The sequence below is a fragment of the Arthrobacter sp. NPDC057009 genome, from assembly GCF_042673905.1.
GTDB lineage: Bacteria > Actinomycetota > Actinomycetes > Actinomycetales > Micrococcaceae > Arthrobacter.
Genome location: NZ_JBHUSB010000007.1, coordinates 1 through 220,133, shown reverse-complemented (window position 1 = coordinate 220,133; position 220,133 = coordinate 1). Strand labels below are relative to the sequence as shown.

Genomic DNA, 220,133 nt, shown 5'->3' with positions numbered 1-220,133 from the left:
CCAAGAACAACGCCATCAAAAAACTCAACAGCCTAGGCTTCAACGTCACCATCACCCCGGCCACCGCAGCCTGACGAACCTTACTTTCGTATTAGCCTTGTAGGCATGGGACACGACCACAACCACGCCCACAGCCTTACGGCCACGGGGAGGCATCGCAGCCGGCTGATGGCGGTCCTGGCCATCACCCTCTCCGTGATGGTGATACAGGTGGTCGGGTCCCTGTTGTCAGGTTCCCTCGCCCTGCTGGCCGACGCGGGCCACATGCTTTCTGACGCTGCCGGTGTCTTCATCGCCCTGATGGCCGCTTGGATCGCGGCGCTGCCGGCCAGCCATCTGCGGACCTACGGCTACCAGCGGGCGGAAGTGCTGGCCGCGCTTGCCAACGCCCTGATCCTGGTGGTCGTGTCGGCAGTCATCTTTACCGAGGCGATCCGGCGCATTGGCTCTGCACCCGAGGTGCACACCGACATCATGCTGTACGCCGCCGTCCTGGGCGCGGCCGCGAACCTCGTTTCCCTGCTGATCCTGCGCAAGGCCCAGCAGGAAAGCCTCAACGTCCGCGGCGCCTACCTGGAAGTGCTCGGCGACCTGCTCGGCTCGTTCGCCGTGATTGCCGCTGCCCTTGTAATCAAGTTCACCGGCTATCTGGCAGCGGACACCATCGCGTCCGTGATCATTGCCGCGATGATCCTGCCCCGGGCCTGGCATCTGCTCCGCGAGGTGGTCGATGTCCTGCTGGAGGCCACCCCGAAGGGCGTGGAAGTCAGCATGATCCGCGAACACATCCTTTCGGTGGCTGGCGTGGTGGCCGTCCACGACATCCACATCTGGACCATCACGTCAGGCGTGCCGGTGTTTTCCGCCCATGTGGTGGTGGAGGACGAGATGCTGAACGCCAAGGGCACGGACCAGGTCCTGGACAAGCTCACCAGCTGCCTGGGCTCGCATTTCGACACCGAACACTGCACGTTCCAACTGGAACCGGCCAGCCACTCAGAGCACGAAGCGCGCCAGCACGCCTGACGTTTCGCTGGCGGTTTGCGCTTCCGCGGTATTGCAACACGCCCAAGCGCCTCCCGGCGAATGACACTGCTGTTGTTTATGTTATTGATGTGACCAGTGTTGCCAAAGTGGCAATAGGGCACCTAACCTCAGAGGGCTGGGCATCTCCTGCGGCGCATTTCCGTGCTGCCTCCCGTTCCGTTCGCCCCGCCCTGACTTGCGAGGTTACGAATGGGTTTGACCGGCTCTGGCCGTACGACGGCGGTCCTGTGCACCGCCGTCGTCCTCTTTGGAACCCTTGCGGCACCCGCACGCGCTGACCGGGCACTTGCAGTAACGCCCTCGTTGGTCCTTGCGGCAGCAGCCCTGACGGTTCCGGCAGCACCGGAGATCCCCTCCCCCGCGGACATCGCTGCCGCCAAGTCCAGTGAAAGTGCAACGGCGGCAAAGGTTTCCGACATTGAGGGCATCCTCGCAGACGCCGCGGCGGCGCAGGAGGTCACGTTCGCGCGTACCCTCGAAGCCAACAACGCCTACAGCAACGCCCTCGTAGAGCTGCAGACGAGGTCCGAGGCCGCCGCGGTGGCCACGGCAAGGGCCGCTGCCGCGGACAAGGAACAGTCCAGGAGCCGGAAGGCCGTGGGGCAGCTGGCCGGGGACCTGTACCGGAACGGCGGCCTCAATCCGGAGCTGGCGGACTGGTCACCGGAACGGGCGACGTGCTCGCCAAGGCTGCAACGCTGCAGGCCCTGACCGCCGGCCGAAGCAGGGCCTTCGCAGAAGCCGAAACCACCGCCGCCGCTGCAGAATCACTCACCGCCGCTGCCGCCGATGCGCAGCGCGTGGCAGACGACGCCGCAAAAAATGCCGAGACCCTCAAGGCCCAGGCGAACCAGGCCAATGCAGCCCAGGCGAAGGCGGTGGCGGATGCCAAGGCACAGCGGACTGTCCTCGTGGGGCAGCTCGCCACGCTGCGCAACACGACGGCGGCACTGGAGTCCGCCCGCGTGGACGGCCTGGAGCGCGAGCGCCAGCAGGCCCGCCTTGCCGCCGTGACTGCTGCCGCCGAACGTGCTGCCGCAGCCCAGGCCGTGGCAGACCAGGCAGCTGCAGGAAGCGCTGAGGCGTCCGGCGGCGGGACTGCGCCGTCGGTGGACCGGGCCGCTTCAGCGCCTGCAGCGACGCCGGCCCGGCGGGATCCTGCCCCTGCCGCTCCGGCCCCAGCCGATCCTGCCCCGGTGCGCCCGGCTCCCGCGCCTGCGGCTCCGGCCCCGGCTCCCGTACGGCCAGCCCCGGCTCCCGCGCCGGCACAGCCGGCACCTGCCCCGGCCCCTGTACCGGTTCAGCCGGCTCCTGCCCCGGTTCAGCCCGCCCCGTCTCCTAGCGGCTCCAACCAGGCAGCCATTTCCGTGGCCATGGCCAAGGTGGGCTCGCCGTACTTCTACCAGTACGGCGGCACCGGCGCCTACGGTTTCGACTGTTCGGGCCTGGTCCAGAACGCGTTCGCAGCCATCGGCAAGCAACTTCCGCGCACCGCTGCGGAGCAGTTCGCCCAGGCACCCGTCCACGTTCCCCTGTCCCAGGCCCAGCCCGGGGATCTCCTGGTCTGGGGATCCGCCCCCGGTTTCTACCATGTGGCGATTTACCTCGGCGGCGGCAAGGTGGTCCAGGCGCTGAACCCGTCCGCGGGCATCACCGTTACGGACCTGAGCATGATGGCCGGCATGCAGCTGCACCCGGTCGCGGCACGGTACTGATCCAGCCGGGCTGATCCCGGCCCGCTGATCCCAGCCGGGCTGATCCCGGCACAAAACGGAAAACCCTAAGACAGCACGTCCTTGCTCACGAACCTGCCGTACGCGAGTGCCCCGAAGGCCGCGATGTAGCCGGCCTGCAGGAGCGCGTTGTCACCAAACGAGTCCCAGCCGATGGGCTGGCGGAGCAGGTCTGCGAAGCCAAACCAGTAGTGCGTGAACAGCCATGGGTGCAGCCACTCCAGCTGCGGCAGCTGGTCGAGCACCTGGGAAACAACAGAGAGAACGATGGTCGCGGCCATGGCGCCCACGGGCACGTCGGTCAGTGTGGACAGGAACAGCCCGATGGCCGACAGCCCCAGCAGGGACACGGCCTGGTAGGCGGCGATCAGCAGCATCCTGACCAGCGCCTCCTCCGGTTCCACGAGGTCGCCCGAGAGCAGCGCCACCGGCCCCACTGGGAAGAGCGCCCAGCCGATACCCGCGCCGGCGAGCGCCACGGCCAGCGGGGCGGAAAGGCAAAACACCGCCGTCCCGGCATATTTGACCAGCAGCAGCCGCACCCTTCCGGCCGGAGCCACCAGCAGGTACCGCAGCGTGCCCAGTCCTGCTTCCCCCGCAATGGTGTCGCCCGCGACCACGCCGATGGTCAGGGGCAGGAACAGCGGAACAGATACCAGCATCGCGGTGACGGCCACGAACAGCCCGTTTTGGCTGATCCGGTCCAGGAAGGCCGGCCCCCTCCCCGGGGGAACAGCTGAAGAAACACGGACGACGACGGCAATCACCACCGGGATTGCAGCCAGTGCCAGGAGCATCGCCTGCGTCCTGCGGCGGCGGAACAGCTGCTTCAGCTCCGAGGCGAGCAGCGAGCCGCTGGATGCCCGGCGCCGGGTCCCCGGCGCCGGCACGTTCCGTACCGGCAGTTGCTCGACTGCCGGTTCCTGCTCCGCCGGACGGTCACTGTGCGACATCGAAGCCCTCCCCCGTCAAAGCCACGAAGCGGTCCTCCAGGCTGCCGCGCTCCACCATGAACCCGCGGACACGCACGCCGTCCGCCACAAGGGCAGCGACGATGGCTTCCGGTGCCACGCCTCCATTTGCGGGTGGTTCGCCGGCCGGCCCCGGGAATTCCCCGCCTACAGGCAAGCTGGAGGTGATGACGGCGTCCGCGCCGTCCGGATGCCCCACAATGGGGGACAAACCAAAGCGCGTCAGAACGCCCGAGGCTGTACCGGCGTCGGGCGTCACCAGGCGGAGCTGCGCGGTACCGGCCTGCCGCAGTTCGGGCAGTGGTCCCTGGGCCACCAGCCGGCCAGCGCTCATGATGGCCGCATGCGTGCAGATCTGCTCCACTTCGGCGAGCAGATGGCTGGACACGAACACGGTGGCGCCGTCAGCTGCGAGGGACCGCACCAGGTTCCGGACCTCCCGCGTGCCCTGCGGGTCCAGCCCGTTGGTGGGTTCGTCCAGGACCAGCAATTCGCGCCGTGCCAGCAGCGCGTTGGCGATTCCCAGCCGCTGCTTCATGCCGAGCGAGTAGGCCCGCACCTTCTTGCGGGCGGCGTGGGAAAGTCCGACGCGCTCCAGCGCTTCAGCCACCCGTGCCCGGCGCGTGGCCGGTGCCGCATGGCGGTCTGCTGCATCCAAACGGTGCAGATTTGCCGCACCCGACAGGAACGGATAGAAGGCCGGGCCCTCCACCAGAGCCCCGACCCTCGGCAGGACCTCATCCAGCTGACGGGGCATGTCCAAGCCGAGGACCTGGACTTCCCCGGCAGTCGGGGCGGCGAGGCCGAGCATCATGCGGATGGTGGTGGTTTTGCCGGAACCGTTGGGGCCCAGGAATCCGAACACGGAACCGCGGGGTACAGCGAGGTCGATGCTGTTCACCGCCAGTTGGTGGCCGAAGCGCTTGCTCAGCCCCCGCGTTTCTATGGCAGGCGTCTCTGCGGCTGGCCTGCCGGCCGTCCCGAAAACGGGCGCGCCGGTTTGCGGTTCAGCTGCAGCTGCGTCAGTTGCGGAACCCGGACCGCGACGAGCGGCTGTCACTTCGCGGCTGCGGCGGCCTGGAGCCGCTCCAGGGGTACGGAACCGACGAAGGTCCGGCCGTCGTCGGTCAGCAGGACGTTGACCAATGAGGTGGAGACCGCCCGGCCGCCCTCGACGGTAACGGTGGCCTGGCGCAGCAGCGGATCGTTGAGCAGCTTGTCCACTGACTGCCTGCCGGAGTCACGGGACGGGGAGGACACAGACGGGGCTGGAATTCCGACGATCCGTTCCCAGCCGGTGCCGGTGACGGTGGGGGTGTGCTCGCGCAGCTCCTTGTCAGCCGGGTCCTTGTGTCCCCGGTTCCTGTTGGCCGGATCCTTGTCAGCCGGATCCTTGTGGCCCATGTCCTTCTTGTGGGACGGCACTGCAAGTTCCTTCACCGAGGCACCCGGCGGAGGGGAGAAGTTGAAGAGGCCTGCGTCGGGAGCCCCAAGCGTCAGGCTGGAGAACGCGGTCCGGAAGGCAGGCTCCTGTTGCCCGCGCGCCCGCACCTCCACGCTCAGCGGCATGCCGTTCTCACCGTCCACGGCAAGGGCCACGGAGCCCACCAGGGTAACATCCGAGCGCGGCGTGAGGACCAGGTTGTATGCTGCCCGGCCTGCCACCTCGGTGTCCTCGGCCACCGCCACCTCAGTGCTGCTGTCCAGCTTTTCAAGCATTTTCGCGGCCAGTTCCTCCGGCGTTGCCACGCCCGCCGGCATGTCATGCTTGCGTGATTCCTTCGACGCCGCTGCCGGAAGCGTGACGTGCGTGGCCGTGTTGTCCTTGGAGTTGTACAGCCACAGCTCGGTGCCCTGGCGGACGGCGTCGCGCTCAGCCATCCGGTCCATCACCTGGATGCGCACCTTGGTTGGTCCATCGACGTAGACCCTGGCGCTGTGCGGCCCGGTCAGCAACTCAGCGAGGGAACCCGTGCGGGCGCCTGAAGTGGGTCCTACCTGCGGAACATCGGGCAAGCCGAGTTCGGAGGACTGCTCCAGCGTGCCGGAGAAGGACGTGGTCTTGTGTTGTTCGATCATCGCCAGGACCTGGGCCGGCGTCTTCTCCGGCAGCGGGTCGCGGGCACTCGCAGGCAAGGACCCCGCCAGGACTCCGGCAGCAATAACGGCAGGTACGGCCACGGCAGGCGCCCACCGCAGCCAGATGGCAGTCATGTCAACTCCGCTCCGACGTCGCAGCTCATACCCTCAGGTTACGCCTCGGCACCTCCTGTGGCAGCCCCGCGGCGGAGTGTCCGTTTCCCCCTGCAGCCGCCGGTGGGTCAGACTGGGTATGACGCCGTCTTCCAGCTTCCAGGAGCCCGTAGCCAATGCGCATTCCCGGTGCCACATCCAGTCCCGCCGATGAACTGACAGGCATCGTGGGCTTCGCCGCCCAGTCGATCGAATCGCTCGGGGAATGGGGCGTGGGCCTTTTTACGCTCCTCGAGACGGTGTTTCCGCCGATTCCCAGCGAAGTGATCCTTCCGCTGGCCGGGTTCCTGACCCGGCAGGGATCCCTGAACCTGGCCCTGGTCTTTGTGACCAGCACGCTGGGGGCTTATCTGGGCGCCCTGGCGCTGTACTTTCTTGGCGCGAAGGTGGGCCTGGAACGTTCGATCAGGTGGCTGTCCAAGCTGCCGCTGATGGACCGGGAGGACTTCGAACGCGCCGAGGACTGGTTCCGCCGCCACGGCAGGTCCGCAATTTTCTTCGGCCGGCTGCTGCCGGGGGTCCGCAGCCTCATTTCGCTGCCGGCCGGTGCCGAAAGGATGCACCTGGGCACCTTCAGCCTCTTCACCATCGCGGGCACCGCCATCTGGAACGGGGCGCTGATCGGCCTCGGCGTACTGCTGGGACGGCAGTACTCGATGGTTGAGCAGTACTCCCGCTACCTCAACTTCGCCGTCTACGCGGGGCTGGCCATTTTCGTGCTGTGGCTCGTGGTCCGGCACATCCGGCGCGGTAAACCGGCCAACGACCGCTCCTAAGCGCGCGGCACCACGGTGCCGGCGCCGCCGTCGACCGTCACTTCCTGGCCAGTGCTGAGCAGTGAGGTGGCGTCAGCGACGCCCACTACAGCCGGAATGCCATACTCCCGCGCCACCACGGCACCATGGGAATTGGGGCCGCCCATCTCCATCACCAGGCCGCCCGCCGTCAGGAACAGCGGGGTCCAGCCCGGATCGGTGGACGGCGCCACGAGGATCTCCCCGGGTTCCAGGTGGGCGCCCACGGGGTCCAGGATGACGCGGGCCGGCGCTGTCACTGTTCCTGCCGACGCCGGGCTGCCGGACAGTGCCCCGGCGGCGGTTCCGCCGTCGGTAAGCAGCGTTTCGGGTTCCGTTCCATCGGAGAGCAGCATGCGCGGGATGTGGCGCCGCTCCAGTTCCAGATAGTAGGCGCCCTGCCGCTGCGCCACGAGATCCTGCATGTCGGCCCCGTCCAGCGCCTGCTGGGCTTCGGCAAAGTCCAGGAAGAAGATGTCGTCCGCCCGGGCGAGCCGCTTCTGCTCCGCCAGGACCGCGCCCACTTCGGCCAGCTGTTTCCGGACTTCGGCCAGGGCCAGGACGATCTGGAACTTGGGAAGTTCGCGCAGCCCGGCGAAAAGCCGCGCGCGGCGCAGCGCTGCCCTGACGGCCACGGCGCGGAGGCGTCCCCTGGAACGGGCCTCGGCCACCAGCCGCTCGATTTGCGCCTCCGCTTCGGCTGCCGCCTTGCTGAACTGGCGGTCGGGGGCACGCTCGGGATCCTCCAGCCGGAGGTAGTTGGCCAGGACACCCAGGATATGCGCGGGGTCGTCCCGCCAGCGGGGCATGCCGACGTCGATCTCGGCCACCGCCCGGTGCCCGTACAGGGCCAGGAACCCGGCCAGTCCGGTTTGGGCCGCGGCGGGCAACTCGCCCGCGGCGAAGCGGTGGGCGAGCACGGCAGGGGCATGTCCGGTGAGCACGGCCACCGAGTCCGGGTCGGCCTTGATGCTGGTCGCGACGCGCCACAGCTCGAGGTCCATCTCGGTTGTCACGTTGTTGGGCAGTCCGCGGAGCACGGGCTGGAGGTCAGTGTTGCTGTTTGACCCGGCACCATCTTTGCCCGCACCAAAGAGTTTGCCCGCTCCCAGAAGCTTCCCGGCCAGGCCCAGCATAGCGAAGCCGAGGCCTGCCAGCGGGAGCACGGCCGGAAGGTTGGGGAACAGCCGCGAGAGTATGTCCTCGGCGTGGGCCAGCCGTTGGCGCGGGGAAGCGCCGCCGGGCAGTTCCAGCGTGGCGTTGAACTCGGTGGTGAAGCGGTTCAGCCGTTTGAGCGCCGCCTCCGGACGGACCAGCGCCCGCAGCGCTGCCTCCGGTATGCGGAACCGGACAGCGACAGGGACCACATGCTTGAGCAGGCCCCAGGGCGTGCGGCGGGTGATAGAGAGGCGAGGATCGTCGAACACGCTGCGGAGGACTTTGGCGGAGCGTGCTTCCATGATGTCAAAGACGCTGGGGATGATCCGGCGGCCGACGGTGCTCCGCGCGGCGGCCGTCAGGTCGACAAAGATGCGCTGGCCGGCTTCGACGTAGGGCGGCGGCCCGCCGCGGCGGTCCGGGACGTCAAAGCCTGCGGCGGCAGTAACCGAAGAGCCGATTTGCCGCAGGGCGGCAAGTCCCATCGGGGTCAGCGGCCGGGTGAGGCCCTGGGCGAGGCTGAAGCACAGGTAGACGCGCAACTCATCCCCCGGGCCGCGCCGGGCCGGGGCCTTCGACGGCACGGGGTAAAGCGTGGTGATCGGCCTGGACTGGGTCAGCCAGAGTCTTCCGCCGCCGTCGAGCGCCCATTCCGTGTCCTGCGGGGCGCCGTAGTGCACCTCGGCCTTGCTCCCCAGCGCAGCCAGCTCCCGGATCTGCGCGTCGGTCAGGCACGGTGTGTCCGCCCGGGCCTGGTCGGCCCCCGCCCCCTGGTCAACGTGCTCGGTGCCTCCCCCGGGCAGCGGCCGGACAGCCGTCCGTTTATCACCCAGCCGGCGCTGCAGGATGGCTCCGGAGGCGGTGTCCACCACGAAATGGTCCGGGTTGACGGCGCCCGACACCACGGCCTCGCCGAGCCCGGGGCTGGCGTCGATCACGGCCTCCCGGCGCCTGCCGGTTACCGGGTTGGCAGTGAACATCACGCCCGCCGCCTCCGCGTCCACCATGCGCTGGACGACGACGGCGAGGGCTACCGTTGCGGGGTCGATGTTTCGGCTGGCGCGGTACGCCACCGCCCGGTCAGTCCACAGCGACGCCCAGCACTTCCGGACAGCGTCCAGCAGGGCAACTGCATCGATGACGTTCAGGTACGTGTCCTGCTGGCCGGCAAAACTGGCGAAGGGAAGGTCCTCGGCCGTGGCCGAGGACCTTACTGCGACAGGAACGCCGTCCAGCGCCCGGTAAGCCGCCAGCACTTCCCCGGCGACCGCCGTCGGCAATTCCGCCGACGTGATCAGGCTGCGGGCCCTGGCGGCCAGGCCGGCGAGGGCGTCCAGGTCGTCGGCCGGCGTGTCCCGCAGGGCTTCATGCACCTCGGCGAGCCCGAGCGGCCCGACTGCCTGGACGTAGGCCTCGGTTGTCAGGCAGAACCCCTCAGGCACGGGGAGGCCGGCCGCGAGCAGCTCGCCGAGGTTGGCAGCCTTGCCGCCAACCTGCGGCAGCATGGAGGCGCTGAGGTCCCCCAGGCCGAGCACCAGCCCGCTCATGCGTTACGAAGCGCCGAGCATTGGTCCGAAGCTGGCACGGTCGGCGAGCCGGGGATCTTCCCGGTCCGGAACCACCATCACCGGGCTCTTGGCATGGTGCAGGACGCCGTCCGACGTCGAACCCAGGAGCATGCCGGTGAAGCCGCCCCGGCCACGGGTTCCCACCACTATCAGCTCAACGTGCCGGCTGGCCTCTACCAGGACATCCACAGGCGAACCGTCCAGCAGCCGGGTCTCAATGGTCAAGCGCGGGAAGTGGCTCTGCAGCCAGGCCACCCCGGCCTTCAGCTGGACCTGGATATCGGCGAACAGCGCTTCCCGGTCCAGCGGGGCCGGAACCCACGCAAGCGATCCGCTGTATTGCGGTACAGCGCAGATCACCCGCAGCGGCGCTCCCAGGCGTTCGGCCTGCTCGGCGGCTTCCAAGACGGCGACGCGAGCCTGCTCGGACCCGTCCACGCCCACCACTACTGTCTTTTCCACAACGCCGTGGCCGGCCTTGGCCTGTTCCGCCCGGATGTGTTTGTCCTGGGTCGTCTCGCCCAGCCGGTCGGAGCAGATCAGCGGAACCGTCACCGTGGGGCACTTGGCGTGGGCGGGTAGCGCGCTGCTCACGGAGCCGAGGAGCCGCCCCACGAATCCTCCCCGCCCCCGCGTCCCGAAGACCAGTAGCTCGGCGGTTTCGGAGAAGTCGAGCAGCACGCCTGAGGCGTCCCCGTTCTCGACCGAGGCGCTGACGTCGATGTTGTAGCCGGAGACCTTGTCCACGGCATGCTGCAGGATGGCCTCGGCCCCCTCGCGGATCACGGAGTCGTCCACGGTGGCATAACCGCCGTCGAGGCCGGATGCGGCGAAGATGGGCACTGAATAGGCGGTGACTATGTGGAGGGGGCGACGGCGGCGTTCGGCTTCCCGGGCAGCCCATACGAGTGCGCACTGGCCGTGATCCGAACCATCGACGCCGACGACGATTCCTTCGGGTCTCGCGTGCCGGGCACCGCCGTCCCGTGCCGGGTCGGGATGCAATTCGTGTGCGTCCATTCGGTCCGCCTCCTCGCGATACTGCCTGGTGATGCGGCTAGTCTGCCAGAAGCGGCATCACTAACCGTAACCGGCAGGCCGTCCGGTTCCCGGTTTCGTACCGCCTGCCTTAATGCCAATAATTCTCGGTTAGCGACCGCTTAGCAAGCGGACCCGGCAGGGCTCGGCAGGGCCTCCAAGAGGCTTTTCCCGGCGGGTTCCGCGTGCCTGTTCCGTGGGACTTTGGGCGGGCGGATGACGCCATTCGAAGCCTTGCAAACCAAAGTTTCCGGAGGGGTATTCAGCGACCAAAAAATTCTGTAGTGTCGAGGCACCATCGATCCGGATTGTCCCCCAGGGGCCGTCCGGGGATGTCGTGTGTCTGCTTGCTGGGGCAGTGGACGGTGCACGGGCAATGATGCCCTGCGCTTCGAAATTCTCGAGGAGGAAGTTGTAGTGTCAAGCATGCCTGGTCTCAGCGGCGCAGAACGGACCACCACTGTGGTCATCGGTACCGGACTTCCCGGTTTGGCCATTGCCACCGAACTCCGGCGACGGGGTGTTGATTCAATCATCGTCGACCGGCTTGAATCGCCCGGAATCGGCCAATCGTTCCAGAAACCAGCGCCGCAGCGGCGTGACGACACCGAGGCAGCGTCGATCCAGGAGCGGAACGAAATCCTCCGGCACCTTCGCAACTACGCGTCGAGCCACCACCTGGACATCCGCAGCGACACCTCTGCCGTGATGCTGGACAAGATGGGGCCAGATGCGGAGGCCTCACTCCACCGCTGGGCCGTGCATACCCCGGACGGCGTGCTGCTGGCCGACCACATTGTGCTTACCCGCTGTGCCCACAGCCAGCTGCGTCGCATGCTGACGGACCTCGGCATCTCCATCGGCACCAACCTGGTCGCCACCATGCGCGCCATCGGCATCTACCTGGTCGGCGTGGGTGAGCTCATCACGCCCACGCCGAAGGAAGTGCTGCGGCAGGCCAAGGTGGTGGGCCGCGCCATCTCGGCGAAGGTCTACCCGGACAGCGTGCCGTCCGTGCTGACCGGAAGCTTCCCGGCGCTGCCCGCCGCGGCCATCTGAGGCATTGAAAGCCCGACGGCGGCCGGGTCCGGGTGCGGCGGGGCCTACGCCCCGTGCCCTCCCGGGCCGTGGGCGCCGTCGTTGTCGCCGGCGCTGAGCTTCCGGCGGGCCAGGATGCCCAGGATGACGAGCAGGCCGAGGGCCACGGCGGCGAATATGACGATGCTCCAGGGGAAAGGCTCCGCGGAATCCGGGGCTGTCTCGGTGGCCTGGGTCTGCCCCGGCTGGGGTGTGCCGGCGGTCGCGACAGGCGCCGTTGTCGCGGCTGGCGCCGTCGTCGCGCCTGCCGCAGCGGCCGTGGCGGTGAAGGCAAACGTGCCCTCGATCGGATGGGAGTCCGAGCTGACCACACGCCACACCACCGTGTATTTCCCGGCAGGTGCACCCTCCCGCAACTTCTGCGAAGCGACGTTGTCCACGATCTCCACCTTGCCGTCGGCCCAGTCGGTTCCGGCGGCATCCGTCACCTTGACCTGGGAGCCGAGCCCCAGCGGGATGTTGTTGAACGTGATCGAGACCTTCTCGGGAGCCGTTGCCACGGTGGCGCCGTCAGCCGGGCTGCTGGATTCGGCGGCATCGTGCGCCGAAGCGGGCACCGCCGTCAGGAGCCCCGCCGTCAGGAGCAGGGAAACGGACGCGAGCGCGCCAAGGAGGGCGGACAGCAGCTGGCGGGTGAAACGCATGGGCAGACTTCTCCTAGTGTTGACTTCCTTACAGACTAGGCGAATTTGCTGGGTCGGCACCTGGCAACCTACTAGGATTCAACTAACCCCCACACTCTCACCGGAGGACTAATGCTTAAGCAGGGCTCTGCACTGGACCGGTATTTCAAGATCACAGAAAGGGGTTCCAACCTCTCCCGCGAGATCCGCGGAGGTTTTGCCACCTTCTTCGCCATGAGCTACATCGTGGTGCTGAACCCCCTCATCCTGTCCGTCGCGGACTCCTCCGGCACCACACTCGGTTTCCAGGCGGTGGCTGCCGTCACCGCCTTTGCCGCCGGCATCCTGACCATCCTCATGGGCGCCTGGGCCAAGCACCCGTTCGCCATGGCCACGGGCCTCGGCGTCAACGCCTTCGTGGCCGTGACGGTGGCCACCAACCCCGGCCTGACCTGGCCGGACATGATGGGACTCGTGGTCATCTCCGGCATCACCATGATGATCCTGGTCCTGACCGGTTTCCGGACCGCCGTGTTCCGGGCCGTTCCGGACGGGCTTAAGACCGCGATCGTGGTGGGCATCGGGCTGTTCATCGCCCTCATCGGCCTGGTCAACGCCGGTTTCGTCCGGCGCGTTCCGGACGCGGCCGGCACCACCGTTCCGGTGGGGCTCGGCTTTGACGGCAAGCTCCTGGGATGGCCGACGCTGGTGTTCGTATTCGGCCTGATCCTGACCATCGCCCTGCTGGTGCGCAACGTCAAGGGCGCCATCCTGATCGGTATCGTCGCCTCCACCATCCTGGCGGTCATCCTCGAGTTCACGCTGCACATCGGCCCCAGCTTCGACGGCAAGAACTTCAACCCGCAGGGCTGGTCCCTGGTGGCCCCCCAGTTCACCGAATGGGCGGCCCCCGACCTGTCCCTGATCGGGAAGGCCAACCCGATTGGCGCCTTCGACAACCTCGGCGTGGTGGCCGCCGCCCTGCTCGCCTTCGTGATCCTGCTCAGCATCTTCTTCGACGCAATGGGCACCATGGTGGGCCTGGCCAACGAGGCCGGAACCGTGGACAAGGACGGCAACATCCCCAACGTTGACCGCGTGCTGCAGGTGGACGCCCTGGGCGCCATCGTCGGCGGCGGCGCCTCAGTCTCCTCCAACCAGATCTACGTCGAATCCGGCGCAGGCATCGGCGAGGGCGCGCGGACCGGCCTGGCCTCGATCGTCACCGGCCTGCTGTTCCTCGTGGCCATGTTCTTCACCCCGCTGATCAACCTCGTGCCGTTCGAGGCCGTGGCCCCCGCCCTGGTGGTGGTCGGCTTCATGATGGTGGCCCAGGTCGGCAAGATCCATTGGCAGGACTGGGGCATCGCGCTGCCCGCCTTCCTCACCTTCACGTTGATGCCCTTCACCTACTCAATCGCCAACGGCCTGGGCGCCGGCTTCATCTCCTACGTCCTCATCCGCACCTTCCAGGGCCGGGCCCGCGAAGTGCACCCGCTGATGTGGGCCGTCGCGGCGGCGTTCGTCCTGTTCTTCGGCATCGGACCGATCGAGCAGGCACTCGGCATGGAATAGTTCCTCCCCTTTCGCCCAGATGGCACCTGGCGGCGGTGTTTAATCCAGACACTGCCGGCAGGTGCCATCTCGCGTTATGGGGGCGTTTCCGGTATTCCAGACATCACGACGGCGGCGCTGCTGGCTTTCGCTGTGTCCGTGCGGTGAGCTTGAAGCATGGACTTTCCCACGCTCTCAGTTGACGTTCAACCCCGCCCCTGGACGGGCCGCTACGACGGCGACGGCGAAGCCCACGTCCGGTGGTGGCAGGCCGTCACCGCTCATTCACAGACCCGGCAGGACGGCAGCCCCTTGCGCGCGGATCCGCCCGTCAGGGTGACGCCGTCGGCTGACGCTAACGCTGGCACTGGCACTGGCGCTACTGCCCGCCCCGCCGCGATCCTCGGCTTCTGCAGCGACGAGGGCGTGCGCCGGAACAAGGGCAGGACCGGGGCCGCGGCCGCCCCGGCGGCCATCCGCAGTGCGCTCGGTCCCCTCGCCTACCACTCCGGGCGCCCGGTCGCTGATGCGGGCGACGTGGTGGTCCGCGACGGCGAACTGGAGGCCGGCCAGGCCCGTGCGGGCCTCGCCGTTGCGGCGCTGCTCGACGGCGGCCGCCTCACCATGGTGCTCGGCGGCGGCCACGAAACCGCGTACGCAAGCTACCTTGGCGTGGCAGGGTCCCGGGCGGTCCGTGACGGCCAGAGGCTGGGCGTGCTCAACCTTGATGCCCACTTCGACCTCCGGGATGAGGCGGCCCCGAGTTCGGGCACGCCGTTCCTCCAGATGGCCCGCGCGGAAGCGGCCGCAGGGCGCGAACTGAACTACGCCGTCGTCGGCATTTCCGAACCCAACAACACCCGTGCGCTGTTCAGCACCGCCGACAAGCTGGGAGTGAAGTACCTGCTGGACGAGGAGTGCACCGCCGGCGCGGCCGAGGCGTTTGTGGCGGATTTCCTCAGCGGAATCGACGTCCTCTACCTGACCATCGACCTGGATGTGCTTCCGGCTGCGGTGGCGCCGGGGGTCAGCGCCCCGGCCGCGTACGGCGTTCCGCTCCCGGTGATCAGCGCCGTGTGCCGCCAGGTGGTGGCCAGCGGCAAGCTGCTGCACGCCGACGTGGCAGAGCTGAACCCGGCCTTCGACATCGACAACCGGACCGCCCGGGTGGCCGCGCGGCTGGTCAGCATCCTGCTTGGCTAGGGGGCACCCGCCAACGCCTAATCCCTGGGTTTGGGCTTAGGTGTTGGCTTGGCGGGCGCCTTGGGCTTCGCCGCGGGCTTGCTGACGATCGACGCCGGCGGCTTCGGGAAGGCCTCAGCGGGGTACAGCCGTGCCACCTGGAGCATGTAGTTCGCCCACTGCGGCCCCGCGATCATGTAACCGTCCACGCGGTCGTAGCGCTTGCCGTTGATGGTGATGTTCCGGCCCGGCCGCTGCTGGCCCTCGAGGGCGTCCCCGAAGAACGAGGCCGTGGCCAGGCCTGTGGTGTAGCCCAGCACCCAGGTGGCACCGTTGCTGTTGTTGGTGCCCGTCTTGGCTGCCGCCGGCACGGTTCTCTGCACCTTGGGGTTGATGTAGATGCCGGAGCCCTTGGTGAGCATGTCCTGAAGGGCCTTGTTCACGCCGCGTACCACGTTCTTGTTCACGGTATTGCTGCACTGCTGGGCTTCGGCAGGAAGCTTCTTGCCGGCCATGTCCGTCACCGCGGCGAGCACCATCGGCGCACAGTACCGGCCGTCGGCGGCGAAGGTGGCGAAGGCGTTGGCCATCGTCAGGGGGGCCACTCCGGTGCCGCCGAGGAGGTTGCCCAGCTGGTGCATGTTGACGGGCGTTCCGTCCAGCCCGCTGCGGAGTCCGACGGCGTTGACCATGTTCTGGATTCCGCAGAAGTCCAGCTGGGCGGCTTCGGCGAAGGTGGCTGTGTTGATGGAGTTGTAGAGCCCGTAGTCGGCCGGCATTTTGCGGTAGTAACCCGCCGAGGCGTTTTGGAGGTCGTCGGCCGTTTCAAGCCCTGCCCGGCGCTGCTTGGTACTGTAGCCGCCGGCCACCTTCCCGCACGAGGACCGCCAGCGGAAACCCAGCGGGTACTCGCGCTTCGAGGCGTCCACCACCGTGGTCATGGTCTTGCCCTGGTGCAGCCACTCGGCGAAGGTGAAGGGCTTCATGGTGGATCCCGGCTGGAAGCCGCCGGCACCATTGAGGTCGTTTCCGTTCGCGTCCTTGGCATCCACGTTGAAGTTCAGCTGGGTGTCGAACTTCCCCGGCTGTGGCAGGTACACGGTGTTCTGCGCCATCGCCAGGACCTTGCCTGTGCCCGGCTGAACCGTGACCAGCGAAGCACCCCACTTGTCCGGGTTGGCGCCGGCGGTGGCGTTCACCTGCGCCTGTGCCTTGGCCTGCAGCCGGCTGTCCAGCGTGGTGGTGATGGTCAGTCCGCCGCGGAAAAGCCGCTGTTCGCGCGCCTCGGTGTCCGCGCCGTAGGCCGGGTTGTTCAGGAAGAGCCGGGTTACGTAGTCGCAGAAGTACGGGGCCATGGTGGCCGCGGCGCATCCCTGCCGTGAGGGCTTGACCTTCACCCCGACGCCGGAGGCCACGGCGGCCGCATGCTGCTTCTTGGTGATCATCTTCTGCTTGAGCATTTCACCCAGGACCTGGTTGCGGCGCACAAGGGAGTTCTTGGGATTGGCCACGGGATCATAGAAGCTGGGGCTGTTCACCAGTCCCGCGAGCAGTGCCGACTGAGGCAGGTTCAGCTTGCTGGCCGGGACGCTGAAGAAGTACTGGGCCGCTGCCTCGATGCCGTAGGCGCTGCGGTTGAAGAAGACGATGTTCAGGTAGCCCTCGAGGATCTGGTCCTTGGTGAACTTATTCTCCAGGGCCATCGCAAGCCGCATCTCGCGCAGCTTGTCCCCCATGGTCTTCTGCCCGCTGAGCACCACCTGGTCCTCGCGGCCCTCGGAGATCAGGGACTCGTTCACAATGTTGGTGACGTACTGCTGGGTCAGCGTGGAGGCGCCCTGCCGCTCGCCGCGGGTCAGGTTGCTGGTGAGAGCGCGCAGCACGCCCTGCGTGTCCACTCCGCTGTGCTCATAGAAACGGCTGTCCTCGATGGCGACGACGGCCTTCCGGACGAACGGGGACATCTGCTTCAGGGGCACGCGGACCCGGTTCTCGGCGTAGAACGTGGCGAGGAGCTTGCCGTCGGCCGTCAGCATGCGGGTGGTCTGCGACGGGGCAGGCACCGCGAGCTCGGTGGGCAGGCTGTTGAAGTAGGATATCGACCTGCTGACCGAGGTGCCGGCCAGGGCAGCTCCGGGCACCAGGAAGCCGGCCACAAGGACCCCGCACAGGCAGCTGACAATCACGAACCCCAGCAGCTTCGCCAGGGCAAGGGCCGTACGGGATATCAGTCTTCTGCCTGCCATGATCCAAGCTCACCACACGACGGGACGGAAAGCAGAATATTTGCAGGCTCCGGCTGCGGTCCGCAGGTAGTCCATCAGACAGGGGTGTGCGGGGCTTTTCCCTCGTCGCCGAATTTCTCGGCCGCCTTGCGCTCCCGGAGCCGGTCCAGGCGGTTCATAACGGGCGCAGTGGTGGCCCCGTGCAGCACCACGGACATAGCCACAACCAGCCCGATGATGCCCCACAGGTACTCCGCCTGGTCGCCGAAGCCGCCATGGGCGAGCGCGTAGGCAAGGTAGTACAGCGACCCGATGCCCCGGATGCCAAAGAAGGAAATGGCGATCCGTTCCCGGGGACCGGTCTTGCCGCGGGCCAGCGCCAGCCAGCCGGACAGCGGACGGACCAGGACCAGGAAAACCAGCGCCACGCCCACCTCGGCCCAGCCGACCTCGGCCAGCAGGCCACGCACTATCGCTCCGCCCAGGAGGACCAGGATGACCACCGTCAGGAGCCGTTCGAGCTGTTCCACGTAGGAGTGCAGGATGCGGTGATAGCCGTGGGTCCGTTCTGCTGCCCTGATGGTGACCGCGCAGACGAACACAGCGATGAAGCCGTAGCCCTCGAGCATTTCCGTGACGCCGTAGGCCAGGAAAGTGGCGGCCAGCGCAACGAAGCCTTCGGAGTGGTTGGACAGCCTGATGCTGTCGTGCCGGGCGGAGAAGAAAAGCCGGGCCAGCGCCTTGCCCGTGCCGTAGCCCAGGAGTACGCCCATTCCGATGCGCCACAGGACGTCCACACCGAACCACTCCGGAAACCAGGCTGACGGCGCCGTCCCCATCAGGCTCATGGCTATGGCCAGGTACACAAAAGGAAAGGCGAGGCCGTCATTCAGTCCCGCCTCCGAGGTCAGGGCAAACCTGACCTCGTCCTCCTTGTCGGTGTCCTCCTCCTCGTCGGCCGGCTCACCGACCTGAACCTCGGAGGCGAGGACCGGATCGGTGGGGGCCAGGGCGGCGGCCACGAGGAGCGCGGCGGCGAGTCCGAGTCCCAGCAGCCAGAGCCCCAAAAGCGTCAGGCCGAGGATGCACAGGGGCATGGCGATGCCGAGCATCCGCCACGTGGTGGCCCAGTTCCGCCGGCCGACCGCGCGGTCCAGCGCCAGCCCGGCACCCATCAGGGAGACGATCACGCAGATTTCAGTGAGATGCAGCGTCAGGTCCGGGTGGGAAAGGGGGCTGGGGTTGGGAAGATCCCTGAGCAGGCCGAAAGCGGCGGCCCCGGCACCGAGGAAGACCATCGGCATCGAAACGGGGAGGTTCCGCAGCGCCTTGGGCAGGATGGCGGCGACGAAAACGGCCACGCCCGCCGCGGCGAACATGATGCTGGCAGCTTCGAACACGGTCACCTCCTGCGCCGTCGGTCTCACAGACTTGACCCACATTAGCGCGCGGAGCAGGAAAGAGGGCGCCCTTTGTGCTGTCCGCAGGGCCAGGGGCGGTGAACCTCGGGAAGCAGAATGGTTGATAAGACAACTATCGTCAAATATGCCTGTCAAACGACAGTCATCTGACCTTTCCGGGCGTCGACGGTAGAATGGGTCACTGCCCCCCGGCAAGAATCAAAGAAAGTCAGTACATGAGCACAGCAACCATGGAGCGCCCAACCGCTCCGGCGAACGTGATTCGCTCCGCGGATGTCCGGTCCATCGACCTGGCCTTTACCAGTGCCGACCAGGTCCACGATGGCTTGGAAAGCGCGGTGGAGACGCTGATCGCCACGGCCGCCCAGGAAGGCACCTGTGGCATTAAGGTCACGCGCCTTGAGCCAGGCCGCTACACGGTGGCCCTCGACGAGTCTGTTCCCTTCGGTGAAACACACGAGGACATCGCGGCCTAACACGCGAAAAAGCCCCCGATCCTGGAATCAGCCGGCCGTAAGGCCGAATGATCCAAGGTCGGGGGCTTTTTATGTTCGCGTACTACCGCGCGGCTTAGCCGGCGGATTACATCCGGCGCACCTGCACGCCGTCGGACTTCATGAAGAGCTGCGACTCATGTGCCCCGGCGGAGACGAGCCACAACACGTTTCCGCTCCGCGAGACCTCCTCCACCTCGCCTGCAGCAATAACGTGCGCATGCTTGATGATCTCGACCCGCTCGCCCACCTGCAGCGCTCCCCAGTCGGAAACCGTTGCTGCGTGTGCGATACGTTTGGACAGGACTGCCCCGCGTGCTTTCATTTGAACTTCTACCCCTTTGTGGATGTTCTTTTACGCCACAGCATCTTTGATGTGACTTTCACTACACCATTAGTTCTACTACACTCGCAGATTCTCTGCCCGGCGCATTGCGCAGTATTTCGGCACCGCCGGCAAATGTTTGCCGGCGGTGCACATTGTTCACCGTCAGGCGAGATTTCCGACGGCGGATTCGGCTGCCGTCCGCACGGCACCGGAAGCAACCAGCAGGTCGGCCGCCTCCAGCTCGGGTGAAAGGAACCTGTCCGTGCCGGGACCGCCGACGACGGACCGCAGCGCTTCGAGGACCGCAGCCCCTGCGGGCCCGGGCGTCAGCTCTCCCCCGGACAGCTGGGTGCGCAGGTCGATCGCCCGTGCCGAGGTCACCAGCTCGATGGCGAGCACGCGGCGCAGGTTCTCCACGGCCTTCCGGAGCTTGCGGGCCGCGTGCCAACCCATGGACACGTGGTCCTCCTGCATGGCAGAGCTTGGGATGGAGTCGACCGATGCGGGGACAGCCAGCCTCTTGTTGTCCGAGACCAGCCCGGCCTGCGTGTACTGGGCGATCATGAGGCCCGAGTCGACGCCCGGATCGGCGGCCAGAAACGCCGGCAGGCCGTGGGAGCGTGCCGGATCCAGCATGCGGTCCGTCCGCCGTTCGGCGATGGAGCTGAGGTCGGCGACGGCGATGGCCAGGTAGTCGAGGACATAGGCCACCGGGGCACCGTGGAAATTGCCGTTGGAGCTGACCCGGCCGTCCGGCAGGACCACCGGGTTGTCGATGGCGGCCGCAAGTTCACGGGATGCTACGAGTTCGGCGTGGTCGACGGTGTCCCGGACGGCGCCTGCAACCTGGGGGGCGCAACGCAGCGAGTATGCGTCCTGGACCCGGGAGTCGCCCACGCGGTGTGAGGCGACGATGGCCGAGTCGGACAGCACGCGGAGCATGTTGTCGGCACTGGCCGCCTGGCCCGGGTGCGGCCGCAGGGCGGCGTGCAGTTCGGGCAGGAACACCTGGTCCGTGCCGAGCAGCGCCTCGACGCTGAGCGCAGCGGTGATGTCCGCCGTCGTCAGCAGCTGCCGCAGGTCGGCGATGGCCATGAGGAGCATGCCCAGCATGCCCTCGGTGCCGTTGACCAGTGCCAGGCCTTCCTTTTCTGCCAGGGTCACCGGCTCGATGCCGTGCGCGGCAAGCAGTTCGGCAACTGTCCTCTGGCCGGCGCCGCCGTAGAGTTCGCCGTCGGGGCCGGTTGCTTCACCCTCGCCCATGAGGACCAGGGCACAGTGCGACAGCGGTGCGAGGTCGCCGGAGCAGCCCAGCGAGCCGAATTCCCGGACCACCGGGGTGATGCCGGCGTTGAGCACGTCCACCATGGTCTGCAGCACCACGGGCCGGACGCCGGTGCGGCCGGATGCCAGCGTCTTGGCGCGGAGGAACATGATGCCGCGGACAACTTCGCGTTCCACCGCGGGGCCCATGCCGGCGGCGTGGCTGCGGATCAGCGACTTCTGCAGCTGGGTGCGCAGCTCGCCGGGAATGTGGCGGTTGGCCAGTGCACCGAAGCCCGTGGAGATGCCGTATGCCGGCACGTCGCTGTGGGCCAGTTCGTCGATGTGCGCGCGGACTTTGGCAACGGTGCCCAGGGCTTCCTGGGAGATGGTCACCTTGGCGTCATGGCGTGCGACGGCGACGACGTCCTCGGCCGTGACACCGCTGGCCCCGAGGGTGACGGTGAGCGGTTCATGGGTGGTGATGGTCATTGTGATCTTCCTAAATCTGAGGGTTGGAGCCGGGTCCCCTCATCCATTGCTCCGTTATGGCCCTTTTCCGGGCTCAAAACGGCGGTTACGGAGCAATCGATGGGGGTGGGCTTGTTCAGCGCGACTCGGACATGGGGATGCGGACGCCGCGTTCCTTCGCGACCTCGACGGCGCGGTCGTAGCCGGCGTCGACGTGGCGGATGACGCCCATGCCGGGGTCGTTGGTGAGGAGCCGCTCGAGCTTCTCGGCGGCGAGATCGGTGCCGTCGGCGACGGAGACCTGTCCGGCGTGGATCGAGCGGCCGATGCCCACTCCCCCGCCGTGGTGGATCGAGACCCAGGTGGCGCCGGAGGAGGTGTTGATCAGGGCGTTGAGCAGCGGCCAGTCGGCGATCGCGTCCGAGCCGTCGGCCATGGCCTCGGTCTCGCGGTACGGCGAGGCGACGGAGCCGGAGTCCAGGTGGTCGCGGCCGATCACGATGGGGGCCTTGACCTTGCCTTCCTTCACGAGCTGGTTGAAGAGCAGGCCGGCCTTCGCGCGTTCGCCGTAGCCCAGCCAGCAGATGCGGGCCGGCAGGCCTTCGTATTCCACGCGCTCCTGGGCGGCATCGATCCACTTGTGCAGGTGCTTGTTCTCCGGGAACAGCTCCTTGATGGCTTCGTCGGTGACGCGGATGTCCTCGGGGTCGCCTGACAGTGCGACCCAGCGGAACGGGCCGAGTCCCTCGCAGAAGAGGGGGCGGATGTAGGCCGGGACGAAGCCGGGGAACTCGAATGCACGGCTGTAGCCGCCCTTGCGTGCTTCGTCGCGGATGGAGTTTCCGTAGTCGAAGACTTCGGCGCCGGCGTCCTGGAACTCGACCATGGCCTGGACGTGCTTGGCCATGGAGGCCTGGGCCTTCTTGGTGAAGCCTTCGGGGTCGGCCTCTGCCTCGCGGTGCCATTCGTCCACCGAGATGCCCTCGGGCAGGTAGGACAGGGGGTCGTGGGCGGAGGTCTGGTCGGTGACGACGTCGATGGTCAGCTCGCCGGCCTTGTGGCGGCGGAGCAGCTCGGGGAAGACCTCGGCTGCGTTGCCTACGTAGCCCACGGACCAGCCGCGGCGCTCTTCCTTGGCCTTCAGGACCTTGGCGATGGCGGCGTCCAGGTCGGTCTCGACCTCGTCGAGGTAGCGCTTGCCGGCGCGGCGGCGCAGGCGGGTCTCGTCGACGTCGACGATCAGGCAAGCGCCGTCGTTCAGGGTAACGGCGAGCGGCTGGGCGCCGCCCATGCCGCCGCAGCCGCCGGTCAGCGTCAGGGTGCCAGCCAGCGGGCCCTCGGTGGAGCCTTCAACGGCAGGAGCCGGGTGGCGTCCGTCTTCGGTGAGTTTGCGTCCGACGGCGGCGAAGGTCTCGTACGTGCCCTGCAGAATGCCCTGGGTACCGATGTAGATCCATGAACCGGCCGTCATCTGGCCGTACATCATCAGGCCCTCGGCCTCGAGCCGGCGGAACTCGGGCCAGTTGGCCCAGTCCCCGACGAGGTTGGAGTTGGCCAGCAGCACACGCGGGGCCCATTCGTTGGTGCGGAAGACACCCACCGGCTTGCCGGACTGGACCAGCAGGGTCTCGTCCTTCTCCATGGTTTCCAGGGTGCGGGTGATTGCGTCGAACGCTGCCCAGGAGCGCACGGCCCGGCCGGTTCCGCCGTAGACCACCAGGTCATCGGGGCGTTCGGCGACCTCGGGGTCGAGGTTGTTCATGAGCATGCGCAGGGGCGCCTCGGTCTGCCAGGACTTGGCGGTGAGCTCGGTGCCGCGGGCTGCTTTGACCGGGCGGGCACCGGTGGTGAAATCGGCGGGTGCCATGGTGGCTCCTTCGTGTTGCGGGAATCTGGTGGTTCGCTGTGGTGTGTTGCGGATTCTTCGTTGAGCGGGAAGTGCTTCTGTATCAACTAAAGCCCCTCGGGACGGGGCCAGACAGGGGTTTCAAGGGGGTGCTGTCCGGTATCCCAGACTCGTACGGCTTACCTCGGATGCCGTTGGCGAAGCCTATTTCGCCGGACGCCCATGGATGCGCACGGAGAGCTCATCGGCGACCTTCTGGACCCTGGCGGCGAGCACCGGCCACTGGTCCTCCGGCAGCTTGTCCTCCAGGAACGTGACGGCTACTGCCGCCGTCGGCCATCCCAGGTGATCCGTGACGGCGGCGGCGATGGAACCAAACCCCGGCGTCACCTCCCCGTGTTCCGTGGCGTAGCCGCGCTGCCGCACCTGGTCCAGGTGCGAGGACAGTGCGGAGTACTTCATGATGGCGCCCTCCACCTCATGCCGGGCGGTGAAGGCGGCGGCGTTCGGATACAGGGCACGGACCTGGGATTTGGGCAGCGCGGCAAGGATGGCACGGCCGCTGGCCGTGAGGTGGCTGGGCAGCCGGACGCCGACGTCGGTCACCAGGGATGGCCGGTTCTTGGCCCGCTCCTCCACGATGTACAGCACGTCCCGTCCGTGCAGGACGGCCAGATGGGCACTTTCGCCAAGGACGTCGACGAGTGATGCCAGCATTGGCCGCCCCAGCCGGGACAGTGGCTCCTGCCGCGAGTAGGCGGAGCTGAGTTCGAAGGCGCTGATGCCGAGACCATAGCGCTGCTCCTCATGCAGGTGCAGGACAAAGCCGTTCGCCTCCATCACACCCAGGAGGTGATAGACGCTTGAGCGCGGCAACCCCAGTGCCGCGGCAATGTTCGACGCCGCCATCGGGCCCCGTTTGGAAGCCAACAGTTTGAGGATCCGCAGCGTGTTTTCGGCGGCCGGAACCTTCGCTTTGACCGCTGATTCCGGCCGTTTTGCCGCCGCCGCTGTCAGCGTGCCCGCCATGTGCCCTCCAGGCCTTGTTGGTGACTGTCTTTGCGGATCTCACCGGAAAGGTGTCCGGTATCCCGTACCTAAGCTTGCGCCACTTTCTGCCTCACTCACCCGCCGCTGCACAGCGGCCTGTCTGGGATACCGGACATTCCTCCGCTGATGATCCCGCTTACTGCCGTGCAGCGGTAGCGTTTGCGCATGGGATTTCCGCTCGAGGGCAAGATAGCTCTGGTCGCAGGGGCCACACGAGGGGCAGGACGGGGAACCGCCGCGGCCCTGGGCGAGGCCGGTGCGCTGGTGTACTGCACTGGACGCACTACCAAAAGCCAGGCCTCGGACTATCGCCGGCCGGAGACCATCGAAGAAACCGCAGCCATGGTGACTGCGGCCGGCGGGACCGGGGTCGCAGTGGCCGTTGACCATCTCAGCGCCGCGGAGGTGGAAGCGCTGGTCCGCCGCATCGATGACGAGCATGGCCGGCTGGACATCCTGGTGAACGACATTTGGGGCGGCGAGAACCTTGTCGAGTGGAACAAACCCCTGTGGGAACACGACCTCGAGGGTGGCTTGCGGATGCTGCATGGCGCCGTCGACACGCACCTGGTCACCAGCCACTTCGCACTGCCGCTCCTTACCCGGAGGCCGGGAGGACTGGTCGTGGAAATGACCGATGGAACGCGGGAGTACAACGCCGCGCACTACCGGCTCTCCGTGTTTTACGACCTCGCCAAGTCCGCCGTCCTGCGGCTCGCCTTTAGCCAGGCCGAGGAGCTGAAGCCGTTCGGCTGCACGGCTGTGGCACTGACGCCGGGCTGGATGCGTTCGGAAATGATGCTCGAACACTACGGCGTGACCGAAACGAATTGGCAGGAGGCTTCCGCCACGAATCCGCACTTCGCAGCCATCTCGGAAAGCCCCCGCTTTGTGGGGCGTGCGGTCGCCGCCCTCGCCGCCGACCCCGAAGTACACCGCCGAACCGGCGGTTCCTTCTCCTCCGGCGGGCTGGCGCAGGAGTACGGCTTCACTGACGTCGACGGCTCGCGGCCCGACTGCTGGCGCTATTTGGAGGAGATCCAGGACGCCGGGCTGCCGGCGGATGCCACGGGCTATCGCTGAGGTGGGTGGGGTCCAGCCGGGCGGACCTTCCCAACCCGACAGTCTGAAATCAAAGACACCAACAGCCCGTGAGTCTCATCACAGCCTCCTCGGGCATGGTCTGCTGGATAGCGATCCCCCTCCCCAATGACGAGAAGGTATTGGCATGCAACAAGCCCAACCCACAGACGAAATGGTGCCCGAAAGCGGAACCAGCCCCGCCGCCGGAACGGCGCGCACCGCCGTCGCCACCGCCGTAGGAACCGCGGTCGAGAACGTCCTGAACCGCGGGCTCAACGTCCGCCACATCCGCTTCATGGCGCTGGGCTCCGCCATCGGCACCGGGCTGTTCTACGGCTCGGCCTCGGCCATCCAGAAGGCGGGACCCGCGGTGCTGTTCGCTTACATGATCGGCGGCGCCGCCGTCTTCATGGTGATGCGCGCCCTGGGGGAAATGGCTGTTCGGCACCCGGTCTCGGGCTCCTTCGGGCAGTACGCGAGCCGCTACCTTGGGCCCCTGGCAGGCTTCGTCACGGGCTGGACCTACGTCTTCGAAATGGCAATCGTGGCCATCGCCGACGTCACCGCGTTCAGCATCTATATGGGCTTCTGGTTCCCGGAGGTGGAACGGTGGGTCTGGATCCTGGCCATCATCTTCCTCCTCGCGGCGTTGAACCTCCTGAGCGTGAAGGTGTTCGGCGAACTCGAATTCTGGTTCACGCTGGTCAAGGTCGCGGCCATTATCGCCATGATCGCCGGCGGCGCAGCCATCCTTGCGTTCGGCTTGCAGAACGGCGACGCCTCAGCCGCCCCGGGCCTAGGCAACCTGGTGGAACACGGGGGCCTGTTCCCGAACGGCTTCGAGGGGCTCCTGGCCTCGTTCGCTGTCGTCATGTTCGCCTTCGGCGGGATCGAAACCATCGGCATCACGGCCGGCGAGGCCGCCGACCCCAAGAAAGTGATCCCGAAGGCCGTCAACACGGTGCCGGTCCGGGTCCTGCTCTTCTACGTGCTCACCCTCGGGGTGCTCATGAGCCTCTTCCCGTGGAATGAGGTGGGCAGCAACGGGAGCCCGTTCGTCCAGATCTTCAGCGGCCTCGGCATCCCGGCCGCGCCGCACATCCTCAATGCCGTGGTGATCACCGCCGCACTTTCCGCCATCAACAGCGACATCTTCGGGGCCGGCCGGATCCTCTTCGGCCTGGCCCAGCAGGGGCACGCACCGCAAAGCTTCGGACGCGTCTCACGGCATGGCGTGCCGTGGATGACCGTGGTGATGATGGCCGGAATCCTGCTCGTGGGAGTGGTCCTGAACGCGGTCATCCCGGAAAATGTCTTCCTGCTCATCGCCTCGATCGCAACGTTCGCGACTGTCTGGGTATGGGTCATGATTCTTTCCTCCCACGTGGCGATGAAACGCGAGATCTCCCGCAACGGGCTGCCGGCGTCGGATTTTCCCTCCCCGCTGTGGCCTGCCGCTTCCATCCTCGCCATCGCGTTCATGGGGCTCGTGATCGGAGTGCTCGGCTTCTTCGAGGACACCCGCGTGGCGCTCTACGTCGGGGCTGCGTGGCTGGGACTGCTGGTCGTCGCCTACCGGCTCTGGGTCAAAGGCAACGGACGACGACGGGCCCACCTTGAGGATGAGACCTCACCGCTGCCGGTGGTCGCCAGCGGCCAAAACTGAGTAGCATTTCCGTGAAAAATGCCGCAGAGGGCTGAAATCGGCAAAAACAAGTAGTAAAAAGGGGACAAGACAGGTACTTAATGTTTGTTACAAGAGTGCCCCATGTGATAAATGAGGTAGATGTTACTCATGTGACGCATGTGATTCCCTCCTACAGTGGACTACACGGTGCCAGCCGGCTGGGGACCTGACCCCGGATGATGAACCGGACCCGCGCCGCCAGTGATTCGACGATTGGTCACACTGTGAAGGAGTGGTCCTCATGTTGGAAATCCAAGCCGGGGCGCCGGCACAAACTGCTCACTCCGGGAAGTCGCCCGGCATCCTGGCCCAGATTCTGAAATGGGCACGCACGGCCGCCGTCCCCTACAGGATTGGCGACGTCCTGGTGGGTGACGACCCGTTCAACGGCAGGCGCGAAGGCACCGTCGTGGTCAAGAACGGGCGGTCGATCGGAATCCGTTCCTCCGGCCGGGTGTACTTCTACGATTACCGGCAACTGAGGCGGCCGGACTAGGCGGGGCATCCTTCCAGTCCAGCCAAGCACCAAGGAGCCGATCCCATGTCCATCGCCAACCTGCCCACCGCGTACCTCACCATCGCCGAGGTTGCCGAAGCCCTGCGGCTGTCCAAAATGACCGTCTACCGGATGGTCCGCGCCGGAACGCTGGCGGCGGACCGGTTCGGCAAGTCCTACCGCGTACCGGAATCAGCTGTGGAGGAGTACATCCGGGTCTCAGGCAACCCGCTTACGGAAAACCCGCCGGGCCCACGCAGCTGATGCGCCGCGCGTCCTGAACGCCGCGGAGCGGATTCTGAATACAGGAGCGAATTCTGAATACAGCGTCTCGGGTTCGCCAACGGTGGCCCGCCGCCAGCCACGGCGCTACCATCAGGCATGCTTCCGCTGCAGAACCTCTTGGCCTTTGCCCTGGTCTCCGCACTGCTGATCGCCGTCCCGGGTCCCAGTGTCCTGTTCGTCATCGGACGCTCGCTGGCCCTGGGGCGGCGGGGCGGGCTGCTGAGTGTCCTGGGCAATGCGGGCGGGGAGCTCGTGCAGATCGCAGGAGTGGCACTTGGACTCGGCGTCATACTGGCGGAGTCAGTACTGCTGTTCACGGTGGTGAAGTTCGCCGGCGCGGCCTACCTCATTTACCTGGGAATCCAGGCAGTTCGGCACCGTCGCGGCAGCCCGGCAGGGCCTGACCCGTCCCGGTCCGCGACCACCCGGCGGATTCTGGGTGAAGGCTTCATTGTCGGGGCCACGAATCCGAAGTCCGTGGTGTTCTTCGTGGCGGTCCTCCCCCAGTTCGTCGACCATGGCGCAGGAGCCATCCCCGTCCAACTCGCCCTGCTGGGCGCCACCTTCCTGGCCATCGCGCTGGTCTCGGACAGCATCTGGGCCCTCGCCGCCGGAACGGCCCGGCAATGGTTTGCCCGTTCACCCCGCCGGGTGGCTGCTGTCACCACCACGGGCGGGGTGATGATGATCGGTCTCGGCGGCACCCTCGCCCTGACGGGGTCGAAGAGCTGACGGGTGGGGCGTCACCGCGCCGACCAGCCCCCGTCCATCGTGTAGCTGGCCCCGGTGACCATTCCGGCGGCGTCCGAGGACAGCCACCCAACCAGCGAGGCCACCTCCTCGGGCTCCACCAGCCGTTTCACCGCGGACTCGGTAAGCATCACCTTCGCCAGCACCTCCGACTCCGGAATCCCGTGGACACGCGCCTGGTCAGCGATCTGCTTCTCCACCAGCGGGGTGCGCACATAGCCGGGATTGATGCAGTTGGACGTGACGCCGTGTTCGCCGCCTTCAAGTGCCGTCACCTTGCTCAGCCCCTCAAGGCCGTGCTTCGCCGAGACGTAGGCGCTCTTGAACGGGGATGCCCGGAGGCCGTGGACCGATGACAGGTTGATAATGCGCCCGAAGCCGTTGGCGTACATGTGCGGCAGCGCGGCACGGATCAGTAGGAAGGGCGCCTCGAGCATGAGCGCCAGGATCCGCCGGAACGCCACGGGATCGAAGTCCTCGATGGGGCTGATGCGCTGGATCCCGGCGTTGTTCACCAGGATGTCGCAGTCCAGGCTCAGCGCGGCCAGCGCCTCGACGTCCAGGAGGTCAACAGCCCAGGACGTGCCGCCCACCTCATCGGCAAGGCGTGCCGCGCCGGCATCGTCGACGTCGGCCACCACTACTTTGGCTCCCCTGGCCGCCAGTTCCCGCACGCATGCCGCGCCGATGCCGCTGGCACCGCCGGTGACCAGGGCCTTGCGGCCGTTCAGGTTCTTTTCTATGTCCGGACCTTGTGCGTCCACAGTCTGCTCCTCCAAGTGTCCACGTTGACACGTGCCGCACGCCGTCTGCTTCCAACGCGTGCAGCACTTCCGATTCACCCGAGTATTCCTGCAGAAGGAACGCGGTTCAATGACTAATCAGGCACTGGATTCGTGCAAAATTGCAGACATGGATGCCAACCCGGACGACCTGCTGGTGCTGCTCGCCGTCTCCCGCTCCGCAAAATTCACCACCGCCGCCCAGGTCCTGGGCCTGAACCACACCACCGTTTCCCGCCGGATCGCCGCACTGGAAAAGGCCCTGGGCGGCCGTGTCCTCGCCCGCGCCTCCGGGGGCTGGGAGCTGACCGAACTCGGCGCCCAGGCCGTGCTGGTGGCTGAGCAGGTGGAGACTGCGGTGCGCGCGCTGGGACCGTCCGGCCGCCCGCCTGACCCGATTACCGGCGTCGTACGCATGACCGCGACCGACGGCTTCAGTGCGTACATCGCCGCTCCGGCGGTGGCAAGGCTGCGGAGGGATCATCCGGGGCTCAGCGTGGAGATCGTCACCGTCACGCGGCGCGCGCTCCAGCAACGCTCGGGGCTGGACATCGAGGTGGTGGTGGGTGAGCCGCAGGTGCACCGCGCCGAAGCGTTCCGCCTGGGCGAATACGAGCTCGGGATGTACGCCTCACGTTCCTACGTCGAGGCCAACGGAATGCCGGAGTCGGTGGAGGCCCTGACCTCCCACCCGCTCGTGTACTTCGTGGACTCCATGCTGCAGGTGGACGACCTCGATGCGCCGCGGCGGCTGGTGCCGGCCATGCGCGACGGTGTCAGCTCCACCAACGTGTTCGTGCACGTCGAGGCCACCCGGGCCGGTGCCGGGGTGGGGTTCCTCCCCTGCTTCATGGCCGACCGGCACGCGGACCTGGTCCGCCTGCTGCCCGAAAAAATCGCCGAACGCCTGCCCTACTGGATGGTCCTGCGGCCCGATTCGATGCGCCGCCCGGCCGTCGCTGCCGTGGTGTCGGCGCTGCGCGATCAGACCAGAGCGCACCGGGCGTGGCTGCTGGGGCAGGGACGCGGCAGCTCAGCCGCTGAATGAAGCCGGCGGCCCGGGCTCCGTGCCGGGCCCGGTATCAGCAGGAGGCCGGGGATCGTGCCGGACCGGGGCTCCGGCGGCGAAGGCCCGTACCTTGGCGTCGTTCCAGATGTGCGCAGGCACGGCGCCGCCGAGGAGCCGCCGCACGAGCCGGGGATCGTCGTCGAACGGCTCGTCGCTGCCGGCCATGATCATGTTGCCGTAGCGGCGCCCCTTCAGCATGGCCGGATCCGCGATGATGATGGTGTGTTCGAACGCGGCCGCGATGGTGGCCGCATCCTCCCGCGCATTCTTCAGGTCCGGGCCGTCCCCCGAATTCACCACGTACATCCCGCCGGGGGCGAGCACCCTCCGGACATGCCCGTTGAACTCGGCCGTGGTCAGCGGAAAAGGCGTCACGGCGCCGGCGAACACATCGCGGATGATGAAGTCGCGGGTGTCCGGGGTCAGGGTTTCCGTCACGGCGCGGGCTTCCCCGACGCGCAGCCGCAGCAGCGGGGCCTTGGGCAGGTCGAACCAGCCCCGGACGTATTCGGCAAGCTTCCCGTCCAGTTCCACCACCACCTGCCGGGCGTCCGGATAGGCGGCATGGAAGTAGCGGGCCAGTGAACAGGCTCCGCCGCCCAGGTGCAGGCCCCGCAGCCTGGGCTTGGTTTCAGGAGCCCAGCGGGATTCGATGAGGGCGGAGATCCAGCGCATGTACTCGAAGTCCAGGAACAGCGGATCGGCAAGGTCGATGTGCGAACTCATCACGCCGTTGATGCGCAGGAGCCAGCCTGTGGAGTTGTCCTGGTCCGCGATGAGCTCGCAGTCGCCGGTGTCGATGTAGTACACGCCCTCAACCGGGCCGTCTGCGCGCGCTCCACCGGGAGCCTCCAGCACAGCGGAGGGCGCCGCGCCCTTCCTGGAACCGGACCTGCTGCCTGACTTGGTGCGCCGTGCCATCAGTTCTCCGCCGCTTCCGTCATGCCTTTAAGCCTAGTTGACCGCAGACTGCCGGACGCCCGGGTGCTAGGCCTCCGGCACGGGCGCACCCTGGCCGTTGCGGATGCGCTGGACCATGGCCGTGGTGGAGCGCTCGGCGACGTAGTCGAGGATGGTGACTGTGCCGCCGTAGGCCTCCACCGCTTCGGTTTCGGCCAGCATCTCCGGCGTGTAGTCCCCGCCCTTGGCGTAGATTTCCGGGCGCAGCTGCTCGATCAGGGGAATCGGCGTCGCGGTATCGAAAACCGTGACGTAGTCCACGCAGCTCAGGGCGGCGATCACGGCGGCCCGGTCTGCCACGCTGTTGATGGGACGGTCCGGCCCCTTGAGCTTTCGTACTGAGTCGTCACTGTTGAGTGCCACCACCAGGATGTCACCCAGCTGTTTGGCCTGGTTCAGGTACCGGGTGTGCCCCCGGTGCAGCACATCGAAGCAGCCGTTGGTCAGCACCACGCGCTGGCCGTCGCTGCGGTGCGCGCGGATGTGGCGTTCCAGTTCATCGGCGGCCAGCGCGGTGTCCGCGAAGCTTTCCAGGTAGCGGCCCAGTTCGTCCGTGCCGCAGACCGATGTCCCCGGAAGGTGGACCACCACGTCCGCGGCAGCCTGCGCCAGGTCCAGGCTGGCCGTCAGCGGCAGCGACGCGGCCCGCGCGAGGGTCAGGGCCGCCACGAACGTATCGCCCGCGCCTGAGGCCTGCTTCTCGGTGGCGGGCCGCGCCCAGGTCCGGTGCGGGTTTCCGGCGGACGGAATCAGGACGGTCCCGTCCCGGTCCAGTGTGACCACGACGGCGCGTGCACCGGTAGCCTGCAGCAGCTCGCTGCTGTGCTGGGTCACCACTGCCGCACGTTCGGGTCCGTTGCCGAGCCGGAGGTCCAGCATCCTGGCCGCCTCCTGCGCGTTGGGGGTGACCAGGTCCGGCGCCAGCGCTGCCCACGGGCGCGGATCGTGGGCGTCCACCACCACCAGGGTGTCCTCCCCGCGCCGGGCCAGGGTTTCAATGAGCCGGTTCCGGACCGGCTCCGCAAGGACGCCCGTTCCGTAGTCACAGATCACCACCGCGTTCTGCTGTCCGACGGCGGCCGGAACGGCCGCCTCGAACGCCGCCAGGGCGTCGGCCGGGACAGTTGCCGCGGAGTCGTCGAAGCGCAGCAGGACCTGGCCGCCGCTGCTGATCCGGATCTTTGTGGTGGTGACCATGTCCGGGTGCTCGGCCAGCAGCGCCGTGTCCACACCGGCCGCGTCCAGTTGGCGCCTGAGCTCCGTGCCGGCGTCGTCCGTTCCGACGATTCCGGCCACGCTGACGCGGGCCCCCAGGGCAGCCAGGTTCATGGCGGTATTGGCCGCACCGCCGGGGGCAAAGTCCCGCCGGGCGATGTCCACCACGGGAGCCGGAGCCTCACGGCACATCCTGTCGATGGTTCCGCTCCACCAGCCGTCGAGCATGAAGTCGCCCACAACCGTGATGGCCGGAGCCTCCTCCGCCAGCCTGCGGGGAAGCCAGGCTGCCAGGCCGCGCTGTTCTGAAAGCACTGGTTCTGGGAGCACTGGCTCTGACAGCACCGGTTCAGAATGCGTTGTGGTGCTGTCGTCCCCGGCGGCTCCCCCGGTGCCGGGTGCCGTGGCGGTCATGATGCTGCCCCGGCTTGCACGGCACCGGCTGAAGAGCCCGCTGCCGGCGGGGGTGGCGCAATGTGCACCACCTTGACCCGGGTGAATTCGTCCAGGAGCTCGGGTCCGTAGCCGAAGCCGTGCCCGCTCTCCCCGCGGGGCTGGGCAGAGCCGCCGGGCGCACCGCCAAATACCTCGTTGACCTTGATGGTCCCCGCCGGCAGTGCAGCGACGGCCTGCTGGGCGTGGGCGATGCTGCCGGTCAGGACGGTGGCAGCCAGTCCGTAGCGGCCGGCGGCGGCGAGGGCGAGCCCCTCCTCGAAGCTGTCCACCACGCGCACCGGGGCCACCGGGCCGAACGTTTCCTCGGCCATGACGTCCATGGTGTCGGTGCATTCCACGAGGACTGTGGCCGGGTAGAAGGCGCCCGGCCCGTCCGGAACGGAACCGCCCTCCACGGCCCGCGCCCCAAGGCCCAGCGCCTCGGCCACGTGCCGCTGGACGGCGTCCCGCATCCGCGTGTCCACCAGCGGCGCGAGCCGGTTTCCGCTGTTCCGCTCCCGGGCCTGCCCCGCGAGGGCCTGGCAGAACTGTTCGGCAATGGACCGGTGGACGTAGATCCGCTCCACCGACGTGCAGATCTGTCCGCTGTTGCTGAAGGCCCCGATCGCCGCCTGCTCCGCTGCCCAGGCCGGATCCACATCCGCATCCACCAGCAGCGGATCGTTGCCCCCGTTCTCCCTGATGACATAGGCGCCTGTCAGCACCGCGGCCCGCGCAATCCGTTCCCCCGTCTCGCTGGATCCGACGTGGGCGAACATATCAACGTCGGGCTGCTGGGTGAGGAGGGTCCCGACGTCGGCGCCTCCGGTCAGCGTGACCAGCACGTTGGGCGGAAACACCGGTGCCAGCGCCTCCCCCAGGCGCTTGCCCACATGGGGGCAGCGCTCACTCGGCTTGTGGATCGCGGTGTTTCCGGTGACCAGGGCAGCGCCGATGAGTCCGCACGCCACTGCCACAGGATCGTTCCATGGCGTCAGCAGGACGGCCATGCCGCGGGGCTCGGCAATGGTGTAGTCGGCTGCCAGCGGGTTTCCGCGAAGGCTGTGTCCCCGGTGCAGGGGGCCAAGTTCTGCGTACTGCTCCAGCGTGGATACGCCTGCCGCTATGCCGGCAAGAGCCTCTTCCACCGGGCGCCCGGTCTCCTGCGCGTTCAGCTCCGCCAGCTCCGCAGAGGCAGCATCGAGGGCCGCAGCCGCGGCGCGCAGCAACTTTCCCCGCTCTGCCGGTGGTGTGGCTGCCCAGCCCGGCTGGGCGGCACGGGCAGCCGCCACGGCTGCCGTCACATCCTCGGGCCCTGCCACGGAAAGGCTGCCGACCATTTCACCGGTTCTGGGATTCAGGATGGTGAGCACGTCTTCCGCATGGGCCAGGTCGTTGGCGATCGTCGATTGCATGTGGCTCCTCACTGTGGATTTGGCCTGTGCCTTTCGGGGTGGTCGTTTCACCCCTCTCTGAGGTGATCCGTACCCGGGCGCCGGCGGGTTTACACGCGCCGGCAGCAGGAGTTTTCAGAGCTGGCAATACACCGCCGATGCACCGTATGGTGGGCCCACTGGACCCGTCCCGACCTGAACTGTCCGGAGCCGAGAGGGCTGACACCATGGAACTTTTCAACGCCGACTTCGGCGGAGCGCGCATCACTGGCCAAGGAATCGGCCCGGTCCTGGAGCCCTTCAGCGGCGTATCGCGGATAGCCGTGCTCCGGGGCGGCGGCCTGGGCGACCTGATGTTCGCCCTGCCCGCCGTTGCTGCCCTGAAGGCCGCCTATCCCGGTGCCACCGTCACCCTGCTGGGCACGCCGGTCCATGCGGAGCTGCTGTCGCAGACGGCGGGGCCGGTGGATGAGACGGTGATCCTGCCGTTTTCCGAAGGTGTCCGCCCGGGGCCGGAGGACGACGGCGAGCTCGAACGGTTCTTCGCCGATATGAGCACCAGGAGCTTTGACCTGGCCGTCCAGCTGCACGGCGGCGGACGGTACTCAAACCCCTTCCTGCTCCGCCTCGGCGCCCGGCACAGCGTGGGCACCAGGACCCCGGACGCGGTTCCGCTGGAACGGACCGTGCCCTACCTGTACTACCAGCACGAGCCGCTCCGTGCCCTCGAGGTGGCAGGATTCGCCGGCGCACCTCCGCTCGGGCTGGAGGCAAGGCTTGAGCCGCTGCCGGAGTTCAGGCAGCAGCTTGCGCAGGACCTGGCCGTGGAGAGCGGTGCATCCGGGAACGGGCGTGTGGTGGTGATCCATCCGGGTGCGACTGATCCGCGCCGCCGCTGGCCTGCCGAACGTTTCGCCGCGGTGGCCCGCAGGGCCGCCGACGACGGCTTCCGGGTTTACGTGGTGGGCGACCGCAGCGAAAAGGAGCTGGCGGAAACGGTGGTGGAGCTCGCCGTCGAACACGCCCCTGACGGCCGCCCGGCCGTCGAGCCGAATGCGGGCCGGCCTGCCGTGGAATCACTGGCCGGCAAACTCAGCCTGGGTGAACTGGCGGCACTGCTGGCGGGCAGCAGCGTGGTGGTGGCTAATGACAGCGGACCGCGCCACCTGGCCCAGGCCCTGGGCACACCGACGGTGGGCGTCTACTGGGTGGGCAATGCCATCAACGCCGCACCTCTGGGCCGCAGCCTGCACCGGGTCCATCTCGGCTGGGCCACCCGCTGCGAGGTGTGTGGCGTGGACATCACCCAGGTGGGGTGGACGGCTCCACGGTGTCCCCATGAGGAGTCCACCGTGAAGGCCGTCGAACCCTCAGAGGTCTACGAGGATATCCTGCAACTCACGGCCACGAGCCCTCTTCTTCATGGCAGATAAGCATTTCGCGGACCTCGCAGCCCGTGGGCTGTGACAGGGCGAACAGAATCGCCTCGGCCACGTTGCCGGGGTCGTTCAGGCGTGAATCGTCTTGCGGCTTGTACTGCTCCGCGCGGTCATCGAAGAAGCGCGTCTTCATGCCGCCGGGGATCATCGTGGTCACGCCGATTTCGCCGCCCGTCTCGGCCGCCAGCGAGTGGCTGAAGCCCACGACACCGAACTTGGATGCGCAGTATGCGGTGGCCTCCGGCAGTGCACGCTTGCCCAGCGTGGACGCGATGGTGACCACCCGTCCACGGGACGCCTTCAGGTAGGGAAGGGCTGCCCGGACGACGGACACCGTGCCCATCAGGTTAACGCCGATGACGCGTTCCCACTCCTCCGCGGCCACGTCCTCCAGCTTGCCGCAGCGGTCGATGCCGGCCGCGGTGACCACCGCGTCCAGCCCGTCGAGGCTTTCCGCCGCCTGCGTCACTGCCTCGGTCACCGCAATCCGGTCCGAGACGTCCACTTCAAACGCCTTCGCCGCGGAGACGTTCCGGATGTCCCGGTCGAGGACCACCGGGGTTCCGCCGGCTTTCAGTACGGCATCAACGACGGCGGCCCCCAGTCCGGAGGCACCGCCCGTTACCAGGACCCGGCCGGGCCGGAAAGTCGATTCAGTCATGGTTTTCCTTTCGCTTGGGACAAATTTCAAGTTTTCGATAGCGGTTCAGCTCACCTGTGCCGGTTCAGCTGACCTTCGCCAAAGCGTCCGCGAGGACTGACGTGGACCGTGCCTGGTGGAAGGGCACGGTGACACACCGGCCGCCCCAGCTTTCGACGAGGCTGGCCTCGGGCAGGTCCGATGCGCGGTAGTCACCGCCCTTCACCCAGACGTCCGGCCGCAGGGATTCCAGGCAGGCCTCCGGGGTGTCCTCCCCGAAAACCAGGACGGCATCGACACATTCCAGTGCCAACAGCAGTTCCGCCCGGTCCTGCTGGCTGACGATGGGCCGCTGCTCGCCCTTGATCCGGCGCACCGACTCGTCAGAGTTCAGGCACACGATCAGGCAGTCGCCAAGGTCCCTGGCTGCCGCCAGTGTGCGGGCGTGGCCGGCGTGCAGCAGGTCGAAGCAGCCACCGGTTGCCACGACTGTTCCGCCGTTGGCACGCACCCGCCGGGCAAGATCCAGGGCGTCTTCCTCGCGGCTGTGATGCCAGACCGGCCGGTGGCGGTCCGGCAGGGCGGAAACCCCGCCGGCGCCGAGGAAGGCGGCCGCTTCGCTGATCGCGAGTTCCGCGGCGTCGCCCAGGCTGCGGCCCTCCGCCAGGTGGACGGCGAGGCTGGCCGCGAGCCGGTCGCCGGCACCGCAGGGATCGGTGACCTCGGTGCGGGGGGCCGGGATGGTCACCGGTGGCGTGTGGCGCTGGGTCAGCAGGCCGCCCTGGTCCCCCATCGTGACGAGGACCGCCTGGCTTTGCCAGTTGTCGAGCAGCGTTTTCCCGACGGCGGCAATCGCCGCAGGCGTGGCGGTCCCGGAATCCGCGGCCTTGGCGGCTTCGGACAGATTGGGCGTCACCACCGCGACGCCCGGCACCGGTGCGGCGCCGGACGGGTGCGGATCCCACACGATCGGAATGTCGCCGGCGCGGGCCTCCAGCAGCTCCCGGATCTCCGGGTTCGCAGCAACGCCCCGTCCATAGTCGGCCACGATGATCACCTCGGCCTGGTTCAGGGCCCTGAGCATGCCCGCGGTGGCCGCCGGCACCTCCGGCCGCTCGCACCCTTCGTCCACCCGCACCACCGGCTGGCGGCCCGCCCGGACCCGGGTCTTCACAGGCGTTCTGGCACCGGAGGGCCCGGAAACCACCCGCACGCCGGCGAGCGCGCCTTCCAGCGCCAGGGAGGCGTCGTCGTCGGAAAGCACCGTCACCAGGGTGACGCCGTGGCCGTCCTGGGCCAGCATCCGGGCCACGAGCCCTGCGCCGCCAGCTCGGCGCCGGACGTCCGAGACGTCCACCACCGGGACCGGCGCGTCGGGGCACAGCCGGGTTGCTTCCCCGGAAAGGTCCACGTCCAGCAAAACGTCGCCCACCACTGTGATCCTCATCCGCGATCACGCTCCGGCCCGGGAACGCCCTGGCCCCTGCGGGCCACCTCGGCTTCGAAGGCGCGGCAGATGGCGTGCAGCGCTATCAGGTGCCCTTCCTGTGCATTGGCCGAGACGGCATCGACGGCCACCACCTCATCGCAGCAGGAGGCCAGCGGGTTTGGCGCCGGCCCCGTCAGCGCCCATGTGGTGATGTTCAGCCTGGCCGCCGCCTCGGCTGCCCGGAGCAGGTTGGGGCTCTGGCCGCTGGTGGACAGCAGCACGAGGATGTCCCCCGACCGTCCGTGCGCGCGGACCTGCCGGGCAAACAGCTCCGCATAGCCGTAGTCATTGGCGATGGCCGTGACAGCCGAACTTTCCGCATGCAGGGAGATCGCGGAGAAAGGCATCCGCTCGCCGTCGAACCTGCCCACGAGTTCCGCCGTCAGGTGCTGCGCCTCGGCCGCGGACCCGCCGTTCCCGGCGGCCAGCAGCTTCTGCCCGCTCAGCAGGCGCTGGGCCAGCTCCACGCCCCAGGCTGTCAGCGTCTCGGCCTGGCTTTCCAGGGACCGCAGTGCGGGAAGGACGTTTTCCAGGTGCGTCCGCACTGCTTCCCTCGAGCCGGCACCCTCTTTCAAGCCAGCGCCGGCATCCTGCCCGGCCGCGCCCGGGGCCAGACCATCGGGAGAGGTCAGACCGTCCGGAGCGGACAGCTGGTCGGGAGAGGAAAGGCCGGCCTGAGTGCCAACCCGGTGCATGGCAGGAAGCTCAGCCTCCCGCAGGGATTCCGGAGTCACAGTGCCGCTCCTTCCATGGGTTCGAGGGTGCCGGCCGCGGCGGTGCCTGCAATAGCCAGCTGGTAGGCCTTTTCCGTTTCGGCGGCCACTCTGTTCCACGAGTAGCGCGTCTTCGCCCTCCGCTCACCGGCGCGGCCGAGCTTCGCCCGAAGCTCCGGACTGGCCAGCAGGGTGACGAGGGCTTCGGCGATGGCTTCGGGGTCCTTGGGCGGCACATGCAGCCCGGTTCCCTGGTGCACCACGGTGTCCGTCAGGCCGCCCACTGCAGCGGCGACCACCGGAACACCGCAGGCCATGGCCTCCAGCGGAACGATGCCGAAGGGCTCGTACCAGGGCGTGCAGACCACGGCATCAGCGCTTCGGAACATGCTTGGCATGGCCTCTCTGGCCACTTGTCCCCGGAGCTCCACATGGTCCGCCACACCGAGCTCCCGGGCAAGCTCCAGCAGCCTGCGCGCTTCCGGGTCCTGCCCTCCGGCATCCGCTCCGCCGCCCACGATGAGCAGTTCGACGTCGGTGAACCCCGCTTCCAGCAGGTACGGCAGGGCCCGGATCACGAGGTCCACGCCCTTGCGCGGGACCAGCCGCCCCACGGAAAGGATCCGGTGGGAGCGGGAAGGGGTGTCGGCCGGGCCGTCACTGGAGAAGACGTCCAGGTCCACCCCGCAGGGAGCAATGGAAACCCGGCGGGTGTCTATCCCCATCGCCCTCAGCTCGAACACTTCGTCGGAGCAGGTGGCCACGATGCGGTCAGCCGACCTGCCGACGGACGGCTCGAGGAAGCGCCGTTCAGCGGGGCTGGTGTCAGCGGCGCCCTGGTGGCGGCGCTTGACGGTGCCCAGCGCATGGAAAGTCTGTACTACCGGGACCCGGAAACCGCCCGGCTCGCGGCGTGCGGCATCGAGCGCCGCCACACCCGACATCCAGAAGTGGCCGTGCACCACGTGCGGCGGCGAGTCGCCCCAGTCCTGGACTACACCGTCCGCCAGTGCACCCATGAAGGGGAGCAGCTCGTCCTTGGGCACATGCTCGGCCGGCCCGGCGTCCACGTGCACCACCTCGAGCCGGGGATGCACCCGCACCCTTTGCGGCAGCTCGGGCGCGTCACGCCTCGTGTAGACCGTGACGCGGTGGCCCCGCCGGGCCAGTGCCGACGACAGGGCGGCAACATGGACGTTCTGGCCGCCCGCATCCACTCCGCCGAGCGCTGCCAATGGACTGGCGTGTTCCGAAATCATTGAGATCTTCAATGGATATTCCCTTCTCGCGCCGCGGACAGGGCATCCGGTCCGGACCCCTTTACAGCTGCATCCCCCGACGCCACCCCTTCCGCGCACTCCCCGCCCGGCCTCCCATCATGATGTGGACGCGCCGGTTCCGGAAGTAAAAGTCCCCCGGGTGCCACATCAGCCAGCACCTCATCCCAGTCGGTCAGGAAACGCTCGAGTCCATACCGCTCCAGCGCGGCCTCCCGCGCAACCTTGCCCCGCCGTCGGGCTTCCTCCGGGTCGTTGACCAGCAGCCGGGCACACCGCCGCAACTCCTCCACGTCAGTGGAGAGGCAGCCCGCCTCCGCCGGCACGGCGCGGCCAGCCTCAGTTGTGTCCAGCGCAAGGACCGGCATGCCGAGGTGCATCGCCTCCAGCAGCGCCAGCCCCAGCGAGGTCCAGCGGAGCGGATGCAGGTAAACCCGGCAGCGCGCCAGCTCACGGTGGAGCTCCGCGGTTTTCAGATCGCCCCGCACGGTGAGGCGCGGCGCCGGGATGCCCGTGGCCTCCGCCAGCCGGTCACCGCCCATGCCAAAGACCTGGAGCGGGGCCGCGGTGGCGAAACGCGGCAGCAGATCGGTGCCGGTCACGCGTCCGCGGCGTACCGGTTCATTCACCACGACGCCCAGCTCCGGGACTTCGCCCGTGTAGAGGTAGCCTGGGTCCGCGATCCCGTGCTCAATGACCTTCGTTGGCGCGCGGCCGCTGTCCCAGAACAGCTCGTTGAAGTGGGTCACGTGCACGATCGGGATGTCGCTCTGCTCCCCGAGCGGATGGACGGTGAAGGGGACATCACCTTTGGGCGTGTTGTGTTCCACGTATACGGCGGGAAGGTCGACGCCGGGCCGGCGGCCCAGGATGCGCGTGACCTCCGCGGCCTCATCCGGCCGCTGGAGCACGACGGCGTCGATGCTGCCGGCGTCCAGCTCCGCCAGTGCGACCTCCCGCACCGAAGCGGGCCAGTCCCGCCCCGCCCGGCCCAACCCCCAAGGCCCTCCCTCAGGCAAGAGAGGCAGCAGGTACTCGTGCCGGCCGCGGACAAACGCGTCCGTCCACGACCCGTGCACGTGCCACAACAGAATTCTCATCGTTTCCGGACCTTTCTCCGTGTGCTGAGCGAGGAGACCCCGCTCAGCAGGCGTTCGACCGCGTCCACCACCTGCTCGGGCGAAACAGAGCTGAGGCAGGGATGGCCCGGTACCGGACAGTCGCGTGCACGGCTGAGCCGGCACGGCGCGTTTTGGTCTCCCAGCAGTTCCAGCGGAACGCCATACGGCGCCCACCGCACTGCCGGGACAACCGGGGAAAACAGGCTCACCACAGGGGTTCCGACGGCGGCAGCAAGGTGTGCGGGCCCCGTGTTTCCGCTGACCACCACCTCCGCGCCGGCGAGGACGCCCGACAGGGTGGAAAGGTCTGTCCGCCCACCCAGATCGATGGCGGAGGGTCCGGCGACGGTTGCCGTCAGGGCGGTTTCACCCGGGCCGCCGGTAACCACCACCCTGTGGCCGGCCCCCTCCAGCAGTTCCACGGCCGCCGCATGGTGCAGGGGTGGCCAGGCCCGGGCAGGGACCGTTGCGCCGGGGTGGACCACCACGTACGGGCCGTCCCCCACCAGGTGCCGGACGTCCGGGGGTTCCTTGACCATGAGCTTTCCGTCGTCACCGGTCCTGAGCCGGAATCCTGCCGCCTGGGCAATGCCAAGCGCCCGCACGGCTTCCGGCTGCTCCTCCGGAAAGTCCTCGCCCGGCTTCAGCCGCACGTCCAGGAGCGATCCCGGGTAGTCCGTGGAGGCCCCGGTGATGCGCTCAACGCCGGCCAGCCGCAGGAGGAGCGCCAGCGGAAGCGGTGACTGGTGGAAGGAGGTGAGGATGACCGCTTCGGTGATGCGGGAATTCCGGACGAAGCCCACCAGGGAGTCCAGGTGCTCTCCCGCCACGGGCGGAGCCGGGTTGCTGATCCAGGGCGCATCCCAGGCAAAGACGTCGGCGACGTTGGGCAGCAGCGAGGCCGCGGACTTGCCCTGCGGCCCGCAAAGCACGACGACGTCGTTGGGGCTGCCGCCGTCGGCCCGCCGTCCGTTCGCCACGGCCCGGACTGCCGGGCCGGCCAGGAGTACGTCACCGACGCTGTCCAGCCGGGCCACGAGGACCCTGCTCATGCCGGTCCTCGAAGCACTGGTTCGTGAAGCACTGAGTTCCGAAACACTGATTCTGGAAACAACAGGGCAACGGCCTGCTCGAGGTCCGCGGCGACCTCGGGGGCGGCCTCGACTTCCTCGGCGCGGGTTTGCGGCGTGGGAACCAGGACGCCCCGGGCGCCGGCGGCCGCGGCCGCCTCGACGTCGCTGCCGATGTCGCCGATGAACGCCGCCTCCGATGGGTCAATGCCGAGCCGGCGGCAGGCACTGTGGATCATGCCCGGTGCCGGCTTCCGGCACACGCATCCGTCATCGGCTCCGTGCGGGCAGACCTCCCAGACGTCGAAGGGCCCCAGCAGGTCCTCCACCCGTGCGTTCACGCTGTCCACCTCCTCGGCGGTCAGCAGCCCGCGCGCAATGCCCGACTGGTTGCTCAGGACACCGGTTGCCAGGCCCATGCCGCGCAGCCCGTCGAGGACCCGCCGCGCACCTGGATACGGCTCGACGCGCGCGGGGTCGCCGTTGTACGGCACGTCAACCACGAGCGTTCCGTCCCGGTCGAACAGCACAGCCTTGAGCTTAGAAGCGTTACTTGCCATATCCCCTCCGTTCCCCGGAGGGCAGAGACCTAAACAACCGGCCGGGCACTTCTTCTCGGCTAGACTCCTCGAAAGGCGGCCCGGCAGGGCCGGTCCAAGGAGGAGAAGAACGGCAGTGGAAGCACGGAACGGCAAGCACGAACAACCTGTCCTGCTGGTCCTGCGGGCACTAAAGCTCGGTGACCTGCTGGTTGCTGTGCCGGCCCTGCGCGCGCTGCACCGCGCCTATCCGGACCACCGCCTTCTCTACGCCGCCCAAGGCTGGCTGGAAGAGGCACTGGAACTCGTGGGCGGGTACGAACTGCTTCCGACCCATGGCCTGGATGTTCCAATTCCCATTGATGCAGGCAAGGTGGATATCGCGGTAAACCTGCATGGCAGCGGACCAGAGAGCGAAGCCCGGCTCGCTGCCGTCCGGCCGCGGACGCTCATCGGCCACCGGACCCCGGAACGGCCGGGCCCGGCATGGATGGAGGAAATCCATGAGCGTGAGCGGTGGACCAGGTTGCTGCAGTGGCACGGCATCGATGCAGAACCTGACGATTTCCGGCTCCTCCCGCCAGCCGTTCCCAGCCCCTGTCCCGGCGCCACGGTACTGCACGTGGGGGCCGCCTACGGCAGCCGGCTATGGCCCGAGCACCGCTTCGCCGAGGTCGCCCGCGCGCTCGCCGACGATGGGCACGAGGTGGTGTTCACCGGAAGCACGGGAGAACGGCCGCGGGCGCTGGACGTGGCCCGGCTGGCAGGCCTTCCCGAGACGCAGGTGCTCGCGGGCAGGCTGCGGCTGGCCGAGTTCATGGCCGCCATCGCGGAAGCCCGGCTTGTGGTGTCGGCGGATACCGGCGCGGCGCATCTCGCCTCTGCCTACTCGCGGCCTTCAGTGGTGCTTTTCGGCCCGGCTCCGGCCGAGGTGTGGGGGCCTCCGCCCGGCCCGCACATCGTGCTGACCGACGCCCAGGCACGCCGTGGCGACACATTTGCCGCCACCCCTGATCCGGCCCTGCTGGCAGTCACCGTGGAGGACGTCCTGTCCGCCGTCGGGCAGCTCCGGCTCGCCTGACCCCCGCAGGTCCTGCCGGCGGGCCAGTCGTGCCGCCGGCGGGCCGGTCCTGTCGCTAGCGGGAGCTGCCGGTGCCGGCGCTGCCGGCGCCCGCCTCCCCGCTGCGGCCCTCCTCATCGAGCAGCCTGCGCTGCAGCCATACGAGGATCCGGGACAGGCGCCGGGACACCTGCATCTGGGAAATGCCGAACCGCTTGCCCAGCTCCACCTGGGTCTCCTCGCGGAAGTAGCGCCGGTACAGCATCTCCCGGTCATCAGGCTCCAGTTCCTGGATGGCCTGGTTGAGGCACACGAGTTCTTCGAGGTGCTCTATCGGCTGGTCGGGCGAGACCAGCCCTTCGCCCATGCTCGGCCCGCCCCACGGATCGGGGCTGTCCAGCGAGTCGGGATGCATGCTGCTTGCCGCGGCCTGGGCCTCCCGCACGTCGGCGGCGGTGACCCCCAGTTCCTCCGCCAGTTCCTGCTCCGACGGAACGCGGCCCAGCGACTGGGCCATGTCCGGGGCGGTGTGCAGCATCTGCGTCCGGACATCCTGGACCCGCCGGGGCGGCCGCACGGTCCAGCACCGGTCCCGCAGAAACCGCTTGAGTTCGCCGCTGATCGTGGGGGCGGCGTACGCCGGAAAGCTTTCACCCTTCTCCTGGTCAAAGCCGCGGGCAGCCTTGACGAGGCCCAGATAGGCCACCTGGACCAGGTCCGAACGCTCCCGTCCGCGGGCAGCGTAGCGCGAGGCAAGCGACTCCGCCAGGTCCAGGTAATTGAGGACCAGCTGGTTCTCGAAGGCGTCATGCAGGCGGCCCGTGGGAGGCCCCTGCGGGGATGGCCCGCGGGGCGGGCCGGTCACGGAGTAAGAAGGCGGAGTTTCTGGCATTGTCGTGGGTTCCTTCGATCGAAAGGTCGAGAAAGCCTGCGGCAAGACTTAGAAGAAGGAAATCATAAGCGTGCTTATTACACAATGCTCCCGAGGCTATAGGCTCGAAAGAAGCAGCAAGGTTACGGCCGCCGTCGGACGGCCTGGCCGGAACGTTCAACAGCACCGGCAACGGTAACGGCAAGAGAGGCATTTCATGCGTATCGCGATCACGGGCGCCAGCGGCAATGCGGGGACGGCGCTGCTGCGCAGACTCCATGAGGCCCGAGCGGAATACCCGGGCGGGCTGGAGCTGGTGGGCATCAGCCGGCGCGCCCCGGACAGCACGCGGCTGCCCTACGCCGGCGTCGAGTGGCACACCCTTGATGTGGGCGACGCCGGTGCGAAACAGGAACTGGCCCGGGCCTTTGCGGGGGCCGACGCGGTGGTGCACCTTGCCTGGCAGATCCAGCCGAACCGGGACCTCCCGCAATTGCACCGCACCAACGTCACCGGCACGGCGAACATGCTGGCAGCGGCCAGGGAAGCCGGCGTCGGCCACATTGTGTGCGCTTCGTCCGTGGGGGCGTACAGCAAGGCGCCAAAGGACCGCCGGGTGGACGAATCCTGGCCGGCAGGAGGCATTGAGGGCTCACATTACAGCCGGGACAAGTCGGAGCAGGAGAAGCTGCTGGACGAGTTCGCGGCGGACAATCCCTCGATCGCCGTGGCCAGGCTGCGCCCCGGGCTCATCTTCCAGGCCAAGGCCGGCAGCGAAATCGGCCGGTACTTCCTCGGGTGGATTCACCCAAGGTTCGTCCCGCGCCGGCCGGCACTGCCGATTTTGCCGATTCCCGAGGAACTGGTCTTCCAGGCGGTGCATGCCGACGACGTCGCGGACGCCTACTGGCGCGTGCTCAGGAACAGGGCCAGCGGAGCCTTCAATGTGGCCGCAGAACCTGTGATCACGCCGCAGAACCTCGCCAGGCTCTTTTCCGCCAAGCGGATCCTTCCGGTCCCCGTCCGCGCGCTCCATGCCTTCGTTGATGCAACCTGGCGACTGCGGCTGCAGCAGACCGACTCGGGATGGGTGGAGATGGCGGCCGGCGCGCCGATCATGGACACCCGCCGGATTCGGGAGGAGCTGGGCTGGGAGCCGCACACGGCGTCGCTGGAAGCCGTCCGCGAGGTGATAGACGGCATGGGCAAAGGCGCCGGCGTGCCGGAGTCTCCACCGCTCAAACCCCGGCGCAGCCTCCTCGGCCTCATCCGCCGGGGCTAAGACCCGGACGGCGGCCCACCCGCGGACGCCCGCGGACGGCGGCCCACCCGCGGGCCTACTGGCGCGGAGCGTTGCGCGCGGGCCTGCTGGGGCCCGCCCGCGCCTACTGGCGTGGGGTGTCCCGCCGGGTGGGGTCCGTCGTGGCATCGGCATTGGAGCGGCGGGCATCAACATCGCGAGTGTCAGCGTCGCGCGTACCATCGGTCCGCATATCGTCGGCGCGCCCGCCCATGTCACGGTCGCGCATGTCACTCTCACGCATGTCCCGGTCGTCGTCGGCCCGGGCGTCAAGGCCCCGCCCGTCACCCCTGCGGGCATCGGCATTCCGGGCATCGGCGTTCGCACGTGCGTCGTCGCGCCGGTTACCGTCCGCGTCCACGTCCGGATCCAGGGCATTCGCCTTGTGCTGGTGCTTCTCGGCGTCAGTCCGGAAGTCCTGCGCAGCCGCCTGCTTCTGCTCCGCCTCCTGGCGAAGCCGTGCGGCTTCAACCTGGGCTTTTTCGGCGTCGGCCTTGGCGTGCATGGCGCGGGCTTCGTTTTCGCGCGCCTCGAGGTCGGCGTTTTCAGCTTTGCGGCGGATCTCGGCGGCGTGCTGGCGGTTTTGTTCATCGCGCTTCTGCCGGAATGCCTCCCTGCGTCTGCGGCTGGACATCAGAAGCACCACGATGAGCGCGATGACGACGATTGCAACGACGATCCAAATCCAGGCAGTTGGGTCCACTGCGGATCCACCTCTCTCTTTTCCAGCACGGTCACTATCCGGCAGGGGCTCTGCCGCCCACGCCCGGTATGTGGCTTCCGGAGCGGACAGCGGATTGAACTAGCGGCAGTCAGGGTACTTACGATCTAATAGTAATCATGCTTACTATTTATGGCGAGTAATTGCCGGCAAATGCCCGGCAACCCGACATGTTGGAGAGGTATCAGCCATGACGGAGAATCAACAGCCGCAGGGCGAGGGAGCTCCCCCGCCCGAGGACGTTGAAGGCACAGGCCAGGAACAGGCCCGCAAGGGCGGCAGCCGGGGTCCCGCCCAGGACCCGAATCCACTGGCTTCCGCGCAACTGGCGGAAAGCCCGCAGTCGGAGACCCGGATTGCGGACGATCCGCTTGCCGGGAAGCAGCCGGCCGACGCTCCGCTGGGCAGTGATCCGCTCACCCTGGACCGCCGGAACCCTTCCAGGGCGCCCGGAGCATAGGAAGAAAACTTGATGGACCTGCTGCAGGACCCCCGCCCAAACCCCTGAGCCCAAACCCCTGACAGCGGGCGGGATACCCACACGGGCGTCCTGCCGGCGAACGAAAGGATGCTTCATGGCCACCAAAGAAGCCCCGGAAACCAGCACGGCAAAGGCCGGCAGTGCCCCTGCCCCCGATGACGCCCGAAAGCCTGACAGCCCCACGGACGTGGACAAACCGTCCTGGAAGTACATTTTCCGCAAGACCATGCGCGAATTCACGGGCGACCAATGTCCGGACCTCGCCGCCGGCCTCACCTACTACGCGATCTTTTCGATGTTCCCGGCACTGCTGGCCCTGGTTTCGCTGCTCGGCATCTTCGGCCAGGCGGAAAAGACGACGGCGGCACTCCTGGAAATCGTGCAGGGGGTGGCACCGGGGCAGGCAGTGGAGATGATCCGCGATCCCATCCAGGAACTGACCACCTCACCTGCAGCCGGCTTCACCCTGATCATCGGCCTTGCGACGGCGATCTGGTCCGCCTCCGGTTATGTGACGGCCTTTGGCCGCGCGATGAACCGGATTTACGAGATCGATGAGGGCCGCGGCTTCGTCAAGCTCCGCGGCACCATGCTGGCCGTCACCGTGGCCTCGCTGATCATCGTTGCGCTGCTTGCGGCCATGCTGGTCATCAGCGGCCCTGTGGCCGAAGCCGTCGGCAATGTCCTGGGCCTCGGCGGCGTGGCCCTGACCGTGTGGAACATCGCCAAATGGCCCGTCATTGTTGCGCTGGTCATTGTGGTCATTGCCATCCTCTACTACGCCACCCCGAACGTGCGTCAGCCAAAGTTCCGCTGGATGAGCCTTGGTTCGCTGATAGCCCTGCTCGTCTTCGTAGTGGCCTCTGTGGGCTTTGGGTTCTACGTGGGAAACTTCAGCAACTACAACAAGACCTACGGCGCGATCGGCGGCGTGATCGTCATGCTCCTGTGGCTCTGGATCCTGAACATGTCCCTGCTTTTCGGTGCCGAGTTCGACGCCGAAATGGAGCGGGGCCGTCAGCTGCAAGCGGGCATTGAGGCCGAGGAAACACTCCAGCTTCCGCCGCGCGACACCAAGAAGAGCGACAAGCTCCAGGAGAAGGAAGAGGAAGACATCCGGTTGGGCCGCGAACTGCGCGAGAAATACAGCGAGCAGGACAACGGCCAGAACCGCAACGGCCAGGACACCAGCCGCCAGGACGGCCGTGGCGGTGCCACCTCCCGCGGGGGCAACGACAGGGGCAACGACAACAGCCGCTGAAGGAAGTGACGTTACCCCGGGCAGCTGCCTGCAGGCAGCTGCCCGGCGGCGTCTACGGCCTCAGCCGCCCCGTAGGGCCGCAGCCGTCTCCACGCCCAGGACACGGAGGTAGGCACCAAAACCGTGCGGTGCCCGGGAGGCGGTCCGTCCGGAAGTCACCACACGCATGCTGTCCGTGGCGGTAATGGCAAAACCCCTCCTGCGGAGCCGCTCCACAAGGGCCCGGTCCTCTGAGGAAAGCAGCGGCGGAAATCCGCCGGCCTGTCGGTAAGCCGACGCGCGGACGCCCAGGTTTGCGCCGTAGACATTCCCGTGCCTTTCCTCCCGCGGGTGCCGGAGGTGCCAGCTGCGCAGAAGTTCCGGATCCATGCCTTCGGAGTCCGGCTCTACGGATCCCAGCACCGCATCCCAGCCGGCATCCGCGAACTGGAGCTGGCGCACAAACCAGTCCTCCGGAACCTGCGAGTCGGCATCGGTGTTTGCCAGCCACGTGCTTTCAAGGAGTTCGCTGCCGAGGTGCCGGATGGCGGCCGCCACTCCCGCAGCCCTGCTGGCCCCGGCGTTGCGAAACCGCCGGCGCACCACCCTCACCCCCGCATGAGCCCCAGCGAACCGCTCCGCGATCTCCGCCGAACGGTCGGTGCAGTGGTCCAGGACCACCGTGAGTCCCACGGCCACGGACGGCCGTTGCCGGGCGAGCGCCTCAGTTGCGGCGGCCAGCGCGGAAAGGGCGGCCCCCAGGTGGTACTCCTCGTTATGGACCGGCATCACTGCTTCAACCCGGCAGATGAGGGGTGGGAAACTGTCAGGCGTCACGCTGGTCCGGCGCGATGAAGGTTTCGAGCACAAAGTCGCGCTCGCGGTAAATGCTGGCAGACGGCCACCGTAGCTGGCTCCGTGCCAGCGCGTGGACGGTGTCGCCGTCGAGCTCCCAGCCGGCAACCGGATGCCTCCAGTGGCAGAGCAGCAGCGTTCCGCCGGGAGACAGGGACCCGGAGATGCGGCTGAACAGCTCCTCCAGTTCGACGGCCGGAAGGTAGTAACCCATCTCGGAGACCACAATGAGGTCAAAGCTCCCCTCCGGCCACTGTTCCGGGAGGGTGAGCTGCCTGGCTTCGGCGCCCGGGTACCGGGCGAGCCGTTCGGCGGCGCTGGCCACGGCCGTGCCGCTGGCGTCCACGGCAAGGAACCGCCCGCAGCGCTTTGCCAGTTCCTTGCTCAGGGTGCCGATCGAGCAGCCGGCCTCCAGGCCGGCGTCGTACTTCTGTTCAGGGAGGGCGGCGAGGGTCAGGCTGCGTTTGCGCTGCTCATACCAGCTGTCCTGGTACCTCCACGGGTCCTCGGAGCTGCGGTGCAGGGCGTCGAAGACGGCTTGGGCGTCCCGGGCGCTTCGCCGTCCGGTGACCGGCGGCCGCCAGGCGAAGACTTCAAAGGGCCGGGAAAAATGTGCAAGGAACTGTTCTGACAGCAGCACCTCGTCCCCAGGCTGGTCGGAGAGCGGCAGCAGCTGGGAGGTGTGGGCGTGCAGGGCAGCACGTTTGGCGCGCTGTTCGCCGGGGCTCAGGGGCAGTCGGTTCCAGTTCCGCCAGGCCGTGTCCTCCGGCGTGGCCCACAGCCAGTACCAGATGGGGTATTCCAGCAGCCCGTGGCTTCCGGCTTCGGCGGCCTCCGCCGCCACGGCTCCCAGGGTGTCGTGGTCGATGTGCCCGTCACCGCGGTACGGGGCAACAATGACCAGGCCGCCCTCAGCTGCCCCACGCTGGCTGATCATTTCCGCCAGCCGTTCGGCAATGACTGCACGGTTCTGCGCCAGCCCGCTGTCCGGGAGGTCCAGGAACTGCCAGCTGTCCGCCAAACCCAACGCCGCCATGGCAGCCGCGAACTCCTCCCGGCGGACGGCGGCAAGCTGCTGTGGCGTCGTGGTGGGCGAACCGGGGTGGGACGCCTCCCCTGCTGAACACAGCAGCACCTCAACGTGGGCGCCGGCGGATGTCAGCCGGGCAAGCAGGCCTCCGGCTCCAAGGGATTCGTCGTCCGGATGTGCAGCCAGGACGACGAAATCCATCCGTGCCAGTTCCGCCGGATCCAGCGGAAGTTCACCGATCGCGGCGAGTCCGCTGTTGGCCCAGGCCTGCTCATCCGTTCCGTCATCCGCGTGCGAAAACGTCACCATGCGTGCTCACCCTTGAGGGTCAGCGCACCCAGCTGGGCGTCGTCACGCGTTGCGTGGTGCTGCCGCACGTAGAGGGACAGGTCCGCCATGCACTTGCCGTACCGTTCGTCGAAGGCCAGTGGCCCGGGCCCCAGGTTTTGGCTCACCAGGAGCTGGACGCGTTCGACGGCGGCAGCAACAGTTCCGCGGACACGGAGCGCCTCGCTCCACGCACCAACCATCCCGTCGCTGGCACCGCCGCCCGATTCGGCGCCGCTGCCCGCCTGCGGCGCGGCATCCACGGCGTCGGCTGCCCGGGCGAGGTACTGGAGCGTTGAGGCCAGGATCCGGTCCACTTCGCCCAGGGCTGCGAGGGCTACCTGGTCGGGCTCGCGCTGGGATCTGGCTCCCCGCAGGAGCGCGGCCTGGAAGTGCCGGCCGAGCGCCACGGCGCCGCCCAGCCAGCACGCGGCAACGCCCATGCCGCCCCAGGCAAAGCCGGGGCGCTCGAAATACCAGCCGTCACCGCCAAGCTGCACGGCCGGAACCCGGTCAAAGTGGACTGTTCCGCTGGGGATTTCGCGAAGTCCCCGGCTGGTCCATTCCGGCACGTCGCATGTGACACCGGCGGCCCTGAGGTCAACGGCAAAGGCAGCCCGGCCGCCCGTCCCGGTGTGCGCTGTCACGACGGCGTGGTCCACGAACTGCGCCAGCGAGCACCAGGGCTTGGAGCCGCTCAGCTGCACGCCGCCCTGATTCCCGCCGGGTTCAGCGGAACCGGATTCAGCGGAGCCGGGTTCAGCAGAAAGGTCAGCGGCTTCAGCCGTCAGCCTCGTGCCGGGGGCCTCGGCCGCGTAGACGCCCCACGTTCCCGTAAAAGTTTCCGGAGTTCCCGCCTGGGACAGGATGGCACCGGCATCCAAATGCGGCTCCAGAACCCGGGCGGCCGCCACGTCCACCGCCGCGACCGAGGCCAGCAGCTCCCAGAGGCGGGCAGTCCGCCCGTCACCGGGCTTCGGTGCGGAACGGCCGGCCTGCTGGGCGATGGCCAGGAGGGCAGGGATGTCCCCGACAGCCGAAGCAACCCTGTCCAGCAGCGGCTCAATGTTCAAGGCAGGTTCGGTGCCCGGTGCGGCTTCGGCTTCCGGCACAGGTCCGACGCCGGCCTGCCGGGCCGGCGCCTCGCTGAAGCGGACGGGGTGCCACTGGCGGTGCGGACTGTTCATGCAGTATCCGCTGAGTGTCCGGGGCGCAGGGTCATGGCCGTGCTATCCCTTTTCCGGTTCGGTGACCGACGCTGAGGCGGGCATCACTTCCGCGTTCACCATCCAGGCCAGCTGCTCCAGCCGGGTGATGGCCGCGTGCAGGACGTCCGCGCTCGTGGGATCTTCTTCATCCACTTCATCGTGAACATCGCGCATCGTCTTGACCGTCTGTTCCAGCCTCGCGGTGATGAGCTTGACGGTGTCCTTGGTGACGGTCAGGCCGGCCGGATACTGGTCCAGCCGCGTGCCGGACGAGACGGTGGCACTGCGGCCGTCCGGAAGGGCATGGATGGAGCGCATGCGCTCGGCCGTCTGGTCGGCGAGGAGGCGGGCACTGTCCACGATTTCATCCAGCTGCAGATGCAGGTCGCGGAAGTTGGTGCCCACCAGGTTCCAGTGCGCCTGCTTGCCCTGGACGTGCAGCTCGATCAGGTCGGTGAGGACCTTCTGGAGATTGCTGGCCAGAGTCTCGGATGCTTTCATGTCTTCCTCCGCTGCCGTCACCAATGCATGTGCATGCCTGGCTGGCCAGGCAGCCCGCCAGGATGATTCCCAGCATACTTATCTTTTGCGCCGCCTTATGTTTTGGGCCGAGCCCTCTGTGGCGGGGACATGCGCCTCAGCGGCCAGCGGGCCACAGCACCGTTGCCTGCAGCGATTCCAGCGGAACACTCCCGTAGGCCCGTGAATCGATGGATCCGGACCGATTGTCACCCAGGACGAACACGTGCCCGTCAGGCACCGTGACGGGGCCAAAGTAGGTGCCGTCGATGCGGCTGTGGTCAATCCCGGGCTCGGCCTGCGGCACCCCGTCCACCACCAGCACCGAATCCTCGATGGCAACGCTCTGGCCCCCGAAGGCAATGGCGCGCTTCACCGCGGGGTTACCGTCTTCCGGGCTGGTGAACACCACCAGGTCTCCGGCCCTGACCGGCCCCAGTAACGGCCCCGGCTTGAACATCAGCACCACGCTACCCTTGGGCAGAGCCGGCGCCATACTGTCAGAGCTGACCGTCACCGGCTCCACCAGCCACAGCCGGGAGGCGAGAAGACCCACGGCCAGCACCAGCGCCGTCGTGATTGTCTTCCCCCGGAAACCCTGGCGGGCAGAGCCGGCAGGGTTTCCGGGGATGGCATTGCCGTCAGGGGCCGCCCCGGTTCTCGGGCCCGCGCTCGTTTTTGGGTCGGCCCTGTGCGCCGCTAGCCGTCCCATGGGGGCAGTGCCGCCGTCATGAGGTCGTTGGGCCGGCTGACCACGGACATCACCGGACCTCCTTCCGATAGCGATGGTTTAAGAGCGGCTTGGACGGTTCCAGCATGCCGGGGCGGGCTTGTAAAAAGCCGGACCGGGCGGGAAATCGTGGGGGTTATAGGGGGCCACCCCCAATTGGGCCCCCTCAAATCGATGGTCAAATTCACCTTCCCCAGCCAGAGTCCGCATACATCCGGATGGCAGCAGGGGGTACGCCCGCATTTGGGATCCGCACAGCCACTTTTTCCCACCGGTTTTATCCGACCTTTGTCCAAGGTGAAGCATCCACTGTTGACGCAGTTGGGAACGCATCTCCCGACTTGGCCTTGAAGGTACTGGGGGCCATAAATCGAGTGTCCAATGAGGAGTTACCATGTCGCATTCAGCGATGAGGCCCACGATGCCTGACGGAGCCAAGCGCTCCCGGCCAGCGCACCGCAAGCCCACCACCACCGCCGGGCGTATTGCCCCGGCCGTTGCCGGCGCCCTGCTGGCAGCCGCACTGTCACCGCTCGGCGCTGTTCCCGCCAACGCTGAAACCGCCGGGATGGGTCCAGTCGACCCGGCAAACGGGTTCCCTACCTGGTATTCGGACGGCACGGTCAGGCTCCAGCTCTGCTATGAAGCAGGCAAGGGCTGCCTGAGCGAACCGCCCAATCCTGGCCAGGCGGTGTCCTACCCGGACAACTTCCCGGATGAGGCCTTCTGGTTCGCCGCGATGGCAGACGTCGGAACCGGCAGCTACGAGGCAGCCCTGGAAGCCGCCCACGCCAACGAGGCCGTGGTCGACGGGGACCAGATGGGCTTTGCCCGCCTCCGCTTCCGCTTTGACAGCCTGCAGGCGGGCGCCTCATACACCATCACCCACCCGTACGGCGTCCACACCTTCACGGCAGATGCAGAGGGAATCAACGAAACGATCGACGCGGGCGCCTGCGCCCCCACCCCCGACGCTGCCTGCGACTGGGCCGGCGTCGGCGCCGCCTTCCTGGGCGACTTTGGCCGGGGCACCACGGCGTCGTTCCTCCGTCAGGATGGTGCCGCACCGGGCACGATCGGCGACATCAACACTGCACGGACCGTCACCGGCGCGCCTTCGGGCAACAACTTCGTGACGATCACCGGTCCCGACGCCGGCGGACCCGGCGTCGATACTGCCACCACGAACCTCTTCACGGTGCAGGGCCTGATCGCGGAGGGTACCGAGACGGGTCCGTCCACCCCGGACCTGGCTGCCGCCAGCGACAGTGGCCGCTCCAATGCCGACAACGTCACCCGGATCACGACGCCGACCATCACCGGAACCCTTCCGGCCGGTGTCTCCGGCCCGGTTCAGCTCATCGTGAACGGCGGCGCCCCGGTTGCCGCCACGCTGACCGGATCCAGCTACTCGGCAACGCTCGCGGCCCTGCCGCAGGGTACGAACCGGGTTCAGGCCAGGGTCGCGAACCCCGCCTTCGCCGGCGATCCCACCCAGCCGGAGTTCCTGACGTCGGCAACGCTGACCTTCACCGTGGATTCCGTTGCCCCGACAGCTTCGGTGGTAGCCCCATTCCCGTCCTCGCCCAGCCTGGACACCACGCCGTCGCTGAGCTTCACAAGCAACGACGCTAACGCGCGGTTCGAATGCCAGCTGCAGCCGACCAACGTGACGTGGGATCCCACCTGCGCCTCGCCGAAGACGTGGGATCAACAGGCCAGCGGTACGTACAACTTCCTGGTCCGCGCCACGGACGTTGCCGGCAATGTCAGTGCGCTGGCCAGCCGCACGGTGCAGATCGGCACCACTGTCACCGCCCCGTACCGCAAGGTGCAGGACTTCAACAGTGACGGCCGGGCCGATGTCATCTCCCGCGATTCCACGGGAACGCTCTGGCTCTACCGTGGCAACGGAAGCGGCGGCTTCCTTCCCCGGACCAAGATGGGCGCCGGCTGGAACGGGATGACGGCGATCATCAGCGCCGGCGACTTCAACGGCGACCGCAAGGCCGACGTCATCGCCAGGTCCTCCAGCGGCGTGCTGTACCTGTACCGCGGCAATGGAAACGGCGGATTCCTCGGCGGTGCGCCGGTCGGCGCCGGCTGGAACTCCTTCACGGCCATCACCGCTGCCGGAGACGTCAACGGTGACCGCAAGGCGGACCTTGTAGCCCGCGACAGTTCCGGCAGGCTCTTCGCCTACCCAGGCGTCGGCAACGGCGGTTTCGCCGCACGGATCCAGATCGGCACGAGCTGGAACAGCCAGAACACCATCCTGGGCACCGACTTCAACGGTGACGCCAAGCCCGATATCGTCTCCCGTGATGCTGCCGGCAGCCTCTGGCTCTACCGCGGCGACGGTGCGGGCGGGTTCCTCGCCCGGATCCAGATCGGCGCCGGCTGGGGCGGTCTCAACACCCTGACGGCTCCCGGCGACTTCAGCGGCGACGGCAGGGCAGACATCATCGCCCGCGACTCAAGGGGCGGCCTGATCCTCTACCGCGGCAACGGTACGACCGGCATCCTGGGCCAGGCCGTCGTCGGTACCGGCTGGAGCACGATGAGTTCCATCCAGTAGTTCCCGGCTCTTAGAGCAAGCAGCTCCCAGAGCACCCAGCAAGAAAGAGCACCGCCCGCGTACATCCAGTACGGGGGCGGTGCTTCTTTATGCCGGCAGTGGCGCGCTCAGCGCACCACTGCCAGCGCGAAGCCGTCCCAGCCCTTGGAGCCCACGGTCTGGATGACCGTGGCGTCCAGCCGGCTGTCCTCGCCCATCATCTGCAGCGCACCAATGATTCCCGGGGCGTTGACCTCATCCATCGAGGGGTCCAGCGGCACGCCCTCCCACACCACGTTATCCATCACGATGCTGGTGCCGGCCCTCCCCAGCCGCACAGCCCAGTCGAGGTACTGCGGATTATTTTCCTTGTCCGCATCGATGAAGACGAAGTCGAACGGGCCTTGCCCTTCCGCCTCGAGGGCGGCGAGGGTGTCCAGCGCCGCTCCAGTCCGGATCTCCACTTTGTGGCCGATGCCGGCCGCGTCCACGTTGGCCCGGGCCACGTCGGCGTGCTTCTGCAGGTATTCGCAGGTCACCAGCCGCCCGTCGTCGGGCATTCCCTGGGCCATCCAGATGGTGCTGAAGCCGGCCAGGGTGCCGATCTCCAGCACTTTCCGGGCACCGGACGCCGCCACCAGCAGCTTCAGGAGCTTGCCGGCGTTCGGGGTCACTTCGATCGGCGGCATTCCGGCCTCTTCGGCGGACCGGACGGCGCGCTGGACGGCTTGATCGGGGTGGACGACGACGTCGGACAGGTACTTTTCCATGGCCGTCCACTCGGGCCGGGGCTTGTGCTCAAACATGCGCACAGTCTTCCAGCAAGCTCCCTGCCCGGCTAGGCTTCCCTATCAGTTGCCTTCGGCCGCGGTGCCGCCCAGGGCGCCCTCCAGGCGCTCGACCTTCGCGGTGAGCTCGCCGGAATAGCCGGGCCGGATGTCCGCCTTGATCACCAGCGACACCCTGCTGCCGAATTTGCCCACGGCCTCGGTGGCGCGCTTGACGACGTCGAACACCTCATCCCATTCACCCTCGATGGTGGTGAACATGGAGTCGGTCTCATTGGGCAGCCCGGACTCCCGGACAATCCTGACGGCGGCAGCCACGGCGCCGTGCACGGATGCATCCCCGGCACCCGCGGCGGCGTAGGCAGGATCAGCGGGAATTCCGGACGGGGCGACTGAAAATGCAAGCAACATGGGTCCAGTCTGACACGGCGCCGGGTGCCGCCCGGTCTGTGGGCTGTGTCATATTCGGCGCTACCAACCGGTAACGGAGCCAGGCTGACACAGCGTTGCTAACCTTGGTCCATGAACCTCGTAGTAGAGCGCAAGCCACTGCGTGCCGACGCTGCACGCAACGTGGACAAGATCATCAATGCCGCCCGCGAGTGTTTCCGGCAGTACGGCCCGGACGTTCCGCTGCAGACCATTGCCGCAACCGCAGGCGTCGGTCCGGCGACGCTGTTCCGGAATTTCTCTGACAAGGAACAGCTGGTCCTGGCTGCCCTGAACCGCCAGCTCCGGCTCCACGTGGACCCGGTTATCGACGTCGCCCTGGCGGGCACCGATGCGGCCGAAGGCCTGTTCCGGGTCATCGACGCAGTAATGACAGCGGCCAGTGACAACGCCAACCTGCTCGGCGCCGTGGCCGGCAGGCGGGATCTGCTGAGGGGCATCACCGGAAGCCTGATTGAGTCCGTTGGCGTCCTCCTTGACCGCGGCCAGGATCAGGGGACCCTGCGCGTGGACATCTCGCTGACGGACATGGTGCGGCTCCTGGCCATGCTGATCGGAGTGGTGGACACCATGGAGCCCGGCTCCGACGCCTGGCGCCGGCCCGCCGCCCTCGTTGAGGACGCGATCCGCGCCGAACGTCCCACCAGGGCCCTGCCCCCGCAGGTGCCACTCCCTTCGTCACAGTTCGAATAGCTCCAGTTCGAATAGTTGGCTGTGCGGGTCCGGCATATTCCGCACACCGCCCCTGCACAGTAAGCTAGGCACACCGGTGGGTTAGGAAGTCAGCCTCGGACAGTTCCATATACGGAGCACACCATGTCATTTCCTGCATGTGTTCAGCCAGCATGTATCCAGCCCAGACCGGCCGTGGCATCATGAACCGCTCACAGCTCGCGCACTTCATGAAGCATTCAACGGATCCTGAAATCACTCTGGGTGCGGCCTCCACCGATGAGCTTGCCATCATCGTGGACGCGCTCTACCGGAACCTCGATACGCCGACTCCCGTGTTCGGCGCCCAGGACTGGTACGACCTCGCCACCGAAGAGCTCGCACGGCGGTCCGAGCCGGCCTCACCCGACGCCTACGGCGCAGCCTGAGCCACTGCAGCCCGCGTCCTGCAGGGGCACAGCCCGCTAGGGCCGGGTGGACAGCGTGTGCAGGGCCGCGGCCAGGCATTCGCTCATGGCCTGCAGCGCGATCAGCTGCGCTTCGCGCACCTGGGGCTTGGGAGCGTTGATGCAAATGGCCTCATCCGCCGCCTGCGCCAGCGGGTTGGGAGCCGCCCCGGTGACAGCCCAGACGGTGGCTCCGGCGGCACGCGCATTCGCCGTAGCTTCCAGCAGGGCATGCCGGTGACCGCTGGCGGAGACTGCCAGGAGAACGTCGTCGGAACGGATGTGGGCCCGCACCAGGCTGGCGACCTCATCCGCGTGCCCCTGGGCAATTTCGACGGCGCTGACGGGGGCAGCGCCTGGTGACACTCCTGGCCTCAGCGCGATGACGGAAAACGGCTGGCGCTCACTCGCGTGGCGTCCAAGCAGTTCCGCGGTGAATTGCTGCACCTCCGCCGCCGAACCGGCGCTTCCGGCAGTGACCAGGCGGTTTCCGGAAAGCAGCAGCCGGGCCAGTTCCTCGCCCCACTTGGCCAGGCGTGAGGACTCGTTTCTCAGGGACGCCACCGCGGGCCCCACCTGCCGCAGGTGCTCGAGGACGATGTCCACCGGGGCTTTCATTTCGAACGGCGCATCCGTGGCGCGGGTCCGGGACAGTCTGCTGACGGCCTTCATTTTGTACAACACCTCTTATTTAGAGCATACAGCCGCAGTGACCCACGTCACCCCTGGGCATTATTTCCCCGGAGGCACCCGGATACCAGATTTCCCGCTGCTTCAGCTCCAGCCGGCCAGCCGGAGCAAGGCAGCAGCCCCCGCCCCTGCCAGCACGACAACCAGGAAGGGTGCCCGCAGGAGCAGTGCCACAGCGGCCGCCGCCAATGCGCCCAGGCGGGCATCGAGAACCAGAGCCTGCCCGTTGGCCAGGGTGTTGACGATGGTCAGGGACGCCAGCAAACCGATGGTCATGGTCCCGGCGATCCGGGACGTTCTGGGGTTCTGCAGCAGGCTGGCCGGCAGAAGGTAGCCCACCAGCTTCCAGGCGTAGGCGAAAAGGCAGGCGAGCAACAACCACACCCACAGGCTCACTTGGCACCTCCCGGGCTGGTTCCGTTGCCCTTGTGACGCCCGCCTGAATGGTGGCCCGGGGCCGGGTGATGGCCGGCGTGCCGCTCGGTGTACGGGTCGATGTCCGGCTCGAGCCCTTCGTCCTGGCGGCCGTGGCTAAGCCAGCCGATGACGGCAGCCACCACTGCGGCAATCAGGATGGGGACGCCTGCAGGGACGAACGGCACGGCCAGCACGGTTGCCAAGGCACAGACGACGGCGATCGCCACCGGTTCGCGGCCCTTCAGCCGCGGCCAGAGCAGGCCGAGGAAAGCCGCCACGGCTGCACCGTCGAGTCCCCACTGCTTCGGGTCTCCCAGCGCGCCTCCGGCCAGCGCACCCACCGCGGTGAAGACGTTCCAGAGCACAAAGATCCCAATGCCGGCGGCCCAGAAGCCCCTGCGCTGCTCGTCAGGATCCGACTGCCCGGTGCTGGTGGCCGTGGACTCGTCGATGGTCACGTGGGCGGCGGCGTAACGACGCCACCCCTTCGGCCGGAGCAGCACGTTGAGCTGCATGCCATAGATTCCGTTGCGCATTCCCAGCAGGGTGGCCGCCCCCATGGCCGCCAGGCCCGAGCCGCCGCCGGCCACCACTCCAATGAAGGCGAACTGCGAACCGCCGCTGAAAAGCAGCAGGCTCAGGGCCATGGTCTGCCAGAAGTCCAGGCCCGAGGTCACCGAAAGGGCGCCGAAGGACACACCGTAAAGGCCGGTTGCGATGCTGATGGACAGTCCGACGCGGACCGCCGGGGAACGCAGGAGGCCGGGGGGCCAGGTGATGGGCATGCCCCCACTCAATCACAGCGGCGGCCGGGACTGAGTGGGAGTGCCGGCTGCCAGGGCCGGCTGCCGGAGCAGGGCAAGGACCTGGCCCGGCCGGTTGGTGGTGATTTCCTGAATGCCGAGCTCCCGGCACAGGGCCACGTCATTCTCTGCGTCCACCGTCCAGACCCGGAAGCGGCGGCCGGAATTCAGCCACCGGCCCACAGTGCCCGGGTGCCGGCGCACGTAGTCGATGCCGGGTCCGGCGATGGCCACTTCGCCGTCGTTAAGGATCCGCTCCCCCTCCAGCTGCGCGGCCTTCATCACGTTGGCCACCGCACTGCCCGTGAAGGGACCCAGCCCCAGTTCTTCGCGAATTTCGGTGACATTGACGTCGTCCACCAACTGGCAGATGAACTGCGGGGGCACTGCTTTGAGCAGGTGGCGGACCGAGTCCGGGCTGAAGCTCATGAACGTCACCCGGATGTTGCCCAAACGGGACGTGCGGGCGTCCCAGCCTTCCGCCCGAAGCAGCTCCAGCACCCGGTCCTCCAGCTTCAGCTGGTAGGGGCTGGGATGCTTCAACTCGATGGCAAGCCCGACCTCCCGTCCGGCGGCCCGGAGGAGGTCCAACAGGTCCGGCAGGGTGAGGAACTGTTCGGACCTGGGCCCATAGGCCTCGGGGATCCGGACGCCCTTCCAGGAGCAAAAATCCAGCAGCCGCAGCTGGTCGACCGTACGTTCGGCCACCGGACCTGTACCGTCCGAGGTCCGGTCCAAATTCGCATCATGCAGCAGGACAACGTGCTGGTCACGGGTGAGGTGCACATCGCACTCCACACCGTCCGCACCGTCGGCGAGCGCGCGGAGATAAGCGGCGCGGGTATGCTCGGCGAAATCCGCGCTGGCACCCCGGTGGGCGTAGACCAGGGGACGGGCTGGGACTGACTCGTCGGCTGTCATGGTCACACGTTAGCCGACCGCCGCCGCCAAAGCGGGACTAGGCTTGGCACATGCAGGTGAACTCTGAACCAACCACCCAGCTGGCATCTCCCCCCGGTGAGGCAACCGCTGAGCGTCCGGGGCAGGACGGCCCGGCCCGGCCCGCCGTCGGACCCCATCAGCTCACGGCGGGCGACGCCGAAAAGGCGGCCGCCCTCCGCAGGATGAAACTGGTGGCGCTCTGCCTGCTGCTTGCCATGGCCGTGGTGTTCGTCGTGGCCTTCGCGCTGCAGAAGCAGTACCCGTGGCTGCAGTATGTCCGGGCCGCGGCGGAAGGCGGCATGGTGGGTGCCCTGGCCGACTGGTTCGCCGTGACGGCCCTGTTCCGCTACCCCATGGGGCTGAAGATCCCGCACACCGCCATCATTCCGCGCCGCAAGGACCAGATCGGCGCGTCCCTGGGCGAGTTTGTGGAGACGAACTTCCTGTCCGAGCAGGTGGTCCACGACAAGCTGGCCAGCATCAACATCGCCGGCAAGGTGGGCAGCTGGCTGTCGGGGCCGGGCGGCGCCGAGCGCGTGGCCAAGGAAGGGGCGGCCGTCATCCGCGGCACGTTCAAAGTGCTCAACGACGACGACGTGCAGGCCGTCATCGAGGGCATGGTCCGCAAGCACCTCCTGGCTCCCCCGTGGGGACCTCCCGTAGGACGCATGGCCGAGCGGATCTTCGCCGAGGGCCACCACCACAAGCTGGTGGACCTCCTCGTGGACCGGGCAGCGGACTGGGTTGCGGCCAACCACCAGACGGTCAGCCGGCTCGTCACCGAGCGCTCCCCGCAGTGGGTGCCCAGCTTCGTGGACGGCCTGGTGGGCGACAAGGTCTACATCGAGCTGCTGAAATTCACCCGCGCGGTCCAGGACGACCAGCAGCACCAGGTCCGCTTGTCCATCGACAAGTACCTGACTGATCTCGCCCAGGACCTGCAGCACGATCCCGCCATGATCGCCCGTGCGGAGGGCATCAAGGCCCAAGTGCTTGGCGATCCGGAGGTCCGGGAACTGGCTTCCCGCACCTGGGCGACCATCAAGGGCGCACTGCTCAACGCCGTCGACGATCCGGACAGCGAACTGACCGTGAAATTCAAGGCCGCGGTCCGCGATTTCGGCACCCGGCTGGTCACCGACGAGGAACTGGCCGGCAAGGTCAACGCCTGGATCGGCGATGCGGCCGGCTACCTGGTCCGCACGTACCGGTCGGATATCGCCGGGGTGATCACGGATACGGTGGCCCGCTGGGACGCCGAGGAGACCTCGCAGAAAATTGAACTCCAGGTGGGCAAGGACCTGCAGTTCATTCGGATTAACGGCACCGTGGTGGGATCCCTCGCCGGCCTGGCCATCTTCACGGTGGCCCATCTGGCGTTCGGCTGACCGGCTCCTCGGGGACCCGCGCCGGCCGGGAGGCCGGTGCCGATCCCCTAGGAGAACCCGGCCCCTATGCGAACGGGGCCAGCTCCACCCCGGCTCCCTCCAGGCCGGCCCGGACGGCAGCGGCCATGTCGACGGCGCCGGGGGTGTCGCCATGGATGCACAGGGAATCGGGGTCCACCCGGACCACGGTCCCGTCCACCGCCACCACCTCGCCCTTGAGCGCTAGGCGCACTGCCCGCTCAACGATCGGCTCGACGTCGTGCAGCACGGCACCTTCCTGCGAGCGCGGCACCAGGGTGCCGTCCGGCAGGTAGGCGCGGTCCACGAACGCCTCGCGGAAAACAGGGTGCCCGGCGTCCTGGGCCTGTTTGAGCAGTTCGGACCCCGGAAGGCCCAGCACCGGCAGGCCGGGATCGTAGGCCTGGATGGCAGCCACCAGCGCGGAAGCCTGCTCGGCGTCGTGGAACGCCCGGTTGTAGAGGGCACCGTGCGGCTTGACGTAGTCCACCGTGGCGCCCACCGCGTGCGCCACTCCGTCCAGCGCCCCCAACTGGTACAGCACGTCGCCGAACAGCTCATCGAAGGACATGTCCAGGGAACGGCGGCCAAAACCGGCGAGGTCCCGGTAGCCGACGTGGGCGCCGACGGTGACGTCCAGCTCATAGGCGGCGCGGCAGCTGTCCAGCATGGTCACGGGATCGCCGGCGTGGAAACCGCACGCCACATTGGCGCTGGTGATCAGCTCGAACATCGCGGCGTCGTCACCCATGGTCCAGGAGCCGAAGGACTCCCCGAGGTCAGCGTTCAGATCCACCCGTACCGCCTTCCCTTATGCCGGATTCGCGTGTGCCGGCATCCCATGTGCCGGCATCCAGTGGGCGGCCAGCCGACGATCCGGCGTCCGGGCCCTCTGCCCCTGCAGGCTTGAGTTCACCCGGGAGGGTGTCCGGCATCGGACCAAACGCCTCCTTGGCATTGGCGACGACGGTCCGGCCCATCATGAGGTTGCCGGCACCGCCCACCACTGCTCCGACGCCGAACGGCAGCGCACGCCCAAACAGTGCGGTTCCCTGCCGCTTCAGCAGGTTCCGGAGGAAGGCCTTCTGGATCCGTTCACGGATGAAGCCGGCGCCGGACGAGGACATCCTGCCCGCCAGCGCATTGCCCCAGGCCTGGCTTGCGCCCTTGCCCCTGCCCATGGCCTGGCCGCTGAGGGAACCGAGCAGCGCAGTCCCCTCCTCGCCGAGCATCACGGCCATCACCAGGGTGCTGGCCTTGTCCGGGTCCGTCATCCGGATCCCGTGAAGCTCGGCCAGCGAGGTGGCGTAGAGGGCCGTGGCCTCCAGGAACCCCACGGTGGCGGCGGCTGAGAGACCGAGGGACGCCAAGGTGCCCACACCGGGCACGACGGCGGTGGCCCCGACCAGCGCGCCCCCGCCCGTCACTGCCCGGAGATAGTCACGCTCAAGGATGTCCGCGAGCTGGGTGGCGGACGCCCGCGGATTGCGGCGCTGATGCCGGCGGATGTTCGCGACCACCAGCGGGCGCTGGATCTCCACCGCCTTCAGCAGCAGGTTGTGGACGCCGGGTTTGGGATTGCCGTGGGCGTCGAACACGGCGTTGTGGGCTGTTTCGTGCGCGATTCTCATCGCGGGGTTGCGTCGCTTGGCCATCATCACCTCTACGTCGGAACAACCGGCGGCCGGAGACCGCCGTCTAGCCTTAACACTAGGGCACACCCCAACATACCAAGCATGCTGATCACCGGCCGCAGGCAATCCTTCACCAGCAATCCCTCACGGGGTAAGCCCGTCACAGCGCCCAGGACTCGGCCAGCGCCATGTACGCGGAGGATGAGGGACCCCGCGGTCCGGGGTAGACCGTAGGGGCGCCGGGCCATTCGACCCCGAACTCGGAGAGTTTGCCTCCGCTGCACGGATGGTAGACGTTGCTCATCGAGGCACTGGCGGGCCCGAGCGGGAAGTCGGGGGCGGAAAACTGGCGGCGGTCCAGCACCCCCGAGATCTCGATGGCGGCCTGCCGTCCGGTTGCCCGGAAGCCCCGTTCCAGATCCAGTTCGACGTCGAACTCGTCCCCGGTGTGGCTGACCGCACCGAGCGGAAAGCGCGCGGCCTCCGGAAGGAAGCGCGTCAGTTCGGTGGCAAGGGATGAGGCAAGGAGTTCGTTGGAGCCGTAGCTGCGCCAGCCCTGGAGCGTGGCCACCATGAGGACCGTCCCGCTTCCCCACCGGGACCAGTCGGCCAGCCAGAACGAAGCAAAGCAGCTGGCAGGCTCGCCGGCAATATGAACGCCGTTCCGGTCCACCGGGTGCAAGGCAAGGCCGAAGTTAGCGCCGATCAGCGCCACATTGCGCCGCCCCGGCCGTACCGGTGTGTTCCCCATGGCTAGAGCCTATCCCTCCCGGAGACGTTCCATGCCGCAGCGGCTGGCCTAAGATTGCCCTGTGCCACTCCCCCGCGCCCTTCGGCCCTTTTCCCACCGCGAGTACCGTGTCCTGATCGGTGCCCTGGCCATCTCCATCTTCGGCTCGGGCATGTGGGCCGTGGCCATGGTCTACCAGGTCATCCACATCGGCGGCGGCCCGCTCGAACTGTCCCTGGTGGCCGCTGCAGGCAGCGTGGGGCTCGTGGCGTTCGTCCTTGCCGGCGGCATCGCGGCAGACCGCTTTCCGCAGCGGCTGCTGATCATCGCCGTCGAAGGGATCAACCTCGCCGTCATCGCGGCGGTCAGTGGACTGGCGATGGCAGGCTGGCTGCAGCTCTGGCACCTGGTGGCCGGCGCCTTCGTCCTTGGCGTCGGGGCGGCCTTCTTCTTCCCGGCGTACTCCGCGATTTTGCCGCGGATCCTCCCGTCGGAGGACCTGCTCGCGGCCAACGGCATGGAAGGGACCCTGCGGCCCACGCTTCAGCAGGCGGCGGGCCCCGCAGTGGCCGGCGTCCTGGTGGCCGCACTGTCGCCGTCGCACGCCGTGACCGGCGTTGCCGTGTGCCACCTGCTGGCCTTCATCGTCCTGAACTTCCTCGGCCAGCATGCCCTCGAGGCCCCCGGCAGGGGGGATGGCGCCACGGGCGACGGGGCCAGCGGGGACGGCACAGCCAAGGCACCCGCAAAGAGCTCCTTCTTCGCCGACCTCCGCGAGGGCGTCAGCTATACAGTCCGGACACCGTGGCTGCTCTGGACACTGCTCTGGGCCTGCATCTCGGTGCTGTTCCTGATCGGCCCCATCGAAGTGCTCCTGCCCTTCCTGATCCGCGACCAGCTGGGCGGGGACAGCCGCATGTTCGGGTTCCTGCTGGCCATCATGGGCGTGGGCAGCGCCGTGGCCTCGCTGGTGACGGCATCGGTCCGGCTGCCGCGCCGCTACCTGACCCTCATGATGGTGTGCTGGGGAGCGGGCACGCTGCCGCTGGCAGCGGTGGGGCTCATGGACAGTTTCTGGCTGCTTGCCCTGGCGCTTTTCATCTTTGGCGCCACCGGCAGCGTGGGCATGGTCATCTGGGGAACGCTGCTGCAGCGGCGCGTACCGCCGCACCTGCTGGGGCGCGTGTCCAGCCTGGACTTCTTTGTGTCCCTGGCGCTGATGCCGGTGTCCATGGCGCTGGCCGGCCCCGCTGCCTCCGTCCTGCCGATCTGGCTCATCTTCCTGGTGGCGGGCGGCGTTTGCCCGGTCATGGCGGTGGTGGCACTGCTGGTGGCCCGGATGTCGTCGGACGAAATCGCCCATCCGCTCGAACGCCGGGACCCGCTCCCTGTCGAGGCCGAGACAGCCACCTGAGAGCGGATGGCGGGCCCCGGCGCCACCAGCAGGGGCGCCGGGCCGCGGGTGCCGCCCGGCGCCGCTTAGCCGGCGCGCACCACCGGGATGCTCGCCGTCGGCGGCCCGCTGGGGAACACCGACGGTTCGGGGACGTGCACCGGCTCCAGCGGAACGCGGACCGGCTGGGAACCCACAGTGAACCGGGCCCCGCGCACGTCGATGTCCAGCTCTCCGCCGTCGAGGACGGTCAGCGTAAGGGCGCCCTGGTCGAGTTCCACCAGGAGCAGCCGCCCCTGCAACCTGAGGTGGAAGCGCAGGCTGTCCCATTCCTCGGGCAGCCGCGGATCGAAGAACGGCACGGGGCCCTGGTCGCGGAGCCCGGCGAAGCCACACACGAGCGAGCTCCAGACCCCGCCGGTGGAGGCGATATGGACGCCGTCGATCGTGTTGCCGTGGGTGTTGTCCAGGTCGATGAAAGCGGCGTTCGTGAAGTGGTCCAGGGCAGCCTTGCGGTAACCCACCTCGGCGGCCATGATCCCCTGGACACAGGCGGAGAGGGTGGAGTCGCCTGTGGTGATGGGATCGTAGAAATCGAAGGCCCGGCGCTTTTCCTCGGCCGTGAACTCCTGCCACTGCAGGAACATGGCCAGCACGGTGTCCGCCTGCTTCAGCACCTGGTGGCGGTAAATCACCAGGGGGTGGAAGTTCAGGAGCAGCGGGTACTTCGAGCGCGGCGTCGTCCAGTCCCACGGCTCAAGGGTCATGAAGTCGTTGTCCTGCGAGTACACCTGGAAGTGCTCGTCGAAGGGCAGCTGGATCCGCTCCGCGGCGGCCTCCCACAGTTCCCGTTCGGCGTCGTCCACGGCCGGGTGGTTCAGCGCCGCAGCGGCCCGCAGGTTGAACCGGGCCATGACGTTCGTGTACAGGTTGTCGTTCACCACCGCCGTGTACTCGTCGGGCCCCGTCACGCCGTGGACATGGAACAGCCCGTCTTTGCCGAAGAAGCCCAGGGACGCCCACATGCGGGCGGTTTCAATCAGCAGGTCGGCCCCCATCCCCGCGCGGAACTCGGAATCCCCGCTGGCCCAGACGTACCGGTTGGCGGCAAAAGCAACGGCAGCGGCAATGTGGAACTGCGCCGTGCCGGCAGCGTAATAGGCGCTCGCCTCCAGCCCGTTGATGGTCCGCCAGGGGAACAGCGCCCCGTCAACGCTCAGCTCCTTGGCCCTGATCTTGGCGTCCGGGAGCATCTCGTGCCGGAACTCCAGAACCTGGCGCGCGCCGTCGGGGTTTGAATACGTAAGGTACGGCAGGAGGTAGATCTCCTGGTCCCAGAAATAGTGCCCGTCGTAGCCCGAACCGGTCACACCCTTGGCCGGGATGCCGGCAACGCCCGCCTTGGCGGTGGCCTGCGCGAGCTGGAAGAGGTTCCACCGGATGGCCTGCTGCAGTTCAGGCTGCGCGCCCACCTGGATGTCGGCGTTGGCCCAGTAACTGCGGTAGTGCGCTTCGCTTTCGGCAAAGACATCGCCGACCGGCTTCAGCCCGGCCTCCGCTGCAACCGCCGGGTCCTCCCCGGCTTCCGCGTCCGCAACGCCGGGCCGGCCCGTCAGGGCTCCCCTGGCCACGGCGTAGCTGACGCTTTTTTCCAGCCGGAACGGCTCATCGGCGGAGACCGCCAGCACGTAGCGGACGCTGCTGTCGTCCTGGTCCACGAGCGTATCGAACGGCTGGTGGCCCGCCGATGTCCAGTGTTCGACGGCGATCCCCACCCGCTGCTTCGACTCCGCGGCCTCCCAGGAGAGGCGCAGCGAACCGTCGCCGCCCTCCATCCGGACAGGCAGCAAAACGCGGCCCGCGTGCCGTCCGGCCCGGCGCGGGTCGTGCGCGGAATGGTCCTCCACGGGCTGGTCCTGCCGGTTGATGATGGACGACGTGACGTCCACGGAGACTGCCTGGTCGGCGGAAACCTCCAGCGAGATGCCCAGGCTGCCGCGCGCTTCGAAGCCCACGGCCCGGCGCTCCACAGTGGTCACCGTGGCACCGGAACGGCACTGCCAGACGATGCTGCACTCGTAGATGCCGGTGGCAAAGTCCACGGACCGCCGGTAATCGAGCACTGCCGATTCAGCAAGGCTGAGCAATTCGCCGTCGATGATGACCGTGAAATTGTTGGCATCCGGTATGTAGAGGATGCGCTGGCCGGTGCGGGCGAAGCCGTAGGCGTTCTCCGCGTGCTTGATGTCCCAGATCTCGTGGAAGCCGTTGATGAAGCTGCCGGGCAGCTCGGCATCGGATGCGGCCCAGTGGGCACCCCGGACGCCGAGGTGGCCGTTGCCGAGGGCAAAGAGCGTCTCGAGCGTCCCGGCGTCGCCGGGTGCGTGGCTCGTCTCCACGAGCTTCCAGGGATCATTGGGGAAGCGGACGCGGTCGGCGTTGATGAGTGCCATGATGGCGTTCCTTAGACGGTCGAAATGGTGCTGGACGTTCTGCCGGGCTGGGGGGCCCGGCACGGGAACTTCGGGGCTAGAGAAGTTCTTCGAGGTCGTTGACCACCAGGGTGGCGCCGGCGTCGAGCAGCGTCTGCCGCCCCGCCCCGCGGTCCACGCCGATGACGGAGTGGAAACTGCCGGCCCTGCCCGCCTGCACGCCGGAGACAGCGTCCTCGACGACGACGCACTGCTCGCTGGGCAGGTCAAGGAGCCGGGCAGCGTACTCGTAGGTGGCGGGGTCCGGCTTCCCGGGCAGCCCTGCCTCAGCCGCCGCGACGCCGTCGACAACCACCGGGAAAAGGTCCGCCAGGCCGGCCGCCCGCAGTACCGAAGGGGCGTTCCGGGAGGAGGAGACGACGGCGACCTTCAGTCCACGCTCCAGCGCGGCTTCCAGGAAACGCACCGATCCCTCATATGGCTCAACCCCGGCGCTGACAATGTCGTTAAAGATCCTGTTCTTCCGGTTGCCCAGGCCCTGGACTGTGACGTTGTCCGGGTGGTCATCGGCCGGGCCCTCCGGAAGGGTGATGCCGCGGGACGTCAGGAAGTCCCGGACGCCGTCGAACCTGGGCTTGCCGTCGATGTGGTCAAAGTAGTCGCTCTCCCGGTACCCGTCCTTGTCGGGAACGGTTTCGAGGTAGCCGTCGAACAGTTCCTGCCAGGCGCGCTCGTGGACGATGGCGGTGGGGGTGAGCACACCATCCAGGTCAAAGAGGATGGCCGCGGCGCCGGTCCAATTGTTCGGCCGGCTGCCAGCGTTGGTATTCAGGGTTTCGGTCATGCTTTTTCTCCGTGTCCTTTCGGGGGTTGGACAGCAATGTGTTGGGGAAACTACCACGAACGTGGTCGACGGTGACCAGGGGAGATGCGGCGTGCCTGCAGAACCTGCCGCCCGGAATCTTGCATTCAGCGCGACATTGCTCTCAGCGCGACCTTCCCGTTCAGCCCGGCCTTCCGCCAGGCGCGCCGCGTGCCCGAGCGGTTCTGTTGGCTTGTTCTGCAGCCTGCAAAAGCCGGGGCTTCCTGCGGACCGGGCTGCGCTGCCCTGCCGGAAACGGCGGCGTTCCACTGCCCGCAGCGGAACGGCTGAAAGAAAAACGGGCTATGTCCGGCGCGTGAATTCGCGCGGTTCCGCCAGTTGCACCGCTGCATTGCGGGCCAGGCAGAAGGCGCCCATGTGCGGGCGCAGGGTTTTTGGCCTATGTCCATGATGAAGGTGCAGGCGGTTGAGGGCAAGCCAGCGGAACGTCCGCGCAGGATGGGTGGCGCGAGGAGGCATGGCGCGGTCCTGCCCTTTCGAAACTCTTGAGTCGTTCTCTTCCAGCCCCCAACATCGGTGGACGGCTATGGCCGGCACCGGTCGAGGATGAGTGTAAACGCTTGCAGCTTTGCCCCGCAACTGTTTTTAAGTCAGCTCAGGACGTAGTGCCGCAGGAACGCGCTGACGTCCACCATCTCGGCCTTGGACATGGCGTGACCCATGCCGGGATACGTTCGCGCGGTGAGCCGGGTGTGCGTGTTGAGCCACTCCTCGGTATAGGCGATTGCGTCCCCGTTGATGATCAGGTCAGCCTTGTCCCTTCCCCAGAAGAACGGGGGCCGCTCGTCAAGGGATTCACTGAGTGCCAGCAGGTCATTGTTGAGGACGAATCCGGAAAGCCCCACCACGGCAGGGAAGTCCCGCGGCCGCAGGCGCAGGAGTGTGGTCGCCATGGCCATTCCCTGCGAATACCCGAGCAGGCTCACACTGGTGTGGTTTGACCGGGCCGAGTCGATCCAGGAAAACACGGAGTTGGCCGCCGAGATGACGTCGGCAAAATCGTTGGTCAGGAAGTAGTCCAGCAGGAACCACCCGTAGCCGTTGGCGATGGGCATGGGCGCGCGGAGCGCCGCGCAGGTGAACTCCTTTGGGAGATAGTCGAAGAGGTTGACCATCCTGGATTCGTCAGTGCCGTAGCCGTGCATCATTACCAGCAGCGGGGTGCCTGCACGCTCTTCCTCCGGCTTGGACCATACAACCGTCTCCATCCGATCAGCCTAGCGAGTCATCCAAAAACTCCGCGCGCCGCTGACCTGCACTTTTGATTGAAAGTCGGGGTACCCGGATGTAGCCTGACGCTTGACAGCATGCTTAGCAATCGGCGCACGACAAACCGCACGGACTCGGATGCGAGAAGTCCGCGAACGCAAGGAGCACCTCATGAGAATCGGTTCTTCCATCTTCCTTATCGCCCTGGGCGCCATTCTCGCCTGGGCTGTCACGCCAGGCCTTATCCCCAACGTCGACATGACGCTGATCGGCTACATCCTGATGGCCGTCGGTGTCATCGGGCTCATCGCGTCCCTGGTCATTGCCTCCCCCGGCAGGAGGGGCCGGGTCAGTGAGACGCGCTCTGTCGTGGACCCGAACACAGGAGAGCGAATCACCCGGAATGAAAGCCGCGACAACGGACTGTAGAGCCGCTCGGCAAGGACGGGCAGCAGCGGACTCGCCAAGCATGGCCGGGCCGGACCTTCGGGTCTGGCCCGGCTTTTGGTTTTCTGTGGTTTTTTCGTTGACAAACCAACATGAACGAAGATAAAGTCAAGTACTTGCAGATTTGTGACAGCCATCACTGAAGCACTGAAGAGCCGTGATCCACCACTACGCAACGGAGGGTATGTGTTTGCCGAGGAGCGCCAGCAGCAGATCGCCGGGCTTGTTGCAGCCAGCGGCCGCGCCAGCGTGACCGACCTCGCCGAGCGGTTCCGCATCACCACCGAAACCGTGCGCCGCGACCTGGCCGCTCTGGAATCGGCGGGCACGGTGCGCCGCGTACACGGCGGGGCCGTATCCGCCGACCGCTTCAGCACTACGGAAGAAAGCATCCTCGAGCGGACCATCCAGCGGCAGGCGCAAAAGCTGCGCATCGCCGAGGCCGCCCTCGACTTCCTCCCGAAGGGCCCCTCCAGCAGCATTCTCCTCGACGCCGGCTCCACCACCGAAGTCCTGGCCGACCTCCTCGCCCGCCGCGGTGCCGCAGCCCCGGCCAAGCCGGCCGATCCCGCCCAGGAGCTCCTGGTCATCACCCACGCCATTCCCATTGCCGCCAAGCTGGCCAGCACCCCCGGCATCGCCCTGCAGATTCTGGGCGGCCGGGTCCGCGGACTCACGCAGGCCGCTGTGGGCCAGGGCACGGTGGAAGCAGCCGGCAAGCTGCGCCCGGACATTGCCTTCGTGGGGACCAACGGCATCCACGCAAGCTTCGGCCTCAGCACACCAGACTCCGAAGAGGCCGCAGTCAAGGCCGCCTTCGTCCATTCGGCGCGCCGCATTGTGGTCCTGGCCGATTCGTCCAAGCTGGAAGCGGAAACGCTCGTCCAGTTCGCCTCGTTGAAAGATCTGGATACCGTGATCACTGACCGCAAACCCGGCTCTGAACTAGCAGCGGCCCTCGCCGAGGCAGGCGTGGAGGTGGTGGTCGCATGATTGTGACCCTCACTGCCAACCCCAGCCTGGACCGGACGGTGGCCCTGCCCGGCCCGCTTGAGCGCGGCGAAGTCCAGCGCGCAGTCTCCGTCACGCAGGAATCCGGCGGCAAGGGAGTCAACGTTTCCCGTGCCCTCGTGACGTCCGGCCTCGAGACCCTTGCGGTGCTGCCCGGCGCGGAGTCCGATCCCGTGCTGGCCGGCCTGCGTGAAGAGGGCGTACCGTTCGCGTCGCTGGCCATCCACGAACCGCTGCGGACCAATGTGGCCCTGACCGAGCCCGGCGGGGTCACCACCAAGATCAACGAGCCCGGTCCGGTCCTCGCCGAGGACACCCAGGAAGCGCTGATCAACCTGCTCCTGGAACGTTCACGGGGAGCCAGCTGGGTGGTCCTGGCGGGATCGCTCCCGCCGGGCGTGCCGGCTGATTTCTATGCCACCGTCACCCGTCGGCTGCGCAATGCCGACGCCGGTGCGGGCGTTCCGATGATCGCCGTCGACTCCTCCGGTGCTCCCCTGGCAGCGGCCGTCGCCGACGAGGCACCGGCAACATCAACAGGAACAGCTTCCGGGAAACCGGACCTGCTCAAACCCAATGCCGAGGAGCTGGCGGAACTGGCCGCAGCAGCAGGGTCTTCCTCGGCAAGCACGGCTGAGGAACTCGAAGCGGATCCGTACGCTGCCGCGGCGGCAGCTGCCGCCGTCGTGCGTTCCGGTGTGGGGGCCGTGTTGGCAACGCTCGGTTCAAAGGGCGCTGTCCTCGTGACGGCCGACGGCGCGTGGCTGGCCACGCACCCGCCGGTCACCGCAGTCAGTACGGTCGGCGCGGGAGACTCGTCGCTGGCCGGCTACCTGCTGGCCGCCAGCCAGGGCGCTGCCCCGGCCGACTGCCTCCGCCAGGCTGTGGCACATGGCGCCGCCGCCGCTTCCCTGCCGGGTTCCACCGTTCCGGCAGTCCACCAAACAACCCCCGACGCCGTAACCATCACGGCCCTCCGGAAGGATTGACAGTGACTCAGCTCATCACCGCGGACCTGGTCGAGCTTGACCAGAACCTGGGCAATTCGCCCGAGGACGTGATCCGCCACCTGGCCGGCCGTGTTGCCGCCAACGGTCGCGCGAGCGAAGTTGAAGGCCTCTTCACGGATGCCTTCGCCCGCGAACAGAAGACCGCCACCGGCGTTCCCGGCGGCATCGCCATCCCGCACTGCCGCTCGGCCGCCGTGACCGAACCCACCCTCGCCATGGCCCGCCTGTCCCAGCCCGTCGATTTCGGCGCCAAGGACGGCCCCGCCGACCTCATCTTCTTCATCGCCGCACCGGCCGGCGCCGACCAGGAGCACCTGAAGCTGCTGTCCAAGCTGGCCCGCTCGCTGATCAAGAAGGACTTCACGGGGGCGCTCCGCGCGGCCACCACCCGGGAAGAAATCGTGGAGCTCGTGGACAACGCCTTGTCGGACAAGCCGGCTGCTGCCGCCACACCCGAAACGGCTGGGGCCACGGCCGCCCCGGCAGCCACTGGCGCTGCTGCCGGAACTGCCGCCGGCGGGCCCAAGCGCCTCGTCGCCGTCACAGCCTGCCCCACCGGCATCGCGCACACCTACATGGCAGCGGACTCCCTCGTGGCCGCAGCCAAGGAAGTGGGCGTGGACCTGCAGGTGGAAACCCAGGGCTCCTCCGGCGCCAAGCCGCTGGACCCGGCCGTCATCGCCGCTGCAGACGCCGTGATCTTCGCCGTCGATGTGGACGTGCGCGGCAAGGAGCGATTCGCCGGTAAGCCGGTCATCAACGCGCCGGTCAAGCGCGGCATCGACGAGCCCGGCAAAATGGTCCAGGAAGCCCTTGACGCGGCGGACAACCCGCACGCGCACCGTGTTCCGCACTTCGGGGCCGAGGAGCAGGCCGAGCGGGAAGCCGCCGAAAAGGGCGAGCACATCGGCCAGAAGCTGAAGCGGGCACTGCTCACCGGCGTGAGCTACATGATCCCGTTCGTAGCCGGTGGCGGCCTGCTGATTGCGCTCGGCTTCCTGCTTGGCGGGTATGACATCACTGAAGTGGCCGACACCGTCGTCCTGGAGAACAACTTCGGTAACCTGCCCGAAGGTGGCCTCGCCATCTATCTGGGTGCCGTGATGTTCAAAATCGGCGCCCTGTCCATGGGCTTCCTGGTGCCGGCCCTGGCGGGATACATCGCCTACGCCATTGCGGACAGGCCGGGCATCGCCCCGGGCTTCGTCTCTGGTGCTGTGGCTGGCTTCATGGGCGCCGGCTTCCTCGGCGGCATCGTCGGCGGCCTGCTCGCAGGCTACATCGCACACGTCATCGGCAGCTGGGCCGTCCCGCGTTGGCTGCGCGGCCTGATGCCCGTCGTCATCATCCCCCTGCTGGCCTCCATCGTCGCCTCCGGCCTCATGTTCATGGTGCTGGGCGGCCCCATCGCCGGCCTCACCGCTGGCCTGAACGGCTGGCTCTCCGGCATGACCGGCGCATCCGCCGTCGTTCTCGGTGTCATCCTCGGCCTCATGATGTGCTTCGACCTCGGCGGCCCCGTCAACAAAGTGGCCTACGCCTTCGCCGTCGCCGGCCTGAGCGCCGGCAGCGCCACCAACCAGGCTCCGTGGCAAATCATGGCCACTGTGATGGCCGCCGGCATGGTGCCGCCGCTTGCCATGGCGCTGGCAACCGTCCTGGACAAGAAGGTCTTCAGCCTGGCCGAGCGCGAAAACGGCAAGGCGGCGTGGCTGCTGGGAGCCTCCTTCATCTCCGAAGGTGCCATTCCGTTCGCAGCGGCAGATCCGCTGCGCGTCATCCCGGCCAGCATGGCCGGTGGAGCCGTCACCGGAGCGCTCAGCATGGCCTTCGGTGTGACGTCACAGGCACCCCATGGCGGCTTCTTCGTGTTCTTTGCCATCGGCAACCTCCTGATGTTCGCCGTTTCCATCCTGGCCGGAATGGTGATCACAGCCGTCATCGTGGTGGCCCTCAAACGTTGGGCTGCCCGCAAGGCCGTTGATACGGTGGAGTCCGTCCCGGTAACTGTCTGATCCCGCTGTCCTTCAGCACTCAACCAACAATGCAATTGCAAGGAGCAGAAATGTCCGAACGTACCGCAACCGTCGCCAGCCGTGTAGGCCTGCACGCCCGCCCCGCCGCCATCTTCGCCGAGGCTGCTGGCGAGTTCGACCTCGACATCACCATCGCCCGCGAAGGGGAGCCTGCCGACGAGGCCATGGACGCAGCCAGCATCCTTTCCCTCATGAGCCTTGGCGCATCGCACGGCGACGTTGTGGTGCTGCGGGCCGAGGGTGACGGCGCCGACGCCGCGCTTGACCGCCTGGTCCAGATCCTGGAAACGGATCACGACGCCGAGTAGGCACCCCACGCTTTACGGCCGGTTTCCGCAACAGCCCCTTATGGCGCTGTGCGGAGGCCGGCCGTTGCCGTTCCCGGGATGGATTGCCGCTGGGCGTGACCGAGGCGCGCATCGCCCCTGATCAGCGGCAGTTTCGATGTGAAGTAAGCAACCTTAGTAGTTTCTTGTTTTTGATTCTGCGTCCCACTAGCTTGGAACTGTGGCCAGCCGTTCGAATGACCGGCGGAACTGCCGGGCTGAAGGAGGATGACAGAGTGGAAACCTTGCAGGAAAGCGTTGAGGTCGAGGTACCAGTCAGCACCGCCTACAACCAGTGGACACAGTTCGAATCCTTCCCGAGTTTCATGAGGGGCGTCGAATCCGTCGAACAGATCGACGAGACCTCGGTCCACTTCCGCACCAGTGTGGCCGGGGTCAAACGCGAGTACGACGCGCAGATCCTGGAACAGACGCCGGACCGGTGCATTGCCTGGGTCAGCAAGGACAAGCCCCGCAACGCTGGGCGGGTGACCTTCGAGGAACTTGGCGAGGACCTCTGCCGCGTGAACGTGGAACTCGAATGGGAGCCGGAAACCCTGCTGGAGCGGGCCGGCGCCGCAGCCCACGTGGATGAGCAGCAGGTGTCCGCCGACCTTGCCCGGTTCAAGGAGTTCATCGAGGCCCGGGGCATCGAGACAGGCGCCTGGCGCGCCTGGGTGGACCGGGGCGAAGTGGACAGCCCGGGAGCCCGCTGACCCACTACACCGGCCGTTTCGCTGCGGCCGCGCATTCCATCACGGAGGACGCCATGCCAGAAAAGAAGAACCCCAGCCTGAAGGACCCCAAACTCTACGAAGAGCTCCGCGACGAAGGGGCCTCAAAACAGAAGGCGGCCCGTGTCTCCAACGCGGCAGCCAAGAAGGGACGCTCCGAGGTGGGCCGCAAGGGCGGCAAGGCCGGCGACTACGAGGACTGGACCGTGGACCAGCTCAAGGCAAAAGCCAAGGACATCGGCCTCAAGGGATACTCAGGTAAGAAAAAGAGCGAACTCATCTCAGCGCTCAGGAACTCCTGAGCGCATGCAGGTGCAGCCGCGCGGCGGAGCGCCCGCCTTGTCAGGCGCCCTTCCGCGCGGTCTTCGCCGTGGACTTGGTGGCGGTGCCGGTCTTCGCCGCCGCCCCGGACTTGGCAGCGGTACTGGTCTTGGAGGCGGTGCCGGTCTTGGAGGCAGTGCCGGACTTAGAGGCGGTGCCAGTCTTGGAGGCAGTGCCGGCCTTCGAGGCAGTACTTGTCTTCGACGGGCCGGCAGCCTTGCTGCGGGCGCCCGCGGTAGCTCTCTTGGTTGTGCCGCTCTTGGCAGTTTCAGCCTCCGAATCCCCGGCGTCCTTTTTGGCGGCGCTGCTCCGGCTGCCGCTGCTCCTGCCTCCGCCGGTGCTGCGCCCGCTGCGCTTGGCGGGTTCGGGCGCCTCTTCTTCAGCCGGTTCCTCCTCATCCGGTTCGCGGGCTGCCGCCCCTCCCCCGCGCTTCTTGTCGAGGCTGCGTTTGAGCGCTTCCATCAGGTCGATGACTTCACCCTTGCCGCCCTCCGCTTCGGCACCGAACGTCTCTTCCGTATCCAGCGCGTCGCCCTTTTCCAGCTTGGCCTCGATGAGCTGCCGAAGCTGCGCCTGGTAGTCGTCGGTGAACTGCTCGGGCTCGAAGTCGGACGCCATGGACTCCACCAGCGCTGCGGACATCTCCCGTTCCTGCGCGGAAATGCGGATGGAGGTGTCCAAGGCAGGAAACGCGGCCTCCCGGACTTCGTCCGCCCACAGGAGAGCCTGCAGCATCAGGACGTCATCGCGGATCCGCAAGGCACCCAGCCGCGTCTTGTCCCGCAGGGCGAACTGCACCACGGCCACACGCTCGGTGTCCTCCAGGGCCCTGCGCAGAAGCATGTAGGCCTTGGGCGACTTCGAGTCAGGCTCCAGGTAATAGCTCTTCTCGAACATGATGGGGTCGAGCTGTTCGGAGGGGACGAACTGCACCACTTCGATTTCGTGGCTGTTCTCCGCGGGGATGGCCTTGAGCTCGTCCTTGGTGAGGATCACTGTCCGGCCGTCGTCCTCGTAGGCCTTCTCGATGTCGGAGTAGTCAACTACCTCGCCGCACACCTCGCAGCGGCGCTGGTAGCGGATCCGGCCGCCGTCGGCGTTGTGCACCTGATGGAGGCTGATGTCGTGGTCCTCGGTGGCGCTGTAGACCTTCACCGGGACGTTGACCAGCCCGAACGCGATGGCGCCTTTCCAGATCGCTCTCATGAGAACAGTCAACAGCACACAGCGCCGGAGGTGAAGCCCCATGGCCGGCGGTAAGGAACGCGTAAGGGTCGGTGGCCGCGAACTGACCCTGACCAACCTCGACAAGATAATGTATCCCGCCACCGGCACCACCAAGGCGGACGTCATCGCCTACTACGCTGCGGTGGCCCCGGTTCTCATTCCCGCTGCCAGAAACCGCCCGGTGACCCGCAAGCGATGGGTGCACGGAGTAGGAACTGAGGACAACCCGGGCGAGGTGTTCTTCCAGAAGAACCTGGACGAATCGGCGCCCGGCTGGGTGCCCCGTGCCGCCATCACGCACAAGACCAACACCAACTACTATCCGCTGCTTAATGATCCGGCCACCCTCACCTGGCTGGCGCAGATCGCCTCGCTGGAGATCCACGTGCCGCAGTGGACGGTGGACTCCCACGGACGTTCTTTGCCGCCCGACCGGCTGGTCCTGGACCTCGATCCCGGGGAAGGCGCGGGCCTGCCCGAATGCGTGGAGGTGGCCAAACTGGCGCGGACCATCCTGCAGGACGTGGGGCTTGACCCCGTTCCGGTCACCAGCGGCAGCAAGGGCATCCACCTGTATGCAGTCCTCAAGGGGACGCAGAGCTCGGATGAGGTTTCCGCCTTCGCGCGGGAACTGGCCCGCGCACTGGAGGCCGACCATCCCGACATTGCCGTCAGCGACATGAAGAAGGCCCTTCGGACGGGGAAGGTCCTGGTCGACTGGAGCCAGAACAACGCAGCGAAGACCACGATCGTTCCGTACTCGCTCCGCGGGCGGCTGCACCCCACGGTGGCGGCGCCGCGGACCTGGCGGGAGCTGGGTTCGCCGTCGCTGAAGCACCTGGACTACGAGGAGGTCATGCGCCGGGTGGCGGCCGGCAAGGACCCCTTCGCGCCGATCAGTGCGGTCACCGGCCATCCCAGCCCAGCCCACCCCAGCCTCGTCCACACCGGGCCCGCCCACACTGCTGCCGACGGTCCGCGCGGCGGAGGCCATGCCGATCCCCGGCTGAACAAGTACCGGTCCCTGCGCGACCAAGGAAAAACGCCCGAGCCGTTCACCGCCGAAGAACACCACGCGGCGAAAGCCAACGGCGCCTCCGCGCAGGCGGGCAAGGAGATCTTCGTAATCCAGGAGCATCACGCCAGCCGGCTGCATTACGACTTCCGGCTGGAGCACGAGGGGGTTCTGGTCTCCTGGGCCCTGCCCAAGGGGGTGCCCGAGTCAGCGGACAAGAACCACTTGGCCGTACAGACCGAAGACCACCCCATGGACTACGCCGATTTTGAGGGTGACATCCCCAAGGGCGAATACGGGGCGGGCAGCGTGAGCATCTGGGACAAGGGCGTCTACGAGCTCGAAAAGTGGGTGAACGGAAAGGAAGTCATAGCCACACTGACCGGCCAGGAGGGCGGCGGGCTGGGCGGCACCAGGAAGTTCGCCCTGATCCATACGGGGAAGGGGCAGGGCGAGGAATCCCAGTGGCTCATCCATCTGATGGACAGGGTCACCGGCGCACGGAAAAAGCAGGTCGGCACCAAGGGACCGGCGGGCCCGGCCCGCGCTGCCGCGCACACCCGCTCCGCGCCCGCTCAGGCGGCTCCGGCCGCGGCCCCAAGAGGTGTCAGCGCCCTTCAGGAGGACCCGGCCCCCATGCTCGCCTCGGCAGGCACCCTGGCGGATCTGCACGGCAGCGAGTGGCTCTTCGAACTCAAGTGGGACGGGATCCGCGCGCTCGTGGTGGCGGACGGCGACCGGATCAGGCTCCTGAGCCGCAATGGCAACGACATGTCGGCCAGCTATCCGGAATTCACGGACCGGAGCTGCTGGCCGCCGCAGGACTTCATCGCTGACGGTGAGATCATCGCCGTCGGGCCGTCCGGCCGGCCGGACTTCGGGCTCCTGCAGGGAAGAATGAAGCTGACCAGGCCGGGCGACGTGAAGCGGGCGCGTGCCACCATCCCGGTGCGGATGATGCTCTTCGACCTCCTGGCCGACGGCGGCGATGACCTTCGCAAGCTGCCCCTGAGGAAGCGGCGGGAGCGGCTGGCTGACTTCTTCGAACCCGGCGAGTGCCCGGTGGAACTGTCGGAGACCCTGGACGACCGGGTGGAACACATCCTGGAAAGCGCCCGGGAACTGGGCTTGGAAGGCGTGATGGCCAAGCGGGCGGACAGCCGCTATGTGAGCGGGCAGCGGACCCACACATGGATCAAGCTCAAGATCGAACAGACACAGGAAGTGGTGGTGGGCGGCTGGCGGCCCGGCAAGGGCGACCGGTCCAACACCGTGGGATCCCTCCTTGTGGGCATTCCGGAGGGCAAGACTCTGCGGTATGTGGGCCGTGTGGGAAGCGGCTTCAGCATGCGTGAACTGGAGGAGTTGCGGAAAAGGCTGGAGGGGCTGGCCCAAAAGACGCGGCCCTTCGATGACGTCCCCTCGGCAGACGCGGCAGACGCCCGCTGGGTCAAGCCCGACCTGGTGGGCGAGGTGACTTTCGGTGAGTGGACCGGGAGCGGCAAGCTCCGCCACCCTGTATGGCGCGGCTGGCGGCTGGACAAGGAACCGGCGGAGGTTGTGGTGGAGTCCCAGGGCCTGTGAACCATGCGGGACATGGAAACAGCCCGGTGACACCCGAATATCAGGTGTCACCGGGCTGTTTCGGATTGCAGCAGGATCAGGACGAGTGCGGCATTTGCGGGCGGCTGGTCCGGTGGATGGCCGTCACGGCAGCACCCTGTCCCACGCGGCCGGGGCTTGCTCCGTGTTCCTTCGGGTGGCGGCGCTTGCCGTTGCCGTCCGGCCATTGCCTGCCCCCGCCCATGGCCGAGGTCACGGCCAAGGTCTCGGGAGTGGGCAGCGGCGCCCTTTCCATCGATTCCGCCAGATGCGCAGCGACATCCGGGCTGATGCTGCTTCCTTTATAGGAGTCGGCCATTTGTTCTTCCTTCCGCGATGAAATGAAGTGTTCCCCATATTGGATCCGTGATTCCGCCCTCGCCGGAAGCGAATCCCTGCTCCAGCGAAGAAGCCCGCCCCGGCGAAAAGCACTGCGGAGGCAGGATCCTGTTCAGGCGGAGTTGTTTGCGGCGGTGACGCCGGGCACTGCGGCCAAAAGCGGAGCCGTCGCCCGGGCCGCCATGGCGCGTCCATTACTCAAAGATCAGTGTTCCCATGGATCCACCTTAGGCAGAATCACGCCGCCCGGGAAGAGAATTCTCAGTCGTCGGCGCCGGTCCGGAAGGATCCTTCCCATACCGCCCGGGACCCTGATTCCCCAACGAGCACCACAGTGGCAACGGCACCCCCGCAGACCACCAGGGCAACCACGACGGCGGCAACCCCCGCGATGCGCGAACCGACGGCACCCATGCGCCGCCTCATCCCCTCCCCCTGCGTTCCGCCGTAGCGGAACCACAGCCACTCGGCCAGGGCCACGAGGAACACACCCACCACCCAGGGCAGCAGGGTCCCGCCAAGCTGCATGTGGGCGTTGATCTGCGGAGTGGAATCTACGCGGTCCAGCAGCCACGACCCGGCCGCGGTGGTGATGGGCACCAGGACGAGCGCCAGCAGGGCAATCAGCGGCGTCACGATCCCCAGCCGCCTCCGGGCAGCGGGCCAGAGCAGGCTCAGCAGCGTGCACAGGGCGGCCAGCGGAACGAAGACCACCGTGGCGTGGACGAGCAACACATGCATCGGCAGACCGCTGACCTCGTAGTCCATGGCGAACACCCCTGTCTGGAAATGTGAACTGTCTGGAAAATATGAACGGCCTGGAAACATTGCGCTACCCAATCAGACGAGCACGGCTGTTGAACGGTTCAACCGCTCCGGAATGGGGGCCCGATTCTCCTGGCGTGAGGCCGGCCAGTGCCCGTCCGACATGGCTGGAATCCTCCGGAAACCGGCCCCGAAAGCGCTGCTCCGGAAAAAGTTTTGATAACGATCGCCGCGGCTGCCGAAAATCCGCGGAATCCCGGGGCCGGAACGGCCAAAAGAAATCCCGCGTTGGGTCCCGTGGGCCCCCTAAACCGGGCGATCATACGGCACCAAACTCTGGAAGACCATGAAAATCCCGTAAAATTGAAGGCCTGCCCGGAGCGGGGCAGCTAAAAGTCGCAAGCAAATGACCTCCACAGGAGTTGCCCAAATGCCCACAGACCGAAGCACGACCGACTCTCCATCAGGCGCCAGGAACGCCAGCGGAACCAATCAGTCCGCACCCCACGGTGCGAAGAAACCCAAGCTGCTCGCGCGGCGCCGGCTCAAGGAATCCGACGTAAACGTCGTAGACCAGCCCATGCTCAAAAAGGCCCTCGGCGGCACAATCGTGGGCAACACCATGGAGTGGTACGACGTCGGTGTGTTCGGCTACCTGATCACCACCATGGGTCCGGTGTTCCTGCCGGAGGCCGACAAGACCGTCCAGACGCTGTTCCTCCTGGGCACCTTCGCTGCCACCTTCATCGCCCGCCCCCTCGGTGGCGTCGTGTTCGGCTGGCTTGGTGACAAGATTGGCCGCCAAAAGGTCCTCGCGGCCACACTGATGCTGATGGCGGCCAGCACCTTCGCCGTCGGCCTGCTGCCCGGCTACGCGCAGATCGGCATGTGGGCAGCGGCACTCCTGGTTGTGCTCAAGCTCGTGCAGGGCTTCTCCACCGGCGGCGAATACGCCGGTGCCACCACCTTCGTCAGCGAATACTCGCCCGACAAGCGCCGCGGTTTCTTCGCCAGCTTCCTGGACATGGGCAGCTACCTCGGCTTCGCCCTGGGCGCCGCACTGGTGTCCGTGCTGCAGCTGACCCTGGGCCAGGCCGCCATGGAGGACTGGGGCTGGCGCCTGCCGTTCCTGATCGCCGGGCCGCTGGGCCTCATCGCGATCTACTTCCGGAACAAGATCGAGGAGTCCCCCCAGTTCCAGGCCACCCTGGACGCCCAGGAGGAACTCGCCAAGGACGCTGCCGCAGGTGATGAGGCTGCAGCAAAGGGCCCCCTGGGCATCGTCAAGGCCTACTGGCGCTCTATCATCGTGGCCATGATCCTGGTGGCTGCGGCCAACACTGCCGGTTACGCACTGACGTCCTACATGCCGACGTACCTCACCGAGTCCAAGGGGTACGACCCCGTCCACGGCACGCTGCTCACCATTCCGGTGCTCGTCGTCATGAGCCTCTGCATTCCGCTGACCGGCAAGCTCTCCGACCGTATTGGCCGCCGCCCGGTGCTGTGGATCGGCGCGGTGAGCACCGTGGTCCTGGCTGCCCCGGCGTTCATGCTGATCGGTATTGGCACCGTCTGGTCTACCCTGGCCGGGCTGTCCCTGATCGCCTTCCCCGTGGCCTTCTACGTCGCGAACCTCGCTTCGGCGCTGCCGGCCCAGTTCCCCACGGCCAGCCGCTACGGTGCCATGGGCATCGCCTACAACTTCGCCGTCGCGATCTTCGGCGGCACCACGCCGTTCATCGTGGCTGCCCTCATCAACGCCACCGGCAACGACATGATGCCCGCCTACTACCTGATGGCCACCTCGGCTGTTGGTGCCGTGGCCATCTACTTCCTGAAGGAATCCGCCCAGCGCCCGCTGCCCGGCTCCATGCCCAGCGTGGACACCCAGGCGGAGGCCCGTGAATTGGTGGCCACCCAGGATGAGAACCCGCTGATCGACCTCGACGAACTGCCGTTCGAGACCGTTGATGAACTGCATAAAGAGCTCGACGACGAACTGAACAAGGTGCCCGCCGGCACCTGACGTCGGTCCCCGCGTCCGGGTTAAAGGCCCGTCCCGCTTTGCTCCCCAAAGGGAGCAGGCAGGGCGGGCCTTTACTCTGCCCTTCCGTGGCGGCGTCATGACGCCGGGTTCACCCGCGGCGGGTTGAGGGCCATATGTGACCCAGCCCGCGGCGGGATCTTTGCGGCGGTGCTACCTTCGTAGGGTGAAGGAGGTCGTGCCGGTGCAGTCTGTAGTGCACCACCTGCGGCAGCTGCACAGCCTCGGCCCTGCCAGCAACGACCACCTCTCGGCATGGCGCGTGGCCATCAGCGTGGCCGTTCCTTCCCTCGTCCTGCTGCTCCTCGGCCGGCCGGACCTCACCATTTACGCCGTGTTCGGGGCGCTTACCGGCATGTACGGCCGCAATGAGCCCCACCAGCTCCGGCTCAAACACCAGCTTCAGGCAGCGCTCGTGCTGCTATCGGGCGTGACAGTGGGCGTGGTGCTGTCGGTCAACGGCCTGCACTCGTGGTGGCTGGTCGGCATTGAAGCCCTCCTGGCCGGCGTGGGTTCCCTCTACTCGGACAAGGTCCATCTCCGGCCCAACGGCCCCTTCTTCGGAATCCTCGCCCTGGGTGCCTGCGCATCCGTGCCGGTCGCCGTTCCCTGGTACGCTGCCCTGCTCATCGCGGTCGGCTCCGCGGCCTTCTCAATCCTCGTGGGATTTGGTGGCTGGGTCCGCGGCAGGGCATGGAAACCCGGCGCGGCGCGACCCTCAGCCAGCCTGCGCGGAGCCCTGCGCCGCCGGGCGGCCATCCACGCTTCGCGCCATGTGCTGGCCGTCGGTGCCGCCGGTGCCATCGGCGTCCTGTCCGGAAGCGGCCACCCGCACTGGGCGATGGCGGCAGCGGCGGTTCCGCTCGCCGGCGCGGACCTGCCCAGCAGCGTCCACCGCGGGATCCACAGGATCATGGGGACGTTCCTCGGGCTGGTGGTGGTCGCCGTCGTGCTGCTTCCCGGGCCCTGGGCCCCGCTGCGCTTTTTCCCGGGGGCGGAGGCCGCGGTGCTGGCGCTGCTGGTGATCGTCTTCCAGTTCACCACCGAGCTGTTCATGACCCGGCACTACGGGCTGGCGATGGTCTCGTTCACGCCGGTGATCCTGCTGATGACCCAGCTGGCGGCGCCGGACGACCCGCAGGTGCTGATCACCGAACGCGCCGTCGAAACCGTGGTGGGGGCCGGCGTCGGAATTCTCGTGGTGGTGCTTATCCGCTCGCGCTTTATCCGCTGGCGCCGGAACCGAGGCCCGGCTCCTGCGGGCGGCGCGGCGGCCCGGCAATGAACCTGTCCGGCACCAGCCGGGCGACGGCGGCCACGATCTTGTAGCGCTTGGTGGGGATCGAGACGGCCTTCCCGCGCTCATTGTCCGCCAGCGCTTCACGGACCACGCGCCCTGGCCGCAGCCACGTCCAACCCGGTGCCACTGACTTGTCCATCCCCATCCGGTCATGGAACTCGGTATGGACAAACCCGGGGCAGACCGCGGTGACCTTCACACCCCGGGGCGAGTACGCGAGGTTCGCCCAGCGGCTGAAGCTGACCAGCCACGCCTTCGCCGCGGAGTAGGAGCCGCGGGGAAGGAAGGCCGCCACACTGGCCACGTTGACGATCCGGCCGGAGCCGCGCTCCAGCATGCCCTGCAGGGCGGCGTGGCAGAGCTCCATCGCCGTCTGCACATGCAGCTTCAGGTGCTTGCGCTCATCATCGATCGGGTTCTCATCGAAGTTGTGCAGCAGCCCGATGCCGGCATTGTTCACCAGCATGTCCACCGGCCGTGACGGGTCGGACAGGCGTCCGACGACGGCGGCCACGCCGCCGTCGTCGGTCAGGTCCGCGGTCAGCACCTCAGCCGTGGTTCCGTACCGCCGCTGCAGCTCGTCCGCCGTGGCCTGCAGCCGGGCCGTGTCGCGGGCAACGAGCACCAGGTTGTTGCCCTGTTCGGCCAGCTGGCGGGCAAATTCGGCGCCCAGTCCCGCGGTGGCACCGGTGACGAGGGCTGTGGGTCTGGCGGTGTTCGGCGTCATGCCCACAGCCTAGCTGCCCGGGCCTGCGAAGTGGCCGGTGAAGTTGCCCCGCCCCGAAATCAGGCGAATGTGGCCAGCGGATTGGTGAGCCTGCCTGCCTTCTGGAGGCCGCCGGAGGGGTCAGCCAGGTCGAGCATCTGCTGGTTGTTGCGCAGCTGCAGCCGGTTCAGGCAGGACAGCTCGAAGTCCGGGGCGAACAGATCGTGGCGGGCAAACTGGTCCGCGAGCTCCGGATGCCCGGCCTGGTAGTCGCGAACGGCTTCGGCCGCAGTGCGCCAAAACTCCTCGCCGCTGAGCACACCGTCTTCCTCGAGGAGGGCTGCAAGGAAGCGGAAGATGCAGTCGAACACGTCGGTGAAGATGGACAGGACTTTATCGCCGTCGGGAATGTCCGCCTTGATCCGGGACACTTCCTCGGGCAGGTCGAGCCTGTCCCCCATCACCACAATCTCCTCGGCGATGTCCTTCATGATGGCCCGGACCGGCACGCCGTCCTCAAGGACCAGGATCACGTTCTCGCCGTGCGGCATGAACGCCAGCTCGTACCGGTACAGGCAGTGCACCAGCGGCACGAGGTACGCCTCGAAGTACTGCCGCAGCCACGCCGCCGGCTCCAGCCCGGACCGCTCAATCAGCGCCGACACCATGGGCCTGCCCGCGGCGTCCACATGAAGGAGCGAGGCCATGGTTGCCAGCTGCTGGCCGTCCTTGAGCAGCGGGAGCGGGCTCTCGCGCCACAGCGCGGACAGCATCTTCCTGTACGGCGACCCCTTCGCGGAGGCCGCCTCGTAGTAGCCGTTGTGGTAACCGATCGCTGCCACTTCGCGGATCATGGCAAGGCCCCGGCCCTGCAGCGTTTTGTCACCGGCAATGAGGTCCTGGAGCCAGTCATTGATGGCCGGCGTTGCCTTCATGTACTGCGGCGACAGCCCGCGCATGAACCCCATGTTCAGGACGGACATGGCTGTCTTCACGTAGGTTTTGTCCGGTGCCGTGGTGTTGAAGAACGTGCGGATGGACTGCTGCGCCTGGTAGCTGTCGGCCCCGGTGCCGAGGCGGACGATGTGCCGCTGGGCGATCTCGGCGGCGAACGTGACCGTCAGCTTGTTCTCCCACTGCCACGGGTGCACCGGCATCAGGAAATACTGGGCCGGGTCGAGGCCAAGGGCAGCGAGTTCGGCGTCGAAGACGGCCACGGTGGCGGCCCCGAGTTCGGCTTCAAAGTGCCCGGCGTAGTCCAGCCCGGCGCTGGAGGTGAAGACCGCCTTGCTGCGGTGCACCGCGATCCACTCCAGCTGCACCGGAGCGCCTGCCTCAGGGGCAAAAGCGCGGTAGTCGGCGATTCCGAAGCCCAGCCGGCCGTTGTTGGCCACAAAGCACGGGTGCCCCTCGGTCATGCTGCGTTCGATCGCCTGGAAATCCGTGGCGGCATCCGCTCCCCCGGTAACGCCGGCCGCCAGCTCCGCCGACGACGGCTGGCCCATCCACTGCTTGAACGCGTGGCTGGAGAGCGTGCTGCTGATCTCCTCGAGGTAGACGGGAAGCATCTCCTCCCGGATGCCGAGGGTGCCGGAGAACTCGGTGATGAACCGCAGCGCATCCACCGGCGCGACCTGCCCGTCCCTGCTGCAGGTGATGGAGTCTGCATCCACGGACCAGTGGTCCAGCTGCAGGATCCGGGCGGCGAAACGGTATTCGGCGGTGCCGTCGTCGCTGCGGACCCGGTATGTGCTGTTCCCGAGCGGTTCCGGAACAAGGATCCGCTCGTGCGAGAACTCGGCGAGCGCCTTGCGGACCAGGTGCCGGTTGGCAACAGCCCAGCGTTCGGGCGAGAGGTGGTCTGCCGCGTTGCCTGCGGCCAGGACGGATTCAAGTTCAACGGTGGTCACAGTGCTGCTCCCTGATGAATGGGGGTTGAAGAACGGGCTGCGCGGGCGGACTCGAACGACTCCCGCGTGCAGAAACTCAGGAGGGCCTGCTTTTCCGGCAGGGTCACCTCGCCGGCGGGCTCAAAGCCCAGCCGGGCGTTGAGGACATGGATCTTGGTGTTGCGGACGTCGGGCTCCACCACCACGCGGTCCACGCCGGGCTTTTGGAAGAGCCGGTCCAGGACCGATCCCATGACATCGGCGGTGAACCCGTTGCGCGGTGTCCCCTGCGGCGGAGCCACCAGCAGGTGCATGCCGATATCGCCGGGCTGGACGGCGTAGACAGCATTGAGCGGCGAGGAAGCCGGCAGGTACTCCTCCATCAGGAAGGCCGGCACGCCGTCGTCCATTCCCAGCAGCGCGTGGTGGTGCCCGCTGGACTGGATCTTGGCATACTCCTCGGTGACGTCCTCGACCGTCGCGTTCAGCATCCCCCAGAACGAGGCGTACGGGCGGGTGACCCAGCCGTGGAGGAGCTGTGCATCCTCCTGCGGATCGAAGCAGCGGAACGTGAAGCTCATCATGCGGACACCTCCATCTGCGCGGCTGCTCCGGCGGGTAAGGCTGCTCCGGCGGACACACCAGCCGGCGCGGCAGCCTGTGCTGCGGCGCCGGGAACAGCACCGGGTGCGCCGAACTCCTGGAAGGCGATGCTGCGCTCCACCGGATAGACCTCGCGGCCCAGGATTTCCCGGAGGATGCACGAGTTCCGGTAGGCGGCCATGCCGAGGTCCGGCGTGACGAAGCCGTGGGTGTGGAGTTCGGCATTCTGGACGAAGATCTCGCCGGGCTCGACGCCGGTGCTGTAGTTGCGCTGCACCGCGAACCTGCCGGCGCCGTCCCGGGCAATGCGCTCCTGCACGCCGCCCAGAAATGCCGGCTCGCGGTAGGCGTAACCGGTGGCGAGAACCACCGCTTCCGTCTCCAGCGAATAGTCCGCCTCCTGCTCGCCGTGCGACAGTTCCAGCGTGTGGGACCCGGCGGAGGCGTTCCAGGCGGCTCCGGTCACCGTTGAATGGGTGAGCAGCCGGGTGTCCACGATGCCGGAGAGGCTCTTGGTGTACAGCAGGTCGTAGATCGCGTCGATGAGATCCGAGTTGATTCCCTTGTAAAGGTTCTTCTGGCTCCTGATGAGCGAGTCGCGCCGCTCCTGCGGAAGGCCGTGGAAATAGTCGACGTACTCAGGCGATGTCATTTCCAGCGTGAGCTTGGTGTACTCGAGCGGGAAGAACCTGCCCGAGCGTGTGACCCAGTTGAGCTGGTATCCGTGGGTGTCGATGTCCTGGAGCAGTTCGTAGTAGATCTCCGCCGCGCTCTGGCCGCTGCCCACGATGGTGATGCTGCGCCGCTGCTGGAGTTCGCTTTTCCGGGCCAGGTAGTCCGCATTGTGGAGGACAGTCCCGCCGGCTGCCAGAATCCCGCGGCACGCGTCCGGAACGTAAGGCGCTGTGCCGGTGCCGAGCACCAGCCGGCGGGCACGAAGCACCTCAGGCCCGGCCGGGCCGTTCACCGAAAGCGTGTACACGCCGTCGTCGAACGTTACTTCGGTGACGTCAGTGCCAAACCGGACCGACGGCAGCTGGCCGGCAACCCACTGGCAGTACTGGTTGTATTCGGCGCGCAGCGGATAGAAATTTTCGCGGATGTAGAACCGGTAGAGCCGCCCGGTCTGCTTGAGGAAGTTCAGGAACGAGTACGGCGACGTCGGGTCCGCCAGGGTCACGAGGTCCGCCATGAACGGTACCTGCAGATGCGCGGGCTCCAGCATCATGCCGGGATGCCAGTCGAAGGATTCGCGGCGCTCGAGGAACACGCCGTCCAGCCCTTCGACCGGTTCGCTCAGCGCGGCGAGGCCCAGGTTGAAAGGCCCGACGCCGATGCCGGCGAAGTCGTAGACGCGGCCTGTGTCTGAAGCCCTGAAGCTTGGGGTGCTGAAGTTTGGGGTGCTCATGCGTGTGCCTCCGTGCGTGCTGTGTAACCGGTAGCTGAACCGGCGAGCAGGGTTTCGCCGGTGCTTCGAAGGAGGCTGACGATCTCGAGGATGTCCTCAAGCGTTGCCTCGGCGTTGAGGAGCGTGAATTTCAGGTAGTGCCGGCCCGCGACCTTGGTGCCGGCCACCACAGCCTGCCCGGATGCGAACACAGCGGCGCGGATGGCCGGGTTCAGCTCGTCGGCAGCGTCCTCCGGAAGCCGTGTGCCATCTGCCAGGACCGGCCGGTACCGGAAAACCAGCGTGCTCAGCTGGGGCTCGGCCGCGAGTTCAAAGTCGTTGTCCGCTGTAAGAACGGAGCCCACCCGGGCTGCCAGGTCGATCGCCTCGTCGAGGAGCGCGCCCACAGCATCGGCGCCCATGATCCGGAGCGTCAGCCACAGCTTGAGGGCGTCGAACCGGCGGGTGGTCTGGATGCTCTTGTCCACCTGGTTGGGGATCTCGGCCCGCGCGGCGGTCTCGGGGTTCAGGTAGTCGGCGTAGTAGGTGACGTGGCGCAGCATTGCGCCCTCGCGCACCAGCAGCGCACTGGAGCTGACGGGCTGGAAGAAGGTCTTGTGGAAGTCAACGGTGACGGAGTCCGCCAGCCGGATGCCGTCCAGGAGGTGGCGGTGGCGGTTGGAGACCATGAGCCCGCCGCCGTAGGCCGCATCGACATGGAACCAAGCTCCGTAGGCTCCGGCCAGGGCAGCCAGGTCAGCCAGCGGATCCACCGCGCCGAAGTCCGTGGTGCCTGCCGTAGCCACCACCGCCATCGGAACCAGGCCTTCCTTGGAGGCCGTGGCCAGGGCGCTGGCCAGGGCCGCCGGATCCATCCGGTGGTCCGCCGCGCAGTCGATGGACACGACCGCGTCGAACCCGAGCCCCAGCATGGAGGCCGACTTCTGGATGCTGAAGTGGCTGTCCACGGAGGTGAAGATCCGCAGCTTCTCCAGCAGCAGCGGCAGGCGCTTCCCCTCGTTGGCCGGGTCCTGGCGGAGCTGCGCCACCGCGTGGTTGCGCGCGATGAGCAGGGCCTGCAGGTTGGACTGGCTGCCGCCGGAGGTGAACACGCCGTCCGCCTCGTCGCCCAGCCCGAGCCGCCCGGCGGTCCAGTCGATGAGGCGGCGCTCGATCATGGTGGCGCCCGCGCTCTGGTCCCACGTGTCCATGGATGAGTTCACGGCCGAGAGCACCGCTTCCCCCACCAGCGCCGGGATGACCACCGGGCAGTTCAGGTGTGCGGCGTACTTGGCATCGTGGAAATACACGGCGTCTCGCAGGTACGTGTGCTGCAGTTCCTCGAGGGCGGCAGCGGTGTCCGGCAGTGGCTGCTCCAGGTCAACAGCGGCCACGCGGCGCTTCATCTCCGCGGGGCTGACACCGGTGAACGGCTGGGAGGTGCGCTCAAGCTTGGTTGCCACCGTGTTGACGCCCTGCAGCACGTGGGCCACGTAGCGCGGGGCGTTCCGTGCATTGAACAGCTGGTTGCTGGCGGCGAGGGCCAGTTCCACGCCCGACCCGAAGTCCATGCCGGCGGGCTCCTGGAGAGGTTCCTGGACGGGTGCCTGGGCAGGTGCCTGGGCGGCCGAACGGCCGGATGGCTGCTGGCTGAATGGCTGTTGGCTGGCTCGTTTGGGGGCGCAGGTTCCCGTTCCATCATCGAAGTCCACGCGTGGTTCCTCCACGTCGGGCAGCAGCGTCATTGGGTCGTCCTTTTGTCGGCGTGATGTGAGACCGGCACCAGCCACTGGCGCCAAGCAAGGTAAACCTTACTTAGGTGCGCCTTTTAGTCAAACTTTTATGTTGTAATTCCGAAAACCCGCCAAACCGCGGGGTTTTTTCTGCGTCACTCGTAGTCATTGACTTTCGTGAGGAGGCGGAAAGCCACATAATGTCCACCCGCGACAGCGGGGGGCGGCCGGGGTAGAGTTTCTGCACAGTGATTTCCGGCATAGCGATTTCTGGCACGGCGCTATCTGTCGAGAGGCGCCGGCTGCAGCAGGAAGCAGGGGGACATGTCAGGCAATGAGCATGATCCGTTGAATTTTCGGGAAGTGGATGCGCAGGGGAACACCACCGGCTACGGGCGGGTGGCGCCTGCCGGAGGCTTTGGCCGGGCAGGTTCCGGGCGCACAGGTTTTGGGCAGGCAAGCACCGGGCAGCCAGGCGTTGGGCCGCCGGGTCCCGTGCCGGGACAGCCGGCCCCCTACGAGGAGGCGGACCCGGGGCAGCGGAGCGGCCTGGGGGTAAACCCCTTCATCGCAGCGCTCTGGGCGTTCGTGGCGGTCCTGCTGGTGTCGCCCTTCGCCGTGTTCACGCTCGCGCAGGAATCACTGAACTCAAACACCGAGCCACAGATCATGCCCGTGAGCTACATGTGGATTACGTTCGCGCCCCAGATCCTTTTCGCCGGGCTCGTGGGATTGCTCGGCCTGGTTTTCTGGCACGCAGCACAATGGCAACGGAAGCGCGCGAAGCAGCTCCCGCCGTCGTAATCATCCGGTTCTACCCGGCGGAGACCTCGCTTGCCAAGGGGGCGGCGCCGGGCTGCGCCTCCGGCGCGGACCCTTCCGGGGATCCGTCGTCCGGTCCGGCTCCAGCGAGGCGGCGCCGCCGAAGTTCGTCGGTCACCTGAAGGAACCAGAAGCGGGCACCAATGACAGGGCTGGGCCTGTCCAGGTGCCGGAAGAGCCCGTCCGCCAGGCGCGCCAGCGGGGCATCCGGCATGGCCGCAAGGGTTGCGGCCGGATCCACTGCCACGTTCAGCGATCCGTCCAGGAGGCGGCACAGTTCCTCGTCGGACATCTCACCGGCCACGATGTCGTCAGGGATGGCTTCGCCGTTCACCGCCGCGCCGGTCATCGCCCGCCTCCGGCCCGTCCAAAGCAGTGCTCGCGGAAGTCTGGAGTAGCGCGCCGGGGATACTCCATCCGCACCGGCGCACGCAGTTTTTGATTCAAGAGGTCCCCAAAAATGAGAGTCCGAAGGCCAACTGCTTAGCCCTGCCCGATCGTACGGAAATGTCCCCCCGGTCACAAGTTCCGCGGGTCCCGCGCGCCGTGCGGAAGCGTCCGTCAGGTGCCCAGAAGCTTAGGGGCGGCCGCCTCAGGCCAGTCGATGCACTGCGTGTACACCTCGTGTTTGCGCAGATACCGGGCGGTAAAGGGGCAATGCGGAATGATCCGCTTTCCTGACGCCACAACGTCATCGAGGGCAAAGTGGACGAGCACCTTGGCCAGCCCCTGGCCCTGGAACTGCTCAGCCGTCTGCGTGTGGATGAAATCCACGTGCCCGGGCTTGTCCACGAACCTGACTTCCACCGCCAGCTTCCCGCCCACGTGCAGTTCGTAGCGGTGGAGCGCATCGTTCCGGAACGTGGTGACGTCCGGGGTGAAATGGTCCTCGGTGGCTGCCGTGTTCTCCGTCATGGTTCGACATTGGCACTTAAAGGCTGTGCTGGCAATGGCCGGGTGCCGCGCGCGGGAACACGTCCCAGCAACAGCACGGCCAGGGCGAAGCAGGCGGCGCCGCCGCCCAGGAGTCCCAGCGTCAGGCCGTTGAGGGCGGCGTCAGCCACCGGAACAAAAACGACGACGGCGGCGGTCACCACGGCGGCCGGTGCCCGGCCGCGTGAGTGCATGGCCGGCGTCGGCCGTTCCTCCAACCGCCCGAACACGAGCACCGCGGGCAGCAGGAGCAGGACCACCCCGAGGAAAACGAGCGGGCGCGACCACCACCATTCCGCGGTGCCCGAGGCGGGTTTGGGGAAGTCGGTCAACAAAAGGAACCCGGCCATGGCTGCCAGCAGCGGCAGATGCCAGAGATAAACGGTCATCGCATGACGGCCCGCAACGGCCACCACCGCACGGATCCAGCGCACGGCGGCGATGGCGGTCAGCAGGGGACGGGAAAGCTGCAGCACCGCAGCCTGCGAGATGCCCAGCAGGAACAGGCTGAGGTTGGGCGGATTCAGGTTCACCAGCATGTTGTCGCGGTACAGGCCCAGCATCACCAGGACGAGCATCAGCAGGTTGCTGGCCGCCGCCAGCCCCACAAGCTGCGACCTGCTCCAGCGGTCCAGCCAGCCATCCGCTACAAGGAACCCGAGCTGCTGCACGGCGCACCACACGAACACCATGTTGATGTAGGCGAGCGTCGGGAAAGCGCCGCGGAAGCAGTCCACGGTCACCACCAGCGCCACCAGCCCCAGGAGCGTCAGCCACGGGGCACGCTGGTGCAGCCGGACCAGGAACGGGATGTTCAGCTGGGCCGCCAGGTAGGCCGCAAGGAACCACAGCGGCATGCCCGCCCCGCTGGCCAGCAGCTGCACCACCTGCGGATCCACACCGGCCAGCAAAGCACCCCAGAGGCCAACGAACATCACCGCCAGCAGGGCCGCCGCCGGGCGCACCAGGCGCAGCAGGCGGGACTGGACGAACTCAAAGCCGTTGCCGCCGCGGGCCTGCATGCGCCGCCAGGACTGCGCCCCGGTGATGCCTCCGGCTACGAAGAACAGCGGCATCACCATGAAGACCCAGATGACCGGCTCGAACCAGTCCTGCTCGGCCAGGGTGTTTTCGGTGGTCACGGTGCCGTCGGGGTGCAGCACCGGGCTGGTCATCATGCAGTGCCCCACTACCACGAGGGCAAGGCAGATAAAGCGTGCCAGATCGATGGCCAGGTCGCGGGCGGGCACGGTCACGTCCCGCCCGGTCCCGGGCTCCAAGGAATTCTTCATGGCGCCCCCACCAATGGAACTCGCTTACGTCGTTGTGTTTTCCATTGTGCTCCTGCTGGCCCGTCTATGGCGGGATGGAGTTTTCCGGGTCAGCGGCTGAGGATTGCCAGCGTGCTGGTGCCGAAGTCCTTCGCGGCGGCATTCCATTGCGCCAGCAGCCCCTGCAGGTTCTCGCCGTCGGCCCTGTACCCGGGAAGCTGTTCCTCGAGGGTGGCAAGGACGCCGGTGCGGAGCTCCGTGTTGAAGTTGACCTTGCCCACGTTCATGGCCGGGGCCTTGGCCAGCTCGTCGGCCGGGATGCCGGACGCACCATGGAGCACCAGCGGGATGTGGGTCCGCACGGCGATGTCCTGCAGGACGTCCCAGCGCAGCCGGGGCTCCCCCTTGTACTTCCCGTGCACGTTGCCCACGGCCACCGCGAGCAGCTGCGCCCCTGTCCGCGCCACGAAGTCCTCCACCTGGGCGGAGTCGGTGAGCCCGGCAACCTCGTTCCCGGCGGCCTCCCCTTCGGCCCCGAACGCCTTGTCCTCGTCGCCCGCCAGGCCGCCGAGCTCAGCCTCCAGGACCACGCCGGCATGTCCTTCAGCCTCGAGCGCGGCCCGTACAGCACACACCAGGGCGATGTTTTCTTCGTACGGAAGAGCCGAACCGTCCGCAAGGACAGAGTCCGCCCCGGCCGCGACGGCAGCGGTGATGACGTCTATGTCGGTGGCGTGGTCCAGCTGCACGGCGACCGGCACGGAGGCGGTGTCGGCCAGTCCCCGGAGGGCCGAGATGAGCCGCAGGCCATTAGCCGTGGCGGCAGTCTTGGGCGCCACCAGGAGGATGACGCCGCGCTGTGCTTCCTCCGCGGCGCTCACGACTGCCAGGGCCGTGGTGAAGTCGTAGCACGTGAACGCCGGGACGGCCGACCCCTGCTTGAGGGCGCCGACCACCAGCTCATCGAGTTGTGCCCGCATCAGCCCTCCCCGGTGGTGCGCTTGGTGGGGGCAACCACCTTGATGACGGCGGAGTCGTCCGCGGCGGCCAGCCCGTGGGCCTGGCCCAGCAGGTACAGCTGCTCGGCGGCGGCGGCAACGGGGGTCGCCAGCCCTGCACTGCGGGTCGCCTTGCCCACGATGCCCATGTCCTTGACGAAGATGTCCAGCCGGCTGAGCACTTCGGCGCCCTCCTCGGAGTAGGCCTCCAGGATGCGGGGTCCGCGGTTGGACAGCATGAAGGAGCCCGCGGCCCCGGCTTCGAGGGCGGCCAGGGTCTTGGCCTGGTCCAGGCCGAGGGCGTCGGCCAGCGCCATGGCCTCGGCGGCCGCCGCGATGTGGATACCGCACAGCAGCTGGTTGACGGTCTTCAGCGCCTGCCCGTCACCGGGCTTGTCGCCGACCACGGTCAGTGTGGAGGCGAGCAGCTCCAGGACCGGACGCGCCGATTCCAGCGCTGCTGGCTCGGCTCCGACGACGATCAGCAGGTCGCCTTCGCCTGCACGCTTCGGGCCGCCGGACAGCGGGGCATCCACGAGTCCGACGCCGAACTCCGCCAGGCGGGCCACGGTGGACGGGATGGCTTCCGTGCCCACCGTGCTGGTCAGGATGACGACGGCGCCGGGCTTCAGTACCGAGGCCACGCCGTTCGCGCCGAACAGGACGTCATCCAGCTGTTCGCTGTTGCGGACCGCCAGCAGCAGGGCGTCGGTGTCCTGGGCGGCGTCCCGGGCGGAAGCGAAGGTCTTCACGCCGGCCTCTTCGGCGAGGCGCAGGCGCGGCTCGGCGATGTCGAACCCGTGGACGGTCAGCTGGCTGGCGAGGCGGGATGCCATGGGCAGGCCCATGGCGCCCAGGCCGAGGACGGTGACTGTGTAATTCGAGGTCATGGTGTTCTCCAGTGAAGTGATTTAGGGCCCACGCGTACCGGGTTCCCTGGCCGAGCTTGCGAGGTTAGGGGGTACGTGGGGACGTGTTGCTGAGCTTGCTGGTGACCTGGGCGAGTGACTCATCGTCACCGACGTTGCCCGCGAAAACGATGTACGGAATCCCCTTCGCCGGGCCGTCGACGGGCTCCCACAGGCTCACGATGCCGGGCAGCATGGGCCCGCGGACAATGGCGTGCCGGATCTCCAGCCCGTGCGCGGCAACATCCGAGGACGTGATGCCGCCCTTGGCGATGACGAACCGCGGCGGGAAGGTCTTCAGCGTCCGGTTCACCACGGCGACGACGGCGGCGGACACGGTCCGCGCGATCCGCAGGCTTTCGGCCGGGTCATCGGTTTTGATGAGCAGGCGGCTGGTGTGGACGATAACGTCGCCGCTGCGCAGCGCTTCGACGACGGTGTCCACCGTCTGGTCGAGGTAGGCGGGTGCCTCCTCGCCGAGGAGCTTCTCGACGTCGATCTCCACGATGCGGGCACTGCTGTGCCGGTCCGTGAGCACCTTGAGCTGCCGGGTGGTCACGCCCACGTGGGAGCCGACGACGATCAGGCCGCCGGCCTCGGACGGGGTGTTGCCCGCGTAGGCTTCCTCGCCGCTGAGTTCAGGCCTGATGTCCTGGCCGATCCGGGCGCGCATGAACGGCGGGCCCACCCGGTACAGCAGCTTCTTGCCGCGGCGCTCGGCCTCTTCGAGTCCCAGGGCCAGGGCGCGCATGTCGTTTTCGGTGACGATGTCCACCACGATGGGGGTGGACGCCGTGGCCGGTTCAATCGCGTCAGCGATCGCCTTGGCAGACACCTCGGGCTGCCCGGTGGCGGAGCCGGCGCGGATGATGTTCAGGTCCAGCACAATGACGGAGTCGGCGGCGAAGCGGCCCTGGGACTTCTCTTCCACATACTTGGCCATCTCGGAGTTGGCGAAGCCGAAGGTGGCGTCCTTGGCGAACTCGGTCTCGGCCACGGGGGTCAGTCCGCCGGCCTCCGGTCCGCGGGTGTAGTGCACGCCGCCGATGGTGATGCGGCCGGCGTCGGGGAAGGCAGGAACCATGACGACGCCGTCGGTCGCCTCGCCGCTTTCCGCCGCCACGGTGGCTGCGATGACATCCGGTTCCAGGGGAAAGTGTCCGCGCAGGGTCGAATCGCTGCGGCTCACAAAGCCGAGCCGGACCTCCCCTTGGCCGTCACGGGCCGCGGCGAGGGCGTTGCGGACTACCTCTTCATTGCGTGCAGCCGCTTCTCCCGGGTCGAGGCTGCGGGTGTTGGTCAGCACGTAGACGGCGGGCTTACCCTGATGGAGAGCCCACTGGAAGTCCGCAACTTCCCAGCGGGTGAGCACGGGCAGGTCTGCAACGGACTGCGTGCCGGTGGGGTCGTCGTCGAGCACCACCAGAACGCGCGGTGACGTGGCGGCGGTGGCGGCCACAGCGTCGGCGACCTGCCGGGCAGGGATCTGGAGTTCGGCGGGGAAGGCGGCCAGAACATCGGATTCGAGGGGCACTGTGCACTCCGTTGTGTCGGATCTGTCTAGGGACTGACGTGTCAGATGTCAGACATCTGGCGTTTGATGCTAGTGTGGCATAACGCACAGCACGTGCGCAAGTACACTTTTTGCACACATCCCCGGCCAATAAAGGCCGCACACGCTGAACGGAAGAAATGGCACGCAAATCACTGGTGGGTGTCGTCGCCGACGAACTCCTTGACCGCATCATCTCCGGGGAATTTCCGCCAGGCAGCAGCGTGCCGGGGGAACTGGAGCTCAGCGCACGCCACGATGTCAGCCGCATGACAGTGCGGGAGGCGATGAAGACTCTGGAGGCGCAGCGCATCCTTAGCGTGGAACGCGGCCGCGGCACGTTCGTGAACCCACTGAACCGCTGGTCGTCACTGGAGGCGGTGCTGCGGGCCGCCTCCGAGGGACAGAATGGCGCGGCCGCCGCGGTCCAGCTGATCGAGCTGCGGCGGATGCTGGAAACGGGCGCCTGCGAGCTGGCGGCGCACCGCATTACCGACGCCGAGCTTGACGGCCTCCGGGACTGTGTGGCGGACATGCGGAAGGCACACCAAAGCAACGATGTGGCCAGTTTTGTCGCAGCCGACCTCGCGTTCCATGACCAGATTCTGCACGCGTCCGAGAACGTGTTCGTGGCCGTGCTCTTCGAACCGCTGCACCGCGTTCTCGAAAAGGGACGGACGGAGACCTCGAACGTGCCGGACATCCAGGAACATGCCATCGGGCACCACCAGAACATTTACGAGGCCCTGGCTGTAAGGGATCCGCAGCGGGCACGCAACGCCATGGACGCCCACATGCAGCAGACCCTCGACGACCTCAGAAGCTACGTGCTGGAAGTCTAGTTCCGCGGCGCCCCGTCCGATACTCTGCAGGAACGGCCCGCAGCCGGGTATGGATGGCGATCACGAGGAGCGAAGATGTCTAACAACACCTACAGCATTTCTGAAATTGTCGGAACCTCAACAGAAGGCGTCGACGCGGCCGTCCGGAACGGAATAGCCGACGCCGCCAAAACCCTGCGGAACCTGGACTGGTTCGAAGTCAAGGAGATCCGCGGCCACCTCGAGAATGGCCAGGTGGCCGACTGGCAGGTCACACTCAAACTCGGATTCCGCCTGGAACGGGAGTAGATCCCGCCGCACAGTAACGGAGATCAGTGATGCGGCGCCGGCTGTTGTTCAGCGGCGCCGCATCACTTGCTTAATCCTGGCCGGCAGCGCTGCGCCGCCACACAGTGGGGACCCCGCGGAAGGCGGGAAACACCTGTCCCTCAAAGAAGGCATGGGCCTCGTCCGGCGAGCCGGCGGGTGTCCACATTCCCGACGCCGGGCAGTGGGTTCCGGTGGAAGCTGAGGGCGTCTGGCGTTCCCGGAGCAGTGCGATGCGTTTCATCGTTGAAGGTCATCCTTGGTTTTGGAGGGCGGGAGAAGTTCTCCCCCAAGGCTAGGAAAAGCGGCGCCGGGGCCCAATGGACGAATGGATAAAATACTCTGGTCCTGCTGGGCAGGGGTACAGGAGTTCCGGGTGTCCGCGCCAAGGCTGCCAAGCAGAGCCAGCGCATCCGCCGAAGGCGATCCCGGCTGGGCCGAATAGACGCGGAGCGTCTGGTCGGCGTCGTCCGGCAGCACCAGGTTTTCGAAGTTCAGTTCAAGGTCACCCACCTCGGGGTGGTGAAGGCGCACACTGCCCGCCGAACGGGTGGCCACCCGGTGCCCTGCCCACCACTGGCGGAAATGTTCACTCCGCACTGCCAGCTCCCCCACGAGCTGGTTGGCCTGGGCGTCATTGGGATGCCTTCCGACGTCGAGCCGGAGGGCGCCTGCCGCCTCCGCCGCCACCGTCTTCCAGTCGAGGAACAGCTCCCGCGCCCGGGGGTCAAGGACCAGCCACCGGGTGAGGTTCCGCTCGGCGGACGGCAGCTGCGGGAAGTCCGCAAACAGCAGGAAGGCCATCCGGTTACCGGCCAGGACATCAGTCCTGCGCCCGAGGACAAGGGCTGGCACGTCGCCCACGGCGTCCAGGAGTTGCCGAAGCCCGGACCGGATCGCCTGGACGGGCAGGGGCGACCGCGAGGACTCTGCGCAGTGCTGGATGAGGTTCATCATGTGGGCCTGTTCGCCGGCGTCGAGCCTGAGCGCCCGCGCCACTGAATCCAGGACGGCACGCGACGGGTGGATGTTCCTGCCCTGTTCGAGCCTCGTGTAGTAATCCGTGCTGACGTCCGCCAGCCGGGCGATTTCCTCCCGCCGCAACCCGGGCACGCGCCTCGCGCCTGCGCTGCCAACGATGCCCACGTCCTCCGGTTTCAGCCGTGACCGCATTGCCCTCAGGAATTTGCCGAACTCGGCGCTCTGACCCATGGCCTCCATTGTGCCTGCCCCCGCGCACCGTTTCTACAACGTAGGTAGGACTGGTAATCCTAGGAAAAACAGGGAGAGCCATAGCTGCTGACTCCGGAGCCCGGGGTGCATAGGCTCGGAAGGAGCCCCGCGCCCCATCTTGGCGCCTGGCGTACCCAACATCACGGATTATCAAGCCGCACCATAAAGGAGAAGACATGCAGCAGACTCCCGAGCCCACAGTTCACGGGACGGGTACAGGTTCGGTCCCCCAGGCCCTTGAGATCCCTCAGGTCGTCCTCAACAACGGTGTTCCCATCCCGCAGCTGGGATTCGGCGTTTTCCAGGTACCCCCGGAGGAGACGCAGCGGATCGTCGAGGACGCCCTGGAAGCTGGCTACCGCCACATCGATACCGCGGCGGCCTACCGGAACGAGGCCGGGGTGGGCGCTGCGATTGCCGCATCCGGCATCCCGCGCGAGGAACTCTTCATCACCACCAAGCTGCGCAACGGCGAGCAGGCCAATGCCCGGGAGGCGTTCGAGAACAGCCTAAAGGCGCTGGGGCTGGACTTCGTGGACCTGTACCTGATCCACTGGCCAGTGCCTTCCCAGGGCCTCTACACCCAGGCCTGGAAAACACTGGAAGAGATCCATGCCACCGGCCAGTCCCGGGCAATAGGCGTCTCAAACTTTCTGGACGAGCACCTTGACGCCGTGCTGGCCGACGCCGACATCGTCCCCGCGGTGAACCAGTTCGAGCTCCATCCGACCTTCCAGCAGGCCCCGCTGGCGGCCAAGAGCCGTTCCCACGGGATTGCCGTTGAGGCCTACAGCCCGCTGGGCCAGGGTGCGGATCTGGACGCACCCTCGGTAACAGGCCTCGCAAAGGAACACGGCGCCACGCCCGCCCAGATCGTGCTCGCCTGGCACCTGGCAACCGGCAACATCGTTATTCCGAAGTCCGCCGACTCTGCACGGATGCGGGAGAACCTCGCGGCAGCAGCAATCCGGCTAACTGCGGCGGACGTGGAATCAATCAGCGCGCTGGAGGCCGGATCCCGCATTGGCGCTGACCCTGCCGTGGCCGCGTTCTCCCAGCTCTGACCGCTTCCCGGCTCCAGCGAAAGGACGAACCATCCATGGAGTACACCCATCTGGGCCGTTCCGGCCTCAAGGTTTCCCGGCTTTGCCTCGGCACCATGAACTTCGGCCCGCAAACCGAGGAATCCGAAGCGCACGCAATCATGGACTCCGCCCAGGAGTCCGGCATCAATTTCTTCGACACCGCCAACGTGTACGGCGGGTCGGACCATCGCGGCTGGACAGAGGAGATCATTGGCCGCTGGTTTGGGAAGGGCGGCGAGCGCCGGGAACGCACGGTGCTGGCCACCAAGCTCTACGGCACCATGACAGACCGGCCGAACGAGTCAAAGCTGTCCGCGCTGAACATCCGGCGCGCCCTCGATGCCAGCCTGAAGCGCCTCCAGACGGATTACATCGACGTCTACCAGTTCCACCACGTTGACCGGAACACGCCGTGGGACGAGATCTGGCAGGCCGTCGAAGTGGCCATTCAGCAGGGCAAGATCCTGTACTCCGGCAGCAGCAATTTCGCTGGCTGGCACCTGGCGCAGGCGCAGGAAGCCGCCGCCCGCCGCAATTACACCGGCCTTGTCAGTGAGCAGTCGATCTACAACCTGCTGACCCGGAACATTGAACTGGAGGTCATTCCCGCGGCCCAGCAATACGGGATCGGGATCATCCCCTGGTCGCCGCTGCACGGCGGGCTCTTGGGCGGGGTGCTCAAAAAGGAGCACGACGGCGTACGGCGGCTGGCCGGGCGGGCAGCGGAAACGCTGGAAAAGCATCGCGACCAGATCCTGGAGTACGAGGACTTCGCCGGGGAGCTTGGCCATGAACCCGGCGACGTTGCACTCGCGTGGCTGCTACAGCAGCCCGGGGTTACCGCCCCCATCGTCGGTCCCCGCACGCAGGAACAGCTCGGCGCCGCCATCCGGGCTTTGGACGTGACACTGAGCGATGATGCGCTCAAGCGCCTGGATGGCATTTTCCCCGGCCACCGCACCGCTCCGGAGGACTACGCCTGGTAACCCGGGCCGCTTTCTGCCGGGCCCCGGCGTCGCCTGCTTAACGGGCGGGCGGCCGCTGGGGATCCTCCAAGGCAGGCTCGTCAGGCTCGCCGTCACGGCCGGTGGGTGGCCCCGGCTTGTCCTGGGGAGGAACTGCGGGTGCTTCCAGGGGCGGGTCCTCGTTGGGGTCGAACGGAAAGCCTGCGGGTGAATCATTTTCAGGCTGGTCCGGCGGATTCTGCTCCGGATCGGCGGGCGTCTCGCTCATGGTTTGGATCCTTTGCTGTCTCGGAGTAACTGCTGGACGGAAAGGCCCGTGCTCCCGCACGGGCCCGCTCCAAGCATTACCAGCGGCAGTCAACGTAAGTCCATAGTCACCAGCTCCGCGGCGGGCGCCGACGCCGTTAGGCGGGGCAGTCGCTTCTGCAGGTGCCCCTCAGTTCACCATTTCGGTGCTGGAGTGCCGGCCGGTCCACCTGCCGTGGTTTTGCTCCAGTTCGACGACGTCCCGGCCAAACGAAGCAGCCAAAGCCGCCAGGGCCAGGACAACAGCGGCCATGCCGACTCCACCGGGCACGCCGGGCGTCAGTGCCAACAGCAAGGCGAACGGCTGAAAAGCGCCGATAAGCTTACGCAGCCTCTTCACAGGCAGCGTCCGCTTTAGTTCAGGCCGGAACCATCCGGCGACGACGAATGCGTACCACATCAGCCCGATGGCCAGGACCCACGGACCCACGGCGGGAACAGCCGCACAGGAGAGCACGAGGACAAGGGCCGCATCAGTCTGGACATCCAGCCGGCCTCCCGCCGGGTTCGCGCACTCCAGCCGCCGCGCAACGGTCCCGTCCACCGCATCAAGAACGAATGCTGCCGCTCCCAGCACCACCAGCGGCATGCCGGGAGCGGTTCCGGTGAGGAGGGCGGGAACGGTTGTCGCCGCACAGCACGCCACCAGGACGGCGCGAAGCAGGGTAACGCGGTCCGCAGCCGTGGTCAGCAGCGGCTTGCGATTGAAAACGGAGGCCGCGCCATTTGCCATTACAGCAAATCCGGCGCCCAACGCGGCGAGGAAATACGCTGTTTCAGCTTGGGCAGCGGTCAGGATCCAACTCCCGGACACAAGGAAACAAGCCATGGCAACGGCAACGTCCACCACAGCGCGCCTACTGAGCAAGACCTGCATGTGCCTCCTTGCGCTCATGGTAACAACAGGAGGCCCATTGGCATTCCCGACCTGACCTCGGGAGATAGCAAACGGGTCTGGGCAAACTGGCCCCGATAGGAAAGACTCTTCGGCATGGTACAAGCACCATTAATCGGGCTGAACGACGGCAACCGGATTCCCCAAATTGGCCTGGGCACCTGGCCGCTGAATGACCGGGAGGTGAGTGACGCCGTCGTACGCGCTGCGGAAGCCGGGTACCGGCATATCGATACTGCCGTGCGATACGGCAACGAGGCCGGCGTCGGATCCGGAATCCGGGCCAGCGGCCTGGATCGGAGCGAGTTCTTCATCACCACCAAGCTGGACGGGGAGTTTCAGGGTGGAGACCAGGCCGTAGCCGGCCTGGAAGGTTCCCTGAAACGCCTGAACCTGGAATACGTGGACTTGCTCCTGATCCACTGGCCACTCCCTCGCCGCGGAGAATTCATCTCCACATGGAAAACTTTTGAGCGGCTGCAAAGGGAAGGAAAGGTCCGCTCGATCGGCGTCTCGAACTTCAAGCCAGCCCACCTGGAAGAACTGATGTGGGAGACGGATGTTGTGCCGGCCGTGAACCAGATCCAGCTCAACCCCTCGGTAACCCGCTCCGCCGACTGCATCTACAACGAGCGGCATGGGATCGCCACAGAATCGTACAGCCCCCTGGGGGCGGGATCTGGGCTGCTGTCGGCCCCTGTACTGGCCAGAATCGCCGGCAAACACGGGCGGACAGTGAGCCAGGTGGTGCTGCGCTGGCACGTCCAGCAGGGCCTCGTGGCCATCCCCAAATCAGCTGATCCCCAGCGGATGAAGGAGAACATTGATGTCTTCGACTTTGCCTTGGATGACGAAGACCTGACCGCCATCAGCACCCTCGATGAAGGCCCCGAGGCGGGTGTGAATTCGGACGTCCAGGGCCATTGAAGAATAGCGCCGGACGCGGGCTTACCGCGGATCCTCCCCGCGGGGCGGATGGAAGCCGACTGGCAATAAAATAGTAAGCATGATTAGTATTGAGCAGAAGGACGAAGCGTACCCGGCAACCCGGGTAACTCCTTTAGATGAAGAAGGAACGATAAAATGGGTTTTTTCGCATTTCTGATTCTTGGCCTTATTGCCGGAGCCATCGCTAAGGCCATCCTCCCCGGCCGGCAGGGCGGCGGCATTTTCATCACGCTGCTGCTCGGTGTGGTGGGCGCTATTCTCGGCGGCTTCATCGGCAGCGCGCTCTTTGGCGTGGGCGTCAACGAGTTCTTCTCGCTGTCCACATGGCTGCTGGCGATCGGCGGCGCTCTGATTGTCCTGCTGGTCTACGGCATGATTACCAAGCGCACCGCACGCTAGACGGAGCAGTGCGGAAACCGGCTCCGGGAACCTCCGGGGCCGGTTTCCCACCCCCATGGCCCGTACGGGCTGAACCAAAACCGAACAGATCCCCCTAAAGAGCAGGAGATCATCATGAAATCCAAACTTCTCTTCGGCGCCGGAATCGCTGCAGGCTATGTGCTCGGATCGAGGTCCGGCCGGGCAGCGTACGACAAGCTCAAAGCACGGGCCGCAGGAATCTGGGACAGCAAGCCGGTCCAGGACAAGGTCACGGCAGCTACTGAAGCGGTCAAGGAAAAGGCCCCGGAGGTCGGGGACCAGCTGGCGGAAGCCGCGCGCCGGGCGGGAACCGTTCTCGGCTCGGCCATGCACCGCGACACACACTCTGATGCTGCTTCAAGTGGTTCTGCGTCTGCCGGCACTTCTGCGGACAGCTCGCACGTGCCGGCCCACAGCACGCATCCGGAAACGGTGAACCTGGGGACCTCCGACGTGGAGACCGGTCAGGCCGGTGCCACCACCAACGTGAATCCGAATAAACAGTAGCTTCGGTGCTGAAGCCTGCATCCAAGGCGGTGTGGGCAACAAGCAAAAATGTCAGCCCCCTCTGACAATGTTTTCCTATGGAAGCTATCGGGGGAAACGCAGGCTGCGTCTCAGGCCGGGCAGCAGTGCCCGGCCTGAGTGCTGCCCCAATGCGCAGCGTCCACGCTTCCGGGCGTCCGGCTTTAGCCGGAACCGGCACCGCCGTTGCGGACACATCTTCGTCCGACGGCGGTGCTGCCGCCTCCCCTGACTTGAAGGCGAGCCTGGCCACGATCACGGCCTTAAATGTCAGTCCCCGCTGAGACAGTTGTCCTATGGAAGCCATTGGGAAGCATGGAGCGGACATCGCGGGCGGGACTGACGTCTCCGGCCTGAATGCTGCTGCTCCGCTGCGGGGCCGCGGGCTTCACAGCGTTCCGGCCGCGGCTTCCCCGTCCAGCGCCCGTATCGAGGGCACGTCCGACGGCGGCGCTGCGCTGGCAACTGCTGACCTGCGGGCGGGCCTGATGCTCCTGGATTCCGCAGTCGCTGCGGCGGAGGAAGAGCTCGCCGCAGCCAGTTTCCCTGAAGCAGCCGACTTCGCAGAACTCACAGAACAGCTCTCCCGCCGCATCGAATACCTTCAGCTACAGGCTGCCGCGGCCGTGGAACGCACGCGGGCCGAGGCGATCAGCGCCGCCGAAGCAGCCAACCGCGCGGCCGGCTGGACCACAGGCTGGGGCAATGAACCCGAAACCGCTGCAACCCCAGACGCTCAGCCCTCCCAGGCCGCCGCCGTCGGCAGCCCTGCTGAGGCCCCGTCTTCGGCTGACCCGCTGACGGTCCCTACCCGTGCGGTGGCATGGTCCCCGGCCGACGACGGGTCCCGCAACACGGTTGATTTCCTCCGCACCCGGCTTCGCATCAGCAGCGCCGAAGCACGCCGCCGCCTCGCCCTGGCCGGCGACGTGCTCCCCCGCACCGGACTCGCCGGCCGGCCCATGCCGCCCATACACGAGGAAACCGCGGCCGCGCTCACCGCCGGGATCATCTCCTCCCGCGCCGGCACCACCATCACCACCGCCCTGGACAAAGTCCGCCACATCCCCGATCCAGACGCGCTCGCCAAAATGGAACGCAACCTCACCCAAACCGCGATCGAAAACGACCAGGACTTCCTCACCCGCATCGCCCACCGCTGGATCGACGCCCTCGACCAGGACGGCACCGAACCCTCCGAAGAAAACCTCCGCCACCGCCAAGGCGTCTTCATCCGCCCCAAACGCGGCGGCCTCTACCACCTCGAAATCCACGCCACCACCGACCAATACGAAGTCCTCACCACCGTCATGAACACCGCCACCAACCCCCGCACCACCACACCCGACACCACCAGCGCCGCGGACAATAACGGAAGCGGCGCCGGCAACAACCTCCCCGACGGCGGCGGCAACGACAGCTATGGCGACGGCGAAAACACGGGCAGCGCCACGGCGGGTTCCGATCTTGACGCTGCATTCAACAGCACCTACCTCCCGGACCTCGACCGGCGCACCCTGGCCCAACAACGCCTCGACGGCCTCGTCGGCGCCAGCAAGGCGGCCCTCGCCACCGGAACCCTGCCCACCACCGGAGGACTCCGCCCCCAGGTCATGGTCACCGTCTCCTACCAGGACCTCCTCAACAGCATCCAAACCACCGCAGCCAACGGCCCCCGCTACAACAGAAACCGCGCCAGCACCCGGCCAACAAACAGCCCCGCACCAACAAACGACACCGGGCACACCACCACGAACCAGCCACCAGGCACCCCCGGCTGGCCGGCCACCGGTCCAGCACTCCTGCCGGGCACCTGGCAGGTCAGCCCTCCCGAACCGCTCGCAGCCACCACCGCGGACATCTGCCAAACCAGCGGTCCGGAATCGCCAACGGAAACCGGGCAAACCGGCGACGCCGGATCCTCGCCCGATTCGGCTACCGGCCCGGACAAGAGGCCCGGCGGCGAAAACCAGCCCGCCCCCGCAAACAGGCTCTCCGGCATCAACCAGCCAGGCATCAATTCGCCAGGCATCAACTGGGCAAGCGCCGGGTTCAACGGCCAACCCGGCGCACCCACCGGCAGCGGGACCTTCACCTACACCGGCCCCGTCACCGCCTCCACCATCCGCAAAATCGCCTGCGACGCCGACATCATCCCCGTCCTCCTCAGCAGCCAAGGCCGCATCCTCGACATCGGCCGCACCACCCGGATCTTCCCGCCCCACATCCGCAAAGCCCTCAACGCCCGCGACCAAGGCTGCGCCTTCCCCAACTGCACCATCCCCGCCACCTGGTGCGAAGCCCACCACATCACCTACTGGTCACAAGGCGGACCCACCAGCACCGACAACGGCGTTCTCCTCTGCACAGCCCACCACCACCTCATCCATAAAGAACAGTGGAAAATCCACATCAAAAACGGCGTCCCCTGGTTCATCCCGCCACCCCACATCGACCCCCGCCAACAACCCCGGCAAAACCACCACCACAAAACATGAACACCCGGAATGACGCCGCGTTGAACGGCGGGCAGAGCCGGCCGGGCTAAAGCTGCCACGGGCTGCCGGACGCTCAGTGCAGCCCAGACAGTGCTTACAGCTTGCCGATTACCACTGTTGCGTCCAGTTCAGCTGAGCAGGCGATTCGGGGGCCCAGTCCCCCACCGGCCATGGCCGCCGCAGTAAGAGGTGCCTGTCGCCGGCTGGTCTCGATGAGAAGGTGCCCGCCCGGACGGAGCCAGGCAGCCGCTTCCGCAATCACCCGGCGCTGGATGTCGAGCCCGTCCGGCCCTCCATCAAGCGACACCCGTGGTTCATGAACGCGGGCCTCACGGGGCATGCTGCCGATGGACGCCGTGGGAACATACGGCGCATTCACCGCGAGAACGTCAACGTTCCCTCTGAGCCGGGCAGGCAGCGCCGCGTACAGGTCACCCTCATGGACCACGCCACCCAAGGGGAGGACGTTGAGGCGGGCACAACGCACGGCGGCGGGGTCGACGTCGGAAGCATGGACCTCAATGCCGGGCCACAGTTCTGCCAGCGCGGCGCCTACGGCTCCGGAGCCGCAGCACAGATCTACAACAACCGGCGCGGCGGACGAAACGGAATCCGCGGACGGCACGGGATCCGCGGGCGCAGTGCCGAGAAGTGAAGCAGCTTCGCGGACCAGCAGTTCCGTCCGGCGGCGAGGCACGAAAACGCCGGGCTCCACCCTGATCCGAAGACCGCAAAATTCAGCCCAGCCGAGAATATGCTCAAGCGGAAAGCCGTCGATCCGCCGCTGCACGGCGCTGATCAGCTCAGCGGGACCATGGCCCGCAGACAGGAGGAGGTCCGCTTCTTCTTCGGCAAAGACGCAGCCGGCGGCGCGCAGCCTGCCGATGACGGTGGAGCGGGAAAATGGCGATTCAACAGGCATGGAGGCGTCCTTCACTTGAATGATGGGCGCTCCGTGCATTCGTCCGGCTAGCCTCGGCGGAGCGGACGGCGGCGGGCAGGGAGAGCCCCAGCTGGCATTGCGTGGATTGTCCTCACCTCCCGGGTAGTGCTGCACTCAAAACTGGCACTGCAAAATTTATGTTATCCGACCCCGGATCCGGCGATTCTTGGCAGGATGGAACGATGACCCACAGCGGAAACCACACCCTCATCTGGACCGGCTCCTACACGGCGGACAGCGGAGGCCACGGAGCAGGCATCGGGGCCGTATCGTCCGGCGCTGACGGGGCACTGACCTGGCTCGGGACAGCCGCAAAGGCGGATTCGCCGTCGTTCGTGGCAGTGCACCGCTCACTGCCGATGGTTTACGCCGTCGGGGAGAACGCCAAGACCGTCCAGGCGTACCGGCGCCGCGGAGAGTTCAGCCTCGAACCCGTCGGGGAGCCCTGGCCTGCGGGCGAAGCGGCCTGCCACGTCAACGTCGACCCCCATGGCAAGTTTCTGGTCGTCGCGTGCTGGGGCGACGGCCAGGTATTGCTCTACGAACTGGAGGACGACGGCGGCTTCGCCCGCCGCCTTCCGGCGGCGCCATCCAGCGACCCGCACCGGGACGAGCGCCCCAGCCGGGCCCACGCCAGCCTGGTCCTCGCAGACGGACGCATCATGACCACGGACCTGGGCCACGATCTCCTCCGCGTATGGAACTGTGTCCCCGGGACTGGCCTGGTGCTGGACCATGAGCTGGTGCTTCCGAAGGACAGCGGGCCCCGCCACCTGGTGCAGCACCCGGACGGAACGGTCTTTGTGGTCTCCGAGTATTCCATCGAAGTCTTTGCGGTCCGGGCCGCCTCGGCAGCGGGAAAGTTCGAGCTGGCCAGCCGGGGGCCCGCGACGTCCGACGGCGCCAAAGAGGGTGATTCTGCCGCCGAAATTGCGTTGTCGGCGGACGGGCGGTTCGCATATGTCGGAACCCGGGGAACCAACCGCATCAGCGTACTGGAAGTGACCTCATCCGCAGAGGGCAGCGCGCTCAGCCCGCTGGCCGATGTCCCCAGCGGCGGCGACTGGCCCCGCCACCACCTGGTCCGCGGCGAATGGCTGCACGTGGCCCATGAGCGGTCCCACGACATCACCACCTTCCGGCTGGACACCGCCACGGGTCTTCCGCATGGCCCCGTTCACCGCCTCGTTGCGGGTTCCCCCACGGCCCTGATTGTGGCAAGCTAAGCCGCAATCGACAAAGCCATTACAGCGTCAGTCATTTCCAATACGGCGTCATCACAGGGGGTGGTGGCCGGGCCTGCCTTGGCTGAGTCGGCAGTCTAACGCCGGGCCTCCCCGCCCGGACAAGCAGCGTTGCTTTGCGGAAGGTCTCACATGTTCACCGTCCCTCGCCTCCATCCGTCACGCCGTAACAGCGGGCCCGCCAAGCCAGCCCTCGCAACCGTCGCAGCGGCGGGCGCGCTCCTCCTGCTCGCCACATCGGCCCCAGCTGCCCAGGCAGCCCTGCCAACCTCAGCTCCCGCCCAAGCGGCCGTCGCCGGCAAGAGCCCCGCGCCGCCGTCGGACCCCAAACCGTCCGGCACCAAACCCTCCGGCACTAAACCGGGAACAGCGGCCCATTCGCTCCGCGCTCCGGTCTCGGACGAGAACTTCTACTTCGTCATGGCGGACAGGTTCAGCAACGCCGACGCCGGCAACGACGACGGCGGGCTGGGACCGGATCCGATGGTCTCCGGCTTCGACCCCACCCGCAAGGGCTTTTACAACGGCGGGGACCTGGCCGGCCTGCTCAACAAAATCGACTACATTCAGGGGCTGGGGACCACGGCAATCTGGCTGACGCCGAGCTTCAAAAACAAGGCGGTGCAGCGCGAGGACAACTCCGCCGGCTACCACGGCTACTGGATCACGGACTTCACCCAGATCGATCCGCACCTGGGCACCAACGCTGAGCTGAAAGCGCTTATCGACGAGGCACACTCCCGTGGCATGAAGGTCTACTTCGACATCATCACCAACCACACCGCGGACGTGATCGGCTATAAGGAGGGCGCCCGCACCGGCTACATCTCCAAGGACAAGGAGCCATACCGCACCGCAACGGGCGAACCCTTCGATGACCGGGATTTCGCCGGCAGCGCGGGCTTCCCCAAGCTCGACGCCGGGACCTCCTTCCCGTACACGCCCGTGCTTGATCCGGCGGAACAGAACCTCAAGGTTCCTGCCTGGCTCAACGACCTGACGCTCTACCACAACCGCGGCGACACCACCTTTGCCGGCGAAAACGCCTACTACGGCGACTTCTTCGGCTTGGACGACCTGTTCACCGAGCACCCCACCGTGGTGGCCGGCATGACGGAAATCTACGAGACGTGGATCCGGGACTTCGGCGTGGATGGTTTCCGCATCGACACCATGAAGCACGTCAATGACGAATTCTGGCAGCAGTTCGGTCCGGAGGTCCTGGCCTATGCCAGGGAGCACGGCAAGGACGAGTTCTTCATGTTCGGCGAGGTCTTCGACACGTCCAAGAGCTTCACCTCCCAGTTCACCACCCGCAACAAGATGCAGGCCGTGCTCGACTTCCCGTTCCAGGATGCGGCCCGGAATTTCGCCTCGCGCAGCCAGGACGCCCAGCAGCTTAAGGACTTCTTCGCCGCGGACGACTGGTACACCGATGCCGATTCCAACGTCTACCAGCTGCCCACCTTCCTGGGGAACCACGACATGGGCCGGATCGGCAGCTTCATCAGCACCGACAACCCGGACGCGAATGACGCCGAACGCGTGGCCCGCGACCAACTCGCCCATGAGCTGATGTACTTCTCCCGCGGAAACCCGGTGGTCTACTACGGCGACGAACAGGGCTTCACCGGCCCCGGCGGGGACCAGGACGCCCGCCAGACGCTGTTCGCCAGCAAGGTGCCTGACTACCTCGATGACGACCTGCTCGGCACCACCGCCACGCACGCCACCGACAACTTCAATCCCGGGCATCCCCTGTACGCCAAGATCAGCGAGCTCGCGGCGCTGGCCAAGGAGCACCCCACACTCCGGAACGGGGCGCACCAGAACCGGCACGCCTCCGACGGGGCAGGCATCTACGCGTTTTCCCGCACGGACGCCACGGACCAGCGCGAGTACGTGGTGGCGCTGAACAACAGCGAGGAACCGCAGACTGCCGCTGTTCCCACGTACATCGCCAAGCGCAACTACAGCCTCATCTACGGCGATGCCGCCGGAGAATCCAGAACTTCCGCCGACGGCAAGTTGACCGTCACAGTGCCGCCGCTTTCCGCCGTCGTCTACCAGTCCTCCGGCCGGATTCCCCGTGAGAAGACGCCGCCTGCCGTCGCGCTGCAGCCTCCGGCCTCCGCGGCCGCCACGGGCACGTCCGCCGGAGACAACGGGCGGATCCAGGTGACGGCGGACGTCCACGGCAGCTCGTTCTACGAGGTCACCTTTGAGGCCAGGACGCCCGGCGGCCAGTGGGAGCGCGTGGGCACCGACGACACCGCACCCTACCGCGTGTTCCACGACGTCACGGCGCTCGATCCGGGCACTGGGGTGGAGTACCGCGCGGTCGTCCTGAACAATGCAGGCCGCTCGTCGGTCAGCGCTGCCCGCTCCGCCGTGGTACCGGACCCGGTGCTGACCATCCAGCAGCCTGCCGAGGGCAGCACCGTGGAGGGAGACGTGGAAGTGGTGGCCACGGCGGATCCGGAAAGGGCAAGCCACGTGGTGCATTTTGAGCGCAGTATCGCGGGCGGACCATGGACGGCCATCGGATCCAATGATGACTCGTCGCCCGCCTACACGGTCATCGACGGCCTGGCGGCGCTGGACGTCGCCGATGGAACCGAAGTGCGATACCGGGCGAAGCTCAGCGGATCAAGCGTGGTGAGCAACGTACGGACGGTGGTGGTCGGCGCCACGCCGCAGCCCGACTCGGTCACCGTGGCGGGAAGCCTGAACAGCGAGATGGGCTGCCCGGGTGACTGGCAGCCCGAGTGCAGGGCCGCATTCCTGGCCTTCGATCCGGCTGACCGCCTGTGGAAGCTCACGGCCGACCTTCCGGCCGGCCGGTACGAATTCAAAGCCGCCATCAACGGCTCCTGGACTGAGAATTACGGCCAGGACGGCGCCCTGAACGGCTCCAACATCGTGCTGGATCACGACGGCGGCCCTGTCACCTTCCGGTACAGCCACACCACGCACCTGATCACGGCGGGCTAGGGACCGGGGCTCCCGCCTGCCGGGCGGGAGCCCCGGACGTCACTGCCGCATTGCGTCTTCGACAGCCGAGAGCAGGGAGTTGAACCGCTCGTCTTCCTCCAGGCTGTCGATCAGCACGGGGTCCCCGTCGGAGTTGGCCAGCGGCACCTGCCAGTTGGGGTACTGGGCCGAGGTGGTCCCGGGCTGGTTCTGCACCCGGCGTTCGCCCACCGCGTCCACCAGCGCCACACCAAGAAGGACCGACGGGGTTTGCGCGAGCAGGCGGTGCAGGGCCTCGATCCGCTCCTGTTCGCTGCCGGCATCGCCGGCTGGAAGCAGGCCCCGCTGCCTGAGCAGGTCCATCATTTTCTCCAGCTTGGCATTGTGCTCCAGGCGCTCGTCCTCGGCCGAGCGCTGCAGCAGCCCCAGCTCGTTGCGCAGCGTCACGTGGTCCCCGGCGAGGTAGCCGGCGGTTGGCGGGAGGTCGTGCGTGTTCACGCTGGAGAGCGCCTGCAGCCGGTACTTTTCAGGCGGCAGCGGCGCGTCGCCGTCGTTCTCAAACCACAGGATCGACGTGCCCAGGATGCCGCGCGCCGCGAGGTAATCCCGGACCCACGGCTCGAAGGTGCCGAGGTCCTCGCCAATGACCACGGCTCCGGCACGGTGCGCCTCCAGGGCAAGAATGCCGATCATGGCGTCGTGGTCGAACCGGACATAGGCGCCGTCCGCCGGCGAGTTTCCTTCCGGCACCCACCAGAGCCGGAAGAAGCCGAGGATGTGGTCCACCCGGATGCCGCCCGAATGCCGGAGCACCGTGGCGAGCATCTCCCGGAACGGCTTGTAGCCGGCTTCGGCAAGCCGGGTGGGGTGCCACGGCGGCTGGTGCCAGTCCTGCCCCAGCTGGTTGTACATGTCCGGCGGTGCGCCGACGCTGACGCCGGGCGCGAGGACGCCCCGGAGCGTCCAGGCATCGGAGCTCTGGAGGTCCACGCCGACAGCGAGGTCGTTGACCACGCCCAGGCGCATGCCGGCCTTGCGGGAGGCGGCCTGGGCGGCCTCGAGCTGTTCGTCGCAGAGCCACTGCAGCCAGCGGTGGAACTCGATCCGGTCCGCCAGTTCGCCCCTCAGTTTCTCCGCGAACGGCGAGCCGAGCGCAGCTGTTGGGTCGATCCACAACGGATCATCGGCGTCGAGGTCCTCACGGATGGCGCACCAGAGGGCAAAGTCGTCCAGGCCGGCGCCGGCCAACCGGCAGTACTCCTCGTACGCCCGCTGCCGTGAGGGCGAACGGCTGACACCAGATATCAGCTCAAGCGCTGCGAGCTTGGCGGCGTAGACCTTGTCCCGGTCCAGCCGCGTGGCGTCCTTGTTCAGCTTCCGCGACTGCTTCATGAGGCTGTGGACGAGGGACTGCTTCTTCGTATTCAGGTACGCCAGCTCCGGAATGGCCTCAATCCGGAGGTACAGGGGGTTGAAGAACCGGCGGGTCGACGGGGAATACGGCGACGGCTCCAGGGGCGGCACGGGATCAGCCGCGTGCAGGGGATTCACCAGCACGTAGTCGGCCCCGTGCGCGCCCGCCACCGCCGCCAGCTCGGCGAGGTCGGCAAAATCGCCCACACCCCAGGACCGTTTGGAACGGACGGAGTACAGCTGCGTCGCCAGGCCCCAGCCCCTGCGCTGCTCGAGGCCGGCAGCCGTGGCCAGCCGGGCGGGAGTCACCACCAGCGTCGACTCGGCGGCAACCCCGGCCGCTTCCGCATGCAGCGTATGCCAGCCGAGCCCGGTGTTCTGGGGCACGGCGAATGTGGCCCGGCCCGTCAGGATGCCGTCCACTTCACGTGGCTCCGCCCATTCGTCCTCCTGGACGGCGTCGAGCCGTCGCCCGTCCTCGGTGACGGCCCAGACACGGACGGATGATCCGTGCGGGACATGGACGAACACCTCCCCGAGTGTCCCCTCCTGAAGCACGACGGCGGGCGGCAGCATCCGCCGCCAGGGCGCCAGTTCCGCTTCGGCCAGTTCGTGCTCAATGAGCTGGTCAGTGTCCGCGTCGACCCCCAGCGCGGCCAGGACGTGGATCAGGGTACCGGCCGCGACCTCATACGGTTTCCCGTCCCACCCCTGGTAGGTGGTGCCCACACCGTACGCCTCAGCCAGCCAGCGCAACAGTTCGGGATTGACCGCGGTGTTGGCTGCCGGTACTTCATTGCCCAGCGGCGTTTCAGTGGGAGAGCTTTCAGGGGAATGGGTTCCAGGGGAAATCCCGTGCTGCTGGCTGGGAGCCTTCATATGTCCGCCTCGTCTGCTGTTATCGGCCCGAAACTAACGCTGCTGCCCGTCGCGGCCGGCCGCTTTCAGCGCCCCCGCAACTGCTGGTTCCGATTATTGCAGGCTGCGCCGGTTCCATGGCTCAAGCCGGAGCGACTCAAGCGGCAGTGCAGGCCTTCTGCAGTTCCTGGACCGATTCGCCGGGAACCTGGTCGCCGGCCTGCGCGATCGCCTTCAGGGGACCGGTGATTTCGGCCGGCACGCCTGCCGTCTCCGCGCCGGCGACAAGGCCCGTCAGTGCAGCCTTGTCCGAGGCGCTCACCAGGCCGTCCTCGATCAGCTTGCAGATCTGGCCCTTCACCTGCTCGGCCGCCGCGTTGGCAACTTGTGACGCCGCCGAGCTCGCCGCGTTCTGTGCTGCTTCCTCAGCCTGGGCGCAGCCCGTCAGCAGGACGGCGGCGGAAAGCATGGACATGGCAAGGAGGCTGCGTTTCATGTTTCCACCCTAACAAGGCCGGTTTCGACGCAGCTCAACACTCCGTTCCTGACAACGGTGTCTGGGCGCAGGGAAATTCTTTCCTAGGGGAACGAAGACTGGAAATTCAGGCGCAGGGATCCGTTGACTTGTCTTGCGGACATCCCCTAGCGTTCCACTCACTGACAACGTTGTCTAACCGCCCGGGAGTTTGAGGTAAGGGCAGAAGGCACGCGCGATGAAGGGCGACCCCAGCACAATGCATCAGAAAAAAATCAGCAGCCTCCAATTATGTACCGCGCTGACCGTGGCAGGGCTCAGCCTGGCCGCGGTTCTGGCCGGAGCAGGAACAGCCACGGCCGCAGGGACTGCCGGCGACGAGCAGTTCCGGCCGGCCTACCACTACACGCCGCAGCAGAACTGGATGAACGATCCCAACGGAATGGTGTTCTACAAGGGCGTCTACCACCTCTATTACCAGCACAATCCTTTCGGCAACCAGTGGGGCAACATGTCCTGGGGCCATGCCACCTCTACGGACCTCGTGCACTGGAAAGAGCAGCCACTGGCCATCGCCACGGACGACCAGCAGGACATCTTCTCCGGCAGCGTCGTGGTGGACAAAAACAACACCTCTGGCCTCGGCACAGCAGAGAACCCTCCCCTGGTGGCCATCTTCACCAGCGCCTACAAGGATGCCTCGCCCTACAGGGGGCTGCAGGCGCAGTCCCTCGCGTACAGCGTGGATGAGGGCCGGACCTGGACCAAGTACAGCGGCAACCCGGTACTCAACCGCAACTCCGCCAACTTCCGCGACCCGAAAGTGTTCTGGTACGACTCCCCCGGCGGGGGCGGCTACTGGGTGATGGCCGCCGTCGAAGCCACGGAGCACAAGGTCCTGCTGTACAAATCCGGCAACCTCAAGGACTGGACACAGCTCAGCGAGTTTGGCCCGGCCAATGCCACGGGCGGCCTGTGGGAATGCCCGGACCTGTTTCCGCTTGCCGTCGACGGCGACCCCGCGAACGTCAAATGGGTGATGGTGGTGAACATCAACCCCGGAGGCGTGGCCGGAGGCTCGGCCGGGCAGTACTTCGTGGGCAATTTCGACGGCACCACCTTCACGTCGGAAACCACGAAGCCCGGTGGCGCGTTGCCCGCAGGCACATCCCTGGCAGGCTTCAATGACGGCACGTACAACGGCTGGACGGTCAGCAACGAACCCGGCAACCTGAAAGAGGGGCCGTTCGCCGGAGCCCCGGCCTCCGGCACGCTCGCCGGCCAGAACCCCGTCACCGGCTTTGCCGGCGCCGGGCTGGTCAATTCGTTCAACGACGGCGACTGGCCGGTGGGATCAATGGACTCCCCCGAATTCACGGTCGACAGCGACTACCTGAACTTCCTCGTGGGCGGCGGCCAGCACCCGCGGGTTTCGGACAAGCTGGACAACACCCCGCCGCCCGGGGACCTGCTGTTCAACGGCTTTGAGGTCCCGGACGGATCCACGCTGGCCGACGCCGGATGGGCAGGAACCGGGGACCTGGAACCCCGGTTCCAGCCGGCAACCGCCGGAGGCGACTTCTATATCGGCGCCAAACGGATCAACACGTTTGAGACGGGCGGGGCACCCGGCGACGACAGGCAGGGAACCCTGACGTCGCCGTCGTTCACGGTAAACCGGAACTTCATGAGCATGCTGGTGGGCGGCGGACACCGCACGGCAGGTTCCGGGCAGACGCTGGAAGTCCAGCTGCTGGTGAACGGCACCGTGGTGCGCACCCTCGCCGGGGACGACGCGGGCGCCCTGAACTGGAAGGGCTGGGACGTGTCCGAATTCGCGGGACAGCAGGCACAGCTGCGGGTCGTGGACCAGGCCACAGGCGGGTGGGGACACCTCACGCTGGACCACGTCATGCTGACGGACCAGGCCGCAGTGCCCCGTTCCGACGAGACCACCGTCAACCTCGTAGTGGACGGCAAGGTGGTCCGTACAGCCACCGGGGCCAACAGTGAGGTCCTGGACTGGGCTTCGTGGAACGTTGCCGAGTTCCGGGGGCGGAAGGCCAGCATCCGCGTCGTGGACAACAACCGCTTCGGGTGGGGCCACATCCTGGCGGACGAGTTCATCGCCTCGCCGCGGCCGGCCACGCCGAGGCTGCAGACCTATGACTGGCTGGATTATGGCCGGGACTACTACGCGTCCGTGTCCTTCAGCAACATGCCTCAGGACAAGCGCGTCATGCTCGGCTGGATGAACAACTGGGACTACGCCAACAGCATCCCCACCTCGCCGTGGCGCAGCGCCATGTCGCTGCCCCGCGAAGTGGCACTGACGCAGACGGCCGACGGTCCGCGCCTGACGCAAAAGGCGGTCCAGCAGGTGGATGGCCTGGGCACAAAAGAAACCTACGCGGAAAAACGCGCCCGGAACATTCCGGCCGGCACCCATCCGCTGCCGTCCGCCGCGTGGGGCGACGTCCAGCGGATCGACGTGACCTTCTCCCCCGGCTCAGCGTCGAAGGCCGGGATCACGGTGCTGGGGAACGGCGGCAAATCGACCATCATCGGCTATGACAAGGCCGCCGGAGAGCTGTACGTGGACCGGAGCAACTCCGGCAGCACGGACTTCCATCCGCTCTTTGCCTCGGTTGAGTCCGCCCCGGTGACCGTGGATGGCAGCGGCAACGTGACGCTGCGGATCTATGTCGACCGGTCCTCCGTGGAGGTCTTTGCCCAGAACGGCCTGCGCACCATCACGGACCAGGTCTTCCCGGAACAGGCCGCTTTCCAGCAGGACGCCAACCAGGTGGCGCTCTTTGCCGAAGGCGGCACCGCCCGGCTGAAGTCGCTGTCTGTCACGCCGCTCAGCCAGTCCATGTTCCAGGCAGCCCAGTTGCCGGCCAGGAACGGGAAGTAGAGGCCAGGCTGCAGCCGGTCTAGTGGACCGGCTGCAGCCAGGTCAGCACCGAGCCGTCCTCCTCGATATGGTCCGCGAGCTCCCCGTTGAACCGGGCGCCGTAGTCGGCGGAAATGTGCTCCTGGAACGCTGCATCGTCCTGATAGACCTCGAACACGAAATACTCCCTGGGATTGTTTTCCCGGGTGTACGGCAGGAAGAGCTGGTTGCCCGGCTCGTTGCGAACCTGCTCGGTGAGCTCGCGCATCATCTCGGCAACGCGTGCTTCACTGCCGGGCTTGACCGTGAATTCGGCGTAGAGCGTCTTGGTCATGAGTTCTCCTGTTGGTGGGTGTTGGCGTGCAGGGGTCTAGTCAGTCGGAAGGTTTATTCAGCCGGGCGGTTCATTCAGCCGGTCGCAGTTCGCCGGAGCCGCGGGTAATGAGCTCGGAGGGGACCACGTAGGTTTCCGGAGCGCTGTGGTCACCGTCGATCCTGGCCAGCAGACGCTCGGCGGCCAGTTTCCCGATCCGGTCGGGGTGCTGCGCGATGACGGTAACGCCCGGTTCCATCATGTCCGCCAGGGTGAAGTCGTCGAAGCCGACGAGGGCAACGCGCTTGTTCAGCCCGAGTTCCTTCAGGGCCCGCATCACGCCGAACGTCACCAGGTTCTGGCTTGAGAAAATGGCCGTGGGCGGGTCTTCGCCATTGAAGAGCTCCAGGGTGGCCAGGCGTGCCGACTCCTCGTCGTGCAGCCCTTCGCGGACCGGAACCGAGGACGCCGGTATCCCTGCGCGGCCGAGTTCCTCGGTGAAGCCGCGGCGCCGCTCACGGGCCGTCTGGATGTCGGCGCGGTCGCCGAGGTACGCGATGCGGGTGTGGCCGTGCGAGATCAGGTGGGAAGCGGCCTTGGCGGCGCCGACAGCGTTGTCCGTCACCACCGCGTCCGCCTCGATGCCTACGGGTTCGCGGTCGATGAAGACGATGGGCAGGTCGCGGGAGTGCTCGGGAATGACATAGGCCTGGCTCTTGGCGATAGGGGTGAGCACCAGCCCGTCCACGCGCCTGCCGAGGAACGCCGTCACCAGCGCCCTCTCCCGCTCGGCGTCATCGTCCAGGCTTGCCGCGAAGACCGCGATTCCGCGGACAGCCAGGGCATCCTCCATGGCGCGGTGGATCTCGCTGCTGAACGGGTTGGCGACGCTCGGCAACAGGAGCCCGATGGAGAGCGTCTGCCGGCCGGAGCGGCGCAGGCTGCCTGCTGCCATATCCAACTGGTAATTCAGCTGCTGCGATGCGCCAAGCACGCGCTGCCGGGTGGCTTCCGAAACGCCTGGCTCGTCGTTCATCACCCGCGACACCGTCTTAATCCCGACGCCGGCCAGCGCGGCGACGTGGCGCATGGTGGGCCGGCTCTTCGCCCCCTCGGGCTGGTAACGATTCGACATCGTTGTCATTAATCCATCCTTCATCAATGCATTTGCCTTGACTCTACCTTGTGACGTTGGTTACATGACTCCTGACAACGTTGTCAGCACGGACCAATTTCAGCACAGACCAGTTAAAGACCAGTTACACCAAATGCCCCGAAACCAGGAGATTCAATGTTGAGTTCCAAAGCCCCGCGGACATTCACCCACCGCCTGCTCGCCGCCGGTGCAGTCCTGACCCTCGGCACGCTCAGCCTCACCGCCTGCGGCGGCAGTTCCACCGCCAACTCCTCCGCCGGAGGCTCCTCCTCGGAAAAGGTCGGCGTTTCCCTGATCGTGAAGACCACGTCCAACCCCTTCTTCGTCTCCATGCAGGACGGAGCAAAGAAAGCCGCCGAGGCAGGCGGCGTCGATCTCAAGCTCGCCGCCGGCAAGGCCGACGGTGATGAGGACACCCAGATCCAGGCCATCGAAAACGCCATCTCCAAAGGCGACAAAGGCATCCTGATCACGCCCAACGGCCCGTCCGTCGTCGACGCACTGAAGAAGGCCAAGGACGCCGGCCTGTTCGTCATCGCCCTGGACACTCCGCCGGACCCTGCAGACGCCGCGGACATCACTTTCGCCACGGACAACTTCGCCGCCGGTGAGCTGATCGGCAAGTGGACGGCGGCGCAGCTGGACGGCAAGAAGGCCACCATTGCCCTCATCGACCTGTTCGACGACAAGGTGGTCTCGGTGGACTACAACCGCGACCAGGGCTTCCTCACCGGGCTCGGCATCGACACCGCGGACAAGAAGAAGAACGGCGACGAAGCCAAGACCGGCAAGTACACGGGCGGCAAGGGCGGCGACTACGAGATCGTCGGCAGCCAGGCCTCCCAGGGCGCGGAGGACGGCGGGCGCACGGCCATGGAGACCCTGCTCGCCAAGAACCCGAACATCAACGTCGTCTACACCATCAACGAGCCCGCCGCTGCAGGAGCCTTCGAGGCGCTGAAGTCCGCCGGCAAGGAAAAGGACGTCCTGGTGGTCTCGGTCGACGGCGGCTGCACCGGCGTCGACAACGTCAAGTCAGGAATCATCGGCGCCACCGCCCAGCAGTACCCGGTCAAGATGGCCGAGCTCGGAGTCAAGGCCATCGTCGACCTCGCCAAGACCGGCCAGAAGCCGTCCAACTCCGAAGGCCTGGACTTCTTCAACACTGGAGTGGAACTCGTGACGGACAAGGCCGCCGACGGCGTCAAGAGCATCACGACGTCGGACGCGTCCCAGATCTGCTGGGGCAAGTAGCCGGACATGACAGGAGCAAACATGACCCAGCAACAGACGGCCGGTCCGCCCGCCACCGGGCACGGCGACCTGGCCGAGGAATTCCTCGACCGCCAGACCACGCTCGGCCGGGTCCGCAACGTCCTCCACCGGTATCCCGCCCTCAGCCCGGCCATCGTGCTGCTCGTGGCGGTGGTGGTCTTCGGCCTCCTCAACGACCGGTTCCTGCGGTTCGAAAACCTCTCCCTGATCACCCAGCAGGTCTCCGTGGTGGGAACCTTGGCGATCGCGCAGACACTCATCATCCTCACCGCGGGAATCGACCTTTCCGTCGGTGCCGTCATGATCCTCTCATCCATGGTGGTGGCGCAGCTCGCCGTGGGCGGCGGCATTCCCGCCCCGCTCGCCCTGCTGACCGGGCTCGTGGTGGGCCTCGGAGCCGGCGCCCTCAACGGCTTCCTCGTCACCAGGTTCAAGCTTCCGCCGTTTATCGTCACCCTCGGGACGCTCAACATCTTCATCGCCGTCACGCTGCTGTACTCCGGCGGTTCCACCGTCCGCGGATCCAGCATGCCCGCCCTGCTCACCTGGACCGGCAGCACGTTCCCCCTGGGACCGGTGCGCATCTCCACCGGGGTGGTCATGATGCTCCTGCTCTACGTCGCGGTGGCCTTCATCCTGGGCAAGACGGCCTGGGGTCGGCACGTCTACGCCGTCGGTGACGACAAGGAAGCTGCCCGCCTGGCCGGCATTCCCGTCAACCGGGTCCTCATGAGTGTCTACCTCGCCGCCGGAGCCGTCCTGGCCATGGGTGCCTGGCTTCAGATCGGCCGGACGAACGCAGCCAGCCCGAACGCGGGGGTGGACCTGAATCTCGACTCCATTACCGCCGTCGTGATTGGCGGAACCAGCCTCTTCGGCGGCCGCGGCTCCGTCTGGGGTACCCTCCTCGGCGCGCTGATCGTGGGCGTCTTCCGCAACGGCCTGTCCCTGGCCGGACTCGACGTCCTGTACCAGACCCTCGCCGTCGGCGTCCTCATCATCCTCGCTGTGTCCATCGACCAGTGGATCCGAAAGGTGAAATCATGACCGCCACTGACATGCAGCCAGCCGGCACCGAGGTCCGCCAGCCGATCCTCCAGGCCAGGAACCTCGTCAAGACCTTCGGACGCGTGGTGGGCCTGGACGGCGTCAGCCTGGACCTTTACCCGGGCGAGGTCCTGGCGGTCATCGGCGACAATGGGGCCGGCAAATCCACCCTCATCAAATGCCTCACGGGCGCCGAGGTGCCCGACTCCGGCGAGCTGAAGGTGTCCGGGCAGGCCGTGCATTTCCGGCGGCCGCAGGACGCCCGCGCCCACGGCATCGAAACCGTCTACCAGAACCTCGCGGTGTCGCCGGCGCTGGACGTCGCTTCCAACCTGTTCCTGGGCCGCGAGGAACGGCTGGCCGGCCCGCTGGGCAAGCTCTTCCGCGTCCTGGATACCAAGGGCATGCGACGCAAGGCGAAGGAGGAGCTGACCCGGCTGGGCATCTCGACACTCCAGGATGTGACCGTGCCGGTGGAGAACCTGTCCGGCGGCCAGCGCCAGGCGGTGGCCGTGGCCCGCGCCGCGGCGTTCGGCTCGAAGGTGGTGGTCCTGGACGAACCCACCGCGGCCCTCGGCGTCCGGGAATCCAACCAGGTCCTGCAGCTGGTCCGCGACCTGCGGGACAGGGGGCTGCCGGTGATCCTGATCAGCCACAACATGCCGCACGTGTTTGACGTGGCGGACCGGATCCACATTCAGCGGTTGGGCAAGTGCGCTGCCACCATCACCCCGCAGTCCCACAGCATGACTGATGCCGTGGCCATCATGACGGGCGCCGCCACCGCCTGACCACAGGCAACACCCAACCACCCCAATACCCAGCACCAACCTCCGTCCGCGGGCCGAAGCCGGTCCGCGGACGGCTCCCTGAAAGGCCCCACCGTGATCCCCATCTCCAACGCAGGCACCAGCAGTTCCGGAACCGCCAACCTCGCATCCCGGACGGCAACGGCGGAAGTCATTGTCGTCGGTGAAGCGCTGGTCGATGTCGTTGCATCCCCCGACGGAACCGTCGAGCACCCCGGCGGATCGCCGTCGAACGTTGCCTACGGGCTGGGCCTGCTCGGCATCCGGACCGCGCTCCTCACCTCCATCGGCGACGACGACCGCGGCCAGGCCATCGAGGCGCACCTGCAGCGCGCCGGCGTCGCACTCCTGCCCGGCTCCAGGACACCGGGGAGGACGGCGACGGCCACCGCCACACTGGCTGCCGACGGCTCGGCCACCTACGACTTCGACATCCGCTGGGATTTGCCGCAAGCGGCACCGGCGTCCCTTCCCAAGGTGCTCCACACCGGCTCGATCGCCACCTTTCTGGCACCGGGGGCGGCGGCGGTCCGGACCCTCCTGGAACGGGCGCACCGCGAATGCCTGGTGACCTATGACCCCAACGTGCGCCCGGCACTGCTTGGCAGCCAGGCCGAAGCCCGGACGATGTTTGAAGAGCTGGTTCCGCTCACCGACGTGGTCAAGCTGAGCGACGAGGATTCCCGCTGGCTGTACCCCGGCCGGCAGCTTGAGGATGCTGCCGCCCGGATCCTGGAGCTGGGTGCGGGACTCGCGGTGGTCACCCGCGGCTCCGAAGGGTCGCTGCTGGCCACACCGGAGCTGCAGCTGGAGGTGCCGGCCGTCCGGTCCACGGTGGCCGACACCATCGGCGCCGGCGATTCGTACATGGCGGCGCTGATCTATGGACTGCTGGCGCGCGGATCGGACGGCCTGGCCCCGGCCGTGCTGGAAACACTGGGCCGCACTGCCTCGAAGGCAGCCGCGATCACCGTTGGCCGGCCGGGAGCCAACCCGCCCACGGTGGCCGAGCTTCTGGCCGACCTGTCCGAGGACGCGGTTGTCCTTACCGGCTCTGCGGCGGGCGCTTCCGTACACTGACTCCCATGGCATGCCGTATCAGCGAACTTGTCCTCGACTGCGCCGACCCCGAACTCCTCGCGCGGTTCTGGTGCGAGGTGCTCGGCTACGTCGAACTTGACCGGGAGGACGGTGCGATCGAGATCGGCCCGCCCGACGCCGGGTTCGGCGGCCTGCAGCCCACCATCATCCTGAGCCCCAGCAGCGATTCGCGGAGAGGAAAGCTCCCGCTGCACATCGACGTCAATCCCGTCGACCGGGACCAGGACGCCGAGCTGGAACGGCTGCTCGCGATCGGAGCCCGTCCCGCCGACGTCGGGCAGACCGGCGACGAGCAGTGGCACGTCCTGGCCGACCCTGAAGGCAACGAGTTCTGCCTCCTGCGCCGGCGGTTGGAGCCCATCCAGTCCTAGGTGCGACGGGCTGCAACAGCCGCGGCACGCCGGCACCGGGCGCTTTTCCGCCGCCCCTGCAAACCCGCTGCACCCCACAGCAGCAGGAAGGCAGCCACCAGCAGCAGACCGGCATCACCCAGGTCTATGCTGCCCAGCCAGGCAGTTACGGGGTCCTCCAGCCTGAACGCCTCATTGAAAAAGCTGCCGAGGGTTATCAGGGCAACGAAGAGTGCGGACAGGGCCGAGAGCCCGGTGATGACGGCGTTGAACCCGAGCTTCCGCAAGGGATCGTGGATGGCCGATCTGTACATCCGCATCATGGCAACGCCATTCGTCGTGTCGCACAGGGTCATGGCTGCGGTGAAAGCGAGTGGCAGGGCCAGCAGCGCTGCGGGCGAAACGCCCACCAGGGAAGCCGCCGTCGTCATCATCAGGAGTCCGATGGTGGTGGCCGTATCAAAACCGAGCCCGAACAGGAACCCGATCACGTACACGTTCCTGGGCCGACGCACTTTTGACAGAGGCCGGGCCATAAGGCGGGCTATAAAGCCCTTGGCTTCGAGCTCGCCGGGCAGCACTGTTCCGCCGCCGCGGACCCTGCGGTAGGACCTGGCGGCACTGAGAAACGCCGAGCCGTTGAAGATCCCCATGGTTAGCAGGAAGAGGCCGGATGCGCCGCTGCCGATCAGCCCCAGGGCAAGGTTGCCTGTGCTGCCCTCGGTCATGAACCTCCCCGCCAGCGACACTCCCGAAACCACCAGGGCACCGGCCAGGATCACCACGGAACTGTGCCCCAGGCTGAAGGCGAATCCCACGCTTATGGGATCCTGCCGCTGGGCTACGAACTTGCGGGTGGAGTTGTCGATTGCGGCGATGTGGTCCCAGTCGTAGCTGTGCTTGATCCCGGCCAGGTAGGCCGTGAGCACGAGCCCGGACGCCAGCGGCTGCCCCGATGCTGCGGTGCCGGCAACCAGGAGCACGGCGGTGGCAAGGTGCAGGAGGCCCACCGCAGTGAACGTGGCCAGCAGCCGCGTCCGGAGCGGCAACTGCTCACGCTCGCGGTACATGGCGGCGACCTGGGTCAGGGCACGCATCAGTACTTCCTCAGGTTCAGGGGCGCCTGGCTGTACCAGCGCTGACGGAGAAGGTTGCCGCAGCCACCCAACAGGGCATTGAGTTTCTCGGTGCTGTGGGACAGGGACCGGAGCACCAGCGCTGTGATGCCGTCCATTGTGGCACCGAGCGAAACCCCCGTGTAGGCGTCGAACCCTGCCGCCAGCCGGTGCAGTTCGTCAGCGAGCGCCTGGTCCACGCGGGCATCCACCACCACCAGCGAACCAAGGTGGCTGTAGCCTTCCATGAAGCCCGTGCCGGTGACGTCATCGAGCGGCGGGCGGACCAGCAGGTTGTCCAGGGCGAGCAGCCTGGTTCCCCCGTTTGCCTCGACGTGGATCTCGTTGCGGAGCCGCAACTCCTCGTACCGGAAGGAGCCCCCGTCGGGGGACCACCCCGGGGTGATGACCTCTGCCATTACCAGGCTCGACGTCGGGCGCACCGTGATGTGGGTGTTCTGCCGGTAGCTCGCCTCCCGGTAGGCGATGATCTGGTCCGGCACCAGCTCCAGCCGGGACCCCTCGCCGAGCCGGATGGCCATCCGCTGCTCCGCGAATGAACCCGGAGTGCGGTAGATCTTCGTGGCGGACTGCGTGGTGAGCAGCAGGTCGGCCCCGTCCCCCACCTCCACATCCATCAGGTAGAGATCGGCTCCAAGGTAGGCGCCGCCCGGATTCACCACGACGTAGCAGACCTGCCCAGACTCGTCCAAGTAATGCGGCCGCAAAACCCGCAGGGCGCCCCGGTGAAACTGATGCGCCGCGAAGGACCGGCCGGCACGCTCGGCGATGCGCAAAGCGAGTTCCCCCATTGGTACCGGGCCGGCTGAGGCGGCGCGGCCGGCGGGTGGCACTCTCGCCGTCGTGGTCATTCGGCCAGGTCGAGCATCAGGACGTCACGCCTTATCCAGTTGATGACGTGCTCGAGGCCTTCGTCGGTTTTGAGGTTGGTGAAGCAGAAGGGTTTGGTGCCGCGGAATTCCTTGGAGTCGCGTTCCATGATGGCGAGGTCGGCGCCCACGTGCGGGGCGAGGTCTGTCTTGTTGATGATGAAGAGGTCGGACTTGATCATGCCCTGGCCGGCCTTGCGCGGGATCTTCTCCCCCTGGGCGACGTCGATGATGTAGATCGAGAAGTCCACCAGCTCGGGGCTGAAGGTGGCGGAGAGGTTGTCGCCGCCGGATTCCACGAAGATCACCTGCAGGTCCGGGTGCCGCTGCCTGAGCTCCTCGACGGCTGCCGTGTTCATGGACGTGTCTTCGCGGATGGCGGTGTGCGGGCAGCCGCCGGTTTCGACGCCGATGATGCGGTCCTCGGGCAGGATGCCATTGGCGGCCAAAATTTTGGCGTCCTCGATCGTGTAGATGTCGTTGGTGATCGCGGCCATGGAGATCTCTGCGCTCATGTGGCGCGTGAGCCGCTCCACGAGTTGGGTTTTGCCGGCGCCGACCGGGCCGCCGATGCCGATCTTGATGGGTTCAGTCATCTTGTCCTCCTAAGTCAAAAGCACAGTTAACTCATGAACATGCGGGCACGCTGGCGCTCATGCCTCATCTGCGAGATTTCCAGTCCGGGGCTGACCGCCCCGAAGTCGTCCGGCGCCAGGCGGGCGGCCCGCTCGACGGCGGCAGCAACGCCGTCGTGCGCTTTCCGCAGCACCCGCTGGCCCGCGGACTGCCCAAGCGGGATGGCCCGCACAGCATTTTGCGTCAGTGAAGTGACGGTCGCGAACAGATAGGCGGCAATCGCCTCAGCCGGCGGAACCCCCAGGGAACGGGCGACGACGGCGAAAGCCAGCGGCTGATGGCCGACGGACCAGCCCGCGCTCACCAGCGCCCGGTACTCCGCCAGCTCCGGCGACGGAAACACCTCCACCCCGATTTCGATCAGCCGGTTGCCCATCTTGACGCTGGCCTCCCGCACCTGGCGCGGCAAAAGCTGGGCGGTCAGCAACCCATCCAGTTCAGCAACAGGAACGCCCTCATACACGAACCGCATGGCCAACGCATCGGAATAGGTCAGCTGCTGCGAGAGAAACGCCCGCAGCCACCTCGCAAAAGACTCCTCATCGCGCACGAGCCCCCGCTCAATGTAGGTCTCAAACCCAAGCGAGTGCGCGAACGCCCCGGTAGGAAGCGCGGAATCAGTCAATTGCCGCAGCGCCAGCTGGTAACTGGGCACACCCGCCGGAGCCGGAACCGGCTCGAGGGAGTCAGTGCGTGTGTTCGGCATGGCGGAAAGGCACTGGCATCACGCGTTCCTGGCGGTCGTAGGGTGCTCCGACGTGTTTGAGATAGTCCTCGACAGTGTGGTCGTACTGGCACACCATGACCTCGGCACCGTATTCGGACGACGCATCGAAAAACTGTGCCTGCAGGTGCCGGTTGCCGAGGGAATGCGCCACGATGCCCATTTCATGGATGGTCCGGGGTGCGATCACCAGAACGTCGGTGGGCAGCACGGAAATGATGATGACGTTGGTATCGGCCACGTGCAGCACGTCGCCGTCACGAAGGTCCGGCGAGCCGGCAGGAAGCCTGATGCCGATTTCCTTGCCGTGATCGGTGGTGACGCGCTGGATGCGCTTGACCAACTGGGTGCTCGGCAGCACCACCTTTTCACGGTGCATGCCGAAGTAGGAGTCCGCAGGCTCGTCGTGCAGGTTGCCGAGGATCTTGTCGATGATCACGTGAAGCTCCTAGAAGAGGAAGTACCGCTGCGCCATGGGCAGCACGTCCGACGGTTCGCAGGTGACCTCGTCCCCGTCCACACTCACCCTGTACGTTTCCGGATCCACCTGGATGTCGGGCGTGGCGTCGTTGAACTTCAGGTCCGCCTTGTTCAGGGTGCGGATGCCGGAAACGGGCCGGACGATCTTCTCCAGCCCCAGTTCCCCGGGCACGCCCGCGTCGATCGCTGCCTGGGACAGGAACGTGATGGACGACTTCTGCAGCGCCCTGCCGTGGGTGGCGAACATGGGCCGCATGGTGCGCGGCTGGGGCGTGGGGATGGACGCGTTGGCGTCGCCCATCAGGGCGTAGGCGATCTGGCCTCCCTTGAGGACCAGTTCGGGCTTCACACCGAAGAACGCCGGATCCCAGAGCACCAGGTCGGCGAACTTGCCCTCCTCCACCGAACCGATGGCATCAGCCATGCCCTGCGCGATGGCCGGGTTGATGGTGTACTTCGCCACGTAGCGCTTCAGCCGGAAGTTGTCGCTGTCTGCGCTTCCGTGGGCGGCACCGGTGGGGTCCTTGAGGACTCCCCGCTGCTTCTTCATCTTGTCCGCCACCTGCCAGGTGCGCGTAATTACCTCGCCCACGCGCCCCATGGCCTGGGAGTCAGACGACGTGATGGCGAAGATGCCGAGGTCCTGCAGGACGTCCTCCGCGGCGATGGTCTCGGCACGGATGCGGGAATCGGCGAACGCCACATCCTCAGGAATGTCCGGATTGAGGTGGTGGCACACCATGAGCATGTCCAGGTGCTCTTCGATGGTGTTGCGGGTGTAGGGCAAAGTGGGGTTGGTGGAGGCCGGAAGCACGTTCGGCAGGCCGGCAATCCTGATGATGTCCGGAGCGTGCCCGCCCCCTGCGCCCTCTGTGTGGAACGTGTGGATGACGCGGCCGCCGATGGCCCGGATCGTGTCCTCAACGAAGCCGCATTCGTTCAGCGTGTCCGTGTGGATGGCCACCTGCACGTCATATTGGTCCGCCACCTTCAGCGAGGTGTCAATTGAGGACGTGGTGGAACCCCAGTCCTCATGGACCTTCAGGCCCACCGCGCCTGCCCGGACCTGCTCGGCCAGCGGCTCGACGGCCGAAGCGTGCCCCTTGCCCAGCAGCCCGATATTGACGGGAAGCCCCTCTGCTGCCTGCAGCATGCGCTGGATGTGCCATTTTCCAGGGGTGACTGTGGTGGCCTTGGTGCCTTCAGCGGGCCCGGTTCCGCCGCCGACCATGGTGGTGACGCCGCTGCAGAGGGCAGCGGCCACCTGGCCTGCGGAAATGAAGTGGATGTGGCTATCCACTCCACCGGCGGTGAGGATCTTGCGTTCCCCCGCGATGATTTCGGTGCTGGCGCCGATGACGATGTCCACGCCGTCGGAGATCTGCGGGTTTCCGGCCTTGCCGATCCTGAAGATGTGGCCGTCCTTCAGCGCGACGTCGGCCTTGTAGATGCCGGTGTAGTCCAGCACCACAACGTTGGTGATGACCGTATCCGGAACGTCCTCATCCCGCGTGGCCTGGCCGTTCTGGCCCATGCCGTCCCGGATGACCTTGCCGCCGCCGAACACCACTTCCTCGCCGTAATTGGTGAGGTCATTCTCGATCTCGAGGAACAGCCCGGTGTCCGCCAGGCGGATGGCGTCGCCCGTCGTCGGGCCGTAAAGGTCCGCATACTGCCTGCGGGACAATTCGAAGCTCATCGCGCACTCCCGTCCTGGTCACCGGTGTCGCTGCCGTCGTCGAGGCGGCCGTTCACGGCGTTGCTGAGTCCGTGGACCTCACGGCTCCCGGCCAGCCTGACCAGCCGGACGGTCTTCCTGTCGCCCGGTTCGAACCGTGCGGCGGTTCCCGCGGGGATGTCCAGGCGGCGCCCGTAAGCGGCGTCGCGGTCGAATTCCAGCGCCGGGTTCGCCTCCGCGAAGTGGTAGTGCGAGCCCACCTGGACCGGCCGGTCGCCGGTGTTAAGGACGACGACGTCGATCGCCTCCCGGCCACGGTTGATGACCAGCGGTTCAGGACGCAGGACATACTCTCCGGGAATCATGGCCTCCCCTATCGGATGGGATTGTGGACGGTGAGCAGCTTGGTGCCATCCGGAAAGGTGGCCTCGATCTGGACCTCGTGGATCATCTCCGGCACGCCCTCCATGACGTCGTCGCGGGCGAGCAGCGTGGTGCCGTAGCTCATGAGTTCGGCCACGGTGCGGCCGTCCCGGGCCCCCTCGATCAGCTCATAGCTGATGATCGCAACGGCTTCGGGGTAGTTCAGTTTGAGTCCGCGTGCCTGGCGCCTGCGGGCGAGGTCGGCAGCGACCACGATCATGAGCTTCTCCTGCTCACGGGGCAGCAAATGCATGGGGATCCCTTCAATGGCCTGCGGGACGACGTGGGACCCAGACTAAGCCCCATTCGTTTCAGCCACGTTTCGGGAGTGTCAGGTCAGGCTCAGCGGCCGCCGCTGGCTGCGTCCCTGATTCGGGCGAGGATTTCGTCGCTCGACTGAACGGGCTGCCGGTACGTGGTGGACAGGATGCGCAGCATGTCCGCGGCGTCCTGGTTGTCCTCCGAGGCCATGGCGTCCTCCGCGTACGTAACCCGGATGTTGTGGGCGAAGGCGTCCGCAGCCGTCTGGGCGATGCAGTTGTGCGTGGAGACGCCGGCCAGCACCACTTCGTCCGCGCCCCAGTTCCGCAGCCGGGACAGCAGATCGGTGCCCACAAAGGCGCTGTCCCGCGTCTTGCTCAGCTGCGGCAGGCCGTCGGTGGCGAGGCCCGGCACAGCCTCCGCCTGCTTGCTCCCGCGGAAAATGAAGCCCTGGTCGTCGTCCAGCATGCTCAGCGTCCAGGTGGACTTGTCCCGCTCGTGCTCGGTGCCGACCAGCAGCGCCTTGTGTCCCGAGGCCGTGAACCCCTCAAGGAGCCTGTTACAGGAGCTGACCACCCGCTCCTGCTGGTCTGCCAGTTCCGGCGCTTCGAAGAACGCATTCTGCATGTCGATAATGAGCAGGGCAATCATGAGTCACCTTTCCTTCCGCTGCCGGTTCTGGTGAGGTACCCGTACGTGCACCCTGCGAAACGCGCACCGTTAAACGGGGGCCGCAGGCCTAAGGGGCGGAAGCACGGATCCGCAGCTCGAATTGCGCTTCCATATGCACACCACCGGAAGTCTTCTCGGTCCCCTCGATGCGGTCGATCAGCAGCTGCACCGACCGCTCGGCGATCTCGTCCATGCCCGGCGCAACCGTTGTCAGCGACGGTGACGAGAACCGCGCCTCATCAATGTCATCGAACCCGGCCACGGCTGCATCCTCGGGAACCCTGATCCCCCGGATCAGCAGCTCATGCAGCGCGCCAAGAGCCAGCGCGTCGTTTAATCCGAAGACAGCGTCGAACAGCTGGCCGCCCTCAAGCAGGCGCCCCACTGCCGACGCGCCACCGTCACGGCGCCAGTCCGCGGGCACAATCAGGGCCGGATCAAAGTCGACGCCGGCCTCGGCCAATGCCTCCCGGTACCCGGCCAGCCGAAGGCCGGGCGAACCGAAACTGTCCGCGGGTGCGGCACCGATAACGGCAATACGACGGCGGCCTCCCGCCAGCAGGTGGGCTGTCATAGCCTTGGCCGCGCCCACGTTCTTCATGGTGACGAGGTCGAACCGCGGGTCGTCGATATGCTCGCCGAGCATCACGAGAGGTTTGGTTCCGCGCCGTGCTGCCGCCACAGCGTCCGCGTCGAGCACCAAAGGGGTGAACAGGAGCCCGTCCGTCAGCTGGCTTAGGGATCCGTGCAGGGCGCTGAGCTCGTTGGCCCGGGTCGCCGAGGACTGCTCCACCAGAACCCGGTAGTCCCGGGCCGCGGCCGCGGTCATGAGTTTGGAAGCAAGCTCTGCGTAGTACGGCACGGAAAGGTCGGACACCACCAGGCCCAGCATGCGGGACTTTCCGGAACGCAGGCTCCGGGCGGTCAGGTTGGCCTCATAGCCAAGCTCGGAGATGGCCTCGAGCACTTTCTGCCGGGTAGCCGGCCTGATGAACTCATAGTTGTTGAGCACATTCGACACGGTTTTCAGAGAGACTCCGGCCGCACGGGCAACATCGTTCATTGTCACGGCCATGCAAGGCACCTTTCGCGGCAGACCATCGTTCTCGCAAACATCTTTCGATACATCGTTGCAGACTGCTGGCCGGCCCGCCCGCCAAGAATTTCCCAAGGTGCGTCCCCGAACCTTTCTGCAAGGTCTCTTGGCTCTGGGGTTAGGCGACGGCACCTGGTCCCAGCGATAACCGGCGGTGTCCAGATAAGCGGCGGCCACCGGCGGGACCGGTCCGGAAGCGGTGGCCGCGCGGTGCCACCAGCCGGGGCGGCCACCAGGTGACGCGGCAGGACAGGTGGGGAAAATTGCGGCGGAAGGGGGCCGAATTGTTGCAGGGCGCAGGGGGGTCGATCGAGGGATTATCCCCGACGGAACGGCAGTTTGCTCTTGTGGTTTCCCACCACGCCCGCACTGCCCACCGGGGATCCGTTTCCCGGTGGGCAGACGGGGGTCTCGAAGCGGTTGGCGGCGCGGAGGGCCGGGGATCCGGCCTGGAGTTCGTAGCCCGTCTCGGCTCGGGACCCGTCCGCATTACTTCCGAGGTTATTGCGGGCGTGGACGGCGTGGCCGGGGCGGTCGTGCTCTCCACCTGCAACCGGTTCGAGGTGTACTGCGACGTCGCTCCGGGCGCGGATCCGGAAAGCGCCAGGGAGCGGGTACTCGCTGTCATCAGCACCTGCTCAGGTGTTTCCCCGGCCGAGCTCGGCCGGGCACTTCGCTGTCTGTCGGGCACCGCCATGGCCGAGCATCTCTTCGCGGTGGGCGCCGGCCTTGACTCGGCAGTGGTGGGCGAACGGGAAATTGCCGGGCAGCTTCGCCGCTCGCTTGCCTCCGCCCAGGACGCCAAAGCGGCCAGCAGCCCCCTGGTCCGGCTCTTCCAGGCAGCCTCCCGCACCGCCCGCGAGGTCGGATCATTGACGTCCCTGGGTGAGGCCGGCCGCTCCATGGTGTCCGTTGCGCTGGACCTTGCCCTGTCCACGCTCGGACGCAAAGACCTTTCCGGCCTGTCCGTGGTGGTCATCGGCACCGGCGCCTACGCCGGTTCCACCCTGGCGCTTCTGGCGGCCAGGGCGTGCCCGGCGGTGTCTGTTTTTTCCTGGTCCGGACGGGCTGAGGCCTTTGCATCGGCACGGGGCGCCACCGCCCTGTACTCCGAGGACCTGCCGGACGCCATCCGCGGCGCGGATGTGGTGATCGGCTGCAGCGGCCGGGGACCACGGCTCAGCTCCCGCGACTTCCGGTCCTTCCGGCGGGACACCGCCGGCCCGCTCGCCGTCGTCGACCTCGCTTTAAGCCGCGACTTTCAGCGCGATGTGGGCGAACTGCCCGGGCTGGACCTCATCACGCTGGAGCATGTGCTGCTGGCTTCGCCGCCTGAACAGACGGCTGTGGTCCGCCAGGCGCGTGAGCTTGTCCGGCTGGCCGCTGCGAGGTTCGAGGAGGAAAGGCAGGCGCGGCTTCTGGATCCGGCGATCGTAGCGCTGCGTGACCACATGCAGTCGGTCCTGGCGGGCGAAGTGGCGCGGGTGAAGAACCAGCACGGCTGCACGGCCACGGCAGAAGCGGTGGAATTCGCCCTGCGGCGGGTGGTGCGCCAGCTCCTGCACGTGCCCACCACGAGGGCACGCGAGCTGGCCGCGGGCGGCCGGCATGAGGAGTACACCGCCGCCCTTGAGGCGCTGTTCGGGCTGCAGGTGGAGCCCGGTGCTAACGAGCCCAGTGCGAACGAACCCGGTGCGAGTGAGTCCGGTGCGTGCGAGACCAGGAGCCAGCAGGGCTGCCCGGAACGGAAGTGCCAAGAGGCAACGGGCCCTGAGGCCAGCCTCCCAGCCGCGAGCTAAGCCCCGGGCGGCTCGTCTGGGCTGCGGATACTGCGGGCCAAATTTCCTCTGGCAGCGGCTCCTTGGGAGGACTACGTTTGAACCAGCCTTCCAAGCACTCCCCGCCTGCCGGCACAGAGAGGAAGTCCCATGGCACCCCGGCCAACCGCTTCCCACCACGCTTACAAATCCCGGTGCCTTGTGGCCTCGGCGCTGCTGGCGCTCGCAGCAGCCGGGTGCACGGCGCCGGGGCAAAGCACAGTGCCCGGGCCGGGCACAACACCCGGTGAATCCACGGCCCCCGGACAAACCACGGCGGACGGCAGCGCCCGCGGCACGCCACAGTCAAGTCAGCGTTCGCAGGGCGGAGCCGCTAAGGGAGGGGCAGGCCTGGCTCTCCCGCAGGCAGCAGCGGACATCCCCACGATCGTCAGCAACGTCCAGCCTTCAGTGGTGACCATCTTTACCAGGGACGGAGGCCTGGGCAGCGGCGTCGTTTACTCGGAGGACGGCCTGATCCTCACCAATGAGCACGTGGTGCGCGGTAACACCGGCGTGGAAGTGGCCTTTGCCGACGGCAGGCGCGTTGCCGGCACCGTCCGCGCCACGGACCCAATCTCCGATCTGGCACTCGTGGAGGCAAAACGGACGGGACTGCCGGCCGCCAAGTTCCAGTCGGACCTTCCGCGGATCGGTGAACTGGCCGTGGTCATCGGGTCACCGCTTGGATTTGAGAACACCGCGACGGCAGGCATCATCTCCGGCCTGCACCGCGAAATTCCCGGCTCTGCCTCAAGCAGCCAGTCGCTGGTGGACCTGATCCAGACCGACGCCGCAATAAGTCCGGGCAATTCGGGCGGCGCCGTGGTCAACAGCAGAAGCGAGGTGATAGGCATCAGCGAGGCCTACATCCCTCCGTCCGCTGGTGCAGTCGCCCTCGGCTTTGCCATTCCGGCCGCCACTGCGGTCAAGGTGGCAGACCAGCTGCGGGAGGACGGTACGGCGGACCATGCCTTCATCGGGCTGTCGCTCGGCGAAATCACCCAGCAGATCGCCGACCAGTTGGGACTTCCGGACACCCGCGGGGCGCTCGCACTCTCCGTTCCGGACGGCGGCCCGGCGGCAAAAGCCGGCATCCGGCCAGGCGATGTGCTCGTCAGGCTCGACGGCGACGAACTGGCGTCGCCGGAGAGCCTGCTCGCCGCGCTCCGCAGCAAGAGCCCGGGGCAGACCGTCACAGTGGAGTACCGCAGGGGTACGGAGACGCAGGAAACCAAGGTGGAGCTCACTGCCCGGCCGGCGCCCTAGGTGGATCCGGCTCCCTGTCCCGAACAGTGCACGGTCCCGGACAGTGCGTGGGCGGATATAAAAAGTCCCCGGATTCCTGTTGCCAGGAAGCCGGGGACTTTCCACTCTTCGCTAAAAGAGTGGGCCCTGTGGGGATCGAACCCACGACCCACGGATTAGCTGGCGGGAATTGTCCCTGTCTTTCGCTGTCATCAAGAAAGCCCGTATTTACGAGGTAAAACCGGGCAACGCCCTCCGATGGTTGCCCATCGTTGTTCACCGTCTATCGTCGTTTTCGTTGGGTAAACGTTGGCTACTACCCATGTACCCTCGGCTGCTTCTTGCGGTATGCCTCGACGTCGGCCCATGGGATCCGGATGTGGGCCGTGGACTTGCCGGCGCCGGTCTTATACGGCTTCGGGAACACGCCCTGCCGGGCCAGGATCCGGACCGTCTCCGGGTTGAGGTGGATCGCTTCAGCGACTTCTCTAACGGTTAGGTCAGGCTCGCGGCTAGGTATCTTGCTAGTCATGCAGGCAAGTTACAGTGCTATTCAGTTGCTCCCGCGGACCTGACAAGTTCTTGAGCGAGCCTGGGAGAGGTTCCCTGGTAACCCATGGGCACTTTCGGTAAGGCAAGATGAACCCATGACTCCCGAAGAACTTGCCCGAAGGTCGGCCGAGATAGCCGAATCAGCCGCGCACGCCGCATGGTGGTCAGCCGCAGGATCCATTGCCACTGCCGTCTTAACCTTGGGGCTGCTTGTAGGGGCCATTGCAGCGTGGCACACCGCGAAGAAATCTCTGGAGCAAGCGCGGGAGGCCCAGCTCCAGATAAAGCTCGACAGTATCGAGCAGACACGCCCCTTTGTCCACGCCCGCATTGTGCCCGGCCTCGGGGGGCCCAGTTGCTGGGACCTAATAGTGAGCAACTCAGGCAGGTCCAGCGCAGTAGACCTCACCATCGAAACGGACGATTGGCCCGAGAACCACGACACGATTGTTAGGGAGCTTCAGAAGATGTTCTCTACCAGACAGACACTTCCTCCAGGCGTTAATTTGCGCTCGTTCTGGCGCATAGATGCCATGCCGGGCACTACAAGGTCTGACGGCGGCCCTGAGGTTGACGGCATGCCGCGAACGGCAACTTTGACTCTTAGGTACACCAGCCAGGACCCATCAAATCCTCAGTACGAGGACACCTATGTCATCAGCAACGAGAGCATCGGACTCACGCCGGCGGCTTCGACAGGACCAAACCCAAGTCCCCGCTTGTCTGCCGGAGAGGCCAGCCTCCATAAGATGTTGGGCCGCATCGTTCAGAGCATAGGTGAACTGCGGAGGTGAACAAATGAATAGTCCGAGGACCGGACCTGAAGACATGGCCGCAGGGATAAGTAATCTGCTCGGGTCGCTTGCTGGTGCTATCACCGGACACGCTGTCGCCGGCCCCACTGGAGCAGTCACTGGAGCACTCGTTGCTCCGATTATTGAGGAGACCGGCCGGTCAGTTCTCTCCCGGCTCCTAGGGGCGAGGGAGCGTCGCCGCGTTGAGTCAGTGGTTGCTTATGCGACAGAAGCTGTTAAACGGAACCTCGACGCCGGCATGGAGATTCGGCAAGACTCGTTCTGGGAAGCGCGAGGTGGCTTTGCCCCTGCCGCTCAGGAGACATTTGAAGCCGTGCTAGTGGCCGCACAGCGCGACCCAGAGGAGCGGAAGATTCCGTTCATGGGCAGCGCCTACGCATACATCTCCTGCGATCCCGCCATGACAGCGACCGCGTCCCATTGGCTCATCCGAACCGCCGAGTCACTGACATGGACACAGTTCCAATTGCTTGCCCTCGTGGCAAGGGCCGATGAACTTGATCTCGCCGGAATCCGCGTCGGCCAATCGCCACACACTTGGGACGGCATCGCCCTGCATAAAGAACTGAGCGACTTGGGCTCAGGTAACCGTTACCTTATCCATGGCGGGCTGGACACCCGCCCAAGCGGTATCAAGGTACCGACAGCGCTGCTTGAACGTTTCAAGCTGCAGAGTTCAGGACGCATCCTGTTCGGTGCCCTGAATTTGGGCGACATTCCTTTAGCCGAACTGCACGACTTGGCGCGCCGCTTGCGTCGGCCGCCGGAGGAAGCCGAACAAGCCTCGGACGACGAGGCCTTGAAATGACCAACCACGCCGACGGGCATCCATCAGATGATCCGCTCCCCCACCAATACGGGCTGGGGGCGACGGGAAAGGGGACGCTAGCCTCCGCCGTCGCTTTCCTCAGCGCGGCCTATCCCGCGGCGGCGATACCTCTGGCTGGGGCAGGAGCGGCCCTTCAGGCCGTGGGTGAACGACTCAACACCCTGCAGGAGGTCCGAACGTCCGAAGTCTTGGCGGCGGCCAGCAAAGAGAGTTCCTTGTCGGCGGAGGAAGTCGTTCGGGAGCTAATCGAACGCGATGATCTGGTCCTGCTGGCTACGGAAGCCATCGATGCCGCCAGGAGGTCCCGCTTGCCCGGCAAGGCCGCCACGCTCGGCCAGTCTCTGGGAGCGATCCTCGCCGATGACGCCGTCCTCGATCTCGAGAGCGTCTGGATCAGAATTGTTTCTGTTGTCGAGCCTCCACACATCCGCATACTCGGCCTGTTCCTGGAACACACCGGGACAATGGGCACGGGATCCACCCTGTGGGGCAGGAAAGCTGATCCTCACACGGTCGAAGAGGTAGGTGAGAGGCTTGGGCTTGGCGAGGCCGTCCTACCCCTGGTTCAGGACTTGCTGGCTGCCGGGTTACTGGCTTCGGCCGGCGTGGCGGGCGTGCATTCGGGCGTTCCCGATGCCTTTGGGCAGTCGATCCATGCGACGACTTTGGGGGCTCAACTGTTTGCTCGCCTGTCCCAAGCGGGTCTCGTAGAACCAGATGACTTCAATTAGTTGGGTTTCCGTTGGGTGGGCACCCTCTGACAGGGTCGGGCACCGCACCGGCACCGGCACCGGCACCGGCACCGGATGCAAAAAACCCCCAATTCCCTGTATTTGCAAGGAATTGGGGGTTTCCACTCTTCGCTAAAAGAGTGGGCCCTGTGGGGATCGAACCCACGACCCACGGATTAAAAGTCCGATGCTCTACCAACTGAGCTAAAGGCCCAAACTGCCTGCTTAATGCGGACTTCAACAGCCTGCACACGCGAAACAGTTCCAGTCCATTTCTGGACGTTTAATACTGTACCGCAGACAATGGCGACTTCTGCACGGCGCCCCGCCGCCGCCGTCGAACGTGTCCTTTCCGGGAACCGGCAAAGGGTTTTGGGCAGGCATGGCTGCCGGATGTGGATGAGAGTGCACTGGATAAGGACGCTCGATTCCGGTTCCGTGCAGGAGTAGCGTGGGACCATGAGCCAGAAAGCAGGAACCAGCGGCCCGGGCGGGGCGGAGCGGCACCACAAACCGAAGCCTTTTGCGCCCATTGATTTTGAACCTTTCGCAGGCGGCGCCGATCCGGCGCGTGTCTCGGAAGCTGCGCACCTGGCCGCCCAGGCCCTGGTGCGCCATGGCCGGGACAGCGATGATCCCGTCATCACCAAACGGCTGGTCAAGCTGGCCGACGAGCAGGGCCTTGAGGCGATTGCGGAAATGTGGGCGGAAAGCCCGGCACGCTCGCTGCCCGGTGCGCTGTGGCGGCTGTACGCCCTGCGCGCGGCAACAGTGCAGGATCCCGAGCGCATCTCCGTTTATTTCAAGGCCGGCAAGGACACGGCGCAGGTCTCCCATGTGGTGGCCGGCGCGGCCGAACCGCCGGGCGCCGATGAAATGAGGAGCATGGCGGACGCGATCCTGTCCGGCGCCTTCGACGGCGACTTCGACGTTGCGCTGGAGCGGTCCGCCGCGTTCTGCCGTGTGGTGGCCCTGGGCCAGGCCACGCTCGCGGACGGTGCGGAGCATTCAAACGAGAGCCACGCACGCAAGCTGACGCGCAACTCACACCTGCTCGTGAAGACGGCAGAGGACCTGGAACATGCCGCCAACGCCTGGCGGCTGGGTGAGCTTGACTGACCCATCAGGCCCGATCTGTCAATGTTGACTTGGCCAAGCCAAAGTAGAACACTGAAACTGGTGCCGAACCGCGAAACCCCCGGGCTTCAACATTTAGCCGCCTAGAGCGGCCTACCGCCGAGAGGCGTATCCGGTTCGGCACCATTTTCATGCCCCAATGCAGGTGCCGGTAAAGTACTGACTAGCTGCGGCTCGGACGTCAAGTCAAACTCCCGCGGCGTCCCGCCCTGACCATCCTCCGGAGACCGGTACTCATGAAGCTGCGCCTTTTTCCCCAGGAATCCGCAGGCCTGAACCTGCTTGCGCAGCTGGCCAGGCAGATAGTCTTTGCCAGCGCCACCATGGCGGAAATCCTCGGCGCCCCGGCCACTGAGCACAACCGGCTGGTGGAGGACATGCACAACCACGAGGCAAAATCGGCCGAGCTGCACTTCGCCCTCCTGACGCACATGCGCACCAGCTTCGTGAATCCGCTCCCGCGCGAGGACATGTACGCCCTCTCCCAAAGTTTGAACGAAGCCATTGAGAGGCTGGATGCGGCGGCCGAGCTGGTGGCGCTGTACAGCCTGGACCGGCTGCCGAAGCGCGCGGCCGACCAACTGGAGATCATCAGCCGCCAGGCCGAGCTGACAGCCGAGGCCATGCGCCGGCTGAACAACCTGGACGACCTTGAGGATTACTGGATCGAGGTCCTTCGGCTGGCCAAGCGGGCCGAACGGACGCACCGGATCTGGGTCGCGGACATGCTCAAGGACATGAAGTCCGCCCAGTACGCCCGCCACCGGGACGTCGCCAACCAGCTGGTCGACGTCACCAAGGACATGCGCCGGATCGCCACCCAGGTAGGCAGCATCATCGTCAAGGAATCCTGAGTGACGCTGGCCATCTTCGCCCTGGTGGTGCTCCTCACTTCGGCTTTTTCCTTTCTCAACGGTTTTCGGGACGTGTCCACGTCCGTGGCCCTGGCCGTGCGCACCCGCGCCCTGACCCCCACCGTGGCCGTACTGCTGGCCGCCCTGTTCAACCTCATCGGCGCCTTTCTCAGCGCCGGTCTGGCCGTGGCCATCAGCCAGAACTGGATTTCCCTCCCGCCGGGGAACAGCGGACTGACCATCATCGCCGCCGGCCTCGCCAGCGCGTGCGCCTGGGGGATTTTCCTCTGGTGGCGGGGCGTTCCCTCCTCCTCCACGCATGCCTTGGTGGGCGGACTCGCGGGGGCCGGAACCGCCAGTGTGGTGGTGGGCGGCAATTCAGTGGGCGGCGTGGACCAGTCGCTCCTGTTCCAGGTGGTCCTCCCCCTGATCTTCTCGCCTCTTATCGCCTTCATCGGCGCCTACCTGCTGGTGTTTCCCGTCACCTGGGCCGCGCGTTACACCCAGCCGAGCGTGGTCAACAAGCGGTTCCGGGCCGCCCAGTCCATCGCCGCCGGCGCCGTGGCCTTTGGCCACGGGCTGCAGGACGGCCAGCGGGTCAGCGCGGTACTCATCCTTGCGCTGCTGGCTGCCGGCTATTCCGACGGCGGCTCGATTCCCCTGTGGGTGGCGCTGCTGTCCGCGGCCACGATCACGGCCGGCACGATGTTCGGCGGCTGGCGCATCTCGCACACCATTGGCTACCGCCTGACCCGGATCGATCCGCTGCGCGGCGTGGTGGCACAGGGCTTTAGCGCGCTCATGCTGTTCATTGGCGCCATCGGGCTGCACTGGCCCGTGTCCACCACCCACACCGTCACGTCCTCAGTGCTCGGTGCAGGGGAAAACCAGCAGTTCGCCACCAGCGACCGGAAGCTGGTTACCCGGATCCTGGCACTGTGGGTCCTGACTCCGGTAACCACCGCCGCCGGGGCGTTCATCCTCGAACTGGCTCTCTCCCCGCTGATCAGCAGCTAAGCACAGCCTTTAACAACGATTGCTCCGTACCTGCCTTTTTGAAGGTCCATTAGGGCAGTTACGGAGCAATCGATGTGTGGACTGGGCCCACGCCGGCGAGGGCCCCGGCCTGAGCTTGCGAAGGCTGGGAGCCGGTGGCTGGGCCCACAGCCGCAGGGGTCCCCGGGCGAGCGTGCGTGCCTGGGGTGCGGCTGGGGATTATCCGAAGCGGCCGGAGACGTAGTCCTCGGTGGCCTTCTGGCTCGGGTTGTTGAAGATGGTGCTGGTCTCGGCGAACTCGATGAGCTTGCCCGGCTTGCCGGTGCCGGCGATGTTGAAGAACGCCGTCCTGTCCGAGACGCGGGCGGCCTGCTGCATGTTGTGGGTCACGATCACCACGGTGTATTCGTCCTTGAGCTCGTTGATGAGGTCCTCAACGGCCAGGGTGGAGATCGGGTCCAGGGCCGAGCAGGGCTCGTCCATGAGGATCACCTGCGGCTCCACGGCGATGGCGCGGGCGATGCAGAGGCGCTGCTGCTGGCCGCCGGACAGTCCCGAGCCCGGCTTCTCCAGGCGGTCCTTGACCTCGTTCCAGAGGTTGGCGCCGCGGAGCGAGCGCTCCACCAGGGCATCCGCCTCGCCTTTGGAGATCTTCTGGTTGTTCAGCTTCACGCCGGCCAGGACGTTGTCGCGGATGGACATGGTGGGGAACGGGTTGGGCCGCTGGAACACCATGCCGATCTGTGAGCGGACCGTCACCGGGTCCACGCCGGGGCCGTACAGGTTGTCGCCGTCGAGGAGCACCTCACCCTCAACGCGGGCACCCGGCAGCACCTCGTGCATGCGGTTCAGCGTGCGCAGGAAGGTGGACTTGCCGCAGCCAGAGGGGCCAATGAACGCCGTCACGGATTTGGCTTCGATGTTGATGCTGACGTCTTCGACGGCCAGGAAATTGCCGTAGTACACGTTCAGGTCTTTGACGTCGATGCGCTTGGACATGATGTTCCCTAACTTGCTGGTATGAAATGAGTCTAAGTCGCGGCCGCACAGGCCCGTAAGGGCCGTCCGGCCTAGCGGCCCGTCTTCGGTGCGAAGATCCGGGCGATGAGGCGGGCGGCGAGGTTCAGCAGCATCACCAGGATGATCAGCACCAGGGCTGCGCCCCAGGCCCGCTGTGATGACGGATCGGGATTGGACGGGGACGTGGGGTTCAGGATCTGCGTGTAGATGAACGTCGGCAGGGAGGCCATCCAACCGCTGAACACGTTGTTGTTGATGCTCGTGGCGAACCCGGCGGTCACCAGGATGGGGGCGGTTTCGCCGATGACGCGGGCGATCGCCAGGGTGACACCGGAAGCAATGCCCGAGATCGCCGTCGGAATGACCACCTTGAGGATGGTCCGCCACTTCCGGACGCCCAGGGCATAGGAGGCCTCGCGAAGCTCGTTGGGCACGATCTTCAGCATTTCCTCACTGGAGCGGACCACCACCGGGATCATCAGCACGGAGAGTGCGACGGCGGCCACGGCGCCGGTTTTGGTGCCGGGCCCCACGACGGCGAAGAAGAACGCTGCGGCGAAGAGGCCGGCCACGATGGACGGGATGCCGGTCATGACATCGACGAAGAAGGTGATGGCGCGGGCCAGCGGGCGGTCGTTGCCGTATTCCACGAGGTAGATCGCCGTCAGGAGGCCCACCGGCACCGAGATGACGGTGGCCAGCAGGGTGATCTGCACAGTGCCGAGAAGCGCGTGGTAGATGCCGCCGAGTACGGGCCCGGCACCTTCGGCCGCCCTGTTGTCGAACACGCCCGTCACGCCGTTCATCGACGTGCCGAGGAACCGGGGGTTGAGGAGGCCGGGAATGCCATTGACCAGGACGGTCCAGATGACGGAGATCAGCGGGAGCAGCGCCACCAGGAAGGCCCCCACCACAAGGCAGGTGGCAAGCTTGTCCTTGGCCTTGCGCGAGCCCTCAACGGCGGCGCTCCATCCCACGAGGCCGGCGGCAAAGAGAATGGCGGAGACGACTCCCCAGCCGAAGGCGTTGAAGCCGATCAGCGCGAGGATGGCGGCGCCGAGGACCAGCGCGATGCCCAGGACGACGTAGGGCGCGTACTTGGGCAGCTGGCCCTTGGTCAGGGCGGACCGCTTGCGGACCGGGGTCAGGGTGGAGGTCATTTAGTTGGCTCCCGAGAATTCTTTGTGCCGGCTGATGATCCACCGGGCGATCATGTTGACGGCGAGGGTGATCACGAACAGGACCAGGCCCGCGGCAATCAGCGTGCTCACCTTGAGGCCGCTGGCCTCCGGGAAGTTCAGCGCGATCTCGGCGGCGATGGTCTGGTTGCCGGACTGGATCAGGCTGGCGGTGAGCGCGCCGGAGGACAGCACGAGCGCCACGGCCATGGTCTCGCCGAGCGCCCGGCCGAGTCCCAGCATGACGGCGCTGATGATGCCGGGGCGGGCGAAGGGCAGGACCGCCATCTTGATCATTTCCCAACGGGTGGCGCCCAGTGCAAGGGCGGCTTCCTCGTGCAGCTTGGGGGTCTGGAGGAAGATCTCGCGGGAGAGGGACGTGATGATGGGGATCACCATGACGGACAGCACGATGCCGGCGGTCAGGATGGTCTTGCCCGTGGCGGAGGCCGGTCCCTGGAAGATGGGCAGCCAGCCCATGTTTGCGGCCAGCCAGCCGTAGGCGGGCGAAATCTGCGGGGCCAGGAAGGCGGCGCCCCAGGCACCGTAGATAACGGAGGGGATCGCGGCCAGCAGGTCAATCACATAGCCCAGGCCGGATGCGATGCCGCGCGGAGCGAAGTGCGAGATGAAGAGGGCGACGCCGATGGACACCGGCGTGGCGATAGCCAGGGCGATGATGGCCGCGATGAGGGTGCCCAGGACGATCGGCCAGATGTAGGCGAAGAAGCCCTCCCCGCCCTGGATGTCCTCGGCGGGGGCTGTGAAGGCCGGAAGCGCCTGGATGACGAGGAAGAGCGCCACGCCGAACAGCACGGCAAGGATCAGGCAGCCTGCCGCGAGGGCCGCTCCGGAGAAGACTTTGTCCCCGGCGCGGCCTGCGCCTCGGGAGCTGGTCAGGGAGGTGGTGGTCATACCCGGCCCTTCGGTGTTGATGGTTCGTATTGAATCGTGCTGGACCCGCGCTTTACACGGCTAAGTTCCCCGCCCTGCTTGTCGGCTGGGCGGGGAACTTCGTCGTTCAGGTCAAACGCTACGACTTGACCTTGATGGATTCGATAGCCTTGGTGGCCTTTTCGGTCAGCGCTGCGGAAATCGGAGCCGACTTGGCGGACTCTGCGGCAGCCTTCTGGCCCTCTTCGGAAACTACATAGGTCTCGAAGGCCTTGACCAGGTCAACGGTTTCCTGCTTGTCGTAGCTGGAGCAGACGATGTGGTAGGAAACCAGGACCACGGGGTAGGCACCGGCCTCGGTGGTGGTGCGGTCGAGCTCGATGGCACCGCCGTTTTCGCCGCGGCCTTCAACCGGCTTGCCGGCGTCCACTGCCTTGGAGGCAGCTTCCGGCGAGATCTTGACGAACTCGGAGCCGACCTTGATCTCGGCGATGCCCAGCTTGCCTCCGACGGCGGAGTCATCGGCGTAGGTCACGGCGCCCGGGGTGTCGGTGACGGTCTTGACGACGCCGGAGGTGCCCTTGGCGTTCTCGCCCTTGAGCGAGGCAGGCCAGATGCCGTCAGCCTTGTCCTTCCAGACGTCCGGAGCGGCAGCCGAGAGGTACTCGGTGAAGTTCTTGGTGGTGCCGGAGTCGTCAGAACGGCTTACCGGGGTGACGGCGAGGTCCGGGAGCTTCGCGTCCGGGTTCAGGGCTGCGATGGCGGGGTCGTTCCACTTGGCGATCTCGCCGCGGAAGATCTTGGCTGCGGTGGGGGCATCCAGTTTCAGCTCGGTGATGTCCGGCAGGTTGAAGGCGATGGCGATCGGCGAGATGTAGACCGGGATCTCGATGGCGCCGTCGGGGCCGCAGACCTTCTTGGCCGATTCCAGTTCCTCATCCTTGAGGAAGGCGTCGGAGCCCGCGAACTGAGCAGAACCGTCGATGATGGCCTTGCGTCCGGCGCCGGAGCCGTCCGGGGAGTACTGCACGGTGGCGCCCTGGTTGGCGGAGGCGAAGTTGGTCTTCCACACATCCATGGCCGCGCCCTGCGCGGAGGAGCCGATGCCGGTCAGGGTGCCGGTGACCTTGGCGCCGCCAGCGGGGGCGCTGCCTTCCGGGGCGGTGCCCGTGGCATTGTCTGAACCACAGGCGGTGAGCGCGAGTGCGCCAGCGGCGATAACTGCGATTGCCGCGTGGCGGCCGAAGCGGAGTGCCTTCACTGGATGTACCCCTTCCAGGGTTTTTCGATGCGGTGCGGACCGGAGACGTCCGAACGGGAATTCGTACTTTCTGTACCTGCACTGAAGTTATGGGCCGCAGGTAACAAGTTTTGGGGTCCAAGGTGAACGCAGGGTTAACGAGGGCGGGCCATTGGCTTACAGATACTGCGTTGCCATTGCGTTGGATGCGCCACAGTCGTAGTGGTTTCGCCACAGGATTAACAACCTTAACTTGGGTCCCACGTGGCACCATTGGGACCATGGAGATCTCAGGGCCGCTGGACGCGCACCGGCTGGGAGAGGGCCTGCCCGATGCCGGCGTGGACCTGTACCGCAGGCTGAGTTCGGACATCACCGCCGGGGTTGCCGTCGTTTCGACCCGGCTGCGGAACCGGGACTACGCCGCCACGGTCAGCGCCTTTCTCTCTGTGTCCTACGACCCGCCGACCATGCTGGTCAGCCTGTACGCGGAGTCCCGCATCGGCGAGGCTGTGGCGGAGGCGGGCACCTGGGCGCTGAGCGTACTGTCCGGCAAGCACCAGGGCACGGCGGCCTGGCTGGCCAGCCCCGGGACGCCGCTGCACGGGCTGCTCGCACAGGTGCCCTTCCGCCGCGGACCTGCCACCGGATCTGCGGTCATCTACGGCTGCCTCGCCTACTTCGAACTGCGCACCGTTTCGGTCCACCCTGCAGCCACGCACCTGCTGGTTGTGGGTGAGGTGCTGGCGATGGGCAGCGGCGCGGAACCGTCCGAGGCGCCGGACCCGCTGGTGCACTTCGGCTCGGAGTTCCGCCGGCTGGCGCCGTGAAGCGTTCTGTCAGCGCACCGTCACCGCAACCGTCCAGGGGACGGCGCGAAAGCGGGCGAGCAGCGTGGCGGCGAAGGGAGAAGACTGATGAGCAGCACAGCCGGCAACACCGCAACTGAACACTGAGTGAGGAGTGGAACATGGTTCCTGAAATCAACATCTGGGCGGTCCTGGTGGCGACGCTGTCCACCATGGTCGTCGGGTCGGTATGGTACACGCCCAAGGTCTTCGGCAACTACTGGATGCGCGTGGCCAAGGTCTCGCCGAGCGGCAAAGCGAAAGATGCCGTCAAGCCCATCCTGATCACCCTGGCAGTGAGTTTCGTCAGCGCCCTTGTCCTGGCGGGATCGGTTGCCATCGCGCAGGAATTTTACGGCGGCAGCTTCCTGGGCAATTCGCTCATCACCGCCGTCATACTGTGGGCAGGCTTCACGGCGGCGCGCTTCATCACTCACGACGCCTTCGAGGGCCGCCCTGCCGGACTCACGGCACTGAACTGCGCCCATGAGCTCGTGACCTACCTGGTGATGGGCCTGGTCATCGGACTGTTCGGCGTCTAAGCGCGAGCGGACACTTGAGGCCCCCGTCTCCGCCGACCCCCGGAAGCGCGAACTGGGAGATACTACCCGCAAATCTCGGTTTTGGAGTCATTACCTGACAGTCCGCGCTAGTGGCGGGAGCGGAGGCGGGCCACGAGTGTCGAGGCGAGAAACGCCGTCGTCATTTCCAGGGCGATGACCGCCAGCAACACGGCGGCAGCGGGTCCCTCCGATCCGGCCGACGCTGCGGGAACCACCGGCGCTGCCGCTGTGTGGCTGTGGGCCGAGCCGCCCGGGGCGAGCAGCAGGAGACCGTGGATCGCCGCCATCGCGACGCCCGAGGCCATGATCCGGTGCAGGGCGGCGAGACTGCTGTGGCGCCACACGTGAGCGGCGCACGGCACGCAGACCGCCACCATCACGAGCATCAGTGCGTTGAGCCATAGTCCATGGTGGCTGCCGGCGGCCAGCCACACGTGGGCAAGGCAGGATGCGGCGGTCACCACGGCGCAGACTCGGGAGTGGAGGCGAGCGCCGGCCGCCCGGCCCTCCGCTCCCCCGAAGGGCCCCCCGACAACGCTGCCCGAGGCAGCTCGTCCGGAGATAGGTCTTCCGCCTACTGTTGCCGGAGCCACTGCTGCTGGGGCGACCGCTGGCGTGGCAACTGCTGCCGAAGTCATGCCGGGAGCCCCCGCAGCGGAATCCGCTCAGCCATGGCGGTGGTCGCTTGACGGATGGCAGTGGTTGGCCCCCTGGCCGGACGCCGGGACATCCAGGACCGGGCTGCGGTCGAAGAACCCTTCGGGGCGGAGTTTGAAGCCGACGGTGTCCACCGGCATGATCGGCCAGTCCTCGACCCGCGGGAAGTGGGTCAGGCCGAACGTGTGCCAGACGACGATGTCCTGGCCGTCGATGTCACGGTCCTGCGCGACATAGGCGGGCAGGCCCGCACCGCCGGAGTGCTGGTTGACGAAGTCGCCGGTGGGGTAGCGCTCGTCCTCGGCGAACCGGGTAACCCACAGGTCCTTGGTGGCAAACGCCGCCCGCCGGGCAATCGAAGACCCGGGGTCGGCCATCAGGGTGGGCTGGTTGTGGGCGTGCAGCTTGTAGCCCACGGGCTCGCCCAGGCGGTTGCGGGATTCGGGGTTGGAGATGATCCAGGTCCGGCCGGCGCGGGCATCGGCCTCGCGGACAGCCCCGGACTCGCGGGTGAGCACGGTGCGCTTCCGGGAGAAGGCGTTGCCGCGGGGGTTTCCCTCGCCCATCGGCTGGCGGACCACGTCCTCCTCCTCCACCCTGTTGGTGAAGCCGTCGATGGCCATGTCCAGGCGTGCGCTGAAGATGTGCTGGTGGAACGGCGCACCGAGCCCCGGCGCCAGCTGGGAGATGTTGTCCGAGCCGCCTTCCGGGAACGCGGACGTGAAGACGACGCCGGTGGCCTTGGCTTCGAATTCGATGGTGCCGTCAAGGTAGAGGTACCAGTAGAAGCCGTAGTCGTAGTTGCCGATGGTGGTGAAGAACGAGATCACCATGCGGCGGTTCCGGCGGGTGTAGTTGATGCCGGACCAGAGGTCGCTGTGCTTGGCCAGGATGCCCCAGTCCTCCTCGTGCATGCAGATGCCGTTGCGGATCTCGCGGGGGTTGCCGAAGGCGTCGCTGATGACGGGGCTGAGGTAGGTGATCTCGCCCAGGCAGTCGCAGCCCAGCTCGAGGGAGTTGGCGTACTGCCCCACCAGGTACTCCCCCGTGTCGAAGTAGTTCTGCCAGGACCGGATCGGGGACGGGTCGCCGTACGGGACCACCATCTCGGCGATCGACGCGCGGTTGATGATGGGCCGGAGCCGGTCACCGTCCCGGAAGGCGATGTTGTGCAGTACCACGCCCTCGCGGACGTCGAAGCCCACGTCAAGGCTCCATTTCTCCCACTCGATGTGGTTCCCGCCGGTCACCATGAAGCTGGGGCCTTCGGGCTGGGTGATGCTGATGGGCTTCTGCGTGCTGCGGAGCGGGCCGGTCAGCTCGGGATCGGTGTAGTTGCCGTGCTCTGCGGGAACGGGGAAGACGCCGGTGTCGATTACCTGGGTGACTTCCTTGCTGACCACGTCCACGTAGGCCACAAGCCCGTCGACCGGGTGGGCCCAGGCGCTGTCCCCGGGGAACTCCTGCAGGAACGCGAGCCCGCGCAGGATCCGGCGGCCCTTCTCCTGCGGGTACTCGAACACGCCCGCGGACAGCGGCGCGACCCGGACCTTGCTGGCGTCCAGGTTCCGCGCAGCCAGCGCCTTCAGCCACCGCCCGTCGGCAGCCAGGAGCTGCTCCACCACTTCGAACTCCTCTTCAAGGACCGGGAGTTCACCGGTGGCAGCGGTATCGAGTTCGACGGCGGAGATCACCTCGCTGCTGGTGGCCGAGACGGTGACGTCCTGGGGCCGGGCGCCCGAAACGTCATGGATGAAGACCCGGAACCGCCGGTCCTCCGCAACGCTGCCGGCTTCCTCTGCGGGGTCTGTTTCCCGGGCAGGGCCGGTTTTACGGGCGGCGCCGGTTTTACGGGCGGCGTCAGTTTTGCGGGCAGGGTCCAGCAGCCCCAAGTAGGCAATGCGCTTCTCCGGGCCGAGGAGACCTTCAGAGCGAAGAATGCCCTGCACCTCGCTGATCTCCGCTACTGAGGCAAGGCGGAACGGGCTGGCTGTTTCTGTGATGGAGAGCGTCATGGCGGCCTTTGTCAGGGACCCTGGCGGGTCGGGTTTTTATTTTCTATAGTTGTAGAGAATAAGCGAACGTAAGATGGCTCACAAGAGTCTGGGCGAAATATTTACCGGGGAGCGGCCGCGTGCCAAAGATTGTTGACCACGACGAGCGGCGGCTGGAACTGGTGGATGCCACCTGGCGGATCATTGCCCGGCTGGGCATCGAAAGTGCCACCATGCGGGAGATCGCCACAGAGGCGGGCTTCGCCAACGGCGCCCTCAAACCGTATTTCCCCACCAAGGACACCCTGCTGACGTTCGCGTTCGGCCACGTCTTCAACCGGACCAACCGGCGCATCGCCGAGGTCACCGCCGGGCTTTCGGGACTGGCGGCCCTGCGGGCCTTCTGCATCGAGGTGCTGCCGCTGGATGAGGAACGGATCAATGAGGCCCGCATCGTGATCCCCTTCTGGCAGAAAGCCATCAACGATCCGGACAAGGCGCAGATCCACCGGGAATCGATGCAGGAGTGGCTCGACTCGATCCGCCGCTACCTCGGGGAGGCGCGGGACAGCGGCGACGTGAGCACCGCCGTCGACGACGACAGCCTCGCCGGGCAGTTGCTCAACATGCTGCTGGGGGCCCAGATCGCGGCCGCGCTGCTTCCGGAGGGCCAGACACAGCTCGGCCTGGACGGGCAGCTCGAGGGCTTCCTGACCCTGCTGACCAGCTAGCCTCTGAGGACAGCAATATCCGATCCACAACCAGGAGACCCGGCAGTGACCATCCCGCAGGAAATCGATACGCCGGAAATCATGATCGACGTCGACATCCTCGACCGGAATATCGGGCGGATGGCGTCGGCCGTCCGCTCGCGGGGCCTGGGCCTGCGCCCGCATGCCAAGACGCACAAGATTCCCGAAATCGCCCTCCGCCAGATTGCGGCCGGAGCCTCCGGACTGACGGTGGCAACCATCGGCGAGGCTGAAGTGTTCGCAGCTGCCGGCGTGCAGAACCTCTTCATCGCCTATCCCCTTTGGGTTTCCGCGCAGAAGGCCGAGCGGCTCCGGCGCCTGTCGCAGACGGCGCAGATCGCCGTCGGGGTGGATTCCGCCGAGGGGGCAACGGGACTGGGGACCAGCCTGGGAAGTGCCGCAGGCAGCGTGAGCGTCCTCGTGGAAGTCGACAGCGGGCACCACCGCAGCGGCGTTCTCCCGGAGGCTGTCACGCCGGTGGCCCAGGCGGCGGTGCGGGCCGGACTCAAGGTCGCGGGCGTTTTCACCTTCCCGGGACACAGCTATGCGCCGGGCATGCCGGTCGAGGCGGCCAGTCAGGAGGAGCAGGCCCTGAGCCTGGCGTCGGAAACTCTTGCTGCGGCGGGCTTCGAGGTCACCTGCCGCAGCGGCGGCTCCACTCCTACAGCGATGCTGACAGGGAACTCGGCCGCCACCGAGGTGCGCCCTGGTGTTTACGTCTTTGGCGACGCCCAGCAGCTCGAACTGGGGCGGTGCGCCGCCGGGGACATCGCATTGACGGTTGCTGCCACCGTGGTCAGCCACCATGCAACCGCTCCGGACGGGCCCGCGCGTTTCATCCTCGACGCCGGCAGCAAGGTTCTGGGCAGCGACCGGCCCGCGTGGGCCAGCGGCTTCGGGCGGCTGATGGACTACCCCGGCGCCCGGATCACCGCACTGTCTGAGCATCACGCGACCGTCGAGTGGCCCGGGCCTGCTGCGGCGCCAGCCATCGGGGACCGGCTGCGCGTCATTCCCAACCATGTGTGCCTGGCGATGAACCTGGTGGACGACGTCGCAGTGGTCAGGGGCGGCGCCCTCGTGGACCGCTGGACGGTGGCCGCCCGGGGAAAGAACAGGTGAGGGTCCGCTCTTGTTCACGGAAAATCTTTTTTCCCCATGTGTTGAAAAAAGATGACGGGCCCGCAGCATCGCCGCTAACCTGAAATGACTGTGTCGCAGGACACAGTGTTGGGGACCCGTCAGCAGACAGCCAACCTGCGTCAGGAACGTTCATGCCAGCAAGCACAGCCCGCCCCGCGGACCAGACCCTCACCTCCAGCGAGGCAACCTCCTTTGACCACTGGCGGCACCTCGTGGCGCAGTCCTTCGTGCCGCTGGCCGCAGAAACGGAACGGCCCGAGCAATTCCGCGGCCGCATGCGCTCCAGGGTGCTGGACCGGACGTGCATCGTGGAAGTGTCCGCTTCGGGTCACAGCGTCCACCGCACTCCGGCGCTTCTTGCCCAATCCGACCAGCGCTATTTCAAGCTCAACCTGCAGCTGGAGGGCACCGGGCTCCTCATCCAGGACAACCGCGAGGCCGTGCTCCGCCCCGGCGACCTGGCCATCTACGACACCAACCGCCCGTACACGCTGGCGTTCGAGGAGCAGGCCCGCATGATGGTGCTCATGTTCCCGCACGACTCCCTGTCGCTGCCGCCGGAATATGTGGGCCAGCTGTCCGCCGTCCGCCTGGCCGCCGAATCCGGTGTGGCGGGCATTGTGGGGCCGTTCATCACGCAGCTTGCGGGCAACCTGGAGGCACTCAGCGGCCCCACGGGTTCCCGGCTCGTGGCCAACACCCTGGATCTCGTCTCCACCATGCTCCATTCGGAGCTCGACCTGGCCGCGGACAGCATGAAGCCGCAGGCCCTGCTGGCAACGTCAGCCCGTGACTACATCGAGGCAAACCTCGCCGACCCCCAGCTTTCGCCTGCCAGCATTGCGGCCGCGCATTTCATTTCGACCCGCCATCTGCACAACGTCTTCCACGAGTCCGGCAGCACGGTTGCCAGCTGGATCCGCAGCCGCCGGCTGGAACGGGTCCGCCGGGACCTCCGGGATCCGCTGCACTCCGGCACCTCCGTGGGTGCCGTCGCGGCGCGGTGGGGATTCCTGGACGCGGCGCACTTTAGCCGCACGTTCCGGGAGGCCTTCGGCGTATCCCCCAGCGACTGGCGCCGCGGCGCCGCAGCTTAGAAGCAGCCGGCTGCTAAATCAGGCCCTCCGCCTAGATCAGACCCTGCGCCAGCATGGCGTCCGCCACCTTGACGAAGCCGCCGATGTTCGCGCCCAGCACGTAGTTGCCGGGCTCGCCATACTCTTCCGCGGTGGAGGCGCAGCGGTGGTGGATTCCCACCATGATGTCCGTGAGGCGCTCTTCCGTGTGCTCGAAGGACCAGGAGTCGCGGCTCGCGTTCTGCTGCATCTCCAGCGCCGAAGTTGCTACGCCGCCTGCATTGGCGGCCTTTCCCGGCCCGAAAAGCACACCCGCTTCCTGGAACACTGCCACAGCGGCCCGGGTGGAAGGCATGTTGGCGCCTTCACCGACGGCGAGCAGGCCGTTCCGGACCAGCCGGGCGGCAGCATCGCCGTCGAGCTCGTTTTGGGTGGCGCACGGCAGCGCGACGGTGGCGTCGACATCCCAGACGGAGCCGGCCTCCACGTAGGAAACGCCGGAGCGGCGCAAAACGTAGTCTTTGAGGCGTCCGCGCTCCACTTCCTTGATCTGGCGGAGAAGGCCGACGTCGATTCCCGCCTCGTCCACGATGTAGCCGGAGGAGTCGGAGCAGGCCACCACCGAGGCACCAAGTGATTGGGCCTTGGCGATGGCGTTGATGGCCACGTTGCCGGAGCCGGAAACCACCACGCGCTGCCCGTCAAAGGACGAGCCGCGGGTCTTGAGCATCTCCTGGGTGAAGATCACCGTGCCGAAGCCGGTGGCCTCGGGCCGCACCAGCGAACCGCCCCAGGACGTTCCCTTGCCGGTCAGGACCCCGGACTCGTAGCGGTTGGTGATGCGCTTGTACTGGCCGAAGAGGTAGCCGATTTCGCGGCCGCCCACTCCGATGTCACCCGCCGGCACGTCGGTGTACTCCCCGATGTGCCGGTAGAGCTCAGTCATGAACGACTGGCAGAACCGCATCACCTCGGCGTCGCTCCGGCCGCGGGGATCGAAGTCGGAGCCGCCCTTGCCGCCGCCGATGGGCATGCCGGTGAGCGCGTTCTTGAAGATCTGCTCGAAGCCGAGGAACTTCACTATGCCGAGATAGACGGACGGGTGGAACCGGAGGCCGCCCTTGTACGGGCCCAGCGCCGAGTTGAACTCCACGCGGAAGCCGCGGTTGATCTGCACGCGGCCCTGGTCATCGGTCCACGGCACCCGGAAGATGATCTGCCGTTCCGGCTCGCAGAGACGCTCCAGGATGGCGGCCTCAAGGAACTCGGGGTGCCGGTCGTGGACGGGGCCAAGGCTTTCGAAGACCTCCCCCACGGCCTGATGGAACTCGGACTCGCCGGGATTCCGCGCCAGGACGGTATCCCTGATGGCCTCCAGCCGTGCATCCATGAATCTTTCCTTACTTCGACGGCCGGCGGCCTGGGAGTACATCGCCGGCCGCCCTACAGTTGAGCTTTCAACCTAACCGATTCGGCCCGCGAGCCGTTAAGCGGCCGGGCTAAACATGCTTTATTATCCGTATTATGACAGTAAGATTTCGTATTACGGAAATACGGGCAATGCAGTATGCGATGAAGGCTGATTGATGCCGTACCTTTGCCTCCTCCTCTCGGGTGCCGCACTGCTGATCAACGGCCTGGCAACGCTGGGCGCGCTCCCCCGCCGCGATGCAGCCGTATTTAGCCTGGTGATCGGCGGCCTGCAGCTGCTGTTGGGCGTCACGTACTTGGCCGTCGCGCATCCGGCCCTCACGCATCCGGGCAGCACAGGCCCGGATGCCCTCGCCGGGCATTTACAGCCGACGCTGCTTACGGCGTCGGGCATGTTCCTGTTCGGCCTGACCTACGCCTACGTCGGCCTGGATTTCCTGCTGGGGCTCGGATCCAGGGGCCTTGGCTGGTTCAGCGGAATGGTGGGCGGGTGCGGGCTCCTGCTCGCTGCGGCCTGGTTCAGCAGCGACCCGCTGCTGGCAGTGCTGTGGCTCTGCTGGTCCTACCTGTGGACGCTCTTTTTCTTCTCTATGGCGCTGGGTCGCAGCCGGCTGTCGCCGCTGATCGGCTGGTCGCTGGTCCTGGCCAGCCAGGCCACAGCAACAGTGCCGGCCCTGCTCGGCATGACAGGGCAATGGCCCGGCGACACCGCAACGGTGGGCGGGGCTGCTGCGTGCATCGCCCTGCTTCTGCTGCTGGCCGCCGGCCTTGCCAGGCGTGACGGCCGGCGGGCCGGCCGGCGGGACCGCCAACCCGCCGTCGTCGTCCCCAACGGGCCGTTGGAGACGACGACGGGCAGTTAGCCGCCGCCGGCGGCAGCCTCAGGAGGCGGGCAGGAGCTCGGTCCGCCCCCGCTTTTCCACTCCGGTTTCCGCCAGCACTCCGGCCACGAAGATCACGGGGACGGCAACCAGCAGTGCCGTGGCCGTTTCGCCGCTTCCGCCGATCAGGGACGTGAAGTTGCTGACCACCAGATACAGGACCCATGCCAGGAGCAGCGAGGCAACGGCCGGCGCGATCAGGGTCTGCCAGAGCTGGCCAGTCACGCGTTCGCGGCGGAAAAATGCGACGACGGCCAGGGAGCAGAGCATGTAGAGCACCAGCAGTGCCGCAACAGCAAGCCCGCTGAACCACGAGAAGAGCGTCAGCACGGGATCCATGCCCAGCACCGCGAACGGAGCCACGAGCAGCACGGCCACCGTCGTCTGGACCCAGGCTGCCGAGGCCGGCGCGCCGTGGGTGTTGGTCCGGGCGAGGACAGCGGGCAGCGAACCCCGCAGGGCAAGCGAGTGCAGGTAGCGGTTGATGCCGTTGTGGAAGGCGATGATGCCTGCCAGGAGCGACGTCACCAGAAGGACGCCCGCAGTGACGCCGGCCCAGGGGCCGAACAGCTCAACCAGGGGCCCGATCACGAAGGAGGTCGCATCTCCGGACTCCAGGGCAGCGCCGGCAGCGTCGATGACGTGCGAGGGGCCGTAGAAGCTCACCAGCATCCAGGTAATGAAGGCGAAGAACAGGGCGATGATCCCGACCGACAGGTACGTTGCCCGCGCCACTGTCCGGTGCGGGTCCTTGGCCTCACCCGAGTAGATGGCCGTTGACTCGAAGCCGAACATGGAGGCCACAGCGAACATGATCGCAACGCCGGGAGCTCCGCTGGCGATTGCCTCCGGGGAAAAGGACGCAGCCATGTTGAGCCCTTCCGGGCCGCCGCCCTTGAACAGAACGGTGAAGCCGAACAGCAGCAGAATCGCCACTTCCAGGCCCACCAGGAAAGCCAGGACGCGGGCGCCCAGCTCGATGTTCATCGAGCCCAGCACCTGCACGCCTGCCATGGTGGCGACGGCGAGGAGCCACCAGGGAACGGTCACGCCGGCCGAAGCCAGCAGCCCGGAAAAAGCCGCACCGTAGAGTCCGTACATGGCGGCCTGCACAGTGCTGTAGGCCAGCAGTGCCAGCCAGGCCGCGCCTGCACCGGTCTTCCTGCCGAACGCGGCGGTGATATAGGCATAGAAAGCACCGTTCGCCTGCACCTTCCGACTCATGGCCACGAACCCGACGGCGAAGATGACAATGACGATGCCCACGATCAGGTAAGCGCCCGGTGCCCCGGCACCATTGCCGAGGGCAGCCGCCAGCGGGGCTGCGCCGACGATGCCGGTCAGCGGGGCCTGGGCTGAAAGAACGAAAAAGAGAATGCCCAGAACGCCGATGCTGCCCGCGCGAAGTGCGGTGGACTGCTCCTTGCGCGGGCTTGCTTCTGCGGTCCGGGATTCGGAATTTGAAATACTCATTGGATCCTTCTTAACGGTCATGAGCGTTGGGGAGGGGTGCCGGCAAAGGCCTCGCACCGCGGATTCCAGCTTGGCAGTCCCCGGCCGCCGGGGCTTGTCTGGCAGCGATCAGTTGTTGTGCCTGAGCGCACATGCATGGCCGGAAGGGAAAAAGGAAACTGCCGGGAGGCGTTCGCGCCCCCCGGCAGTTTTCACTTTTCAGCTGTGACGGCTCAGGCGTGGTTGCCGACCAGTCCCTGGCGGGCCGGCAGGAACTGTGCGAAGAAGGCGCCCAGTTCCGCCGTCGCCGTCAGCGGCAGGACATTCGCCACGTACTGGTCCGGCCTGACCACCACCACAACGCCGCCGCGGTCCAGGCCGCGCAGGTCGAAGATGTCGGCCTTCGGGTCCGCGCCGTAGACCTTCTCAAGGTTGGTGAGCCTGAACGGCCCCACCTCCGGCTTGAACACGGCCGGGACGGCGTTGATGTCGATGCCCCGGTGGTCCTGCTGGTAGACGACCTTCACATCGAACCAGGCATCGGCGTCGGCGCCCTCCGGCGTCGCCGCGAGCGGGGACTCCGGCGAGCTCTCCAGCCAGTGCGCGAAGTCGGTGGTGGGCGACGGGGTGCCGGCTTCGGCGGCGTCGGCGAACACGTAGATGCGCCAGCGTCCGTCGGCCTTTGCCTGGTGTCCCAGCTGCAGCGGGTTGGTGTCGCAGACGCGGAGCACGGGCGCGGACTTGAAGCGCTTGCCGACCGGGAAGCCAGTGGCCAGTTCCTGGTGCTTCGCCTCGGCCACGATCATTGACGGCGCGTACTCGGTCATGAAGCCGGCCGGGAATTCGGCGGTGCGCACGTAGAAGTCCTCCAGCTCCGAGGGGTCGCTGAACTCCTCGGGCTTTTTGGCCATGAGGGTTGACCATTCCTTGTCGAAATCGATCAGGTCCTTCGCAACGACCTGGCGCTCGGCCGAGTACGTGGCCAGCAGCGACTCCGGGCTGCGGCCCTCGAGCACGTGTCCGAGCTTCCAGCCGATGTTGAAGCCGTCCTGCATGGACACGTTCATGCCCTGGCCGGCCTTGGCGCTGTGCGTGTGGCAGGCGTCGCCGGTGATGAAGACGCGCGGCGTGCGGCTGTTCCGCTCTTCGGGCAGGACGTCGTCGAACCTGTCGGTGAGGCGGTGGCCCACCTCGTACACGCTGTGCCAGGCAACGTTGCGGACGTCCAGGGTGTACGGCTGCAGGATCTGGTTCGCGTGGGCGATGATCTGCTCGATCGTGGTCTTGCGGATGGCACCGTTGTCGTCCTCCGGCACGACGCCGAGGTCGACGTACATGCGGAACAGGTGCCCGCCCTCGCGCGGGATCAGCAGGATGCTGCCGCCGTCGTGGGACTGGATGGCGCACTTGGTGCGGATGTCCGGGAAGTCCGTGGCGGCGAGGACATCCATGACGCCCCAGGCGTGGTTGGCCTGGTCACCGGCGAGCGTGCAGCCGATGGATTCCCGGACCTTGCTGCGGGCACCGTCAGCGCCGACCACGTACTTGGCCCGCACGACCCGCTCCTGGCCCGCCAGTTCGCCGGCGGTGCGGACCAGGGTGACGGTGACCGGGTACTCACCCGCGTCCGCCACCTCGAGGCTGCGGAACTCGTAGCCGTAGTCGGGGGTCATCCGCGTCGGCGAATAGGCCATGACCCGGGCGAAGTAGTCCAGCACACGGGCCTGGTTGACGATGAGGTGCGGGAATTCGCTGATGCCCATCTCGTCGTCGACCGCGCGGGCTGCACGGTAGATGTGCTTCGGGTTCTCCGGATTCGGCTTCCAGAACGCCATCTCGGTGATCCGGTAGGCCTCCGCGATGATCTCCTCGGCAAAGCCGAAGGCCTGGAAGGTCTCGACACTGCGGGCCTGGATGCCGTCGGCCTGACCGATCGCGAGGCGGCCGGGGCGGCGCTCCACGATGCGCGTGGTGATGTTCGCGAACTGGGACAGCTGGGCGGCGGCGAGCATGCCGGCGGGGCCGGAACCCACGATCAGCACGTCGACCTCGTCGGGGAGCTCTTCGGGGCGGTTGATGCCGACGCCGGCGGCCGGCTGAATGCGCGGGTCACCGGAAACGTAACCGTGGTGGTGGAACTGCACGGGTTTTCCTCACTTCACTGTGTGGGGGGCTTGCGCCAAAAGTCTGTGTTCTATATCGGAACAAGTGATTCGATATTCGAAACCGTGGTCTATGGTTCAGTACTGTACGTCACATCCGACCGGACCCACAAGAAGCTCTTTCTTTCCCCAACCCAGGGGTTGACGAAGCCTCCGAAGCGGTCCAGTATGTTTCGTATACGATTTCGTACCTGATGAGGAGAACGCTTTGGAGCAGGTCAACGGTGACACCCTGGCAGCGGCACGCAAGGTGATCGCAGTGCACATCAACTACCCCAGTCGCGCAGCCCAGCGCGGCCGGACGCCGGTGCAGCCCTCCTACTTCCTGAAGCCGTCGTCCTCGCTGTCCCTAAGCGGCACCGCCGTCGAACGCCCGGCCGGCTGCGAACTCCTCGGCTACGAGGGCGAGATCGCGCTCATCATCGGCAAGGCCGCCCGCCGCGTCGGGATCGAGGACGCGTGGAGCCACGTCGCCGCGGTCACGGCCAGCAACGACCTCGGCGTGTACGACCTCCGCTACGCGGACAAGGGCTCCAACCTCCGGTCCAAGGGCGGTGACGGCTTCACCCCGGTGGGCCCGGCACTGCTTCCGGCAGACGCCGTCGACCCCGCCAAACTCCGGATCCGCACCTGGCACAACGGCGAACTGGTCCAGGACGACACCACTGAAGACCTGCTCTTCCCGTTCGCCCGGCTCGTGGCGGACCTCTCCCAGCTGCTCACCCTTGAAGAGGGGGACATCATCCTCACCGGCACCCCCGCCGGCGCCTCGGTCGCCGTGCCCGGTGACGTGCTGGAGGTGGAGGTCAGCACGGCTGACGGCGGCCTCACCACCGGGCGGCTGGTCACCACTGTTGAGGAAGGTACGACGGCGTTCGCTGACTTTGGTGCCCAGCCCAAGGCCGATGACCTGCAGCGGGAAGAGGCGTATGGTTCGCGGGAGGCCGCCGGCCTTCCTGCCGACGCAAGTGCCGCCGTCGGACCTGCCCTCTCCCCCGAACTGAAGGCGAAGCTCGAATCTGTCTGCACCGCGACCCTGTCATCGCAGCTGCGCAAGCGCGGCCTCAACAACGTCAGCATCGACGGGCTGACCGCCACCCGGCCGGACCGCAAAGTGGTAGGCCTGGCCCGGACCCTGCGCTACGTGCCCAACCGGGAAGACCTCTTCAAGACCCACGGCGGCGGCTTCAACGCCCAAAAACGCGCCATCGACTCCGTCAACGAGGGCGAAGTCCTGGTCATGGAAGCCCGCGGCGAGAAGGGCACCGGAACCATCGGCGACATCCTGGCCCTGCGCGCGCAGGTCCGCGGCGCCGCGGCCATCATCACGGACGGCGGCGTCCGCGACTTCTCGGCCGTGGCCGCCATGGAACTGCCCACCTACTACTCCAACCCGCACCCCGCAGTGCTGGGCCGGCGCCACATCCCGTGGGACACGGACATCACCATCGCCTGCGGCGGCACCACCGTGCAGCCCGGCGACATCATCGTGGCCGACGCGGACGGCATCCTGGTGATCCCCCCGGCCATCGCCGAGGAGGTCGCCGATGACTCGCTCGCCCAGGAACGCGAAGAGGTCTTCATCGCCGAAATGGTGGAACAGGGCCACAGTGTGGACGGCCTGTACCCGCTCAACGCGGAATGGCGTACGAAGTTTGAGGAATGGGAAGCAGGCAAGGCAAATGACTGAGACGGCCACCGCCCCTACAACGGCTGCCGCATCCGGCGTCGGCGCCACGGCCTCCCCCGGCAGCAAGTCCGAGCAGGCCTACCAGGCCATCAAGGCACGGATCGTCGAGGGCACCTACACTCCCGGCTACCGGCTGGTCCTGGCCGCCATCGCCAAGGACCTCGGCTTTAGCGTGGTCCCGGTCCGCGAAGCGATCCGCCGGCTCGAGGCCGAGGGCCTGGTGAAGTTCGAACGCAACGTCGGCGCCACCGTCTCCGGCATCGACCCCACCGAATACCTCTACACAATGCAGACCCTCAGCATCGTGGAAGGTGCAGCAACCGCGCTGTCCGCCCCCTTGATCGGTGCGGCGGACATCGCCCGGGCCCGCGCCGTGAACGAGGACATGCGCGAATGCCTCCAGCACTTCGACCCCGTCCGGTTCACCCAGCTCAACCAGGACTTCCACAGCGTCCTGTTCGAACACTGCCCCAACCCGCACATCCTGGACCTCGTCCACCGCGGCTGGAACCGGCTCGCATCCCTGCGGTCCTCGACCTTCCGCTTCGTGCCAGGCCGCGCCAAGGAATCCGTGGAGGAACACGAGGCGCTCCTGCAGCTCATCGAAAACAACGCCGACGCCGACACCATCGAAAAAGCGGCACGGCTCCACCGCAGCGCCACCCTCGACGCCTACCTCTCCCAAACCAAGCACTAGTTAGGACTTCAACGATGACGACTCCTGTAGAAACAGCAGCCAAGCATTACGTTCCCGAGAACCTCCCCACCCACATCCAGCACTACATCAACGGCCAGTTCGTCGATTCCGTCGGCGGGAAGACCTTCGACGTTCTGGACCCGGTATCCAACCAGAACTACGCGACCGCGGCGGCCGGCCAGAAGGAGGACATCGACCTCGCCGTCGCCGCCGCCCGTGAAGCATTCGTCAGCGGCCCGTGGCCGAAGATGAAGCCCCGCGAGCGTGCCCGCGTCCTGAACCGGATCGCCGACGCCGTCGAGGCCCAGGAATCCCGCCTCGCCGAACTCGAAACCTTCGACACCGGCCTGCCGATCACCCAGGCCAAGGGCCAGGCGCTGCGCGCGGCGGAGAACTTCCGCTTCTTCGCGGACCTGATCGTGGCCCAGTTCGACGACGCCATGAAGGTCCCCGGCTCGCAGATCAACTACGTGAACCGCAAGCCGATCGGCGTCGCCGGCCTCATCACCCCGTGGAACACCCCGTTCATGCTCGAGTCCTGGAAGCTCGCCCCGGCCCTGGCCACCGGCAACACCGTGGTCCTCAAGCCCGCCGAATTCACCCCGCTGTCCGCCTCGCTCTGGGCCACCATCTTCAAGGAAGCCGGCCTGCCGGACGGCGTCTTCAACCTGGTCAACGGACTCGGCGAGGAAGCCGGCGACGCCCTGGTCAAGCACCCGGACGTCCCGCTGATCTCCTTCACCGGCGAGACCACCACCGGCCAGACGATCTTCCGCAACGCCGCCGCCAACCTCAAGGGCCTCTCCATGGAGCTCGGCGGCAAGTCCCCCTGCGTCGTCTTCGCCGACGCCGACCTGGACGCCGCGATCGACTCCGCCCTGTTCGGCGTCTTCTCCCTCAACGGCGAGCGCTGCACCGCCGGCTCCCGCATCCTCGTCGAACGCGCCATCTACGACGAGTTCTGCGAAAAGTACGCCGCCCGCGCCAGGAACATCGTCGTCGGGGACCCGCACGATCCCAAGACCCAGGTGGGTGCCCTGGTCCACCCGGAGCACTTCGAGAAGGTGGCCTCCTACGTGGAGATCGGCAAGTCCGAAGGCCGGCTGCTCGCCGGCGGCGGACGGCCGGAAGGCCTCCCGGAAGGCAACTACATTGCACCCACCGTGTTCGCCGACGTCGCTCCCGACGCCCGGATCTTCCAGGAGGAGATCTTTGGTCCCGTCGTCGCCATCACGCCTTTTGAGAACGACGACGAGGCGCTGGCTCTGGCGAACAACACCAAGTACGGCCTGGCGGCCTACATCTGGACCCAGAACCTTACCCGGGCCCACAACTTCTCGCAGAACGTCGAGGCCGGCATGGTGTGGCTGAACAGCCACAACGTCCGCGACCTGCGCACCCCGTTCGGCGGCGTCAAGGCCTCCGGCCTGGGCCACGAGGGCGGCTACCGCTCCATCGATTTCTACACCGACCAGCAGGCAGTCCACATCACGCTCGGCGCTGTCCACACACCAAAATTCGGCGCCTAAGCCATCCCAACCCAACTAGCTCGCATTTGTTGTCGTTTTGACGCTCCAAAACGACATCTACTGCTAGTCAGTTGGGTATCACCCCCTTTCAAAGAAGAGAGAACATCATGACCAACTTCGTTCCCACCCCCACCGTCCCGGCACCGGATATCGTCCGCTGCGCCTACATGGAGATCGTGGTCACGGACCTCGCCAAGTCGCGCGAGTTCTACGTGGACGTCCTCGGCCTGCACGTCACCGAAGAGGACGGGAACACCATCTACCTGCGCTCCCTGGAGGAGTTCATCCACCACAACCTGGTGCTCCGCCAGGGACCCGTCGCCGCAGTTGCCGCCTTCGCCTACCGGGTGAAGTCCCCCGCCGAGGTGGACGCCGCCGAGGCCTACTACAAGGAACTGGGCTGCCGCACCGAACGCCGCAAGGAAGGCTTCACCAAGGGCATCGGCGACTCCGTCCGCGTCGAGGACCCGCTGGGCTTCCCCTACGAGTTCTTCTACGAAACCGAGCACGTCGAGCGCCTCACCCAGCGCTACGACCTCTACTCCGCCGGTGAACTGGTCCGCCTGGACCACTTCAACCAGGTCACCCCGGACGTCCCCCGCGGCCGCAAGTACCTCGAGGACCTCGGCTTCCGCGTCTCCGAGGACATCAAGGACTCCGACGGCGTCACCTACGCCGCCTGGATGCACCGCAAGCAGACCGTCCACGACACCGCCCTCACCGGCGGCAACGGACCCCGCATGCACCACGTCGCCTTCGCCACCCACGAGAAGCACAACATCATCCAGATCTGCGACAAGATGGGCGCCCTGCGCATCAGCGACCGGATCGAACGCGGCCCCGGCCGGCACGGCGTCTCCAACGCCTTCTACCTCTACATCCTGGACCCAGACGGCCACCGCATCGAGATCTACACCCAGGACTACTACACCGGCGACCCGGACAACCCCACCATCACCTGGGACGTCCACGACAACCAGCGCCGCGACTGGTGGGGCAACCCGGTCGTCCCGTCCTGGTACACCGAGGCATCCCTGGTCCTGGACCTGGACGGCAACCCGCAGCCTGTGGTTGTCCGTGAGGAGAAGTCCGAGATGGCTGTGACCGTGGGCGCCGACGGCTTCTCCTACACGCGTAAGCCTGAGGACGCGGCAGCAGGCAAGGACGCAGTGGGCTTCAAGCTCGGAGCCCAGGTCTAGGCCATGCTGGACGCGAAGACGATCGAAGCCATCGCCGACGAACTGCTGGAGGCCAACCGGACCCGCACCCCGGTCCCCCGGCTGACTGCCCGCTACCCGGATATGACGGTGGAGGACTCCTACGCCGTGCAGAGGCTGTGGCGGCAGCGGAACGAGGAGGCCGGCCGGACCCTGGTGGGGCGCAAGATCGGCCTCACGTCCAAGGCCATGCAGGATGCCACCGGCATCACCGAACCGGACTACGGTGCCATCTTCGATGACATGGTCCTCGAAACCGGCTGCTCGGTGCAGTGGGACCGATATACGCATCCTAGGGTGGAGGTGGAGCTCGCCTTTGTGCTGAAGGACGGGCTCAAGGGCCCGGGCTGCACCATCTTCGACGTCCTCAACGCCACCGACTACGTGGTTCCGGCCCTCGAAATCCTCGATTCGAGGATCCAGATGGAGGGCCGGACCATCGTGGACACCATCTCCGACAACGCTGCCATGGGCGCCATGGTGGTCGGCGGCCGCCCGGTAAAGCCCGACGCCGTCGACCTCCGCTGGGTCTCGGCCATCCTCTACAAGAACCAGACCGTGGAGGAAACCGGCGTCGCCGCCGGCGTGCTGGACCACCCGGCCAACGGCGTGCACTGGCTGGCCAACAAGATCGCCGCGCACGGGGACAGCATGAAGGCCGGCGACATCATCCTCGCCGGGTCCTTCACCCGCCCGCTGTGGGTCTACAAGGGCGACACCGTCCACGCCGACTATGGACCCCTGGGGAGCGTCACATGCCGCTTCGAGTAGAAGACACGTTCCGGTCCGCCCTCGCAGGGCAAAAGCAAAAGGGTCAAGCAGGCCGGCCGCTGGCCGGCATGTGGGTCTGCTCCGGCAGCCCCCTGATCGCCGAACTCTGCGCCGGATCCGGCCTGGACTGGCTCCTGGTCGACGCCGAGCACAGCCCCAACGGGCTCGAATCCATCCTCGCCCAACTCCAGGCCATCCACGGCTACCCCGTCCACACCCTGGTGCGGCCGCCCGTGAACGACACCGTCCTGATCAAGCAGTACCTGGACCTTGGCGTGCAGAACCTGCTCATCCCCATGGTCAACTCGGTCGCCGAGGCGGAAGCAGCGGTGGCGGCCACCCGCTACCCGCCGCAGGGTGTCCGCGGGGTCGGCTCGGCGCTGGCCCGGGCTGCCCGCTGGAACCGGGTCCCGGACTACCTCGCCCGGGCCTCTGAGACTGTCGGCGTCACCGTCCAGATCGAATCGACGGCCGCAGTGGAAGCGGTGGAGGACATTCTGAAGGTCGACGGCGTCGACGCCATCTTCATCGGCCCCTCCGACCTCGCCGCCTCCATGGGGCTGCTGGGACAGCAGGAACACCCCGAGGTGCGCGCCGCCGTCGAACACTGCCTCGCCGCCGCCAAAGCCGCAGGCAAACCGGCCGGCGTGAACGCCTTCGCCCCGGCCACCGCCCGCGCCTACCTCGACGCCGGCGCTTCCTTCATCCTGGTCGGCGCCGACGTCGCCCTCCTCGCCCGCGGCTCCGAGGCACTCGCCGCCGAATTCGTCCGGCCATCCGACGGCGGAACCCCCGCCAGCTACTGACTCTTCCCTTCGTAAGGACTCCCCCATGACAGTTACTTCTGCGCTGCCCCCTGCCATCTCACCGGAGCGGGAGGCCGCGCTGCTCGCCTCCGTGCCGACCGGCCTGCTCATCAACGGCCAGTGGCGGGACGCGTCCGACGGCGGCACGTTCGACGTGCACGACCCCGCCACCGGGGAGGTACTCGCCACCTTGGCGTCAGCCACCAGCGACGACGCGATCGCCGCATTGGACGCGGCGGACGCCGCCCAGGCATCCTGGGCCCGCACCGCACCCAGGGTGCGGGCCGAGATCCTGCGCCGCGCGTTCGACCTGGTCACCGAACGCGCCGAGGGCTTCGCACTGCTGATGACGCTGGAGATGGGCAAACCTTTGGCTGAGGCCCGCGGCGAAGTGACGTACGGGGCCGAGTTCCTGCGCTGGTTCTCCGAGGAAACCGTCCGCGACTACGGCCGCTACCTCACCACCCCCGAGGGCAAAAACAAGATCCTCGTCCAGCACAAACCCGTCGGCCCGTGCCTGCTCATCACCCCCTGGAACTTCCCGCTCGCGATGGCCACCCGCAAGGTCGCCCCGGCCGTCGCCGCCGGCTGCACCATGGTCCTCAAGCCCGCCAAACTCACCCCCTTGACGGCCCAGTACTTCGCCCAGACCATGCTCGACGCCGGCCTCCCCGCCGGCGTCCTCAACGTCGTCCCCTCCTCCTCCGCGTCCGGGATCTCCGGCCCGCTGCTCGCCGACCCGCGCCTGCGGAAGGTGTCCTTCACCGGCTCCACCCCGGTCGGCAAGCGCCTCATGGCCGACGCCGCCCAAAATGTCCTGCGCACCTCCATGGAACTGGGCGGCAACGCACCCTTCATCGTGTTTGATGACGCCGACCTCGACAAGGCCGTCGAAGGCGCCATGGCCGCCAAAATGCGGAACATGGGCGAAGCCTGCACCGCCGCCAACCGCTTCCTCGTCCACGAAACCGTCGCCACCGAATTCACCCGCAAGTTCGCCGCCGCCATGGGCGCCCTGAACACCGGCCGCGGCACCGAACCCGCCACCCAGGTCGGTCCGCTGATCGACGCCGGCGCCCGGGACGATGTCCACGCTTTGGTGAGTGCCGCCGTCGACGCCGGAGCAGTGGCCGTCACCGGCGGCGCACCCGTGGACGGGCCAGGCTACTTCTACCAGCCCACCGTCCTCGGGAACGTCCCCAATGACGCGGCAATCCTGGGCCAGGAGATCTTCGGCCCCGTCGCCCCCGTCACCACCTTCAAAACCGAAGAGGACGCCATCCGCCTGGCCAACGCCTCCGAGTACGGCCTCGCCTCCTACCTCTACAGCCGCGACTTCAACCGGCTCCTGCGCGTCGCCGAACAAATCGAATTCGGCATGGTCGGCTTCAACGCCGGCGTCATCTCCAACGCCGCAGCACCCTTCGGCGGCGTCAAACAGTCCGGACTCGGCCGCGAAGGCGGCACCGAAGGCATCGCCGAATACACCACCACCCAATACATCGGCATCGCCGACCCCTACGCCAACTGACACAGCGACGTGTCCACCCGTCCCCACAGCAAGGAAAAACATTGACTACTGTCCAGCAGGGGCAGCGCAGCCCGGCAACGGACCGCCGCGTAGCGTTCGCCACCATCATCGGGACCACCATCGAGTGGTACGACTTCTTCATCTACGCCAACGCCGCGGGCCTGGTTTTCGCGACACTGTTCTTCGAGCCCGCCGGCGACAACATCGGCATCCTGATTTCCTTCGCCTCGGTGGGACTCAGCTTCCTGTTCCGCCCGCTGGGCGCCTTCCTGGCCGGACACTTCGGGGACCGGCTGGGCCGCCGCGCCATGCTCGTCATCACGCTGATCATGATGGGGGCGGCAACCACCCTCATCGGCGTGCTGCCGACCTTCGAGACGGCGGGTGTTGTGGCGCCCATCCTGCTGCTGCTCCTGCGCATCCTGCAGGGCATTTCGGCAGGCGGCGAATGGGGCGGTGCTGTCCTGATGGCGGTGGAACATGCGCCGCGCGGGAAGCGGGGCCTGTTCGGCGCTTTCCCCCAACTCGGCGTTCCCCTGGGCATGCTGCTGGCCGCCGGCGTCCTGGCCCTCATGTCCGGCGTGGTCTCCCCCGGCGCAGCCTTCGTGGAGTGGGGCTGGCGAATTCCGTTCCTGCTCAGCTTCGTCCTGATTGTGGTCGGTTTCATGGTCCGCCGCAGCGTGGAGGAAAGCCCGGTTTTCGAGGAGATCGCACAAAAGAAGCAGCAGACCCGCGTCCCGATTGTCGAACTGTTCAGGAAGCACTGGCTGCTGGTCATCATCGCGGCCCTGGTTTTCGCCGGCAACAATGCCGCGGGCTACATGACCACCGGCGGCTACATCCTCAGCTACGCCGCCAACCCTGCCGGCCTGGCCATGGACCGCACTGAAGTGCTCCTGGCAGTCACCGCCTCCGCTGCCCTGTGGTTCGTCTTCACACTGATCTCCGGCTACCTGGCAGACAGCATTGGCCGCAAGAAGACCTACCTCTTCGGCTACGGCTGCCTCATCGTCACCGTGTTCCCGCTGTTCTGGCTGGTGAACACCGGCAACATCTGGGGGCTGTTCCTTGGCCTTGCACTGTTCACGGTCGGGCTCGGCCTTACCTACGGGCCGCAGGCAGCCCTCTACAGTGAACTGTTCCCAGCCTCCATCAGGTTCTCCGGTGTCGCCATCTCCTACGCCCTGGGTGCCATCATCGGCGGCGCCTTCGCTCCGATGATCGCCACCGCACTGGTCCAGGCCACCGGGACAACAGCCTCCGTGTCCCTCTACCTGCTCATCGTGGCGCTGCTTTCCACGGCGGCTGTGCTGGTGATCCGGGAACGCAAGGGCATCGACCTGGGCATCAACAACCAGGCCGAGCAGGAGGCCGGCGCCACCATCTTCGACCGGAACAGAATCCCGGCGACTGAGACAGCCAAGGCCGACGCCAAGGTCTAGCCCTGCATAGTTAGCGCTGGATTGTCAGCACTGCACAGTTCGCCCCGAGTCAAGGGTTCTGCACCCAAAGACAAGCCACGGGCGGCGTGGCCGGACAACACTTGGATATGCCCGCCTCGCCGCCCGGCTGAGCGCACCTTCCTACTCGAAGTGGAGTACCTCTTGGAAACCTACGATGCCCTCCTCGCGTCCGTCGCCGCCGGTCCCGGACAGGAGAGCCGGACCATCTTCGACCCCGCTACCGGCGGCGTGGTCGGCGAGGCACCGGTCCACACCATCGAAGACCTCGAAACCGCGGTAGCGGCAGCGGCCGCCGCCCAGCCCGCCTGGGCGGCACTGGGCCACGACGCCCGGTCCGCCGCGCTGCTCAAGGCAGCCGACGCCGTCGAACGCTCCGCCGAGGAACTCGCCCAGCTCCTCTCCCGCGAGCAGGGCAAACCCCTCAACGGCCCCAACGCCCGCTTCGAAGTCGGCGCCTGCGCCGCCTGGCTCCGCGCCACCGCCGCCACCGATCTCACCCCCGAAGTCGTCGTCGACGACGGCGAAACCTACGCCGAACTCCACTACAAGCCCATCGGCGTCGTCGGCGCGATCGGCCCGTGGAACTGGCCCATGATGATCACCATCTGGCAGATCGCCCCCGCCCTGCGGATGGGCAACACCGCCGTCGTCAAACCCTCCAAAATGACCCCGCTCTCCGTCCTGGCCCTGATCAAGGTCCTCAACGAAGAACTCCCCGACGGCGTCCTGCACGTCATCTCCGGCGACCGCGAAGTCGGCGCCCGCCTCGCCGAACACCCCGCCGTCGGCAAAATCATGTTCACCGGCTCCACCGCCGGCGGCAAAGCGATCATCCGCTCCTCCGCCGATACCGTCAAACGCCTCACCCTGGAACTGGGCGGCAACGACGCCGGCATCGTCCTGCCCGACGCCGACCCCAAGGCCATCGCCTCCGACCTGTTCTGGGGCGCGTTCCTCAACACCGGCCAGACCTGCGCCGCACTGAAACGCCTCTACGTCCACGACACCATCTACGACGCCGTCTGCGAAGAACTCACCCACGTCGCCAAGGCCATGCCCATGGGTGTGGGCCTGGACGAGAACAACGTCCTCGGCCCCCTGCAGAACAAGGCCCAGTACGACATCGTCGCCAACCTCGTCCAAGCCGCCCGCGACTCCGGCGCCCGGATCCTGACCGGCGGCAACCCCGACCCGGGCCAGCCCGGCTACTTCTACCCCACCACCCTCGTGGCCGACATCGACAACACCAACCCGCTCGTCACCGAAGAACAATTCGGCCCCGCCCTGCCCATCATCCGCTACAGCACCATCGACGAAGCGGTGCAGATGGCCAACGCCCTCGACGTCGGACTCGGCGCCTCCGTCTGGTCCCCCAACCTCCCCGCCGCCCGCGAAGTCGCCGCCCGCATCCAGGCCGGCACCGTCTGGATCAACAAACACGGCGCCGTCGACCCCCGCGTCCCCTTCGGCGGAGCCAAACAATCCGGCTACGGCCTCGAATTCGGCGTCGAAGGCCTCAAGCACCTCGGCATCCCCCAGGTCATCAACGGCTGACCCCTTCCCCGGAACAGATTGCCCACCGGTACAGACAGGGGGACGGCCCGCGGCGCGGCGGCTCCGGCAATAGACTGAAGCCATGTCCCAGACCGGAATCGCCGCCAGCAGACGCTTCCTTCGCGGCCGGATCCGGACAGGGATGGTCCGGAGCCGGAATTCACTGGTTCCCGCGATCCAGATGACCTTCGGTGCGGTCGCAGCCTACGCCTTCGCTGAGTACGTCCTGGGGCATACGGGGCCGCTGTTCGCGGCCACGTCCGCCCTGATCGCGCTCGGCTTTTCCCGTGATCTGCGCGTGCGGAGGGTGATGGAGGTGGGGCTGGGCTGCACCATCGGCATTGCCGTGGGTGACCTGCTGCTTCACTGGCTCGGAGCAGGGATCTGGCAGGCCGCCGTCGTGCTTTTGGTCTCCATCCTGCTGGCCCGCTTCCTGGACAGCGGCAACATATTCACCACTCAACTGGCCCTGCAGTCGCTGCTGGTGGTGCTGCTGCCGGCACCCGCCGGCGGGCCGTTCACCCGCAGCATCGACGCCGTGGTGGGCGGCGTGATCGCGTTGCTGGTCACCATCGTGGCGCCCAAGGATCCCCGGCGGGAACCGCGCAAGGACGTCCAGAAGCTGCTCCATGAACTGGCGGAGGTGCTGCGGGAATGTTCCGTGGCCCTGGTGGAAAGCGATTCCACCAGGGCGTGGCATGCCCTGGTCCGGGGCCGGAACAGCCAGCCGCTGGTGGATGCGATGCGGCACTCCCTGCGGGCGTCCAGTGAGGTGGCCACGCTGGCGCCCGCTTACCGGCGGCACCGGGACGAGCTGGACCGGATGGAGCAGTCGCTTGAGTTCATTGACCTTGCCCTGCGCAACAGCCGCGTCTTCGCGCGCCGGCTTACGAGTTCCATCAACCACGCCGCACTGTCCGACGAGGCCACCGAGAACATCGCCGACGTCCTGCAGGAAACAGCGGCGGCCGTCGACGAGCTCTCGCTCGGACTCGCCGAAGTCCAGGAGGGCGCGCGCCACGCGCACCTGCGGAGCGCGCGGCAGGACCTGGGCGAGATCGCCGGGCGGCTGCACCCGCGGATGCTTGAGGTGCAGAAACTCGAGGGTGAGACAGTGGTGATGCTGTTCCGGCCGCTCATGGTGGACCTGCTGGAAGCGGCAGGCGTCGAGTCCCGCGAGGCCCGCGACCTCCTCCCGCCGCTGTAGGGCCCACGGCCGTAGGGTTCCCGGGCAGAGCTTGCGAGGTTAGGGTGCGGCCGGGGATGTCACAGCCCCCGGTTAGGGTGGAGCAATGGCTACAAAGACTTCCCGGGTTTCCAAGGCGCCGGGCTATAAATGCGCGGAATGCGGCTGGACCACGGTCAAGTGGGTGGGCCGGTGCGGTGAGTGCCAGGCGTGGGGCACCGTTGAGGAAACCGGCGTCGCGGTGGCCCGTACGACGGCGGCCACTACAGTTCTGGAGCCCGCCCGCCCCATTGCCGACATTGACGCCACGACGGCCGCCTACCTGCCCACCGGCGTGGACGAGCTGGACCGTGTGCTCGGCGGCGGCGTGGTGCCCGGCGCTGTCATCCTGCTCGCGGGCGAGCCCGGCGTGGGCAAGTCCACGCTGCTGCTGGATGTAGCCGCCAAGTTTGCCCGGACCGGGCAGAGCGTCCTGTATGTGACGGGCGAGGAATCGGCGGCCCAGGTGAAGCTCCGGGCCGAACGGATCAGCGCGATCGCCGACACCCTGTACCTGTCCGCCGAAACCGACCTGGGCCAGGCGCTGGGCCAGGTGGAGAAGGTGGAGCCGAAGCTGCTGGTGGTGGACTCCGTCCAGACACTCAGCAGCGCGGATGTGGAAGGCAGTGCCGGGGGTGTCTCCCAGGTGAGGGAGGTGGCTGCCTCGATCATTTCGGCGGCCAAGCGCCGGAACATGACCACGCTGCTGGTGGGGCACGTGACCAAGGACGGTTCCATCGCCGGTCCCCGCCTGCTGGAGCACCTGGTGGACGTCGTGTGCCAGTTCGAGGGCGAGCGCCACTCCCGCCTCCGCCTGCTGCGGGCGGTCAAGAACCGTTACGGGCCCACCGACGACGTGGGCTGCTTCGACCTAACCGAGGACGGCATCATGGGCCTCGCCGATCCGAGCGGGCTGTTCGTCACCCGCACCAAGGAACCCGTGTCCGGCACCTGCATCACGGTCACCATGGAGGGCCGCAGGCCGCTGCTTGCCGAGGTGCAGTCGCTGATGGCCGAGACCCAGAACTCACAGCCGCGCCGGGCTACGAGCGGCCTGGACAGTTCACGGGTGGCCATGCTCCTGGCGGTCCTGCAGCAGCGTGCCGGCTGCCCGCTGCAGAAGGACGATTCCTACGTGGCCACGGTGGGCGGCGTGAAGCTCAGCGAGCCGGCCACCGACCTCGCGGTGGCGCTGGCGGTGGCCTCCGCGAAGCACAAGAAGCCCTTGCCGCAGCGCCTGGTCGCGTTCGGCGAGGTGGGGCTGGCCGGCGAGGTCCGCCCTGTCCCGGGCATCAACCAGCGCATCCATGAGGCGCACCGGCTGGGCTTCACCCACGCCGTGGTTCCTGCCAGCCCCACCGGTCCAGGCCAGGTCCCGGCAGGCTTTTCCGTAAGGGAGGTCGGGCACCTGACCGAGGTCCTGGATCTGCTCAGTCTTAAGGCAGGAGGCTAGCCCTAAACCAGGAACTTAGGCGCGGGTGACCACGAGCGCCGCGCTGTGCCCGCCGAAGCCGAAGGCATTGACGAGTCCCGCCGTCGCAGTGCTCCCGCTGACGGTACCGGTGATGACGTTGAGGTCCACCTCGGGGTCAAGGGCGGCCACGTTGTAGGTGCCCGGCAGGTCACCGGTCCGCAGTGCCTGCAGCGTGGCGATGGCAGCCAGCGCGCCCGCACCGCCGAGCAGGTGGCCGGTGAGGGACTTCGTGGAGGTCACGGGGACCTGGTTTCCGGCAATCTCCTTGATGGCCTGTGCCTCCAGCCGGTCGCCCACGGGCGTGGAGGTGGCGTGCGCGTGCACGAACCCGATGTCCGTCCCGGTGAGGCCGGCGGAGGCGAGCGCCTTCTGCATGACCCGCACCTGCATGTCCGGATCGGCTGCCACGATGTCGTTCGCGTCCGAGGTCACTGCTGATCCGGCAATGCCGCCCAGCACCTCCGCGCCCCGGGCACGTGCGTGCTCCGCGCTCTCCAGCACCACGATCCCGGCGCCTTCGGACAGCACGAACCCGTCGCGGTCCCGGTCGAACGGCCGCGAGGCCTGCCCCGGATCCCCGTTGCGTGTGGAGAGCGCCCTGATCTGGGAGAAACCGCTGATGATGAGGTCGTTGATGCTGGCGTCAACGCCGCCGGCAATGACGACGTCGGCCTCCCCGGACCTGATCATGTCGGCGCCTTGGGCAATTGCTTCGGCCCCGGACGCGCAGGCGCTGACCGGGGTGCGGGCACCGCCCTTGGCGCCGAGGTCGATCGATACCCACGCCGACGGCCCGTTTACCATGAGCCGGGTCAGGGTGTGCGGGGAAACCTTGCGCGGGCCGCCGTTGTCCAGCTCTCTGACCTGTGCGAGCACGGTGTCCATGCCGCCGTAGGCAGATCCGATGACGACGGCCAGCCGCTCCGGGTCGACGCCGGGCTTGCCTGCCTGTTCCCAGGCCTCGCGGGAGGCCACGAGCGCCAGCTGCCCGCAGCGGTCCATCCGCTTCAGCTCGCGGGTGCCCAGGAATGCGCCAAGGCCGGCGGTGACCCGGCCGGCGATGCGCACCGGCAGGGCCTCTGCCCAGCCCTCCTCCAGCGCCGCGATGCCCGACCGCCCGGCCAGCATCGCCTCCCAGGTCTCGGGGACGTTGGCCCCGAGCGGGTTGATGGAACCCATGCCGGTCACGACGACGCTGGCTGGTCCGGTTACAGGTGTTGCTGCAGAAGGCTGGCTTGTGGGCACGGCGATACCTTGCTTCGTTGGGTGGGTGACCGTTGGGGCAGCGGAGCCCCGTGCTGGCATTACTTTGCGGGGTTGTGCGTCCCGATCGGCACCAGCGTGAGGTCCGGATGGTTCTTCTCGATCCGGCGCAGTGCCCAGACGTCGTTGAAAAGGGCCAGGTACTCGCCGTCGGACCGGAGCAGCACCTCTGCGCCCGGCACGTTGGCCAGCGCAGGCATGGCGTCCCCCGTCGAAATCCTGGCCATGGAGTACGGAAGGCGCTCCAGCCGCATCGGCGCGCTGAAGTCGTGGGCCATGCGGTCCTCCACCACTTCGAACTGCATGGGGCCGACGGCGGCAAGCACCGGCGCCTGGTCACCGCGGACGTCGGAGCGCAGCACCTGGATGACGCCCTCGTGCTCGAGCTGCTCGATGCCGCGGCGGAACTGCTTGAAACGGCTGGGGTCCTTGGAACGGGCAACCTGGAAGTGCTCGGGGGCGAACAGCGGAATGGCCGGGAACTCCACGGCCTCCCCGAGGAACAGGCTGTCCCCCACCCGCAGCGACGACGCGTTGACCAGGCCCACGACGTCGCCCGGGTAGGCCTCGTCGATGACCTCTCGTTCACGGCCGAAGACCTGCTGCGCGTACTTCGTGGCGAACGACTTTCCGGTCCGGGTCTGGGTGACCACCATGCCCCGCTCGAACACGCCGGAGCAGACGCGGATGAAGGCGACGTGGTCGCGGTGGGCCTTGTTCATGCCGGCCTGGACCTTGAAGACGAAGCCGGAGAACGGGGACCCGACCGGCCGCGGCGAGCCGTCGATATCCGGCCGGGGCGCGGCCGGCGGGGCGAAGTCCACCAGGGCGTCGAGGAGTTCCTTGACGCCGAAGTTCAGGGCGGCGGAGCTGAAGAGGATCGGTGTGGCCTTGCCCGCATGGAAGCTTTCGACGTCGAAGGCGAGGTTGGATTCGATGACCAGGCCTGCCTCGTCGACGGCGTCAGTCCAGTTGTTGCCCTGGCTTTGCTCGGCTTCTTCCGGGGTGAAGTATTCGGTGATGGCGATGCTGGCGCCCGCGTTGTTCCGCTGGAAGCGCGCGAACCTGTCGTTGCGCAGGTCCCAGACACCGCGGAAGTCGCCGGAGATGCCCACGGCCCAGGTCAGGGGCATGGGCTGCAGGCCGGTGCGCTCCGTGATCTCGTCCATGAGGGCCAGCGCGTCCAGGCCGGGACGGTCCCATTTGTTGATGACGGTGATGATGGGGAGGTTCCGCTGCTTGCAGACCTCGAACAGCTTCATGGTCTGTGTTTCCAGGCCCTTGGCCGCATCCACGAGCATCACGGCACAGTCGACGGCGGCGAGCACCCGGTAGGTGTCCTCGGAGAAGTCCGCGTGACCGGGGGTATCCAGCAGGTTGATCACGGTGTCCCGGTAGGAGAACTGCAGGGCCGCCGAGCTGATGGAAATGCCGCGGTCCTTCTCCATCTGCATCCAGTCCGAGACCGTCTCCTTGCGGTTGGCCTTGCCGCTGGACGCACCCGCCGTGCCAATCACCTTGGCGTGTAGGGCCAGGGCCTCGGTGAGCGTGGACTTGCCGGCGTCCGGGTGGGAGATGACGGCGAACGTCCGGCGGCGGGAGGCCTGCTTGTGGATCTCGTGCACCCGGGAGGGGCTCTGCACTTCTTGGGACACGGGGCTACTTTCGCTGCGATCCGCGGGGGATCCGGTTGGGGAATGTGGCGGCGGAACCTGCCAGCCAAGGCTTCAAGTTTATCGCAGGGGCGGAAACCGCACCGAAAGGCGGGCCAAAAGTGCGCCCCAGCCAGCCGCCGTCGGACGCACTCCCGGTGCCCGTTCCGCAAGCCCCTGACGGGGCACTTTAAGGCTTGCCCGTGCGGATGCTGGGGTAATCTACCTCTAGGATGGTGCATGCGGGAGACCGAGTACTTTTGATCCTGCCGGCGAACTGTTGAAAACCGGCAAACCTGCAGGCCCCGCCTGCACCTTTGAAGGGAATATCTATGGCTCGCAGCCCTGAAGAATCGCTCAAGGCGACTTTGGGGAGGGTGGCCCCGGGGACCGCGTTGCGGGACGGCCTGGAACGCATTCTCCGCGGACGCACCGGCGCGCTGATCGTGCTCGGCTCGGACCGGACCATCGACTCGATCTGTTCGGGCGGCTTCGACATCGGCATCGACTTCTCACCGACCCGGCTCCGCGAACTGGCCAAGATGGACGGTGCCATCATCTGCGACAAGGATGCCGGCAACATCCTCCGGGCGGCCGTGCAGCTCGTGCCGGATCCCAGCATCGAAACCCAGGAATCGGGCACCCGGCACCGGACCGCCGAGCGCGTCGCCATCCAGACCGGCGTACCGGTGATCTCGGTGAGCCAGTCCATGCAGATCATCGCCCTGTACGTCAACGGGCTGCGGCACGTGCTCGAGGGCTCCGAAAAGGTCCTGGCCCGCGCCAACCAGGCCCTGGCCACGCTGGAGCGCTACCGTTCCCGGCTGGACCAGGTGACCAGTTCGCTCTCCGCCCTGGAGATCGAGGCCATGGTGACGGTCCGCGACGTGGCGGTGACCCTGCAGCGCCAGGAGATGGTGCGCCGGATCTCCGAGGAGATCTCGCAGTACGTGCTGGAGCTGGGCGAGGACGGCAGGCTCCTGTCCCTCCAGCTCGATGAGCTCACCGTGGGACGCGGCCCGGGCAGCGACATCATCATCCGCGACTACGCAGGGCCGAAGGCATCCCCGGAGGACATCGACGGCGCCGTGAGCGCACTCCTGAACCTCGGCCCCACCGAGCTTATCGACCTCAGCAAGATCGCCGGGATCATCGGGTTTGCCGGCGGCGTCGAAACCCTCGACGCCGTGGTCCAGCCGCGCGGCTACCGCCTGCTCTCCGGGCTTAAGGCCGTGCCTAAAGCGGTTGCGGACAGGCTGGTGGACCACTTCGGCGGCCTGCAGCACCTCATGGCGGCAACGATTGACGACCTGATGACCGTGGACGGCATCGGTGACCAGCGCGCCCGCACTGTCCGCGAGGGCCTCAGCCGGATGGCCGAAGCCAGCCTGCTGGACCGGTTCCTCTAGATTCCCGTCGACTGCTCCTCCCCACCGGCCCCCTCGCCTCGCAAGCTCGGCCAGGGAACCCTGCCGGCGTGGGCCCAGCCCTTTTGGGCACCCACAAGGGCGTTTACGGAGCAATCGATGAGATCCGGCGGTCAGCCGAGCTGGAAGACCGTCGGCGGGCTGACCTTGGCGCCGAGCTTGGCGATGAACACGTAGTACCCGCTGCCGGCAACGGCACCGTCCGGCAGCTTCTCGCAGCCCTGCACCGACCGGTTGCGCGGCCACGGGAAGTTGGCCGTTTCGCTCTTGCCGGGCGCGAGGGTCTTGACGAGGTCGGTGCTGGCAGCCTGGCAGTCGGCGGACGAGAAGACCCGGTCCGAGCCGCTGGTGACCAGGAAGTCCATCTGCGACGTGCCGATGTTCACCTTGCACGGGAGCTTTCCGCCGTTGGTGACCGTGAGGCTCAGTACCGGTTTTTCATCCGCGGCGTAGGACGTCTTGTTGGTGGCCGCCTTGACGGTCACGAGCTTCTGGTCGCAGGCGGGCGAGGCTGAGGGGGTCGCCGAAGGAGTGGCCGACGGCGTTGCGGACTGGGCGGCACCGGTACCTTGCGTTGGGGAATCCTGGGCGGACGATAACTGCCGGGCGCCGCCGAGGAGGCTGGTCAGGGTGGTCACACCACCGGCGATCAGGCCCAGGACCAGCAGCAGCGCCACTCCGGCAAAAAGCCGACGGCGGCGGTACACGGCGGGGCTCGGCTTGCGGACGGCGCGGGACGCCGTTTTCCCTGACACAGTTTTCCCCTGTGCCGTTTTTTGTGCCGCCGGTTTTGGAGACCGGTTCCGGCCCGCGCCGGAGTTCGGAGTGTCTTGCCTGCCCATCTTTCTAGGCTAGGGAACGGCAGGGTTTCTGCGGCGCAACCACGCCGCCCCTGCCCCATCATGTCCAATTCGTGACCCTAATTCGGGTGACAACTGTCAGCACACTTACTAAAATTGAATCCCGGTTACCACTTACCGGGCCGAGTTGGAGAGGACGAAAGATGGTAGATCACGTGTCTGGCGGTCACCTCGAACGCGTCCTTCTGCCGCTGACGTTTGGCAAACATCAGAGCCAGGGGACTGAGTTCACGGTGCTTGCGGTTGAGATTTGGGACACCGGAATCGTGGTGAACCTGCATCTCGCATCAGTCAATGAAGACGAGCCGCAAACCCCCGAAATCGTTGTCCATGACCACTTTGGCACAGAGTACAAGCTGGACGAGGTGGCCACCGTGGGCACCCGCCAGCTGCAGTTCTTTGCGCCCTCTATACCTGAAGGAACGCGCAGCCTGACCATCCGCTCAGTGGATGCGGACAGTGCCGGCTTTGTGGTGGCCCTTGCTGTTCCGGCGCCAAACGGGCGCGGCGGCGAGACCCTGCACGGCCACGTCAGGCGGCTGCCCCCGCGGCAGGAGGGACTGCCTCCTGTGGAACAGGAAGCCAGCTGACGGCACCCGGGCGGGAACCGCCGTCGTGGTTTCCACTAGAGTATTGGCATCAAAACCACAACCGCTTACCCCGAACTAACCGAAATCCATTCCTCCCTGCACAGCTGGTTCGACGCCGAGGCGCGTGACTTGCCGTGGCGGTCCCCGGACTGCCCGCCGTGGGGTGTGCTGGTCAGCGAGATCATGCTGCAGCAGACCCCCGTGGTGCGCGTGCTGCCGGTATGGGAGGAGTGGATGCGCCGGTGGCCGGAGCCTGCCGCGCTGGCCCGGGAACCCGCGGGCGAAGCGGTCCGGGCCTGGGGCCGGCTGGGTTATCCGCGTCGTGCGCTGAGGCTGCACGGGGCGGCAGTCGCCATCGGGCGCGACCACGGCGGCACGGTCCCGTCGGACTATGCCGACCTGCTCGGCCTGCCGGGCGTAGGCAGTTACACGGCCGCCGCCGTCGCCGCCTTTGCCTTCGGGCGCCGCGAGACGGTGGTGGATACCAACATCCGCCGCGTTCACGCACGGCTCTTTTCCGGATCCGCCCTGCCCGCCCCGGCGCTGACCGCCGCGGAGATGCGGCTCGCCGCGGAACTGCTGCCCTCCGACGCCGGCCGTTCAGTCCGCTGGAACGCCTCGGTCATGGAGCTGGGGGCGCTGGTGTGCACTGCACGTTCGCCGAAGTGTTCGGCGTGCCCGGTGCGCGACCGGTGTGCCTGGCTCGCCGCCGGCGAGCCGCCGCCGTCGTACACCCCCAAGGGCCAGGCGTGGCACGGCACCGACCGCCAGGTCCGCGGCGGCGTGATGGCTGTCCTCCGGCTGGCGGACGCGCCGGTGCCGGCGGAGATGTTCCAGCAGGCCCCGGCAGACCTCGGGTTCGAAGCGGCCGGCATCGGCGTGCCGCTGGCAGCGCTGCACCGGCTGAATTGTGCTCCGGAACAGCTGGAACGGGCGCTGGCCGGACTCCTGGCCGACGGCCTCGCCGAACTGCACCAGGGCGGGTACCGGCTGCCCGCGTAGCGGTGTATCCAGCCCCGTACGCGGCCACTGCAGGACCGGCTTTTGATCTCGAATTGGCAGTCGTTCCGGTCCCGGGGGTAACGATGTCTGTACCAGTTTTCCCCTGCGGGTCCGCTCGGTATCGTGCCGGATTTACCCTGAAGTATGGGCAAAACAGGGGTACTTTTGGCCACAATCACGACGACGGTGCTTCTCTCCGGATGCCATGTGTTCGAGGTGGCGTGCCCGGCGATCGCCCAGGCGTCAGGGGTGTCGGTAACGGTTGCGGCCAGCTACGCCCCGGCCGTAAAGGCCCTCCATTTGAAGGCGTGCCAGGACGGCTCGTGCAGGGAGGGTGAGCTGGAGCTGGCGCCGGGCTTCATTTCCGTGGATCAGGGCTGCACCGATGGCTCCAGGCCCGACGGCATCTGCTCCGCGACATCGGAGCCGGACAGAACCAAGCGGGGAATGCTCATGCTGGACGTCCTGACGGAGTCACCGATGGAAGTCACGGCCTCCGGAACGTCCATCGACGGAAGTCCCCTGCCGGTGCGCACGCTGCGCTTCACCCCGGCGGGCGGCTACCCGTTCGGCGAGCAGTGCGGGCGGTTTGTCTCAGCGTCGGTGGTGCTGGATGAGGCCGGACTCCGCCAGGACCGGTAGCTGTACTGACCCGGCCTGCGCGGCCTCAGGGTTCGCCGAAGCCGTCCCTGACCAGGCCCGCCACGTACGCCACGGCGCGCTCGGCGTCGGGCCCGTACGCTTCCACGTGGAGCACCGATCCCTTGCCGGCTGCCAGCGTCATCAGCCCCGTCATGGAGGCACCGTCCACTCCGTTCACCGTGACTTCGGCATCCAGCGCGGACAAGCCGCCGGCTATCTTGGCGGCCGGGCGCGCATGCATTCCGGCCTGGTTAACCAGCTCAAAGTCGCCGCTCGCATCCGGGGCAGCGGGCGCGGCAGCAGCACCGGCAGTCTGTCCGGCAGGGGCGCCGGCGGCGGGGGCGGCAGCAACAGCCGCGGCCCCCACGGCAGCGGGGGCAGCGGCAGGAAGACGCTCTTCGGCCTTGGGACGGGAGGCGGGATAGCCATGCGTGGCCTCGGCGGCCCGGCGAACAGCATGAACGCTTGCACCTCCCTGGGCCGCCACCGCAGCCGCCACGAGGCCCTCCACGATCGGGGCATCGGCGAGAAGCACCGGGGCGTTGCCCTCGGCGAACTCCATGGCCGACTCCGCCGTCATAACGGCCGAGCCGAGATCGGTCAGCACCACCACGCCATCGCCTCCGGCCGCGGATTCCAGCGCAGCCATCACCTTTTCCATGCTGGTGCCGATCCTGCCATCGGACGTTCCGCCGGCCGGCACCATCATCACGTCCGGCGCCATCTGGGCAGCGAGCTCCACCGCGCCGTCGGCTATCTTGTCACTGTGCGAAACCACCACGATCCGCACCGTCATGCGGCAGCTCCCGCAGCGGCGCGGAGAATCAGGGCACTGGATGCCGCTCCGGGGTCCCGGTGGCCCGCGCTTCGCTCCCCCAGGTAGCTGGCCCTGCCCTTGCGCGCCACGAGCGGGTCGGTCGCGACCGCACCCGCCTCGGCAGCCTCCGCGGCGGCGATAAGGACTGCCAGCGTGTCACCGTCGGCGGCGGCAGCAGCGGCTGCGTCAGCGGCCGGAGTCCAGGCATCAACCATCGTCTTGTCGCCTGCCTCGGCCTTTCCGCGGGCCACGATACCGTCCCGCGCCGCTGCGAGTGCCGCGGCGAGCGCCGAGGAATCGACGTCAGCAGCATCCCCAAGTGTGGTTGCGGCCCGCAGGAACGCGGTCCCGTAGAGCGGCCCGGCGGCGCCGCCCACCTTCGACATCAGCGCCATGGCCGTCAGCTTGAGTGCCGCGCCCGGGGTTTCCGGAGGGTTTTCGGCGAGCTTCTCAAGCACCGCCTGGAAGCCGCGGTCCATGTTTTCGCCGTGGTCCGAGTCCCCGATGGCCCGGTCGAGCTCGATGAGTTCCACCCTGTGTTCCGCCATCGCCTGCGCTGACAGCGTGAGCCATTTGACGGCCCAGGTCACGTCCAGTCCCACTGCTACACGCCCCATCGCAGCGCCGGCGTGTGCACAGGCGCATCCCAGAGGGCCGTCATCTCGTCGTCAAGCCGCAGGACGGAGATGGAGCATCCCTGCATCTCGAGGGACGTGATGTAGTTCCCCACGAGGGAGCGCTCCACCGTGACGCCCCGCTCCGCAAGTATCTGGGCGGCCCGGCGGTAGACGATATACAGCTCGCTCAGCGGTGTTCCGCCCATGCCGTTGACGAACAGGAGAACCTTCTCGCCCGACACCGTTCCGAGGTCGCTGAGAACCGGTTCCAGCAGGCGGTCGGTGATGCCGTCGGCATTTTCCAGGGCGATCTTGTGCCGGCCGGGCTCGCCGTGAATGCCGATGCCGATTTCAATCTCGTTGTCCTCGAGGTCAAAGCTCGGTGATCCGGCATGCGGCACCGTGCAGGCTGTGAGTGCCACGCCCATCGTGCGCACATTCCTGTTCACGCGGTCGCCGATGGCCGCCACCGCATCGAGGTCGTCGCCGCGTTCGGCCGCAGCCCCGGCGATTTTCTCCACCAGGACAGTGCCGCCCACTCCCCTGCGGCCCGCCGTGTACAGCGAATCCTCCACTGCGACGTCATCGTTGACGAGTACGGTGCGGACCTCCACGCCCTCGGCCTGGGCCATTTCCGCAGCCGTCTCGAAGTTCAGGACATCGCCGGTGTAGTTCTTGACGATATGGACCACACCGGCACCGGAGTTCACGGCGAGCGTCGCCGGAATGATCTGGTCCGGGGTCGGTGAGGTAAACACGGCACCGGGCACGGCGGCGTCGAGCATGCCGCGGCCCACAAAACCGGCGTGAAGCGGCTCGTGCCCGCTGCCGCCGCCGGACACCAGGCCCACCTTGCCGGCAACGGGGGCATCCTTGCGGGTGACGTACTTCGGGTCGGCGCTGACGGTCACGAGGTCCGCATGGGCAAGTCCGAATCCTTCCACTGATTCATCCACAACAGCGCGGGGGTCATTGATGAGCTTCTTCACGGCTGGCTCCTGGCCTCTCGGTGCTTCATTGACATCGATCAGGATGTGCTTTGACCCTACTACCGGCACCGGCCCGGCGGTAGTTCAGCGCGCGGGCGTCCGCACCGCCGAGGGGACCCAGAAAAGGCTTGGAAGGGATCCGGAAGGGACAGCCCCCAATGCGGTCCCTTCCGTCCCCAAGAGTTTATCCAGCAAGTTTACAAAAGGAAAGCAATGTTACCCGCAGATATTGAACCGGACCTAGAGGGTCCTGATCATCCGCGTGTTGCCGAGCGTATTGGGCTTCACGCGCGCAAGGTCCAGGAACTCGGCCACGCCTTCGTCGTGCGAGCGCAGCAGTTCGGAGTACACCTGCGGGTCCACCGCCGACTGGTCTGCCATCACCTCGAAGCCGTGCCGCTTGAAGAAATCCACCTCGAAGGTCAGGCAGAACACGCGGGAGACGCCCAGGGCTGCGGCCTGCTTCAGGAGGCTTTCAACCAGGACATGGCCCACGCCCTTGCCGCGCCAGGCATCGGAAGCTGCGAGAGTGCGGACCTCGGCCAGGTCCTCCCACATGACGTGCAGGGCGCCGCAGCCGATGACCTCGCCGGCCGCCGACTCGGCGATCAGGAACTCCTGCAGGCTCTCGTAGTACGCCACCGTCTCCTTGGCCATCAGGATCCTCTCTTCGGCGAGTGGCGCCACGAGTCGCTTGATGGCGGCCACATCGCTGGTCCGGGCCGGGCGGATGCTGAAGGAGGAGTCAGTCACAGCCCCATCTTACGGACTGCTGCACTCACGCCCCTGGCAGGGACCAGCAGTGTCAGAGCCCCAGGTCGGCGGGAAGCGGAATGTCCTTGCCGAGGACGTTCCTGGCCAGGAAGTGTTCAACCACGCCATACCAGACCTTGGCATGCTGGGGCTGCAGGATCCAGTGGTTTTCGTCGGGATAGAAGAGGAACCTGTGGCTGGTCTGCCCGTTGCCGTCGGCCGCGAGCCGGGACCTGGACAGCAGCTCGTACCAGAGCCGCAGGCCCTCCCCGATGGGCACGCGGTAGTCCTTGTCGCCGTGGATCACCAGCATGGGCGTCAGGATCTTCTCGACGTGCAGGTGCGGGGAGTTCTCCAGCGCCATTTCCGCCGTCATTTCCTTGAGCCAGTACTGCGATGCGTCCGTGGTGGGGCCGAACTGGTCCAGCGCCCACAGGCTGGCGTGGGTCACGATCGCCTTGAACCGGTCCGTCTGGCCGGCCACCCAGTTCGCCATGTAGCCGCCGAACGAGCCTCCCATCGCCGCCGTCCGGCTTTCGTCGATATCCGGCCGCTGCACCACTGAGTCCGTGATGGCCATGAGGTCCGTGTACGGCGCCTTGCCCCAGCCGCCCCAGCCCCGCTGGATGTATTCCTGGCCGTACCCCGTTGACAGCGCAGGGTCCGGCAGGAGAACGGCGTAGCCCCGGGCAGTGAGCAGCCACGGGTTCCAGCGCCAGGTCCAGGCATTCCAGGAGCCCAGGGGACCGCCGTGGATCCAGAGCAGCAGCGGCGCGGGGTTCCCGGCAGAAGCCCCGGCGGGCAGGGCCAGGTAGGCAGGCACCCGGGTGCCGTCGGCCGCCGTCGTCTCCACCCGCTCCAGCGACCCCGCGGTCTGCGGCCGCCCAGCCGGCGACGGCAGCCGCGTGACGTCCCCGGTGGCGAGGTCGATCCTGACGGGCTCGGCCGGAAACTCGTAAGAGCTGCGCAGCGCGTAGGCGCTGCGCCCGTCGGGTGAAACGACCACGTCGGTGTAGGCCGCCGCATCCGGCGTCACCCTGGTGACGCTCCCCCGGGCGGCACCTGCCGCAGCGCTCACGCTGAAAACCGGCGACGCGCCGTCGTCGTCTGCCGTGACCAGGAGTGCAGAGCCGTCCGGGAGCCAGGCCTCAGGGTGGGCCCACCGGTCCCAGTCATGCGCCAGGGGCTGCAGGTCTTCCGGCCCGGCCCCACTGGACACGTCGAGGAGGTGGAGCTTGACCTGCGGGGCCTGCTGCGGGGTCGTGTCGCTTTCGCTGAGGACGGCGAGAGTGCCGCCGTCCGGGCTGACCGGTCCCGGGAAGTAGTTCATGCCTTCCTCGTCGAGGAGGATCCTCAAGTTGCCGGTGGCAACGTCAACCGCGGCGAGCACCGAGCGCAGGTCCGCCTTCGGCAGCGGCTTGACCAGGCTGGTGTAGATGGTCTTGCCGTCCGGGCTGACCACCGAGACAGCCTCGCGGAGCCGGGAACCCACCTGCGGGGTGAGGTTGCGCAGCGTGAGGGGTGCTGCGCTGTCCACGGTGGCGGGTTTCCCCGGTTCCTGATCCGTCCCGGGCTCCACGGCGAAGAGCCGGGGCTGGGCAGGGCCGAGGTCAGCGTCCCAGTAGCGCACCGGGTATTCACTGTGCAGGATGGCCGCCACTCTGTTGTCCTTGCGGCTTTTGCGGCGCTCGGCGTCGTCGTCCTCGTCCCTGGAGCCGGCGAGGACGGTGGCGGTGACGAAGGCGGCGTTGGCGTCCCTGGCGGCCATGACCTTGTCCACGCCGCCTGGCCTGGAGAGCACCACGCGCGCCTCGCCGCCGCCGGCGGGGAGCACCCAAAGCGCGCTGACGGGGTCGCCGTCGGCTTCCTTCTCCGGATCCGGCCTGGCGGAGGTGAAGTAGACGTCGCCGTTGGCCGCGAACGCGGCGCCGGCTTCGCCCTTGGCGCTGCGGGTGATCCTCCGGGCCTGGTTCGCACCTGCCGGGTCCACCTCCCACAGAGCCGAAACGTATTCGGTGCCCTTGCTGTTGAGCGTGGCGACGGCGGTCACCAGCCGCTGGCCGTCGGGGCTGAGGGCCAGGCCACTGACGCGCGGGATCGCCAGGTAGTGGTCGAGGTCATGGAAAGGGGTAGCCGGTTGCTCGCGCAGGGTCGCTGCATCTTCAGTTGACATGTGCTGATTCAACACCGGCTGTGCGGTGGATCACAGGCCGGTTCACTATTAGTGAAACAGTACTTTCAGAACTGCGCGCTCCGCCCCGTCGGCCATCTGACGGCGGCCCAAACAGCAGGAGGCCCCGCCGGCCCCTTTCGGGGGCGGGCAGGGCCTCTTGGCGCTGGAGTGCGGCTGTTGTCCTGGAGCTAGGCGCTGGGCGCGATCTCCGGGATGCGCGGCTTGGCGTTGCCGGCGAAGGTGAACTTCGCGTCGTCGCCCTCGCCGTCCACGTCCACCACCACGATGTCGCCGGAGTGCAGCTCGCCGAAGAGGATCTTCTCGGAGAGCTGGTCCTCGATCTCGCGCTGGATGGTACGGCGCAGCGGCCGGGCACCCATGGCGGGATCGTAGCCGCGGGTGGCCAGGAGCACCTTGGCTGCCTTGGTCAGCTCGATGCCCATGTCCTTGTCCTTGAGGCGCTTCTCGAGGCGGGTCACGAACAGGTCCACGATCTCGATGATCTCGTCCTGCGTCAGCTGCGGGAACACCACGACGTCGTCAACACGGTTGAGGAACTCGGGGCGGAAGTGCTGCTTGAGCTCCTCCGTGACCCGGGCGCGCATCCGGTTGTAGCCGGTCTGGGTGTCCGTGCCGGACTGGAAACCGGTGGCAACACTCTTGGAGATGTCCCGGGTTCCGAGGTTGGTGGTCATGATGATCACGGTGTTCTTGAAGTCCACCACGCGGCCCTGGGAGTCGGTCAGGCGGCCGTCTTCCAGGATCTGCAGCAGCGAGTTGAAGAGGTCCGCGTGGGCCTTCTCCACTTCATCGAACAGAACCACGGAGAACGGACGGCGGCGGACCTTCTCCGTCAGCTGTCCGCCCTCTTCGTAGCCGACGTAGCCCGGAGGGGCACCGAAGAGACGCGACACCGTGTGCTTCTCCGAGTACTCGGACATGTCCAGGGTGATCAGGGCGTCCTCTTCACCGAACAGGAACTCGGCGAGGGCCTTGGCCAGCTCGGTCTTGCCGACGCCGGTGGGGCCGGCGAAGATGAACGAACCGCCCGGACGCTTGGGGTCCTTCAGTCCGGCACGCGTGCGGCGGATGGCCTGGGACAGCGCCTTGATGGCCTCGTCCTGGCCGACGACGCGCTTGTGCAGCTCGTCTTCCATCTTCAGCAGGCGCGAGGATTCCTCCTCGGTCAGCTTGAAGACCGGAATGCCCGTGGAGTTCGCGAGGACTTCTGCGATCAGGTCCTCATCCACCTCGGAGATGTCGTCCATGCCGCCGGTCTTCCAGTGGCGTTCCTTCTCGGAGCGCTCGGTGATGAGCTTCTGCTCCTTGTCGCGCAGCGCGGCAGCACCTTCGAAGTCCTGCGCGTCAATCGCGGACTCCTTCTCCATCTTCAGCTCGGAGATGCGCTCGTCCATCTCCTTGAGCTCCGGCGGGGCGGTCATGCGGCGGATGCGCAGCCGGGCACCGGCTTCATCGATGAGGTCGATCGCCTTGTCCGGCAGGAACCGGTCCGAGATGTAGCGTTCGGACAGGTTCGCGGCCGAGGCGAGGGCGCCGTCGGTGATGGTGACGCGGTGGTGGGCCTCGTAACGGTCCCGCAGGCCTTTGAGGATCTCGATTGCGTGCGCAACCGACGGCTCCTTGACCTGGATCGGCTGGAAGCGGCGCTCGAGGGCCGCATCCTTCTCGATGTGCTTGCGGTACTCGTCCAGGGTGGTGGCACCGATGGTCTGCAGCTCGCCGCGGGCCAGCATCGGCTTCAGGATCGAGGCCGCGTCGATGGCTCCTTCGGCGGCACCGGCACCCACCAGGGTGTGGATCTCGTCAATGAAGAGGATGATGTCGCCACGGGTGCGGATTTCCTTGAGGACCTTCTTCAGGCGCTCTTCGAAGTCACCGCGGTAGCGGGAGCCGGCCACGAGGGAACCAAGGTCCAGCGTGTACAGCTGCTTGTCCTTGATGGTCTCGGGGACGTCGCCGCGCACGATCGCCTGGGCAAGGCCTTCAACGACGGCGGTCTTGCCGACGCCGGGCTCGCCGATCAGCACGGGGTTGTTCTTGGTGCGGCGGGAAAGGACCTGCATGACGCGTTCCATTTCCTGCTCGCGTCCGATGACAGGGTCCAGCTTGTTCTCGCGGGCAGCCTGCGTCAGGTTCCGGCCGAACTGGTCCAGCACGACGGAGCCGGCGGGGGTACCTTCTGCCTGGCTCTGGCCGACGCCGGCCCCGGTGGTCTCTTTGCCCTGGTAGCCGGAGAGCAGCTGAATGACCTGCTGGCGGACCCGGTTGAGGTCGGCACCGAGCTTCACCAGCACCTGCGCGGCCACACCCTCACCCTCGCGGATGAGTCCCAGCAGGATGTGCTCCGTGCCGATGTAGTTGTGGCCAAGCTGCAGGGCTTCGCGCAGCGAAAGCTCCAGCACCTTCTTTGCACGCGGCGTGAAGGGGATGTGGCCGGAGGGAGCCTGCTGGCCCTGGCCGATAATCTCCTGCACCTGCTCGCGGACGCCGTCGAGCGAAATGCTCAAGGACTCAAGAGCTTTGGCGGCAACGCCCTCACCTTCGTGGATCAGACCCAAGAGGATGTGTTCGGTACCAATGTAATTGTGGTTCAGCATGCGTGCCTCTTCTTGGGCAAGCACAACTACGCGACGGGCACGGTCCGTAAATCGCTCAAACATTTCGCCACACTCCCTAGCTACGACGTACTTTGATGCTACGTGGGGGAAGCACGACTTGGGGAGCTTGTTCGCCACAGGGGAAACCGGGGGCCTTGCACAGTTCCACGGAGCTGCCGTATCGGCCTCGCCACTGGGACACCCGGACGGGCCCGGCAAGCTCCGCCCGTGCCGGCGCCCTTTATATTGCTTCCGGGCAGATTGCTCCCGGGATCCCGTGTCCGAAATCACCCTGCAGCGATTGTCCAGGTTTCATGGTGCTGCCGCTGTTTTGGAAATCAGCCGGATTCCCCGGGTCCGATTCCCTGCGGGACAGGATGTCCCATTCACCAGTCCGGCAGAGGCGCTTAGCCACAAATCGGCGAGGCTCCCGACAAAATGCGCCGGGCGCTGTCCGGCGAAAGAGACTGGCTAAAGAGACCGGCTAAAGATCCGGTTAAAGCGCAGCGCCCCCGCAAATCCGGGGGCGCAACACATATGCTCAGAACTTTTTGTGCACTAACTGGTTGTCAGGGCGCCGGGCTAGGAATTGGCCTTTTGGTAGGCTTCCTGGATTTCCGCCTGAATGCGGCCGCGCGCGTTTACGGTGTAACCGTGGTCCCGCGCCCACTGGCGTATCTGGGCAGAGTCCTGGCTGCGTCCACCCTGTGCTTTGACACGGGCAGGACGGCCGCCTGATGTTTTGCGGCCGGCTGAAACAAAGCGTTCCAGTGATGACCGCAGTTCTGAAGCATTGGCAGCGGACAGGTCAATTTCATAACCGACGCCATCCAGGCCGAAGCGAACGGTTTCGTCCGCGGATCCCCCATCCAGATCGTCCACGAGGACGATATTAACTTTCTGTGCCATCAAAAATCTCTCTTTTGGAAAGGACGTGTAATCAGAAAAGCAGGATGTTTCCACCTAAAGTATCTCCCCCAATAAGGCAACGCGTCAAAACGCGCAATGGTTCCTTGGGGATAACCGGGGGCTTTAGAAAGTCACCTGCTATTTGTCTGATTCGGCCGGAGGCTCGGGGGAATCGTCTCCGGCTGCCCTCTGCGCATCAGCCTCAGCCTGGGCATCGGCTTCCGCCTGCGCGCGGGCTTCGGCCTGGCGTTCTGCCTTGTCCGCGTTAAAGATCGACTTCATGGCAAACCAAAAGAGCAGGCCAACCACCACCGAGGGAAGCAGTACGGCGATGTAGTCCATGATCAGTGGCCTTCGGGCTTGAGCAGCGGGAAGAGAATGGTTTCGCGGATGCCTGCGCCGGTAAAGAGCATGACCAGGCGGTCGATGCCCAGGCCGATGCCGCCCATGGGAGGTGCACCGTATTCCAGGGCGCGGAGGAAGTCCTCATCCAACTGCATGGCCTCGGCATCGCCGGCGGCGGCGTGCATGGACTGCTCGGTGAGGCGTTCGCGCTGGATGACCGGGTCAATGAGCTCGGAGAAGGCCGTGCCGCGCTCCATGCCGCCGATGATCAGGTCCCAGGCCTCGATCAGGCGGCCGTCCTCGCGGTGCGGGCGGGCCAGCGGCTGGGCAGACGGCGGGTAGTCGTAGACAAAAGTGGGGTTCAGCAGGGTGGGCTCGACGATTTCGCCGAACAGCTCCACGGCCAGCTTCTCTGCATCCCATTTCGGGTCGACCTTGACCTCGTGCTTCTCGGCCACGGCGCGCAGTTCCTCGAGCGGGGTGTCGGGGGTGATCTCCTGGCCCACCGCTTCGGAAAGTCCCGGGTAAACAGCCACCCAGGCCCAGTCGCCGTCGAGGTTGATCTCTCCGGCTTCAGTCTGCAGTACCCGTCCAGCGCCCACAGCATCCGCGGCGTCCAGGATGATCTCCTTGATGCGCTCGGCCATGACGAACTGGTCCGCCCAGGCCTCGTAGCACTCAAGCGTGGTGAATTCGGGGCTGTGGGTGGAGTCCACGCCCTCGTTGCGGAACACCCGGCCCATGTCGTAGACGCGGTCGATGCCGCCGACCACTGCGCGCTTGAGGTACAGCTCGGTTGCGATGCGCAGGGTCATCTTCTGGTCGAACGCGTTCATGTGCGTTTCGAACGGACGCGCCAGCGCGCCGCCGTGGACCAGCTGCAGGATGGGCGTTTCCACCTCAACGTAGCTGTGGCGGAAGAGGGTCTCGCGGATGGAGCGGGTGATGGCGGCGCGGGTGTACACCATCTCGCGGGCCTCATCGCGGACCATCAGGTCCACGTAACGCTGGCGCACGCGGGTTTCCTCGTTGAGCTCGGCGTGCAGCACCGGCAGCGGGCGCAGTGCCTTGGACGCCATGGACCAGGAGTCGGCCATGACGGAGAGTTCACCGCGGCGCGACGAGATGACTTCGCCCTGGATGAAAACGTGGTCGCCCAGGTCAACCAGGGCCTTCCAGTCGGCGAGGGCCTCCTCGCCCACGTTCGCCAGGCTGAGCATGGCCTGCAGCCGTGTGCCCTTGCCGTCCGTGCCGCCTTCCTGCAGCGTGGCGAAGCACAGCTTGCCGGTGTTGCGGACAAACACGACACGCCCGGTGACGCCCACGACGTCGCCGGTGGTCTCGTCGGCCTGCAGGTGCGCGTACTTTTCACGGATCTCGCTGAGTGAGTGCGTGCGCTCAACACCCACCGGGTACGCTTCCTGCCCGCGTTCGATCAGCTTGGCGCGCTTGTCCATGCGGATGCGCATCTGTTCGCTGGCGTCGAGCGGTTCCGGGGCGTTCTTCGGGGCGGGGGTGTTTTGGGAAGTCACAGTCACCAAGTTTACCGGGACTTCCCGCCTCGGCGTTCGGCACCCCGGCGCCCTGGAATTTTCGTCCGGTTCTCCGCCAGGGGTGGGGCATAGACTCAGGTGGTGGAGACCTGGACAGTTGAGACGGACGACGACGGCGGCCGGCTTGAGGTGCACTCCTTCCGGCCCGCCACACTCACCACAGTCAACGGCGGTACCGCCGACGGCACCACAGCCCAGGGCGACCCGCCCCCGGCGGCGGCTCCCGGCGTCGTACTTATCCACGGAACGCTGGTGACCGACCAGCTGTACCGCCCGTTCGCCCGCAACCTGAGCTTCCTCCTGAGCCGGCCCGTCCACTGCTACAACCGGCGCGGCCGCGGCCGTTCCGCGGAGCAGCCGGACGACTATTCCGTGCAGACCGAGATCCGGGACCTCGCCGCCGTGATGAAGGAGACGGGGTCCGAGGACGTGGTGGCGCACAGCTACGGCGGCTTCGTGGCGCTCCAGGCGGCACGCGAGATGCCGCTGCGCCGGCTGGTCACGTACGACGCCGCGGTGTCCCTCTCCGGCAACCTGCACCACCGCTGGCGGCCGGAACTGGAGCAGGCCGTGACGGACGGGCAGCTCAACCACGCCTGGGCACACCTGGTCCAGGGCCTGGCGACGGCCGGCCCGCTCTCCTACCTGCCCCTCGGCGCCCTGCGGATGCTGAGCATCATGTCCGCCCGGACCAACGTCGGCTCCGAAATGCGGGAACTGCTACCAACGGCCGTGAAGGAGATGCGGGCGGTGCTCGATGCCGATGCCGAGCTCGCGGATTTCGTGGAACTGGCCACCCCCACGCTGATGCTCAGTGGCGGCTGGAGCCCGGGATATTTTTCCGATACCGGCAGGCAGCTGGCCTCGGCGGTGCCGGCGATCGATTTCGCCGTGGTTCCAGGACAGCTGCACGAAGGGCCGATCCGGCCGGGGAAGCGCCTGGCCATCCGGATCGCGCGCTTTCTGAACGGGACGGACGGGACCATCACTCCGTGGAGCCGGAAGCGGCGGCGCCGCTAGGTCAACACGTCCGGTGGCAGGTGCAGTCCGGCTGTCAGCACACGCCGGCCTCCGATAGGCTCGGAACATGACTCGCGAGATCATCAGCACCCCCGACGGCGGCAAGCTTGAGCTGTTCAGCACGGGCGAAGCGCTGGCCTCGGCCGGATCCGGCGTCGTGGTCGTCATCTCTTCCATGGTCACGGCTTCCGATTACACGAGGTTCGCGCAGCGGCTCAGCGCCGAACTCGGCCGGCCGGTCCACACCTTCAACCGCCGCGGACGGGGCGCCTCCTCGGAACAGCAGGGCGACTACACCCTGGACGTCGACATCCGCGACCTCGACACCGTCATGAAGCACACGGACAGCACGGATGTGTTCGGGCACAGCTTCGGCGGGGCCGTGGCCCTTCACGCCGCGCGGACGCTGCCTGTGGAACGGCTTGCGGTCTACGATCCTGCTGTGTCCGTGAACCACAGCGTCACGGCCGACTGGACCGTCGAGTACGAGCGTGCCACGGCGGCCGGAGACGATGACCGCGCCCTCGCCGTCCTGCAGCGCGGGCTCGAGGCCGCGGGTCCGTTCTCGTCCCGCATGCCCCTGTCCATGCTGACCCTGGCCAACCGGCTCACTGCAGGTACGTCCATGGGCAAGCAGCAGCGGGAAATGATGCGCACGGGCGTCCGTGAAATCAAGGCCATCGTCGCGGCGGACATGCCGGCCGAGCCGTTCCTCCAGCTGCCGCTGGAAACCCTCATCATCGTCGGCGAGAAGAGCCCGGCCTACTTCGGCGTGGCCTGCGGGCAGATCCACGACGTCCTTTCCGGCTCCAGCTACACCATCCTGCCGGGCTTCGGGCACGACGGCGTCATCCGCGCCCCGGACAAGCTCATCACCGAACTCAGCGAGTTCTTCGCCGGCTGACCCAGCAGCGCGAACGTACAGTTAAGGCCCCTTTTCCACCGGGAATTGGGGCCTTAACTGTACGTTCGCGCCAGTGGCTGGAGCGACTCAGGGGGTTTGGGACCGCCTAGTGGGCCGCGGGCGCTCCTTCGGCGCCAGCCGTCTTGCGCATCATCGTGGAAAGAACGACGGCGGCAACGGCGATGACGGTTGCCGTCAGGAACGCTGCGCTCATGCCCGCGACGAGGCCGGAGCCCGCGGAAACAAAGGCGAAGATGGACACCAGCAGCGCCGTGCCCGCCGCGCCGGCGACCTGCTGCAGCGTGCTCATGATGGCCGAGCCGTGGGAGTACAGGTGTGGCGGCAGCGGGTTCAGCCCGGTGGTGAACGCGGGCGTAAAGAGCAGCGCCAGCCCGAAACTGAGCCCCACGTGCAGGGTGACGATCCACCAGACCGGAGTGCCGGCGTCGAGCATCGCGAACTGCCACAGCGTCAGGACCATGAGCGATGAACCGGTGACAGTGAGCGGCAGCGGCCCCACCTTGTCGAACAGGCGGCCGATCACCGGGCCGAGCAGGCCCATGGCAAGGCCGCCGGGCAGCAGGGCCAGACCGGTCTCGAGGGACTGCAGGCCGCGGATTTCCTGCAGGTACAGCGGCAGCAGGATCACGGCGCCGAACAAAGCCACCATGGACACGACCATCAGCAGCACGGAAACCGTGAACATCCGGAGGTTGAATGCCCGCAGGTCCAGCAGCGGGGCCCCGGACTTCTGCAGCCGGAGCTGGCGGAACGTGAAGGCGGCCAGGCCGGCGACGCCGACAACCAGCGCAACCACGGCAAGGGTGCTCGGGCCGCTGCCGCCGCCATGGCCGCCGCCGATCTGGCTGAGGCCGTAGACGAAGCCGCCGAAGGCCGGAACCGTCAGCACCACGGAGAAGAAGTCGAGCCGGGTCTTCTCCGTCTCACCGACATTGGTGAGGAACCTGGCACCAATCGCCAGGGCCGCCAGCGCGATGGGCAGGACGAAGATGAACATGAAGCGCCAGGAGAAGTGCTGCAGGATGAACCCGGAGACGGTGGGGCCCATGGCCGGTGCCACCGAGATGGCGATGCTGACGTTGCCCATCACGGCGCCGCGGCGGGCCAGCGGGACCAGCGTGAGGATGGTGGTCATCAGCAGCGGAAGCATGATGGCGGTGCCGCCGGCCTGGATGATCCGTGCCAGCAGGAGAATCTCGAAGCCCGGTGCCGCCGCGGCGAGCGCCGTACCGCCGGCAAACAGGCCCATCGCCAGGAGGAACACCGACCGCGTGGACAGCCGCTGGAGGATGAATCCGGTGGTCGGAATCACCACGGCCATGGTCAGCATGAACCCGGTCGCGAGCCACTGGACCGTGGGCGCATCCACACGCAGGTCCACCATGAGGCGCTGCAGGGCGACGTTCATGATGGTTTCGTTCAGGATCACCACGAACGTGGCCACCAGCAGCGTGACAATGACCGTCACGGACTCGCGGGACATTTTGTCCGACGGCGGTGCTGCCGCCGGGGACGGTGCTGCATTCGACGGCGGCCCTGCGGCTGCGGATGCAACGGGAGCTGCGGGCTCCGGGACGGGTTCGCCAGACGACGTGGATGTGACTTTGGTAGACATGGCGAGGCCCTCGGGGAGTTGGAAGTGGGTGGCTGCGGTCAGCGCCGCTGCAGACTCCAACAGTGTAGTGGCCCCGCACATTCCCGGCACGCTGCCCATTCCCCGTAAAGGGGATGAAGGTCACCCGGACTGTATGCCCCTTAAGAGCTCGCCCCTAGGAATTGAGCGGCACGTTGTCGATCAGCCGCACGGAGCCCACCTTCGCCGCGACCAGCGCCAGCCCTTCACCGCGGAAGGGTGTCTCGTGGCAGTTCTCGGCGAGCGGTTCCAGCGTGACCGGATCCACGACGTCGAGATAGTCCAGCCGGACCAGGGGCTGGGACTCGATCAGTGCCCTCGCCGAGCCGACGTCGAGAGGTTCGTTGGCGTTGGCCCGCTCCTCGATGAGGCGCAGGGCGCGGGACAGGACAAGCGCGGCCTCCCGCTCCTCGTCCGAGAGGAAGCGGTTGCGGCTGGACAGTGCCAGCCCGTCGGCGTCCCGGGCGGTTGGCACGGCCACGATTTCTACCGGGAAGTTCAGGTCCGCCACCATCCGGCGCACCAGGGCCAGCTGCTGGGCGTCCTTCTGCCCAAAATAGGCACGGTACGCCGGCAGCCCGCCGCCGGAGCCGGGAATGAACGCGCTGCCGCCGGGAAGGCCGGTGCCGGGGATGCCCAGGTGCAGCAGCTTGGCCACCACGGTGAGCGCACCGTCGAAGTGCCCGGGACGGGATGCACCCTCCCATTTCTCCCCCAGCGGACCGGAGGTGATCCTGACCAGCGGCTGCCCGTCCGGGTACATCTCCTCGACCGACGGCGCAAAGACCAGGTCCACACCCTGCTCCTCGAGCAGCGCCGTGTCCGCCTCGAGGGTCCGCGGATACCGGTCCAGGTCCTGTGCCTCACCGAACTGCAGCGGGTTCACAAAGATGGAGGCCACCACAACGTCATTCTGTTCGACGGCGGCCCGCGCCAGCCGCCCGTGGCCCGCGTGCAGTGCGCCCATGGTGGGCACAAGGCCCAGCGAGGAGCCGTTCTTCTGCGTCAGCAGCAGCCGGCTTTGCGCCCGAAGGGAATCCGCAGTGGTTACGAGTCGGATTGCCATGTCAGTGTCCTCCCTTGGCCCTGGGGCCGTTTCATGCGCGGCCGTTGTCCAGGCCGCCGTCCGGGCCATCAAGCGCGATACGAATATTCTCCGCCTGGTCCGGTTTCAGCAAGCCGCGCTTCCCGGCGCGTGTTGCGGTCGCCCTGGCCATGGCGAGGTACGCCGCGAGGACGTCGCCGCCGGTTCCGCCGTCGTGTTCCCGCAGCGCGCTGGCGTGCGCTTCCACCGTACCGGCATCCCCGCGGGCCACCGGGCCGGTCAGGGCCGACTCGCCGGAGGCAAGCGCGTTCTCCAGGGTTGCCCGCAGCAGCGGGCCGAGCATACGCTCCGGGGCCTCCACGCCCACCTCGGCCAGCAGCTGCGACGCCTGCGCCACGAGTGTGACCAGGTGGTTCGAACCGTGCGCCAGGGCGGCGTGGTAGATGGTGCGGTCGCCCTCGGCGATCACCACCGGCTCGGCCCCCATCTCGACGACGAGCGCCTGGGCGATGGGAAGCATGGCGGCGTCTGCGGTGACGCCGAACGTGCAGTCCAGCAGCCGGGTCAGGTCCAGGCTCATGCCGGTGAAGGTCATGGCCGGGTGCAGCGCGAGCGGCACGGCACCGGCCGCCCGGACCGGGTGCAGCACACCGACGCCGAACCGGCCCGATGTGTGCGCCACGAGCTGGCCGGGCTGCCAGGCGCCAAGCTTGGCGAGCCCCTCCACGAGTCCGGCGAGGGCATCATCAGGGACGGCCAGGAGGACCAGTTCCGAGCGTTCCACGATGTCCTGGATTTCCAGGACGGGAACGCCGGGGAGCAGGGTTTCGGCCCGTTCACGGCTCGCGTCGGAGACGGCGGAAACCCCGATGACGGCGTGCTCGGCCGCGCGGAGCGCCGCACCGAGGACGGCGCCCACCTTGCCGGCGCCGATGATTCCGACGCCGAGGCGTCCTGGCTTAGCCACGTTGCTGGCCTTCCTGTTGGGGTGCTTGAGCAGGCTGTTCCTGGGTTTCGGTGGGCTGGCGGGGAGGTTCCCCCAGCCCCGGAGCCACCTGCGCCAGCCACTGCTCGCTGGTCTGCCGCCGGCGGGCCGCCCTGGCCCGGGCCGCCTGCGCGTCGAAGAGCGCCTGCGCCTCCCGGACGTCGGCCTGGATCACGCGTGGTGCCACCGGCCCCGCGGTGGTGTGCAGGACGAGGTCTGCCACCCCGAACCTGCGGGCGAGGGGTCCCTGCTGGAGCGCGATCGACTGCGTCCGCTGGTGCGGCACCACCACAAGCTGACGCCACCAGCGGCCCGACCTCATGAGCAGCGCGGTGTCCGTGGCGGTGAAGGCGTTCCGCCGCCAGCCCAGCGGCGCGAGCAGCCGCGCCCGGCGCGGCGTGGTGACGAACCCGGCGTCGGAATCCAGGCCGTTCACGCCCTGCCGGAAAACCCGCAGCGGATCGGCGGTGCCCGGGTCCGGCAGCACGAGGGCCAGCATGTTCAGGACGTCATCCCATGTGCCCACCGGAAGCAGCGTGGTGCGGGCACCGGCTTCGCCGTTGTTGGCCCCGGCTCCGTAGCCTGCGGCGTTGACCTGCATCCGGTACCAGCCGAAGAGGCGCCAGAGGGGCGGCTGCGCCACCTTCAGCGCCTGGATCCGGCCGGGCGGCAGGGTCTGGGCCTGGGTATCGAGCAGCCCGTACCGGAGCCGGATGCCGTCCGGGGAGATGGCCGCGGTGAAGTTGTAGCCCTTGTTGAACGAACTCCAATACGCCGCGACGAGGCCTAGTACAGCCGGAATCAGGTACAGGAAGAAGGCCCGGTTCTCGGTGAGTGCGGACAGCAGCACCGATGCCGCGGCGCCCAGGACCACGAAGACACTCTGCTCGCTGAGCAGGAGCGAGCCGATCAGGCGCGGCGGCGGGACCTGCAGGACCTGCTGCTCGGGCGCCTCGGGGGCGGCTGCTTCCGGCTGGGCGGGATCGAGCCGGACGCCCGAGGCCCGGGCGAGGATGGTGGCGCGCAGCTGCCGGGCATCATCGATGCGGAGGTAGGCCAGGCGGACGGCCGATTCACCGGCGTCGGCAACTTCGAACTTGAGTTCGGCGAGGCCGAAGATCCGGGCCAGCAGCGGCTGGACGATGTCGATGGCCTGGACCCGGTCCAGCCGTGCCTGCCGCTGCTGCTTGAACAGGAAGCCGGTGTTGACGCGGACGTAGCCTCCGGCCACCTGGTACCGGGTGTAGTACCAGGAGAGGATGAAACTCACTACCGCCAGCACCAGCATCAAGGCGCCGCCGCCCAGGAGCAGCGGGGCGCGTCCGGCGATGCGGTCATCGATCAGCGGCTGGCCCTGGAGCATCCGTTCAAAGCTGTCACGCCCGAAGAAGTAGGCGATGGCTGCCAGCGCGACCCAGCCCCGCACGAACGGTGTGGCCGGGTGCACACGCAGCCACTCGCCGTCGGACTTTCCGGAAGCGAGGCCGCCGGCGCTCACAGCCCGGCCAGCCTGGCTTCGCCGCGCGCCGAGAGCTGTTCCCTGAGCCGGGCGCCTTCCTCCGCGGGAAGGCCGGGGATTTCGGCGTTGGTGCCGGCGGAGGCTGTGTACAGCTTCAGGGTGCACAGCCCCAGCCCGCGTTCCACCGGGCCGGCGCTGATGTCCACGTACTGCATGCGGCCGTAAGGCACCACCATGACGCGCTGGAAAAAGATGCCGCCGCGGATCAGCAGGTCGTCGTCGCGCTCGGCGTACCCGATGGCGCGCACCTGGCGGGGAATGAGAATCAGGCGCCACAGCGCGAGCAGCAGCATGAAGGCCGGCACGCCGATGGCCAGCCACAGCGGCGGCCACCGCCACCAGCCGAGCCGGACAAACACCAGCGGCAGGCTCAGCACGGCCACCATGACCAGGTTGCCCAGGGCCCACTCCACAAGCCGGACAGTGACGTACTTCGGGGACACACGCAGCCAGGTAATCCCGGGGGGATCAATCGCCGCGGTAGGCATACTCGCCTTCCCCTTTGGCCTTGCCCCGGCCGTGGCCGGGCAGGCCTTCGCTGGCGTCCGTCTCGCCGTCCTCCGGCGGGATCTTGCAGAAACGCTCGACGACGAGCCCCACCACGATCATGACCAGGCCGCCGCCCGCCATTCCGAGGGCGAGCCAAGTGACATCGAGCCCGCTGCGGATGCTCCAGAACCGCAGCTGGTCCAGGAAGATCCCCGCGTGCCAGCCCAGCAGCATCGCGCCGGTGTAGGCACAGGCCTGGGCGAGGACCAGCGTCCACGCCGCCAGGATGGGGTTCAGCATTTTCTTCTTCTTGCCGTTCCGCCAGCGGAGCACGCGAATGCCCAGGACCAGGGTCAGGGCCACGATCACGCCCATGGTCACCAGCGCAGTCGCCGGCAGGACCGGTGTGGCCATGCCGTACCGGACCGTCAGTACGGCAGCGGACCAGCCTGCGACAGCCAGGGCAAGGCCCACGACTGCAAGCAGCAGCGGGCTCACGGGCTTCACGGCTGCTCCACCGCCCCGCCGTCCGGCACGCCGTCGAAGTCGCCGAAGCCGTCGAACGGCTTCAGGTCCGGATAATCGGCGGCCCTGGCGGCCAGTTCCCCCACGGGCTGCCCGTTCAGCGTGGCCGACGGGTCCATCTGGGCCCAGGGGTAGAGCACGAACGCGCGCTGCGCGGCGAACGGGTGGGGCAGGGTCAGCACCGGATCATCGCTCGTGAGGTCGCCGTAAACGACGACGTCGACGTCGAGCGTGCGCGGCCCCCAGTGGACCTCACGCACGCGGTGGTGCTTGTTTTCCACTGACTGGCAGTGCCTGAGAAGGTCCAGCGGAGCCAGGGATGTTTCGACCGAAATCACCATGTTGAGGAAGTCCGGCTGCCCGGCGGGTCCGCCGACGGCCTTGGTCTGGAATATCGGTGAGACGGCCAGGAGCCGCACCTCCGGGCGGTCGACAAGGTCCGCAACGGCCTCGGACAATGTCTCGTTACGGGCACCCAGGTTGCTGCCCAGCGCCAGTACGGCCCGCGTGTAGCCGGTCTGGGCCGGCGCCGGCTTACCCTGCACCGGCTTTTCATGCAGTGCGGGTGCCGGACTCATGTCCGCTCCCGGTAAACGGTGACGGCGACGTCGCCGAAGGGGACCTCGATGGGCGCTTTCGGCTTGTGCACGGTGATCTCCACGGCCTGGATCCTGAATTCCTTGAGCAGGCCGTCGGCCATCCGCACCGCCAGTGCCTCGATCAGGTTCAGCGGCTCGCCGCTGATCCAGTCGGTGATCCGTCCGGCCACCTCACCGTAATGCGCGGTGTCGCGGACGTCGTCCGATTCTGCGGCCTGGCTGAAATCCAGATGCAGCACGGCGTCCACCACAAACGGCTGGCCCTCGCGGCGCTCGAAATCGAACACCCCGTGGTAGCCGGTGGCGGTGACACCGGTCAGCGAGATCCTGTCCATGGCTGTTCTGTTTGGCCTTTCCTGGTCAGCGGCCGGGGTCCGGGGCGGCCATGCGGGCGGCCACCTTGACGGCGTCAAGGCTGGGTCCGACGTCGTGCACCCGCACGGCCCAGGCGCCGCGGGCGGCGCTGATGGCGGTGATGGCGGCGGTGGCGGCGTCGCGCTCCTCCGGGAGCGCCGCCTTGCCGGCGACGGTCAGGAGGGTCCCCAGGAAGCGCTTGCGGGACGCGCCCACGAGCACCCTGTGGCCCATGGCTTCGAGCCGGTCCAGGTTCCGCAGCAGTTCCCAGTTCTGCACGTCCGTCTTCGAGAACCCGATGCCCGGATCAACGATGATCTGCTCCGGCAGGACCCCGGCCGCATACAGCTTGTCGCGCACGCCGTTCAGTTCGGAGACGACGTCGTCCGCGACGTCGTCGTACTCCGTCAGGGAGGTCATGGTCTTGGCGTCGCCGCGGCGGTGGGTCAGGACATACGGCACCTTCGCCTTCGCCACGAGCTCGGCCATGCCGGGTTCGATGCTGAGGCCGGAGATGTCGTTGATGATTGCCGCGCCGGCGTTCAGCGCGGCCTCGGCGGTGGAGACGTGGGTGGTGTCGATGCTGACCAGCGCGCCGGCCTTCACGAGGGCTTCGACGACAGGCACCACCCGCCGCTGCTCTTCCTCGGGGCTGACTTCCTCGGCGCCGGGGCGGGTGGATTCGCCGCCGACGTCGATGACGTCAGCGCCCGCGTAGAACATGCGGAGCCCGGCGGCAATGGCGGTGTCCGCCGTCTCATGCTTGCCGCCGTCGCTGAACGAATCCGGGGTGACGTTGAGGATGCCCATGACAAGCGTGCGGTCCGTGGGCAGGTCTTCGAACTTGGCTGCCGGCCGCGGCTTGCGCAGGATGGGCAGCGGTGAGGTTGCGGGGCCGGTTCCAGGTGCTGCAGCTAGGGAATCCATAGTCTGTTTTTTACCTTCCGAGTATGAGGCTCATGGCTTCGGCACGGGTGGCCGGGTCATGAAGTTGCCCGCGGACCGCGCTTGTGACGGTCTTGGCTCCGGGCTTGCGGATGCCGCGCATGGACATGCACATGTGTTCGCATTCCACCACCGCAATGGCTCCGCGCGGCTTGAGGTGTGTGACCAGCGCTTCGACGATCTGCGTGGTGAGCCGCTCCTGCACCTGCGGGCGGCGTGCGTAGATGTCCACCAGGCGTGCCAGCTTGCTCAGCCCCGTCACCCTGCCGTCGTGCGAGGGGATGTATCCCACATGCGCGACGCCGTGGAACGGCACCAGGTGGTGCTCGCAGGTGGAGTAGAACGGGATGTCCTTCACCAGCACGAGTTCCTCGTGGTCGAGGTCGAAGGTGGTGCCGAGCACGCTGCCCGGATCCTGGTGCAGGCCCGCGAAAACCTCGGCATAAGCCTTGGCCACGCGCTTGGGCGTGTCCTGCAGTCCGCCGCGGTCCGGATCTTCCCCGATGGCCAGCAGGATTTCCCGCACGGCCGCTTCAATCCGGGGCTTGTCCACCTTGTGGTGGCGGTCTGATCCGCCCACCGCCGAATGGCCGGCGGTGGCGGTGAAGTCGTCGTCGTCGAAGTGAGTCACACCAATGAGCTTAGCCGTGGTGGCCGTCTGGGCCGGATTCCGTTACTCCGCCCTGGAAGGTGGCATCCTCCGGAACACCCTGCGGGTGCGGCGGGATCGCATCCAGCGGTTCCTCGAGGCGGGCTTCCTTGGCTTCTTCCTGGGCCTCGCGTTCGGCGCGCTCCTGCGGGGTTTCCACCGGACCGGCCATGGACACCGGGCGGGTCTCCTTGGACAGCCAGACTTCGCGGAAGTCGCGCTTGCGGATGTCACGGAAGACGTCGGCGATTTCAGCCTGGTTCAGGGTTTCGCGCTCCAGCAGTTCCAGGGCGAGCCGGTCCAGGACGTCCCGGTTTTCCGTGAGGATGGCGTAGGCCTCGTCATGGGCCTGGTCGATCAGGCGGCGGACCTCCTCATCAACGATGTAGGCGATCTGGTCGGAGTAGTTCCGTTCGTGGCTGGCGTCGCGGCCCAGGAACGGCTCGCCGCCGCCCTGGCCGAGGCGCACAGCGCCGACGCGCTCGCTCATGCCGTACTGGGTGACCATCTGCCGGGCCGTGGACGTGGCCTTTTCGATGTCGTTCGAGGCGCCGGTGGACGGATCGTGGAAGACGATTTCCTCGGCCACGCGGCCGCCCATGGCGTAGGCCATCTGGTCGAGCAGCTCGTTGCGGGTGACGGAGTACTTGTCGTTCTCCGGGACCACCATGGTGTAGCCCAGGGCGCGCCCACGGGGCAGGATGGTGATCTTGGTGACCGGCGCGGAGTTCCGCAGCGCCGCGGCAACCAGGGCGTGGCCGCCTTCGTGGTACGCGGTGATCTTGCGCTCGTGCTCCTTCATGACGCGGCTGCGCTTCTGCGGGCCCGCCATGACGCGGTCGATGGCCTCGTCCAGTGCGCGGTCGTCGATCAGGTTGGCGTTGGAGCGGGCGGTGAGCAGTGCGGCCTCGTTGAGGACGTTGGCCAGGTCGGCGCCGGTGTAGCCGGGGGTCTTCTTGGCCACGGCCTTGAGGTCCACGTTCGATGCCATCGGCTTGCCCTTCGCGTGGACCTGGAGGATCTGGTCACGCCCGATCAGGTCCGGGGCCTCCACGGAGACCTGGCGGTCGAAGCGGCCGGGACGCAGCAGTGCCGGGTCCAGCACGTCGGGCCGGTTGGTGGCCGCGATCAGGATGACGTTGGTCTTGACGTCGAAGCCGTCCATTTCAACCAGGAGCTGGTTGAGGGTCTGCTCGCGTTCGTCGTTGCCGCCGCCCACGCCGGCGCCGCGGTGGCGGCCGACGGCGTCGATCTCGTCGACGAAGATGATGGCGGGCGAGTTGGACTTGGCCTGCTCGAAGAGATCACGGACGCGGGAAGCACCCACACCGACGAACATCTCAACGAAGTCCGAGCCGGAGATGGAGAAGAACGGCACGCCGGCCTCGCCTGCGACGGCGCGGGCCAGGAGGGTCTTGCCGGTGCCCGGAGGGCCGTAGAGCAGCACGCCCTTGGGGATCTTGGCGCCCACGGCCTGGAACTTGGCGGGCTCCTGCAGGAACTCCTTGATTTCCTGCAGTTCCTCGACGGCTTCGTCCGCGCCGGCCACGTCCGCGAACGTCACCTGCGGCATGTCCTTGCTGACCATCTTGGCCTTGGACTTGCCGAACTGCATGACCTTGGAGCCGCCGCCCTGCATGCGGGAGAGCAGGAACCAGAACAGGACGCCGAGCAGCAGCACAGGCACCAGCAGCGAGAAGAGCCCCGAGAGCCAGTTGCTCTCCACCGGCTGGTCCGTGTAGCCCTTGGAGGGGTTGGCAGCCGTCACTGCTTTAACGACGTCAGGGCCGCGGTCATTGACGAAGAAGAACTGGACGTTCTTGCCCTTGTCCTGGCCGTCGATGACGAGGTTGTCCTTGAGTACCAGGTCGACGCGGTTTTCGCCGTCGAAGATCTTGGCCTGTTCCACCTTGCCTGACTGGGCGAGGAGCTCGAGGCCCGGCTGCGTGTCGATGCGCGTCGAGCCGCCCGGAGCCAACGTTGCAAAGGCCAGCAGGAGCATGCCGACCACAACAATGATCCAAATGCCCGGGCCCTTGAAGAAACTCTTAGCTTTCATCTGTTCGGGGGCTGGCCCCGTCCCTCCTGGTAGTGCTGCACGGCGCGAGGACTGCGCGCGTGTGGTGCTGCGTCGCTTCTAGCTATACACCGTCCGGAGTAATTCACGCACGGTGTAATACAAAAGTTCCCTCAGGGCGTAGTGGCTGGTGGGGCCGGGTTCGAAGCAGCGCGCGCCGCCGTCGAACCCTGATTATCAGGGCCCGACGGCGGCGCGGTCAGCGAAAGTGGAGCAAAAGTGCCCGGCGGTGTCTAAATCCGCAGGCGTTTACTCGTAGACGTGCGGGGCCAGGGTGCCCACGAAGTCCAGGTTGCGGTACTTTTCGGCGTAGTCCAGGCCGTAGCCCACCACGAACTCGTTGGGGATGTCGAAGCCGACGTACTTGACGTCGATCTCCACCTTGGCCGCCGTCGGCTTGCGGAAAGCGGTGCAGACCTCCACCGAAGCCGTGCCGCGGGATTCCAGGTTGGTCTTCAGCCAGGAGAGGGTGAGGCCGGAGTCGATGATGTCCTCGACGATGAGCACGTCCTTGCCCATCAGGTCCGTGTCGAGGTCCTTGAGGATGCGGACCACGCCGGAGGACTGCGTGCCGGAGCCGTAGGAGGACACAGCCATCCAGTCCATGGAGACGTGGCTGTGCAGTGCCCGCGCGAGGTCGGCCATGACCATGACGGCGCCCTTCAGCACACCGACGATGAGCAGGTCGCGCCCTTCGTAGTCCTTGTCGATCTGGGCCGCGAGCTCGGTGATGCGCTGCTGGATCTGTTCCTTGGTGTAGAGAACGTGCTTGAGGTCTGCCTGGACGTCGGATGAATCCACCAATTGCTCCTGTGTAGATGCGGGTGCGACTATTTGCGGGACGGTTTGTTAAGCCGGAATACAAGCTTCCCACAGCGGGCGGCATCGCGGGGAACGCCTGCCGCCCCGTCCTGCCCCTGGGCGCGTTCCTGTTCCTGCAGCTCAGCGAGCGAGAGGCGGTAGACGCTGACCCCGCCGGGCAGTTCCACCGGACCGGCCGAGCCCTTCCGCCGCAGCAGTGCTTCCGCCGCCAACAGGCGCTGGTAGCTGGGCTGTTGGCCGCCGACGCCGGCAGCTGCCTTCGCGATCACCCGGAACCTGATGGCCGGGTCCAGGTCCGTCAGGGCCGCCTCCGGGAGGCTGGTGTCCGGTCCGTCGTGCTCAACGAGCGACTCGTAGGTGCTGCTGGCCACGTCCTCCAGGTAGTCGGCGTCCAGCTGCAGGATGGCGGCCGTGCGTGCAAGGGATTCTGCCACGCCCGGGCCGAGTTTCTCCTCCAGCACCGGCATGACCTCCACCCTGGTCCGCGAACGGGCGAAGGCAGGGTCGGCGTTGGTGGGGTCATGCCAGGGAACAAGTTCTTCAGCCCGGCAAATCTCCAGGGTTTCCGCCCTGCGAAGGCCGAGGAAGGGCCGGAGCAGCAGCCCCCGTGCCGGCCGCATGCCGGCGAGGGATCGCGTGCCCGAGCCGCGGGCCAGGCCCAGCATCACCTGCTCCGCCTGGTCATCGAGTGTGTGCCCGAGGAGGATGGCGCCGGCGCCCCACTCCCGCGCCGCCGCCTCGAGTGCGGTGTGGCGGGCGTCGCGGGCTGCAGCCTCCGGCCCGAAACCGGTGGAGGCAACCTCCACCGTGCGGATCTGCACCGGATCCAGGCCCAGTTCCCGAAGCGTCCCCGCTGTCCTGGCCGCCACATCGGCCGAACCGGCCTGCAGCTGGTGGTCCACCACGACGGCGCCGACGGCCACCGGACGGCCGTCCACGTGGCCGCGCCGGGCAAAATACGCGGCAACAGCTGCCAGGGCGAGCGAATCCGCACCGCCGCTGCAGGCCACCAGGACCCGTGGGGGGTAGCCCGCATCAGCAAGGGCCTCCTGCAGCATTTTCCGCGCGGTGCCGAGCACCGGCGCCAGCCGGCCCGGCCGTCGCCGTCCGCTGCGGACAGGGCCGCCGGGCACAGGCCCGCCTGCAGTGTTGTGGTGGTGCTGCACGGAAACCTAGAAGCCCATCCTGTCGAGCCAGATCCTGGCGTTGTGGATTTCCTCTTCCGTGGGCAGGTTCGCCGGGGCTTCCCAAACGCGGTTGAAGCCTTCCATGCCGGCGACGTCCACCACTGCGCGGACGAACTTGGCGCCGTCGCTGTACTGCTTCATCTTGGCGTCGAGGCCCAGCAGGCTGCGGATGAATTTCTCGATGACGCCCCGGTCCTTGCCGCGGGCGTTGAAGCGCTGCCGGATGGTCTTCACGGAGGGGACGATGCTGGCGTCCACGGCATCCATCACCACGTTGGCGTGGCCTTCGAGCAGGCTCATGACAGCGGTGAGGTGTGACAGGGACGCCTTTTCCTCGGGGTCCTGCAGGAGGTCCAGGATGGCGCCGCGGCCCGGAGTCGAACCGGAGACGGCCCGGTCCTTCAGCGAGCGCGCGGCTGCCGAGGCGCGTTCCATCAGGGAGTCGACGTTGCCCAGCAGGTGCCCGCTGAGGTTGTCGATTTCGTTCAGCATGTGGTGCCGGAGCCAGGGTGCAGCGGCGAACTGCACCCGGTGCGTCTGCTCGTGCAGGCACACCCAGAGCCGGAAATCCGTGGGGGTCACATTGAGCTCTCGCTCGACGGAGATGATGTTGGGCGCGACGAGCAGCAGGCGGCCGCCCGACGGCGCCTGGGAACCTTCGGCCAGGGCGGCGAACGGATCGTACTGGCCCAGGACCTTGCTGGAGAGGAAAGCCAGCACGGCGCCGAGCTGGCTGCCGGTGACAGCGCCGCTCACAGCGGCGGCTCCGGGGCTGACGGTTCCGCGGCGGTTCTCCAGCATTTTTTCGATGGCGGGCTTCAGCATCACCGCGAAGCTCTGCGTGTTGGCCTTCGCCCAGGAGGCGCGGTCCACGACGAGGACGGACGAGTCACGCAGATCGCGTGCGGCTTCCAGCCCGGTGATCTGGTGGACGTGCGGAACGGAGGCATCTGCCAGCTCGCGCAGTTGGGAGACGGCGTCCCCGATCTCGGCTGCTGTCAGCGACGGACCCGGCGGAGCCAGCCGTGCAGCAGCGGACGCGGCAAGGTCCCAGTTGATGAGGGCCTGGGCAGGGGCGGATGACTGGCTTGCAGTGGACTCCATACGGTCCATCAGAACATATGCGCCCTGCAGTGCGCCTTAAGTTCGCTGACCGGCGAACTAACTGCAGCCGCAGCCGGCCAGCGCCGTGGCCGCCGTGTCGAGCGCGCGTTTGTTGCCCGCGGCTCCCGGCGTCAGGCCGTTGCCGATGAAGGAGAACACCAGGAGCCTGCCGTCGGCGTCCACCACATAACCGCTGAGGGCGATGACGGTGTTCAGGGTTCCCGTTTTGGCCCGCACCAGTCCTGCGCCCTCGGCCGTGGATTCGTCGATGTACCTGTCCCCGAGCGTACCCGTCAGCCCGGCCACCGGGAACCCGGCCAGCGCGGCCCTGAGCCGCGTGTCCGTGCCGTTGGTGATGGCGCGCACCACCTCCGCGAACTGCCGGGCGGACACCTGGTTTCCCAGCGCCAGGCCCGAAACGTCCGCCGCGACCATACCTTCGGTGGGGATGCCCAGGCCCGCGAGCTCGTTGAGAACGGCGGCCATCGCGGAGTCGTTGGTTGCCGGCTGGCCGGCCGCCACGGCGGTCATGCGGCCCAGGGTTTCGGCGAGGTAGTTGTCCGACGTCTGGAGCATGAGGTCCACCTGCTGGCTCACCGTCGCGGACTGCACCTCGGCCAGGACTTTGGCATCCGCCGTCGCCTTTCCGTCAAGGCGTACGACGGCGGGTGCCACCGTGACGCCTGCGGCGGCACCGGCCGCTTTGAGGCCGGCAGCGAACGCCTCGCCCGCGGCCATCGCAGAGTCCTGGGGCCGGGGCGCCGCGGTGTCTGCCGGATTGAACCGGGCCGAGTTCAGGGCCAGCGGAAACAGCGGTGCCATCTCTCCGGCCGCAACATCGTCCGGGCTCCAAGCCGGGTTGAGTGCGGGGCCGGTGAAAAGGGAATCATCCACCAGCACCTGGACCTGGCCCTTGAAGCCGTCCTTCCGCAGTGAATCCACGGTCTGTTTGGCCAGCGTGGCGAGCCCGGCGTGGCCCAGGACCTTGGCCTCGGCGGATTCGCCCGCGCCGAGGAGGACGTCGCCGCCGCCGACCAGCACGACCGACCTGGGTGCAGTCCCCCGAGGCGTTGCAGCGCCAGGCGTCGCCGCAGCAGCCGGCCCGGCAACAGCCCTGGTGCCGAACCGTTCCTCGGGGCCGATCCCCCGCAGCGCAGCCACCGCGGTGAGGAGTTTCATGTTGGAGGCCGGGATCCTGTTGGCGGTGCCGTTCCTGTCATACAGGACCTTTCCGGTGGCGGCGTCCTGGACCACGGCAGTGAAGGTCCCGCCGCCGTCGGTCTTGAGGACGGGGTCCAGCCGGGCCGCCACCTCGGCGGGAACCGGTACAGGCGCGGCGGTGCTGAGCGGATCGATGCCCTGCGGGACGGACAGGCGGTCCGGGACAAGCTGCCAGGCGGGGGTCTGGGCCGGCTGGGCCGCGGACTGGGCCGGCCCGGTGAGCGCCGGCGCAATGAGCATCCCGGCGGGAAGGGCCAGCGCCAGGAGGAGGACCGTGAGCAGGAGGGTGGGCCAGCTCCGGATGATTGCAGAAAGACTGCCCGTGGAGATCCTGCCTTTGGAAAGCGTGCCTTTGGAAAGCCTGCCGCGGCCCCTCGCCGTGCCCCTGGTGCCGCTCATACTGCTGGTCCTCAAGTCCTGAAATTACCCCATTAGTTCCTGAAACCTGGGCCTCTCGCTATATCCTCAATAGTAGTCGGCGGCACCGACACTCCATTTTTGGCTGATCATCGCGGGTGCCGCGAACACCAAGCAATCGTCGAGGAGCATTCCATGAAGCATGACGTGACCATCGAGATTCCCAAGGGATCTCGCGTCAAGTACGAAGTCGACCACGAGACCGGCCGCGTCCGCCTGGACCGTGTCCTCTTCACCTCCATGCAGTACCCCACCCACTACGGCTTCTTCGAGAACACCCTCGGCGAAGACGGCGACCCGCTGGACGCACTGGTGCTCCTGCAGGACTTCGACCTCCTGCCGGGCGTCATCGTCGAAGCCCGCCCGATCGGCGTCTTCAACATGACCGACGACGGCGGCGGAGACGCCAAGGTCCTCTGCGTTCCGGCCGACCCGCGGTTCGACCACATCCAGGAAGTCAGCGACGTCAACGAGTTCCTGATCAAGGAGATCGAGCACTTCTTCACCCGCTACAAGGATCTGGAGCCCGGCAAGTGGGTCAAGGCCGAAGGCTGGGCCGACCGCGCCGCCGCCGAAGCCGAGCTTGAGGCTTCCATCAAGCGTTACGTGCCCGCAGCGCACTAACCCGTAAGCAAGGGGCCCACGCCCTAACGACGGCGGCAGGTGCGGTTCCTTGCGAACCCTACCTGCCGCCGTCGTTCTTTAGCGTGAGATCCGTAACGTGCCGTCGTCTGCCAGCTTGCCTCGCTGCTACCACCGGGTAGTCTGATGACCAATGTTCACGCTGACTATCAATCAAACAGACAGCCGGCGCGACGGCGACCGGGTCCCGGAGCTCCTCAGGGACCTGAGGCATATCCCGGCGCGGCTGGACTTTGACCGTTCCGTCGAGGACGAGGTGCAGGGCATCGTGGATTGCCCGCACCAGGCGGTGGATGCCGCCCTGATCGCGCTCCGCTGCGGAAGCTGGTACGTGGGGATCGGTGTGGGCCCGGTGAATGAGCCACTGCCGAACCAGATCAAGGACGCCAGCGGGCACGGCCTGGTCTACGCCCGCCGCGCCGTGGACCGCCTCCGCAACAGCAAAGAACGCATCCCTGTGGCCGTCGAGGGTCCCCTGGCGGAGGTGGCGGCCGAGTCCGAATCCGTGCTCCGCCTGCTGGGCCACATTGTCCGGGACAGGAGCGAGGCCGAGTGGCGCGTGCTTGACCTGATGACCCCGGGGGTGCGCGGCCAGCAGAAGACCGTGGCGGCCGAGCTCGGCATTACCTCCCAGGCTGTCAGCAAAGCTGTGGCGAGGTCGCAGTGGAACGAGGAGCACGCAGCCCGGCCGGCGGCGGCCAGGCTCCTCTCGCTGATCCTCGACGTGCGGTGATTCCCGACGTCCTTTGATTCCAGGGGTGCGGTAGCGCCGCGCCTTACAGGAGTCCGCGCAGCACGTGGGCGGCGCCGTCGTCGTAAACCGACTTGGTGACCTCGTCCGCGACGGCCACCACTTCCTCCGGCGCCTGTCCCATGGCCACCCCGCGGCCCGCCCAGGCGAGCATTTCGATGTCGTTGCGGCCGTCGCCGATGGCAACCGTAGCGGCAGGATCAATGCCGAGGCGGCTGCGAAGCGTCTCGAGAGCGCTGGCCTTGGTGACGCCGGCAGCAGCGATGTCCAGCCACGCAGTCCAGCCCACTGAGTAAGTCACACCGGCAAGGCCGATGTGCTCGATGGCTTCGTTGAACTCCTCGGGCGTGTTCTCCGCGCTGAAGACCACGACGCGGACGGCAGTGGCCTCGAGCATGGTCTGGAAGTCCACGCCGATGGCCTCGACACCGAAGCTTGCATCCTGGAAACGCTCGGTGGAGAGGAAGTTGCCATCCTCGTCCTCCAGCGCATACTTCGCTGCCGGCAGGCGCTTGCGGAGGGCACGGAGCGCCGGGCCGGGATCGAAGGTGGCCTTGTGGATGATGTCGTAGCCCTCAGGCAGCTGGGGATCCAGCCGCAGTGTCACACCGCCGTTGCAGCAGACGGCGTAGCCACGGTCCAGGCCGATTTGTTCAATGATGGGAAGCATGGCGTTGAGGGAACGCCCGGTGGCGATCATCACCTCGTGCCCGGCCGCGACCACGGCCTGCGCGGCTTCACGGACGGCGGCGGACATGTGGCCGTCGTGGTCCACGAGCGTGCCGTCCACGTCCAGGGCGATCATAAGTTTCTGTTGTGCTTCTCGCTGGTCTTCGATGCCAGCGGCTGATGATTCAGTCAGTGTAGTCATGCTTCCTAGTAGAGCAGATGACCCTGACACCAGCTAGGACGCAGAGCACAGCAGCGCATGAACAGCCGGTAAATACCCACAGGTTGTCCCCGGTGTGGGTATTTACCGGCCATGCGGAATGGGGTTTAGAGAACCGGGAGGACCTGGAGCCCGCCGAGGTATTTCTGCAGGGCTGCGGGCACGTTGACCGAGCCGTCGGCGTTCTGGTGGTGCTCCAGGAGGGCCACGATCCAGCGCGTGGTTGCCAGCGTGCCATTGAGGGTGGCCACGGTGCGGGTGCCCTTAGGGCTGCCGTCCTCGGTAAACACCCGCTCACGGATGTTGAGCCGGCGCGCCTGGAAGGTGGTGCAGTTGGACGTGGAGGTCAGCTCGCGGTATGCACCCTGCGTGGGAACCCAGGCTTCGCAGTCGAACTTGCGGGCGGCGGACATGCCGAGGTCACCCGCGGCGGTGTCGATCACGCGGTACGGGAGCTCGCACTTGGCCAGCATCTGCTCTTCCCAGGCCAGCAGGCGCTCATGTTCGGCTGCGGCCTCTTCCACCGTGGTGTAGATAAACATCTCCACCTTGTTGAACTGGTGGACCCGGATGATCCCGCGGGTGTCCTTGCCGTGCGAACCGGCCTCGCGGCGGTAGCAGGAGCTCTGGCCGGCGTAGCGGATGGGGCCGGCGGAAAGGTCCATGATCTCATCGGCGTGGTACCCGGCCAGCGGCACCTCCGAGGTGCCCACAAGGTAAAGGTCGTCTTCGGCGAGACGGTAGATCTCGGCGTCGTGCTTTACATCGAAGCCTGTGCCCTGCATGGTCTCGGGCCGGACCAGCGTGGGGGTGATCATGGGGATGAAGCCAGCCTCGATGGCCTGGTCCATGGCCATCTGGAGCAGGGCCATTTCCAGCCGGGCACCCACGCCGCGGAGGAAGTAGAAGCGCGCACCGGAGACCTTGGCGCCGCGCTCCATGTCAATTGCGCCGATCAGCTCGCCGATCTCGAGGTGGTCCCGGGGCTCGAAGTCCGGGAATTCGCGCGGCGTGCCCACCGTCTTGAGCACGACGTAGTCATCCTCGCCGCCTGCCGGGACGCCCTCTTCAATGAGGTTGGGAATGGTGCGCAGCAGTTCTTCCTGCTTGGCCTGGGCGGCATCGGCCTCAGCCGAGGCAGCCTTCACCGCACCCGCCAGTTCGCGGACCTCCGCGAGCAGCGCCTGCTTTTCCTCACCCTTGGCCTGCGCCACCTTCTTGCCGAACGCGTTCTGTTCGGCGCGGAGGTTTTCGAAGCTGATCAGTGCCGTGCGGCGCGCGGCGTCGGCGTCGATGATCGCGTCCACCAGGGTTTCATCCACACCGCGGGCGCGCTGGCTGGCGCGGAACTTGTCCGGGTTTTCGCTGAGGTCTTTTACGTCGATCACCAGACAAGGGTATCTAATCTGCGGGCCACTCCGGGCGGGATAGTGTTGGAGCACCATGAGCGACCTGCTTCTTTACGTCCTGATCGCTGTAGCACTGGCTTTCGCCGTCTCCAGCTGGTGGGGCGTGCGCAAGCTGAAGGCCCTGCACATCCGCAGCGCAGTGCGGGAAGAGGCCCACGAACACGGGCTGGAAAAGCAGCGCGTCGCGGTCATCCTCAACCCCATCAAAGCCAAGGCCGATGAAGCGCGCGCCACCATCCAGCGTGCCTGCCTGGCCGCCGGCTGGGAGGAGCCCCGGTTCTTCGAAACGACGCCGGAGGATCCGGGCCATTCGCAGGTCCGGGCGGCGCTGGAGTATGGGGCCGACGTCGTTCTGGTGGGCGGCGGCGACGGCACAGTGCGCGTGGCGGCCGAGGCTCTGGCGCACAGCGGGGTGGCGATGGGACTGATCCCCCTGGGCACCGGCAACCTGCTGGCCCGCAACGTGGACCTGGACGTCTACGATCTGTACGGCAACATCCAGACCGCGCTCTTTGGCCGCCAGCGGTTCATCGATACAGCCCGGATGGAGATCGAGAACTCGCTGACCGGCCATTCCTCAAGCCACTCGTTCCTGGTCATCGCAGGCATCGGCATGGACGCCGAGGTGGTGGGTGACACGAACGACGACCTCAAGCGCGCCGTCGGCTGGCTCGCCTACACGGAGGCGGGAGTCCGCCACCTTCCCGGGCGCAGGAAAAAAGTCGCCATCTCCCTTGATGACCAGCCGGACCAGTCCAGGAAGATCCGCAGTGTCCTGTTTGCCAACTGCGGCCTGGTTCCGGGCGGCATCGACTTCATCCCGCAGGCCATGATCGACGACGGGATGCTGGACGTGGTGGTCATGAGCCCCCGCAGCGCCGTTGGCTGGCTGGCGATGTACGCCAAAATCGTCTTCAAGCACAAGCGGCACCTTCCCGTCATGAGCGTGTACCGCTCGGGCAAGGTGGTCATCAAGTGCCCCGAACCCATGCCGACGCAACTCGACGGCGACACGTCGGGGGACGCCACAAAGGTGACGGTGCAGGTGGAGCCCAGATCGCTGCTGGTCCGGGTCAGGGAGGAAACTGCGCGGGCCTAGGCTGTCTTCGCGGAGCCGGCGTGTTTGGCTGACTCGGCTGCGGCTTTGGCGGCTGCCCGGGCTTCGGACTGTTCGCGGATCATGGCCTGTTCCTCTTCGAAGCGCAGGCGGTCAGCGCGGTCGGCCTCGTCCCCGTCCCAGTCCTGGTTCTCCGCTGTTGGCTTGGGATTGACGATCATTCCCTGACCGTCATTGCTGTTTTTGTCCGACATGACCCGCTCCTTTCGTTGGGGCCATCCCTTTGTTGATCAGGCAAGCATACGCACCGCAACAGGGGCAGGGAAGTGCCCCGAGGGGCATTTATCTACGCTGACGGCGAAGCTTGGATCGGGGTTCCCGAGTCCACAGATTCTCCGGCGAGTATCCCGTCGACCCATGCATGCGCTGCCTGGAATGCCTCATCGGACGTGTGGGCCGGCACCACGGGAGCCTGCGAATCTGCACGGCCGTAGGACCCCAGGAAGCGAGTGGCCGGGCTGATGCGGTGCAGGCCGGCGAGGGCGTCGGCGACCCGCGCATCGCCCACATGGCCGTCTGCATCGATGCTGAAGAAGTAGTGCCCCAGGTACTGCCCTGTGGGCCGGGATTCGATGCGGCTCAGGTTGACGCCGCGCGTGGCGAACTGGTCCAGGATTTCCATTAGGGCGCCCGGCCGGTCCTCGGGCAGCGGCACCACCACGGTTGTCTTGTCGGCGCCGGTTCGGGCAGGCAGGGCTCCCGGGCGGCTGACCAGGATGAAACGGGTCACGGCGCCGGGATTGTCGCCGATGTTCTCGGCCAGCACGTGGAGTCCGGGCTGCTCGACGGCGACTATCGGCGCGCAGATGGCGGCGTCGTAGTGGGCGTCATCCTCCAGCAGGCCCATCGCGGCGGCAGCCGTCGAGGATCCGGGAATGTATTCTGCTCCGGGAATATGAGCATCCACCCACAGGCGGCACTGCGCCCAGGCATGCCCGTGGGTGGAGATCCGGCGGATCCCGGACAGCTCAACGCCCGGCCGCGCCACCAGCACGAAGCTGATGGGCACCAGGGCCTCGCGGATGATCCGCAGTTCCTGTCCGGTGGCGATGGCGTCCAGGGTCGCCGTTACGCCGCCTTCCACGGAATTCTCAATGGGCACCATGGCAGCGTCCACCGACCCGTCCCGGACCCTGTCCAGCGCCGCGTTGACGTTGGAGGACGGGATGCGCACGGCTTCCGCCGCATCCGGCACCTGCATCAGCGCCGCCTCCGTGAAGGTGCCCTCGGGGCCGAGGAAGGTGTAGGTGCGGCGGGCGGCGGGCATGGATATTCCTTACGGGTACGGAGTGCGGGCTCAGGGAGCCGGGCGGCCTGAAAGAGGCGGAGCTGCCTAATGAAAGGGGCGGTCTAACGAACGGGGCGGCTCAGAGAACTACGGGTTTGAGGCCGTTGTCGGATACCAGCGGCTTGCCGGATTCCAGCCACTGGTCCATGCCGCCGGCCACGTTCACTGCCGAATAGCCCTGGCCCACCAGCCACTGCGCCGCACGGAAGGAGCGGCCGCCGGTCCGGCAGATGACATACAGGTCCTCGTCCGGGTCGAGGTCGTCCAGGCGTCCCGGCAACTGGTCCAGCGGGATGTGCACGGCGCCCTCGGCGTGGCCCGCCGCCCATTCGTAGTCCTCCCGTACGTCCAGGATGGTGGCGTCCGCGGGGACGTCCTTCACGGTGACGGTGTCGAAGTCGCTCATGGGAGTCCTCTCCTTGCTGCAAGCTCTCTGGTCTCAAGCTCTCAACTCCAGCGTATCGCCAGCGCAGCGCCCCGCACCCTCCGGCCGGCACAGGTTACGCTGGTCCGAAGCCCGCGAACCGCTCGAAATGGAGCACAGCAAAGGAGCACAGTGTCCGCCCCACCGAGCCTGGCTGACATCCACCGCCTGCCGGCCGTCCAGCTGCAGGCAGCGCTGCGTTCCGGAGAACTCTCCGCCCGTGAGGTCACGGCCCATTTCCTGGCGCGGATCGAGGAATCAAACCCGAGGCTGGGCGCCTTCATCACCGTTACCGGGCCGCGGGCCATGGCCGAGGCAGCGGCGGCCGATGCCCTGTTCGCACGGCCTCACCGCGGCCGGCCCCTGCCGCCGCTGCACGGGATGCCCGTCGTCTTCAAGGACCTCACCGATGTTGCCGGCGTGGTCACCACGCACGGCAGCGCAGCGCTGGAACGGCGTCCAGCGCCAACTGATGGCGCCCTCGCTGCGGCTCTCCGGAACGCGGGGGCCATCTCCCTCGGCAAAACGCAGGTTCCCGAATTCGGGCTGACGGCGTACAGCGAAAACCGCATTGCACCGCCGTCGCGCAATCCGCACGCCCTGAGCAGGAGCTCCGGCGGTTCGTCCGGCGGCAGCGCCGCTGCCGTCGCTGCAGGTCTGGTGCCGTTCGCACCCGGGACCGACGGCGGCGGGTCGATCCGGATTCCGGCGGCGGCATGCGGCCTGCTGGGACTGAAGCCCGGCAGGGGAATAGTCCCGGCGGGTGAGAGCAGCGGGGATCCCGCCGGCCTGGTGGTGGCCGGACCGCTGGCGCGCTCCGCGGCCGACGCCGCTCTGCTGCTGGACTTCCTGGCGCCCAACGGCACGGGAAATCCGGACGGCGTGGGCTACCTGGCCACCGTCGACCGGGCGCCTTCCCCGCTGCGAATCGGCGTCAGCCTGGACAGCCCTTGGGCTGGAATCTTCCCGTTCACCCCCGATCCCGAGGCACTGGAGGCGCTGGACACCGGCATCCGGCTGCTCACGAGTGCGGGGCACGATGTGGTGGAGGCCGGGATCCGGTACGACAACCGTTACCCCGACGCGTTCACCACCGCCTGGACGGCAGGAGTGGGAGCGGCCCGGATCGCACCGCACCGGGAAGCCCTGCTGACGCCGCTGACACGCACCTTCCGGCGGCGGGCACAACAGCGCAGCGCCGCGAAACTCAACGAATGCCTCGCATTCCTGCGGCAGTTCGAACGTGACACGCTGGCGCAGTATTCAGCCTGGGACCTGATCCTGACGCCGGCCCTGGCCCAGACGCCGCGCCCGGTGGGCTGGTTTACGGGGTCGGGCCATGGGGACGGCCGGTGGCCGGCGTCGGAATGGGCAGGCGATGCCGACGGCGACTACCGCAGGCAGTGCGAATTCGCACCGTGGTCATCGATGGTCAACGTATGCGGCCTGCCGGCGGTCAGCATTCCCGTGCACTGGACCGGGGGCAGACCGGGAACAGGGCTGCCGATGGGCATCCAGCTGATTGGCCGGCCCGGTTCCGAGTCGCTGCTTCTGCAGGTGGCGGCCCAGCTGGGGTTTTAGTCGGGGGTGCAGCCAGTCAGACCGTGCTGGACGTGCTGGCGACACTCGCCAGGATGGTGAGCCCCACGATCGCGAGAACGGTCAGGGCCAGTCCGATATACCCCATCACCAGGCCGGCGATGGCGAAGCCACGGCCAGACGGTTCGCGCCGCAGCGCCAGGTGCCCCAGGATCACGGCGGCCAGCTGCGGCAGGACGAGGACCCCGAAGCCCAGGTACACGGCGATGCCGCAGCACAGGCTGGCGATGCTCAGGCCCTTGGGCTGGGGTGTAGCTCCGTAATAGGACGGCTGGCCGTAGGGGCTGGAATACTGCTGGCCGTATTGCTGGCCGTACTGGTAGCCGTACTGCTGGCCATAGGGACTGGCCTGCTGCGCAGGGTTGTACAGTGGCGGGGCCGGCATGTCCGGGCCCTGGGTGTTGTACGGCGGTTTCTGGCGGGTGTCCGGCGCCGGCTCGTCACCGGATCCGGGGCGCTGCTCGGTCATGGAAATCCCCTCATGTGGTCCTCAACAGAACCTTACCGCCGCCACCGGACAATGCTCCTCCTCATTTGGGGGCTCCTGCTCACTTGGGGAGCAGCTCCCACAACAGCCACAGGGGCGGCGCCAGCAATGCCGCAGAAACGAGCCCGGCGACGAGTGACCTCCCCACCACGTGCGTTACCGTGCCCGGACGGCGGTCCTGGCCGTACAGGTAGTCCGGTGGAACGGGACGTCTCTTGGCCGGGCGCCGGAGGCGGCCATCAGTACCGGGGTGGCCTGTGGGGCCGGCTGCGCCCAGGCGCGCTGTGCCCGCTCCGCCGCCATTTCCGCCCGCGGCGCCGCGCAAGCCGGGATTCCGGGCCAGGCCCGTGTCCGGTACCTGCGGACGGGTAAGAAGTTGCCCGAGCTGGGCGTAGAGCTTCAAGACCGACGGCGCATCAAGCACGTCGGGCAGGTCGGTCACGGCCGCAGTGACGCAGTCGATCCCCCGCACCTCGATGCCTGAACCGGTGGTGCCCTGCAGTTCCGGCTGGGCAGTCAGGCAGATCAGTGACCGGACCAGCCTCCGCCGCTGTGCCGGCAGGACCGCGGCAACCGCGGCCGCCTGCGCCAGCGCCGCCTCCACCGCCGGGAACCGGTCATGACCGTTCTGCCGCAGCGCGCCATCCACGACGTCCACGCGGCCGGACCAGTTTTTGGCGTTGACCACCACTACCCCGCCGGGGCCCACCAGGACATGTTCCAGCCGGGCGAGCGGGCGGCCCGGCCAGTGGACATCATGCAGGAGGAACCAGCCGTAGGCGCCCAACCGGGCAAGCCGTTCGGCCACGAGGTGGTTCACCTGCTCCATGTGAACAGGGCCAGCATGAACAGGGCCGGTTCCAATCGGGTCTGCGCCGCCGGGGCAGCCACCGCCATGGACACCTGATTCAATAGAGCCGAGGTCGCGCTTCAGCCGCGCGATCCGTTCGGAGGCGAGCCTCGTCCGTTCGAATGCTGCATCTCCAGCCCCCATTGTTCACCTCTGCCTTGCTTGCTCGTATAACACTTGCTCTCGTCCAACAAATGACCGGGCCAATTCACCCAAGCCAAAATCAGCCGGCGCCAAATCATCCGGGCGTAAACGTCCCGCCCTGAAAGACCGGACAAATTTACCGGTCCAAAGGGGCCGAATTTCCCGCCACCGGGTGGCTGGCGTTCCTGCCGTTTGAACGTAACAGCCGCCTCAGGGGCGGGTATATAAGTACTTTTCCGGCACTACTCAGTTTTTTGTTCCGGATAAATGCAAGTAGTCCGCAAAAATCGGTGACATTCTGCGTCACAGGGGCCGGATTCCGGACACTTAATGTTGCCCTTCGCCGACGTCTGGCATGCTGGTGCCATGGCTAGCCGAGCGGGCACAGTTGCCCAACCCCAAGACCTTGTCGACCTGACCGCACTGCTCGACGCGTACTACGACGTCAAGCCTGACCTGGGGGATCCCGGGCAGCGCGTGGCGTTCGGAACCTCCGGGCACCGCGGATCAAGCCTGAAGGCGTCCTTCAATGAGGGGCACATCCTGGCGATCACGCAGGCGATCGTGGAATACCGTGCAGGACAGGGCATCACCGGCCCGCTGTTCCTGGCCAAGGACACCCACGGCCTCAGCGAACCGGCCCAGAACTCGGCCCTTGAGGTGCTGGCCGCCAATGGCGTGAACGTCCTCATCGACGCGCGGCACGGCTACACCCCCACCCCGGCACTGAGCCACGCCATCCTCACCTACAACCGCAACGCCCCGTCCGGCGCCCCGCAGGCTGACGGCATCGTTGTTACTCCGAGCCACAACCCGCCAGCCGACGGCGGTTTCAAGTACAACCCTCCGCATGGCGGACCGGCCGACACCGACGCGACGGGCTGGATCGCCAACCGCGCCAACGAACTGCTGGAGAACGGCCTCCGCGGCGTGAAGCGGATTCCGCTGGCCCAGGCGCTTGAGGCCGAAACCACCGGAAAGTTCGATTTCCTGAGCAGCTATGTGGACGACCTGCCCTCCGTCCTGAACCTCGACGCCATCCGCGATGCCGGGGTCCGGATCGGAGCCGACCCCATGGGCGGTGCGTCCGTGGACTACTGGGGCGAGATCGGCGAACGCCACCAGCTCAACCTCACAGTGGTCAACCCCACCGTGGACCCGCAGTGGGCCTTCATGACGCTGGACTGGGACGAGAAGATCCGGATGGACTGCTCCTCCCCGTCGGCCATGGCCTCGCTGATTAACAGGATGGCTGTTGGTGCGGACGGGTCCACTCCCTTCGACGTCGCCACCGGTAACGATGCGGACGCCGACCGGCACGGCATCGTCACACCCGATGGCGGTCTCATGAATCCCAACCACTACCTCGCGGTGGCCATCGACTACCTGTACCGCAACCGCAGCGGCTGGAACCCGAACTCCGTCGTGGGCAAGACCCTCGTGTCCTCCTCGATCATCGACCGCGTGGCGGACGGCCTGGGCCGCAAGCTCGTGGAGGTGCCCGTGGGCTTCAAGTGGTTCGTCCCGGGCCTGCTCTCCGGCGAAGGCGCGTTCGGCGGCGAGGAATCGGCCGGTGCCTCGTTCAACAAGCGGGACGGCAGCGTCTGGACCACGGACAAGGACGGCATCCTGCTGGCTCTGCTGGCCTCCGAGATCACGGCCGTCACCGGCAAGTCGCCGTCGCAGCTCTACAAGGGCCTGACCGACCAGTTCGGCGCTCCGGTTTACGCACGCATTGACGCCGCCGCCACCCGGGACCAGAAGGCCGCCCTCGGCAAGCTGTCCCCGGAGGACGTCACCGCCACTGAGCTGGCCGGCGAGACGATCACGGCCAAGCTAACCAAGGCACCCGGCAACGGCGCCTCCATCGGTGGCCTGAAGGTGGTCACCGAGAACGCGTGGTTCGCGGCCCGCCCCTCCGGCACCGAGGATGTCTACAAGATCTACGCGGAGTCCTTCAAGGGCGCCGACCACCTCAAGCAGGTCCAGGCCGAAGCCAAGGCCCTGGTGGACGGGGTCATTTCCTAAGCCGTCAGGGAACCCGCCAGCAACCGGAAAGCGCCGGATGGCATCAGCCATCCGGCGCTTTCTTCATCTGCTGTCCAGGCGCGTACTTCGTGCACATCTTGCGGAATATGGACCGGCGCAACAGGTCCAAACAGGACTAACATTGGAAGTGGCCCGGATGCATGCCTTGCAGTTCTGAACTGCAGAAATACTGTCCAGAATGCCTCCGGAATGTCCCCCATATTGCCGGAGGCATTCCGTGTCCGGGCCGGGTATCCAGGCCGGGGAAACTAGGAGACTGCTGAACTAGGGGCTTTTTGAGGGGTTGGGCGGGTGCGTGAGCGCTTTGCCCGGCTTCTCAGGCATGTGCGGGTGGTCGGAGCGG

Annotated in this window: 206 protein-coding genes and 1 tRNA gene; 87 read left to right on the top strand and 120 right to left on the bottom strand. The window is 67.0% G+C overall.

Translation table 11 applies throughout. The annotated features are described in order from the left end of the window. The first annotated feature begins 105 nt into the window (after positions 1 to 105). The 3 genes from ACFTR6_RS10125 (at position 106) to ACFTR6_RS10115 (ending at position 2,762) form a co-directional block, all read left to right on the top strand. Positions 106 to 1,026, top strand: coding sequence for a cation diffusion facilitator family transporter (locus tag ACFTR6_RS10125; RefSeq protein WP_377957812.1), 921 nt, complete (start codon positions 106 to 108; stop codon positions 1,024 to 1,026). A gap of 210 nt (positions 1,027 to 1,236) precedes the next feature. Beyond that, positions 1,237 to 1,758 (top strand): hypothetical protein, encoded by a 522-nt coding sequence (locus ACFTR6_RS10120; RefSeq protein ID WP_377957810.1) that lies wholly within the window; start codon positions 1,237 to 1,239, stop codon positions 1,756 to 1,758. Next, positions 1,725 to 2,762, top strand: a complete 1,038-nt coding sequence (locus tag ACFTR6_RS10115) for a C40 family peptidase (protein WP_377957809.1) — start codon at positions 1,725 to 1,727, stop codon at positions 2,760 to 2,762. Before ACFTR6_RS10120 ends, ACFTR6_RS10115 begins: the two co-directional genes overlap by 34 nt. Before the next feature lie 65 nt (positions 2,763 to 2,827). On the opposite strand, the gene ACFTR6_RS10110 is transcribed toward ACFTR6_RS10115, so the two are convergent. The 3 genes from ACFTR6_RS10110 to ACFTR6_RS10100 form a co-directional block, all read right to left on the bottom strand. After that, positions 2,828 to 3,733 (bottom strand): ABC transporter permease, encoded by a 906-nt coding sequence (locus tag ACFTR6_RS10110; protein ID WP_377957807.1) that lies wholly within the window; start codon positions 3,731 to 3,733, stop codon positions 2,828 to 2,830. After that, positions 3,720 to 4,658 carry an ABC transporter ATP-binding protein gene (locus ACFTR6_RS10105; RefSeq protein WP_377957830.1) on the bottom strand — a complete coding sequence of 313 codons (939 nt, stop codon included), beginning with the start codon at positions 4,656 to 4,658 and terminating at the stop codon, positions 3,720 to 3,722. The genes ACFTR6_RS10110 and ACFTR6_RS10105 overlap by 14 nt, the downstream gene beginning before the upstream one ends. Positions 4,659 to 4,807: 149 nt before the next feature. Continuing rightward, positions 4,808 to 5,965, bottom strand: a complete 1,158-nt coding sequence (locus tag ACFTR6_RS10100) for an outer membrane lipoprotein carrier protein LolA (protein ID WP_377957806.1) — start codon at positions 5,963 to 5,965, stop codon at positions 4,808 to 4,810. 155 nt (positions 5,966 to 6,120) lie between these two features. Here ACFTR6_RS10100 and ACFTR6_RS10095 point away from each other — a divergent pair, with 155 nt between their 5' ends. Next, a complete protein-coding gene (locus ACFTR6_RS10095) occupies positions 6,121 to 6,780 on the top strand; it encodes a DedA family protein (RefSeq protein WP_377957804.1) in 660 nt (219 codons plus the stop codon). Here ACFTR6_RS10095 and ACFTR6_RS10090 read toward each other — a convergent pair. Then, the gene (locus ACFTR6_RS10090) at positions 6,777 to 9,503 is read right to left on the bottom strand and encodes a PEP/pyruvate-binding domain-containing protein (RefSeq protein WP_377957802.1); all 2,727 of its coding nucleotides are present in this window, start codon (positions 9,501 to 9,503) and stop codon (positions 6,777 to 6,779) included. The genes ACFTR6_RS10095 and ACFTR6_RS10090 overlap by 4 nt on opposite strands. Positions 9,504 to 9,506: 3 nt before the next feature. After that, positions 9,507 to 10,544 (bottom strand): universal stress protein, encoded by a 1,038-nt coding sequence (locus ACFTR6_RS10085; protein ID WP_377957800.1) that lies wholly within the window; start codon positions 10,542 to 10,544, stop codon positions 9,507 to 9,509. A gap of 444 nt (positions 10,545 to 10,988) precedes the next feature. Between ACFTR6_RS10085 and ACFTR6_RS10080 the strand changes: the two genes are divergently transcribed. Next, positions 10,989 to 11,621, top strand: coding sequence for an FAD-dependent monooxygenase (locus tag ACFTR6_RS10080; RefSeq protein ID WP_076803588.1), 633 nt, complete (start codon positions 10,989 to 10,991; stop codon positions 11,619 to 11,621). Between the two features lie 44 nt (positions 11,622 to 11,665). Here ACFTR6_RS10080 and ACFTR6_RS10075 read toward each other — a convergent pair whose 3' ends face one another. Next, positions 11,666 to 12,304, bottom strand: a complete 639-nt coding sequence (locus ACFTR6_RS10075) for a copper resistance protein CopC (protein WP_377957798.1) — start codon at positions 12,302 to 12,304, stop codon at positions 11,666 to 11,668. 111 nt (positions 12,305 to 12,415) lie between these two features. Here ACFTR6_RS10075 and ACFTR6_RS10070 point away from each other — a divergent pair, with 111 nt between their 5' ends. Continuing rightward, entirely contained in the window at positions 12,416 to 13,858 is a 1,443-nt protein-coding gene (locus ACFTR6_RS10070) for an NCS2 family permease (RefSeq protein WP_076799036.1), read from the top strand. Positions 13,859 to 14,014: 156 nt separating this feature from the next. Further along, positions 14,015 to 15,040, top strand: coding sequence for a formimidoylglutamase (gene hutG, locus ACFTR6_RS10065; protein WP_377957797.1), 1,026 nt, complete (start codon positions 14,015 to 14,017; stop codon positions 15,038 to 15,040). Between the two features lie 17 nt (positions 15,041 to 15,057). Here hutG and ACFTR6_RS10060 read toward each other — a convergent pair whose 3' ends face one another. Together ACFTR6_RS10060 and ACFTR6_RS10055 are read right to left on the bottom strand one after the other, a co-directional pair. Next, positions 15,058 to 17,265 (bottom strand): transglycosylase domain-containing protein, encoded by a 2,208-nt coding sequence (locus ACFTR6_RS10060; RefSeq protein ID WP_377957795.1) that lies wholly within the window; start codon positions 17,263 to 17,265, stop codon positions 15,058 to 15,060. A gap of 74 nt (positions 17,266 to 17,339) precedes the next feature. Then, positions 17,340 to 18,644 carry a cation:proton antiporter gene (locus ACFTR6_RS10055; protein ID WP_377957794.1) on the bottom strand — a complete coding sequence of 435 codons (1,305 nt, stop codon included), beginning with the start codon at positions 18,642 to 18,644 and terminating at the stop codon, positions 17,340 to 17,342. 236 nt (positions 18,645 to 18,880) lie between these two features. On the opposite strand from ACFTR6_RS10055, the gene ACFTR6_RS10050 reads away from it, so the two are divergent. Further along, positions 18,881 to 19,141 carry a hypothetical protein gene (locus tag ACFTR6_RS10050; protein WP_172411585.1) on the top strand — a complete coding sequence of 87 codons (261 nt, stop codon included), beginning with the start codon at positions 18,881 to 18,883 and terminating at the stop codon, positions 19,139 to 19,141. A gap of 106 nt (positions 19,142 to 19,247) precedes the next feature. On the opposite strand, the gene ACFTR6_RS10045 is transcribed toward ACFTR6_RS10050, so the two are convergent. From ACFTR6_RS10045 to ACFTR6_RS10030, 4 genes are all read right to left on the bottom strand, one after another. Further along, a complete protein-coding gene (locus ACFTR6_RS10045; RefSeq protein ID WP_076799040.1) occupies positions 19,248 to 19,484 on the bottom strand; it encodes a hypothetical protein in 237 nt (78 codons plus the stop codon). Between the two features lie 165 nt (positions 19,485 to 19,649). Beyond that, positions 19,650 to 21,242 (bottom strand): histidine ammonia-lyase, encoded by a 1,593-nt coding sequence (gene hutH, locus ACFTR6_RS10040; protein WP_377957791.1) that lies wholly within the window; start codon positions 21,240 to 21,242, stop codon positions 19,650 to 19,652. 115 nt (positions 21,243 to 21,357) lie between these two features. Continuing rightward, positions 21,358 to 23,088 carry a urocanate hydratase gene (locus ACFTR6_RS10035; RefSeq protein ID WP_377957790.1) on the bottom strand — a complete coding sequence of 577 codons (1,731 nt, stop codon included), beginning with the start codon at positions 23,086 to 23,088 and terminating at the stop codon, positions 21,358 to 21,360. A 183-nt stretch (positions 23,089 to 23,271) separates the two neighbouring features. Beyond that, entirely contained in the window at positions 23,272 to 24,096 is an 825-nt protein-coding gene (locus tag ACFTR6_RS10030) for an IclR family transcriptional regulator (RefSeq protein ID WP_377957789.1), read from the bottom strand. Between the two features lie 186 nt (positions 24,097 to 24,282). On the opposite strand from ACFTR6_RS10030, the gene ACFTR6_RS10025 reads away from it, so the two are divergent. The 5 genes from ACFTR6_RS10025 to ACFTR6_RS10005 all read left to right on the top strand — a co-directional run bounded on the left by ACFTR6_RS10025 (position 24,283) and on the right by ACFTR6_RS10005 (position 28,400). Beyond that, complete coding sequence (locus ACFTR6_RS10025) at positions 24,283 to 25,200, top strand: SDR family oxidoreductase (protein WP_377957788.1); 918 nt, start codon at positions 24,283 to 24,285, stop codon at positions 25,198 to 25,200. A gap of 145 nt (positions 25,201 to 25,345) precedes the next feature. Beyond that, a complete protein-coding gene (locus ACFTR6_RS10020) occupies positions 25,346 to 26,866 on the top strand; it encodes an amino acid permease (protein WP_377957786.1) in 1,521 nt (506 codons plus the stop codon). 262 nt (positions 26,867 to 27,128) lie between these two features. Further along, positions 27,129 to 27,383 (top strand): hypothetical protein, encoded by a 255-nt coding sequence (locus ACFTR6_RS10015; protein ID WP_377957785.1) that lies wholly within the window; start codon positions 27,129 to 27,131, stop codon positions 27,381 to 27,383. A gap of 45 nt (positions 27,384 to 27,428) precedes the next feature. After that, the gene (locus tag ACFTR6_RS10010; protein WP_076799046.1) at positions 27,429 to 27,647 is read left to right on the top strand and encodes a helix-turn-helix domain-containing protein; all 219 of its coding nucleotides are present in this window, start codon (positions 27,429 to 27,431) and stop codon (positions 27,645 to 27,647) included. A 117-nt stretch (positions 27,648 to 27,764) separates the two neighbouring features. Next, a complete protein-coding gene (locus ACFTR6_RS10005; protein ID WP_377957783.1) occupies positions 27,765 to 28,400 on the top strand; it encodes a LysE family translocator in 636 nt (211 codons plus the stop codon). A gap of 11 nt (positions 28,401 to 28,411) precedes the next feature. On the opposite strand, the gene ACFTR6_RS10000 is transcribed toward ACFTR6_RS10005, so the two are convergent. Further along, entirely contained in the window at positions 28,412 to 29,161 is a 750-nt protein-coding gene (locus ACFTR6_RS10000; protein WP_076803591.1) for a 3-hydroxybutyrate dehydrogenase, read from the bottom strand. 169 nt (positions 29,162 to 29,330) lie between these two features. On the opposite strand from ACFTR6_RS10000, the gene ACFTR6_RS09995 reads away from it, so the two are divergent. Continuing rightward, a complete protein-coding gene (locus ACFTR6_RS09995) occupies positions 29,331 to 30,248 on the top strand; it encodes a LysR family transcriptional regulator (protein WP_076803592.1) in 918 nt (305 codons plus the stop codon). Here ACFTR6_RS09995 and ACFTR6_RS09990 read toward each other — a convergent pair. From ACFTR6_RS09990 to ACFTR6_RS09980, 3 genes are all read right to left on the bottom strand, one after another. Then, entirely contained in the window at positions 30,234 to 31,190 is a 957-nt protein-coding gene (locus ACFTR6_RS09990; protein WP_076799048.1) for a spermidine synthase, read from the bottom strand. The two genes, ACFTR6_RS09995 and ACFTR6_RS09990, sit on opposite strands and share 15 nt — an antisense overlap. 66 nt (positions 31,191 to 31,256) lie before the next feature. Then, on the bottom strand, positions 31,257 to 32,858 hold the full coding sequence (gene rfaE2 / locus ACFTR6_RS09985) for a D-glycero-beta-D-manno-heptose 1-phosphate adenylyltransferase (protein ID WP_083706248.1): 1,602 nt from the start codon (positions 32,856 to 32,858) through the stop codon (positions 31,257 to 31,259). Beyond that, positions 32,855 to 34,294: an aldehyde dehydrogenase gene (locus ACFTR6_RS09980; protein WP_076799049.1), complete on the bottom strand. Its 1,440-nt coding sequence runs from the start codon at positions 34,292 to 34,294 to the stop codon at positions 32,855 to 32,857. Before ACFTR6_RS09980 ends, rfaE2 (ACFTR6_RS09985) begins: the two co-directional genes overlap by 4 nt. Positions 34,295 to 34,500: 206 nt before the next feature. On the opposite strand from ACFTR6_RS09980, the gene ACFTR6_RS09975 reads away from it, so the two are divergent. Then, the gene (locus ACFTR6_RS09975) at positions 34,501 to 35,706 is read left to right on the top strand and encodes a glycosyltransferase family 9 protein (RefSeq protein WP_377957782.1); all 1,206 of its coding nucleotides are present in this window, start codon (positions 34,501 to 34,503) and stop codon (positions 35,704 to 35,706) included. Here ACFTR6_RS09975 and ACFTR6_RS09970 read toward each other — a convergent pair. The 7 genes from ACFTR6_RS09970 to ACFTR6_RS09940 form a co-directional block, all read right to left on the bottom strand. Continuing rightward, positions 35,672 to 36,373: an SDR family oxidoreductase gene (locus ACFTR6_RS09970; RefSeq protein WP_377957780.1), complete on the bottom strand. Its 702-nt coding sequence runs from the start codon at positions 36,371 to 36,373 to the stop codon at positions 35,672 to 35,674. The two genes, ACFTR6_RS09975 and ACFTR6_RS09970, sit on opposite strands and share 35 nt — an antisense overlap. 64 nt (positions 36,374 to 36,437) lie before the next feature. Next, complete coding sequence (gene rfaE2, locus ACFTR6_RS09965; protein WP_377957778.1) at positions 36,438 to 37,799, bottom strand: D-glycero-beta-D-manno-heptose 1-phosphate adenylyltransferase; 1,362 nt, start codon at positions 37,797 to 37,799, stop codon at positions 36,438 to 36,440. Further along, entirely contained in the window at positions 37,796 to 38,575 is a 780-nt protein-coding gene (locus tag ACFTR6_RS09960; RefSeq protein WP_377957777.1) for an SIS domain-containing protein, read from the bottom strand. Before ACFTR6_RS09960 ends, rfaE2 (ACFTR6_RS09965) begins: the two co-directional genes overlap by 4 nt. Beyond that, the gene (locus tag ACFTR6_RS09955) at positions 38,572 to 39,825 is read right to left on the bottom strand and encodes a glycosyltransferase (RefSeq protein WP_377957776.1); all 1,254 of its coding nucleotides are present in this window, start codon (positions 39,823 to 39,825) and stop codon (positions 38,572 to 38,574) included. Before ACFTR6_RS09955 ends, ACFTR6_RS09960 begins: the two co-directional genes overlap by 4 nt. Continuing rightward, complete coding sequence (locus tag ACFTR6_RS09950; RefSeq protein ID WP_377957775.1) at positions 39,822 to 40,931, bottom strand: glycosyltransferase family 4 protein; 1,110 nt, start codon at positions 40,929 to 40,931, stop codon at positions 39,822 to 39,824. Before ACFTR6_RS09950 ends, ACFTR6_RS09955 begins: the two co-directional genes overlap by 4 nt. Beyond that, on the bottom strand, positions 40,928 to 42,004 hold the full coding sequence (locus ACFTR6_RS09945; protein ID WP_087873074.1) for a glycosyltransferase family 9 protein: 1,077 nt from the start codon (positions 42,002 to 42,004) through the stop codon (positions 40,928 to 40,930). Before ACFTR6_RS09945 ends, ACFTR6_RS09950 begins: the two co-directional genes overlap by 4 nt. Beyond that, complete coding sequence (locus ACFTR6_RS09940) at positions 42,001 to 42,582, bottom strand: D-glycero-alpha-D-manno-heptose-1,7-bisphosphate 7-phosphatase (RefSeq protein WP_377957774.1); 582 nt, start codon at positions 42,580 to 42,582, stop codon at positions 42,001 to 42,003. The genes ACFTR6_RS09945 and ACFTR6_RS09940 overlap by 4 nt, the downstream gene beginning before the upstream one ends. 115 nt (positions 42,583 to 42,697) lie before the next feature. On the opposite strand from ACFTR6_RS09940, the gene ACFTR6_RS09935 reads away from it, so the two are divergent. Beyond that, positions 42,698 to 43,642, top strand: a complete 945-nt coding sequence (locus tag ACFTR6_RS09935; protein WP_377957773.1) for a glycosyltransferase family 9 protein — start codon at positions 42,698 to 42,700, stop codon at positions 43,640 to 43,642. Between the two features lie 55 nt (positions 43,643 to 43,697). Here the strand turns inward: ACFTR6_RS09935 and ACFTR6_RS09930 are convergent, their stop codons facing one another. Beyond that, complete coding sequence (locus ACFTR6_RS09930) at positions 43,698 to 44,513, bottom strand: sigma-70 family RNA polymerase sigma factor (protein ID WP_377957772.1); 816 nt, start codon at positions 44,511 to 44,513, stop codon at positions 43,698 to 43,700. Positions 44,514 to 44,709: 196 nt separating this feature from the next. Between ACFTR6_RS09930 and ACFTR6_RS09925 the strand changes: the two genes are divergently transcribed. Continuing rightward, positions 44,710 to 45,774, top strand: a complete 1,065-nt coding sequence (locus ACFTR6_RS09925) for an NAD-dependent epimerase/dehydratase family protein (RefSeq protein WP_377957771.1) — start codon at positions 44,710 to 44,712, stop codon at positions 45,772 to 45,774. Positions 45,775 to 45,877: 103 nt separating this feature from the next. On the opposite strand, the gene ACFTR6_RS09920 is transcribed toward ACFTR6_RS09925, so the two are convergent. Then, positions 45,878 to 46,495, bottom strand: a complete 618-nt coding sequence (locus ACFTR6_RS09920; RefSeq protein WP_377957769.1) for a hypothetical protein — start codon at positions 46,493 to 46,495, stop codon at positions 45,878 to 45,880. Positions 46,496 to 46,703: 208 nt separating this feature from the next. Here ACFTR6_RS09920 and ACFTR6_RS09915 point away from each other — a divergent pair, with 208 nt between their 5' ends. Both ACFTR6_RS09915 and ACFTR6_RS09910 read left to right on the top strand, forming a co-directional pair. Continuing rightward, a complete protein-coding gene (locus ACFTR6_RS09915; RefSeq protein WP_076799059.1) occupies positions 46,704 to 46,973 on the top strand; it encodes a hypothetical protein in 270 nt (89 codons plus the stop codon). Positions 46,974 to 47,088: 115 nt separating this feature from the next. Further along, positions 47,089 to 48,255 (top strand): YihY/virulence factor BrkB family protein, encoded by a 1,167-nt coding sequence (locus ACFTR6_RS09910; RefSeq protein WP_377957767.1) that lies wholly within the window; start codon positions 47,089 to 47,091, stop codon positions 48,253 to 48,255. A 60-nt stretch (positions 48,256 to 48,315) separates the two neighbouring features. Here ACFTR6_RS09910 and ACFTR6_RS09905 read toward each other — a convergent pair whose 3' ends face one another. The 5 genes from ACFTR6_RS09905 to lepB form a co-directional block, all read right to left on the bottom strand. Beyond that, positions 48,316 to 49,023, bottom strand: a complete 708-nt coding sequence (locus ACFTR6_RS09905) for a glycosyltransferase (RefSeq protein WP_377957766.1) — start codon at positions 49,021 to 49,023, stop codon at positions 48,316 to 48,318. A gap of 37 nt (positions 49,024 to 49,060) precedes the next feature. Continuing rightward, entirely contained in the window at positions 49,061 to 50,428 is a 1,368-nt protein-coding gene (locus ACFTR6_RS09900; RefSeq protein ID WP_377957765.1) for a PIG-L family deacetylase, read from the bottom strand. Continuing rightward, positions 50,422 to 51,633: a hypothetical protein gene (locus ACFTR6_RS09895; RefSeq protein ID WP_377957764.1), complete on the bottom strand. Its 1,212-nt coding sequence runs from the start codon at positions 51,631 to 51,633 to the stop codon at positions 50,422 to 50,424. Before ACFTR6_RS09895 ends, ACFTR6_RS09900 begins: the two co-directional genes overlap by 7 nt. Positions 51,634 to 51,675: 42 nt before the next feature. Beyond that, on the bottom strand, positions 51,676 to 52,155 hold the full coding sequence (locus ACFTR6_RS09890) for a Dps family protein (RefSeq protein WP_377957763.1): 480 nt from the start codon (positions 52,153 to 52,155) through the stop codon (positions 51,676 to 51,678). Between the two features lie 136 nt (positions 52,156 to 52,291). Next, positions 52,292 to 52,741, bottom strand: coding sequence for a signal peptidase I (lepB, locus tag ACFTR6_RS09885; protein WP_377957828.1), 450 nt, complete (start codon positions 52,739 to 52,741; stop codon positions 52,292 to 52,294). A gap of 556 nt (positions 52,742 to 53,297) precedes the next feature. Between lepB and ACFTR6_RS09880 the strand changes: the two genes are divergently transcribed. Further along, positions 53,298 to 55,481 carry an FG-GAP-like repeat-containing protein gene (locus ACFTR6_RS09880; RefSeq protein WP_377957761.1) on the top strand — a complete coding sequence of 728 codons (2,184 nt, stop codon included), beginning with the start codon at positions 53,298 to 53,300 and terminating at the stop codon, positions 55,479 to 55,481. 107 nt (positions 55,482 to 55,588) lie between these two features. Here ACFTR6_RS09880 and ACFTR6_RS09875 read toward each other — a convergent pair whose 3' ends face one another. After that, entirely contained in the window at positions 55,589 to 56,266 is a 678-nt protein-coding gene (locus ACFTR6_RS09875; RefSeq protein ID WP_377957760.1) for an O-methyltransferase, read from the bottom strand. Positions 56,267 to 56,311: 45 nt separating this feature from the next. Further along, positions 56,312 to 56,659 carry an MTH1187 family thiamine-binding protein gene (locus ACFTR6_RS09870; RefSeq protein ID WP_377957759.1) on the bottom strand — a complete coding sequence of 116 codons (348 nt, stop codon included), beginning with the start codon at positions 56,657 to 56,659 and terminating at the stop codon, positions 56,312 to 56,314. Between the two features lie 111 nt (positions 56,660 to 56,770). Between ACFTR6_RS09870 and ACFTR6_RS09865 the strand changes: the two genes are divergently transcribed. Together ACFTR6_RS09865 and ACFTR6_RS09860 are read left to right on the top strand one after the other, a co-directional pair. Beyond that, the gene (locus ACFTR6_RS09865; RefSeq protein WP_377957758.1) at positions 56,771 to 57,391 is read left to right on the top strand and encodes a TetR/AcrR family transcriptional regulator; all 621 of its coding nucleotides are present in this window, start codon (positions 56,771 to 56,773) and stop codon (positions 57,389 to 57,391) included. A gap of 182 nt (positions 57,392 to 57,573) precedes the next feature. Then, entirely contained in the window at positions 57,574 to 57,798 is a 225-nt protein-coding gene (locus ACFTR6_RS09860) for a hypothetical protein (protein ID WP_076803599.1), read from the top strand. Positions 57,799 to 57,834: 36 nt separating this feature from the next. Here the strand turns inward: ACFTR6_RS09860 and ACFTR6_RS09855 are convergent, their stop codons facing one another. From ACFTR6_RS09855 to ACFTR6_RS09840, 4 genes are all read right to left on the bottom strand, one after another. Beyond that, positions 57,835 to 58,488: an SIS domain-containing protein gene (locus ACFTR6_RS09855; RefSeq protein ID WP_377957757.1), complete on the bottom strand. Its 654-nt coding sequence runs from the start codon at positions 58,486 to 58,488 to the stop codon at positions 57,835 to 57,837. A gap of 102 nt (positions 58,489 to 58,590) precedes the next feature. Continuing rightward, positions 58,591 to 58,902, bottom strand: a complete 312-nt coding sequence (locus ACFTR6_RS09850) for an AzlD domain-containing protein (RefSeq protein ID WP_076799069.1) — start codon at positions 58,900 to 58,902, stop codon at positions 58,591 to 58,593. Next, the gene (locus ACFTR6_RS09845) at positions 58,899 to 59,708 is read right to left on the bottom strand and encodes an AzlC family ABC transporter permease (protein WP_377957755.1); all 810 of its coding nucleotides are present in this window, start codon (positions 59,706 to 59,708) and stop codon (positions 58,899 to 58,901) included. Before ACFTR6_RS09845 ends, ACFTR6_RS09850 begins: the two co-directional genes overlap by 4 nt. A gap of 12 nt (positions 59,709 to 59,720) precedes the next feature. Beyond that, positions 59,721 to 60,647, bottom strand: coding sequence for a glycerophosphodiester phosphodiesterase (locus tag ACFTR6_RS09840; RefSeq protein WP_377957754.1), 927 nt, complete (start codon positions 60,645 to 60,647; stop codon positions 59,721 to 59,723). 50 nt (positions 60,648 to 60,697) lie between these two features. On the opposite strand from ACFTR6_RS09840, the gene ACFTR6_RS09835 reads away from it, so the two are divergent. Further along, on the top strand, positions 60,698 to 62,056 hold the full coding sequence (locus ACFTR6_RS09835) for a DUF445 domain-containing protein (RefSeq protein ID WP_076799072.1): 1,359 nt from the start codon (positions 60,698 to 60,700) through the stop codon (positions 62,054 to 62,056). Between the two features lie 64 nt (positions 62,057 to 62,120). On the opposite strand, the gene ACFTR6_RS09830 is transcribed toward ACFTR6_RS09835, so the two are convergent. From ACFTR6_RS09830 to ACFTR6_RS09820, 3 genes are all read right to left on the bottom strand, one after another. Further along, positions 62,121 to 62,870 (bottom strand): LamB/YcsF family protein, encoded by a 750-nt coding sequence (locus tag ACFTR6_RS09830; RefSeq protein ID WP_076799073.1) that lies wholly within the window; start codon positions 62,868 to 62,870, stop codon positions 62,121 to 62,123. Further along, positions 62,854 to 63,729 (bottom strand): hypothetical protein, encoded by an 876-nt coding sequence (locus tag ACFTR6_RS09825; protein WP_377957826.1) that lies wholly within the window; start codon positions 63,727 to 63,729, stop codon positions 62,854 to 62,856. Before ACFTR6_RS09825 ends, ACFTR6_RS09830 begins: the two co-directional genes overlap by 17 nt. A 139-nt stretch (positions 63,730 to 63,868) precedes the next feature. Next, positions 63,869 to 64,459 carry a hypothetical protein gene (locus ACFTR6_RS09820; protein WP_087873089.1) on the bottom strand — a complete coding sequence of 197 codons (591 nt, stop codon included), beginning with the start codon at positions 64,457 to 64,459 and terminating at the stop codon, positions 63,869 to 63,871. 61 nt (positions 64,460 to 64,520) lie between these two features. Between ACFTR6_RS09820 and ACFTR6_RS09815 the strand changes: the two genes are divergently transcribed. Beyond that, positions 64,521 to 65,852, top strand: a complete 1,332-nt coding sequence (locus tag ACFTR6_RS09815) for an MFS transporter (RefSeq protein WP_377957753.1) — start codon at positions 64,521 to 64,523, stop codon at positions 65,850 to 65,852. A gap of 65 nt (positions 65,853 to 65,917) precedes the next feature. Here ACFTR6_RS09815 and ACFTR6_RS09810 read toward each other — a convergent pair whose 3' ends face one another. The 3 genes from ACFTR6_RS09810 to ACFTR6_RS09800 form a co-directional block, all read right to left on the bottom strand. Beyond that, entirely contained in the window at positions 65,918 to 68,284 is a 2,367-nt protein-coding gene (locus ACFTR6_RS09810; protein WP_377957752.1) for a glycoside hydrolase family 65 protein, read from the bottom strand. 76 nt (positions 68,285 to 68,360) lie between these two features. Continuing rightward, positions 68,361 to 69,107, bottom strand: a complete 747-nt coding sequence (locus ACFTR6_RS09805; RefSeq protein ID WP_087873092.1) for an HAD family phosphatase — start codon at positions 69,105 to 69,107, stop codon at positions 68,361 to 68,363. A 629-nt stretch (positions 69,108 to 69,736) separates the two neighbouring features. After that, on the bottom strand, positions 69,737 to 70,354 hold the full coding sequence (locus tag ACFTR6_RS09800) for an alpha/beta hydrolase (protein WP_377957751.1): 618 nt from the start codon (positions 70,352 to 70,354) through the stop codon (positions 69,737 to 69,739). 172 nt (positions 70,355 to 70,526) lie between these two features. On the opposite strand from ACFTR6_RS09800, the gene ACFTR6_RS09795 reads away from it, so the two are divergent. From ACFTR6_RS09795 to ACFTR6_RS09765, 7 genes are all read left to right on the top strand, one after another. After that, positions 70,527 to 70,784 carry a DUF6458 family protein gene (locus tag ACFTR6_RS09795; protein WP_076799080.1) on the top strand — a complete coding sequence of 86 codons (258 nt, stop codon included), beginning with the start codon at positions 70,527 to 70,529 and terminating at the stop codon, positions 70,782 to 70,784. 204 nt (positions 70,785 to 70,988) lie between these two features. Beyond that, positions 70,989 to 71,795 carry a DeoR/GlpR family DNA-binding transcription regulator gene (locus ACFTR6_RS09790; RefSeq protein ID WP_076799081.1) on the top strand — a complete coding sequence of 269 codons (807 nt, stop codon included), beginning with the start codon at positions 70,989 to 70,991 and terminating at the stop codon, positions 71,793 to 71,795. Further along, on the top strand, positions 71,792 to 72,802 hold the full coding sequence (locus tag ACFTR6_RS09785) for a 1-phosphofructokinase family hexose kinase (protein WP_076799082.1): 1,011 nt from the start codon (positions 71,792 to 71,794) through the stop codon (positions 72,800 to 72,802). Before ACFTR6_RS09790 ends, ACFTR6_RS09785 begins: the two co-directional genes overlap by 4 nt. A gap of 2 nt (positions 72,803 to 72,804) precedes the next feature. Beyond that, the gene (locus ACFTR6_RS09780; protein WP_377957750.1) at positions 72,805 to 74,838 is read left to right on the top strand and encodes a fructose-specific PTS transporter subunit EIIC; all 2,034 of its coding nucleotides are present in this window, start codon (positions 72,805 to 72,807) and stop codon (positions 74,836 to 74,838) included. A 50-nt stretch (positions 74,839 to 74,888) separates the two neighbouring features. Further along, positions 74,889 to 75,167: an HPr family phosphocarrier protein gene (locus ACFTR6_RS09775; protein WP_076799084.1), complete on the top strand. Its 279-nt coding sequence runs from the start codon at positions 74,889 to 74,891 to the stop codon at positions 75,165 to 75,167. Between the two features lie 254 nt (positions 75,168 to 75,421). Beyond that, positions 75,422 to 75,901, top strand: a complete 480-nt coding sequence (locus tag ACFTR6_RS09770) for an SRPBCC family protein (protein ID WP_377957749.1) — start codon at positions 75,422 to 75,424, stop codon at positions 75,899 to 75,901. 53 nt (positions 75,902 to 75,954) lie between these two features. Continuing rightward, on the top strand, positions 75,955 to 76,221 hold the full coding sequence (locus ACFTR6_RS09765; RefSeq protein WP_377957747.1) for a Rho termination factor N-terminal domain-containing protein: 267 nt from the start codon (positions 75,955 to 75,957) through the stop codon (positions 76,219 to 76,221). A gap of 40 nt (positions 76,222 to 76,261) precedes the next feature. On the opposite strand, the gene ACFTR6_RS09760 is transcribed toward ACFTR6_RS09765, so the two are convergent. Further along, positions 76,262 to 77,446 (bottom strand): Ku protein, encoded by a 1,185-nt coding sequence (locus ACFTR6_RS09760; RefSeq protein ID WP_377957746.1) that lies wholly within the window; start codon positions 77,444 to 77,446, stop codon positions 76,262 to 76,264. Positions 77,447 to 77,486: 40 nt separating this feature from the next. Between ACFTR6_RS09760 and ACFTR6_RS09755 the strand changes: the two genes are divergently transcribed. Further along, complete coding sequence (locus ACFTR6_RS09755; RefSeq protein ID WP_377957745.1) at positions 77,487 to 80,066, top strand: ATP-dependent DNA ligase; 2,580 nt, start codon at positions 77,487 to 77,489, stop codon at positions 80,064 to 80,066. A 76-nt stretch (positions 80,067 to 80,142) separates the two neighbouring features. On the opposite strand, the gene ACFTR6_RS09750 is transcribed toward ACFTR6_RS09755, so the two are convergent. Both ACFTR6_RS09750 and ACFTR6_RS09745 read right to left on the bottom strand, forming a co-directional pair. Further along, the gene (locus tag ACFTR6_RS09750; RefSeq protein ID WP_076799089.1) at positions 80,143 to 80,403 is read right to left on the bottom strand and encodes a hypothetical protein; all 261 of its coding nucleotides are present in this window, start codon (positions 80,401 to 80,403) and stop codon (positions 80,143 to 80,145) included. 281 nt (positions 80,404 to 80,684) lie between these two features. Then, on the bottom strand, positions 80,685 to 81,191 hold the full coding sequence (locus ACFTR6_RS09745) for a hypothetical protein (RefSeq protein WP_377957744.1): 507 nt from the start codon (positions 81,189 to 81,191) through the stop codon (positions 80,685 to 80,687). A gap of 427 nt (positions 81,192 to 81,618) precedes the next feature. Between ACFTR6_RS09745 and ACFTR6_RS09740 the strand changes: the two genes are divergently transcribed. Beyond that, on the top strand, positions 81,619 to 83,217 hold the full coding sequence (locus tag ACFTR6_RS09740; protein ID WP_377957743.1) for an MFS transporter: 1,599 nt from the start codon (positions 81,619 to 81,621) through the stop codon (positions 83,215 to 83,217). 202 nt (positions 83,218 to 83,419) lie between these two features. Next, complete coding sequence (locus tag ACFTR6_RS09735) at positions 83,420 to 84,520, top strand: FUSC family protein (protein ID WP_377957742.1); 1,101 nt, start codon at positions 83,420 to 83,422, stop codon at positions 84,518 to 84,520. Here ACFTR6_RS09735 and ACFTR6_RS09730 read toward each other — a convergent pair. From ACFTR6_RS09730 to ACFTR6_RS09710, 5 genes are read right to left on the bottom strand one after another with little or no spacing between them, the layout of a single operon-like run. Beyond that, a complete protein-coding gene (locus ACFTR6_RS09730; RefSeq protein WP_076799091.1) occupies positions 84,459 to 85,262 on the bottom strand; it encodes an SDR family oxidoreductase in 804 nt (267 codons plus the stop codon). The genes ACFTR6_RS09735 and ACFTR6_RS09730 overlap by 62 nt on opposite strands. Positions 85,263 to 85,321: 59 nt before the next feature. Continuing rightward, positions 85,322 to 87,151 (bottom strand): IucA/IucC family protein, encoded by a 1,830-nt coding sequence (locus tag ACFTR6_RS09725; protein WP_377957741.1) that lies wholly within the window; start codon positions 87,149 to 87,151, stop codon positions 85,322 to 85,324. Continuing rightward, positions 87,148 to 87,711 carry a GNAT family N-acetyltransferase gene (locus ACFTR6_RS09720; RefSeq protein ID WP_377957824.1) on the bottom strand — a complete coding sequence of 188 codons (564 nt, stop codon included), beginning with the start codon at positions 87,709 to 87,711 and terminating at the stop codon, positions 87,148 to 87,150. The genes ACFTR6_RS09725 and ACFTR6_RS09720 overlap by 4 nt, the downstream gene beginning before the upstream one ends. Next, positions 87,711 to 89,141 carry a lysine N(6)-hydroxylase/L-ornithine N(5)-oxygenase family protein gene (locus ACFTR6_RS09715; protein ID WP_377957740.1) on the bottom strand — a complete coding sequence of 477 codons (1,431 nt, stop codon included), beginning with the start codon at positions 89,139 to 89,141 and terminating at the stop codon, positions 87,711 to 87,713. The genes ACFTR6_RS09720 and ACFTR6_RS09715 overlap by 1 nt, the downstream gene beginning before the upstream one ends. Then, positions 89,138 to 90,691, bottom strand: a complete 1,554-nt coding sequence (locus ACFTR6_RS09710) for a pyridoxal phosphate-dependent decarboxylase family protein (protein ID WP_377957823.1) — start codon at positions 90,689 to 90,691, stop codon at positions 89,138 to 89,140. The genes ACFTR6_RS09715 and ACFTR6_RS09710 overlap by 4 nt, the downstream gene beginning before the upstream one ends. A gap of 486 nt (positions 90,692 to 91,177) precedes the next feature. Between ACFTR6_RS09710 and ACFTR6_RS09705 the strand changes: the two genes are divergently transcribed. After that, positions 91,178 to 91,657 carry a hypothetical protein gene (locus tag ACFTR6_RS09705; protein WP_377957739.1) on the top strand — a complete coding sequence of 160 codons (480 nt, stop codon included), beginning with the start codon at positions 91,178 to 91,180 and terminating at the stop codon, positions 91,655 to 91,657. Positions 91,658 to 91,667: 10 nt separating this feature from the next. Here the strand turns inward: ACFTR6_RS09705 and ACFTR6_RS09700 are convergent, their stop codons facing one another. From ACFTR6_RS09700 to ACFTR6_RS09675, 6 genes are all read right to left on the bottom strand, one after another. Next, positions 91,668 to 92,024, bottom strand: a complete 357-nt coding sequence (locus tag ACFTR6_RS09700) for a hypothetical protein (protein WP_377957738.1) — start codon at positions 92,022 to 92,024, stop codon at positions 91,668 to 91,670. A 212-nt stretch (positions 92,025 to 92,236) separates the two neighbouring features. Beyond that, entirely contained in the window at positions 92,237 to 92,590 is a 354-nt protein-coding gene (locus ACFTR6_RS09695) for a GNAT family N-acetyltransferase (protein ID WP_076799097.1), read from the bottom strand. Further along, positions 92,587 to 93,900, bottom strand: a complete 1,314-nt coding sequence (locus ACFTR6_RS09690; protein ID WP_253250391.1) for an acyltransferase — start codon at positions 93,898 to 93,900, stop codon at positions 92,587 to 92,589. Before ACFTR6_RS09690 ends, ACFTR6_RS09695 begins: the two co-directional genes overlap by 4 nt. Positions 93,901 to 93,989: 89 nt before the next feature. Then, entirely contained in the window at positions 93,990 to 94,859 is an 870-nt protein-coding gene (locus ACFTR6_RS09685) for a class II fructose-bisphosphate aldolase (RefSeq protein WP_377957737.1), read from the bottom strand. Next, positions 94,859 to 95,767, bottom strand: coding sequence for an NAD(P)-dependent oxidoreductase (locus ACFTR6_RS09680; RefSeq protein ID WP_087873105.1), 909 nt, complete (start codon positions 95,765 to 95,767; stop codon positions 94,859 to 94,861). Before ACFTR6_RS09680 ends, ACFTR6_RS09685 begins: the two co-directional genes overlap by 1 nt. 64 nt (positions 95,768 to 95,831) lie before the next feature. Further along, entirely contained in the window at positions 95,832 to 97,319 is a 1,488-nt protein-coding gene (locus tag ACFTR6_RS09675) for a four-carbon acid sugar kinase family protein (protein WP_377957736.1), read from the bottom strand. 158 nt (positions 97,320 to 97,477) lie between these two features. Between ACFTR6_RS09675 and ACFTR6_RS09670 the strand changes: the two genes are divergently transcribed. Together ACFTR6_RS09670 and ACFTR6_RS09665 are read left to right on the top strand one after the other, a co-directional pair. Then, positions 97,478 to 98,179 (top strand): FadR/GntR family transcriptional regulator, encoded by a 702-nt coding sequence (locus ACFTR6_RS09670; RefSeq protein WP_087873107.1) that lies wholly within the window; start codon positions 97,478 to 97,480, stop codon positions 98,177 to 98,179. Between the two features lie 75 nt (positions 98,180 to 98,254). Beyond that, positions 98,255 to 98,467 (top strand): dodecin, encoded by a 213-nt coding sequence (locus tag ACFTR6_RS09665; protein ID WP_076799103.1) that lies wholly within the window; start codon positions 98,255 to 98,257, stop codon positions 98,465 to 98,467. A 70-nt stretch (positions 98,468 to 98,537) separates the two neighbouring features. Here the strand turns inward: ACFTR6_RS09665 and ACFTR6_RS09660 are convergent, their stop codons facing one another. Both ACFTR6_RS09660 and ACFTR6_RS09655 read right to left on the bottom strand, forming a co-directional pair. Next, complete coding sequence (locus ACFTR6_RS09660) at positions 98,538 to 98,729, bottom strand: hypothetical protein (protein ID WP_076799104.1); 192 nt, start codon at positions 98,727 to 98,729, stop codon at positions 98,538 to 98,540. Then, positions 98,726 to 99,697 (bottom strand): helix-turn-helix transcriptional regulator, encoded by a 972-nt coding sequence (locus ACFTR6_RS09655; RefSeq protein WP_377957735.1) that lies wholly within the window; start codon positions 99,695 to 99,697, stop codon positions 98,726 to 98,728. The genes ACFTR6_RS09660 and ACFTR6_RS09655 overlap by 4 nt, the downstream gene beginning before the upstream one ends. A 263-nt stretch (positions 99,698 to 99,960) precedes the next feature. On the opposite strand from ACFTR6_RS09655, the gene ACFTR6_RS09650 reads away from it, so the two are divergent. Beyond that, on the top strand, positions 99,961 to 100,782 hold the full coding sequence (locus tag ACFTR6_RS09650) for an aldo/keto reductase (RefSeq protein ID WP_377957822.1): 822 nt from the start codon (positions 99,961 to 99,963) through the stop codon (positions 100,780 to 100,782). Between the two features lie 35 nt (positions 100,783 to 100,817). After that, on the top strand, positions 100,818 to 101,789 hold the full coding sequence (locus ACFTR6_RS09645) for an aldo/keto reductase (RefSeq protein ID WP_377957734.1): 972 nt from the start codon (positions 100,818 to 100,820) through the stop codon (positions 101,787 to 101,789). A gap of 37 nt (positions 101,790 to 101,826) precedes the next feature. Here ACFTR6_RS09645 and ACFTR6_RS09640 read toward each other — a convergent pair whose 3' ends face one another. Both ACFTR6_RS09640 and ACFTR6_RS09635 read right to left on the bottom strand, forming a co-directional pair. Next, positions 101,827 to 102,036 carry a hypothetical protein gene (locus ACFTR6_RS09640; RefSeq protein WP_076799106.1) on the bottom strand — a complete coding sequence of 70 codons (210 nt, stop codon included), beginning with the start codon at positions 102,034 to 102,036 and terminating at the stop codon, positions 101,827 to 101,829. Positions 102,037 to 102,204: 168 nt separating this feature from the next. Further along, on the bottom strand, positions 102,205 to 102,807 hold the full coding sequence (locus tag ACFTR6_RS09635; protein ID WP_377957733.1) for a CDP-alcohol phosphatidyltransferase family protein: 603 nt from the start codon (positions 102,805 to 102,807) through the stop codon (positions 102,205 to 102,207). Between the two features lie 258 nt (positions 102,808 to 103,065). Between ACFTR6_RS09635 and ACFTR6_RS09630 the strand changes: the two genes are divergently transcribed. The 4 genes from ACFTR6_RS09630 (at position 103,066) to ACFTR6_RS09615 (ending at position 107,360) form a co-directional block, all read left to right on the top strand. Then, positions 103,066 to 103,896, top strand: coding sequence for an aldo/keto reductase (locus ACFTR6_RS09630; protein WP_377957732.1), 831 nt, complete (start codon positions 103,066 to 103,068; stop codon positions 103,894 to 103,896). Positions 103,897 to 104,052: 156 nt separating this feature from the next. Further along, positions 104,053 to 104,316, top strand: a complete 264-nt coding sequence (locus ACFTR6_RS09625; RefSeq protein WP_076799109.1) for a GlsB/YeaQ/YmgE family stress response membrane protein — start codon at positions 104,053 to 104,055, stop codon at positions 104,314 to 104,316. A gap of 114 nt (positions 104,317 to 104,430) precedes the next feature. Then, positions 104,431 to 104,844, top strand: a complete 414-nt coding sequence (locus tag ACFTR6_RS09620) for a hypothetical protein (protein WP_076799110.1) — start codon at positions 104,431 to 104,433, stop codon at positions 104,842 to 104,844. Between the two features lie 314 nt (positions 104,845 to 105,158). Beyond that, complete coding sequence (locus tag ACFTR6_RS09615; protein ID WP_377957731.1) at positions 105,159 to 107,360, top strand: DUF222 domain-containing protein; 2,202 nt, start codon at positions 105,159 to 105,161, stop codon at positions 107,358 to 107,360. Between the two features lie 94 nt (positions 107,361 to 107,454). Here the strand turns inward: ACFTR6_RS09615 and ACFTR6_RS09610 are convergent, their stop codons facing one another. After that, positions 107,455 to 108,282, bottom strand: a complete 828-nt coding sequence (locus ACFTR6_RS09610) for a putative protein N(5)-glutamine methyltransferase (protein ID WP_076803604.1) — start codon at positions 108,280 to 108,282, stop codon at positions 107,455 to 107,457. Between the two features lie 203 nt (positions 108,283 to 108,485). Here ACFTR6_RS09610 and ACFTR6_RS09605 point away from each other — a divergent pair, with 203 nt between their 5' ends. Together ACFTR6_RS09605 and ACFTR6_RS09600 are read left to right on the top strand one after the other, a co-directional pair. After that, on the top strand, positions 108,486 to 109,529 hold the full coding sequence (locus ACFTR6_RS09605; RefSeq protein WP_377957730.1) for a lactonase family protein: 1,044 nt from the start codon (positions 108,486 to 108,488) through the stop codon (positions 109,527 to 109,529). A 150-nt stretch (positions 109,530 to 109,679) separates the two neighbouring features. Then, positions 109,680 to 112,541, top strand: coding sequence for an alpha-amylase family glycosyl hydrolase (locus tag ACFTR6_RS09600; RefSeq protein WP_377957729.1), 2,862 nt, complete (start codon positions 109,680 to 109,682; stop codon positions 112,539 to 112,541). A 39-nt stretch (positions 112,542 to 112,580) separates the two neighbouring features. On the opposite strand, the gene malQ is transcribed toward ACFTR6_RS09600, so the two are convergent. Then, positions 112,581 to 114,812, bottom strand: a complete 2,232-nt coding sequence (gene malQ / locus ACFTR6_RS09595) for a 4-alpha-glucanotransferase (RefSeq protein ID WP_377957728.1) — start codon at positions 114,810 to 114,812, stop codon at positions 112,581 to 112,583. Between the two features lie 136 nt (positions 114,813 to 114,948). Continuing rightward, positions 114,949 to 115,287, bottom strand: coding sequence for a hypothetical protein (locus tag ACFTR6_RS09590; RefSeq protein WP_087873120.1), 339 nt, complete (start codon positions 115,285 to 115,287; stop codon positions 114,949 to 114,951). Positions 115,288 to 115,525: 238 nt separating this feature from the next. Here ACFTR6_RS09590 and ACFTR6_RS09585 point away from each other — a divergent pair, with 238 nt between their 5' ends. Next, positions 115,526 to 118,183 (top strand): GH32 C-terminal domain-containing protein, encoded by a 2,658-nt coding sequence (locus ACFTR6_RS09585; protein ID WP_377957727.1) that lies wholly within the window; start codon positions 115,526 to 115,528, stop codon positions 118,181 to 118,183. 19 nt (positions 118,184 to 118,202) lie between these two features. On the opposite strand, the gene ACFTR6_RS09580 is transcribed toward ACFTR6_RS09585, so the two are convergent. Together ACFTR6_RS09580 and ACFTR6_RS09575 are read right to left on the bottom strand one after the other, a co-directional pair. Further along, on the bottom strand, positions 118,203 to 118,496 hold the full coding sequence (locus ACFTR6_RS09580) for a putative quinol monooxygenase (RefSeq protein ID WP_377957726.1): 294 nt from the start codon (positions 118,494 to 118,496) through the stop codon (positions 118,203 to 118,205). A 70-nt stretch (positions 118,497 to 118,566) separates the two neighbouring features. Next, complete coding sequence (locus ACFTR6_RS09575; protein ID WP_377957821.1) at positions 118,567 to 119,565, bottom strand: LacI family DNA-binding transcriptional regulator; 999 nt, start codon at positions 119,563 to 119,565, stop codon at positions 118,567 to 118,569. Positions 119,566 to 119,766: 201 nt separating this feature from the next. Between ACFTR6_RS09575 and ACFTR6_RS09570 the strand changes: the two genes are divergently transcribed. The 5 genes from ACFTR6_RS09570 to ACFTR6_RS09550 all read left to right on the top strand — a co-directional run bounded on the left by ACFTR6_RS09570 (position 119,767) and on the right by ACFTR6_RS09550 (position 124,234). Further along, positions 119,767 to 120,885 (top strand): substrate-binding domain-containing protein, encoded by a 1,119-nt coding sequence (locus tag ACFTR6_RS09570; RefSeq protein WP_076799118.1) that lies wholly within the window; start codon positions 119,767 to 119,769, stop codon positions 120,883 to 120,885. A gap of 21 nt (positions 120,886 to 120,906) precedes the next feature. After that, positions 120,907 to 121,953 (top strand): ABC transporter permease, encoded by a 1,047-nt coding sequence (locus ACFTR6_RS09565; protein WP_377957724.1) that lies wholly within the window; start codon positions 120,907 to 120,909, stop codon positions 121,951 to 121,953. Then, on the top strand, positions 121,950 to 122,744 hold the full coding sequence (locus tag ACFTR6_RS09560; RefSeq protein WP_377957723.1) for an ATP-binding cassette domain-containing protein: 795 nt from the start codon (positions 121,950 to 121,952) through the stop codon (positions 122,742 to 122,744). Before ACFTR6_RS09565 ends, ACFTR6_RS09560 begins: the two co-directional genes overlap by 4 nt. Before the next feature lie 93 nt (positions 122,745 to 122,837). Beyond that, positions 122,838 to 123,842, top strand: coding sequence for a carbohydrate kinase (locus ACFTR6_RS09555; RefSeq protein ID WP_083706252.1), 1,005 nt, complete (start codon positions 122,838 to 122,840; stop codon positions 123,840 to 123,842). A 5-nt stretch (positions 123,843 to 123,847) separates the two neighbouring features. After that, positions 123,848 to 124,234, top strand: a complete 387-nt coding sequence (locus ACFTR6_RS09550; RefSeq protein WP_377957722.1) for a VOC family protein — start codon at positions 123,848 to 123,850, stop codon at positions 124,232 to 124,234. Here the strand turns inward: ACFTR6_RS09550 and ACFTR6_RS09545 are convergent. From ACFTR6_RS09545 to ACFTR6_RS09500, 10 genes are all read right to left on the bottom strand, one after another. Beyond that, positions 124,231 to 125,310 (bottom strand): HoxN/HupN/NixA family nickel/cobalt transporter, encoded by a 1,080-nt coding sequence (locus ACFTR6_RS09545; RefSeq protein WP_377957721.1) that lies wholly within the window; start codon positions 125,308 to 125,310, stop codon positions 124,231 to 124,233. The two genes, ACFTR6_RS09550 and ACFTR6_RS09545, sit on opposite strands and share 4 nt — an antisense overlap. After that, complete coding sequence (locus tag ACFTR6_RS09540; protein ID WP_377957720.1) at positions 125,310 to 126,200, bottom strand: urease accessory protein UreD; 891 nt, start codon at positions 126,198 to 126,200, stop codon at positions 125,310 to 125,312. The genes ACFTR6_RS09545 and ACFTR6_RS09540 overlap by 1 nt, the downstream gene beginning before the upstream one ends. Then, positions 126,197 to 126,814 (bottom strand): urease accessory protein UreG, encoded by a 618-nt coding sequence (gene ureG, locus ACFTR6_RS09535; RefSeq protein ID WP_377957718.1) that lies wholly within the window; start codon positions 126,812 to 126,814, stop codon positions 126,197 to 126,199. The genes ACFTR6_RS09540 and ureG overlap by 4 nt, the downstream gene beginning before the upstream one ends. Before the next feature lie 26 nt (positions 126,815 to 126,840). Then, entirely contained in the window at positions 126,841 to 127,560 is a 720-nt protein-coding gene (locus tag ACFTR6_RS09530; protein WP_377957717.1) for an urease accessory protein UreF, read from the bottom strand. Next, a complete protein-coding gene (ureE, locus tag ACFTR6_RS09525; protein ID WP_377957716.1) occupies positions 127,541 to 128,017 on the bottom strand; it encodes an urease accessory protein UreE in 477 nt (158 codons plus the stop codon). Before ureE ends, ACFTR6_RS09530 begins: the two co-directional genes overlap by 20 nt. Positions 128,018 to 128,026: 9 nt before the next feature. Beyond that, positions 128,027 to 129,757 carry an urease subunit alpha gene (ureC, locus tag ACFTR6_RS09520; protein WP_377957715.1) on the bottom strand — a complete coding sequence of 577 codons (1,731 nt, stop codon included), beginning with the start codon at positions 129,755 to 129,757 and terminating at the stop codon, positions 128,027 to 128,029. Then, the gene (locus tag ACFTR6_RS09515) at positions 129,754 to 130,101 is read right to left on the bottom strand and encodes an urease subunit beta (protein ID WP_377957714.1); all 348 of its coding nucleotides are present in this window, start codon (positions 130,099 to 130,101) and stop codon (positions 129,754 to 129,756) included. The genes ureC and ACFTR6_RS09515 overlap by 4 nt, the downstream gene beginning before the upstream one ends. An 8-nt stretch (positions 130,102 to 130,109) precedes the next feature. After that, positions 130,110 to 130,412, bottom strand: a complete 303-nt coding sequence (locus ACFTR6_RS09510) for an urease subunit gamma (protein ID WP_377957713.1) — start codon at positions 130,410 to 130,412, stop codon at positions 130,110 to 130,112. A gap of 89 nt (positions 130,413 to 130,501) precedes the next feature. Continuing rightward, positions 130,502 to 131,071 (bottom strand): cysteine hydrolase family protein, encoded by a 570-nt coding sequence (locus tag ACFTR6_RS09505; protein WP_377957712.1) that lies wholly within the window; start codon positions 131,069 to 131,071, stop codon positions 130,502 to 130,504. Between the two features lie 88 nt (positions 131,072 to 131,159). Continuing rightward, entirely contained in the window at positions 131,160 to 132,167 is a 1,008-nt protein-coding gene (locus ACFTR6_RS09500) for a LacI family DNA-binding transcriptional regulator (protein WP_377957711.1), read from the bottom strand. 470 nt (positions 132,168 to 132,637) lie between these two features. On the opposite strand from ACFTR6_RS09500, the gene ACFTR6_RS09495 reads away from it, so the two are divergent. Next, complete coding sequence (locus ACFTR6_RS09495) at positions 132,638 to 133,987, top strand: glutamyl-tRNA reductase (protein WP_377957819.1); 1,350 nt, start codon at positions 132,638 to 132,640, stop codon at positions 133,985 to 133,987. A 129-nt stretch (positions 133,988 to 134,116) separates the two neighbouring features. Then, complete coding sequence (locus tag ACFTR6_RS09490; RefSeq protein ID WP_253250395.1) at positions 134,117 to 135,274, top strand: S1C family serine protease; 1,158 nt, start codon at positions 134,117 to 134,119, stop codon at positions 135,272 to 135,274. A 295-nt stretch (positions 135,275 to 135,569) separates the two neighbouring features. Here ACFTR6_RS09490 and ACFTR6_RS09485 read toward each other — a convergent pair whose 3' ends face one another. After that, positions 135,570 to 135,785, bottom strand: a complete 216-nt coding sequence (locus ACFTR6_RS09485; RefSeq protein ID WP_377957710.1) for a helix-turn-helix transcriptional regulator — start codon at positions 135,783 to 135,785, stop codon at positions 135,570 to 135,572. A 115-nt stretch (positions 135,786 to 135,900) separates the two neighbouring features. On the opposite strand from ACFTR6_RS09485, the gene ACFTR6_RS09480 reads away from it, so the two are divergent. The 3 genes from ACFTR6_RS09480 (at position 135,901) to ACFTR6_RS09470 (ending at position 138,180) form a co-directional block, all read left to right on the top strand. Then, the gene (locus ACFTR6_RS09480; RefSeq protein WP_087873136.1) at positions 135,901 to 136,599 is read left to right on the top strand and encodes a hypothetical protein; all 699 of its coding nucleotides are present in this window, start codon (positions 135,901 to 135,903) and stop codon (positions 136,597 to 136,599) included. 211 nt (positions 136,600 to 136,810) lie between these two features. Continuing rightward, on the top strand, positions 136,811 to 137,428 hold the full coding sequence (locus ACFTR6_RS09475) for a hypothetical protein (protein WP_377957709.1): 618 nt from the start codon (positions 136,811 to 136,813) through the stop codon (positions 137,426 to 137,428). Beyond that, on the top strand, positions 137,425 to 138,180 hold the full coding sequence (locus ACFTR6_RS09470) for a hypothetical protein (protein ID WP_087873138.1): 756 nt from the start codon (positions 137,425 to 137,427) through the stop codon (positions 138,178 to 138,180). Before ACFTR6_RS09475 ends, ACFTR6_RS09470 begins: the two co-directional genes overlap by 4 nt. A 141-nt stretch (positions 138,181 to 138,321) precedes the next feature. Here ACFTR6_RS09470 and ACFTR6_RS09465 read toward each other — a convergent pair. Continuing rightward, positions 138,322 to 138,394 (bottom strand) — tRNA-Lys (locus tag ACFTR6_RS09465). A gap of 245 nt (positions 138,395 to 138,639) precedes the next feature. Here ACFTR6_RS09465 and ACFTR6_RS09460 point away from each other — a divergent pair. From ACFTR6_RS09460 to ACFTR6_RS09450, 3 genes are all read left to right on the top strand, one after another. After that, positions 138,640 to 139,299 carry a hypothetical protein gene (locus tag ACFTR6_RS09460; protein WP_076799133.1) on the top strand — a complete coding sequence of 220 codons (660 nt, stop codon included), beginning with the start codon at positions 138,640 to 138,642 and terminating at the stop codon, positions 139,297 to 139,299. Between the two features lie 254 nt (positions 139,300 to 139,553). Continuing rightward, positions 139,554 to 140,171 carry a nuclease PIN gene (locus ACFTR6_RS09455; protein WP_087873142.1) on the top strand — a complete coding sequence of 206 codons (618 nt, stop codon included), beginning with the start codon at positions 139,554 to 139,556 and terminating at the stop codon, positions 140,169 to 140,171. Next, on the top strand, positions 140,172 to 141,188 hold the full coding sequence (locus ACFTR6_RS09450; protein ID WP_377957708.1) for an anion permease: 1,017 nt from the start codon (positions 140,172 to 140,174) through the stop codon (positions 141,186 to 141,188). 198 nt (positions 141,189 to 141,386) lie between these two features. Here the strand turns inward: ACFTR6_RS09450 and pstB are convergent, their stop codons facing one another. The 4 genes from pstB to pstS all read right to left on the bottom strand — a co-directional run bounded on the left by pstB (position 141,387) and on the right by pstS (position 145,520). After that, complete coding sequence (gene pstB / locus ACFTR6_RS09445) at positions 141,387 to 142,166, bottom strand: phosphate ABC transporter ATP-binding protein PstB (protein WP_076799136.1); 780 nt, start codon at positions 142,164 to 142,166, stop codon at positions 141,387 to 141,389. A 71-nt stretch (positions 142,167 to 142,237) separates the two neighbouring features. Further along, positions 142,238 to 143,347 carry a phosphate ABC transporter permease PstA gene (gene pstA, locus ACFTR6_RS09440; RefSeq protein WP_076799137.1) on the bottom strand — a complete coding sequence of 370 codons (1,110 nt, stop codon included), beginning with the start codon at positions 143,345 to 143,347 and terminating at the stop codon, positions 142,238 to 142,240. Next, entirely contained in the window at positions 143,348 to 144,280 is a 933-nt protein-coding gene (gene pstC / locus ACFTR6_RS09435; protein WP_076799138.1) for a phosphate ABC transporter permease subunit PstC, read from the bottom strand. A gap of 118 nt (positions 144,281 to 144,398) precedes the next feature. After that, positions 144,399 to 145,520 carry a phosphate ABC transporter substrate-binding protein PstS gene (gene pstS, locus ACFTR6_RS09430; RefSeq protein WP_076799139.1) on the bottom strand — a complete coding sequence of 374 codons (1,122 nt, stop codon included), beginning with the start codon at positions 145,518 to 145,520 and terminating at the stop codon, positions 144,399 to 144,401. A gap of 260 nt (positions 145,521 to 145,780) precedes the next feature. On the opposite strand from pstS, the gene ACFTR6_RS09425 reads away from it, so the two are divergent. Continuing rightward, positions 145,781 to 146,329, top strand: coding sequence for a flavin reductase family protein (locus ACFTR6_RS09425; RefSeq protein ID WP_377957707.1), 549 nt, complete (start codon positions 145,781 to 145,783; stop codon positions 146,327 to 146,329). 140 nt (positions 146,330 to 146,469) lie between these two features. Next, positions 146,470 to 146,889 (top strand): DUF1761 domain-containing protein, encoded by a 420-nt coding sequence (locus ACFTR6_RS09420; RefSeq protein WP_076799141.1) that lies wholly within the window; start codon positions 146,470 to 146,472, stop codon positions 146,887 to 146,889. Positions 146,890 to 146,996: 107 nt separating this feature from the next. Here the strand turns inward: ACFTR6_RS09420 and ACFTR6_RS09415 are convergent, their stop codons facing one another. Continuing rightward, entirely contained in the window at positions 146,997 to 147,371 is a 375-nt protein-coding gene (locus tag ACFTR6_RS09415) for a hypothetical protein (RefSeq protein WP_377957706.1), read from the bottom strand. A 204-nt stretch (positions 147,372 to 147,575) separates the two neighbouring features. After that, positions 147,576 to 149,582 carry a primary-amine oxidase gene (locus ACFTR6_RS09410; protein WP_377957705.1) on the bottom strand — a complete coding sequence of 669 codons (2,007 nt, stop codon included), beginning with the start codon at positions 149,580 to 149,582 and terminating at the stop codon, positions 147,576 to 147,578. Between the two features lie 119 nt (positions 149,583 to 149,701). Here ACFTR6_RS09410 and ACFTR6_RS09405 point away from each other — a divergent pair, with 119 nt between their 5' ends. The 3 genes from ACFTR6_RS09405 (at position 149,702) to ACFTR6_RS09395 (ending at position 152,553) form a co-directional block, all read left to right on the top strand. Then, positions 149,702 to 150,292 carry a TetR/AcrR family transcriptional regulator gene (locus tag ACFTR6_RS09405; protein WP_377957704.1) on the top strand — a complete coding sequence of 197 codons (591 nt, stop codon included), beginning with the start codon at positions 149,702 to 149,704 and terminating at the stop codon, positions 150,290 to 150,292. Positions 150,293 to 150,373: 81 nt separating this feature from the next. Continuing rightward, positions 150,374 to 151,435, top strand: coding sequence for a D-TA family PLP-dependent enzyme (locus tag ACFTR6_RS09400; protein ID WP_377957817.1), 1,062 nt, complete (start codon positions 150,374 to 150,376; stop codon positions 151,433 to 151,435). A 152-nt stretch (positions 151,436 to 151,587) separates the two neighbouring features. After that, positions 151,588 to 152,553 carry a helix-turn-helix domain-containing protein gene (locus ACFTR6_RS09395; RefSeq protein WP_087873146.1) on the top strand — a complete coding sequence of 322 codons (966 nt, stop codon included), beginning with the start codon at positions 151,588 to 151,590 and terminating at the stop codon, positions 152,551 to 152,553. Between the two features lie 31 nt (positions 152,554 to 152,584). On the opposite strand, the gene gdhA is transcribed toward ACFTR6_RS09395, so the two are convergent. Beyond that, a complete protein-coding gene (gene gdhA / locus ACFTR6_RS09390) occupies positions 152,585 to 153,922 on the bottom strand; it encodes an NADP-specific glutamate dehydrogenase (protein ID WP_377957702.1) in 1,338 nt (445 codons plus the stop codon). Positions 153,923 to 154,118: 196 nt separating this feature from the next. Between gdhA and ACFTR6_RS09385 the strand changes: the two genes are divergently transcribed. Further along, the gene (locus ACFTR6_RS09385; RefSeq protein ID WP_377957701.1) at positions 154,119 to 154,826 is read left to right on the top strand and encodes an AmiS/UreI family transporter; all 708 of its coding nucleotides are present in this window, start codon (positions 154,119 to 154,121) and stop codon (positions 154,824 to 154,826) included. An 18-nt stretch (positions 154,827 to 154,844) separates the two neighbouring features. Here the strand turns inward: ACFTR6_RS09385 and ACFTR6_RS09380 are convergent, their stop codons facing one another. Both ACFTR6_RS09380 and ACFTR6_RS09375 read right to left on the bottom strand, forming a co-directional pair. Next, on the bottom strand, positions 154,845 to 156,317 hold the full coding sequence (locus ACFTR6_RS09380) for an APC family permease (protein WP_377957700.1): 1,473 nt from the start codon (positions 156,315 to 156,317) through the stop codon (positions 154,845 to 154,847). Between the two features lie 212 nt (positions 156,318 to 156,529). Beyond that, positions 156,530 to 158,440: an FAD-binding monooxygenase gene (locus tag ACFTR6_RS09375; RefSeq protein WP_377957699.1), complete on the bottom strand. Its 1,911-nt coding sequence runs from the start codon at positions 158,438 to 158,440 to the stop codon at positions 156,530 to 156,532. Positions 158,441 to 158,666: 226 nt separating this feature from the next. Here ACFTR6_RS09375 and ACFTR6_RS09370 point away from each other — a divergent pair, with 226 nt between their 5' ends. The 11 genes from ACFTR6_RS09370 to radA all read left to right on the top strand — a co-directional run bounded on the left by ACFTR6_RS09370 (position 158,667) and on the right by radA (position 172,394). Next, positions 158,667 to 160,148: a fumarylacetoacetate hydrolase family protein gene (locus tag ACFTR6_RS09370; RefSeq protein WP_377957698.1), complete on the top strand. Its 1,482-nt coding sequence runs from the start codon at positions 158,667 to 158,669 to the stop codon at positions 160,146 to 160,148. Next, entirely contained in the window at positions 160,141 to 160,845 is a 705-nt protein-coding gene (locus ACFTR6_RS09365) for a GntR family transcriptional regulator (protein WP_087873360.1), read from the top strand. The genes ACFTR6_RS09370 and ACFTR6_RS09365 overlap by 8 nt, the downstream gene beginning before the upstream one ends. Positions 160,846 to 160,859: 14 nt before the next feature. Then, entirely contained in the window at positions 160,860 to 162,374 is a 1,515-nt protein-coding gene (gene hpaE / locus ACFTR6_RS09360) for a 5-carboxymethyl-2-hydroxymuconate semialdehyde dehydrogenase (protein ID WP_377957697.1), read from the top strand. A 107-nt stretch (positions 162,375 to 162,481) separates the two neighbouring features. Continuing rightward, the gene (hpaD, locus tag ACFTR6_RS09355) at positions 162,482 to 163,573 is read left to right on the top strand and encodes a 3,4-dihydroxyphenylacetate 2,3-dioxygenase (RefSeq protein ID WP_377957696.1); all 1,092 of its coding nucleotides are present in this window, start codon (positions 162,482 to 162,484) and stop codon (positions 163,571 to 163,573) included. A 3-nt stretch (positions 163,574 to 163,576) separates the two neighbouring features. Further along, complete coding sequence (gene hpaH / locus ACFTR6_RS09350) at positions 163,577 to 164,362, top strand: 2-oxo-hept-4-ene-1,7-dioate hydratase (protein ID WP_076799153.1); 786 nt, start codon at positions 163,577 to 163,579, stop codon at positions 164,360 to 164,362. Continuing rightward, a complete protein-coding gene (locus ACFTR6_RS09345; RefSeq protein WP_377957695.1) occupies positions 164,347 to 165,168 on the top strand; it encodes an HpcH/HpaI aldolase/citrate lyase family protein in 822 nt (273 codons plus the stop codon). The genes hpaH and ACFTR6_RS09345 overlap by 16 nt, the downstream gene beginning before the upstream one ends. Positions 165,169 to 165,193: 25 nt before the next feature. Next, positions 165,194 to 166,699, top strand: coding sequence for an NAD-dependent succinate-semialdehyde dehydrogenase (locus ACFTR6_RS09340; RefSeq protein ID WP_377957694.1), 1,506 nt, complete (start codon positions 165,194 to 165,196; stop codon positions 166,697 to 166,699). 41 nt (positions 166,700 to 166,740) lie between these two features. Further along, positions 166,741 to 168,141 carry an MFS transporter gene (locus tag ACFTR6_RS09335; RefSeq protein ID WP_377957693.1) on the top strand — a complete coding sequence of 467 codons (1,401 nt, stop codon included), beginning with the start codon at positions 166,741 to 166,743 and terminating at the stop codon, positions 168,139 to 168,141. 162 nt (positions 168,142 to 168,303) lie between these two features. Then, the gene (locus tag ACFTR6_RS09330) at positions 168,304 to 169,716 is read left to right on the top strand and encodes an aldehyde dehydrogenase family protein (RefSeq protein ID WP_377957692.1); all 1,413 of its coding nucleotides are present in this window, start codon (positions 168,304 to 168,306) and stop codon (positions 169,714 to 169,716) included. Between the two features lie 82 nt (positions 169,717 to 169,798). After that, entirely contained in the window at positions 169,799 to 170,923 is a 1,125-nt protein-coding gene (locus tag ACFTR6_RS09325; RefSeq protein ID WP_377957691.1) for an aromatic acid exporter family protein, read from the top strand. An 85-nt stretch (positions 170,924 to 171,008) separates the two neighbouring features. Beyond that, positions 171,009 to 172,394 (top strand): DNA repair protein RadA, encoded by a 1,386-nt coding sequence (gene radA / locus ACFTR6_RS09320; protein ID WP_076799159.1) that lies wholly within the window; start codon positions 171,009 to 171,011, stop codon positions 172,392 to 172,394. Between the two features lie 15 nt (positions 172,395 to 172,409). Here the strand turns inward: radA and ACFTR6_RS09315 are convergent, their stop codons facing one another. Both ACFTR6_RS09315 and ACFTR6_RS09310 read right to left on the bottom strand, forming a co-directional pair. Next, on the bottom strand, positions 172,410 to 173,660 hold the full coding sequence (locus ACFTR6_RS09315; RefSeq protein WP_377957690.1) for a beta-ketoacyl-[acyl-carrier-protein] synthase family protein: 1,251 nt from the start codon (positions 173,658 to 173,660) through the stop codon (positions 172,410 to 172,412). 59 nt (positions 173,661 to 173,719) lie between these two features. Beyond that, positions 173,720 to 175,333: a peptide chain release factor 3 gene (locus tag ACFTR6_RS09310; RefSeq protein WP_377957689.1), complete on the bottom strand. Its 1,614-nt coding sequence runs from the start codon at positions 175,331 to 175,333 to the stop codon at positions 173,720 to 173,722. A 329-nt stretch (positions 175,334 to 175,662) separates the two neighbouring features. Between ACFTR6_RS09310 and disA the strand changes: the two genes are divergently transcribed. Further along, complete coding sequence (disA, locus tag ACFTR6_RS09305) at positions 175,663 to 176,739, top strand: DNA integrity scanning diadenylate cyclase DisA (RefSeq protein WP_076799162.1); 1,077 nt, start codon at positions 175,663 to 175,665, stop codon at positions 176,737 to 176,739. A 131-nt stretch (positions 176,740 to 176,870) separates the two neighbouring features. Here the strand turns inward: disA and ACFTR6_RS09300 are convergent, their stop codons facing one another. After that, positions 176,871 to 177,599 carry a hypothetical protein gene (locus ACFTR6_RS09300; protein ID WP_087873353.1) on the bottom strand — a complete coding sequence of 243 codons (729 nt, stop codon included), beginning with the start codon at positions 177,597 to 177,599 and terminating at the stop codon, positions 176,871 to 176,873. Between the two features lie 161 nt (positions 177,600 to 177,760). Between ACFTR6_RS09300 and ACFTR6_RS09295 the strand changes: the two genes are divergently transcribed. The 3 genes from ACFTR6_RS09295 (at position 177,761) to ACFTR6_RS09285 (ending at position 179,851) form a co-directional block, all read left to right on the top strand. Further along, positions 177,761 to 178,207: a hypothetical protein gene (locus tag ACFTR6_RS09295; protein ID WP_140416535.1), complete on the top strand. Its 447-nt coding sequence runs from the start codon at positions 177,761 to 177,763 to the stop codon at positions 178,205 to 178,207. A gap of 165 nt (positions 178,208 to 178,372) precedes the next feature. Continuing rightward, positions 178,373 to 179,209 carry an A/G-specific adenine glycosylase gene (locus tag ACFTR6_RS09290; RefSeq protein ID WP_236783202.1) on the top strand — a complete coding sequence of 279 codons (837 nt, stop codon included), beginning with the start codon at positions 178,373 to 178,375 and terminating at the stop codon, positions 179,207 to 179,209. A 144-nt stretch (positions 179,210 to 179,353) separates the two neighbouring features. After that, positions 179,354 to 179,851 carry a hypothetical protein gene (locus ACFTR6_RS09285; protein ID WP_377957688.1) on the top strand — a complete coding sequence of 166 codons (498 nt, stop codon included), beginning with the start codon at positions 179,354 to 179,356 and terminating at the stop codon, positions 179,849 to 179,851. A 25-nt stretch (positions 179,852 to 179,876) separates the two neighbouring features. Here ACFTR6_RS09285 and dhaM read toward each other — a convergent pair whose 3' ends face one another. The 9 genes from dhaM to lysS form a co-directional block, all read right to left on the bottom strand. Beyond that, a complete protein-coding gene (gene dhaM, locus ACFTR6_RS09280) occupies positions 179,877 to 180,647 on the bottom strand; it encodes a dihydroxyacetone kinase phosphoryl donor subunit DhaM (RefSeq protein ID WP_076799167.1) in 771 nt (256 codons plus the stop codon). Beyond that, the gene (gene dhaL / locus ACFTR6_RS09275) at positions 180,644 to 181,270 is read right to left on the bottom strand and encodes a dihydroxyacetone kinase subunit DhaL (RefSeq protein ID WP_076799168.1); all 627 of its coding nucleotides are present in this window, start codon (positions 181,268 to 181,270) and stop codon (positions 180,644 to 180,646) included. The genes dhaM and dhaL overlap by 4 nt, the downstream gene beginning before the upstream one ends. A 2-nt stretch (positions 181,271 to 181,272) precedes the next feature. Beyond that, complete coding sequence (dhaK, locus tag ACFTR6_RS09270; protein WP_076799169.1) at positions 181,273 to 182,274, bottom strand: dihydroxyacetone kinase subunit DhaK; 1,002 nt, start codon at positions 182,272 to 182,274, stop codon at positions 181,273 to 181,275. 240 nt (positions 182,275 to 182,514) lie between these two features. Next, a complete protein-coding gene (locus tag ACFTR6_RS09265; RefSeq protein WP_076799170.1) occupies positions 182,515 to 183,027 on the bottom strand; it encodes an amino-acid N-acetyltransferase in 513 nt (170 codons plus the stop codon). A gap of 52 nt (positions 183,028 to 183,079) precedes the next feature. Then, the gene (locus ACFTR6_RS09260) at positions 183,080 to 185,200 is read right to left on the bottom strand and encodes a prolyl oligopeptidase family serine peptidase (RefSeq protein WP_377957687.1); all 2,121 of its coding nucleotides are present in this window, start codon (positions 185,198 to 185,200) and stop codon (positions 183,080 to 183,082) included. Between the two features lie 188 nt (positions 185,201 to 185,388). Beyond that, positions 185,389 to 187,881, bottom strand: a complete 2,493-nt coding sequence (locus ACFTR6_RS09255) for an ATP-dependent Clp protease ATP-binding subunit (RefSeq protein ID WP_087873346.1) — start codon at positions 187,879 to 187,881, stop codon at positions 185,389 to 185,391. A gap of 519 nt (positions 187,882 to 188,400) precedes the next feature. Then, a complete protein-coding gene (locus ACFTR6_RS09250) occupies positions 188,401 to 188,727 on the bottom strand; it encodes an Lsr2 family protein (protein WP_076799173.1) in 327 nt (108 codons plus the stop codon). 138 nt (positions 188,728 to 188,865) lie between these two features. After that, positions 188,866 to 189,069: a hypothetical protein gene (locus ACFTR6_RS09245; RefSeq protein WP_076799174.1), complete on the bottom strand. Its 204-nt coding sequence runs from the start codon at positions 189,067 to 189,069 to the stop codon at positions 188,866 to 188,868. A gap of 2 nt (positions 189,070 to 189,071) precedes the next feature. Beyond that, on the bottom strand, positions 189,072 to 190,604 hold the full coding sequence (gene lysS, locus ACFTR6_RS09240) for a lysine--tRNA ligase (protein ID WP_172804266.1): 1,533 nt from the start codon (positions 190,602 to 190,604) through the stop codon (positions 189,072 to 189,074). A 102-nt stretch (positions 190,605 to 190,706) separates the two neighbouring features. Here lysS and ACFTR6_RS09235 point away from each other — a divergent pair, with 102 nt between their 5' ends. Both ACFTR6_RS09235 and ACFTR6_RS09230 read left to right on the top strand, forming a co-directional pair. Next, positions 190,707 to 191,645: an alpha/beta fold hydrolase gene (locus ACFTR6_RS09235; protein ID WP_076803609.1), complete on the top strand. Its 939-nt coding sequence runs from the start codon at positions 190,707 to 190,709 to the stop codon at positions 191,643 to 191,645. Between the two features lie 67 nt (positions 191,646 to 191,712). Beyond that, positions 191,713 to 192,549 carry an alpha/beta fold hydrolase gene (locus tag ACFTR6_RS09230; protein WP_076799176.1) on the top strand — a complete coding sequence of 279 codons (837 nt, stop codon included), beginning with the start codon at positions 191,713 to 191,715 and terminating at the stop codon, positions 192,547 to 192,549. 106 nt (positions 192,550 to 192,655) lie between these two features. Here the strand turns inward: ACFTR6_RS09230 and ACFTR6_RS09225 are convergent, their stop codons facing one another. The 15 genes from ACFTR6_RS09225 to dacB all read right to left on the bottom strand — a co-directional run bounded on the left by ACFTR6_RS09225 (position 192,656) and on the right by dacB (position 208,123). After that, a complete protein-coding gene (locus tag ACFTR6_RS09225; RefSeq protein ID WP_377957686.1) occupies positions 192,656 to 194,185 on the bottom strand; it encodes a DHA2 family efflux MFS transporter permease subunit in 1,530 nt (509 codons plus the stop codon). Between the two features lie 154 nt (positions 194,186 to 194,339). After that, entirely contained in the window at positions 194,340 to 195,269 is a 930-nt protein-coding gene (locus ACFTR6_RS09220) for a pantoate--beta-alanine ligase (protein ID WP_087872798.1), read from the bottom strand. A gap of 31 nt (positions 195,270 to 195,300) precedes the next feature. Next, positions 195,301 to 196,215 carry a Rossmann-like and DUF2520 domain-containing protein gene (locus ACFTR6_RS09215; RefSeq protein ID WP_377957685.1) on the bottom strand — a complete coding sequence of 305 codons (915 nt, stop codon included), beginning with the start codon at positions 196,213 to 196,215 and terminating at the stop codon, positions 195,301 to 195,303. Further along, the gene (locus ACFTR6_RS09210; RefSeq protein ID WP_377957683.1) at positions 196,208 to 197,731 is read right to left on the bottom strand and encodes a PH domain-containing protein; all 1,524 of its coding nucleotides are present in this window, start codon (positions 197,729 to 197,731) and stop codon (positions 196,208 to 196,210) included. The genes ACFTR6_RS09215 and ACFTR6_RS09210 overlap by 8 nt, the downstream gene beginning before the upstream one ends. Then, positions 197,728 to 198,240 carry a PH domain-containing protein gene (locus ACFTR6_RS09205; RefSeq protein WP_076799180.1) on the bottom strand — a complete coding sequence of 171 codons (513 nt, stop codon included), beginning with the start codon at positions 198,238 to 198,240 and terminating at the stop codon, positions 197,728 to 197,730. The genes ACFTR6_RS09210 and ACFTR6_RS09205 overlap by 4 nt, the downstream gene beginning before the upstream one ends. Continuing rightward, a complete protein-coding gene (locus ACFTR6_RS09200) occupies positions 198,221 to 198,748 on the bottom strand; it encodes a DUF3180 domain-containing protein (RefSeq protein WP_076799181.1) in 528 nt (175 codons plus the stop codon). The genes ACFTR6_RS09205 and ACFTR6_RS09200 overlap by 20 nt, the downstream gene beginning before the upstream one ends. Continuing rightward, on the bottom strand, positions 198,745 to 199,344 hold the full coding sequence (gene folK, locus ACFTR6_RS09195; RefSeq protein WP_377957682.1) for a 2-amino-4-hydroxy-6-hydroxymethyldihydropteridine diphosphokinase: 600 nt from the start codon (positions 199,342 to 199,344) through the stop codon (positions 198,745 to 198,747). Before folK ends, ACFTR6_RS09200 begins: the two co-directional genes overlap by 4 nt. Continuing rightward, positions 199,341 to 199,700 carry a dihydroneopterin aldolase gene (gene folB / locus ACFTR6_RS09190; RefSeq protein ID WP_377957681.1) on the bottom strand — a complete coding sequence of 120 codons (360 nt, stop codon included), beginning with the start codon at positions 199,698 to 199,700 and terminating at the stop codon, positions 199,341 to 199,343. The genes folK and folB overlap by 4 nt, the downstream gene beginning before the upstream one ends. Positions 199,701 to 199,725: 25 nt before the next feature. After that, on the bottom strand, positions 199,726 to 200,646 hold the full coding sequence (folP, locus tag ACFTR6_RS09185; RefSeq protein WP_377957680.1) for a dihydropteroate synthase: 921 nt from the start codon (positions 200,644 to 200,646) through the stop codon (positions 199,726 to 199,728). A gap of 10 nt (positions 200,647 to 200,656) precedes the next feature. Beyond that, the gene (gene folE, locus ACFTR6_RS09180; protein WP_076799185.1) at positions 200,657 to 201,295 is read right to left on the bottom strand and encodes a GTP cyclohydrolase I FolE; all 639 of its coding nucleotides are present in this window, start codon (positions 201,293 to 201,295) and stop codon (positions 200,657 to 200,659) included. A gap of 10 nt (positions 201,296 to 201,305) precedes the next feature. Further along, on the bottom strand, positions 201,306 to 203,372 hold the full coding sequence (gene ftsH / locus ACFTR6_RS09175) for an ATP-dependent zinc metalloprotease FtsH (protein WP_076799186.1): 2,067 nt from the start codon (positions 203,370 to 203,372) through the stop codon (positions 201,306 to 201,308). 267 nt (positions 203,373 to 203,639) lie between these two features. Continuing rightward, on the bottom strand, positions 203,640 to 204,191 hold the full coding sequence (gene hpt, locus ACFTR6_RS09170) for a hypoxanthine phosphoribosyltransferase (RefSeq protein WP_076799187.1): 552 nt from the start codon (positions 204,189 to 204,191) through the stop codon (positions 203,640 to 203,642). 29 nt (positions 204,192 to 204,220) lie between these two features. Continuing rightward, complete coding sequence (gene tilS, locus ACFTR6_RS09165; protein WP_377957815.1) at positions 204,221 to 205,270, bottom strand: tRNA lysidine(34) synthetase TilS; 1,050 nt, start codon at positions 205,268 to 205,270, stop codon at positions 204,221 to 204,223. A 114-nt stretch (positions 205,271 to 205,384) separates the two neighbouring features. Continuing rightward, complete coding sequence (locus ACFTR6_RS09160; protein WP_076799188.1) at positions 205,385 to 206,503, bottom strand: zinc-dependent metalloprotease; 1,119 nt, start codon at positions 206,501 to 206,503, stop codon at positions 205,385 to 205,387. A gap of 57 nt (positions 206,504 to 206,560) precedes the next feature. Continuing rightward, positions 206,561 to 208,123, bottom strand: a complete 1,563-nt coding sequence (gene dacB, locus ACFTR6_RS09155; RefSeq protein ID WP_377957678.1) for a D-alanyl-D-alanine carboxypeptidase/D-alanyl-D-alanine-endopeptidase — start codon at positions 208,121 to 208,123, stop codon at positions 206,561 to 206,563. A 153-nt stretch (positions 208,124 to 208,276) separates the two neighbouring features. On the opposite strand from dacB, the gene ACFTR6_RS09150 reads away from it, so the two are divergent. Beyond that, positions 208,277 to 208,765: an inorganic diphosphatase gene (locus tag ACFTR6_RS09150; protein WP_076799190.1), complete on the top strand. Its 489-nt coding sequence runs from the start codon at positions 208,277 to 208,279 to the stop codon at positions 208,763 to 208,765. Positions 208,766 to 208,916: 151 nt separating this feature from the next. Further along, a complete protein-coding gene (locus ACFTR6_RS09145) occupies positions 208,917 to 209,516 on the top strand; it encodes a hypothetical protein (protein WP_377957677.1) in 600 nt (199 codons plus the stop codon). Between the two features lie 43 nt (positions 209,517 to 209,559). Here ACFTR6_RS09145 and ACFTR6_RS09140 read toward each other — a convergent pair whose 3' ends face one another. Next, the gene (locus ACFTR6_RS09140) at positions 209,560 to 210,405 is read right to left on the bottom strand and encodes an HAD family hydrolase (RefSeq protein WP_377957676.1); all 846 of its coding nucleotides are present in this window, start codon (positions 210,403 to 210,405) and stop codon (positions 209,560 to 209,562) included. A 125-nt stretch (positions 210,406 to 210,530) separates the two neighbouring features. Further along, on the bottom strand, positions 210,531 to 211,811 hold the full coding sequence (serS, locus tag ACFTR6_RS09135) for a serine--tRNA ligase (RefSeq protein ID WP_377957675.1): 1,281 nt from the start codon (positions 211,809 to 211,811) through the stop codon (positions 210,531 to 210,533). A gap of 55 nt (positions 211,812 to 211,866) precedes the next feature. Here serS and ACFTR6_RS09130 point away from each other — a divergent pair, with 55 nt between their 5' ends. Beyond that, a complete protein-coding gene (locus tag ACFTR6_RS09130; protein WP_087872785.1) occupies positions 211,867 to 212,931 on the top strand; it encodes a diacylglycerol kinase family protein in 1,065 nt (354 codons plus the stop codon). Here ACFTR6_RS09130 and ACFTR6_RS09125 read toward each other — a convergent pair. The 3 genes from ACFTR6_RS09125 to ACFTR6_RS09115 all read right to left on the bottom strand — a co-directional run bounded on the left by ACFTR6_RS09125 (position 212,928) and on the right by ACFTR6_RS09115 (position 214,643). Next, positions 212,928 to 213,143 carry a hypothetical protein gene (locus ACFTR6_RS09125; protein WP_076799195.1) on the bottom strand — a complete coding sequence of 72 codons (216 nt, stop codon included), beginning with the start codon at positions 213,141 to 213,143 and terminating at the stop codon, positions 212,928 to 212,930. The genes ACFTR6_RS09130 and ACFTR6_RS09125 overlap by 4 nt on opposite strands. Positions 213,144 to 213,235: 92 nt before the next feature. Then, entirely contained in the window at positions 213,236 to 214,216 is a 981-nt protein-coding gene (gene pheA, locus ACFTR6_RS09120; RefSeq protein WP_377957674.1) for a prephenate dehydratase, read from the bottom strand. A gap of 100 nt (positions 214,217 to 214,316) precedes the next feature. Then, positions 214,317 to 214,643, bottom strand: a complete 327-nt coding sequence (locus tag ACFTR6_RS09115; protein WP_076799197.1) for a rhodanese-like domain-containing protein — start codon at positions 214,641 to 214,643, stop codon at positions 214,317 to 214,319. 168 nt (positions 214,644 to 214,811) lie between these two features. Between ACFTR6_RS09115 and ACFTR6_RS09110 the strand changes: the two genes are divergently transcribed. Then, complete coding sequence (locus ACFTR6_RS09110) at positions 214,812 to 216,242, top strand: amidase (protein ID WP_377957813.1); 1,431 nt, start codon at positions 214,812 to 214,814, stop codon at positions 216,240 to 216,242. A 16-nt stretch (positions 216,243 to 216,258) separates the two neighbouring features. Here the strand turns inward: ACFTR6_RS09110 and ACFTR6_RS09105 are convergent, their stop codons facing one another. Beyond that, entirely contained in the window at positions 216,259 to 216,729 is a 471-nt protein-coding gene (locus tag ACFTR6_RS09105; RefSeq protein WP_076799198.1) for a DUF4190 domain-containing protein, read from the bottom strand. 79 nt (positions 216,730 to 216,808) lie between these two features. Next, complete coding sequence (locus ACFTR6_RS09100; RefSeq protein WP_377957673.1) at positions 216,809 to 217,576, bottom strand: NERD domain-containing protein; 768 nt, start codon at positions 217,574 to 217,576, stop codon at positions 216,809 to 216,811. A 531-nt stretch (positions 217,577 to 218,107) separates the two neighbouring features. On the opposite strand from ACFTR6_RS09100, the gene pgm reads away from it, so the two are divergent. Continuing rightward, entirely contained in the window at positions 218,108 to 219,769 is a 1,662-nt protein-coding gene (gene pgm / locus ACFTR6_RS09095; protein WP_076803613.1) for a phosphoglucomutase (alpha-D-glucose-1,6-bisphosphate-dependent), read from the top strand. Positions 219,770 to 220,133 lie beyond the last annotated feature (364 nt).

What these genes read in the sequence shown, in the direction of transcription:
- ACFTR6_RS10125 (WP_377957812.1), top strand. Translation starts at nt 106, where the DNA reads ATGGGACACGACCACAACCACGCCCACAGCCTTACGGCCACGGGGAGG.
- ACFTR6_RS10120 (WP_377957810.1), top strand. Translation starts at nt 1,237, where the DNA reads ATGGGTTTGACCGGCTCTGGCCGTACGACGGCGGTCCTGTGCACCGCC.
- ACFTR6_RS10110 (WP_377957807.1), bottom strand. Translation starts at nt 3,733, where the DNA reads ATGTCGCACAGTGACCGTCCGGCGGAGCAGGAACCGGCAGTCGAGCAA.
- ACFTR6_RS10100 (WP_377957806.1), bottom strand. Translation starts at nt 5,965, where the DNA reads ATGACTGCCATCTGGCTGCGGTGGGCGCCTGCCGTGGCCGTACCTGCC.
- ACFTR6_RS10095 (WP_377957804.1), top strand. Translation starts at nt 6,121, where the DNA reads ATGCGCATTCCCGGTGCCACATCCAGTCCCGCCGATGAACTGACAGGC.
- ACFTR6_RS10090 (WP_377957802.1), bottom strand. Translation starts at nt 9,503, where the DNA reads ATGAGCGGGCTGGTGCTCGGCCTGGGGGACCTCAGCGCCTCCATGCTG.
- ACFTR6_RS10085 (WP_377957800.1), bottom strand. Translation starts at nt 10,544, where the DNA reads ATGGACGCACACGAATTGCATCCCGACCCGGCACGGGACGGCGGTGCC.
- ACFTR6_RS10080 (WP_076803588.1), top strand. Translation starts at nt 10,989, where the DNA reads ATGCCTGGTCTCAGCGGCGCAGAACGGACCACCACTGTGGTCATCGGT.
- ACFTR6_RS10075 (WP_377957798.1), bottom strand. Translation starts at nt 12,304, where the DNA reads ATGCGTTTCACCCGCCAGCTGCTGTCCGCCCTCCTTGGCGCGCTCGCG.
- ACFTR6_RS10070 (WP_076799036.1), top strand. Translation starts at nt 12,416, where the DNA reads ATGCTTAAGCAGGGCTCTGCACTGGACCGGTATTTCAAGATCACAGAA.
- hutG (WP_377957797.1), top strand. Translation starts at nt 14,015, where the DNA reads ATGGACTTTCCCACGCTCTCAGTTGACGTTCAACCCCGCCCCTGGACG.
- ACFTR6_RS10060 (WP_377957795.1), bottom strand. Translation starts at nt 17,265, where the DNA reads ATGGCAGGCAGAAGACTGATATCCCGTACGGCCCTTGCCCTGGCGAAG.
- ACFTR6_RS10050 (WP_172411585.1), top strand. Translation starts at nt 18,881, where the DNA reads ATGAGCACAGCAACCATGGAGCGCCCAACCGCTCCGGCGAACGTGATT.
- ACFTR6_RS10045 (WP_076799040.1), bottom strand. Translation starts at nt 19,484, where the DNA reads ATGAAAGCACGCGGGGCAGTCCTGTCCAAACGTATCGCACACGCAGCA.
- hutH (WP_377957791.1), bottom strand. Translation starts at nt 21,242, where the DNA reads ATGACCATCACCACCCATGAACCGCTCACCGTCACCCTCGGGGCCAGC.
- ACFTR6_RS10035 (WP_377957790.1), bottom strand. Translation starts at nt 23,088, where the DNA reads ATGGCACCCGCCGATTTCACCACCGGTGCCCGCCCGGTCAAAGCAGCC.
- ACFTR6_RS10030 (WP_377957789.1), bottom strand. Translation starts at nt 24,096, where the DNA reads ATGGCGGGCACGCTGACAGCGGCGGCGGCAAAACGGCCGGAATCAGCG.
- ACFTR6_RS10025 (WP_377957788.1), top strand. Translation starts at nt 24,283, where the DNA reads ATGGGATTTCCGCTCGAGGGCAAGATAGCTCTGGTCGCAGGGGCCACA.
- ACFTR6_RS10020 (WP_377957786.1), top strand. Translation starts at nt 25,346, where the DNA reads ATGCAACAAGCCCAACCCACAGACGAAATGGTGCCCGAAAGCGGAACC.
- ACFTR6_RS10015 (WP_377957785.1), top strand. Translation starts at nt 27,129, where the DNA reads ATGTTGGAAATCCAAGCCGGGGCGCCGGCACAAACTGCTCACTCCGGG.
- ACFTR6_RS10010 (WP_076799046.1), top strand. Translation starts at nt 27,429, where the DNA reads ATGTCCATCGCCAACCTGCCCACCGCGTACCTCACCATCGCCGAGGTT.
- ACFTR6_RS10005 (WP_377957783.1), top strand. Translation starts at nt 27,765, where the DNA reads ATGCTTCCGCTGCAGAACCTCTTGGCCTTTGCCCTGGTCTCCGCACTG.
- ACFTR6_RS09995 (WP_076803592.1), top strand. Translation starts at nt 29,331, where the DNA reads ATGGATGCCAACCCGGACGACCTGCTGGTGCTGCTCGCCGTCTCCCGC.
- ACFTR6_RS09990 (WP_076799048.1), bottom strand. Translation starts at nt 31,190, where the DNA reads ATGGCACGGCGCACCAAGTCAGGCAGCAGGTCCGGTTCCAGGAAGGGC.
- rfaE2 (WP_083706248.1), bottom strand. Translation starts at nt 32,858, where the DNA reads ATGACCGCCACGGCACCCGGCACCGGGGGAGCCGCCGGGGACGACAGC.
- ACFTR6_RS09980 (WP_076799049.1), bottom strand. Translation starts at nt 34,294, where the DNA reads ATGCAATCGACGATCGCCAACGACCTGGCCCATGCGGAAGACGTGCTC.
- ACFTR6_RS09975 (WP_377957782.1), top strand. Translation starts at nt 34,501, where the DNA reads ATGGAACTTTTCAACGCCGACTTCGGCGGAGCGCGCATCACTGGCCAA.
- ACFTR6_RS09970 (WP_377957780.1), bottom strand. Translation starts at nt 36,373, where the DNA reads ATGACTGAATCGACTTTCCGGCCCGGCCGGGTCCTGGTAACGGGCGGT.
- rfaE2 (WP_377957778.1), bottom strand. Translation starts at nt 37,799, where the DNA reads ATGAGGATCACAGTGGTGGGCGACGTTTTGCTGGACGTGGACCTTTCC.
- ACFTR6_RS09950 (WP_377957775.1), bottom strand. Translation starts at nt 40,931, where the DNA reads ATGAGAATTCTGTTGTGGCACGTGCACGGGTCGTGGACGGACGCGTTT.
- ACFTR6_RS09945 (WP_087873074.1), bottom strand. Translation starts at nt 42,004, where the DNA reads ATGAGCAGGGTCCTCGTGGCCCGGCTGGACAGCGTCGGTGACGTACTC.
- ACFTR6_RS09940 (WP_377957774.1), bottom strand. Translation starts at nt 42,582, where the DNA reads ATGGCAAGTAACGCTTCTAAGCTCAAGGCTGTGCTGTTCGACCGGGAC.
- ACFTR6_RS09930 (WP_377957772.1), bottom strand. Translation starts at nt 44,513, where the DNA reads ATGCCAGAAACTCCGCCTTCTTACTCCGTGACCGGCCCGCCCCGCGGG.
- ACFTR6_RS09925 (WP_377957771.1), top strand. Translation starts at nt 44,710, where the DNA reads ATGCGTATCGCGATCACGGGCGCCAGCGGCAATGCGGGGACGGCGCTG.
- ACFTR6_RS09915 (WP_076799059.1), top strand. Translation starts at nt 46,704, where the DNA reads ATGACGGAGAATCAACAGCCGCAGGGCGAGGGAGCTCCCCCGCCCGAG.
- ACFTR6_RS09910 (WP_377957767.1), top strand. Translation starts at nt 47,089, where the DNA reads ATGGCCACCAAAGAAGCCCCGGAAACCAGCACGGCAAAGGCCGGCAGT.
- ACFTR6_RS09905 (WP_377957766.1), bottom strand. Translation starts at nt 49,023, where the DNA reads ATGCCGGTCCATAACGAGGAGTACCACCTGGGGGCCGCCCTTTCCGCG.
- ACFTR6_RS09900 (WP_377957765.1), bottom strand. Translation starts at nt 50,428, where the DNA reads ATGGTGACGTTTTCGCACGCGGATGACGGAACGGATGAGCAGGCCTGG.
- ACFTR6_RS09895 (WP_377957764.1), bottom strand. Translation starts at nt 51,633, where the DNA reads ATGAACAGTCCGCACCGCCAGTGGCACCCCGTCCGCTTCAGCGAGGCG.
- ACFTR6_RS09890 (WP_377957763.1), bottom strand. Translation starts at nt 52,155, where the DNA reads ATGAAAGCATCCGAGACTCTGGCCAGCAATCTCCAGAAGGTCCTCACC.
- ACFTR6_RS09880 (WP_377957761.1), top strand. Translation starts at nt 53,298, where the DNA reads ATGTCGCATTCAGCGATGAGGCCCACGATGCCTGACGGAGCCAAGCGC.
- ACFTR6_RS09875 (WP_377957760.1), bottom strand. Translation starts at nt 56,266, where the DNA reads ATGTTTGAGCACAAGCCCCGGCCCGAGTGGACGGCCATGGAAAAGTAC.
- ACFTR6_RS09870 (WP_377957759.1), bottom strand. Translation starts at nt 56,659, where the DNA reads ATGTTGCTTGCATTTTCAGTCGCCCCGTCCGGAATTCCCGCTGATCCT.
- ACFTR6_RS09865 (WP_377957758.1), top strand. Translation starts at nt 56,771, where the DNA reads ATGAACCTCGTAGTAGAGCGCAAGCCACTGCGTGCCGACGCTGCACGC.
- ACFTR6_RS09860 (WP_076803599.1), top strand. Translation starts at nt 57,574, where the DNA reads ATGAACCGCTCACAGCTCGCGCACTTCATGAAGCATTCAACGGATCCT.
- ACFTR6_RS09855 (WP_377957757.1), bottom strand. Translation starts at nt 58,488, where the DNA reads ATGAAGGCCGTCAGCAGACTGTCCCGGACCCGCGCCACGGATGCGCCG.
- ACFTR6_RS09845 (WP_377957755.1), bottom strand. Translation starts at nt 59,708, where the DNA reads ATGCCCATCACCTGGCCCCCCGGCCTCCTGCGTTCCCCGGCGGTCCGC.
- ACFTR6_RS09840 (WP_377957754.1), bottom strand. Translation starts at nt 60,647, where the DNA reads ATGACAGCCGACGAGTCAGTCCCAGCCCGTCCCCTGGTCTACGCCCAC.
- ACFTR6_RS09835 (WP_076799072.1), top strand. Translation starts at nt 60,698, where the DNA reads ATGCAGGTGAACTCTGAACCAACCACCCAGCTGGCATCTCCCCCCGGT.
- ACFTR6_RS09825 (WP_377957826.1), bottom strand. Translation starts at nt 63,729, where the DNA reads ATGGCCAAGCGACGCAACCCCGCGATGAGAATCGCGCACGAAACAGCC.
- ACFTR6_RS09820 (WP_087873089.1), bottom strand. Translation starts at nt 64,459, where the DNA reads ATGGGGAACACACCGGTACGGCCGGGGCGGCGCAATGTGGCGCTGATC.
- ACFTR6_RS09810 (WP_377957752.1), bottom strand. Translation starts at nt 68,284, where the DNA reads ATGGCACTCATCAACGCCGACCGCGTCCGCTTCCCCAATGATCCCTGG.
- ACFTR6_RS09805 (WP_087873092.1), bottom strand. Translation starts at nt 69,107, where the DNA reads ATGACCGAAACCCTGAATACCAACGCTGGCAGCCGGCCGAACAATTGG.
- ACFTR6_RS09800 (WP_377957751.1), bottom strand. Translation starts at nt 70,354, where the DNA reads ATGGAGACGGTTGTATGGTCCAAGCCGGAGGAAGAGCGTGCAGGCACC.
- ACFTR6_RS09795 (WP_076799080.1), top strand. Translation starts at nt 70,527, where the DNA reads ATGAGAATCGGTTCTTCCATCTTCCTTATCGCCCTGGGCGCCATTCTC.
- ACFTR6_RS09785 (WP_076799082.1), top strand. Translation starts at nt 71,792, where the DNA reads ATGATTGTGACCCTCACTGCCAACCCCAGCCTGGACCGGACGGTGGCC.
- ACFTR6_RS09775 (WP_076799084.1), top strand. Translation starts at nt 74,889, where the DNA reads ATGTCCGAACGTACCGCAACCGTCGCCAGCCGTGTAGGCCTGCACGCC.
- ACFTR6_RS09765 (WP_377957747.1), top strand. Translation starts at nt 75,955, where the DNA reads ATGCCAGAAAAGAAGAACCCCAGCCTGAAGGACCCCAAACTCTACGAA.
- ACFTR6_RS09760 (WP_377957746.1), bottom strand. Translation starts at nt 77,446, where the DNA reads ATGAGAGCGATCTGGAAAGGCGCCATCGCGTTCGGGCTGGTCAACGTC.
- ACFTR6_RS09755 (WP_377957745.1), top strand. Translation starts at nt 77,487, where the DNA reads ATGGCCGGCGGTAAGGAACGCGTAAGGGTCGGTGGCCGCGAACTGACC.
- ACFTR6_RS09750 (WP_076799089.1), bottom strand. Translation starts at nt 80,403, where the DNA reads ATGGCCGACTCCTATAAAGGAAGCAGCATCAGCCCGGATGTCGCTGCG.
- ACFTR6_RS09745 (WP_377957744.1), bottom strand. Translation starts at nt 81,191, where the DNA reads ATGGACTACGAGGTCAGCGGTCTGCCGATGCATGTGTTGCTCGTCCAC.
- ACFTR6_RS09740 (WP_377957743.1), top strand. Translation starts at nt 81,619, where the DNA reads ATGCCCACAGACCGAAGCACGACCGACTCTCCATCAGGCGCCAGGAAC.
- ACFTR6_RS09730 (WP_076799091.1), bottom strand. Translation starts at nt 85,262, where the DNA reads ATGACGCCGAACACCGCCAGACCCACAGCCCTCGTCACCGGTGCCACC.
- ACFTR6_RS09720 (WP_377957824.1), bottom strand. Translation starts at nt 87,711, where the DNA reads ATGAGCTTCACGTTCCGCTGCTTCGATCCGCAGGAGGATGCACAGCTC.
- ACFTR6_RS09715 (WP_377957740.1), bottom strand. Translation starts at nt 89,141, where the DNA reads ATGAGCACCCCAAACTTCAGCACCCCAAGCTTCAGGGCTTCAGACACA.
- ACFTR6_RS09710 (WP_377957823.1), bottom strand. Translation starts at nt 90,691, where the DNA reads ATGGACTTCGGGTCGGGCGTGGAACTGGCCCTCGCCGCCAGCAACCAG.
- ACFTR6_RS09705 (WP_377957739.1), top strand. Translation starts at nt 91,178, where the DNA reads ATGTCAGGCAATGAGCATGATCCGTTGAATTTTCGGGAAGTGGATGCG.
- ACFTR6_RS09700 (WP_377957738.1), bottom strand. Translation starts at nt 92,024, where the DNA reads ATGACCGGCGCGGCGGTGAACGGCGAAGCCATCCCTGACGACATCGTG.
- ACFTR6_RS09695 (WP_076799097.1), bottom strand. Translation starts at nt 92,590, where the DNA reads ATGACGGAGAACACGGCAGCCACCGAGGACCATTTCACCCCGGACGTC.
- ACFTR6_RS09690 (WP_253250391.1), bottom strand. Translation starts at nt 93,900, where the DNA reads ATGAAGAATTCCTTGGAGCCCGGGACCGGGCGGGACGTGACCGTGCCC.
- ACFTR6_RS09685 (WP_377957737.1), bottom strand. Translation starts at nt 94,859, where the DNA reads ATGCGGGCACAACTCGATGAGCTGGTGGTCGGCGCCCTCAAGCAGGGG.
- ACFTR6_RS09680 (WP_087873105.1), bottom strand. Translation starts at nt 95,767, where the DNA reads ATGACCTCGAATTACACAGTCACCGTCCTCGGCCTGGGCGCCATGGGC.
- ACFTR6_RS09670 (WP_087873107.1), top strand. Translation starts at nt 97,478, where the DNA reads ATGGCACGCAAATCACTGGTGGGTGTCGTCGCCGACGAACTCCTTGAC.
- ACFTR6_RS09665 (WP_076799103.1), top strand. Translation starts at nt 98,255, where the DNA reads ATGTCTAACAACACCTACAGCATTTCTGAAATTGTCGGAACCTCAACA.
- ACFTR6_RS09660 (WP_076799104.1), bottom strand. Translation starts at nt 98,729, where the DNA reads ATGAAACGCATCGCACTGCTCCGGGAACGCCAGACGCCCTCAGCTTCC.
- ACFTR6_RS09655 (WP_377957735.1), bottom strand. Translation starts at nt 99,697, where the DNA reads ATGGGTCAGAGCGCCGAGTTCGGCAAATTCCTGAGGGCAATGCGGTCA.
- ACFTR6_RS09645 (WP_377957734.1), top strand. Translation starts at nt 100,818, where the DNA reads ATGGAGTACACCCATCTGGGCCGTTCCGGCCTCAAGGTTTCCCGGCTT.
- ACFTR6_RS09640 (WP_076799106.1), bottom strand. Translation starts at nt 102,036, where the DNA reads ATGAGCGAGACGCCCGCCGATCCGGAGCAGAATCCGCCGGACCAGCCT.
- ACFTR6_RS09635 (WP_377957733.1), bottom strand. Translation starts at nt 102,807, where the DNA reads ATGGCAAATGGCGCGGCCTCCGTTTTCAATCGCAAGCCGCTGCTGACC.
- ACFTR6_RS09630 (WP_377957732.1), top strand. Translation starts at nt 103,066, where the DNA reads ATGGTACAAGCACCATTAATCGGGCTGAACGACGGCAACCGGATTCCC.
- ACFTR6_RS09625 (WP_076799109.1), top strand. Translation starts at nt 104,053, where the DNA reads ATGGGTTTTTTCGCATTTCTGATTCTTGGCCTTATTGCCGGAGCCATC.
- ACFTR6_RS09620 (WP_076799110.1), top strand. Translation starts at nt 104,431, where the DNA reads ATGAAATCCAAACTTCTCTTCGGCGCCGGAATCGCTGCAGGCTATGTG.
- ACFTR6_RS09615 (WP_377957731.1), top strand. Translation starts at nt 105,159, where the DNA reads ATGGAAGCCATTGGGAAGCATGGAGCGGACATCGCGGGCGGGACTGAC.
- ACFTR6_RS09610 (WP_076803604.1), bottom strand. Translation starts at nt 108,282, where the DNA reads ATGCCTGTTGAATCGCCATTTTCCCGCTCCACCGTCATCGGCAGGCTG.
- ACFTR6_RS09605 (WP_377957730.1), top strand. Translation starts at nt 108,486, where the DNA reads ATGACCCACAGCGGAAACCACACCCTCATCTGGACCGGCTCCTACACG.
- ACFTR6_RS09600 (WP_377957729.1), top strand. Translation starts at nt 109,680, where the DNA reads ATGTTCACCGTCCCTCGCCTCCATCCGTCACGCCGTAACAGCGGGCCC.
- malQ (WP_377957728.1), bottom strand. Translation starts at nt 114,812, where the DNA reads ATGAAGGCTCCCAGCCAGCAGCACGGGATTTCCCCTGGAACCCATTCC.
- ACFTR6_RS09590 (WP_087873120.1), bottom strand. Translation starts at nt 115,287, where the DNA reads ATGAAACGCAGCCTCCTTGCCATGTCCATGCTTTCCGCCGCCGTCCTG.
- ACFTR6_RS09585 (WP_377957727.1), top strand. Translation starts at nt 115,526, where the DNA reads ATGCATCAGAAAAAAATCAGCAGCCTCCAATTATGTACCGCGCTGACC.
- ACFTR6_RS09580 (WP_377957726.1), bottom strand. Translation starts at nt 118,496, where the DNA reads ATGACCAAGACGCTCTACGCCGAATTCACGGTCAAGCCCGGCAGTGAA.
- ACFTR6_RS09575 (WP_377957821.1), bottom strand. Translation starts at nt 119,565, where the DNA reads ATGCGCCACGTCGCCGCGCTGGCCGGCGTCGGGATTAAGACGGTGTCG.
- ACFTR6_RS09570 (WP_076799118.1), top strand. Translation starts at nt 119,767, where the DNA reads ATGTTGAGTTCCAAAGCCCCGCGGACATTCACCCACCGCCTGCTCGCC.
- ACFTR6_RS09565 (WP_377957724.1), top strand. Translation starts at nt 120,907, where the DNA reads ATGACCCAGCAACAGACGGCCGGTCCGCCCGCCACCGGGCACGGCGAC.
- ACFTR6_RS09560 (WP_377957723.1), top strand. Translation starts at nt 121,950, where the DNA reads ATGACCGCCACTGACATGCAGCCAGCCGGCACCGAGGTCCGCCAGCCG.
- ACFTR6_RS09550 (WP_377957722.1), top strand. Translation starts at nt 123,848, where the DNA reads ATGGCATGCCGTATCAGCGAACTTGTCCTCGACTGCGCCGACCCCGAA.
- ACFTR6_RS09545 (WP_377957721.1), bottom strand. Translation starts at nt 125,310, where the DNA reads ATGCGTGCCCTGACCCAGGTCGCCGCCATGTACCGCGAGCGTGAGCAG.
- ACFTR6_RS09540 (WP_377957720.1), bottom strand. Translation starts at nt 126,200, where the DNA reads ATGACCACGACGGCGAGAGTGCCACCCGCCGGCCGCGCCGCCTCAGCC.
- ureG (WP_377957718.1), bottom strand. Translation starts at nt 126,814, where the DNA reads ATGACTGAACCCATCAAGATCGGCATCGGCGGCCCGGTCGGCGCCGGC.
- ACFTR6_RS09530 (WP_377957717.1), bottom strand. Translation starts at nt 127,560, where the DNA reads ATGCCGAACACACGCACTGACTCCCTCGAGCCGGTTCCGGCTCCGGCG.
- ureC (WP_377957715.1), bottom strand. Translation starts at nt 129,757, where the DNA reads ATGAGCTTCGAATTGTCCCGCAGGCAGTATGCGGACCTTTACGGCCCG.
- ACFTR6_RS09515 (WP_377957714.1), bottom strand. Translation starts at nt 130,101, where the DNA reads ATGATTCCCGGAGAGTATGTCCTGCGTCCTGAACCGCTGGTCATCAAC.
- ACFTR6_RS09510 (WP_377957713.1), bottom strand. Translation starts at nt 130,412, where the DNA reads ATGCATTTGCTGCCCCGTGAGCAGGAGAAGCTCATGATCGTGGTCGCT.
- ACFTR6_RS09505 (WP_377957712.1), bottom strand. Translation starts at nt 131,071, where the DNA reads ATGATTGCCCTGCTCATTATCGACATGCAGAATGCGTTCTTCGAAGCG.
- ACFTR6_RS09500 (WP_377957711.1), bottom strand. Translation starts at nt 132,167, where the DNA reads ATGGCCGTGACAATGAACGATGTTGCCCGTGCGGCCGGAGTCTCTCTG.
- ACFTR6_RS09490 (WP_253250395.1), top strand. Translation starts at nt 134,117, where the DNA reads ATGGCACCCCGGCCAACCGCTTCCCACCACGCTTACAAATCCCGGTGC.
- ACFTR6_RS09485 (WP_377957710.1), bottom strand. Translation starts at nt 135,785, where the DNA reads ATGACTAGCAAGATACCTAGCCGCGAGCCTGACCTAACCGTTAGAGAA.
- ACFTR6_RS09480 (WP_087873136.1), top strand. Translation starts at nt 135,901, where the DNA reads ATGACTCCCGAAGAACTTGCCCGAAGGTCGGCCGAGATAGCCGAATCA.
- ACFTR6_RS09470 (WP_087873138.1), top strand. Translation starts at nt 137,425, where the DNA reads ATGACCAACCACGCCGACGGGCATCCATCAGATGATCCGCTCCCCCAC.
- ACFTR6_RS09460 (WP_076799133.1), top strand. Translation starts at nt 138,640, where the DNA reads ATGAGCCAGAAAGCAGGAACCAGCGGCCCGGGCGGGGCGGAGCGGCAC.
- ACFTR6_RS09455 (WP_087873142.1), top strand. Translation starts at nt 139,554, where the DNA reads ATGAAGCTGCGCCTTTTTCCCCAGGAATCCGCAGGCCTGAACCTGCTT.
- pstB (WP_076799136.1), bottom strand. Translation starts at nt 142,166, where the DNA reads ATGTCCAAGCGCATCGACGTCAAAGACCTGAACGTGTACTACGGCAAT.
- pstA (WP_076799137.1), bottom strand. Translation starts at nt 143,347, where the DNA reads ATGACCTCCACCCTGACCCCGGTCCGCAAGCGGTCCGCCCTGACCAAG.
- pstC (WP_076799138.1), bottom strand. Translation starts at nt 144,280, where the DNA reads ATGACCACCACCTCCCTGACCAGCTCCCGAGGCGCAGGCCGCGCCGGG.
- ACFTR6_RS09425 (WP_377957707.1), top strand. Translation starts at nt 145,781, where the DNA reads ATGGAGATCTCAGGGCCGCTGGACGCGCACCGGCTGGGAGAGGGCCTG.
- ACFTR6_RS09420 (WP_076799141.1), top strand. Translation starts at nt 146,470, where the DNA reads ATGGTTCCTGAAATCAACATCTGGGCGGTCCTGGTGGCGACGCTGTCC.
- ACFTR6_RS09410 (WP_377957705.1), bottom strand. Translation starts at nt 149,582, where the DNA reads ATGACGCTCTCCATCACAGAAACAGCCAGCCCGTTCCGCCTTGCCTCA.
- ACFTR6_RS09400 (WP_377957817.1), top strand. Translation starts at nt 150,374, where the DNA reads ATGATCGACGTCGACATCCTCGACCGGAATATCGGGCGGATGGCGTCG.
- ACFTR6_RS09395 (WP_087873146.1), top strand. Translation starts at nt 151,588, where the DNA reads ATGCCAGCAAGCACAGCCCGCCCCGCGGACCAGACCCTCACCTCCAGC.
- gdhA (WP_377957702.1), bottom strand. Translation starts at nt 153,922, where the DNA reads ATGGATGCACGGCTGGAGGCCATCAGGGATACCGTCCTGGCGCGGAAT.
- ACFTR6_RS09385 (WP_377957701.1), top strand. Translation starts at nt 154,119, where the DNA reads ATGCCGTACCTTTGCCTCCTCCTCTCGGGTGCCGCACTGCTGATCAAC.
- ACFTR6_RS09380 (WP_377957700.1), bottom strand. Translation starts at nt 156,317, where the DNA reads ATGAGTATTTCAAATTCCGAATCCCGGACCGCAGAAGCAAGCCCGCGC.
- ACFTR6_RS09365 (WP_087873360.1), top strand. Translation starts at nt 160,141, where the DNA reads ATGACTGAGACGGCCACCGCCCCTACAACGGCTGCCGCATCCGGCGTC.
- hpaE (WP_377957697.1), top strand. Translation starts at nt 160,860, where the DNA reads ATGACGACTCCTGTAGAAACAGCAGCCAAGCATTACGTTCCCGAGAAC.
- hpaD (WP_377957696.1), top strand. Translation starts at nt 162,482, where the DNA reads ATGACCAACTTCGTTCCCACCCCCACCGTCCCGGCACCGGATATCGTC.
- hpaH (WP_076799153.1), top strand. Translation starts at nt 163,577, where the DNA reads ATGCTGGACGCGAAGACGATCGAAGCCATCGCCGACGAACTGCTGGAG.
- ACFTR6_RS09345 (WP_377957695.1), top strand. Translation starts at nt 164,347, where the DNA reads ATGCCGCTTCGAGTAGAAGACACGTTCCGGTCCGCCCTCGCAGGGCAA.
- ACFTR6_RS09340 (WP_377957694.1), top strand. Translation starts at nt 165,194, where the DNA reads ATGACAGTTACTTCTGCGCTGCCCCCTGCCATCTCACCGGAGCGGGAG.
- ACFTR6_RS09325 (WP_377957691.1), top strand. Translation starts at nt 169,799, where the DNA reads ATGTCCCAGACCGGAATCGCCGCCAGCAGACGCTTCCTTCGCGGCCGG.
- radA (WP_076799159.1), top strand. Translation starts at nt 171,009, where the DNA reads ATGGCTACAAAGACTTCCCGGGTTTCCAAGGCGCCGGGCTATAAATGC.
- disA (WP_076799162.1), top strand. Translation starts at nt 175,663, where the DNA reads ATGGCTCGCAGCCCTGAAGAATCGCTCAAGGCGACTTTGGGGAGGGTG.
- ACFTR6_RS09300 (WP_087873353.1), bottom strand. Translation starts at nt 177,599, where the DNA reads ATGGGCAGGCAAGACACTCCGAACTCCGGCGCGGGCCGGAACCGGTCT.
- ACFTR6_RS09295 (WP_140416535.1), top strand. Translation starts at nt 177,761, where the DNA reads ATGGTAGATCACGTGTCTGGCGGTCACCTCGAACGCGTCCTTCTGCCG.
- ACFTR6_RS09285 (WP_377957688.1), top strand. Translation starts at nt 179,354, where the DNA reads ATGGGCAAAACAGGGGTACTTTTGGCCACAATCACGACGACGGTGCTT.
- dhaM (WP_076799167.1), bottom strand. Translation starts at nt 180,647, where the DNA reads ATGACGGTGCGGATCGTGGTGGTTTCGCACAGTGACAAGATAGCCGAC.
- ACFTR6_RS09260 (WP_377957687.1), bottom strand. Translation starts at nt 185,200, where the DNA reads ATGTCAACTGAAGATGCAGCGACCCTGCGCGAGCAACCGGCTACCCCT.
- ACFTR6_RS09255 (WP_087873346.1), bottom strand. Translation starts at nt 187,881, where the DNA reads ATGTTTGAGCGATTTACGGACCGTGCCCGTCGCGTAGTTGTGCTTGCC.
- ACFTR6_RS09250 (WP_076799173.1), bottom strand. Translation starts at nt 188,727, where the DNA reads ATGGCACAGAAAGTTAATATCGTCCTCGTGGACGATCTGGATGGGGGA.
- ACFTR6_RS09245 (WP_076799174.1), bottom strand. Translation starts at nt 189,069, where the DNA reads ATGGACTACATCGCCGTACTGCTTCCCTCGGTGGTGGTTGGCCTGCTC.
- ACFTR6_RS09230 (WP_076799176.1), top strand. Translation starts at nt 191,713, where the DNA reads ATGACTCGCGAGATCATCAGCACCCCCGACGGCGGCAAGCTTGAGCTG.
- ACFTR6_RS09225 (WP_377957686.1), bottom strand. Translation starts at nt 194,185, where the DNA reads ATGTCTACCAAAGTCACATCCACGTCGTCTGGCGAACCCGTCCCGGAG.
- ACFTR6_RS09220 (WP_087872798.1), bottom strand. Translation starts at nt 195,269, where the DNA reads ATGGCAATCCGACTCGTAACCACTGCGGATTCCCTTCGGGCGCAAAGC.
- ACFTR6_RS09205 (WP_076799180.1), bottom strand. Translation starts at nt 198,240, where the DNA reads ATGCCTACCGCGGCGATTGATCCCCCCGGGATTACCTGGCTGCGTGTG.
- folK (WP_377957682.1), bottom strand. Translation starts at nt 199,344, where the DNA reads ATGAGTCCGGCACCCGCACTGCATGAAAAGCCGGTGCAGGGTAAGCCG.
- folB (WP_377957681.1), bottom strand. Translation starts at nt 199,700, where the DNA reads ATGGACAGGATCTCGCTGACCGGTGTCACCGCCACCGGCTACCACGGG.
- folP (WP_377957680.1), bottom strand. Translation starts at nt 200,646, where the DNA reads ATGGATTCCCTAGCTGCAGCACCTGGAACCGGCCCCGCAACCTCACCG.
- ftsH (WP_076799186.1), bottom strand. Translation starts at nt 203,372, where the DNA reads ATGAAAGCTAAGAGTTTCTTCAAGGGCCCGGGCATTTGGATCATTGTT.
- tilS (WP_377957815.1), bottom strand. Translation starts at nt 205,270, where the DNA reads ATGCTGCAGGAGGCCCTTGCTGATGCGGGCTACCCCCCACGGGTCCTG.
- ACFTR6_RS09160 (WP_076799188.1), bottom strand. Translation starts at nt 206,503, where the DNA reads ATGGAGTCCACTGCAAGCCAGTCATCCGCCCCTGCCCAGGCCCTCATC.
- dacB (WP_377957678.1), bottom strand. Translation starts at nt 208,123, where the DNA reads ATGAGCGGCACCAGGGGCACGGCGAGGGGCCGCGGCAGGCTTTCCAAA.
- ACFTR6_RS09150 (WP_076799190.1), top strand. Translation starts at nt 208,277, where the DNA reads ATGAAGCATGACGTGACCATCGAGATTCCCAAGGGATCTCGCGTCAAG.
- ACFTR6_RS09145 (WP_377957677.1), top strand. Translation starts at nt 208,917, where the DNA reads ATGTTCACGCTGACTATCAATCAAACAGACAGCCGGCGCGACGGCGAC.
- ACFTR6_RS09140 (WP_377957676.1), bottom strand. Translation starts at nt 210,405, where the DNA reads ATGACTACACTGACTGAATCATCAGCCGCTGGCATCGAAGACCAGCGA.
- ACFTR6_RS09130 (WP_087872785.1), top strand. Translation starts at nt 211,867, where the DNA reads ATGAGCGACCTGCTTCTTTACGTCCTGATCGCTGTAGCACTGGCTTTC.
- ACFTR6_RS09125 (WP_076799195.1), bottom strand. Translation starts at nt 213,143, where the DNA reads ATGTCGGACAAAAACAGCAATGACGGTCAGGGAATGATCGTCAATCCC.
- pheA (WP_377957674.1), bottom strand. Translation starts at nt 214,216, where the DNA reads ATGCCCGCCGCCCGCCGCACCTACACCTTCCTCGGCCCCGAGGGCACC.
- ACFTR6_RS09115 (WP_076799197.1), bottom strand. Translation starts at nt 214,643, where the DNA reads ATGAGCGACTTCGACACCGTCACCGTGAAGGACGTCCCCGCGGACGCC.
- ACFTR6_RS09105 (WP_076799198.1), bottom strand. Translation starts at nt 216,729, where the DNA reads ATGACCGAGCAGCGCCCCGGATCCGGTGACGAGCCGGCGCCGGACACC.
- ACFTR6_RS09100 (WP_377957673.1), bottom strand. Translation starts at nt 217,576, where the DNA reads ATGGAGCAGGTGAACCACCTCGTGGCCGAACGGCTTGCCCGGTTGGGC.
- pgm (WP_076803613.1), top strand. Translation starts at nt 218,108, where the DNA reads ATGGCTAGCCGAGCGGGCACAGTTGCCCAACCCCAAGACCTTGTCGAC.